Source organism: Massilia sp. IC2-477, assembly GCF_020707265.1.
Lineage (GTDB): Bacteria > Pseudomonadota > Gammaproteobacteria > Burkholderiales > Burkholderiaceae_D > Telluria.
The window spans coordinates 1-228,488 of record NZ_JAJFEQ010000004.1 but is presented as its reverse complement, the minus strand read 5'-3'; the positions used below and the strand labels follow the sequence as shown (position 1 = coordinate 228,488).

The 228,488-nt window shown below is 65.6% G+C and carries 210 protein-coding genes, 4 tRNA genes and 1 pseudogene (1 of these 215 running past the window's edge); 140 read left to right on the top strand and 75 right to left on the bottom strand.

Annotation, left to right across the window (positions count from 1 at the left end):
- The 4 genes from LK542_RS09850 to LK542_RS09835 form a co-directional block, all read right to left on the bottom strand.
- Positions 1-782, bottom strand: partial view of a phosphoethanolamine--lipid A transferase gene (locus LK542_RS09850; protein WP_227811770.1) — the beginning only. 856 nt of this gene lie to the left of the window's left edge; only the first 782 of its 1,638 coding nucleotides appear in the window; it begins with the start codon at positions 780-782; its stop codon lies off the left edge, out of view.
- An 88-nt stretch (positions 783-870) separates the two neighbouring features.
- The gene (locus tag LK542_RS09845; protein WP_307728961.1) at positions 871-2,076 is read right to left on the bottom strand and encodes a HAMP domain-containing sensor histidine kinase; all 1,206 of its coding nucleotides are present in this window, start codon (positions 2,074-2,076) and stop codon (positions 871-873) included.
- Positions 2,077-2,080: 4 nt separating this feature from the next.
- Positions 2,081-2,794: a response regulator transcription factor gene (locus LK542_RS09840; protein ID WP_227811768.1), complete on the bottom strand. Its 714-nt coding sequence runs from the start codon at positions 2,792-2,794 to the stop codon at positions 2,081-2,083.
- Positions 2,795-2,825: 31 nt separating this feature from the next.
- Entirely contained in the window at positions 2,826-3,263 is a 438-nt protein-coding gene (locus tag LK542_RS09835; RefSeq protein ID WP_227811767.1) for a hypothetical protein, read from the bottom strand.
- A 186-nt stretch (positions 3,264-3,449) separates the two neighbouring features.
- Between LK542_RS09835 and LK542_RS09830 the strand changes: the two genes are divergently transcribed.
- A complete protein-coding gene (locus LK542_RS09830; RefSeq protein WP_227811766.1) occupies positions 3,450-3,926 on the top strand; it encodes a nuclear transport factor 2 family protein in 477 nt (158 codons plus the stop codon).
- Between the two features lie 123 nt (positions 3,927-4,049).
- A complete protein-coding gene (gene gluQRS, locus LK542_RS09825) occupies positions 4,050-4,961 on the top strand; it encodes a tRNA glutamyl-Q(34) synthetase GluQRS (RefSeq protein WP_227811765.1) in 912 nt (303 codons plus the stop codon).
- Here the strand turns inward: gluQRS and LK542_RS09820 are convergent.
- Positions 4,954-5,544 (bottom strand): CHRD domain-containing protein, encoded by a 591-nt coding sequence (locus LK542_RS09820; RefSeq protein WP_227811764.1) that lies wholly within the window; start codon positions 5,542-5,544, stop codon positions 4,954-4,956. The two genes, gluQRS and LK542_RS09820, sit on opposite strands and share 8 nt — an antisense overlap.
- 138 nt (positions 5,545-5,682) lie before the next feature.
- Positions 5,683-6,435 (bottom strand): TOBE domain-containing protein, encoded by a 753-nt coding sequence (locus LK542_RS09815; RefSeq protein WP_227811763.1) that lies wholly within the window; start codon positions 6,433-6,435, stop codon positions 5,683-5,685.
- Between the two features lie 107 nt (positions 6,436-6,542).
- Here LK542_RS09815 and modA point away from each other — a divergent pair, with 107 nt between their 5' ends.
- Genes modA through modC form a run of 3 tightly spaced genes read left to right on the top strand, consistent with a single transcriptional unit; the run spans position 6,543 to position 9,061 of the window.
- Positions 6,543-7,295 (top strand): molybdate ABC transporter substrate-binding protein, encoded by a 753-nt coding sequence (gene modA / locus LK542_RS09810; RefSeq protein WP_227811967.1) that lies wholly within the window; start codon positions 6,543-6,545, stop codon positions 7,293-7,295.
- 3 nt (positions 7,296-7,298) lie between these two features.
- On the top strand, positions 7,299-7,982 hold the full coding sequence (modB, locus tag LK542_RS09805; RefSeq protein ID WP_227811762.1) for a molybdate ABC transporter permease subunit: 684 nt from the start codon (positions 7,299-7,301) through the stop codon (positions 7,980-7,982).
- The gene (gene modC, locus LK542_RS09800; RefSeq protein ID WP_227811761.1) at positions 7,979-9,061 is read left to right on the top strand and encodes a molybdenum ABC transporter ATP-binding protein; all 1,083 of its coding nucleotides are present in this window, start codon (positions 7,979-7,981) and stop codon (positions 9,059-9,061) included. Before modB ends, modC begins: the two co-directional genes overlap by 4 nt.
- 7 nt (positions 9,062-9,068) lie before the next feature.
- Here modC and LK542_RS09795 read toward each other — a convergent pair whose 3' ends face one another.
- Positions 9,069-9,533, bottom strand: a complete 465-nt coding sequence (locus LK542_RS09795) for a DUF421 domain-containing protein (RefSeq protein ID WP_227799037.1) — start codon at positions 9,531-9,533, stop codon at positions 9,069-9,071.
- 297 nt (positions 9,534-9,830) lie between these two features.
- Here LK542_RS09795 and LK542_RS09790 point away from each other — a divergent pair, with 297 nt between their 5' ends.
- Positions 9,831-10,841, top strand: coding sequence for a triacylglycerol lipase (locus tag LK542_RS09790; RefSeq protein ID WP_227811760.1), 1,011 nt, complete (start codon positions 9,831-9,833; stop codon positions 10,839-10,841).
- A complete protein-coding gene (locus LK542_RS09785) occupies positions 10,838-12,463 on the top strand; it encodes a serine protease (protein WP_227811759.1) in 1,626 nt (541 codons plus the stop codon). The genes LK542_RS09790 and LK542_RS09785 overlap by 4 nt, the downstream gene beginning before the upstream one ends.
- Here the strand turns inward: LK542_RS09785 and LK542_RS09780 are convergent.
- From LK542_RS09780 to LK542_RS24935, 5 genes are all read right to left on the bottom strand, one after another.
- Positions 12,460-12,642: an oxidoreductase-like domain-containing protein gene (locus tag LK542_RS09780; RefSeq protein WP_307728959.1), complete on the bottom strand. Its 183-nt coding sequence runs from the start codon at positions 12,640-12,642 to the stop codon at positions 12,460-12,462. The two genes, LK542_RS09785 and LK542_RS09780, sit on opposite strands and share 4 nt — an antisense overlap.
- A 1-nt stretch (position 12,643) precedes the next feature.
- Complete coding sequence (locus LK542_RS09775) at positions 12,644-13,036, bottom strand: BlaI/MecI/CopY family transcriptional regulator (protein ID WP_227811758.1); 393 nt, start codon at positions 13,034-13,036, stop codon at positions 12,644-12,646.
- A 51-nt stretch (positions 13,037-13,087) separates the two neighbouring features.
- Positions 13,088-13,498: a hypothetical protein gene (locus LK542_RS09770; RefSeq protein ID WP_227811757.1), complete on the bottom strand. Its 411-nt coding sequence runs from the start codon at positions 13,496-13,498 to the stop codon at positions 13,088-13,090.
- A 91-nt stretch (positions 13,499-13,589) separates the two neighbouring features.
- The gene (locus tag LK542_RS09765) at positions 13,590-14,264 is read right to left on the bottom strand and encodes a response regulator (RefSeq protein WP_227811756.1); all 675 of its coding nucleotides are present in this window, start codon (positions 14,262-14,264) and stop codon (positions 13,590-13,592) included.
- Positions 14,261-15,826 carry an ATP-binding protein gene (locus tag LK542_RS24935; protein ID WP_227811755.1) on the bottom strand — a complete coding sequence of 522 codons (1,566 nt, stop codon included), beginning with the start codon at positions 15,824-15,826 and terminating at the stop codon, positions 14,261-14,263. The genes LK542_RS09765 and LK542_RS24935 overlap by 4 nt, the downstream gene beginning before the upstream one ends.
- A 266-nt stretch (positions 15,827-16,092) precedes the next feature.
- Here LK542_RS24935 and LK542_RS09755 point away from each other — a divergent pair, with 266 nt between their 5' ends.
- Positions 16,093-16,455 (top strand): KGG domain-containing protein, encoded by a 363-nt coding sequence (locus tag LK542_RS09755; RefSeq protein WP_227811754.1) that lies wholly within the window; start codon positions 16,093-16,095, stop codon positions 16,453-16,455.
- Between the two features lie 88 nt (positions 16,456-16,543).
- Here the strand turns inward: LK542_RS09755 and LK542_RS09750 are convergent, their stop codons facing one another.
- Genes LK542_RS09750 through LK542_RS09730 form a run of 5 tightly spaced genes read right to left on the bottom strand, consistent with a single transcriptional unit; the run spans position 16,544 to position 20,942 of the window.
- Positions 16,544-17,887 carry a sulfite reductase subunit alpha gene (locus tag LK542_RS09750; protein WP_227811753.1) on the bottom strand — a complete coding sequence of 448 codons (1,344 nt, stop codon included), beginning with the start codon at positions 17,885-17,887 and terminating at the stop codon, positions 16,544-16,546.
- On the bottom strand, positions 17,884-18,888 hold the full coding sequence (locus tag LK542_RS09745; protein WP_227811752.1) for an FAD:protein FMN transferase: 1,005 nt from the start codon (positions 18,886-18,888) through the stop codon (positions 17,884-17,886). Before LK542_RS09745 ends, LK542_RS09750 begins: the two co-directional genes overlap by 4 nt.
- 15 nt (positions 18,889-18,903) lie before the next feature.
- On the bottom strand, positions 18,904-19,725 hold the full coding sequence (locus LK542_RS09740) for a DUF4198 domain-containing protein (RefSeq protein WP_227799026.1): 822 nt from the start codon (positions 19,723-19,725) through the stop codon (positions 18,904-18,906).
- Positions 19,726-19,759: 34 nt separating this feature from the next.
- A complete protein-coding gene (locus LK542_RS09735) occupies positions 19,760-20,272 on the bottom strand; it encodes a DUF2271 domain-containing protein (RefSeq protein WP_227811751.1) in 513 nt (170 codons plus the stop codon).
- A 49-nt stretch (positions 20,273-20,321) separates the two neighbouring features.
- Positions 20,322-20,942 (bottom strand): PepSY-associated TM helix domain-containing protein, encoded by a 621-nt coding sequence (locus LK542_RS09730; protein ID WP_227811750.1) that lies wholly within the window; start codon positions 20,940-20,942, stop codon positions 20,322-20,324.
- A 346-nt stretch (positions 20,943-21,288) separates the two neighbouring features.
- On the opposite strand from LK542_RS09730, the gene LK542_RS09725 reads away from it, so the two are divergent.
- The 6 genes from LK542_RS09725 (at position 21,289) to LK542_RS09700 (ending at position 29,228) form a co-directional block, all read left to right on the top strand.
- Positions 21,289-24,144, top strand: a complete 2,856-nt coding sequence (locus tag LK542_RS09725) for a 2-oxoglutarate dehydrogenase E1 component (RefSeq protein WP_227811749.1) — start codon at positions 21,289-21,291, stop codon at positions 24,142-24,144.
- Between the two features lie 72 nt (positions 24,145-24,216).
- Positions 24,217-25,467, top strand: a complete 1,251-nt coding sequence (gene odhB / locus LK542_RS09720; RefSeq protein WP_227811748.1) for a 2-oxoglutarate dehydrogenase complex dihydrolipoyllysine-residue succinyltransferase — start codon at positions 24,217-24,219, stop codon at positions 25,465-25,467.
- Between the two features lie 79 nt (positions 25,468-25,546).
- Entirely contained in the window at positions 25,547-25,903 is a 357-nt protein-coding gene (locus LK542_RS09715) for a PspC domain-containing protein (protein WP_227811747.1), read from the top strand.
- 15 nt (positions 25,904-25,918) lie between these two features.
- Positions 25,919-27,352 carry a dihydrolipoyl dehydrogenase gene (gene lpdA / locus LK542_RS09710; RefSeq protein WP_227811746.1) on the top strand — a complete coding sequence of 478 codons (1,434 nt, stop codon included), beginning with the start codon at positions 25,919-25,921 and terminating at the stop codon, positions 27,350-27,352.
- A gap of 74 nt (positions 27,353-27,426) precedes the next feature.
- Positions 27,427-28,524: a cell division protein ZapE gene (gene zapE / locus LK542_RS09705; RefSeq protein ID WP_227811745.1), complete on the top strand. Its 1,098-nt coding sequence runs from the start codon at positions 27,427-27,429 to the stop codon at positions 28,522-28,524.
- A 14-nt stretch (positions 28,525-28,538) separates the two neighbouring features.
- Complete coding sequence (locus tag LK542_RS09700; protein ID WP_227811744.1) at positions 28,539-29,228, top strand: hypothetical protein; 690 nt, start codon at positions 28,539-28,541, stop codon at positions 29,226-29,228.
- 192 nt (positions 29,229-29,420) lie between these two features.
- On the opposite strand, the gene LK542_RS09695 is transcribed toward LK542_RS09700, so the two are convergent.
- Positions 29,421-30,215, bottom strand: a complete 795-nt coding sequence (locus LK542_RS09695; RefSeq protein WP_227811743.1) for a PP2C family serine/threonine-protein phosphatase — start codon at positions 30,213-30,215, stop codon at positions 29,421-29,423.
- 201 nt (positions 30,216-30,416) lie between these two features.
- Between LK542_RS09695 and LK542_RS09690 the strand changes: the two genes are divergently transcribed.
- Both LK542_RS09690 and LK542_RS09685 read left to right on the top strand, forming a co-directional pair.
- Positions 30,417-30,617: a YdcH family protein gene (locus LK542_RS09690; RefSeq protein ID WP_027867157.1), complete on the top strand. Its 201-nt coding sequence runs from the start codon at positions 30,417-30,419 to the stop codon at positions 30,615-30,617.
- A 24-nt stretch (positions 30,618-30,641) separates the two neighbouring features.
- Positions 30,642-32,723 carry an ATP-dependent DNA helicase gene (locus tag LK542_RS09685; protein ID WP_374040131.1) on the top strand — a complete coding sequence of 694 codons (2,082 nt, stop codon included), beginning with the start codon at positions 30,642-30,644 and terminating at the stop codon, positions 32,721-32,723.
- Between the two features lie 122 nt (positions 32,724-32,845).
- Here the strand turns inward: LK542_RS09685 and LK542_RS09680 are convergent, their stop codons facing one another.
- Positions 32,846-33,820 (bottom strand): NADPH:quinone oxidoreductase family protein, encoded by a 975-nt coding sequence (locus LK542_RS09680; RefSeq protein WP_227811742.1) that lies wholly within the window; start codon positions 33,818-33,820, stop codon positions 32,846-32,848.
- 187 nt (positions 33,821-34,007) lie between these two features.
- Here LK542_RS09680 and LK542_RS09675 point away from each other — a divergent pair, with 187 nt between their 5' ends.
- The 7 genes from LK542_RS09675 to rlmD all read left to right on the top strand — a co-directional run bounded on the left by LK542_RS09675 (position 34,008) and on the right by rlmD (position 42,209).
- Complete coding sequence (locus tag LK542_RS09675) at positions 34,008-34,616, top strand: toll/interleukin-1 receptor domain-containing protein (protein ID WP_227799015.1); 609 nt, start codon at positions 34,008-34,010, stop codon at positions 34,614-34,616.
- An 8-nt stretch (positions 34,617-34,624) separates the two neighbouring features.
- Positions 34,625-36,727: a tetratricopeptide repeat-containing protein gene (locus LK542_RS09670; RefSeq protein ID WP_227811741.1), complete on the top strand. Its 2,103-nt coding sequence runs from the start codon at positions 34,625-34,627 to the stop codon at positions 36,725-36,727.
- 116 nt (positions 36,728-36,843) lie between these two features.
- Positions 36,844-37,578 (top strand): 5'/3'-nucleotidase SurE, encoded by a 735-nt coding sequence (surE, locus tag LK542_RS09665; protein WP_227811740.1) that lies wholly within the window; start codon positions 36,844-36,846, stop codon positions 37,576-37,578.
- Positions 37,575-38,462: a protein-L-isoaspartate(D-aspartate) O-methyltransferase gene (locus tag LK542_RS09660; RefSeq protein WP_227799012.1), complete on the top strand. Its 888-nt coding sequence runs from the start codon at positions 37,575-37,577 to the stop codon at positions 38,460-38,462. The genes surE and LK542_RS09660 overlap by 4 nt, the downstream gene beginning before the upstream one ends.
- Positions 38,463-38,657: 195 nt before the next feature.
- The gene (locus LK542_RS09655; RefSeq protein ID WP_227811739.1) at positions 38,658-39,596 is read left to right on the top strand and encodes a peptidoglycan DD-metalloendopeptidase family protein; all 939 of its coding nucleotides are present in this window, start codon (positions 38,658-38,660) and stop codon (positions 39,594-39,596) included.
- Between the two features lie 6 nt (positions 39,597-39,602).
- Positions 39,603-40,595 (top strand): RNA polymerase sigma factor RpoS, encoded by a 993-nt coding sequence (rpoS, locus tag LK542_RS09650; protein WP_227811738.1) that lies wholly within the window; start codon positions 39,603-39,605, stop codon positions 40,593-40,595.
- A 228-nt stretch (positions 40,596-40,823) separates the two neighbouring features.
- Entirely contained in the window at positions 40,824-42,209 is a 1,386-nt protein-coding gene (rlmD, locus tag LK542_RS09645; protein ID WP_227811737.1) for a 23S rRNA (uracil(1939)-C(5))-methyltransferase RlmD, read from the top strand.
- A gap of 196 nt (positions 42,210-42,405) precedes the next feature.
- Here the strand turns inward: rlmD and LK542_RS09640 are convergent, their stop codons facing one another.
- Positions 42,406-43,101 (bottom strand): Bax inhibitor-1/YccA family protein, encoded by a 696-nt coding sequence (locus tag LK542_RS09640; protein ID WP_227799008.1) that lies wholly within the window; start codon positions 43,099-43,101, stop codon positions 42,406-42,408.
- A 242-nt stretch (positions 43,102-43,343) separates the two neighbouring features.
- Between LK542_RS09640 and ndk the strand changes: the two genes are divergently transcribed.
- The 20 genes from ndk to LK542_RS09540 all read left to right on the top strand — a co-directional run bounded on the left by ndk (position 43,344) and on the right by LK542_RS09540 (position 64,170).
- On the top strand, positions 43,344-43,769 hold the full coding sequence (gene ndk, locus LK542_RS09635; protein WP_027867147.1) for a nucleoside-diphosphate kinase: 426 nt from the start codon (positions 43,344-43,346) through the stop codon (positions 43,767-43,769).
- A gap of 127 nt (positions 43,770-43,896) precedes the next feature.
- A complete protein-coding gene (gene rlmN / locus LK542_RS09630) occupies positions 43,897-45,066 on the top strand; it encodes a 23S rRNA (adenine(2503)-C(2))-methyltransferase RlmN (protein WP_227811736.1) in 1,170 nt (389 codons plus the stop codon).
- Positions 45,066-45,863 (top strand): type IV pilus biogenesis/stability protein PilW, encoded by a 798-nt coding sequence (gene pilW / locus LK542_RS09625; protein WP_227811735.1) that lies wholly within the window; start codon positions 45,066-45,068, stop codon positions 45,861-45,863. Before rlmN ends, pilW begins: the two co-directional genes overlap by 1 nt.
- A gap of 10 nt (positions 45,864-45,873) precedes the next feature.
- On the top strand, positions 45,874-46,893 hold the full coding sequence (locus LK542_RS09620) for a helix-turn-helix domain-containing protein (RefSeq protein ID WP_227811734.1): 1,020 nt from the start codon (positions 45,874-45,876) through the stop codon (positions 46,891-46,893).
- Between the two features lie 15 nt (positions 46,894-46,908).
- Positions 46,909-48,189, top strand: coding sequence for a flavodoxin-dependent (E)-4-hydroxy-3-methylbut-2-enyl-diphosphate synthase (gene ispG, locus LK542_RS09615; RefSeq protein WP_307728958.1), 1,281 nt, complete (start codon positions 46,909-46,911; stop codon positions 48,187-48,189).
- A 107-nt stretch (positions 48,190-48,296) separates the two neighbouring features.
- Positions 48,297-49,652: a histidine--tRNA ligase gene (gene hisS / locus LK542_RS09610; protein ID WP_227811732.1), complete on the top strand. Its 1,356-nt coding sequence runs from the start codon at positions 48,297-48,299 to the stop codon at positions 49,650-49,652.
- A 48-nt stretch (positions 49,653-49,700) separates the two neighbouring features.
- Positions 49,701-50,366, top strand: coding sequence for a tetratricopeptide repeat protein (locus LK542_RS09605; protein WP_227811731.1), 666 nt, complete (start codon positions 49,701-49,703; stop codon positions 50,364-50,366).
- Between the two features lie 74 nt (positions 50,367-50,440).
- Positions 50,441-51,613: an outer membrane protein assembly factor BamB gene (bamB, locus tag LK542_RS09600; protein ID WP_227811730.1), complete on the top strand. Its 1,173-nt coding sequence runs from the start codon at positions 50,441-50,443 to the stop codon at positions 51,611-51,613.
- Positions 51,614-51,622: 9 nt separating this feature from the next.
- Complete coding sequence (gene der / locus LK542_RS09595) at positions 51,623-52,966, top strand: ribosome biogenesis GTPase Der (RefSeq protein ID WP_227811729.1); 1,344 nt, start codon at positions 51,623-51,625, stop codon at positions 52,964-52,966.
- Between the two features lie 154 nt (positions 52,967-53,120).
- Positions 53,121-53,357, top strand: coding sequence for an RNA chaperone Hfq (gene hfq / locus LK542_RS09590; RefSeq protein WP_026354376.1), 237 nt, complete (start codon positions 53,121-53,123; stop codon positions 53,355-53,357).
- A 32-nt stretch (positions 53,358-53,389) separates the two neighbouring features.
- The gene (gene hflX, locus LK542_RS09585; protein WP_227811965.1) at positions 53,390-54,562 is read left to right on the top strand and encodes a GTPase HflX; all 1,173 of its coding nucleotides are present in this window, start codon (positions 53,390-53,392) and stop codon (positions 54,560-54,562) included.
- Between the two features lie 3 nt (positions 54,563-54,565).
- Positions 54,566-55,861, top strand: coding sequence for an FtsH protease activity modulator HflK (gene hflK / locus LK542_RS09580; RefSeq protein WP_227811728.1), 1,296 nt, complete (start codon positions 54,566-54,568; stop codon positions 55,859-55,861).
- A complete protein-coding gene (gene hflC / locus LK542_RS09575) occupies positions 55,861-56,733 on the top strand; it encodes a protease modulator HflC (protein ID WP_227811727.1) in 873 nt (290 codons plus the stop codon). The genes hflK and hflC overlap by 1 nt, the downstream gene beginning before the upstream one ends.
- Positions 56,734-57,016: 283 nt before the next feature.
- On the top strand, positions 57,017-58,171 hold the full coding sequence (locus tag LK542_RS09570) for an ATP phosphoribosyltransferase regulatory subunit (protein ID WP_227798997.1): 1,155 nt from the start codon (positions 57,017-57,019) through the stop codon (positions 58,169-58,171).
- A 3-nt stretch (positions 58,172-58,174) separates the two neighbouring features.
- The gene (locus LK542_RS09565) at positions 58,175-59,491 is read left to right on the top strand and encodes an adenylosuccinate synthase (RefSeq protein ID WP_227811726.1); all 1,317 of its coding nucleotides are present in this window, start codon (positions 58,175-58,177) and stop codon (positions 59,489-59,491) included.
- A 24-nt stretch (positions 59,492-59,515) separates the two neighbouring features.
- Positions 59,516-60,055: a phosphoribosyltransferase gene (locus tag LK542_RS09560; protein ID WP_227798995.1), complete on the top strand. Its 540-nt coding sequence runs from the start codon at positions 59,516-59,518 to the stop codon at positions 60,053-60,055.
- Between the two features lie 273 nt (positions 60,056-60,328).
- Positions 60,329-60,814 carry an Lrp/AsnC ligand binding domain-containing protein gene (locus LK542_RS09555; protein WP_227811725.1) on the top strand — a complete coding sequence of 162 codons (486 nt, stop codon included), beginning with the start codon at positions 60,329-60,331 and terminating at the stop codon, positions 60,812-60,814.
- 99 nt (positions 60,815-60,913) lie between these two features.
- Entirely contained in the window at positions 60,914-61,510 is a 597-nt protein-coding gene (locus tag LK542_RS09550) for a MarC family protein (RefSeq protein WP_227798993.1), read from the top strand.
- 90 nt (positions 61,511-61,600) lie between these two features.
- Positions 61,601-63,616: an ATP-binding protein gene (locus LK542_RS09545; protein ID WP_227811724.1), complete on the top strand. Its 2,016-nt coding sequence runs from the start codon at positions 61,601-61,603 to the stop codon at positions 63,614-63,616.
- Positions 63,617-63,693: 77 nt separating this feature from the next.
- Positions 63,694-64,170, top strand: a complete 477-nt coding sequence (locus LK542_RS09540) for an RES family NAD+ phosphorylase (protein ID WP_227811723.1) — start codon at positions 63,694-63,696, stop codon at positions 64,168-64,170.
- A 241-nt stretch (positions 64,171-64,411) separates the two neighbouring features.
- Here the strand turns inward: LK542_RS09540 and uvrB are convergent, their stop codons facing one another.
- The gene (uvrB, locus tag LK542_RS09535) at positions 64,412-66,508 is read right to left on the bottom strand and encodes an excinuclease ABC subunit UvrB (RefSeq protein WP_227811722.1); all 2,097 of its coding nucleotides are present in this window, start codon (positions 66,506-66,508) and stop codon (positions 64,412-64,414) included.
- Between the two features lie 114 nt (positions 66,509-66,622).
- Here uvrB and LK542_RS09530 point away from each other — a divergent pair, with 114 nt between their 5' ends.
- From LK542_RS09530 to LK542_RS09515, 4 genes are all read left to right on the top strand, one after another.
- Positions 66,623-67,834 carry an amino acid aminotransferase gene (locus LK542_RS09530; protein ID WP_227811721.1) on the top strand — a complete coding sequence of 404 codons (1,212 nt, stop codon included), beginning with the start codon at positions 66,623-66,625 and terminating at the stop codon, positions 67,832-67,834.
- 124 nt (positions 67,835-67,958) lie between these two features.
- Positions 67,959-68,034: transfer RNA gene (locus LK542_RS09525), tRNA-Asn, on the top strand.
- A 169-nt stretch (positions 68,035-68,203) separates the two neighbouring features.
- Complete coding sequence (locus tag LK542_RS09520) at positions 68,204-68,917, top strand: alpha/beta fold hydrolase (RefSeq protein WP_227811720.1); 714 nt, start codon at positions 68,204-68,206, stop codon at positions 68,915-68,917.
- Positions 68,918-68,985: 68 nt separating this feature from the next.
- Positions 68,986-69,061, top strand: a tRNA-Asn gene (locus tag LK542_RS09515).
- Between the two features lie 133 nt (positions 69,062-69,194).
- Here LK542_RS09515 and purT read toward each other — a convergent pair.
- Positions 69,195-70,403 carry a formate-dependent phosphoribosylglycinamide formyltransferase gene (purT, locus tag LK542_RS09510; RefSeq protein WP_227811719.1) on the bottom strand — a complete coding sequence of 403 codons (1,209 nt, stop codon included), beginning with the start codon at positions 70,401-70,403 and terminating at the stop codon, positions 69,195-69,197.
- A 122-nt stretch (positions 70,404-70,525) separates the two neighbouring features.
- Between purT and LK542_RS09505 the strand changes: the two genes are divergently transcribed.
- Positions 70,526-70,601 (top strand) — tRNA-Asn (locus LK542_RS09505).
- A 52-nt stretch (positions 70,602-70,653) separates the two neighbouring features.
- Here LK542_RS09505 and LK542_RS09500 read toward each other — a convergent pair.
- From LK542_RS09500 to LK542_RS09485, 4 genes are all read right to left on the bottom strand, one after another.
- Complete coding sequence (locus LK542_RS09500; RefSeq protein WP_227811718.1) at positions 70,654-72,153, bottom strand: amidase; 1,500 nt, start codon at positions 72,151-72,153, stop codon at positions 70,654-70,656.
- A 70-nt stretch (positions 72,154-72,223) separates the two neighbouring features.
- The gene (locus LK542_RS09495) at positions 72,224-72,637 is read right to left on the bottom strand and encodes a DUF6691 family protein (protein WP_227811717.1); all 414 of its coding nucleotides are present in this window, start codon (positions 72,635-72,637) and stop codon (positions 72,224-72,226) included.
- Positions 72,634-73,065, bottom strand: a complete 432-nt coding sequence (locus LK542_RS09490; protein WP_227811716.1) for a YeeE/YedE family protein — start codon at positions 73,063-73,065, stop codon at positions 72,634-72,636. Before LK542_RS09490 ends, LK542_RS09495 begins: the two co-directional genes overlap by 4 nt.
- Before the next feature lie 21 nt (positions 73,066-73,086).
- Positions 73,087-73,416, bottom strand: coding sequence for a hypothetical protein (locus LK542_RS09485; protein ID WP_227811715.1), 330 nt, complete (start codon positions 73,414-73,416; stop codon positions 73,087-73,089).
- 160 nt (positions 73,417-73,576) lie between these two features.
- Between LK542_RS09485 and LK542_RS09480 the strand changes: the two genes are divergently transcribed.
- The gene (locus tag LK542_RS09480; RefSeq protein WP_227811714.1) at positions 73,577-75,223 is read left to right on the top strand and encodes a response regulator; all 1,647 of its coding nucleotides are present in this window, start codon (positions 73,577-73,579) and stop codon (positions 75,221-75,223) included.
- On the opposite strand, the gene LK542_RS09475 is transcribed toward LK542_RS09480, so the two are convergent.
- Both LK542_RS09475 and LK542_RS09470 read right to left on the bottom strand, forming a co-directional pair.
- On the bottom strand, positions 75,205-75,660 hold the full coding sequence (locus LK542_RS09475) for a response regulator (protein ID WP_227798980.1): 456 nt from the start codon (positions 75,658-75,660) through the stop codon (positions 75,205-75,207). The two genes, LK542_RS09480 and LK542_RS09475, sit on opposite strands and share 19 nt — an antisense overlap.
- 8 nt (positions 75,661-75,668) lie before the next feature.
- Positions 75,669-77,909, bottom strand: a complete 2,241-nt coding sequence (locus LK542_RS09470; protein WP_227811713.1) for an ATP-binding protein — start codon at positions 77,907-77,909, stop codon at positions 75,669-75,671.
- Positions 77,910-78,103: 194 nt separating this feature from the next.
- Between LK542_RS09470 and LK542_RS09465 the strand changes: the two genes are divergently transcribed.
- Entirely contained in the window at positions 78,104-80,011 is a 1,908-nt protein-coding gene (locus LK542_RS09465; RefSeq protein ID WP_227811712.1) for a PAS domain-containing sensor histidine kinase, read from the top strand.
- 89 nt (positions 80,012-80,100) lie between these two features.
- Here LK542_RS09465 and LK542_RS09460 read toward each other — a convergent pair whose 3' ends face one another.
- From LK542_RS09460 to LK542_RS09435, 7 genes are all read right to left on the bottom strand, one after another.
- Positions 80,101-82,005 carry a DUF2235 domain-containing protein gene (locus tag LK542_RS09460; RefSeq protein ID WP_227811711.1) on the bottom strand — a complete coding sequence of 635 codons (1,905 nt, stop codon included), beginning with the start codon at positions 82,003-82,005 and terminating at the stop codon, positions 80,101-80,103.
- Positions 82,002-82,751 carry a DUF3304 domain-containing protein gene (locus tag LK542_RS09455; RefSeq protein WP_227811710.1) on the bottom strand — a complete coding sequence of 250 codons (750 nt, stop codon included), beginning with the start codon at positions 82,749-82,751 and terminating at the stop codon, positions 82,002-82,004. Before LK542_RS09455 ends, LK542_RS09460 begins: the two co-directional genes overlap by 4 nt.
- The gene (locus LK542_RS09450; protein WP_227811709.1) at positions 82,735-83,568 is read right to left on the bottom strand and encodes a DUF4123 domain-containing protein; all 834 of its coding nucleotides are present in this window, start codon (positions 83,566-83,568) and stop codon (positions 82,735-82,737) included. The genes LK542_RS09455 and LK542_RS09450 overlap by 17 nt, the downstream gene beginning before the upstream one ends.
- Before the next feature lies 1 nt (position 83,569).
- A complete protein-coding gene (locus tag LK542_RS09445) occupies positions 83,570-85,585 on the bottom strand; it encodes a type VI secretion system tip protein VgrG (protein WP_307728957.1) in 2,016 nt (671 codons plus the stop codon).
- Positions 85,560-86,342 (bottom strand): type VI secretion system Vgr family protein, encoded by a 783-nt coding sequence (locus tag LK542_RS24885; RefSeq protein ID WP_307728956.1) that lies wholly within the window; start codon positions 86,340-86,342, stop codon positions 85,560-85,562. Before LK542_RS24885 ends, LK542_RS09445 begins: the two co-directional genes overlap by 26 nt.
- 78 nt (positions 86,343-86,420) lie before the next feature.
- A complete protein-coding gene (locus LK542_RS09440; protein WP_227811708.1) occupies positions 86,421-87,605 on the bottom strand; it encodes a triacylglycerol lipase in 1,185 nt (394 codons plus the stop codon).
- Between the two features lie 154 nt (positions 87,606-87,759).
- Positions 87,760-89,019 (bottom strand): dienelactone hydrolase family protein, encoded by a 1,260-nt coding sequence (locus LK542_RS09435; RefSeq protein WP_227811707.1) that lies wholly within the window; start codon positions 89,017-89,019, stop codon positions 87,760-87,762.
- Positions 89,020-89,266: 247 nt separating this feature from the next.
- Here LK542_RS09435 and LK542_RS09430 point away from each other — a divergent pair, with 247 nt between their 5' ends.
- From LK542_RS09430 to LK542_RS09405, 6 genes are all read left to right on the top strand, one after another.
- Positions 89,267-90,937: an MFS transporter gene (locus LK542_RS09430; RefSeq protein WP_227811706.1), complete on the top strand. Its 1,671-nt coding sequence runs from the start codon at positions 89,267-89,269 to the stop codon at positions 90,935-90,937.
- A 1-nt stretch (position 90,938) separates the two neighbouring features.
- The gene (locus LK542_RS09425) at positions 90,939-92,024 is read left to right on the top strand and encodes an HlyD family secretion protein (protein WP_227798974.1); all 1,086 of its coding nucleotides are present in this window, start codon (positions 90,939-90,941) and stop codon (positions 92,022-92,024) included.
- Positions 92,021-93,394 carry an efflux transporter outer membrane subunit gene (locus LK542_RS09420; protein WP_227811705.1) on the top strand — a complete coding sequence of 458 codons (1,374 nt, stop codon included), beginning with the start codon at positions 92,021-92,023 and terminating at the stop codon, positions 93,392-93,394. The genes LK542_RS09425 and LK542_RS09420 overlap by 4 nt, the downstream gene beginning before the upstream one ends.
- Positions 93,391-94,008, top strand: a complete 618-nt coding sequence (locus LK542_RS09415; RefSeq protein ID WP_227811704.1) for a DTW domain-containing protein — start codon at positions 93,391-93,393, stop codon at positions 94,006-94,008. Before LK542_RS09420 ends, LK542_RS09415 begins: the two co-directional genes overlap by 4 nt.
- A 94-nt stretch (positions 94,009-94,102) precedes the next feature.
- Positions 94,103-95,224, top strand: a complete 1,122-nt coding sequence (locus tag LK542_RS09410) for a PA0069 family radical SAM protein (protein ID WP_227811964.1) — start codon at positions 94,103-94,105, stop codon at positions 95,222-95,224.
- A 312-nt stretch (positions 95,225-95,536) separates the two neighbouring features.
- Positions 95,537-100,102, top strand: coding sequence for a CheR family methyltransferase (locus LK542_RS09405; RefSeq protein WP_227811703.1), 4,566 nt, complete (start codon positions 95,537-95,539; stop codon positions 100,100-100,102).
- Positions 100,103-100,145: 43 nt separating this feature from the next.
- Here the strand turns inward: LK542_RS09405 and LK542_RS09400 are convergent, their stop codons facing one another.
- Both LK542_RS09400 and LK542_RS09395 read right to left on the bottom strand, forming a co-directional pair.
- Positions 100,146-100,619, bottom strand: coding sequence for a YciI family protein (locus LK542_RS09400; RefSeq protein WP_227811702.1), 474 nt, complete (start codon positions 100,617-100,619; stop codon positions 100,146-100,148).
- 66 nt (positions 100,620-100,685) lie between these two features.
- A complete protein-coding gene (locus tag LK542_RS09395; protein ID WP_227811701.1) occupies positions 100,686-101,612 on the bottom strand; it encodes a helix-turn-helix domain-containing protein in 927 nt (308 codons plus the stop codon).
- A gap of 235 nt (positions 101,613-101,847) precedes the next feature.
- Between LK542_RS09395 and LK542_RS09390 the strand changes: the two are divergent.
- Positions 101,848-103,125, top strand: a pseudogene (locus LK542_RS09390) (cytochrome P450).
- Between the two features lie 111 nt (positions 103,126-103,236).
- Here LK542_RS09390 and LK542_RS09385 read toward each other — a convergent pair.
- Positions 103,237-107,385 carry a CheR family methyltransferase gene (locus tag LK542_RS09385; protein WP_227811700.1) on the bottom strand — a complete coding sequence of 1,383 codons (4,149 nt, stop codon included), beginning with the start codon at positions 107,383-107,385 and terminating at the stop codon, positions 103,237-103,239.
- 170 nt (positions 107,386-107,555) lie between these two features.
- On the opposite strand from LK542_RS09385, the gene LK542_RS09380 reads away from it, so the two are divergent.
- Positions 107,556-110,912, top strand: coding sequence for a CheR family methyltransferase (locus LK542_RS09380; RefSeq protein ID WP_227811699.1), 3,357 nt, complete (start codon positions 107,556-107,558; stop codon positions 110,910-110,912).
- A gap of 1 nt (position 110,913) precedes the next feature.
- Here LK542_RS09380 and LK542_RS09375 read toward each other — a convergent pair whose 3' ends face one another.
- Together LK542_RS09375 and LK542_RS09370 are read right to left on the bottom strand one after the other, a co-directional pair.
- The gene (locus LK542_RS09375) at positions 110,914-111,492 is read right to left on the bottom strand and encodes a gamma-glutamylcyclotransferase (protein WP_227811698.1); all 579 of its coding nucleotides are present in this window, start codon (positions 111,490-111,492) and stop codon (positions 110,914-110,916) included.
- 49 nt (positions 111,493-111,541) lie between these two features.
- On the bottom strand, positions 111,542-112,669 hold the full coding sequence (locus LK542_RS09370) for a substrate-binding domain-containing protein (RefSeq protein WP_227811697.1): 1,128 nt from the start codon (positions 112,667-112,669) through the stop codon (positions 111,542-111,544).
- A 75-nt stretch (positions 112,670-112,744) separates the two neighbouring features.
- On the opposite strand from LK542_RS09370, the gene LK542_RS09365 reads away from it, so the two are divergent.
- Both LK542_RS09365 and LK542_RS09360 read left to right on the top strand, forming a co-directional pair.
- Entirely contained in the window at positions 112,745-113,554 is an 810-nt protein-coding gene (locus tag LK542_RS09365; protein ID WP_227811696.1) for an extracellular solute-binding protein, read from the top strand.
- Positions 113,555-113,569: 15 nt separating this feature from the next.
- A complete protein-coding gene (locus LK542_RS09360; RefSeq protein ID WP_227811695.1) occupies positions 113,570-114,385 on the top strand; it encodes a substrate-binding domain-containing protein in 816 nt (271 codons plus the stop codon).
- Positions 114,386-114,475: 90 nt separating this feature from the next.
- On the opposite strand, the gene LK542_RS09355 is transcribed toward LK542_RS09360, so the two are convergent.
- A complete protein-coding gene (locus LK542_RS09355; protein ID WP_227811694.1) occupies positions 114,476-115,387 on the bottom strand; it encodes a LysR family transcriptional regulator in 912 nt (303 codons plus the stop codon).
- 97 nt (positions 115,388-115,484) lie between these two features.
- Between LK542_RS09355 and LK542_RS09350 the strand changes: the two genes are divergently transcribed.
- A complete protein-coding gene (locus tag LK542_RS09350; protein ID WP_227811693.1) occupies positions 115,485-116,525 on the top strand; it encodes a fumarylacetoacetate hydrolase family protein in 1,041 nt (346 codons plus the stop codon).
- Positions 116,522-117,166: a maleylacetoacetate isomerase gene (gene maiA / locus LK542_RS09345; RefSeq protein ID WP_227811692.1), complete on the top strand. Its 645-nt coding sequence runs from the start codon at positions 116,522-116,524 to the stop codon at positions 117,164-117,166. Before LK542_RS09350 ends, maiA begins: the two co-directional genes overlap by 4 nt.
- A 138-nt stretch (positions 117,167-117,304) precedes the next feature.
- Here the strand turns inward: maiA and LK542_RS09340 are convergent, their stop codons facing one another.
- The gene (locus LK542_RS09340; RefSeq protein WP_227811691.1) at positions 117,305-117,751 is read right to left on the bottom strand and encodes a CBS domain-containing protein; all 447 of its coding nucleotides are present in this window, start codon (positions 117,749-117,751) and stop codon (positions 117,305-117,307) included.
- A gap of 121 nt (positions 117,752-117,872) precedes the next feature.
- Here LK542_RS09340 and LK542_RS09335 point away from each other — a divergent pair, with 121 nt between their 5' ends.
- The 12 genes from LK542_RS09335 to LK542_RS09280 all read left to right on the top strand — a co-directional run bounded on the left by LK542_RS09335 (position 117,873) and on the right by LK542_RS09280 (position 127,293).
- Positions 117,873-118,649: a uracil-DNA glycosylase gene (locus LK542_RS09335; protein ID WP_227811690.1), complete on the top strand. Its 777-nt coding sequence runs from the start codon at positions 117,873-117,875 to the stop codon at positions 118,647-118,649.
- A 208-nt stretch (positions 118,650-118,857) separates the two neighbouring features.
- Positions 118,858-119,346, top strand: coding sequence for a Fe-S cluster assembly transcriptional regulator IscR (iscR, locus tag LK542_RS09330; protein WP_227798956.1), 489 nt, complete (start codon positions 118,858-118,860; stop codon positions 119,344-119,346).
- Positions 119,346-120,602, top strand: coding sequence for an IscS subfamily cysteine desulfurase (locus tag LK542_RS09325; protein WP_227798955.1), 1,257 nt, complete (start codon positions 119,346-119,348; stop codon positions 120,600-120,602). The genes iscR and LK542_RS09325 overlap by 1 nt, the downstream gene beginning before the upstream one ends.
- A 49-nt stretch (positions 120,603-120,651) precedes the next feature.
- Positions 120,652-121,041 carry a Fe-S cluster assembly scaffold IscU gene (gene iscU / locus LK542_RS09320; protein ID WP_036213867.1) on the top strand — a complete coding sequence of 130 codons (390 nt, stop codon included), beginning with the start codon at positions 120,652-120,654 and terminating at the stop codon, positions 121,039-121,041.
- A 27-nt stretch (positions 121,042-121,068) separates the two neighbouring features.
- Positions 121,069-121,392 (top strand): iron-sulfur cluster assembly protein IscA, encoded by a 324-nt coding sequence (gene iscA / locus LK542_RS09315; RefSeq protein ID WP_227798954.1) that lies wholly within the window; start codon positions 121,069-121,071, stop codon positions 121,390-121,392.
- A gap of 5 nt (positions 121,393-121,397) precedes the next feature.
- On the top strand, positions 121,398-121,913 hold the full coding sequence (gene hscB, locus LK542_RS09310; protein WP_227811689.1) for a Fe-S protein assembly co-chaperone HscB: 516 nt from the start codon (positions 121,398-121,400) through the stop codon (positions 121,911-121,913).
- 165 nt (positions 121,914-122,078) lie between these two features.
- Positions 122,079-123,968: a Fe-S protein assembly chaperone HscA gene (gene hscA / locus LK542_RS09305; RefSeq protein ID WP_227811688.1), complete on the top strand. Its 1,890-nt coding sequence runs from the start codon at positions 122,079-122,081 to the stop codon at positions 123,966-123,968.
- A 144-nt stretch (positions 123,969-124,112) separates the two neighbouring features.
- Positions 124,113-124,454 (top strand): ISC system 2Fe-2S type ferredoxin, encoded by a 342-nt coding sequence (gene fdx / locus LK542_RS09300; RefSeq protein WP_227798951.1) that lies wholly within the window; start codon positions 124,113-124,115, stop codon positions 124,452-124,454.
- Between the two features lie 12 nt (positions 124,455-124,466).
- A complete protein-coding gene (gene iscX, locus LK542_RS09295) occupies positions 124,467-124,661 on the top strand; it encodes a Fe-S cluster assembly protein IscX (RefSeq protein WP_227798950.1) in 195 nt (64 codons plus the stop codon).
- The gene (locus LK542_RS09290; protein ID WP_227811687.1) at positions 124,648-125,526 is read left to right on the top strand and encodes an SAM-dependent methyltransferase; all 879 of its coding nucleotides are present in this window, start codon (positions 124,648-124,650) and stop codon (positions 125,524-125,526) included. The genes iscX and LK542_RS09290 overlap by 14 nt, the downstream gene beginning before the upstream one ends.
- 7 nt (positions 125,527-125,533) lie before the next feature.
- Positions 125,534-126,562: a low-specificity L-threonine aldolase gene (gene ltaE, locus LK542_RS09285; protein WP_227811686.1), complete on the top strand. Its 1,029-nt coding sequence runs from the start codon at positions 125,534-125,536 to the stop codon at positions 126,560-126,562.
- Positions 126,562-127,293 (top strand): rRNA pseudouridine synthase, encoded by a 732-nt coding sequence (locus LK542_RS09280; protein WP_227811685.1) that lies wholly within the window; start codon positions 126,562-126,564, stop codon positions 127,291-127,293. Before ltaE ends, LK542_RS09280 begins: the two co-directional genes overlap by 1 nt.
- Here the strand turns inward: LK542_RS09280 and LK542_RS09275 are convergent, their stop codons facing one another.
- The 5 genes from LK542_RS09275 to LK542_RS09255 all read right to left on the bottom strand — a co-directional run bounded on the left by LK542_RS09275 (position 127,294) and on the right by LK542_RS09255 (position 130,572).
- Positions 127,294-128,256: an SDR family oxidoreductase gene (locus tag LK542_RS09275; protein WP_227811684.1), complete on the bottom strand. Its 963-nt coding sequence runs from the start codon at positions 128,254-128,256 to the stop codon at positions 127,294-127,296.
- 94 nt (positions 128,257-128,350) lie between these two features.
- Entirely contained in the window at positions 128,351-128,845 is a 495-nt protein-coding gene (locus LK542_RS09270) for an RDD family protein (protein ID WP_227811683.1), read from the bottom strand.
- Between the two features lie 7 nt (positions 128,846-128,852).
- Positions 128,853-129,611 carry a DUF3106 domain-containing protein gene (locus tag LK542_RS09265; protein ID WP_227811682.1) on the bottom strand — a complete coding sequence of 253 codons (759 nt, stop codon included), beginning with the start codon at positions 129,609-129,611 and terminating at the stop codon, positions 128,853-128,855.
- Positions 129,608-130,006: a DUF3619 family protein gene (locus LK542_RS09260; protein WP_227798939.1), complete on the bottom strand. Its 399-nt coding sequence runs from the start codon at positions 130,004-130,006 to the stop codon at positions 129,608-129,610. Before LK542_RS09260 ends, LK542_RS09265 begins: the two co-directional genes overlap by 4 nt.
- Positions 130,003-130,572: an RNA polymerase sigma factor gene (locus LK542_RS09255; RefSeq protein ID WP_227811681.1), complete on the bottom strand. Its 570-nt coding sequence runs from the start codon at positions 130,570-130,572 to the stop codon at positions 130,003-130,005. Before LK542_RS09255 ends, LK542_RS09260 begins: the two co-directional genes overlap by 4 nt.
- Positions 130,573-130,784: 212 nt before the next feature.
- Here LK542_RS09255 and LK542_RS09250 point away from each other — a divergent pair, with 212 nt between their 5' ends.
- From LK542_RS09250 to pssA, 9 genes are all read left to right on the top strand, one after another.
- Positions 130,785-131,660 (top strand): TauD/TfdA family dioxygenase, encoded by an 876-nt coding sequence (locus LK542_RS09250; RefSeq protein WP_227811680.1) that lies wholly within the window; start codon positions 130,785-130,787, stop codon positions 131,658-131,660.
- 20 nt (positions 131,661-131,680) lie between these two features.
- Positions 131,681-132,679: an ABC transporter substrate-binding protein gene (locus tag LK542_RS09245; protein WP_374040130.1), complete on the top strand. Its 999-nt coding sequence runs from the start codon at positions 131,681-131,683 to the stop codon at positions 132,677-132,679.
- 1 nt (position 132,680) lies between these two features.
- Entirely contained in the window at positions 132,681-133,502 is an 822-nt protein-coding gene (locus LK542_RS09240; RefSeq protein ID WP_227811679.1) for an ABC transporter ATP-binding protein, read from the top strand.
- Positions 133,495-134,349, top strand: coding sequence for an ABC transporter permease (locus LK542_RS09235; RefSeq protein ID WP_227811678.1), 855 nt, complete (start codon positions 133,495-133,497; stop codon positions 134,347-134,349). Before LK542_RS09240 ends, LK542_RS09235 begins: the two co-directional genes overlap by 8 nt.
- 434 nt (positions 134,350-134,783) lie before the next feature.
- Positions 134,784-136,511, top strand: coding sequence for an acetolactate synthase 3 catalytic subunit (locus tag LK542_RS09230; RefSeq protein ID WP_227811677.1), 1,728 nt, complete (start codon positions 134,784-134,786; stop codon positions 136,509-136,511).
- Complete coding sequence (gene ilvN / locus LK542_RS09225) at positions 136,511-137,002, top strand: acetolactate synthase small subunit (protein ID WP_027867685.1); 492 nt, start codon at positions 136,511-136,513, stop codon at positions 137,000-137,002. The genes LK542_RS09230 and ilvN overlap by 1 nt, the downstream gene beginning before the upstream one ends.
- A gap of 85 nt (positions 137,003-137,087) precedes the next feature.
- Positions 137,088-138,104, top strand: coding sequence for a ketol-acid reductoisomerase (gene ilvC, locus LK542_RS09220; protein WP_227798928.1), 1,017 nt, complete (start codon positions 137,088-137,090; stop codon positions 138,102-138,104).
- A 188-nt stretch (positions 138,105-138,292) separates the two neighbouring features.
- Positions 138,293-139,087 carry an SIMPL domain-containing protein gene (locus LK542_RS09215; RefSeq protein WP_227811676.1) on the top strand — a complete coding sequence of 265 codons (795 nt, stop codon included), beginning with the start codon at positions 138,293-138,295 and terminating at the stop codon, positions 139,085-139,087.
- Positions 139,088-139,160: 73 nt separating this feature from the next.
- The gene (gene pssA, locus LK542_RS09210; protein ID WP_227798925.1) at positions 139,161-140,033 is read left to right on the top strand and encodes a CDP-diacylglycerol--serine O-phosphatidyltransferase; all 873 of its coding nucleotides are present in this window, start codon (positions 139,161-139,163) and stop codon (positions 140,031-140,033) included.
- A gap of 126 nt (positions 140,034-140,159) precedes the next feature.
- Here pssA and bamE read toward each other — a convergent pair whose 3' ends face one another.
- Positions 140,160-140,660 carry an outer membrane protein assembly factor BamE gene (gene bamE, locus LK542_RS09205; RefSeq protein WP_227811675.1) on the bottom strand — a complete coding sequence of 167 codons (501 nt, stop codon included), beginning with the start codon at positions 140,658-140,660 and terminating at the stop codon, positions 140,160-140,162.
- Between the two features lie 175 nt (positions 140,661-140,835).
- Here bamE and rpsO point away from each other — a divergent pair, with 175 nt between their 5' ends.
- From rpsO to LK542_RS09190, 3 genes are all read left to right on the top strand, one after another.
- Complete coding sequence (rpsO, locus tag LK542_RS09200) at positions 140,836-141,105, top strand: 30S ribosomal protein S15 (protein WP_027867691.1); 270 nt, start codon at positions 140,836-140,838, stop codon at positions 141,103-141,105.
- Positions 141,106-141,312: 207 nt separating this feature from the next.
- Positions 141,313-143,415, top strand: coding sequence for a polyribonucleotide nucleotidyltransferase (gene pnp / locus LK542_RS09195; protein ID WP_227798923.1), 2,103 nt, complete (start codon positions 141,313-141,315; stop codon positions 143,413-143,415).
- Positions 143,416-143,565: 150 nt separating this feature from the next.
- Positions 143,566-143,937, top strand: a complete 372-nt coding sequence (locus LK542_RS09190; RefSeq protein WP_227811674.1) for a hypothetical protein — start codon at positions 143,566-143,568, stop codon at positions 143,935-143,937.
- Here the strand turns inward: LK542_RS09190 and LK542_RS09185 are convergent.
- The gene (locus LK542_RS09185) at positions 143,920-145,050 is read right to left on the bottom strand and encodes an acyltransferase family protein (RefSeq protein WP_227811673.1); all 1,131 of its coding nucleotides are present in this window, start codon (positions 145,048-145,050) and stop codon (positions 143,920-143,922) included. The two genes, LK542_RS09190 and LK542_RS09185, sit on opposite strands and share 18 nt — an antisense overlap.
- Before the next feature lie 261 nt (positions 145,051-145,311).
- Here LK542_RS09185 and LK542_RS09180 point away from each other — a divergent pair, with 261 nt between their 5' ends.
- The 7 genes from LK542_RS09180 (at position 145,312) to LK542_RS09150 (ending at position 151,678) form a co-directional block, all read left to right on the top strand.
- Entirely contained in the window at positions 145,312-146,172 is an 861-nt protein-coding gene (locus tag LK542_RS09180) for an STAS domain-containing protein (RefSeq protein WP_227798919.1), read from the top strand.
- A gap of 9 nt (positions 146,173-146,181) precedes the next feature.
- Positions 146,182-146,538: an STAS domain-containing protein gene (locus LK542_RS09175; protein WP_227798918.1), complete on the top strand. Its 357-nt coding sequence runs from the start codon at positions 146,182-146,184 to the stop codon at positions 146,536-146,538.
- Positions 146,538-147,005 carry an anti-sigma regulatory factor gene (locus tag LK542_RS09170; protein ID WP_227798917.1) on the top strand — a complete coding sequence of 156 codons (468 nt, stop codon included), beginning with the start codon at positions 146,538-146,540 and terminating at the stop codon, positions 147,003-147,005. Before LK542_RS09175 ends, LK542_RS09170 begins: the two co-directional genes overlap by 1 nt.
- On the top strand, positions 146,993-148,015 hold the full coding sequence (locus tag LK542_RS09165) for an ATP-binding SpoIIE family protein phosphatase (RefSeq protein ID WP_227811672.1): 1,023 nt from the start codon (positions 146,993-146,995) through the stop codon (positions 148,013-148,015). Before LK542_RS09170 ends, LK542_RS09165 begins: the two co-directional genes overlap by 13 nt.
- A gap of 2 nt (positions 148,016-148,017) precedes the next feature.
- Positions 148,018-149,388 (top strand): sensor histidine kinase, encoded by a 1,371-nt coding sequence (locus LK542_RS09160; RefSeq protein ID WP_227811671.1) that lies wholly within the window; start codon positions 148,018-148,020, stop codon positions 149,386-149,388.
- Positions 149,385-151,274 (top strand): response regulator, encoded by a 1,890-nt coding sequence (locus LK542_RS09155; protein ID WP_227811670.1) that lies wholly within the window; start codon positions 149,385-149,387, stop codon positions 151,272-151,274. The genes LK542_RS09160 and LK542_RS09155 overlap by 4 nt, the downstream gene beginning before the upstream one ends.
- 86 nt (positions 151,275-151,360) lie before the next feature.
- Positions 151,361-151,678 carry a multidrug efflux SMR transporter gene (locus tag LK542_RS09150; RefSeq protein ID WP_227798912.1) on the top strand — a complete coding sequence of 106 codons (318 nt, stop codon included), beginning with the start codon at positions 151,361-151,363 and terminating at the stop codon, positions 151,676-151,678.
- A gap of 199 nt (positions 151,679-151,877) precedes the next feature.
- On the opposite strand, the gene LK542_RS09145 is transcribed toward LK542_RS09150, so the two are convergent.
- Both LK542_RS09145 and LK542_RS09140 read right to left on the bottom strand, forming a co-directional pair.
- Positions 151,878-153,290, bottom strand: coding sequence for a pitrilysin family protein (locus tag LK542_RS09145; protein ID WP_227811669.1), 1,413 nt, complete (start codon positions 153,288-153,290; stop codon positions 151,878-151,880).
- 11 nt (positions 153,291-153,301) lie between these two features.
- The gene (locus LK542_RS09140) at positions 153,302-154,690 is read right to left on the bottom strand and encodes a pitrilysin family protein (protein WP_227811668.1); all 1,389 of its coding nucleotides are present in this window, start codon (positions 154,688-154,690) and stop codon (positions 153,302-153,304) included.
- 353 nt (positions 154,691-155,043) lie between these two features.
- Here LK542_RS09140 and LK542_RS09135 point away from each other — a divergent pair, with 353 nt between their 5' ends.
- Together LK542_RS09135 and LK542_RS09130 are read left to right on the top strand one after the other, a co-directional pair.
- Complete coding sequence (locus LK542_RS09135; RefSeq protein WP_227811667.1) at positions 155,044-155,829, top strand: GIN domain-containing protein; 786 nt, start codon at positions 155,044-155,046, stop codon at positions 155,827-155,829.
- 83 nt (positions 155,830-155,912) lie between these two features.
- Positions 155,913-156,524, top strand: coding sequence for a tetratricopeptide repeat protein (locus LK542_RS09130; protein WP_227798907.1), 612 nt, complete (start codon positions 155,913-155,915; stop codon positions 156,522-156,524).
- A gap of 49 nt (positions 156,525-156,573) precedes the next feature.
- On the opposite strand, the gene LK542_RS09125 is transcribed toward LK542_RS09130, so the two are convergent.
- Positions 156,574-157,932, bottom strand: coding sequence for an SGNH/GDSL hydrolase family protein (locus LK542_RS09125; protein WP_227811666.1), 1,359 nt, complete (start codon positions 157,930-157,932; stop codon positions 156,574-156,576).
- 270 nt (positions 157,933-158,202) lie between these two features.
- On the opposite strand from LK542_RS09125, the gene LK542_RS09120 reads away from it, so the two are divergent.
- The 30 genes from LK542_RS09120 to LK542_RS08975 all read left to right on the top strand — a co-directional run bounded on the left by LK542_RS09120 (position 158,203) and on the right by LK542_RS08975 (position 185,286).
- Positions 158,203-160,506 carry an FdhF/YdeP family oxidoreductase gene (locus LK542_RS09120; RefSeq protein WP_227811665.1) on the top strand — a complete coding sequence of 768 codons (2,304 nt, stop codon included), beginning with the start codon at positions 158,203-158,205 and terminating at the stop codon, positions 160,504-160,506.
- The gene (fdhD, locus tag LK542_RS09115) at positions 160,503-161,339 is read left to right on the top strand and encodes a formate dehydrogenase accessory sulfurtransferase FdhD (RefSeq protein ID WP_227811664.1); all 837 of its coding nucleotides are present in this window, start codon (positions 160,503-160,505) and stop codon (positions 161,337-161,339) included. Before LK542_RS09120 ends, fdhD begins: the two co-directional genes overlap by 4 nt.
- 58 nt (positions 161,340-161,397) lie before the next feature.
- Positions 161,398-162,390 carry an MYG1 family protein gene (locus LK542_RS09110; RefSeq protein WP_227811663.1) on the top strand — a complete coding sequence of 331 codons (993 nt, stop codon included), beginning with the start codon at positions 161,398-161,400 and terminating at the stop codon, positions 162,388-162,390.
- A 61-nt stretch (positions 162,391-162,451) separates the two neighbouring features.
- The gene (locus LK542_RS09105; protein WP_227811662.1) at positions 162,452-162,670 is read left to right on the top strand and encodes a hypothetical protein; all 219 of its coding nucleotides are present in this window, start codon (positions 162,452-162,454) and stop codon (positions 162,668-162,670) included.
- A 46-nt stretch (positions 162,671-162,716) separates the two neighbouring features.
- A complete protein-coding gene (locus LK542_RS09100) occupies positions 162,717-163,172 on the top strand; it encodes a hypothetical protein (RefSeq protein WP_227811661.1) in 456 nt (151 codons plus the stop codon).
- Between the two features lie 69 nt (positions 163,173-163,241).
- Positions 163,242-164,222 carry an NAD(P)H-quinone oxidoreductase gene (locus LK542_RS09095; RefSeq protein ID WP_227811660.1) on the top strand — a complete coding sequence of 327 codons (981 nt, stop codon included), beginning with the start codon at positions 163,242-163,244 and terminating at the stop codon, positions 164,220-164,222.
- A 106-nt stretch (positions 164,223-164,328) separates the two neighbouring features.
- The gene (gene tpiA / locus LK542_RS09090) at positions 164,329-165,078 is read left to right on the top strand and encodes a triose-phosphate isomerase (protein WP_227811659.1); all 750 of its coding nucleotides are present in this window, start codon (positions 164,329-164,331) and stop codon (positions 165,076-165,078) included.
- A 60-nt stretch (positions 165,079-165,138) separates the two neighbouring features.
- On the top strand, positions 165,139-165,615 hold the full coding sequence (secG, locus tag LK542_RS09085) for a preprotein translocase subunit SecG (RefSeq protein WP_227811658.1): 477 nt from the start codon (positions 165,139-165,141) through the stop codon (positions 165,613-165,615).
- A 222-nt stretch (positions 165,616-165,837) separates the two neighbouring features.
- Positions 165,838-165,922: transfer RNA gene (locus LK542_RS09080), tRNA-Leu, on the top strand.
- Positions 165,923-166,087: 165 nt separating this feature from the next.
- Positions 166,088-166,447 carry an NADH-quinone oxidoreductase subunit A gene (locus LK542_RS09075; RefSeq protein ID WP_227798896.1) on the top strand — a complete coding sequence of 120 codons (360 nt, stop codon included), beginning with the start codon at positions 166,088-166,090 and terminating at the stop codon, positions 166,445-166,447.
- Positions 166,448-166,450: 3 nt separating this feature from the next.
- Entirely contained in the window at positions 166,451-166,927 is a 477-nt protein-coding gene (locus LK542_RS09070; RefSeq protein ID WP_036249088.1) for an NADH-quinone oxidoreductase subunit B family protein, read from the top strand.
- Between the two features lie 16 nt (positions 166,928-166,943).
- Positions 166,944-167,540 (top strand): NADH-quinone oxidoreductase subunit C, encoded by a 597-nt coding sequence (locus LK542_RS09065; RefSeq protein ID WP_227798894.1) that lies wholly within the window; start codon positions 166,944-166,946, stop codon positions 167,538-167,540.
- Positions 167,540-168,793, top strand: coding sequence for an NADH-quinone oxidoreductase subunit D (locus tag LK542_RS09060; RefSeq protein ID WP_227798893.1), 1,254 nt, complete (start codon positions 167,540-167,542; stop codon positions 168,791-168,793). Before LK542_RS09065 ends, LK542_RS09060 begins: the two co-directional genes overlap by 1 nt.
- 12 nt (positions 168,794-168,805) lie before the next feature.
- Entirely contained in the window at positions 168,806-169,282 is a 477-nt protein-coding gene (gene nuoE, locus LK542_RS09055) for an NADH-quinone oxidoreductase subunit NuoE (RefSeq protein ID WP_227798891.1), read from the top strand.
- Positions 169,279-170,574, top strand: a complete 1,296-nt coding sequence (gene nuoF, locus LK542_RS09050) for an NADH-quinone oxidoreductase subunit NuoF (protein WP_227798890.1) — start codon at positions 169,279-169,281, stop codon at positions 170,572-170,574. Before nuoE ends, nuoF begins: the two co-directional genes overlap by 4 nt.
- 21 nt (positions 170,575-170,595) lie before the next feature.
- A complete protein-coding gene (gene nuoG / locus LK542_RS09045; protein ID WP_227811657.1) occupies positions 170,596-172,926 on the top strand; it encodes an NADH-quinone oxidoreductase subunit NuoG in 2,331 nt (776 codons plus the stop codon).
- Positions 172,926-174,014 (top strand): NADH-quinone oxidoreductase subunit NuoH, encoded by a 1,089-nt coding sequence (gene nuoH / locus LK542_RS09040; protein WP_227798888.1) that lies wholly within the window; start codon positions 172,926-172,928, stop codon positions 174,012-174,014. Before nuoG ends, nuoH begins: the two co-directional genes overlap by 1 nt.
- Before the next feature lie 15 nt (positions 174,015-174,029).
- On the top strand, positions 174,030-174,518 hold the full coding sequence (gene nuoI, locus LK542_RS09035) for an NADH-quinone oxidoreductase subunit NuoI (RefSeq protein WP_227798887.1): 489 nt from the start codon (positions 174,030-174,032) through the stop codon (positions 174,516-174,518).
- 20 nt (positions 174,519-174,538) lie between these two features.
- Positions 174,539-175,207, top strand: coding sequence for an NADH-quinone oxidoreductase subunit J (locus LK542_RS09030; protein WP_227798885.1), 669 nt, complete (start codon positions 174,539-174,541; stop codon positions 175,205-175,207).
- Positions 175,204-175,512 carry an NADH-quinone oxidoreductase subunit NuoK gene (gene nuoK, locus LK542_RS09025; RefSeq protein WP_027863874.1) on the top strand — a complete coding sequence of 103 codons (309 nt, stop codon included), beginning with the start codon at positions 175,204-175,206 and terminating at the stop codon, positions 175,510-175,512. Before LK542_RS09030 ends, nuoK begins: the two co-directional genes overlap by 4 nt.
- A gap of 40 nt (positions 175,513-175,552) precedes the next feature.
- Positions 175,553-177,670, top strand: a complete 2,118-nt coding sequence (gene nuoL / locus LK542_RS09020) for an NADH-quinone oxidoreductase subunit L (RefSeq protein ID WP_227798884.1) — start codon at positions 175,553-175,555, stop codon at positions 177,668-177,670.
- 25 nt (positions 177,671-177,695) lie between these two features.
- The gene (locus tag LK542_RS09015) at positions 177,696-179,192 is read left to right on the top strand and encodes an NADH-quinone oxidoreductase subunit M (RefSeq protein ID WP_227811656.1); all 1,497 of its coding nucleotides are present in this window, start codon (positions 177,696-177,698) and stop codon (positions 179,190-179,192) included.
- A 7-nt stretch (positions 179,193-179,199) separates the two neighbouring features.
- Positions 179,200-180,714, top strand: a complete 1,515-nt coding sequence (gene nuoN, locus LK542_RS09010; RefSeq protein ID WP_227811655.1) for an NADH-quinone oxidoreductase subunit NuoN — start codon at positions 179,200-179,202, stop codon at positions 180,712-180,714.
- An 8-nt stretch (positions 180,715-180,722) separates the two neighbouring features.
- Positions 180,723-181,055 carry a DUF2818 family protein gene (locus LK542_RS09005; RefSeq protein WP_227811654.1) on the top strand — a complete coding sequence of 111 codons (333 nt, stop codon included), beginning with the start codon at positions 180,723-180,725 and terminating at the stop codon, positions 181,053-181,055.
- Positions 181,056-181,106: 51 nt separating this feature from the next.
- Complete coding sequence (locus tag LK542_RS09000; protein ID WP_227811653.1) at positions 181,107-181,664, top strand: NUDIX hydrolase; 558 nt, start codon at positions 181,107-181,109, stop codon at positions 181,662-181,664.
- A gap of 3 nt (positions 181,665-181,667) precedes the next feature.
- Entirely contained in the window at positions 181,668-182,378 is a 711-nt protein-coding gene (locus tag LK542_RS08995) for a hypothetical protein (RefSeq protein ID WP_227811652.1), read from the top strand.
- Complete coding sequence (ispD, locus tag LK542_RS08990) at positions 182,378-183,112, top strand: 2-C-methyl-D-erythritol 4-phosphate cytidylyltransferase (protein WP_227811962.1); 735 nt, start codon at positions 182,378-182,380, stop codon at positions 183,110-183,112. The genes LK542_RS08995 and ispD overlap by 1 nt, the downstream gene beginning before the upstream one ends.
- A gap of 6 nt (positions 183,113-183,118) precedes the next feature.
- Positions 183,119-183,637 (top strand): 2-C-methyl-D-erythritol 2,4-cyclodiphosphate synthase, encoded by a 519-nt coding sequence (ispF, locus tag LK542_RS08985; RefSeq protein WP_227798877.1) that lies wholly within the window; start codon positions 183,119-183,121, stop codon positions 183,635-183,637.
- Between the two features lie 79 nt (positions 183,638-183,716).
- Positions 183,717-184,973: an MFS transporter gene (locus LK542_RS08980; protein ID WP_227811651.1), complete on the top strand. Its 1,257-nt coding sequence runs from the start codon at positions 183,717-183,719 to the stop codon at positions 184,971-184,973.
- 4 nt (positions 184,974-184,977) lie between these two features.
- Entirely contained in the window at positions 184,978-185,286 is a 309-nt protein-coding gene (locus LK542_RS08975; RefSeq protein ID WP_227811650.1) for a hypothetical protein, read from the top strand.
- A 119-nt stretch (positions 185,287-185,405) separates the two neighbouring features.
- Here the strand turns inward: LK542_RS08975 and LK542_RS08970 are convergent, their stop codons facing one another.
- Positions 185,406-185,717, bottom strand: a complete 312-nt coding sequence (locus tag LK542_RS08970; protein ID WP_227798874.1) for a hypothetical protein — start codon at positions 185,715-185,717, stop codon at positions 185,406-185,408.
- A complete protein-coding gene (locus tag LK542_RS08965) occupies positions 185,714-187,204 on the bottom strand; it encodes a S41 family peptidase (RefSeq protein ID WP_227811649.1) in 1,491 nt (496 codons plus the stop codon). The genes LK542_RS08970 and LK542_RS08965 overlap by 4 nt, the downstream gene beginning before the upstream one ends.
- 173 nt (positions 187,205-187,377) lie before the next feature.
- Between LK542_RS08965 and LK542_RS08960 the strand changes: the two genes are divergently transcribed.
- From LK542_RS08960 to LK542_RS08950, 3 genes are read left to right on the top strand one after another with little or no spacing between them, the layout of a single operon-like run.
- A complete protein-coding gene (locus tag LK542_RS08960) occupies positions 187,378-187,932 on the top strand; it encodes an NADPH-dependent FMN reductase (RefSeq protein ID WP_227811648.1) in 555 nt (184 codons plus the stop codon).
- Positions 187,922-188,347 carry a VOC family protein gene (locus LK542_RS08955; protein ID WP_227811647.1) on the top strand — a complete coding sequence of 142 codons (426 nt, stop codon included), beginning with the start codon at positions 187,922-187,924 and terminating at the stop codon, positions 188,345-188,347. Before LK542_RS08960 ends, LK542_RS08955 begins: the two co-directional genes overlap by 11 nt.
- Positions 188,344-189,234: an ion transporter gene (locus LK542_RS08950; RefSeq protein WP_227811646.1), complete on the top strand. Its 891-nt coding sequence runs from the start codon at positions 188,344-188,346 to the stop codon at positions 189,232-189,234. Before LK542_RS08955 ends, LK542_RS08950 begins: the two co-directional genes overlap by 4 nt.
- A gap of 36 nt (positions 189,235-189,270) precedes the next feature.
- On the opposite strand, the gene LK542_RS08945 is transcribed toward LK542_RS08950, so the two are convergent.
- The 5 genes from LK542_RS08945 to LK542_RS08925 all read right to left on the bottom strand — a co-directional run bounded on the left by LK542_RS08945 (position 189,271) and on the right by LK542_RS08925 (position 195,385).
- On the bottom strand, positions 189,271-191,748 hold the full coding sequence (locus LK542_RS08945; protein ID WP_227811645.1) for a TonB-dependent siderophore receptor: 2,478 nt from the start codon (positions 191,746-191,748) through the stop codon (positions 189,271-189,273).
- A gap of 59 nt (positions 191,749-191,807) precedes the next feature.
- On the bottom strand, positions 191,808-192,299 hold the full coding sequence (locus LK542_RS08940; RefSeq protein WP_227811644.1) for a RidA family protein: 492 nt from the start codon (positions 192,297-192,299) through the stop codon (positions 191,808-191,810).
- A 25-nt stretch (positions 192,300-192,324) separates the two neighbouring features.
- Positions 192,325-192,753, bottom strand: a complete 429-nt coding sequence (locus tag LK542_RS08935) for a cytochrome c (protein WP_227811643.1) — start codon at positions 192,751-192,753, stop codon at positions 192,325-192,327.
- On the bottom strand, positions 192,750-194,330 hold the full coding sequence (locus tag LK542_RS08930) for a flavin monoamine oxidase family protein (RefSeq protein ID WP_227811642.1): 1,581 nt from the start codon (positions 194,328-194,330) through the stop codon (positions 192,750-192,752). The genes LK542_RS08935 and LK542_RS08930 overlap by 4 nt, the downstream gene beginning before the upstream one ends.
- A 287-nt stretch (positions 194,331-194,617) precedes the next feature.
- Positions 194,618-195,385 (bottom strand): hypothetical protein, encoded by a 768-nt coding sequence (locus LK542_RS08925; protein ID WP_227811641.1) that lies wholly within the window; start codon positions 195,383-195,385, stop codon positions 194,618-194,620.
- 171 nt (positions 195,386-195,556) lie between these two features.
- On the opposite strand from LK542_RS08925, the gene LK542_RS08920 reads away from it, so the two are divergent.
- Positions 195,557-196,132, top strand: a complete 576-nt coding sequence (locus LK542_RS08920) for a phasin family protein (RefSeq protein WP_227811640.1) — start codon at positions 195,557-195,559, stop codon at positions 196,130-196,132.
- Here the strand turns inward: LK542_RS08920 and LK542_RS08915 are convergent.
- From LK542_RS08915 to ribA, 7 genes are all read right to left on the bottom strand, one after another.
- A complete protein-coding gene (locus LK542_RS08915) occupies positions 196,129-197,376 on the bottom strand; it encodes an acyltransferase family protein (protein WP_227811639.1) in 1,248 nt (415 codons plus the stop codon). The two genes, LK542_RS08920 and LK542_RS08915, sit on opposite strands and share 4 nt — an antisense overlap.
- A 160-nt stretch (positions 197,377-197,536) precedes the next feature.
- The gene (locus tag LK542_RS08910) at positions 197,537-197,782 is read right to left on the bottom strand and encodes a hypothetical protein (protein WP_227811638.1); all 246 of its coding nucleotides are present in this window, start codon (positions 197,780-197,782) and stop codon (positions 197,537-197,539) included.
- A 117-nt stretch (positions 197,783-197,899) separates the two neighbouring features.
- Positions 197,900-198,613 (bottom strand): LytTR family DNA-binding domain-containing protein, encoded by a 714-nt coding sequence (locus LK542_RS08905; protein ID WP_227811637.1) that lies wholly within the window; start codon positions 198,611-198,613, stop codon positions 197,900-197,902.
- Positions 198,601-199,665 (bottom strand): sensor histidine kinase, encoded by a 1,065-nt coding sequence (locus LK542_RS08900; protein WP_227811636.1) that lies wholly within the window; start codon positions 199,663-199,665, stop codon positions 198,601-198,603. Before LK542_RS08900 ends, LK542_RS08905 begins: the two co-directional genes overlap by 13 nt.
- Positions 199,666-199,718: 53 nt before the next feature.
- On the bottom strand, positions 199,719-200,681 hold the full coding sequence (locus tag LK542_RS08895) for an FHA domain-containing protein (RefSeq protein WP_227811635.1): 963 nt from the start codon (positions 200,679-200,681) through the stop codon (positions 199,719-199,721).
- Positions 200,678-202,129 carry a serine protease gene (locus LK542_RS08890; RefSeq protein WP_227811634.1) on the bottom strand — a complete coding sequence of 484 codons (1,452 nt, stop codon included), beginning with the start codon at positions 202,127-202,129 and terminating at the stop codon, positions 200,678-200,680. The genes LK542_RS08895 and LK542_RS08890 overlap by 4 nt, the downstream gene beginning before the upstream one ends.
- Before the next feature lie 179 nt (positions 202,130-202,308).
- Positions 202,309-202,956, bottom strand: coding sequence for a GTP cyclohydrolase II (ribA, locus tag LK542_RS08885; RefSeq protein ID WP_227798857.1), 648 nt, complete (start codon positions 202,954-202,956; stop codon positions 202,309-202,311).
- 133 nt (positions 202,957-203,089) lie between these two features.
- On the opposite strand from ribA, the gene LK542_RS08880 reads away from it, so the two are divergent.
- Both LK542_RS08880 and LK542_RS08875 read left to right on the top strand, forming a co-directional pair.
- Positions 203,090-205,384, top strand: coding sequence for an ATP-binding protein (locus LK542_RS08880; protein WP_227811633.1), 2,295 nt, complete (start codon positions 203,090-203,092; stop codon positions 205,382-205,384).
- 109 nt (positions 205,385-205,493) lie between these two features.
- Positions 205,494-207,341, top strand: coding sequence for an ABC transporter ATP-binding protein/permease (locus LK542_RS08875; protein WP_227811632.1), 1,848 nt, complete (start codon positions 205,494-205,496; stop codon positions 207,339-207,341).
- Here LK542_RS08875 and LK542_RS08870 read toward each other — a convergent pair.
- From LK542_RS08870 to LK542_RS08840, 7 genes are all read right to left on the bottom strand, one after another.
- Entirely contained in the window at positions 207,338-207,661 is a 324-nt protein-coding gene (locus LK542_RS08870) for a hypothetical protein (protein WP_227811631.1), read from the bottom strand. The two genes, LK542_RS08875 and LK542_RS08870, sit on opposite strands and share 4 nt — an antisense overlap.
- A 13-nt stretch (positions 207,662-207,674) precedes the next feature.
- Positions 207,675-208,214, bottom strand: a complete 540-nt coding sequence (locus LK542_RS08865) for a hypothetical protein (RefSeq protein WP_227811630.1) — start codon at positions 208,212-208,214, stop codon at positions 207,675-207,677.
- Positions 208,215-208,393: 179 nt separating this feature from the next.
- On the bottom strand, positions 208,394-210,031 hold the full coding sequence (locus tag LK542_RS08860; protein ID WP_227811629.1) for a hypothetical protein: 1,638 nt from the start codon (positions 210,029-210,031) through the stop codon (positions 208,394-208,396).
- Positions 210,028-211,455, bottom strand: coding sequence for a glycosyltransferase family 2 protein (locus LK542_RS08855; protein WP_227811628.1), 1,428 nt, complete (start codon positions 211,453-211,455; stop codon positions 210,028-210,030). Before LK542_RS08855 ends, LK542_RS08860 begins: the two co-directional genes overlap by 4 nt.
- On the bottom strand, positions 211,452-212,510 hold the full coding sequence (locus LK542_RS08850) for a HEAT repeat domain-containing protein (protein ID WP_227798850.1): 1,059 nt from the start codon (positions 212,508-212,510) through the stop codon (positions 211,452-211,454). Before LK542_RS08850 ends, LK542_RS08855 begins: the two co-directional genes overlap by 4 nt.
- The gene (locus tag LK542_RS08845; protein WP_227798849.1) at positions 212,507-212,905 is read right to left on the bottom strand and encodes a response regulator transcription factor; all 399 of its coding nucleotides are present in this window, start codon (positions 212,903-212,905) and stop codon (positions 212,507-212,509) included. The genes LK542_RS08850 and LK542_RS08845 overlap by 4 nt, the downstream gene beginning before the upstream one ends.
- A gap of 80 nt (positions 212,906-212,985) precedes the next feature.
- A complete protein-coding gene (locus tag LK542_RS08840; protein ID WP_227798848.1) occupies positions 212,986-213,198 on the bottom strand; it encodes a DUF3820 family protein in 213 nt (70 codons plus the stop codon).
- A gap of 83 nt (positions 213,199-213,281) precedes the next feature.
- Here LK542_RS08840 and LK542_RS08835 point away from each other — a divergent pair, with 83 nt between their 5' ends.
- Positions 213,282-213,701, top strand: coding sequence for a DUF1810 domain-containing protein (locus tag LK542_RS08835; RefSeq protein ID WP_227811627.1), 420 nt, complete (start codon positions 213,282-213,284; stop codon positions 213,699-213,701).
- Between the two features lie 101 nt (positions 213,702-213,802).
- Here LK542_RS08835 and LK542_RS08830 read toward each other — a convergent pair whose 3' ends face one another.
- Together LK542_RS08830 and LK542_RS08825 are read right to left on the bottom strand one after the other, a co-directional pair.
- Positions 213,803-214,231 (bottom strand): hypothetical protein, encoded by a 429-nt coding sequence (locus LK542_RS08830; protein WP_227811626.1) that lies wholly within the window; start codon positions 214,229-214,231, stop codon positions 213,803-213,805.
- Between the two features lie 2 nt (positions 214,232-214,233).
- Complete coding sequence (locus LK542_RS08825; RefSeq protein ID WP_227811625.1) at positions 214,234-216,153, bottom strand: ATP-binding protein; 1,920 nt, start codon at positions 216,151-216,153, stop codon at positions 214,234-214,236.
- 164 nt (positions 216,154-216,317) lie between these two features.
- Between LK542_RS08825 and LK542_RS08820 the strand changes: the two genes are divergently transcribed.
- From LK542_RS08820 to sppA, 8 genes are all read left to right on the top strand, one after another.
- On the top strand, positions 216,318-217,733 hold the full coding sequence (locus LK542_RS08820; protein WP_227811624.1) for an NYN domain-containing protein: 1,416 nt from the start codon (positions 216,318-216,320) through the stop codon (positions 217,731-217,733).
- A 142-nt stretch (positions 217,734-217,875) separates the two neighbouring features.
- The gene (locus LK542_RS08815) at positions 217,876-218,304 is read left to right on the top strand and encodes a hypothetical protein (protein ID WP_227811623.1); all 429 of its coding nucleotides are present in this window, start codon (positions 217,876-217,878) and stop codon (positions 218,302-218,304) included.
- A 134-nt stretch (positions 218,305-218,438) separates the two neighbouring features.
- On the top strand, positions 218,439-221,189 hold the full coding sequence (locus LK542_RS08810) for a type VI secretion system Vgr family protein (RefSeq protein ID WP_227811622.1): 2,751 nt from the start codon (positions 218,439-218,441) through the stop codon (positions 221,187-221,189).
- A 22-nt stretch (positions 221,190-221,211) separates the two neighbouring features.
- On the top strand, positions 221,212-222,960 hold the full coding sequence (locus LK542_RS08805) for a triacylglycerol lipase (protein WP_227811621.1): 1,749 nt from the start codon (positions 221,212-221,214) through the stop codon (positions 222,958-222,960).
- 14 nt (positions 222,961-222,974) lie between these two features.
- Positions 222,975-224,456 (top strand): T6SS immunity protein Tli4 family protein, encoded by a 1,482-nt coding sequence (locus LK542_RS08800; protein WP_227811620.1) that lies wholly within the window; start codon positions 222,975-222,977, stop codon positions 224,454-224,456.
- 3 nt (positions 224,457-224,459) lie between these two features.
- Positions 224,460-224,726: a PAAR domain-containing protein gene (locus tag LK542_RS08795; protein WP_227811619.1), complete on the top strand. Its 267-nt coding sequence runs from the start codon at positions 224,460-224,462 to the stop codon at positions 224,724-224,726.
- A 123-nt stretch (positions 224,727-224,849) separates the two neighbouring features.
- A complete protein-coding gene (locus LK542_RS08790; protein WP_227811618.1) occupies positions 224,850-226,319 on the top strand; it encodes a sodium:solute symporter in 1,470 nt (489 codons plus the stop codon).
- A 30-nt stretch (positions 226,320-226,349) separates the two neighbouring features.
- Positions 226,350-228,206, top strand: a complete 1,857-nt coding sequence (gene sppA, locus LK542_RS08785; RefSeq protein ID WP_227811617.1) for a signal peptide peptidase SppA — start codon at positions 226,350-226,352, stop codon at positions 228,204-228,206.
- Positions 228,207-228,488: the final 282 nt, after the last annotated feature.

The window sequence follows — 228,488 nt, the reverse complement described above, 5'->3', positions numbered from 1 at the left end:
AGGCGCGGGTTGGTATCACGCGCATAGCCGTTGAGCGAGAAGTTGGCGGCGCGCGCCGTCTCGCCGACCACGATCACGGTGACGGTGCGCTTCGTCTGCCCCGCCCAGTGCTTGCCCTTGACGGCGTCGCGGCCGATCTGCTGCAGCGGTACCGGCGTGCTCCAACGGTTGTGGAGGTAGCCGTTGAGCGCCTGCACCGCATTGGTCGGCGTGAGCAGGTAGCGCAGTTCGCGGTGCTCGCGCACCGTGGGCGCCAGGGTCTTGAACATCAGTACCAGCAGTACGGTGGACAGCGCCAGCGCAGCGGCGACGGTACCGGCGCGCTGGGCCAGGCCACGCGCGCCTTGGGGGAAGCGCAGCTGCGCACGCGCCACCAGCAGCGAGGGCAGGCCCCCGGTCAGGGCGACGAACAGCAGCATGCGCCAGTTCAGCAGCTCCGCGGCCTCACGCGTGTCGGTTTCAAACAGGCTCTGGATGATCGCCTTGTCGATCACGACGCCGTATTCGTTGATGAACCAGGCAGAGGCCGACGCAGTCAGCAGGAAAACGATCAGGGCCGGCTTGACGACGAAGCGGAAGCTGAAGGGCATCAAGAGTGCGTAGAACAACAGCACGACAATGGCGAAGCTGCCCGCGAGCAGCGGCAGCCGGGCGAGCGAAAAGCCGCCGACCGCGTGGACGAAATCGGACCAGAAATTGAAGTTGCCGATGGTGGCAAGCAGCAGGGCGACGGAAAAGACGAGCAGGTTGGCGCTGATGCGCCGGGACAGGAGGTTTTGCACTGGTATCACTTCTGGAGCGCGCAGCCGGACTGGCTGCGATACCCGTGCAGGATACGCAGCAGCGCGTCAGCAGCTCGTCAGCAGGCCGTTAAGCCGGTGTGAACGTGATCGTGAAGCGGCTGCCGCCTTCCGGGCGCGCCTGGTAGGCAAAGCCGGCACCCAGGAAGTCGCAGATGCGGCGCGCCAGCGCGAGACCAAGCCCGGTGCCGCCCGAGCCGCTGGACGGCACGCCGGCGCCGCTGCCGAGCGTGGCGACGACAGCCGGCGGCAGGCCCGGCCCGGTGTCCTCGACCACCACCTGGCCCGGCAGCAGGCGCACCACCACTTCGCCGCGGTCGGTGTACTGGCAGGCATTGCGCACCAGGTTGCCGATGGCGGCCGCGCACAGTTCGCGCGGGGCGCGCACGGCCAGCGCCGGACCGTCGACGAAGCGCAGGCTAAGCGGCTTGCCGGCCACCAGGGCGCGGTACTTGTCGACTTCGTCTTCGGCGATCTGCTCCAGCGCCACCGGCGCCAGCGTGCCGAGCTGGGGCGCGCGCGCCAGCAGCAGGAGCACGGTGACGCATTCGGCCGCTTCGCGCGCTGCGCGGTAGATGCGCTCGGCGGGCGCACGCACGGCGGGCGAGGATTCCTGCATCAGGATCTCCGCGGCGCCCATGATCACGGTGAGCGGGCTGCGCAGCTCGTGGCTGACGTCGCCCGTGAAGTAACGCTCGCGGTCGAGGAAGGCGCGCAGTTCGCTGGTATGGGCTTCCAGCGCGCGTGCCAGCACGCCCAGTTCGTCCTTGCGGCCGGTGAGGGCGGCAGGCACCGCGTCGCTGCCGACCGCCTGCGCCAGTTCGCTGATCGGCGTGACCACGCGCGTGCCCAGGAAGCCGCCCAGCAGCAGCGCCAGCAGCACGAAACCGGCGAACACGGTGGCGAACATCGAATACACCACCAGCTCGATCTTGTCGTAGTCGCTCTCGTGGTCGACCAGCACCCAGTTGCCGCCCGTGTCGTGGCCGGCCAGCACATGCAGGCGGGTGGTGCCGACGTCGACCTTGTGCACGCCGTCGGCCAGGCCGCGCAGCGTGGCCGGGATCGCTTCGTTGCGCTGGAAGCGCAGGCCGGCCGGCATGTCGACGTCGAGTCCGGCCGCCTGGCGCGGCGCGGCCCAGGCCACGGCAGCCTCGAGGCGCTTGTCCACCAGCTGCACTTCGATGCCCTCCACCGCCAGCGCCGCGATAAAGGCGAAGAAGGCGGAAGCGCCGAGGCCGAACAGGACAAAGGCGACGACGATGCGCCGCTTCAAGGAGTCAGCCGGCCGCATCGCGCTGCGCGTGGGGCTTGGGATCCGGCTGGACCAGCTTGTAGCCGACCCCGGCCACCGTCTGCAGCATCGGCACGGCGAAAGGTTTGTCGATGGCCTGGCGCAGCGCGTGGATGTGGGTGCGCAGGGCGTCGCTGCCGGGGCGGTCTTCGCCCCAGACGGCCTGCTCGAGGGTTTCGCGCGTGACGATGCGCGGCGCCGCCGCCAGCAGGCAGCGCAGCAACACGTAGCCGGTCTTGGTGAGCTGCACCGGCACGCCGGCGCGGGAGGCTTCCTGCATGTCGGGGTCGTAGCTGAGCTCGCCGAAGCGCAGGGTGCTGTGGACCGCATGGGTAGACGCAGCGCGCCGCACCAGCGCCTTCAGGCGCACTTCCAGCTCCAACAGAGAGAAGGGCTTGACCAGGTAGTCGTCGGCGCCGCTGTCGAAGCCGGCCACCTTGTCGGGCAGGCTGTCGCGCGCGGTGAGCATCAGCACCGGGGTCGATTTGCCGAGCTCGGTGCGCAGCTTCTGGCACAGTTCGAGTCCGTTCAGGCCGGGCAGCATGACGTCGAGGACGATGACGTCGTAATCGTTTTCCGAGGCCAGCGCCAGCCCGCCATAGCCGTTGCGGGCGGAATCGAGCTGGTGGCCCTTCGGTTCCAGGAAACCGTAGAGGTTGGCGAGGATGTCCGGGTGGTCTTCGACGATGAGGATGCGCATCCGCCTATTCTAGTGCACTTGCACGCCGGCTTCAGCCATGGCGATAGCTGAGGCCACGGTAGGCGCGGCACCAGATGGCGAAAAACTCTTCGCCGCTCACCGTCGGCCGGTATTCACTGGATGCAAGCACCCGCCGCAGCAGTTCGGCATCCTGCCAGTCGAGTCGCGCAAGCGGATGGGCCCAGCGCGGCCGGCCCGTGACGCGGCCGAACAGCAGCCGCGGCAGCAGCACCAGGACGCAGGTAGGCATGCACAGCGGAACGAGGAAGCCCCACCATGGCCCCCAGGCCAGGCCCAGCACAACCGCTGTCAGGAAAGAGGTCGCCACGGTAGCGAGGTAGAGCGGGCGTCCCTGGCGCTCTAGCCAGTCGGGCGGGTATTTGCGCGCGAGCCGGCACGCGATGCCTTCCAGCACCATCAGCTGCTGGAGCGACAGGGCATCGGGATGGACGTGCAGGGGCTGGTTCACTGCTCGGCGCCTCGCAAAAGTTGTTGAACGAACCACATGTCTTCCAGAGGAAGGGTAGAGCGGCGACTGTTAAGAACGCGTTAAGAACGAGCTAAGGGAACAGGGGTGGCAGCGTTGGCAAAGTGTCTGCTTTGCATTACCGTGGGGGCGTTTGACGGTTTGATGACAACGCTACCGAAAGAGACCATGAAACGAATCCTTGCCGCCGCCTGCCTGGCCCTGAGCCTGTCCGCCACTGCCCATGCCGCCACCGATGCTGTTCTGACGAAACAGGTCAATGCCTTTGTCGACGAATGGCACGACGACGCGGCGCACGCGCGCATGGCCTATTTCGACAAGATGGCCGAGGACGGCGTCTATATCGGCACCGACCGTACCGAGCTGTGGCGGCGCGACGAGTTCAAGGCCTGGGCCAGGAAGTTTTTCGAACGCAAGTCCGCCTGGAGCTTCAAGGCCACCCGCCGCAACGTGTACGCCTCGCCCGACAAGTCGGTGATCTGGTTCGACGAGCTGCTCGATACCCCAAACATGGGGCCGTGCATGGCGAGCGGGGTGATCCGCAAGACGGCCAAGGGCTTCGAGATCGTGCACTACCAGCTGTCGATGGCGGTGCCGAACGAGGTGGCGGGCAAGGTCACCAAGCTGATTGCCGAAGGAAAGTAGCGTGGGCAGCTCTGCTGCCCACGCGGTGATAAGCAGCGGCTCCGCTATCGTGCCGGATGATCTTGCCTTCAACTATCACCGCGTGGGCGGGAAACCCGCCCACCCTACGGGTATCATTGCCGGATGAAGCAAGAGAACATCACTTACATCGGCCGCTTCGCCCCATCGCCCACCGGTCCGCTGCACGCCGGCTCGCTGGTGGCCGCCCTGGCCAGCTACCTCGACGCGCGCGCCCACCACGGGACCTGGCTGGTGCGAATTGAAGACATCGACGAGGGCCGCAGCGTGCCAGGTGCGGCCGAAGGCATCCTGGCGCTGCTGGCCCAGCTCGGCATGCATGCCGACGGCGAGATCGTCTGGCAGAGCCGGCGCAAGCACCTGTACCAGGCCGCCGCCGACACCATCGCGGCCCATACCTATCCCTGCGGCTGCAACCGGCGCGAGATCGCCGATTCGCGCCTGGGCGTCGCGCCGGACGGCGCCGCGATCTACCCCGGCACCTGCCGTTTCGGCCTGCAGGAGGGCCGCAGCATGCGCAGCCTGCGCCTGCGCGTGCCCGAGCCAGGCTACGACGTGATCGGCTTTACCGACCGATTCGCCGGCGAGATCACGCAGCGCCTGCACGGCGAGTCGGGCGACTTCGTCCTGAAGCGCGCCGACGGTTTCTGGGCCTACCAGCTGGCGGTGGTAGTGGACGACGCCGAGCAGGGCGTCACCGACGTCGTGCGCGGGGCCGACCTGCTCGACTCCACGCCGCGCCAGATCTTCCTGCAGCGCGTGCTCGGGGTGCCGACGCCGCGCTACCTGCACGTGCCGGTGGTGCGCAACGAGAACGGCGAGAAGCTGTCGAAGCAGACCGGTGCGCTGGCGGTGGCGCCGGGGGACGAAGCGGCGGCGCTGGAAGCCTTGCTGCAGGCCGCACGCTTCCTCGGCCTGCCATTGGAAAAGCCGGCATCGCTGGACGCCTTCTGGCGCACGGCGATACCGGCCTGGAGCCAGCTGCTGGCCGGGCGCGAAGGCGCGGCGCTCACCTGATCTCGCTGGGCCGGCGGCGCGACAGCACCGCCAGTCCCAGCAGGCCGGCCCCGAGCATCCCCCAGGTCGCCGGTTCCGGAATCGGCGCAGCCACGACGAAGCCGCGGATTTCGCCGTTCGGGTACTGGGTCGTGTGGATGTTGAGGTAAGCCTGGTTCCCGTTTATGGCATCGAGCAGCGCCGCGCTGGCCGCTGTCGGGGTGCCGCCGAACGACGCCAGGAAGGCCGGCTCGTAGACCGCGGGGTCGCCGAGGTCGAAGGTGTACGAATAGTCGCCGGCGGTGACCATCATCGGGAAGTCCACCAGCGTGATGGCCGGGGGCGCGACGCCGGTGAAGGCTTCAGTCGTGCAGCAGTGGATGTGGGCCACGGTGGTTCCGGCAAGCAGGTCGCGGAAGGGAACCTCGGCCCGCAGCAGCGAACCGTCGATCTCGAAGGTCGCGACGCTCGAGCCTGGCGAGCCGTTGGGCGGCGACTCGGCCGGGCCGCTCGACACGGCACGGTAGATGTCGGCGCCCTGGGCCGCAGGTGCGAGCGCCGCCGTGGAAGCGGCCAGCGCAAGCGCCGTCAGTACTTTTTTCATGGCAGTCCTCCTGACTAGGAAAGATCCCGGGACACACCCGGCGGGTGTGCTGCAGAAAAAAGTAGCGCAACAGATTCCGCACGGTCCACACCGTACGGGTAATAAAAGTGCCTCAGGAATAAGTGCGTAAGAAAAAGATCAGTGCGGCATGCCGATGACCACACTGGCTTCGTCGATGGCGGCCATCGCCGGCGAACCGGCCCGCAAGGCTGCGTGCGGGCCGCTGAACCCGACCAGTTGCACCCCGCCGGGCAGGCGCAGTGTCGCTTCTCCGCCACTGGCGTCGCGGCTGGCACGGACGATCTCGCCAGCCAGGACATTCTCCTGCGTCGATGCATCGATGTGGCCGGCCACCTGGACCGCTGTCGCCTTGCACAAGGCCAGCACCTCCATGCCGCGCTGCAGGCCCAGCAGCTGAGCGCTTTCGCGGGTGATGCGGGAATGCAGGACGCTGCCGCCCGCCAGTAAGAGCTGCACCCGTACCTGTCCCGCGCGCGACGCGATCGATCCCACCGCGCACGGAAACTGGTTGCGCATGCTGGTGCGCAGCGCAAACGCGGCGCGGCCACTGGCGTCGCCCAGCGCGAAGCGCGCGAGGATGTGCTGGCGTGCGCGCGCCATCTCGTCGGCCGCCTCCAGCACGCGCTCGCCGGCCCGAGTGAGGGTGGCGCCACCGCCGCCGCTGCCGCCGACCGCCTTTTCCACCAGCGCCGTGCCGGCCAGGTTGGCCAGGGTTTCCAGTGCCTGCCAGGCCGCCTTGTAGCTCACGCCGGCAGCGCGCGCGGCTTCGGAGATGGAACCGGCCTGGCCGACCCGGCGCAGGATGTCGATGCGCTTGTCGCCGGCCTGGAAGCCCAGGACCTCGTCCAGGGGGAGGGTTCGCTTGTTCATGCATCCTATGGTAGCAGGACGCCGATCCCGGCGCTATTCTCCGGATGAATAGCGGAGGGCGGTTTGTGCTACAGTTTCGCTATTCAAACAAGGAATAGCGAATGAACATGAAACGATGCATCGGCCTGCTGCTGGCAGCCATTGCGCTGCCCCTGGGCGCGCAGGCCGGCGAAGTCCAGGTGGCGGTGGCCGCCAACTTTGCGGCGCCGATGCAGAAGCTCGCCTCCATGTTCGAAGCCGAGACCGGACACAAGGCGGTGGTGTCGGTCGGCTCGACCGGCAAGTTCTACGCCCAGGTGAAACATGGCGCGCCGTTCGACGTGCTGCTGGCGGCCGATGACGAAACGCCGGCCCGGCTGGAGCGCGAAGGCCGGGGCACGGGACGCTTCACCTATGCCATCGGCAGGCTGGTGCTGTGGAGCCGCCAGGCGGGTGTCGTCGATGCCCAGGGCGGGGTGCTCAGGACCGGCAGGTTCGAACGCCTGGCGGTCGCTGATCCGAAGCTGGCTCCTTATGGCGCCGCGGCCTACGAGCTGCTTGGCCGGCTTGGCCTGCTCGACGCCCTGCGCCCAAGGCTGGTGCACGGCGAGAACATCGCCCAGGCCTACCAGTTCGCCGCTACCGGCAATGCCCAGCTGGGCTTTGTCGCCATGTCCCAGGTCTACGCCGACGGCAAGCTGAAGGAAGGCTCGGCCTGGGTCGTGCCGGCCGCGATGCACGCGCCGATCCGCCAGGATGCCATCCTGCTGGACAAGGGCAGGAACAGCGCGGCGGCGAGCGCCCTGGTGCAGTACCTGAAGGGCGACAAGGCGCGGGCGCTGATCCGGTCCTATGCTTACGATCTCCCGCCGGTGCGCTGAGCGATGCCGATCGAGAAGGAAGCCTGGCAGGCCATCCGGCTCACCTTCGAGCTGGCCAGCGCGACCACCGTGCTGCTGCTCCTGGTCGCCACGCCCCTGGCCTGGTGGCTGGCGCGCACGCGCTCGCGCTGGCGGGCGCCGGTGTCGGCCCTGGTGACGATGCCGCTGGTGCTGCCGCCCTCCGTGCTCGGCTTCTACCTGCTGCTCGCGCTCGGTCCCGACGGGCCGCTCGGCCGCCTGACCCAGGCCCTGGGCCTGGGCGTGCTGTCCTTCACCTTCACGGGCCTGCTCGTCGGCTCGATCGTGTACTCGCTGCCCTTTGCCGTGCAGCCCATGCAGCACGCCTTCGAGGCGATGGGCAGGCGCCCGATGGAAGTGGCGGCCACGCTCGGCGCCTCGCCGCTTGACGCCTTCTTCAGCGTCGCGCTGCCGCAGGCCCGCAGCGGCATCCTGACCGCCGCTGTCCTGAGCTTCGCCCACACGGTGGGCGAGTTCGGGGTGGTGCTCATGATCGGCGGGAACATCCCCGGCAGCACCCGCGTCGTGTCGACCCAGATCTACGGCTACGTCGAGGCGATGGAATACGCGTCGGCCCATTGGCTGGCGGGCGGCATGCTGCTGTTCAGCTTCGTGGTGCTGCTGGTCCTGGGGGCGCTGCGCCGCAGCCCGGCGCGGGTGCTGCCGTGAGCCGGGATTTCCAGGTCCGGCTGGCGCTGCCGCGCGCCGACTTCAGGCTCGACGTCGACCTGCGCCTGCCTGGCAGCGGCATCACCGTGCTGTTCGGCCGTTCCGGTTCCGGCAAGACCAGCGTGCTGCGCGGCGTCGCCGGGCTGGAGGCGAGCGGGCGCGCGCGCATCGTGGTGGGCGGGGAGACCTGGCAGGACGACGATGCCGGCGTGTTCCTGCCGACCCACCGGCGTGCGCTCGGCTACGTGTTCCAGGAAGCGAGCCTGTTCGACCACCTCGACGTGCAGGGCAACCTCGACTACGGCCGCAAGCGCAGCCGCGCGCCGGGCGCCGCTGCGGCACTCGGGGAAGCCGTCGAGCTGCTCGGGATCGGGCACCTGCTGCGGCGCCGCGTGGGCCAGCTCTCCGGCGGGGAGCGCCAGCGGGTGGCGATCGCGCGCGCCCTGGCCGCCACGCCGCGCCTGCTGCTGCTGGACGAACCGCTGGCCTCCCTGGACGCCGCGCGCCGCCACGAGATCCTGCCCTGGCTCGAGAAGATGCATGCGGAGCTGAAGATCCCGATGCTGTACGTGACCCACTCGGTCGACGAGCTGGCGCGCCTGGCCGATTACCTGGTGGTGCTGGAAGGTGGCCGGGTCAAGGCCGACGGTCCGGTGGAAGACGTGCTGTCTGCCATCGATGTCCCCGTGCTCGAGGGAGAGGAGGCGGGCGCGCTGGTGCACGGCGTGGTCGCCGAACGCAGTGCGCAGTGGCAGCTGGCGCGCATCGATGTCGACCGTGGATCGTTCTGGCTGCGCGACGGCGGCATCCCGCTCGGGCAGCAGGTGCGCTTGCGGATCATGGCGCGCGACGTCAGCCTGGCCACGCGCGAGCCGCGGGACACCAGCATCCAGAACCACTTCCCCTGTGTCGTCGAATCGATCGCGCCGGACAGCCATCCATCGCAGGTCCTGGTGCGCGTGCGCTGCGGGCAGACCGCGCTGCTGGCCCGCGTCACGCGCCGGGCGCTGTTCGAGCTCGGCCTGGCGGCGGGCAGCCCGGCCTGGGTGCAGGTGAAATCGGCGGCGCTGCTGGCTTGAGGCGCGCCTAGTGGGGATTGCGCAGGATGGTGATCTCGCCGTCCGCTTCCAGGAAGGCGCATTTCATTTCCGGGCGCGGGCAGTCGTGTTCGCGCAGGGCTTCCTCGATGTCCGATTCCGACAGACGGCAGTTGCGGACCACCTTGTCGAAGAAGACGCCGTCGCGGCCGATCAGCACGGCGCTGCCGTCGACCAGTTTTTCGATGCTGGCGTTGCGCGAGGTGAGCAGGGCGACGAGGGAATTGATGGCCACCAGCGTTGCCGCGGCGATCAGGCCGCCGACCAGCGAATCGTCGCCGCCGTTGAGCGAATTCGACACCGCTTCCGACAGCAGCATGACGACCAGCAGGTCGAAAGGCGTGAACTGGCCCACGGTGCGGCGCCCGGACAGGCGCACCATGACCAGCAGGAGCAGGTACACGGCTAGCCCGCGTACGATGAATTCCCACCAGGGAAGATCCATGTCAAACATATCCCCTCCGTACTGATACCGATGAGTCCCATTGTAATCAAAATGCTAATGTTCTGGACTCAAGCGTGCGGTAGGGGTGGTGGGAGGCGGTTCAGACACCTCATCGGATTCGAACTCTACCAACAACACCGGTGTCAAACCCGGCGTATCTCTGCCATTCCTTGCGCCAGGATGCCCGCCCCATCGTGCCTCCGGCTCTCTCCGAAGTGGTAGAAAGAATAACTTTTTGTCGGGCTGCGTTGCTGCAATAATGCTATCGAAAGCGTGTAAATATTCATATGCCAACAGGGGGATGTGATGGCCAAGAGTCGCGCTGCAGTCGTGTTCATCCATGGTTTGGCCAAGAAGCCGGAGAAGGATGAACTTCTCAAGATCTGGCACTGGGCCCTGCTCCGGGACAACCCCATGCCCAACGTCTTCGGCGAATCGAACAAGGGCATGAACCTGGATACGGAAGACGCTCCCACGATCATGTCCTACTACGCGGACGTCTTCTACGGCCTAGACTACGAGAAAGATCTGCAGTCCTACTTCGAGCAGAATCCGGTGAAGCAGGCCGGCCTGGAACTGAATTCGCAGGGCTTGACCGAGGTCGAGTCCGGTCGCGAGCCGCCGATTCCCGTTACCCCGCGCGAGGCCTATTTCCTGGAGATGCTGGAATCCAAGCTGGCGGCCAATCTTGCATTGGAAGACGATAAGGTGCCCGACGAGGCGGCGCTTCCGACCGGTTACGAGGTGGCCGGCTTCGTTCCTCGCCGCATCCGTGAGGCGATCATCAAGAAGGCGGCGATGGAGGCCTACTATTTCCTCTTCAATAAAGAATACGTTCGTCCGGATGGCGCACGCTTCATGGTGCGGGAAGCATTGCGCCAGCGCCTGCTCGATGACGTCAATCACGCCCTAGCCATCGCGGATAAAGTCGTGATCGTCTCGCACAGCATGGGCACGATGGTGGCCTATGACCTGCTGCGCAACGTCAAGACCTGTCCACGGGTCAGTACCCTGATCACGCTCGGTTCGCCGCTCGGCGTGAGGGAAGTCCAGGCGGAACTGGCGCCGGAACGCGGCGGCCCCGATTTTCCCGAGCGTGTGGACCATTGGGTGAATATCTATGATCCCCTCGATCCCATCTGCGGTCCCGATCCGCGTTTCGCCAACGATTACCGGCCCTTCAAGGACAGGTCGGTGAAAGACATCCGTGAATCGAACTGGGGCAGCTGGCGGCATACGATCACCCATTACCTGGCCGGTGTGAAATTCCGCGCCGAGCTGACCGCCGCCCTCGATCGCGCACCGGGTGTGCAATGATGTCCACGCTCGCGGATGCCATCCTGCGGGGCGAGTCCATCTGTGCCGAGCCCTGGAAAGTCGCCGAAGCCGTCTCCGTCCTGGTGGAACGCGCCAGGACCGCACCGGGCCTGACTGCGGAACAGGTCGCTACTGCCTGCGGCACCCTGAACAAGTACCGCAACTACGAAGCGTGCCGGAACCTGGCCAGCGGCTGGACCGCGCTCGGCAACACCGACCCGACCGTGCGGCGCCACCTGGCGCAAGCCCAGATCAACCTGGGCATGCTCGACGCAGCGGACGCCTTGCTGCGTGAGCTGGTTGACGAGCTCACGCCCAGCGAGCAGGCGCCGGTCGAAGGCCTGGAATTAAGCGAAGCCAGGGGCCTGCAGGGACGGGTCGCCAAGCAGCGCTTCGTCGCGTCCCGCCAGCACAAGGCCCTCGAGACCGCATTCTGGTCCTACTACGACGGCTATTGCGAGGACAAAGGGAGGCGTGCCTGGCTCGGTGTGAATGCTGTGGCCCTGCTGGCGCGGGCCGAGGCCGAACGCCTGGCATTCCGCACCGTTGACCTGAAGGAGCTGGTGGAGGAGCTGGAATCGCAGGTACGGCCGGTCGCATCGCAGTGCTTCTGGAACCTGGCGATCATGTCCGAGCTGTCCCTGGCGGCGAACCGTTGCGACGAAGCCGAGTTCTGGCTGTACCGATTCATGCATGCGCCTGGGTGCACGCCCTTCGCGCTCGAAAGCTACGAGCGCCAGTTGCGCGAGATCTGGGGTGCGCGGCCATTCGACGATGCCGAGCGATGCCAGGACCGCCTGGCGCGTATCCTGGCCCGCCAGCTCGTGCAGAAATTCTCGACGCTGTCGGTCACCGCGCTTGATGCCGAGGATATCCGCAAGTCGCAGCAGCTGGAGCGGGTGTTTTCGCAGCAAGGCGCCTTCTCGGTCGACACGATCCATACCCTGCTGAAGGCCTGCAAGTCAGTCGGCTGCATTTCGTCCAGGACGACCGGCGCACGCATGGGCACGGGTTTCCTGGTGCAGCGTTCAGCGCCGCCTCCCGGCGAGCCCTCGGTGCTGTTCGTTACCAACGCCCACGTGCTGAGCGAGGAGGTGAGTGGCGCGCTCCCCCGCGATGACGCGCTGGTGTCCTTTGAACTCGGGCCGCGCGATGGAGACGGAAAACTGGTGTATTACCCCATCAAGCGGGTAATCTACACCTCCCCGCCGGGGGAGCTCGGGATGCCGGGGCCGCTCAGCGAGAACCTGGACGTCACGATCGCCGAGCTGGAAGGGCTGCCTGTCGAGGCCAAGGGGCTGGGCGTCGCCACCGCACTGCCCTTGATCAACGGCCGCTCGAAGGCCTACGTGGTCGGCCATCCCAGCGGCGCCGCCCTGCAGATCGCACTACACGACAGCACCTTGCTGGCCTACGACGAGGTGCGCCGGCTGCTGCATTACCGCACGCCGACCGAGCCGGGCAGCTCGGGCAGTCCGGTGTTCAATGAAAACTGGCGGGTGATCGCGCTGCACCATGGTGGCTCGGATGTGATGCCCTGTTTCCATCCCGAGACAGGCAACTACCAGGCGAACGAGGGGATTACCTTCAAGGCGATTGCCGAAGGTTTCGGGCCGCTCTAGTGCGGATCCAGCGTATGCGGTCCGGCCTGGGCGGCCTGCTCGGCTTCCCAGGCGGCCAGCGCCTGTTCGTAGCGCGCCAGCGCTTCCTCGTAGAGGTCGAACACGCAGGGCACACAGCCGCTGCGGCAGCAGTCCTCGAGTTCGGGCTGCACGGGCGGGACGGGGCGTGGGCGGGCCATCCTAGTCGCCGCGCTCGCCGTCGCCATTCAGGATCCGCTGGATTTCCTCGCGATCCTTCTTGCTGACATGGCCGCGCAGGGCGGCCAGCACCAGCTCCTTGCCGGAACCGGAAAAGGCCTTGTGGATGAGGTCCTTGATCAGACTGGACTGGTGGCTGTCCTGCGGCTGGGCTGGCGCATACACGTGGGCGCGGGTGCTTTCGTCGCGGGTGAGCAGGCCTTTGGCATGCATCACCTGCAGCAGGCGCAGCACGTTGGCATAGGCCATGTCGGGCCGCGTGTCGACCGCCGCCTCGTGCACCTGGCGCGCGGTAGCAGGGCCGAGTTGCCACAGCAGGCGCAGCATTTCCAGTTCGGACGGGGTCGGCTTGGCGGGAACGTCGGGAGTCGTCATGGATCTAGAATAAATGATCTAGACCGCCAAGTCGAGCCGTCCTGCGTGTTGTCAGTCGTGGACGCGGTATTCGCGCAGCTGGAACACGTTCTTGCCGCCTTCGCGTTCGCATACCCCGCTCATGGTCTCTCCCTTGCGCAGCACGTGGGTGACGCGGGCGCCTTCGGCCTTGCCGGCGCAGGCCGCGTGGGCGGCGGCGGGCACTTCCGGAAGCTCGACCGCTGGTGGCTCCGGCGGCACCGGCGGGACTGGAGGGGCTGGCGGTGCCAGCGAGCCGTCTGGCAGCGCATGTGGCACCGGAGGAGCGGGTGGGGCCGGCGGTGCAGGCGGAGCGGGGGGCGGCGGGCATTTGCCCTTCACGGTCGATTCGCACTTGTAGTGGACGTGCACGCCGGCCTGCACGGCGCTCGAGGCGACAACGCAGCCCAGCAGGGCGATGATGGCAATGGTCTTGTTCTTCATGGTGGTCTCCCTGGCTGCGGCCCGCACCGGTGCGGCGGGCCATGAACAACATCCTGCACGCCGAATGTGGAGAAAAGATGGAGCCGGCCGGCTACAGGTCGCAGCGGTAGCCGAGCCCATAGATGGAGCGGATGGCCTCCAGCCCGGGCGCGGCGGCGTCGATCTTGCGCCGCAGGTTCTTGATGTGGCTGTCGATGGCGCGGTCGGTGGCCTCCAGGCTGTCGGCGCGCGCGGCGTCCAGCAGCTGGGCGCGCGAGAACACCTGGCCCGGACGGCGCGCCAGGGTGGCCAGGATCGCGAACTCGCTCGGGGTCAGGTCGAGCGGCTGGCCGTGCACCAGCACGCGCCGGGCCGCATCGTCGACCGCCAGCACGCGCGCGGGCGGTGTGCCGCCGGCGCGGCGCAGGATGGCCTTGATGCGCGCCATCAGCTCGCGCGGGCTGAAGGGCTTGCACAGGTAGTCGTCGGCCCCGGCTTCGAGACCCAGCAGGCGGTCGATTTCCTCGACCCGCGCCGTCACCATGATCACCGGCAGTTCGCTGCCCGGTTTGCCGCCCTCGCGCAGGGCGCGGCACAGCGACAGGCCGTCCAGGCCAGGGAGCATCAGGTCGAGCACGACCAGGGCCGGCGGCCTGGCGCGGATTGCCTCCAGCGCGACGGCGCCGTCGCCGAAGACCTCGGGCACATAGCCGGCCGCGCGCGCGTAGTCGGCGACCAGGGCGGCCAGCTCCGGTTCGTCCTCGACGATCATGATGGCCTGGCTCATGCCGCGTCTCCCGGACACGGCAGGGACACGATCACGCGCAGTCCGCCCAGCGGCGAATGGGCGAAGTCGAGGCTGCCGCCCTGCGCTTCGAGGATGCGGCGGCACAGCGCGAGACCGAGGCCCGCCCCGCCGTGGGCGCGGCTGCGCGAGGCGTCGACGCGGTAGAAGCGTTCGGCCAGGCGCGCCAGGGCATCGTCCGGCACGCCGGGCGCGCTGTCGTCGATGATCAGTTGCAACCGCTTGCCGTCGGCGCGTGCATGGAGCAGGATGCGCCCGCCCGGCGCGGTGTAGCGCAGGCTGTTCTCGAACAGGTTGTCGAGCACCTGGCGCAGGCGGTCGGGGTCGGCCAGCACGATCGGCGCCGGTGGCGGCGCGCCCAGCTCCAGCGCCAGCCCGGCCGCCTCCAGGCGCCCGGCGAAACCCTGGGCCTGGCTGCCGGCGTACGCCCACAGGTCGAGCGGCACCGGTTTGCAGTCGAGCGCCCCAACGTCGGCGCGCGCCAGCGCATACAGCTCGTCGATCAGCTTGTTCAGGGCCAGCACCTGGCGCAGCATGGCGTCCAGGGTCTCGGGCGTGGCGCTGCGCACGCCGTCCTGCAGCGCTTCGAGCTGGGCGCGCAGCACGGCCAGCGGGGTGCGCAATTCGTGCGAGGTGTCGGCTACCCACTGGCGGCGTGCGCTTTCCGCACCTTGCAGCTGCCCGGCGAGCGCATTGAAGTGGCGGGCCAGCTCGCCCAGTTCATCGCTGCGCGTGCTGGGCAAGCGCACGTCGTAGCGGCCGCCGGCCAGGGCGCCAGCGCCGCCGGCAAGCTGCCGGATCGGCAGGCGGAAGTGACGCGCCAGCAGCACCGCGGCAAGCGCGCTCAGGGCCACCGCCACCAGCACGATCAGCCACAGGCTGCTGCGCAGCTGCTCGAGGAAAGCGAGGGCCATGGCGTCGCTCGGCCGCTGGCTTGGCGCAACGCCCAGCTGGCCGACCGTGCGGCCCTCGACCTCGATAGGGCGCGTGGCCAGCGGCATCGAACCGGGCTCGCGGCCGGCAAGGTAGTTGCCGTCGGCATCGAGCAGGGTGATGCGATAGGGCAGATCGTAGGTAGCGCCGTTGGCACGCGGGGCATCGAGGAGCGGCGGCGACAGCGGCGGTGCGGGAGGAGCTGGTGGCGCCGGCGGGGCCGGTGGAGCGGCGGGGGCCGGTGCCACGGTTGTGCCCATACGTGCGCCCGCCAGCGGCGCCGCCGACACCACGGGCAGCGCGGGGGCCGGAGGAGGCGCCGGGACCACGACCGGGCGGCGCCGGCGCTCATCCTGCAGGCGCCGCAATTCACCGGCGACCCAGCCGCGCCGCGCCTCAACCTCCGGCAGGAATTGCCAGCCGCCCTGAACCTGGTAGCGCGCCGCCAGCGCCCCCGACAATTCGTCCAGGCGGTCGAGCTCGATACCGACAGCGTAGTCGCCGAAGCTCGCCAGCACGTTCTGGCGCAGCAGGTAGACGGCGCTGGCCGCCACCGCCAGGATGGCGAGCAGGACCGAGAAAAACAGGCGGTGGCCGATGGAAAATTTCACAATGTCGGGTCAGCGTAAGACTACGTGGAAGGGGAAGGCTTGTTTCGTGAATCGCTATAGCACGATCATCCTATTCTAAACATGGTCAAAATAGAAAATATTGAACAATCAATTTCTCTAAGTTTGACGGAGCAGACGCAAGGTCTGGCAAGGCCTGGTCCTACAAAACGTGTGCCGAAACTCCGTGGTCGGATGGGTTCGCCTTGGCTAGGATGAACCCGTCTCAGCCACTTCCGGCTGGTCTTTCAACATGAACGGAGGCAACTATGGCATCGAATAACCAAGGCGGCAACAAAGGCGGCAAGCAGGGCGGCAACCAGCAGAGCGGCGACACCAGCAACCGCGGTTTCGCATCGATGGACCCGCAGAGGCAACGTGAAATCGCATCCGAAGGCGGTCGTGCCGCACACGCGTCTGGCAATGCGCACGAGTTCACTTCGGAAGAAGCACGCCGCGCAGGCTCGCTGAGCCATGGCGGCGGTGGTGGCGGCAACCAGCAGAGCGGTGGCCAGGGCGGCGGCCAGGGGGGTGGCGGTAATCAGGCAAGCAGCGGCGGCAATACCCGCGGCGGTTCGCCTGAGCAGCACGCCAAGGCCGGCTCGCAGAGCCACAAGAACGACAAGCGCTGAACCGTAGGGTGGGCGGATATTCCGCCCACGCGGTGATAGTTGCCGGCATCATCATCGAGTCCGGGATCGGAGCCGACAAGCACCTTACCTAATAGACATCCCGGCGGTAGCGGCCCTCGGCCGCGAGGGCGTCGAGCTGCTCGGCGCCCAGCACGTTGCCCAGGGCGTCGTGCACGCCGCCGGCCATCCCCTGCAGGCTGCCGCAGACATAGATCGCGGCCCCTTCTTCCACCCAGCTGCGCAGTGCGTTCGCGTGTTCGCGCACCAGGTGCTGCACGTAGCGCTGCGCCGATCCGTCGCGCGAAAAGGCGAGGTCGAGCCGGGCCAGGCAGCCGTCGTCCAGCCATCCCTGCAATTCGTCGCGGAGCAGGGAGTCGTGGGCGGCATTGCGCTCGCCGAACAGCAGCCAGTTGTCGCCCTTGCCGGCGTCGATGCGCGACTTGAGCAGCGCGCGCAGGCCGGCCAGGCCGCTGCCGTTGCCGATCGCGATGAACGGACGGGCAGCATTGCCATTCAGGCGGAAGCGCTGGTGCGCACGCACGCGCAGCCGGATCGCATCCTCCATCGTCGCGCCTTCGCACAGCCAACCCGAGCCTGCGCCCAGGCTGCCGTCCTCGCGCCGCTGCAGGCGCACCATCAGTTCCAGCCGGCCTTCGGAACGGAGCGAAGCGATCGAGTATTCGCGCGGGTGCTCCGGGTCGAGCGGTGCGCTGAGCTGGGCCAGGTCGCCCGCTTCCCAGGCCGGCAGTGCGCCTTCCACAGGCGCCAGCGCGATGCGGTACAGTGGGGCGCCGGCGCTGCCCGGGTTGAGCAGCTCGCGTTCCAGGATGCGCCACTCGCCGTAGGCGGGTGCTTCCCAGTCGGGCGCGTCGGCGGTGCCGGCCAGGCGCCCGATATGGTGCTGCCATGCAGCCAGCGCGTCTACATTGCCGCGGTCGACGTCGATGCGCTCGAACAGGGGCGTGGCGCCGTGCGCTCCCAGCCAGGCGTCGAGCGCGCGGCCGAAGCCGCAGTAGTTGGCATAGCTGCTGTCGCCCAGCGCCAGCACGGCGTAGTGCAGCTGCGAGAGGTCCGGCGCCGTGCCCATGGTTTCGCCGGCGAAGCGCGCGGCCGTGTCGGGGGCGTCGCCTTCACCGTAGGTGCTGGCGATGAACAGGACGCGGCCGCTCCCGGCCAGCGCGCCGGGCGGCAGCTCGGACATGCAGACGGCGCGCGCCGACACGCCGCCCGTGTTCAGGGTGTCGGCCGTGCGCGCGGCCAGGTATTCGGCGCTGCCGGTCTGGCTCGCGTACACCACCAGCCAGTCGGCTTCCCCCGTAGCGACCTGGCCGCGCGCGGCGCGGGCGCGCCAGATCGCCAGGCACATCGCCAGGTAGGCGCCGGAGAGGGCGAGGGCGCTGCCCCAGCGTACGGGATCGGTGGGGAACATCATTGCAGCAGTTCGCGCCAGGCGGCGGACACGTGTTCGCACAGGCCGCCGTCGATGCGCACCAGGAAGCGCGCCGCGACTCCGCGCGCGTCGGCGAAGGCGATGCCCGCATCGGGGCCCATCACGGTAAGCGCGGTGGACAGCGCATCGGCCGTCATGCAAGCGCCGGCCACCACGGTGCAGGATGCGACGCCGTTGGCGATCGGGTGGCCGGTGCGCGGGTCGAGGGTATGGGAAAGGCGCTGCTGTCCCTGCTCGAAGTAACTGCGGTAGTCGCCCGAGGTGGCGATCGCCAGGCCGTGCAGGGCCACCACGGGCTGCGGTGTGGCGCTGGCGTCAGGGACCCCTTCGATCTCGACCCACCAGGGTTCGCCGTCCGGCTTGACGCCGGCGCCGCGCAGTTCGCCGCCGACCTCCACCAGGTAGTGGCGCACGCCGAGGCGTTCCAGGCACAGGGCGAGGCGATCGACGCCGTAGCCCTTGGCGACCGACGAGAAATCGAGGATGGCGCCGCCCGGCTGCAGCAGGCGGCGGCCGGCGCGGTCGAGCTGGGGCACGGCCTGCGCACGGCGCGCCAGCGCAGCCGCCAGGGCCGCGGCGCCGGGCGCTGCGAAGCCGCTGTGGTCGTGGCGCGCCCGCGGGCCGAAGCCCCACAGGTTGACCAGGGCGCCGGCAACCGGATCGTAAGCGCCGGCCGTGTCCTCATGGACCTGGAGCGCGAAGTCGAGCACCTCGAAGAACTGCGGCGGCAGCGCATGCCAGCTGCCGCCCGGCGCGCGGTTGTAGCGCGACAGCAGGGACGCTTCTTCCCAGTGGCTCATCTGCGCCACGATCTCGTTCAGCTCGCGCTGGAGCTGGGCTTCCAGGTCGGCGTCAAGGCCGGGCGGGACCAGCATCCGGGCCGACCAGGTCGTGCCCATCGAACGGCCTTCCGCCTTGCACAGGCGGCTGCCGGCGGGCGGCAGCGCGAGCTCGATCGCGTGGGGTACCAGGACGTCGCGCATGCCGCTTGCCGCTCCTTATTGCGGCAGGACTTCGAAGGTCGCCGCGTAGGTGTAGCGCTTGGCGGCGGGTGCCTGCTGGGCGCCGCGTTCGCCGCCCGGGAAGGAAGCGTTCAGCCAGTACATGTTCGCTGCCGGCACGGTGAAGCTCGCTTCACCCTTGGCGTCGGTGGTCAGGCGCTGTTCGCCCGAGGCGCCGCGGTACTTGGCGGTGCCCGGCGTCACGCTGAACGCCAGGTTGGCCGCCGGCTTGCCGTCGAGCTGGAAGCGCACCTTGATCGGCTCGCCGACGCGCAGGTCGGTCGGGTGGGTGACCGGGATCATCTCCAGGCCGCTGCCGCTCGGCTTCAGGGCGGTCTCGTTCATCTTGTTGGCCGAGACGAAGGTCTCCAGGCGGGTCTGCACCTGCGTGGTCTGGACTTCGGTGGCGCCGGCCGGGACCTGCACTTGCGGGCTGCCCTGGGCGCCGCGGAAACGCTTGGTTTCGCCGTTCAACTTGTAACTGCCCATGACGTTATTGTTGACGATCGCCAGGCGATAGGTGCCGTCCTTCGGCAGGCGCAGATCGAGCGTGCTGCGGAATTTGCCCAGCACCGCGCCTTCGGCCTTGGTCGTGACGCCGTCCGGATCGGTGATCATCAGGCTGTCCAGGCGCAGCGGCGCGTGGTTGAACTCGAACAGCTGGTTCGAGATACCGGCGTCGAGCGAGACCCAGGCTTCCTTCGCGTCGATCATGGTGCTGTTCGGCAGCAGCCAGGCGTTGTGGGCCTGGGCCGTCATCGACAGGGTGGCGGCGATCAGGCCGAGGGCGAGGGTCTTGCTGAGGCGCTTGAGTTGCATGGGATTCTCCTGTTGTCGTTTGTCTGTCTGTCGCTTACTGGATCTGGAGCGCCACGGCGCCCAGTTCGTCCTTGCCTGCCGCATTGGCGTCGACCTTGCCCTTGCCGGTCCAGTTGAACGGGACCTTGACCACTTCGCGGCCACCCGATTCGCGCGCGGCCTCGACCACCAGCGTGTAGTCGCCTGCCGGCAGCTTGTCCAGGCCGAAGCGCGCACCGTCGAACTTCATGGTGTGCACGCCCGGCGCCCGGGTCGCGCCGCTGACGCCGTCAATCGGCATGGCGGCGTCGCGCCCGGCCTTGCGCCACCAGGAGCGCAGGTCCTTCAGCCACTTCTCGCCTTCGCGGTTCTTCATCTTCACGTCGTACAGCACGGCCAGGTTGGCAGCCACGGCCTGGTCGGCCTTCTCCACCCACATCGCCACATAGGGCTTGTGGTATTCCGCCACGTTCAGGCGCGGGACCTCGAACTTGACCGACAGGTCGGCGGCCGTGGCCCAGCTGGACGCGAGAGGCAGCGTCAGGGCGAGCGAGTGAGACAGTTTCATCGGATTGCCTTATATATAGAGTGAAATTATTTGCTAATCTAATAAATCGTCAATGAACGAACAGCAGGGCGATCACGGCCGGCAGCACGATGCCGAAGCCGATCACCGGCCAGGTCGAGGGCCGGTTGGCCGCGTGGTATTTCAGGATCAGGAAGCCGGTGACGCAAAAAACAACACAGGCGATCGCGAAGACGTCGATGAACCAGCTCCACACGGCGCCCGTGTTGCGGCCCTTGTGCATGTCGTTGAGCCAGGAGATCCAGCCGCGCGAAGTGGCTTCGTATTCGGCGCCGCCGTCGACCGCGATGCGCAGCCAGGCGTCGCCGCCGGGGCGGGGCAGGGCGATGTAGGCGTCTTCTTCGGAAAACTCGGCGCGTTTCCCGCGCACGTCGACCGGGAAGGAGGCGTTGGCCCAGTCCGCGACCTCGCTCGGCAGCGGCACTTCGGCGTCCGCGTGCTCCGCGGCGTATTTCTCCAGCTGGGCGCGCAGCGGCGCCGGCAGCGTGGCTTTCAGGCGCGTGACTTCCGGCTTGGCTTCGATCTCGGCCGCGTGGTTGAGGGTGAATCCGGTAAAGCTGAACAGCAGCATGGCCATCAGGCAGATGGCGGAGCTGATCCAGTGCCACTGGTGCAGTTGCTTCAGGTAGACAGCGCGGCGGGGCCCTGGCATAGCCGGGGCGGCAGGCAGTTTCGCTGGGGCAGAAGTGGTCGGTCCGGTTGAGCTCATCCTCAAATGATAACGATTATCATTTACGTGGTCAACCGTACAAGGTGGATTTACAAATAGAAATAAATAATTTGTCGGCCCAAGCTCTGCTTGACGTAGTCGCTTGCGTTACAATATTGTGCGCTAAAAGGCAGATTAGTTGCCTGAAGGCATGCCTTTGTAGTAACAGAATTCGTCCTTCCCCCACAACTTGAGTAGTAAGTGCGATCCGCTAACCGGTCAGGCCGTGTCGCGGAAGGTTACCTGAACCCGCCCCAAACTCGCGAAGCGCGAAGAAAGGTGAGCAAGAATGATGCAGCAACAAACAGCGAACTCGTACCTGTTCGGTGGTAATGCGCCGTACGTGGAAGAGTTGTATGAAGCCTACCTGAACAATCCGGGTTCGGTCCCGGAGAACTGGCGCGCTTACTTCGACCAGATGCAGCACGTGCCAGCGGTGGACGGCTCCAGCCGCCCCGACGTGGTGCACTCCTCGGTGGTCGCCTCGTTCGCGGAACGCGCCAAGCAGGGCCCGATCCGCACCGTCACCGCCAACCAGGACCCGGAACTGGGCCGCAAGCGCGTCGCCGTCACCCAGCTGATCGCCGCCTACCGCTACCTCGGTTCGCGCTGGGCCAACCTGGACCCGCTGCAGCGCCAGGAACGTCCGCCCCTGCCGGAACTCGACCCGAGCTTCTACGGCTTCACCGAAGCGGACCTGGACACCGTCTTCAACATCAGCAATACCTACTTCGGCAAGGAAACCGCGCCGCTGCGCGACATCCTGAACTGGCTGCGTGACACTTACTGCCGTTCGATCGGCGCCGAGTTCATGTACATCAGCGATCCGACCGAAAAGCGCTGGCTGCAGGAACGCCTGGAGTCGATCCGCTCGACCCCGACCTTCTCCGGCGAAAAGAAAAAGCACATCCTCGAGCGCCTGACCGCGGCCGAAGGCCTGGAGCGCTACCTCCATACCAAGTACGTCGGCGCCAAGCGCTTCTCGCTGGAAGGCGGCGAATCCTTCATCGCCTCGATCGACGAAGTCATCCAGCGCGCCGGTGAAAAGGGCGTGCAGGAAATCGTCATCGGCATGGCCCACCGCGGCCGCCTGAACGTGCTGGTCAACACCCTGGGCAAGAGCCCGGCCGACCTGTTCGAAGAATTCGAAGGCAAGCACGCCGACGACCTGCCGGCAGGCGACGTGAAATACCACCAGGGCTTTTCGAGCGACATCTCGACCCCGGGCGGCCCGGTCCACCTGTCGCTGGCCTTCAACCCTTCGCACCTGGAAATCGTGAACCCGGTGGTCGAAGGTTCGGTCAAGGCGCGCATGGAACGCCGCGGCGACCGCAAGGGCAAGGAAGTGCTGCCGATCCTGGTGCACGGCGACGCCGCATTCGCCGGCCAGGGCGTGGTCATGGAAACCCTGAACCTGGCCCAGACCCGCGGCTACGGCACCGGCGGTACCGTTCACATCGTCATCAACAACCAGATCGGCTTCACCACCTCGGACCCGCGCGACGCCCGTTCGACCATCTACTGCTCGGACGTCGTCAAGATGATCGAAGCACCGGTGCTGCACGTGAACGCCGACGATCCGGAAGCGGTCGTGCTGGCCTCGCAGATCGCGATGGACTACCGCACCGAGTTCGGCAAGGACGTGGTCGTGGACATCGTCTGCTACCGCAAACTCGGCCACAACGAGCAGGACACCCCGGCGCTGACCCAGCCGCTGATGTACAAGAAGATCGCCAAGCACCCGGGCACCCGCAAGCTGTACGCGGAGAAGCTGGCTGCGCAGGGCACCGTGCCGCCGGAAACCGGTGACCAGCTGGTCGCCGAATTCCGCAATGCGATGGACGCCGGCAAGCACACCGTGGATCCGGTGCTGACCAACTTCAAGAACAAGTACGCCGTCGACTGGGCGCCGTTCCTGAACAAGAAGTGGACCGACGCCGCCGACACCGCCGTGCCGATGACCGAACTGAAGCGCCTGGCCGAACGCATCACCAAGGTGCCGGAAGGCTTCAAGCCGCACTCGCTGGTCGAGAAGGTCCTGAACGACCGCGCCACCATGGGCAAGGGCGAAATGAACCTCGACTGGGGCATGGGCGAACACCTGGCCTTCGCGTCGCTGCTGTCCTCGGGCTACGCAGTGCGCCTGTCGGGCCAGGACGCCGGCCGCGGTACTTTTGTCCACCGCCACGCCGTGCTGCACGACCAGAACCGCGAGCGCTGGGACCAGGGCATCTACCTGCCGCTGGCCAATGTCTCGGACAACCAGGCCAACTTCACCGTGATCGACTCGGTGCTGTCGGAAGAAGCGGTGCTCGGTTTCGAGTACGGCTACTCGACCGCCGAACCGAATACGCTCACCATCTGGGAAGCCCAGTTCGGCGACTTCGTCAACGGCGCCCAGGTCGTCATCGACCAGTTCATCGCCTCGGGCGAAGTGAAGTGGGGCCGCGCTTCGGGCCTGACCATGATGCTGCCGCACGGCTATGAAGGCCAGGGTCCGGAGCACTCGTCGGCCCGTATCGAGCGCTTCCTGCAACTGTGTGCCGACAACAACATGCAAGTGGTGCAGCCGACCACGGCCGCCCAGATCTTCCACCTGCTGCGCCGCCAGATGGTGCGCCAGTTCCGCAAGCCGCTGGTGATCTTCACGCCGAAGTCGCTGCTGCGTAACAAGGACGCCGGCTCGCCGCTGACCGACCTGGCCAAGGGCGGTTTCCAGACCGTCATCGGCGAAGTGGACGAGAAGATCGAAGCGTCGAAGGTCAAGCGCGTGCAGGTCTGCTCGGGCAAGGTCTACTACGACCTGGTCGCCGCCCGCAAGACCCGCGGCGTGAGCGATGTCGCCATCGTCCGTATCGAACAGATGTACCCGTTCCCGCACAAGTCCTTCGCCGCCGAACTGAAGAAGTATCCGAACGCGACCGAAGTGGTGTGGGTGCAGGACGAGCCGCAGAACCAGGGTCCGTGGTTCCAGATCCAGCACAACGTCTTCGAAAGCATGGAAGACGGCCAGCGCCTGGCTTACGCAGGCCGCCCGGCTTCTTCGTCGCCTGCGGTCGGCTATGCCGACAAGCACGTGGCGCAGCAGAAGGAACTGCTGGAAACCGCGTTCTCGAAGCTGAAGGGCTTCATCCTGACCAAGTAATCACCGCTGCCCCCGGCGCCAGCAAGCCCGGGGGCCTTTGCATACAGAATATATAAAACGGAGCTACATCAAATGGCACAAATCGAAGTCAAGGTCCCCCAACTGTCGGAATCGGTTGCTGAAGCAACCCTGCTGTCCTGGCACAAGAAAGTCGGCGAGAAAGTCTCGCGCGACGAGAACATGATCGACATCGAGACCGACAAGGTGGTCCTGGAACTGCCGGCCCCGAGCGAAGGCGTGATCGTCCAGCTGCTGAAGGCCGACGGCGCGACCGTCGTGTCCGGCGAAGTCATCGCCATCGTCGATACCGAAGCTTCGGCACAGACTAGCCCGGTGGCAGTGAAGCCGATCCCGTCGGCTGCCCCGAACGCGCCGATCGAAGCCGCCCCGGCTGCTGCCGCAACCGGTTCGAAAGGCGACGTCGCCATGCCGGCCGCCGCCAAGATCCTGGCCGACAACAACATGAGCGCCGCCGACGCCACCGGCACCGGCCGCGACGGCCGCGTGACCAAGGGCGACGCCCTGGCCGCAGTCGCCAACAAGCCTGCCGCAGCAGCTGCCCCGGCACCGGCCGCGAAGCCGGCCCTGCAGCCGGTCGCCGCACCGATCGCCAGCCTGGGCGACCGTCCGGAAGAGCGCGTGCCGATGAGCCGCCTGCGCGCCCGTATCGCCGAGCGCCTGCTGCAGTCGCAACAGACCAACGCCATCCTGACCACCTTCAACGAGGTGAACATGGCGCCGGTCATGGAACTGCGCAACAAGTACAAGGACAAGTTCGAGAAAGAGCACGGCGTCAAGCTGGGCTTCATGTCCTTCTTCGTCAAGGCCGCTGTTGCCGCACTGAAGAAGTACCCGATCCTGAACGCCTCGGTCGACGGTAACGACATCGTCTACCACGGCTACTTCGACATCGGTATCGCCGTCGGTTCGCCGCGCGGCCTGGTGGTGCCGATCCTGCGCAACGCCGACCAGCTGTCGATCGCCGAGATCGAGAAGAAGATCGGTGAATTCGGCCAGAAGGCAAAAGACGGCAAGCTGACCCTGGACGACCTGTCGGGCGGTACCTTCTCGATCTCGAACGGCGGTGTGTTCGGTTCGATGCTGTCGACCCCGATCATCAACCCGCCGCAGTCGGCAATCCTGGGCGTGCACGCGACCAAGGACCGCGCCGTGGTGGAAAACGGCCAGATCGTGATCCGTCCGATGAACTACCTGGCAATGTCCTACGACCACCGCATCATCGACGGCCGCGAAGCCGTGCTGGGCCTGGTGGCCATGAAGGACGCGCTGGAAGATCCGGCCCGCCTGCTGCTCGACCTGTAATCGAGGGCACAGCGGTGCAGTGCGGACATGCCTTGCGGGGCATGTCCGCTGACACAGCAGACCACCAGTGAGGACCGCCATGATCTCCGATGAAATCCGGCGTTTGCATGAACTGCACCAGGCCGGCGCCCTGACGGACGCCGAATTCGAACAGGCCAAGGCGAAGGTCCTGGCCAGCGAACGGATCAACCTGGACAAGGATGGCGGCGCGGGTACCGGTTTCGGCCCGCCGCCCGGCAGCATCGAGGCCAAGTTCCGCACCATGCGCCGCCCGCGCCGGGATCGCTGGCTGGCCGGTGTCTGCGGCGCCCTGAGTTCGGCCTTCGGCATGGACATCTATGCCTGGCGCCTTGTGTTCGTCCTGCTTACCCTGGTGACGACCGGTATCGGAGCCCTGGCCTATCTGGCCCTGTGGATCTTTGTCCCAGAAGAATAAATAAGGAAGCTACTCATGAGTAACGAGAAACAATTTGACGTCGTCGTGATCGGCGGCGGCCCCGGCGGCTACATCGCCGCCATCCGCGCAGCGCAGCTGGGCTTCAAGACCGCCTGCATCGACGCATGGAGCAACGCAGCCGGCAAGCCGGCTCCGGGCGGCACCTGCACCAACGTCGGCTGCATCCCGTCGAAAGCGCTGCTGCAGTCGTCGGAACACTTCGAGCACGCCGGCCACGCCTTTGCCGACCACGGCATCAAGGTTGGCGGCCTGGAACTCGACCTGCCGACCATGCTCAAGCGCAAGGACACCATCGTCAAGCAGAATAACGACGGCATCCTGTTCCTGTTCAAGAAGAACAAGGTCACCTTCTTCCACGGCCACGGTTCCTTCGCCGGCAAAACCGATGGCGGCTACACCATCAATGTCAGCGGCCAGACCACCGACACCCTGAGCGCCAAGAACGTGGTCATCGCGACCGGTTCGAACGCGCGCCAGCTGCCGGGCGCGGAATTCGACGAGAAGCTGATCCTGTCGAACGAAGGCGCACTGGCGATCGACGCGGTCCCGGGCAAGCTGGGCGTGATCGGCGCCGGCGTCATCGGCCTGGAAATGGGCTCGGTGTGGCGCCGCGTGGGCGCGGACGTCACCGTGCTGGAAGGTCTGCCGACCTTCCTGGGCGCGGTCGACGAGCAGATCGCCAAGGAAGCGCACAAGCTGTTCACCAAGCAGGGCCTGAAGATCAACCTGGGCTGCAAGATCGGCAAGATCACCAAGGGTGCGAACGACGTCACCGTGGAATACGCGGACAGCACCGGCGCCGAGCAGAAGGCCACCTTCGACCGCCTGATCATCTCGATCGGCCGCGTGCCGAACACCACCGGCCTCGGTATCGAGACCGTCGGCGTGCAGCTGGACGAGCGCGGCTTCGTGGTCGTGGACGACGAGTGCCGTACCAGCCTGCCGGGCGTGTGGGCGGTGGGCGACGTCGTGCGCGGCCCGATGCTGGCGCACAAGGCGGAAGAAGAGGGCGTCGCGGTTGCCGAGCGCATCGCCGGCCAGCACGGCCACGTCAACTTCAACACCATCCCCTGGGTCATCTACACCTCGCCGGAAATCGCCTGGGTCGGCAAGACCGAGCAGCAGCTGAAGGCCGAAGGCGTGTCGTACAAGGCCGGCACCTTCCCGTTCATGGCCAACGGCCGTGCACGCGCGCTGGGCGATACCTCGGGCATGGTGAAATTCCTGGCCGATGCGACCACCGATGAAATCCTGGGCGTGCACATCGTCGGCCCGGTGGCCTCCGAGCTGATCTCGGAAGCCGTCGTCGCGATGGAGTTCAAGGCCTCGTCGGAAGACATCGCCCGCATCTGCCACGCGCACCCGTCGCTGTCGGAAGCCGTGAAGGAAGCGGCGCTGGCGGTGGACAAGCGTTCGCTGAACTTCTAAAGCAACAGAGGCGCCACCGCGCCTTGGTAGGGTGGGCGGGTTCCCCGCCCACCCTACGTTAACACTGCCTCATCATGAACGTTCAAGAGTACTATCAACACGCGCTGACCGAGCGCGGCTTCCAGTCCGACCCGGCCCAGCAAGCCGCGGTGGACCGTCTCCAGCAGGCGTACGACGACTGGGTCCATTACAAGGCCCAGCGGTCGTCCGCTTTCAAGCGCCTCATCAACCGCCCTGACGTGCCGAAGGGCGTGTACATGTGGGGCGGGGTGGGGCGCGGCAAGTCCTTCCTGATGGACTCCTTCTATTCGGTGGTGCCGGTGGTGCGCAAGACGCGCCTGCACTTCCACGAGTTCATGCGTGCCGTGCACGGCCAGCTGGACGAGCTGAAAGGCGTGGCCGACCCGCTCGATGAGGTGGCCAAGCGCATCGCCAAGAAATACCGCCTGATCTGCTTCGACGAATTCCACGTCTCGGACATCGCCGACGCGATGATCCTGTATAACCTGCTCAAGGCCCTGTTCGACAACGGCGTCTCCTTCGTGATGACCTCGAACTACGAGCCGTCCACGCTGTACCCGGACGGGCTGCACCGCGACCGCATGCTGCCGACCATCGCGCTGCTGCAGGAAAAGCTCGACATCCTCAACGTCGATGCCGGCAACGACTACCGCAAGCGCGCGCTCGAGCAGGTGCAGGCCTACTACATGCCGCTGAACGCCGCTTCCGACCAGAAGCTGCGCGAAACCTACGCCAAGGTGGCCGATACGGCCGACGAAAGCCCGATCGTCCACATCGAGAACCGCGAGATCCGCGCGCTGCGCCGCGCCGGCGGCGTGATCTGGTTCGACTTCGCGACCCTGTGCGGCGGCCCGCGTTCCCAGAACGACTACCTGGAACTGGCGTCACGCTTCCACACGGTGATCCTGTCGGGCATTCCGGCCATGTCGGCGGGGCAGTCCTCGGAAGCACGCCGCTTCACCTGGCTGGTCGACGTGTTCTACGACCACAAGGTCAAGCTGATCATGTCGGCGGCAGTGGAGCCGGAAGAGCTGTACACCAAGGGTATGCTAGCGAACGAATTCCACCGCACTGTCTCGCGTATCATTGAAATGCAGTCGCGCGAGTACATGCTCGCCGAGCGCCGCGGTGCGGCCGACGCCATCGCCTGAACCGAAAGGAAACCATGAGCAGTCACCCAGTATTCCGCGCAGCTGGCAGCGCCTTCGCGGCAGCCGTGATCGCCGCAGCCCTGACGGCCTGCGCCAGCGTAGAGCCGGGCCCGTCGGTGGAAGCGGTCGACCCGACCACCTCCGTCGCCCAGGCCGACCAGCGCCTGTCCGCGGTCGCGGCCGAACGCGCCGCCATCGAGGCGCGCTATGCCGAACGTGAAGCGGTCTGCTACGAAAAATTCTTTGTGAATAACTGCCTGGACGAAGCGCGGGAGCGCCGCCGCGTGGCACTGGTCGCCCAGCGCAACATCGAGATCGAAGCCGAGCGCTTCAAACGCCGCACCAAGGTCGAAGAGCGCGACCGCGAGATCGCCGCGGCTGAAGCCGAGTACCGGGCCGAGGAAGCCCGCCTGGCCACCGAGCCGCAGCCCGCCCCGCGTGAGGTGACGCCGCTGCCGCCGGCCAAGCCGTCGCCGGCCGCCTCCCGCATGGCGCGCCGCAACGCCAAGGCCAAGGAAGAAGCGGCCCGCGCGCCGGAAGAGGCAGCCAAGGCGGCTGCGAACGCCCGCGAATTCGAGGAGCGCAAGCGCCGCTCGGAACAGAAGCAGAAGGAAGTCGCGGAGCGCGTGGCCGAGCGCGAGGCGAAGGCCGCGGCGCGCAAGGCGGAGGAAGAGAAGAGGGCGAAGGCGGCGGCAGGGAAGTAACTCCATTTCGGCCACCGCACGATGAGTCGTCATCCCGGCGAAGGCCGGGATCCAAGTTCGTCGAGTGCTGCCTACGCTTCAGGTAAGTGGTACGCACGCAAAATTGGATTCCGGCCTACGCCGGAAGTCATGGGCGCCAGTGGCGCGCATGACGGCTCATCTGCTAATGGTGAAAGCCGACGTCGCAGGTCCTCAGACCACCCGTCCCACTTTGCCCGCCATTCCCTCCTGCGCCGCCTTCACCAGCTTCACGATCGCCATCGAGCAATTCCCACCCTTGCCCTGGGAGCGCTCGCCCGCCTTGTTGATCAGCATCTCCGACGCCTGCCGCGGCGTTGTCTTGCTCGTGACCGCCGCCAGTTCCGCGTCCGTAAAGAAGTGCCACAAGCCATCCGAGGCCAGCAGGAAGCCGTCCCCAGGCGCCAGCCCCACATGGCTGCCGATGGTCACGAAGGGTTCCTTGCGGCTGTTGCCCAGCACGTTGAGCAGGAGTTTGGACTTGCGGTGGTTTTTGGCCGCTTCTTCCGGCAATTTGTCGGTCGCTACGAGATGCTCCACATAGGCGGCATCGTTGCTGCGGCTGAGGCACTTGCCGTCCTGGAAGCGGTACAGCCTGGAATCGCCCACATGCGCCCACACCGCCTCGCCGTGCGGCGTCAGGACCAGCCCGACGAAGCTGGCGTGCGCCTCGACCTGGGTGGCGACGGCGTTCATCTTGATGATCAGGTGGGTCTCGTTGACGATCTCGCGCAGGAGCTCGCCGATCCGTTCCAGGCTGGGATGGTCGCCGGGCTTAAATTCGTCGAAGACCTGGCGCGCCGTGTGCAGCACCTGGTCCGCGCCGCTAGCGCCGGCAATGCCGTCCGACAGCACGGCCAGCACGTAGCCGGGCGCACGCGCGCCGGTCAGGAGGGCGACGCGGTCGTTCTGCTGGGGACGGTTCCCGATGTGCTGCGCGGTGCCGGCTTCGATCTTGTATGTTGTCATAAACCTTTATTTCGGTAGCGCCTGCGCCAATCTTTGTTGGCGGCAACCTCGGCGTAGATTAAACTATGCACCGAGAAGCCGTTGTGTTGCAAGCCGAACACACCGGCCGCCCCAGGTAAACCCGCGGCGCACCGTCTGCCGCCGGCGCCATCGCCCGAGCTCCCGCAAACGCTTTGTACAGAACTGTTTGGAACAGCAATCATGACCGACGTCCAGGACATCCAGCGCCGTATCATTGAACTCGACGTGGAACACCGCGACCTCGATGCCGTCATTTCGATGCTGGCCGCCGATGGCCATGCCGACCAGCTACAGCTGCGCCGTTTGAAAAAGCGTAAGCTGCAGCTCAAGGATCATATTACGCTGCTGAAGATGCAGCTGGTGCCCGATATCCCGGCCTGAACCGGGCTTTAAAGAAACAAGCAATTGACTGACCATCTCCCTGTTCCCGGCGTCAGCGCCGCCGAGCCGGCGGGGTCGCCGCCACAGGGCGACGTCCTCCCGGCCAGCGTCCGTCCCGCCGGTAAATACGACGAAGAGCTCGACCGCCTGTTCGGGGCGGGAGGCCCGCTCGCGCCCAATGTCGGTACCTACAAGCCGCGCCAGTCGCAGACCGAAATGGCCAAGGCCATCGCCGGCGCGATCGCCGAGCAGAAGGTCCTCATGGCCGAGGCCGGCACCGGCACGGGCAAGACCTTCGCCTACCTGGTCCCCGCGCTGCTGTGGGGCGGCAAGACCATCATCTCGACCGGTACCAAGAACCTGCAGGATCAATTGTTCCTGCGCGACATCCCGACCATCCGCGCCGCCCTGCGCGCGCCGGTCTCGGTGGCGCTGCTCAAGGGCCGTTCTAACTACGTCTGCCATTTCCACCTCGAACGCACCCTGAACAACGGCCGCCTGACTTCGCGCGACGATGTCGGCCACCTGCGCGAGATCTCGCGCTTCATCAAGATGACCAACTCGGGCGACAAGGCCGAGCTGGCCAAGGTGCCGGAAAACGCCACGGTCTGGAACCTCGTCACCTCCACGCGCGACAGCTGCATGGGCGCCGAATGCCAGTACTACCAGGACTGCTTCGTGATGAAGGCGCGCCGCGAGGCCCAGCAGGCGGATGTGGTGGTGGTCAACCACCACCTGTTCTTCGCCGACGTGGCGCTGAAGGATACCGGCGTGGCCGAACTGCTGCCCTCGGCCAACACCATCATCTTCGACGAAGCACACCAGCTGCCGGACACCGCGACGCTGTTCTTCGGCCAGTCGGTCTCGACCTCGCAGGTGCTGGAACTGTGCCGCGACGTGCTGGCCGAAGGCCTGGCGCATGCGCGCGGCCCGGATTGGGCCAAGGTCGTGACCGTAGTCGAAAAGGCGGCGCGCGACCTGCGCCTGACCTTCCCGGAAGGCGGCACCCGCCTGTCGCTGCCGCAGATCCTGCCAACCTCGGCGTTTTTCCCGGCGCTCGAGAAGCTCAAGGAAGAGCTGTCCGGCATGATCACCGTGCTGGAAGAACATTCTGCGCGCGCGGAGACGATCGAGGCCTGCCGCCTGCGCGCGCACGAGCTGAGTGCCTCCTTCGACGCCTGGAAGCCGGACGGCAAAAAAGGCAAGGTCGTCGCGGGTGACGATGCCGCCGTGCTGTGGGTCGAGGCCTTCAATTCCTCGCTGCAGCTGCACAAGACGCCGCTATCGATCGCACCGATCTTCTCGGGCCAGCGCGAAGGCACGCCGCGCAGCTGGATCTTCACCTCGGCGACGCTGGCGGTGAAGAACGACTTCAAGCATTTCTCCGACCAGATGGGCCTCACCGGCGAGCCGGCCATGACCTGGCCGAGCCCGTTCAACTACGGCGAGCAGGGCATCCTGTACGTGCCGACGGGCTTGCCGGAACCGAATTCCTTCCAGTACACCGACGCCTGCGTCGATATGGCCCTGCCGGTGATCGAGGCGGCCGGCGGGCGCACCTTCTTCCTGTGCACGACGATCCGCGCCGTGAACAAGGTGGCCGAGCGCCTGCGCGAAGAGTTCGCGGCGCGCGGGCTGGATTTCCCGCTGTTCGTGCAGGGCGAGCGTGGACGTACCGAGCTACTCGATTCCTTCCGCAACGCCGGCAATGCGGTGCTGGTCGGCAGCCAGAGTTTCTGGGAAGGCGTGGACGTGCGTGGTGACGCGCTCTCGCTCGTCATCATCGACAAGCTGCCCTTCGCCCCGCCGGACGACCCGGTGCTGGCGGCGCGCATCGAAGTGATGGAAAAGCAGGGCCTGAACGGCTTCATGCACCACCAGTTGCCGGAAGCGATCATCACGCTCAAGCAGGGGGCAGGGCGCCTGATCCGCGACGTGGAAGACCGTGGCGTGCTGATGATCTGCGACCCGCGCATCATTACCAAGCCCTACGGCAGGCGCATCTGGCAGAGTCTGCCGCCGTTCAAGCGTACCCGTGTGCAGTCGGAGGTGATCGAGTTCTTCCAGCCAGGGACGATGGCGGACGCGGCGGATTTGAACGCCTGATTGATCGTTGTTTCGTAGGGTGGGCGGCTACGCCGCCCACGCGGTGATAGTCAGCAGCAAGATCATCCAGCGCTCGAGCGGAGCCGATAACGATCACCGCGTGGGCGGGAGACCCGCCCACCCTACGGGCAGATCACCACCTTACCGGTAACTTTACGCGCCGCCATGTCATTCAGCGCCCGCGCCGTCTCCTCCAGCGGATAGCGCCCCGACACCAGCGGCTTGAGCTTGCCCTCTGCCATCCACCCCAGCATCTGCCGCATCGCCGCCAGGTTGGCCTTTAGTTCGCGGCGCACGAAGTCGCCCCAGAACACGCCGACCACCGACGCGCCCTTCAGCAGCATCAGGTTCCAGGGCAGTTTCGGAATCTCGCCGGCGGCGAAGCCCACCACCAGGTGCCGGCCGCGCCAGGCGATCGAGCGCAGCGCCGGTTCGCTGTACGGGCCGCCGACCGGGTCGTAGATGACGTCCGGTCCGCGCCCGCCGGTCGCCGCCTTGAGTGCTTCGCGCAGGTCTTCCTTCTCGTAGTTGATCACGACATCGGCCCCGTGCGCCTGGCAGATCGCCAGCTTCTCGTCGGTGGAGGCGGCTGCGATCACGCGCGCGCCGATGGCCTTGCCGATCTCGATCGCGGCCAGGCCGACGCCGCCGGCCGCGCCCAGCACCAGCATGGTTTCGCCCGGCTGCAGGGCGGCGCGGTCGACCACCGCGTGGTGCGAGGTGCCGTAGGTGAGGGTGATGGCGGCGGCCGTGTCGAAGTCCATACCGGGCGGCATCGGCATCAGGGCGTCGGCTGGCGCAATCGCCTGCTCGGCAAAGGCGCCGGTGCGCGTGAAGCCGATCACCGACTGGCCCGGTGCAAAGCCGCTCACGCCCTCGCCGACGGCGCGCACGGTGCCGGCGAATTCGTTACCGGGCGTGAAGGGCAGCTCCGGCCGAACCTGGTATTTGCCCTGTACCGTCAGCACGTCCGGGAAGTTCACCCCGGCCGCTTTCACGTCGACGACAACTTCGCCCTTGCCGGGCACCAGGTCGGGCAGGTCCTCGATCACGAGGCTGTCGATCGGACCCCAATCCTTGCAGCGTACGGCCTTCATTTGCTCTCCTTTGCGTCGAATACGTCCTTGAATAACCGGCGGCATTATGCCTGAAGGTGCATTCCACGCTACCTTTCAGGCATGCTGCCGAGTCCGCCAGCACGCTTGTGCATCCGCAAAGTGGTCGAGGTCGGTGAAGCTAGAGTCAAAGGAATCCGCCTTAGCACATTGGAATGGGGGACAGGCAATGGCGATCCGTTACGGGTGTTTCTTTAGCTACGCACATGGCAGGCACGACCTGATGCGACGGTTCAAGACCGCCCTTGCCGACGCCTTGCGCTGCTACCTCGAACCTTACTTCGACAACGAAGACGAACTGTTTATCGATACCGAGCAGCTGGGCGGAGGCGATGACCTCGACCGCAAGATCGCACGCGCGATGTGCGAGAGCGTCTGCATGATCCTGATCTACACGCCCAAGTACGAAGCCCACGCCAACACCCGGCGCGAATACGCGGCCATGCGCCAGCTGGAACACGAGCGCGCGGCCTGGTACCCGCTGCCGAGCCACCTGATCATTCCCGTCATCATGACGCGGCATCCGGAATCCCTGCCTCCCGAAATTACCGAGAACAGTTTTTACGTCGATTTTTCGCACTTCACGATGGCGACGGCCGACCTCAAGTCCAACCCCGAGTTCCTGCCCGACATCGACAAGATGGTCAAGCGCATCGCCACTCATTACCAGCATCAAAAAAAGCATACGCCGCCTGGTCATGACTGCAACCAATTCATGCTTCCCGATGTCCCACCCGAATGGCGTGCAGTGCCAAGCCTGACGTTTCCAAAAAAATGAGGAGTCACATGGACGAGAACCTCACGATGCTCCCGGCGCTGGACAGCCCCGGCAAGGTGACGACCTTCTACGCCTACGAAGGCGGCCCCGCCCGCAACGCCCTGCTGGCCGCGCTGGCGCTGCAGCTGGCCGCCGACCCGGCCGGGGCGCCGGTGCTGGTGATCGACTGGGACCTCGAATCGCCTGCGCTGCACCATTACCTGGAACAGCCGCCCGAGCCCGATGAAGACGCGGGTGCCGATCCGCCCGGCCTGGCCGAGTATGTCGCGGCGCTGCGCGAAGAGCTGCGCCGCCGCCGCGGCATGCGCGCCGCTGCTTCCGACCTGCCTGCTGCCGACCTGCTTGCCGACACGGTGCTCGACGCGGTCGACTGGCGCGCTCACGTGCGGCGTGTCGACGGCCGCCGCCCGCTGTACCTGATGCGTGCCGGCCGCTTCGACGAGGGCTACGCCGAACGGGCCGCGGGCATCGACTGGGTCGCGCTGTTCGATGCCTGCCCGGCGCTGCTGCGCCGCTTCGCAGCCCGCATGGGGCGCCACTTCCGGCACGTGCTGGTGGCCAGCCGCGCCGGGCGTTCGGCGGCGGTGAGCGCCTGCACCACGCTCGTTCCCGACCGCCTGGTCGGCCTGTTCACGCCGGCCCCCGGCAGCCTCGAAGGCCTCGAGGGCGTGGTCAGGCGCGCCACCGAATACCGCTGCACCCACGAAGACGAACAGCGGCCCTTGCTCGTGTATCCGGTCGCCTGCGCCGCCGATGGCGCGCGCAGCGATCCGGGCCAGCGCTGGCGCCGCGGCGACCCGGGCCAGGGGCTGGCCGGCTACCAGGGACGCATTGAAGCCCTGCTGCGCGACACCTACGGGGTCAGGCTGCTGCACCTGGACAGCTGGTTCGACGAAGTCCAGCTGCCGCTGTGCGACGCCGCCGCCATCGCCGGACCCAGCGCGCTGGCGCGGCCGGCAGCGTGCCTGCTGTCCTGGTTCGCGCAGGGCCACTTCCCGTGGCACTCGCCGCCCGAGTTCCGCCTGCGCACCGCGATCGCACTGGCGCGCATCCAGGAGGGCAGGGGCGCGGCCGTGGCGCTGGCGGGCCACCTGGCGCGCCTCGCCGCACTGTGCCGGAACGAGGGACGCGATATCGAGGCGTCCGAGCTGCTCGGCGAGTGCCTGGCGCTGCGGCGCCTGGCGCTGGGCGAAGACCATTCCGATACGCGCGCAGCCCTGCGCCTGCTGGCGGCGCTGCACCTGGCCGGCGGGCAGCTGGACGACGCGCGCCACGAATACGAGCTGCTGGCCCAGGCCTGCGCGCGCAGCGCCGGCGCGGAACACCCCGACACGCTGGCGGCACGCTCCGGCCTGGCGAGCGTGCTCGGACGGCTGCGCGAGGGCGAACGCGCGCTGGCGCTGCACGAACAGGTGGTGGCTACCTGCGAGCGGCTGTGGGGCGACGCCCATCCGGCCACGCTCGACAGCGTCGAAGCCCTGGCCGCCACCTTGTCGGAGCAGCACGAGAACGAGCGCGCGCGGGTGCTGTTCGACCGCGTGCTCGACGGCCGCCGCCGGCTGCAGGGGAACGAGCACGAGGACACGCTGCGCTGCGCCCAGCGGCTGGCCCAGCTGCTCGGCGAGATGGGCGAGCTCGGCAACGCGCGGCGCCTGCTGGAAGGCGTGCTGCGCGCCCGCGAGCGCTACGACGGCGCCTTTGCCCTGCCGACCCTGCGCGCGCGCGAAGCCCTGGCCGAGATCCTGGCCGCGCAGGGCGACATGGCCGCCGTACGCAGCATCCAGGCGGCGCCGGCGCGGGTGCGCGAAGCAGAGCTCGATGCCGGCCATCCGGCATTCGACAGCCTGCAGCACCAGTTCGCCCAGCTGCAGGACCTGATCGACCGCGAAAGCCGGCACGAAGCCCGGGCTCTGGCCGACAAGCTGCACCATTCGGTGCAGTGGCGCACTGTGGCACATCCGCTACGCAAGCGCGCCGCCGCGATGATCGAGCAGGTCTACCTGCAGGAAGGGGACAAGGACGCGGCGCTGGCCTTCAACCGGAACCTGGTGTCGTCTCTGGAGGGAGCGCTGTTCCAGAGCGGGCATGACGGGCCGCCAATGTTGCGATAGATGCAATTCAAATACGTCCGACGGGGCCATCTGTGGCATAAAAAAATCGCCATCAGGAAACAAAAATCCCGCCATCGACGAGCGATCCGGGCGTTGCTTCAGGTAAAATCGCTGACATGCGAATTCTTATCAGTAACGACGATGGCTACCTGGCGCCTGGTATCAGTGCGCTGGCCGACGCCTTGTCCGCGATCGCGGACATCGTGGTGGTCGCTCCCGACAGCAACCGCTCGGGCGCGTCGAATTCGTTGACGCTCGACCGTCCGCTGACGGTCCAGAAAGCCGCAAACGGTTTCCATTTCGTCAATGGCACCCCGACCGACTGCGTGCACATCGCGCTGACCGCGATGGGCGACGCGCCGCCCGACCTGGTAGTGTCCGGCATCAACAATGGCCAGAACATGGGCGACGACACCCTGTATTCCGGCACCGTCGCGGCGGCCACCGAGGCTTACCTGTTCGGCATCCCGGCCATCGCCTTCTCGCAGGTGAACGCGGGCTGGGCCCACGTCGACGCTGCGGCGAAGGTGGCACGCGACATCGTCGAGCGCCGCTTCGACAAGCTCGACCTGCCGTTCCTGCTGAATGTGAACATCCCGAACCTGGCGTACGAGCAGATCGGGCCGCTGACGCCTTCGCGCCTCGGGCGCCGTCACCAGGCCGAGCCGGTGATCCGGTCGCTAGATCCACGCGGCCGCGAGATCTACTGGATCGGCGCGCCGGGCGCCTGCCGCGACGCGGGCGAGGGCACCGATTTCCACACCACCGCCCAGGGCAAGGTGTCGATCACGCCGCTGCAGATCGACCTGACCCACAAGGCGCAACTGGAGCTGCTGCGGGGGATCATATGAGCGACAAACGCAGCACCTTCCCCTTGCCGCTGTCTTCGGTGACCGGCGGCGCGAACCGCAAGCCGGGTGCGCCGGCGCCGGTGGCGACGCCGCAGACCGCTACCCGCAACGCCAGCAATGCCGCCAGCACCGGCACGCGCGCCAGCTTCGCGCCGGCCGCGCCGGCGCCGTCGCCGCGCCCGCCCGGCTATGCCCAGGCCCACCAGCCGTCAAGCCCGGTGGCCCAGCGCTCGGAGCTGATGGCATCCGAAGCAGTGCGGCGCGCCATGGTGGCGCGCGTGGCGAAGCAGGGCGTCAAGGATGGCGTGGTGCTGGGCGCGATGGAAGCGGTGCCGCGCCACCTGTTCATCGAACCGGCCCTGTCGGCCCAGGCGTACATCGACGCCTCGCTGCCGATCGGGCACAACCAGACGATTTCACAGCCCTACATCGTAGCGCGCATGATCGAAGCGATGCGCGCCTCGATCGCGCCCGGCGCGCAGCTGGGCCGGGTGCTGGAGATCGGCACCGGCTGCGGCTACCAGGCCGCGGTGCTGTCGTTTGTCGCGCGCGAGGTGTACTCGATCGAGCGCATCAAGCCGCTGCATGAGCTGGCCAAGACCAACTTGCGGCCGCTGAGGATTTCCAACCTGCGTTTGCAATACGGCGATGGTATGCTAGGCTTGCCGCAGGTTGCACCCTTCGACGGCATCATCCTGGCAGCTGCGGGGCTCGAAGTGCCGCGCGCCCTGCTCGAACAACTGGCCATCGGCGCGCACCTGGTCGCGCCGGTTGGCGGCCAGGTCCAGCGCCTCGAGCGCATTACCCGCACCGGCAAGAGCGAGTGGGCCAGCGAAACGCTGGAAGCATGCCACTTCGTGCCGTTGCGTCCCGGTACCGTCTAACACAGCGCTTCGCGGCGAAATTCGCAGCGCGGCCGCCTGGTACCACTCCTGCCGGGTCAACGCTACAGGTTCCACCAGCGTTGAAGAGCCTGGTCCGACTGGCATGGCCGGCCCCCGGCCGGGATGTCCGGCGTGTTCCGCCCCTGCTGCGCCGGGGTGGTGCGCTACAGAACATGAATAGAAAACAGAAAGACAATGAACCAAGCACCCCATCTGCCCCGTCTTGCACTTCTTACTCTTGCCCTTGGCCTGCTGGCCGGCTGTAACTCCCTGACGCGCCAGGCGCCGGTCGTCGAGCGCACCACGCTGCCGACGGTCGAGCGGCCACGCCCGACCGCGGCCGCGCGCGTCGAGGAACCGGAGAAAAAGGACGAGAAGGGCATGTACACCGTGCGCCGCGGCGACACCCTGCTGCGCATCGCACTGGACCACGGCCAGAACTACCGCGACCTGGTCGCCTGGAACAACCTGCGCGATCCGGACGACATCAAGGTCGGCCAGACCCTGCGCGTGGCGGCGCCGGAACGCGGCGAGCGCACCGCCAACATGCAGACCCAGCCGGTCCCGATGCCGCCGCCAGCCGCCACGCCGCCGCGCAAGACCACGCCGCGCGCCGACAAGCAGCCGTACAACGAGAATGTCGCATCGCAGGAAGCAGGCGTCCGTCCGGATGCTCCACGTCCTGCCGCACCGGCCCCGGTTGCCGCTCCGGCGCCGAGTGCCCCGGCGCCGGCGCCGGCAGTCGCCGCTGCCGCCAACGACGAGGACAACAAGCTGAGCTGGATGTGGCCGGCCGATGGCCGCGTCGTCGCCACCTTCGACGAACGGAACAAGGGCATCGACATCGCCGGCCGTCCGGGCCAGCAGGTGGTTGCTGCGGGCGCCGGCAAGGTAATGTACGCTGGCAGCGGTATCCGGGGTTATGGTAACCTCGTCATCGTCAAGCACAACAACAGCTTGCTGTCGGCATACGCGCACAACCGCAAGATCGTCGTCAAGGAAGGCGATAACGTGGCCAAGGGCCAGATGATTGCGGAAATGGGCGATTCGGATGCCGATTCGGTGAAACTACATTTCGAGATCCGCCAACAGGGTAAACCCGTCGATCCGTCGAGGTTCCTGCCCGGTCGATAAGGACGTATGACGCAGCCGCCGCACTCGCTGGACCCGCAGGATACAGACGAGTTTCCGGACGAACCGGAAAACGGCGGCGCGGCTGCGGCCGACGGCGAGGACGTCCTCCGCGCTCCGGAGGTCGATTCGGTGGACGAGCTGCGCAAGGTCTTGCAGGCCGAGCTTGCCACCGACACCACCCAGCACTACCTCAACCAGATCGGCACCCGGCCGCTGCTCAGCGCGCCCGAAGAAGTCCAGGTCGCCACGCTCGCCAAGGCGGGCGACTTCGCTGCGCGCCAGAAGATGATCGAGCATAACCTGCGTCTGGTCGTCTCGATCGCCAAGCACTACATCAACCGCGGCGTCGTGCTGCTCGACCTGATCGAAGAGGGCAACATCGGCCTGATGCGGGCGATCGACAAGTTCGAGCCCGAGCGGGGATTCCGCTTTTCCACCTATGCCACCTGGTGGATCCGGCAGAGCATCGAGCGCGCCATCATGAACCAGGCGCGCACCGTGCGCCTCCCGGTGCACATGGTGCGCGAGCTGAATGGGGTCCTGCGCGCCAAGTACCACCTCGAAGCCCAGAAGCACGACGGCAAGGAAGCGTCCTGCGAAGACATCGCCAGCCTGGTCGGCCGGCCGGTGGAAGAGGTGCAGGATATCCTGGCGCTGTCCGAACACGCCGCCTCGCTCGACGCACCCCTCGACAACGACCCCGCCTCCAGCCTGATGGACATGCTGCCCGACGACGGCGAAGCCAGCCCCGACCTGCGCGCCGAGCAGCACGAAATGACCGCCCTGGTACGCGACTGGCTGGCGCGCCTGCCCGACAAGCAGCGCCAGGTGGTCACGCGGCGCTTCGGGCTGGACAACGACGATCCAGCTACGCTGGAGACGCTCGCCGAAGAGATGGGCGTGACGCGGGAGCGGGTGCGGCAGATCCAGCAGGAGGCGCTGGTGAAGCTGAAGAGGGCGATGGCGGCCCGTGGGGTGGTGCGCGATTCGCTTTTGTAGGGTGGTCGGCTTCGCCGACCGCGCGGTGATAGTTGAAATCGGAATAGCCGAGCGGGCGCATCACCGTGATTCGACCGCGTGGGCGGAAATCCGCCCACCCTATGAAACCCTCCCGTAGCGCCCACCCCATTTCCTTGCTATCATGCGCGCCGGGCCGCATGCGCCCATTTTTTATTTGCGAACTCCTCGCACAGTCGATCCTGTGCCCACTCCCTTTTGTCTACCACCATGCAAGAAACTTTCATCGACATCAAATCCCTGGATAAAGATGCGCGCGGCGTCGGCCATCTCGAGAACGAAGACGGCAGCCCGGGCAAGGTGATCTTCGTCGAAGGCGCGCTGCCGGGCGAGCGCGTCAGCTTTGAAACCCTGCGCAAGAAGAAGAACTGGGAGTCGGGCCGCATGGTCACGCTGCAGCGCGCCTCGTCGATGCGCGTGGAGCCGAAGTGCCAGCACTTCGGCTACTGCGGCGGCTGCTCGATGCAGCACCTGGAGCCTTCGGCCCAGGTCGCGATGAAGCAGCGCGTGCTGGAAGACGACCTGTGGCACCTCGGTAAAGTGAAGTCCGAGAACATCATGCGCCCGATGTACGGCCCGACCTGGGACTATCGCTACCGCGCGCGCCTGTCGGTGCGCCACGTGGCCAAGAAGGGCGGGGTGCTGGTGGGCTTCCACGAGCGCGCGTCCTCGTATGTGGCGGACATCACCTACTGCGAGATCCTGCCGGACCACGTCGCCCGCCTGATCGTGCCGCTGCGCGAATTCGTCGGCCAGCTGTCGATCTACAACCAGATGCCCCAGATCGAAGTCGCCATCGGCGAAGAAGTCACCGTGCTGGTGCTGCGCATCATGGCTCCCTTGACCCCGGCCGACGAAACGCTGGCGAAAGCCTTTGCCGACAAGTGGGACATCCAGTGGTGGCTGCAACCGAAGGGCCCGGACACCGCCTTCCCGTACTACCCGCTGGGCAAGGAGCTGTACTACACGTTGCCTGAATTCGGCATCAAGATGCCCTTCAAGCCGACCGACTTCACCCAGGTGAACCACCAGATCAACCGCGTGCTGGTCGCCAAGGCGCTGCGCCTGCTCGAGGTGCAACCGGGCGAGCGCGTGGCCGACCTGTTCTGCGGCCTGGGCAACTTCACGCTGCCGCTGGCGACCCAGGCACGCGAAGTGGTGGGTATCGAAGGCAGCACCGCGCTGACCACCCGCGCGCTGGAAAATGCCCAGGCCAATCGCCTGGCAAGCAAGACCTCGTTCTCGACCCGCAACCTGTTCGAAGTGACGAAGGAAGACCTGGTCGCACTGGGCCGTTTTGATCGCATGCTGGTCGACCCGCCACGCGACGGCGCCATGGCCCTGTCGCTGGCGCTGGCCGACCTGCGCGAGACGCACGAGGAACTGATGCCGCAGCGGATCGTGTACGTGTCCTGCAGCCCGTCGACCCTGGCGCGCGACGCCGGCATCCTGGTGCACAAGGCGGGCTATGTGCTGAAAAAAGCGGGGGTGTGCAACATGTTCCCGCATACCTCGCATGTGGAGTCGATTGCGGTGTTCGAGCTGGGCGAGAAGCCTGCTTCGGCTGCTGCATACGAAGTGCCGGCCGAGGCGTAATTTACAAGTAACCGTAGGGTGGGCGGGTCTCCCGCCCACGCGGTGATAGTTGCCGGGTGAATGATTGTATTGGCTGAATTGCCGTGATTTGTCCGCGTGGGCGGGGAACCCGCCCACCCTACAGCCCGGAGCGACCGACCGCAGCAAATAAAAAAGCCGACCCGCAGGTCGGCTTTGTCATTGAAGCAAGGACGATTTAGTCGTCGCCGCCCACGATGCCCAGCAGGCGCAGCAGGCTGGTGAAGACGTTGTACACGTCCAGGTAGATCGCCAGGGTGGCGCTGATGTAGTTGGTCTCGCCGCCGTTGACGATGCGCTGCACGTCGTACAGGATGAAGGCCGAGAAGATACCGATGGCCAGCATCGAGATCACGATGGTCAGGGCGGACATCTGCAGGAAGATGTTGGCCACGACTGCCAGCAGGAGCACGATGACGCCGGCGAACAGCCAGCTGCCCATGCCCGAGAAATCGCGCTTGGTCGTGGTGGCGATGCTGGCCATCACGGCGAACACGCAGGCGGTGCCGCCGAAGGCGGTCATGATCAGGGTGCCGCCGTTGCTGTAGCCGAGGGTGTGGCGCAGCAGCGGGGTCAGCATCAGGCCCATGAAGAAGGTGAAGCCGAGCAGGAAGGCAATGCCGAGTGCCGAGTGCTTGGTCTTCTCGATCGCGTACATGAAGCCGAACGCGATGGCCATGAAGATGATGAAGCCCATGAAGCCGCTGAGCATCGGCAGCTGCAGGCTGACGCCGATGAAGGCGCCCAGCACGGTCGGAATCATCGACAGCGCCAGCAGCCAGTAGGTGTTGCGCAGGACGTTGTTGCGTGCGACCTGGCCCCGTCCGGCCTTGGTCAGGTCAATGGTGCTGCGGGGTTGCGAATTAGGGAACATGGTGCCTCCGGTTGGTGGATGAGCGTCACTGACAACTTACGATGACAGACTTATTGGTGCCTTAAGCAAAGCTGAAATCGGGACGATTTTGCTCTGCAACTCTACCACTTTGCTTGCCAGTGCCGCAATATCGGTTATATGAGGGATGTATGGTAAAATTAAAGGTTGATTGAGTTCAAAAATCAGTTGCAAGAAGCTCACGAAGTTCTTGAATTAAACCTTTCTTTTTATTGGAGTTTTACATGGCAATCGAACGCACCCTGTCGATCATCAAACCGGACGCAGTTGCAAAAAACGTGATCGGCCAAATCTATAGCCGCTTCGAAGGTGCAGGCCTGAAGGTCGTCGCTGCCCGCATGACCCAGCTGTCGCAAGCCGAAGCCGAAGGCTTCTACGCCGTGCACGCTGCACGTCCGTTCTTCAAGGATCTGGTCAACTTCATGATCTCGGGTCCGGTCATGATCCAGGTGCTCGAAGGCGAAGGCGCGATCCTGAAGAACCGCGACCTGATGGGCGCCACCGATCCGAAGAAAGCTGAAGCCGGCACCATCCGCGCCGACTTCGCCGATTCGATCGACGCCAACGCCGTCCACGGTTCGGACGCTGCTGAAACTGCTGCTGTGGAAATCGCCTACTTCTTCCCGGCACTGAACGTCTACTCGCGTTAATTAGTAGGGGGAGCGCAAGTCCGGGCGCGCCCCGGTTGATTTCTCCCCCGGACTAATTTAAAGAGTAAACCACTCGCCCGCGGCCCAAGGCCGGCGCGAGTGGTTTCAGGAAATAAAGGAATTTGTTATGACGACTCTCACCAACCTGCTGGACTTCGATCCCGCGCAACTCGTTGCGTACTGCGCCGAGCTGGGTGAGAAACCGTTCCGCGCCAAGCAGCTCCAACGCTGGATCCACCAGTTCGGTGCGTCGAGCTTCGACGACATGACCGACCTGGCCAAGTCGCTGCGCGAAAAACTCAAGACCCGCGCCGAAGTCCGTGCGCCGGGCATCATCAGCGACCATACCTCGACGGACGGCACCCGCAAGTGGCTGGTCGACGTCGGCAATGGCAACGCCGTGGAAACCGTGTTCATCCCGGAAGAAAACCGCGGCACGCTGTGCATCTCGACCCAGGCCGGCTGCGCCGTCAACTGCCGCTTCTGCTCGACCGGCAAGCAGGGCTTCAACCGCAACCTCACCGTGGCCGAGATCATCGGCCAGCTGTGGATGGCCGAGTTCGAGCTGCGCCGTACCAAAGGCATCGACCCGGGCCCGAAGGGCGAGCGCCAGATCACCAACGTGGTCATGATGGGCATGGGCGAGCCGCTGCTCAACTACGAGCCGACCGTCACGGCGCTCAAGATGATGCTGGACGATAACGCCTACGGCCTGTCGCGCCGGCGCGTGACCCTGTCGACCTCGGGCGTGGTCCCGAACATCGACAAGCTGTCCCAGGACGTGCCGGTGGCACTGGCCGTGTCGCTGCACGCGTCGAACGACGCCCTGCGCGACATCCTGGTCCCGCTGAACAAGAAATACCCGCTGCGCGAACTGCTGGCCGCGTGCAAGCGCTACCTGGAATTCGCCCCACGCGATTTCATTACCTTCGAATACTGCATGCTCGACGGCTTCAACGACAGCGACGAGCACGCACGCGAGCTGATCGCGCTGGTGAACGACCCGGTGGTCGGCGTGAACTGCAAGTTCAACCTGATCCCGTTCAACCCGTTCCCGGAATCGGGCCTGACCCGTTCGAAGAACCCGCGCATCAAGGCCTTTGCCCAGGTGCTGATGGACGCCGGCATCGTCACCACCGTGCGCAAGACGCGCGGCGACGACATCGACGCCGCCTGCGGCCAGCTGGCCGGCGAGGTGCAGGACCGCACCCGCGTCGCCCAGCGCATGGAGAAGATGGCCGAGTACCAGAAGAAATTCGGCGCCGACTTCGGACGCATCGTGGAGATTCCTTCCTGATGGGCAGCGCCGCCGCTCGTGCAGCCTTCCTGTTCGCGCTGGCCCTGGTGGCCGGCTGCGCCAGCCATGGCAGCGGCAGCGGCGAACTGAAGACCGCGTCCGACGTGACGGCGGCGGAAAAGCGCGCCTCGATCCGCCTGCAGCTGGCAGTCGGCTACTACCAGAACGGCCAGTACGAAACCGCTTTGGACGAGGTCAAGCAAACGATCGCAATCGACGCCGGCAACGCCGAAGCCTACGGCCTGCGCGCGCTGATCTACACCGCCATGGGCCAGCTGCAGCTGGCCGACGAGAACTACCAGACCGCCCTGCGCCTCAAGCCGGGCAGTCCCGATTTGTCGAACAACTATGGCTCCTTCCTGTGTACCGCGCTGAACAAGCCGGCGCAGGCGATGCCGTATTTCGACGCGGCGTTGCGCAACCCCACTTACCAGACGCCCGTGAGCGCGCTGGTGAATGCCGGCGTGTGCGCGATCCGCAACAAGAATTGGCAGGCCGGCGAGCGCTACCTGCTCGAGGCCGTGCGTTACAACCCCGACCTGCAGGCCACGAATGCCGGCCTGGCACGGATCTACTACGAGCGGCGCGACTACCAGCGCGCCGGTTTTTTCATTAACCGCCTGATCGAGACTTCGAAACTCGACACGCTGCCGGCGGACGCGCTCTGGCTGGCCTTGCGAGTGCAGCGCAAGACGGGCAACCGGAGCAACGAAGCCAGCCTGGCAGCCCAGCTGCGGCGGCGTTTCCCCGGTTCGCCGGAGTACGCGGCTTTCGAGCGCGGCGCCTTTGATGAGTGAGACTGAACCCATGAACGAGCATGCAGACCAGCCGGCGACGCCGGGCAACGACGCCGGCCTTCCCGGCCAGACCCTGCAGTCCCAGCGCGAAGCGATGGGCTGGAGCGTGGAGCAGGTGGCCGACCAGCTGAAGCTGGCGCCGCGCCAGGTAGTGGCGCTGGAAGCCGGCGACTACGCTTCGTTGCCGAGCCCGGCCGTGACGCGCGGCTTCGTGCGCGCCTACGCCAAGCTCCTGAAGATCGATGCCGCCCCGCTGGTGGCCAAGATCGAGATGAACATGCCGCCGGAAGCCCAGGCCGGCGCGACCGCATCGATCCCGCGCCGCGAACAGCGTCCGGCCTCGTTCTCGCAGAGCCGCTTCCCGATCGGCGGCAAGCGCAACAAGGTGCCGGTCGGCCTGATCGCGGGCGCCGTGGCGGTGGTCGCCGCCGGTTTCGCACTGTGGCATTTCGGCCTGATCCCGGGCGGCCAGCAGCAGGGCACGACCGAGGGCGAGGTGCTCGAATCGCCGGTGGTCGCGCCAAGCGCGCCGAACGGCGCCGCACCCGCTGCCAACGACACCCTGCAGAACCCGTCGGTGCCGCTGATCTCGGTGCCGGCGCCGGCAGGCGAGGGCACGACTGCGCCCGCCGCCGCGCCGACCACTGCGCCGGGCGTCGCGCCAGCGGTGACGCCTGGCGTCGCGCCGGCAACGCCGGCCACCACGCCTGCGGCGACGACCCCGGCGGCACCGGCCGCTACCCTGGCCGCACCGGTCACGGCTGCGCCGGCTGTTGCTCCAGCAGCGCCGGCAGGTGGGAACGCGCTGTTGCTGAACGTGCGTGAAGACGCCTGGATCGGCGTGGTCGTCGGCGGCAAGCGCCTGTTGTGGCGCGAGGTCAAGGCCGGCTCGACCGAAACCTTCGACGTCACCGCACCGGGCGTGCTGACCGTCGGTAATCCGGGCGCCGTGACGGCGACCCTGCGTGGCGCCGCCGTCAGCCTCGAGCAGGCGCCGGGCAAGAAATTCGCGCAAGTCTCCTTGAAGTAAGCAATGGAACAGAACATGAACCAAGCCTGTCTCGGCGAACCGATTCCATCGGGCCCGCTGGCGCGCCGCAGCAGCCGCAAGGTAGCGGTGTCGCACGGCCAGCGCACCGTGTGGGTCGGCGGCGACGCGCCGGTGGTGGTGCAGTCGATGACCAATACCGACACGGCCGACGCGATCGGCACCGCGATCCAGGTGAAGGAACTGGCGCGCGCCGGTTCCGAAATCGTGCGCATCACCGTCGACACCCCGGCCGCCGCGGCCGCGGTGCCGGCGATCCGCGAACAGCTCGACCGCATGGAAATCGATACCCCGCTGGTGGGCGACTTCCACTACAACGGCCACCTGCTGCTGCGCGACTACCCGGAATGCGCGCAGGCGCTGTCGAAGTACCGCATCAACCCGGGCAACGTGGGGCAGGGCGCCAAGCGCGACACCCAGTTCGCCCAGATGATCGAGATCGCGGCGAAGTACGACAAGCCGGTGCGCATCGGCGTCAACTGGGGCTCGCTCGACCAGGCGCTGCTGGCGCGCATCATGGACGAGAATGCCGCCCGCGCTACCCCGTGGAGCGCGCAGGCCGTGATGTACGAAGCCTTGATCACCTCGGCGATCGAGAATGCCGTGCGCGCCGAAGAAGTCGGCCTGGCGCGCGACAAGATCATCCTGAGCTGCAAGGTGTCGGGCGTGCAGGACCTGATCGCGGTCTACCGCGAACTGGCGCGCCGCTGCGACTACCCGCTGCACCTGGGCCTGACCGAAGCCGGCATGGGCAGCAAGGGCATCGTCGCCTCGACCGCGGCGCTGTCGGTGCTGCTGCAGGAAGGCATCGGCGACACCATCCGTATCTCGCTCACCCCGGAACCGGGTGGCGACCGTACCAAAGAAGTCGTGGTCGGCCAGGAGATCCTGCAGACCATGGGCCTGCGCAAGTTCACCCCGATGGTGATCGCCTGCCCGGGCTGCGGCCGTACCACCTCGACCGTGTTCCAGGAACTGGCGGACAACATCCAGACCTTCCTGCGCGAGCAGATGCCGGAGTGGAAAAAGACCTATCCGGGCGTGGAAGCGATGAACGTGGCCGTGATGGGCTGCATCGTGAACGGTCCGGGTGAATCGAAGCACGCGAACATCGGCATCAGCCTGCCGGGTACGGGCGAATCGCCGGCGGCGCCGGTGTTCGTCGACGGGCAGAAGGTCGCCACGCTGCGCGGCGAGCGGATCGTGGATGAGTTCAAGACGATCGTGTTGAACTACGTGCAGAAGAACTACAGCCGCCAAGAGGCAGTGACAGAATAAATCCGTAGGGTGGGCGGGTTTCCCGCCCACGCGGTCAAGCGGCTCAAATACTGACCGACCGCGTGGGCAGGAGACCTGCCCACCCTACGAAGAAACGAGCTAACAATATGTCCAAACCAGAAAAAATCGTCGCCGTCAAAGGCATGAACGACATCCTCCCGCAAGACGCACCGATGTGGGAGCTGTTCGAGAACACCGCCGAGACCATCCTCAAGAGCTACGGCTACCAGAAGATCGTCACCCCGATCGTCGAGGACACCTCGCTGTTCGCGCGCGCCATCGGCGCCGTCACCGACATCGTCGAGAAGGAGATGTACTCCTTCGAAGACTCGATGAACGGCGACCAGCTGACCCTGCGTCCGGAAGGCACCGCCGGCGCCGTGCGCGCGGTCATCGAGCACAACCTCGTGTACGACGGCCCCAAGCGCCTGTGGTACAAGGGCCCGATGTTCCGCCACGAGCGTCCGCAGCGCGGCCGCTACCGCCAGTTCTTCCAGTTCGGCGCGGAGGCCGTGGGCTTCTCGGGCCCGGACATCGACGCCGAGCTGATCATGCTGTGCCGCCGCCTGTGGGACGACCTCGGCCTGCAGAACGTGCGCCTCGAGCTGAACTCGATCGGCAACGCCGATGAGCGCCTGCGCCACCGCGCCGACCTGATCGCCTACCTGGAGAAGCACGAGGACATCCTCGACGCCGAGGCCAAGCGCCGCCTGCACAGCAACCCGCTGCGCATCCTGGACACCAAGAACCCGGCCATGCAGGAGATGGTCAATGGCGCGCCGAAGCTGCTGGATTACCTCGGCGAAGAGTCGCTGGCACACCTGAACGGCCTGAAGAACATCCTCGACCGCAATGCGGTGCAGTACACCATCAACCCGCGCCTGGTGCGCGGCCTGGACTACTACAACCGCACCGTGTTCGAATGGGTCACCGACGAGCTGGGCTCGCAGGGCACCATCTGCGCCGGCGGCCGTTATGATCCGCTGATCGAGCAGTTCGGCGGCAAGCCGACCCCGGCAGTCGGCTTTGCAATGGGCATGGAACGCATCATCGAGCTGATGAAGGGCCTGGGCGAAACCCAGGCGCCGAGCCAGTGCGACGTCTACCTCGTGCACCAGGGCGAAGAAGCGCAGCTGCAATCCTTCATCCTGGGCGAGCGCCTGCGGGATGCCGGCCTGGATGTTGTGTTACATTGCGCAACGCCGGCAGGCGCGGGCAGCTTCAAGAGCCAGATGAAGAAGGCCGACGGCAGCGGCGCCTCCTTCGCCGTGATCATCGGCGAGGACGAGATCGCGTCCGGCGAAGCCGTGGTGAAAGCCATGCGCGGCGAGGCCGGTGAGCAGCAGCAGGCCAAGGTCGCCTTCGAACAAGTGGTCGACTATGTGGTCGACCAGATCGTCGGCGGCGGCGAGCACGACTGCGATGACGAGAACTGCAACGAGCACGGCCATCACCGCCACTAAGATTTCCCGTAGCACCGATCCACCCTCACGATAACAACAGAGTAGAACATGGCATACGACCTCGAAGAACAGGAACAGATAGCGAACTTCAAGGCCTTCTGGGCCCGATTCGGCAACATCATCATGGGCGTGCTGATCGTCGCGCTGCTTTCCTACGCGGGCTACAACTTCTGGAATACCCACAAGCGCAACCAGACCGTCGAGGCTTCGGCCCTGTACGACGAGCTGCAGGCGGCGCTCGCCGCCAACGACAACGCCAAGACCCAGCGCATCGCCGGCGACATCCAGAACAAGTATGCGGGCACCACCTACGCGCAGATGGCTGCGCTGGGCGCGGCCAAGACCGCCTTCGAGGCGAATGACCTGAAGACCGCCAAGACCCAGCTGCAGTGGGCGGCGGACCACGGCAACGACGAGTACAAGGCCATCGCCAGGCTGCGCCTGGCCGGCGTGCTGCTGGACGAGAAGTCCTACGACGCCGCCCTCAAGCTGCTGAACGATACCTATCCGGCCCAGTTCTCGGCCGAAGTGTCCGACCGCAAGGGCGACGTGCTGGTGGCGCAGAACAAGCTGGCCGAGGCGCGCCAGGCCTACGTCGCCGCGCTGGCCGCGATGCACAAGGAAAATCCGGGCCGCCAGCTGGTCCAGGTGAAGCTTGAAGCGATCGGCGGTACCGTGCCGGCCGAGGCAAAAGACGCGAAAGCGAACGCGTAAGATCCAAGATTGACTGGCCCGCGTGCGCCTGTCGGGCGGACGCGGGCCTTGCGTCCTCTAAAAGGTAAAAGAACATGCGTATTAGCAGCAAACTTGTTGGTGTTGGCGTACTGGCCCTGATGACGGGCTGCTCGAGCATTCCGCAGCTTTCTTCGCTCAGCTCACTGAACCCGTTCTCGTCGAAGTCGAAGACCGACCAGCCGGCGCCGCTCGTCGAGCTGAAGGGCACGATGGCCGTGCGTACCGCCTGGAAGCTGGACATCGGCAAGGCCGGGTCTTACCAGTTCTCGCCGGCGCTGGCCGGCAATACCGTGGTCGTGGCCGCCAGCGATGGCGACATCGCCCGCGTCGAGGCCGAGAGCGGCAAGCTGCTGTGGCGCACCAAGGCCGGCAGCCAGCTCTCGAGCGGCGTCGGTACCGACGGCAACCTGATCGTGGTCGGCGGCGCCAAGGGCACCGTGCTGGCCTTCGACATGGACGGCAAGAAGCTGTGGAGCACCCAGCTGTCGAGCGAGCTCCTGTCCTCGCCGGTGGTCGGGCAGGGCGTCGTCGTCGCGCGCAGCCTGGACAACCGCATCGTCGGCCTGGACGCCAAGACCGGCGAAAAGAAATGGACCGTGCAGCGCAGTTCGCCGGCCCTGACCCTGCGCACCGCGCCGGGCATGATCATCAATAACACCGACGTTGTCATCGCCCAGCCGGCCGGCCGCCTGTCGTCCTTCATCCTCGCCACCGGCGCCCCGCGCTGGGACGTGGAAGTGGGCGTGGCGCGCGGCGCCACCGAACTCGAGCGCGTGACCGACATCGGCGGCGCCCCGGTGCTGTTCGAGGGCGACGTCTGCGCCGTCTCCTACCAGGGCCGCGTGGCATGCTTCGACGCCGCCGCCGGTTCGGCCAAGTGGACGCGCGACCTGTCGTCGGAAGTCGGCGTCGCCGTCGACCAGCGCTTCGTCTTTGTGCCGGACGACAAGGGCGCCCTGTACGCCTTCAACCGCGACACCGGCTCGAACGCCTGGAAGAACGACAAGCTGGCCTTCCGCCGCCTGTCGACCCCTGTCTCCTACGGCCGCGCCGTGGCGGTGGGCGACTACCAGGGCTATGTCCACTTCCTGTCGCGCGAAGACGGCGCCTTCCTGGCGCGCGCCGCCACCGACGGCAGCCCGATCGTGGGCACCCCGCTGGTGGCTGGATCGCACCTGATTTTTCAAACACAAAATGGAACTGTGGCCGCCATCGCGGTCGAATAAAATAATTACATGAAGCCGGTAATCGCACTCGTTGGTCGCCCGAACGTCGGGAAGTCGACCCTTTTCAACCGCCTCACCCGTTCGCGGGACGCGCTGGTGGCCGACCTCCCTGGCCTGACCCGCGACCGCCACTATGGCGAAGGCCGGATCGGCGAACGGCCGTTCCTGGTCATCGACACCGGCGGTTTCGAACCGGTCGCCAAAGAGGGCATCATGCACGAGATGGCGCTGCAGACGCGCCAGGCGGTGGCCGAGGCCGACGTCGTCGTGTTCATCGTCGACGGCCGCCAGGGCCTGACCCCGCACGACAAGACCATCACCGATTACCTGCGCAAGCAGAACCGTAAGGTCATGCTCGTGGTCAACAAGTCCGAGGGCATGAAGTACACCTCGGTCACGGCCGACTTCTACGAGCTCGGCATGGGTGACCCCTACGTCATTTCCGCCGCCCATGGCGACGGCGTGCACGACCTCGTGATCGAGGCGCTCGATTTCGCGTTTGAAAACCGCGCCGAGAACGAGGAAGAACTGGAGCATCCCGACCATGGCATCAAGATCGCCATCGTGGGCCGCCCGAACGTCGGCAAATCGACCATGATCAACACCCTGGTCGGCGAGCAGCGCGTGATTGCCTTCGACATGCCTGGCACCACCCGCGATTCGATCGAAGTCCCGTTCGAACGCGACGGCAAGAAGTACACCCTGATCGACACCGCCGGTATCCGCCGCCGCGGCAAGATCTTCGAGGCCATCGAGAAGTTCTCGGTGGTCAAGACGATGCAGTCGATCTCGGATGCCAACGTGGTCGTGCTGCTGCTTGACGCCCAGCAAGACATTTCCGAACAAGACGCCCACATTGCCGGCTTCATCCTGGAGTCGGGCAGGGCGCTGGTGGTGGCCGTCAACAAGTGGGACGGCCTGCAGTCGGACCAGCGCGACCAGGTCAAGACAGACCTCGATCGCAAGCTCGATTTCCTGTCCTTCGCCAAGACCCATTTTGTGTCGGCGCTGAAGGGCACCGGCATCAGCCAGCTGATGAAGTCGGTGGATTCGGCCTACGCGGCCGCGACCTCGAACCTGTCGACCCCGCGCCTGACGCGGGCCCTCCAGGAAGCGATCGAGAAGCAGGAGCCGAAGCGCAAGGGCAGCGTGCGTCCGAAGATGCGCTACGCCCACCAGGGCGGGCAGAATCCGCCCATTATCGTTATCCACGGCAATGCGCTGGAAGCCGTCAGCGACCCGTACAAGCGCTATCTGGAAAAGCATTTCCGCGATACCTTCAACCTGGTCGGCACCCCGGTGCGTATCGAATTCAAATCCGGCAAGAATCCTTTTGCCAAGGAGCAGAATTAGGCTTAGCAGTACGACAAAAAGTGGCGAAACAGGTTACAGTAGCTTAGGGCTGTCATTCGCCACCGCGGAATGTGGCCCGGGCACTTGAAAAAAGGCAAATAGCCTCAAACTCGCATCTACACCCACTGAACTACAACAACATTACGGAGCTGTTATGAGCAACAAAGGGCAACTGTTACAAGACCCATTCCTGAACGCATTGCGCAAGGAGCACGTCCCCGTCTCCATCTACCTGGTCAATGGCATCAAACTCCAGGGCCATATCGAATCCTTCGACCAGTACGTCGTCCTGCTTCGTAATACCGTGACCCAGATGGTCTACAAGCATGCCATTTCCACCGTCGTCCCGGCTCGTGCCGTCAACCTTAACCTCGACTCCGAAGCCGAGTAAGGCCGATGGCTGACGCCCCCGGCAACACCACCATGCGCGCAGCGCTGGTCGGCATCGATTTTGGTGCTGGCGATTTCAACGCCAGCCTGGAAGAGTTGTCGCTGCTTGCGCGCTCCGCCGGCGCCGAACCGATCACCACGATCACGGCCAAGCGCAGCAGTCCCGATCCCGCCCACTTCGTCGGCAGCGGCAAGGCCGACGAAATCAAGATGGCCTGCAAGGCTGAAGGGATCGACATCGTCATTTTCAACCACGCCCTATCGCCGGCCCAGCAGCGCAATCTCGAGCGCCGGCTGGAAGTGCGCGTGGTCGACCGTACCAGCCTGATCCTCGACATCTTCGCCCAGCGCGCCCAGAGCCACGAGGGCAAGCTGCAGGTGGAGCTGGCCCAGCTGCAGCACCTGGCCACGCGCCTGATCCGCGGCTGGACCCACCTGGAACGCCAGAAGGGTGGTATCGGCCTGCGCGGTCCGGGTGAAACCCAGCTCGAGACCGACCGCCGCCTGATCGGCGAGCGCGTCAAGCAGCTGCGCATCCGCCTTACCAAGCTGCGCAAGCAGCACGAGACCCAGCGCCGCCAGCGCGGTCGCAACCAGACATTCTCGGTGTCGCTGGTCGGCTATACCAACGCCGGCAAGTCGACCCTGTTCAACACCCTCACCAAGGCCGGCGTGTACGTCGCGAACCAGCTGTTCGCAACGCTCGACACCACCAGCCGCCGCCTCTATCTGGGCGACGAGGTGGGTTCGGTGGTCATTTCCGACACCGTCGGCTTCGTGCGCGAACTGCCGCACCAGCTGGTGGCGGCCTTCCGCGCCACGCTGGAAGAAACCATCCACGCCGACCTGCTGCTGCACGTGGTCGACGGCAATTCGCCGGTGCGCATGGAGCAGATCGAGCAGGTCAACGACGTCCTGCGCGAGATTGGCGCCGATCATGTGCCCCAGATCCTGGTCTGGAACAAGATCGATGCCGCCGGGCTCGAGCCTGGGGTCGAGCGTGATGAGTATGATAAGATCAGCCGCGTTTTCATCAGCGCCCACAGCGGGGCCGGGCTGGACCTGCTGCGCGACGCGATCGTCGAGTCGGCGCTGGCGGCGCGCGCACCTGAAAGCAGTCAGGATGGGGAGGAACCGGCGGTGGGCGGCTCCTTCGGCAATCCTGCGGACAATAACACAACAACTTCCCATCTCGGGCCACACTAGCCTATGCTCGTTTCTCTGCTAAAACGTTGCGGCATCAAACTGTCGCTCAACGACCCACGCTGGGGCCATAAACCCCAGGGTGACCACAAGGCCCAGGAGGGCCGCCGGCCGGGTGAAGGCCCGCCCGATCTCGATCAACTCTGGCGCGACTTCAATGCCCGCCTGAACCGCCTGTTCGGCGGCCGCAACAACGGCGGCGGCGACGGCGGCAACGGTCCGTCCGGCCGCGGCGACATGCGCGGCGCCAGCGTCACCGCCGGCGTGGTGGCGGTCATCGTCGGCCTGATCTGGCTGGCGAGCGGCGCCTTCATCGTGCAGGAAGGCCAGGTTGGCGTCGTCACCACCTTCGGCAAGCTCAGTCACAAGACCGGCGCCGGCTTCAACTGGCGCTGGCCGTACCCGATCCAGGCCCACGAGACCGTCAACGTCTCGCAGATCCGCACCGCCGAGATCGGCTACCGCGCCAACGTCCGCAACAAGCAGCCGCAGGAAGCTCTGATGCTGACCGACGATGAAAACATCATCGACATCCAGTTCGCGGTGCAGTACACGCTGAAGGACCCGGTCCAGTGGCTGTTCAACAACCGCGAGAACGACGAGACCGTGCGCCAGGTCGCCGAAACGGCGATCCGCGAAGTGGTCGGCCGCAGCAAGATGGACTTCGTCCTGTACGAGGGCCGCGAGAAGGTGGCCGTCGACGTGCACCAGATGATGCAGAAGATCGTCGACCGCTACGCGCTCGGCGCCCTGATCACCAACGTGACCATGCAGGCGGTGCAGCCGCCGGAGCAGGTGCAGGAAGCGTTTGATGACGCCGTCAAGGCCGGCCAGGACCGTGCCCGTGCCCGCAACGAAGGCGAAGCCTACGCCAACCAGGTGATCCCGCAGGCGCGCGGCCAGGCCTTCCGCCTGATGCAGGACGCCGAAGCCTACCGCTCGATGGTGGTCGAGAACGCGACCGGTAACGCCTCCCGCTTCGACCAGGTGGTGGCTGCCTATTCCAAGGCCCCGGCCGTCACCCGCGATCGCATGTACATCGACACCATGCAGCAGATCTTCTCCAACACCAGCAAGGTGATGGTCGATTCGCGCGCCGGCAACCCGATGATCTACCTGCCGCTCGACAAGCTGCTGCAGCAGGGCGCCGGCAACGAAGCCGTCGGCAGCCGTTCCGGCCCGCAGCAGGTCCCGGCCGTACCGCAGTCGGGTGCGCCGCAGGACGTCATGCAAGCCATGGATTCGGTGCGCCAGCGCGACAGCCGAAGCCGCGATTCCTCACGTGATCGGGAGAGCCGTTAATGAACCGCCTCGTAACTTTATTTGTGGCGGGCTTCATTGCCCTGATGCTGCTGTCCTCGACCGTGTTCGTGGTGGACCAGCGCCGCTTCGCCATCGTCTTCGCCCTGGGTCAGGTGCGTGACGTCATCACCGAACCGGGCCTGCACTTCAAGCTGCCGCCGCCGTTCCAGAACGTGATCTACCTGGACAAGCGCATCCTGACGCTCGACACGCCCGACGCCGACCGTTTCATCACGGCCGAGAAGAAGAACATCCTGGTGGATGCCTTCGTCAAGTGGCGCATCGTCGACCCGCGCCTGTACTTCGTCAGCTTCAGCGGCGACGAGAACCGCGCGCGCGACCGCATGTCGCAGATCGTCAAGGCGGCCCTGAACGACGAAATCACCAAGCGCACCGTGCGCGAAGTGATCTCGGGCGAGCGCGGCCGCGTGATGGAAGCGGTGAAGGAAAAGGTCATCGCCGAAGCCAAGGAGATCGGTGTCGGCGTGGTGGATGTGCGCCTCAAGCGCGTCGACTACATCGAGCAGATCAACAACTCGGTGTACGAACGCATGAAGGCCGAGCGCGTGCGCGTGGCCAACGAACTGCGTTCGACCGGCGCCGCCGAATCCGAACAGATCCGCGCCGACGCCGACCGCCAGCGCACCGTGATCATCGCCGAAGCCTTCCGCGACGCCGAGAAGATCAAGGGTGACGGCGACGCCAAGGCGACCGCGATCTATGCGGACTCGTTCGGCAAGAATCCGGAATTCGCCAAGTTCTACCGTTCGCTGGAAGCCTACCGCGCGACCTTCAAGAACCGTGGGGACGTGATGGTGGTGGATCCGAATTCGGAGTTCTTCAAGTACTTCAAGCAGCCGGGCGGGAAGTAAGCCCCTCGGTTTCTCGTAGGGTGGGCGGATTCTCCGCCCACGCGGTCACGCGGCTTATGCACTGTTTGACCGCGTGGGCGGGAGACCCGCCCACCCTACGTTTTCAGTCTATACAAGCGTTGCACAATGGCACTCTGGCAACCCGCCAGCGCTGTCAAATCAACATCCCCGTCCTACGCCTCCCCATTTTCGGGTAAAATTGCCGATTCGGCGCTCGCACCGTGCGCCGGCACGCCCGTGCCCCGAACATTGCTCTTGAAAACAACCCGTTAGCTGTCTGCCCATGCCGAACTGGCTCCTGCCTGAGAATATCGCCGATGTCTTGCCGTCCGAGGCGCGCAAGATCGAGGATCTGCGCCGCAAGATGCTCGATACCTTCCGCCTGTACGGCTACGAACTGGTGATGCCGCCGCTGCTCGAGTACGTCGAGTCGCTGCTGGCGGGGGCAGGGCAGGACACCGAACTGCGCACCTTCAAGGTGGTCGACCAGCTGTCCGGCCGCCTGCTCGGCCTGCGCGCCGACATGACTACCCAGGTGGCGCGCATCGACGCCCACCTGCTCAACCGCGACACCGTCACCCGCCTGTGCTACGCCGGCAGCGTGCTGCATACCCGTCCGTCGGGTCTGCACGCCACCCGCGAGCCGATCCAGATCGGTTGCGAGATCTATGGCCACGCCGGCCTGGAAGCCGATGCCGAGATCCAGGAACTGGCGCTGTGCTCGCTGGCGCTGGCCGGTTTTGATTCCGTCCGCCTCGACCTGTGCCACGTCGGCATCCTGCGCGCCGTGCTGGCCGAAGACCCGGCCGCGCGCCGCGACGAAGCACAGCTCATCGGCCTGCTGCGCGCCAAGGATGCGCCGGGCCTCGACGAATTCACCCAACACTACGCCCCGAGCACCCGCCGGGCCCTGCTGGCGCTGCCGCACCTGTACGGCGACGTCGACGTGCTCAAGCGCGCCAGGGAAGAACTGCCGGCGCTGCCGGGCATCACCCGCGCGCTGGCCGAACTGGCGGCGCTGGCCGCCGGCGCCATCGGGCGCGCCGACGTGGCGATCGACCTGGCCGACCTGCGCGGCTACCAGTACGAAAGCGGCGCCATGTTCGCCCTCTACGTGCCGGGCCTGCCGAACGCGGTTGCCAGGGGCGGGCGCTACGACCACGTGGGCGAAGCCTTCGGACGCGCGCGTCCCGCCACCGGCTTCTCGCTCGACCTGCGCGAACTGGCGCGGCTGCTGCCGACGGCCGAGCGCAAGCATTCCATCCGCGCGCCCTGGGGCAATGCCCCCGAGCTGAAGGAAAAAATCGCTGACCTGCGCAAGGCAGGCGAAGTCGTGATCCAGTCCATGCCGGGTCACGACAATGTTCAGGACGAGTTCGAGTGCGACCGCGTGCTCGTCCTCGAAAACGGAAATTGGATTCTCAAAAACTTAGGTTAAGTGATGTCAAATACTAACGTGGCAAAGAACGTCGTTGTCATCGGCACCCAGTGGGGCGATGAAGGCAAGGGTAAGATCGTCGACTGGCTGACCGACCATGCGGCCGGCGTCGTCCGTTTCCAGGGCGGCCATAACGCCGGTCACACCCTGGTGATCAAGGGCCAGAAGACCGCGCTGCAGCTGATCCCGTCGGGCATCATGCGCGAAGGCGTGGCCTGCTACATCGGCAACGGCGTCGTGGTCTCGGTCCCGGACGTCATGCGCGAGATCGACAAGCTGCAGGCCGCCGGCATCGAAGTCGTGTCGCGCCTGAAGATCTCGGAAGCCTGCCCGGTCATCCTGCCTTACCACGTCGCCATCGACAAGGCGCGCGAAGCCAAGCGCGGCGAGAACAAGATCGGCACCACCGGCAAGGGCATCGGCCCGGCCTACGAAGACAAGGTGGCGCGCCGTGCGATCCGCATCGCCGACCTGCTCAACGAAGAGCGCTTCGCCGAGAAGCTCAAGGAAAACCTCGAGTACCACAACCACGTGCTGGTCAACTACCTGGGCGCCGATCCGATCGACTTCCAGCAGACCTACGACGACGCGATGGCCCTGGTGCCGCGTCTGCGTCCGATGGTGGGCGATGTCTCGTCGCAGCTGTACGCCGCCCACAAGGCCGGCGGCAGCCTGCTGTTCGAAGGCGCGCAAGGTTCGCTGCTCGACGTCGATCACGGCACCTACCCGTTCGTCACCTCGTCGAACTGCGTGGCCGGTAACGCGGCCGCCGGCGCCGGCGTCGGCCCGGGCATGCTGCACTACATCCTCGGCATCACCAAGGCCTACACGACCCGCGTGGGTTCGGGCCCGTTCCCGGCCGAACTGCCGACCGACGCCGGCGTGGGCGAACACCTGTCGCGCGTGGGCCACGAGTTCGGCACCGTGACCGGCCGTGCCCGCCGCTGCGGCTGGTTCGACGCCGCGCTGCTGCGCCGCTCGGTGCAGATCAACGGCGTGTCGGGCATGTGCCTGACCAAGCTGGACGTGCTGGACGGCATCGAGTCGCTGAAGCTGTGCACCGGCTACAAGATCGACGGCCGTAACGTGGACATCTTCCCGGTCGGCGCCGAAGAAGCCGCGCTGTGCGAGCCGGTCTACGAAGAAATGCCGGGCTGGACCGAGTCGACCGTCGGCGCCAAGTCGATGGAAGAGCTGCCGGCGAATGCCCGCGCCTACATCAAGCGCATCGAAGAACTGGTGGGCGTGCCGATCGACATGGTGTCGACTGGTCCGGACCGCGAAGAAACCATTGTGCTGCGCCATCCGTTCGCAGCTTAATTATAAAAATAGGAATAGCCTGAAATGAACACCCCTGCATCGACCGACAAGGACCTCTGGGTTTCGTGGGACGAGTACAACCGCCTGGTCGAGCGCCTCGCGCTGCAAGTGTATGAATCGAACTGGAAGTTCGACATGGTCCTATGCCTGGCGCGCGGCGGCGTGCGTCCGGGCGACGTGATCTCGCGCATCTTCGACGTGCCGCTGGCGATCCTGTCGACCAGCTCTTACCGCGAAGAAGCCGGCACCAAGCAGGGCAACCTGGACATCGCCAAGTACATGACGATGACCAAGGGCCCGCTGGCCGGCCGCATCCTGCTGGTCGATGACCTGGCCGACTCCGGCGTGACCCTGCAGAAGGTGCGCGAGCACCTGCAGACCAACTACCCGGACGTCACCGAAGTGCGTTCGGCCGTCATCTGGGTGAAAGGTACCTCGGCCTTCAAGCCGGACTACCACCTGGAAGACCTGCCGCACAATCCGTGGATCCACCAGCCGTTCGAAGACTACGACGGCCTGCGTCCGCACCAGCTGGCGGCGTGGATGAAGAAGTTCGAGAAGTAATCCTTGCCGGTTGAACCGGGCAATGAAAACGGGCAGGAAGGGCGATCAGCCTTTCCTGCCCGTTCTGTTTTCCGGCTTCTCTTGTGAAGAAGTGTCCGCGGCGCGCGATGCAGCTTGGGTCGTGGCCAAGGGTCAGGGCGGTGCGGGAAGGCCTCGATAAAGTCCCTCCATCGTAATGGCTGGTTGCAGAAAGGTGCTTTTGTAGTTTCCCTGGTTTTGCCAAAACATGGGAGAATCTCCTATCTTTCGTTTGAAAAATAGAGGATTCTTCTCGTGTTCACCATTCCTGAGCTCAAGGGCCACAAACTCGACGAGATCGACCGCAAGATCCTGCGCATCCTGCGCACCGATGGTCGCATCAGCAACCAGAAGCTGGCTGACAGCGTGCACCTGTCGCCCACGCCCTGCTGGAACCGCGTGCGCGCGCTCGAAGAGGCCGGCTACATCGAGGGCTATGCGGCGATCCTGTCCCAGCGCGCACTGGGCTTGCCTGACACCGTCATCATCGAAGTCACGCTCGAGCGCCACGACGAGGACATGCTGGAACGCTTCGGCGAAGCGCTGGCCCAGCTGCCCGAGGTGATGGAGGCGAGCCTGCTGACCGGCGACTATGACTACCTGATCAAGGTGGCCGTGGCCGGCACCGAGGGCTACGAGCGCTTCCTGCGCCAGCGCCTGTACAAGATCCCGGGCATCCGCCACAGCCGTTCGACCTTCGTACTGCGCACCCTGAAGCGCACCCATTCGGTGGAGCCGTGACAGCCGCGCCTGATACAAAGCGGTCATGTTTCTGTCGTACCACTCTGCTAAGATGCGTCTTGGCCATTTGCAGCATTTAACAATAACAAGCCCAACCCGATGACCCAAAGCTTCTTCCAGACTTTCATCCTCCTGATCCTCGTCACTGATCCATTCGGAAACGTTCCGCTGTTCGTTGCAGCCCTGAAGGAAGTGCCGGTCGAGCGCCGTGCCCGCATCGTCGTGCGCGAATGCGCCATTGCCTTCCTCCTGCTGCTCGTGTTCATGTTCTTCGGCAAGCACTTCCTCGAGGCGCTGCACCTGAGCCCGGTGGCGCTGCGTATCGGCGGCGCCGTGATTCTCCTGATCATTGCGATCCGCATGATCTTCCCGCATCCGGATGGCGTGCTGGGCCGCAACGAAGGAGGGGAGCCCTTCATCGTGCCGCTGGCGATTCCCGCGCTGGCCGGCCCATCGGCACTAGCCACCGTGCTGCTGTTCAGCTCCGAGAACTTGTCGGAAACGATGGTGCACGTCGCCGCCCTGGCCGCCGTCGGCGTGGTCTGGCTGGCCGTGTTCCTGAGCGCCGAGCGCCTGCAGCAGCGACTGGGTCCGCAGGTCATGACGGCCTTCGAACGCCTGATGGGTCTGATCCTGACGGCAATGTCGGTCGAGATGCTGCTAGGCGGCATCCGCGATTTCGTCAAGACGCTGTGATGGCAGGGGCAGCGGTGCGAGGGCAAGAGCCCCTTTCTGGCACACTTTTGCTAACACAATAAGCGTCGCAACAGACGCCGACACGAACGCATGAAAACGGAACACGAGACGCCCTCCGAATGGCTGCCCTTCCTCAGCGGAGGCGGGCAGATGGGCGCCATGATGCGGGCCCACGACTGGTCGCGCTCCCCGCTCGGCCATCCGCGCGACTGGCCGCAGGCCTTGCGCACCACCGTCGGCCTGATGCTCAACTCGAAGTTCCCGATGTTCGTGGCCTGGGGGCCGGAGCTGGGCTTCCTGTACAACGACACTTATGCAGTCATCCTGGGCGAAAAGCACCCCACGGCCCTGGGCAATCGCTTCCATGACATCTGGCGCGAAATCTGGGAAGACATCCATCCGCTGATCGTACGCGCGCTCAAGGGCGAGGCGACCTACATGGACCGGCTGCCGCTGCGCATGAACCGCCACGGCTATGACGAAGACACCTGGTTCACGTTCTCCTACTCGCCGGTGCGCGACGAGGACGGCACCGTGGCAGGCATGTACTGCGCCTGCGTCGAAGCGACCGCCGAAGTGCTGGCCGAGCGTTACCGTGAAGAGGAAAACCAGCGCCTGATGACACTGTTCGAGCAGGCGCCCGGCATCCTGGCCGTGCTGCGCGGTCCGGAGCACGTCTTCGAGATCACCAATGAATCCTATATGCAGCTGATCGGCCGCCGTGAGCTGATCGGCAAGCCGGCGCGCGAAGCGCTGCCGGAAGTCGCGGGCCAGGGCTTCTTCGAGCTGCTCGACCAGGTCTATCAATCGGGCCAGCCTTTCGTTGGACACGCGGTGCCGGTGCGCGTCCAGCGTGACGCCAGCGGTCAACTGGAAGAGCGTTTCGTCGACTTCGTGTACCAGCCGATTCGCGGGCCGAAGGGCGACGTCGAAGGCATCTTCGTCGAGGGCAGCGACGTCACGGCGCGCAAGCGCGTCGAGGACGACCTGCGCGCCGCCAACCGCCAGAAGGACCAGTTCCTGGCCATGCTCGCGCACGAGCTGCGCAATCCGCTGGCGCCGATCACCACCGCCGCCCAGCTCCTGCAACGCGGCTCGCTGGACCCGCAGCGCGCGCGCCACGCCAGCGACATCATCGTGCGCCAGGCCGAGCACATGACCGACCTGGTGAACGACCTGCTGGACGTCTCGCGCGTCACGCGCGGCCTGGCCGAGATCGAGAAGGAAGACCTCAATGTGGCGGACATCGTCCAGGGCGCCGTGGAACAGGTGCGCCCGCTGCTGGACATGAAGCGCCACCAGCTGCAGCTTGAACCGGCCCCGGTCCCCTTGCACGTGTCGGGCGACCGCACGCGCCTGGTGCAGGTGGTCTCCAACATCCTGAACAACGCCGCCAAGTACACGCCTTCAGGTGGCCGCATCACCCTGCGCGTGCGCGAAGAAGAAGGGGAGGCCGTGATCGCCGTGTGCGACAACGGCCAGGGCATCGACCCGCAGGTGCTGCCCTATATTTTCGACCTGTTCACCCAGGCCGAACGCACTCCGGACCGCTCGCAGGGCGGCCTGGGCATCGGCCTGGCGCTGGTGAAAAGCCTGGTGGCCCTGCATGGCGGCCGCGTGGCGGCCTTCAGCGAAGGGATGAACCGCGGCAGCGAATTCCTGATCCGCCTGCCGCTGCTGCAGTCCGCGCCCGCGCAGCAGGAAGCGCAGCAGGAAGCAGACGGCCGGGAAGGGCCGGTGCGGGTGCTGGTGGTCGACGACAATGCCGACGCGGCCCAGATGCTGGCCACGCTGCTGGAAGCGCACGGGCACCAGGTCAGTGTCGAATACGACGGCACCAGTGGCCTGGCACGGGCACTGCGCGAGCGCCCCGAGGTCATGCTGCTCGATATCGGCCTGCCCGACATGGACGGCCACGAACTGGCGCGTCGCATGCGCGCCTCTCCGGAAACCGCGAATGCGACCCTGATCGCGCTCACTGGCTATGGCCAGAGCGACGACCGCGAACGCGCACGCGCGGCCGGCTTCGACCGCCATCTGGTCAAGCCCGCGGACCTGTCCGAACTGCTGCGCATCCTCGCCTCGGTGCGCGGCGAAGCCGACTGATTCTCTCGCGATCCGTGCGCGGTAGCGGCCCTGCGCCAGTGTATGCTGGCTCCGGGACAATAAGGGGACAAGAACACATGAGAACCTGGCGAATCGCGAACAAGGACGTGGCGCTCGACCGCAGTTGCGAAGGCGCGCGCAAGAGTGGCGGGCACTGGCACGCCGAGGGCTGCCCGGCCCTGTACACCGCCATGACGGTGGAGCTGGCGGTGCTGGAGAAATTCGTGCACGCCGAAGGCGACGAGCCTGACCTGGTGCTGGTGGCGGTGGACTTGCCGGACGATCCGGAGCTCGGCATCGACGTGGCGCGCGAGGAGCTGCCGGACGGGTGGGATGCCCTCGACGACGGCGGCAGCGCGACGGCCTTCGGTACGGCTTTCCTGGAGAAGTGCCATCACCTTTACATGCGGGTGCCGTCGGTGATCGTGGGTGAGGGGCTGAATCTGGTGATCAATCCGGAGCATCCGGCGTATGCGGATGTGAAGCTCAGTATCGCAAGGTCATACAGCTTTGATCCGAGGATGTTTGAGAGGCCGGCGAAGGCGGAGTCCTAAGCGTCGGCACCGAAGCACACTTCTTCTATTGTTAGCTCTAGAACGTCATTCCGGCGAAGGCCGGAATCCAATTCCGTCGAACAGTGGAGACACCTGCTGTGGCCCGTGTATCGGCTGATCACGGGCCGGTTGAAATTGGATCCCGGCCTGCGCCGGGAGTCATGAGCGCCCGTGGCGCTCATGACGGTTTTGAAGCTATTGGTATTGCACACGCGAGCGTAACGCAAACGTCGAAGCTTGGTTACTTCCCAAGCATCGACACCACATTGTCCGCCCCCGGCGCCCCAAACGCCTGCTGCTTGAGCACATGCAGCTGATCCCGCACCTGCGCCGCCTTCTCGAACTCGAGGTTCTTGGCGTGGTCCACCATGAGCTTCTCGAGGCGCTTGATCTCTTTCGAGATCTGCTTCTCGCTCATCGATTCGACCTTGGCCGTTTCCGCATCCTCGCGGACACCTTCGACCATCGCGCGCTGTGCAGCGTTGCTGTACACGCCGTCGATCATGTCCTTGATCTTCTTGTTCAAACCCTTCGGCGTGATGCCGTTGGCTTCGTTGAAGGCGATCTGCTTGGCGCGGCGGCGTTCGGTTTCGTCGATCGCGCGCCGCATCGAGTCTGTCATCTGATCAGCGTAGAGGATCGCGACGCCGTTCAGGTTCCTCGCCGCGCGGCCAATGGTCTGGATCAGCGAGCGTTCCGAACGCAGGAAGCCTTCCTTGTCCGCGTCCAGCACCGCCACCAGTGACACTTCCGGCAAGTCGAGACCCTCGCGCAGCAGGTTGATGCCGACCACCACGTCGAAGGTACCGAGGCGCAGGTCGCGCAGGATCTCCACGCGCTCCACCGTCTCGATGTCGCTGTGCAGGTAGCGCACCTTGATGCCGTGGTCGCTCAGGTATTCGGTCAGCTGCTCGGCCATGCGCTTGGTCAGCGTCGTCACCAGCACGCGTTCGTCCTTGGCGATGCGGTCGGTGATCTCGCTCATCAGGTCTTCCACCTGCGAACGCGCCGGCTTGACCAAGACCCGCGGGTCGACCAGGCCGGTCGGACGCACCACCTGCTCGACCACGTTGTCGGCCTTCTCCTTTTCGTACTCGGCCGGCGTCGCCGAGACGAACACCGTCTGGCGCATCTTGCCTTCGAACTCCTGGAACTTCAGCGGCCGGTTGTCCAGCGCCGAGGGCAGGCGGAAGCCGTAGTCGACCAGGTTGACCTTGCGCGAACGGTCGCCGTTGTACATCGCGTTGAGCTGGCCGATCATCACGTGCGACTCGTCCATGAACATCAGCGCGTCCTTGGGCAGGTAGTCGATCAGGGTCGGCGGCGGTTCGCCCGGCATCGAGCCGGACAGGTGGCGCGAATAGTTCTCGATGCCCTTGGTGAAGCCAATCTCGGCAAGCATTTCGAGGTCGAAACGGGTGCGCTGCTCGAGGCGCTGTTCCTCGATCAGCTTGTTCTCGTTGCGGAAGTATTCCAGACGGTCGCGCAGCTCGGCCTTGATCGATTCCACCGCACGCAGCACGGTCGAGCGCGGGGTCACGTAGTGCGAGCCCGGGTACACCGTGAAGCGCGGGATCTTCTGGCGCACGCGGCCCGTCAGCGGGTCGAACAGCTGCAGCGACTCGATCTCGTCGTCGAACATTTCGACGCGGATTGCGAGTTCCGCGTGTTCCGCCGGGAAGATGTCGATGGTGTCGCCGCGCACGCGGAAGGAACCGCGCGCAAAGTCCATCTCGTTGCGCGTGTACTGCATCTGGATCAAGCGCGCGATGATGTCGCGCTGCGCCACTTTATCCTTGTGGCGCAGCGTGAGGATCATCTTGTGGTATTCGTTCGGATTACCGATACCGTAGATGGCCGACACGGTGGCGACGATGACGACGTCGCGCCGCTCCATCAGCGACTTGGTGCACGACAGGCGCATCTGCTCGATGTGCTCGTTGATCGACGAGTCCTTTTCGATGAACAGGTCGCGCTGCGGCACATAGGCTTCCGGCTGGTAGTAGTCGTAGTAGGAGACGAAATACTCGACCGCGTTCTGCGGGAAGAATTCGCGGAACTCCGCATACAGCTGGGCCGCCAGCGTTTTATTCGGCGCGAACACGATCGCCGGACGGCCCGCCTGGGCGATCACGTTGGCCATCGTGTACGTCTTGCCGGAACCGGTCACCCCCAGCAGAGTCTGGTACATCAGGCCGTCGTTGATGCCTTCCACCAGGCCCGCGATCGCGGTCGGCTGGTCGCCCGCGGGCGGGAAGGGCTGGTGCAGCTTGAAGGGCGAGCCTGGGAAGGTAAGGACGGTCGGTTCCGGGGCATTTGCAATGGATAGTTCTGCCATACTTTCAGACCTTTGCTAGAATGGGTGTCCGCTTGCGGCACTGCAGCATGACTATACAAGCAGTGTCGTTCATTACAATCGCTGCGAACCCACCGACAAACTCAGTTTATCACGATGACTTCCACAGCCTCCGCCAGCCTCTTCGGCGCCATCGACATGGCGCCCCGCGACCCGATCCTGGGCATTACCGAAGCATTCAACGCCGATACCAACCCGGCCAAGATCAACCTGGGTGTCGGCGTCTACTATGACGATAATGGCAAGGTTCCTTTGCTGCAGTGCGTGCAAAAGGCGGAAGCGAAGCTGATGGAGCAGCCGGCGCCGCGTACCTACCTGCCGATCGAAGGGCTGGCGGCGTACGACAAGGCCGTGCAAGAGCTTGTATTTGGGGCCGACAGCGCCGTAATTCAAGAGAAGCGTGCGATTACCGTGCAGGCCCTGGGCGGCACTGGTGCGCTCAAGCTGGGCGCCGATTTCCTCAAGCGTTTCTCGCCCGAGTCCGACGTTTATATCAGTGACCCGAGCTGGGAAAACCACCGCGCGCTGTTCGAAGGCGCCGGCTTTGCCGTCAACAACTACACCTATTACGACCCAAGCACCCACGGCGTGAATTTCGACGGCATGCTGGCGGCCCTGAACGCCATGCCGCGCGGTTCGATCGTGGTGCTGCACGCCTGCTGCCACAACCCGACCGGCGCCGACCTGACGCAAGAGCAGTGGAGCCAGGTGATCGAGGCCGTCGTGGGCAATGGCCTGGTGCCCTTCCTCGACATGGCTTACCAGGGCTTCGGCGCCGGCATCGCGGAAGACGGCGCCGTGGTGCGCCGCTTCGCCGAGACCGGCATCCCGCTGCTAGTGTCGAACTCGTTCTCGAAGTCCTTCTCGCTGTACGGCGAACGCGCCGGCGCGCTGTCGATCGTGGCTACCAGCAGTGAAGAAGCGGCGCGCGTGCTGTCGCAACTGAAGCGCGTGATCCGCACCAACTATTCGAACCCGCCGACCCATACCGCCAAGGTGGTTGCGATGGTGCTGTCGACCCCGGAGCTGCGCCAACTGTGGGAAGAGGAACTGGCCGGCATGCGCGTGCGCATCCGCGAGATGCGCAACCTGATGGTCGAGAAGCTGAAGGAAAAGGCGCCTGGCCGCGACTTCGAATTCGTGCGCGAGCAGGTCGGCATGTTCTCGTACTCGGGCCTGAGCAAGGAGCAGGTGGGCAAGCTGCGCGAGCAGTCGATCTACGCCGTCGACACCGGCCGCATCTGCGTTGCGGCCCTGAACTCGACCAACCTCGACCGTGTCGTTGACGCCGTCGCCAAAGTTCTTTAAAATCTTGGCTCTTCGGAACTGACCCAACGCAGTTTCAACTTGGTTCCGAAGAGCAGCAGCTGCTTGTGCGACACGACCTGAATTTGACACCGTGTCACTGCAAACATATAATGCTGTCATCAATTCCCTGATAGCTCAGTCGGTAGAGCGACGGACTGTTAATCCGCAGGTCCCTGGTTCGAGTCCAGGTCGGGGAGCCAGAATTCCGGAAGGCCACATCGCAAGATGTGGCCTTTTTGTTTGCCTACAGAACCAACTTCAGGTATTGCGGGAAAGTGGGATGGCGGGTTACGCTGGCAATAGTCTACTCATCAGGAATAAACGTTGAAGCATCTTCCATCGAGCAAGAGGGTCGCGGTCTCAGGACAGGTGCTCCGCTTTTCCCGGTCGGGGCAGGGTAGTCCGACCATCGTCATGCTCAGCGGCGCCGGCGGGCCGCTGGAAAACTGGCACAAGCTGTATCCCGGCATCGAAGCACTGGGCACGGTCGTCACCTACGACCGGCCCGGCGTCGGCGGCAGCGCCCGTCCGCGCGACGCGCAGATGGGCACCACCGTGGTGCTGCAGCTGCGCGCGCTCCTGCGCGAGATCGATGCCAAGCCGCCCTTCCTGCTGGTCGGGCATTCCTTCGGCGGCCTGCACGCTAACCTGTTCGCCCGCGTCTATCCGGAAGAGACCTGCGGCGTGCTGTTCCTCGAAGCGACTGCGCCCGACGACGTGCTGAACATGAAGCGCTACCGCTCCGGCCTGCAGCGCGCCGTGGCGGGCCTGCTCGACCGTTTCTCACCGCCCGATCCGAACGACGAGATCAGCAACGAGGCCGAGACCGTGGCCGAGATCGCCGAGGCGCCCATGTTCCCGGCGATTCCCATTACAGTGGTCTCGGGCGGCAAGCGCCTGCCACGCTGGATGGTGTCGGGCGACGCCCAGCGCGAACGGGCGCGCAACCAGGAATCCCTGATGCGCCTGTCCCCGCTGTGCAAGCGCGTGATCGCGCAGGGCAGTGCCCATTTCCCGCAGATGTCGGAACCGCAGCTGGTGCTGGACGAGCTAGGAAAGCTTATCAAGCGCATATCGCCGTAAGAAAAGTTGCCTTTCGATAGCGCAGGGCTTCGCCAAATTGAAAAGCGCTGCTATAATACGGCCTCTAATCCCTGATAGCTCAGTCGGTAGAGCGACGGACTGTTAATCCGCAGGTCCCTGGTTCGAGTCCAGGTCGGGGAGCCAGAATTCGAAGGGCCGCATGTGAATGCGGCCCTTTTTGTTTTGCTGCGCCTTGGGCAAGGTCATTCCTCGTGACAAGAAAGCGGCGATGTGAGCAGGCGCCACACCGCCCGAATTTACGCTCTTGTCAGCCTGCTCAGCGCACCACGGGTTTGACGCGCGACGCCGCTTCCAGCGCACGCTGGCGCGCAGTGTCCACATCCTCCGCGGTCGCCAGCGCCACCCCCATGCGGCGGCGTGCGAACGACTCGGGCTTGCCGAACAAGCGCAGGTCGGCGCCCGGCACGCGCAGCGCATCGGCCACGCCTTCGAAAGCGATGCCTGCGGCCTCATGCTGGCCGTAGATCACGGCAGAGGCGCCCGGTGCGCGCAGCGACACGTCCACCGGCAGGCCGAGTACGGCCCTGGCGTGCAGCTCGAACTCGCTCTGCACCTGGCTGGCCATGGTCACCATGCCGGTGTCGTGCGGACGCGGGCTCACTTCCGAGAACCACACCATGTCGCCCTTGACGAAGAGCTCGACCCCGAACACGCCGCAGCCGCCCAGGTCGGCCGTTACCTTGGCCGCGATGTCGCGCGCACGTTCCAGCGCGGCGGACGTCATCGGATGCGGCTGCCAGGATTCGACGTAGTCTCCCTGCACCTGCTTGTGGCCGATCGGCGCGCAGAAGCTGGTTTCGATCGCGCCGTCGGTGCCGATCGAGCGCACCGTGAGCAGCGTGATTTCATAGTCGAAGTCGATGAAGCCTTCCGCGATCACGCGGCCGGCATCGACGCGTCCGCCGGCGGCCGCGTATTCCCAGGCGGTGGTGACATCCGCCGCGCTGTCGAGCTTGGACTGGCCCTTGCCGGACGAGGACATCACCGGTTTTACCACGCACGGGAAGCCCACCGCGGCGCAAGCCTGTTCCAGTTCTTCCAGGCTGCTGGCGAAGCGGTAGGGCGAGGTCGGCAGGCCGAGCTCTTCGGCGGCCAGGCGGCGGATGCCTTCGCGGTTCATGGTCAGCATCGCGGCGCGCGCGGTCGGGATGCAGGTGATCCTGCCGCTTTGCTCCAGCGCGAACAGGGTCTCGGTAGCGATGGCTTCGATCTCCGGCACCACGAGATCCGGCTTTTCCAGCGCGATCAGCGCCGACAGGGCGGCGCCGTCGGTCATGTCGATCACATGGGCGCGGTGGGCCACCTGGTGGCCGGGCGCGTTGGGATAGCGGTCGACCGCGATGGTTTCCACGCCCAGGCGCTGCAGGGCGATGATCACTTCCTTGCCGAGCTCGCCGGAGCCGAGCAGCATGACCTTGGTGGCGGAAGGGGAGAGCGGCGTACCGAAGAGGCGTGGCATTGTCATGGTCTTGATCGGAAAGCAAAGTGACGACTATAGCAAAGGCGCCGATCGCCCGTCGCCGACCCAACTACTTTACGAAAAGCACTGGTCAAATCCAAAAGCGCTCGCTATAATGCGGCCTCTTTTCCCTGATAGCTCAGTCGGTAGAGCGACGGACTGTTAATCCGCAGGTCCCTGGTTCGAGTCCAGGTCGGGGAGCCAGAATACGAAGGGCCGCGTGTAGACGCGGCCCTTTTTTATTTCTACCTGTAAGTCATTCGTCGCGCGTCATGGCAGGCAGGCGGTCGAACCAGGGCTGCGCGCCTTCCAGCTGGTGCGCCAGCTGCAGCAGCCGGTCTTCCGCACCAAAGGGCGCCACGAACTGCACGCCCAGCGGCAACCCGTCTGCCGTCCAGTGCAAGGGCACCGACATCGAGGGCGTTCCCGTCAGGTTCGACAGCTGGGTGAAGGGCACGTAGCGCAGGTTGTCGCGCGCGATTTGCTGTACGGTGCTGTCGAGCAGCCCCAGGCGCGCCAGCAGGCCGAGCATGCCGGTGCGCTGGAGGAAGCCCAGCAGCGCCTGCTGCGCCGGCGGCAGGTCGCCGGTGCCGTGCCTGATTGGCGGGTGTGCCAGCGTCGGCGTGAGCAGCATGTCGTAGCGCTGGTGAAAGCGCCCGAGCGCGCGTGCAAAGCCGTTCCACTGCGCCAGCTGGGTCGTCAATGCCGGCGCCCTGATTGCGCTGCCGAGCGTGACCAGCAGGCGCGTCATGAGCTCCGGTTCGCCGCCGCTGGCGCCCAGCGCTTTCATGCGCGCCACCAGCGAGGGCACCTGGCCGAAGTAGACGTGCAGGTAGCTGGTCGCCAGCGCCGCGCCGTCGATCTCGGGCGCGGCTTCTTCCACTTCATGTCCCAGTCCCTGCAGCAGCCTGGCCGCATGGCGCACCGCGGCCTCGGCTTCCGGATGCACCTCGGTACCGATCGGCGACGCGGCCGTGAAGCCGATGCGCAGGCGGCCTGGATCGCGCCGCATCAGTTCCGCATAGGGCGCGGCGGGCGGGGCGATGACGAAGGGATCGCCCGGCTCGGCGCCCTGCAGCAGGTCGAGCGCGCGTGCGGAATCGCGCACGCTGCGCGAGAGCACGCCTTCGCTCGAGGCGCCGAACCAGACTTCGCCCACGTCCGGGCCGCTTGAGACCCGTCCACGCGAGGGCCGCAGCCCGAACAGGCCGCAGCAGGCAGCAGGGATGCGGATCGAGCCGCCGCCGTCGTTCCCGGCCGCCATCGGCACGATGCCTGCCGCTACCGCCGCGGCCGCGCCGCCGCTCGAGCCGCCCGGCGTGTGGTCCAGGTTCCAGGGATTGCTGGTGCGGCCGAACAGCTCGGGATCGGTCACGCCCTTGAGTGCGAACTCGGGCAGGTTGGTCTTGCCGAAGACGACCAGGCCGGCGCCAAGATAGCGCCGCACCACCGCCGCATGCTGCTGCGGGACGTGGGCGCGCATGGCGCGGCTGGCGTTGGTGGTGGGCACGCCGGCGTAATCCTGCAGCGTGTCCTTGAGCAGGAAGGGCACGCCGGCGAAGGGACCCTGCAGCGGACCTTGCAACTGGCGCCGCGCTTCGTCCTGCATCAGCCGCACCACCGCGTTGACCCGGCCGTGTACCCGGGCCTGGCGCGCCAGCGCGGCATCCAGCAGTTCCTGCGGACTCACCTCGCCGCGGGCGACGAGGGCGGCGAGGGCGGTGGCGTCATGCTGGAGATAGTCGTTGAATTCCATCGGCAAGCCTGTTGTTGAACTTGCTCATGATGAAATCCGGTGCGCCGGGTCTTGTCAAGGAAAAGCCTGCTCAGCGCCTTTTTTCAAGCAGCTCGTATAAAGCCATCCCGGCGATCATGGCGCCCACGAACATCAAGGGCTTGACCCCGCCCCAGGCCAGCGAGACCACCGCCGGTCCGGGGCAGTAGCCGGCCAGTCCCCAGCCGATGCCGAACACCAGGCTGCCGAGTATGAGGCGGCGATCGACATTCCCTTTCTGCGGCAGGTGCAGCGGGCCGCCCGCCAGCGTGCGGCCGCGCCGGCTGGCCCAGGCAAAGGCCGGCCAGGCCACCAGCAGCGCGCCGCCCATGGTGAACAGCAGCGACGGGTCCCACCTGCCTGCCAGGTCGAGGAAGGCGAGCACCTTGGCGGGATCGGCCAGGCCTGACACCACCAGCCCGGTGCCGAACACGAAGCCGGCAAGGAGGACGAAGACGAGCTTCATGGCAGCAGGTGGCGCGCCAGGTAGACGGTAGCGAAGCCGGCCGCCATGAAGGCAAGGGTGGCGGCGACCGAGCGCGGCGAGCCGCGCGACAGGCCGCAGATGCCATGGCCGCTGGTGCAGCCGGAGCCGTAGCGGGTGCCGACGCCGACCAGCAGGCCGGCGAGCGCCAGCAGCGGCAGGCCGGCCTCGACGCGGCCCATGGGCAAGGGCGCGAACAGGCCCCAGGCCAGCGGGGCGGCCAGCAGGCCGGCCAGGAAGGCCAGGCGCCAGCCGGTCTCGCCCGGGCGCGGACGCAGCAGGCCGCCGACGATGCCGCTGATCCCGGCCACGCGCCCGGCCAGCAGCACGCACAGGGCGACGCCGGCGCCGATCAGCAGACCGCCCGCGAGCGAACTCCAGGGTGTAAAGTGGGCCCAGTCGACCTGCATGGCGAGCTCCTGCGCATGGTGCTAGCGGTACTTCTTCTTGTTCGAGGTATAGGTACGAGTATAGAAGTCGGACGGCTTCTTCGCCACCCAGTCAATGAAGCTGCGGATGTCCTCGTGTTCGCGCAGGGCGTCCCAGGTGTGATAGGTCTGCAGCAGCTCGCGCTCGGTGAAGGCCGAATGGATCTTGCGGTGGCAGATCTTATGGATCGGGAACTGTTCCTTGCCCTTGAAGGTCTTCGGGATCAGGTGGTGGCGGTCGATGTTGACGGTCCCGAGCAGACGGCCGCACAGGGGGCAGTGGGCGTCGGGCACTGGCTCATCGCTGATCGGTTCCGGGCGGCGTTTGGGCATGCCGGAAACATGGCGGCAGATTCGTCACTTTACAAGATCGACGCCGTGTAAAGACGCGCGCACTGTTCAGAATTGTTAAATGTGCGCGTGCGCACGGTAATGTAGTAGAATCAATGCTTACCTTTTTGCAAGATCGTGACGCATCAGTGAGCCTGCCGCAATGATTGACGATCGCCCAGAATGTTCCGTTCTCCTCATCGATGATGAACCCTTTGCGCAGGACATCATCGCGCACGGACTGCAGGGCTGCGTCGGTCACACCCTATGTTACGAGTCGAGCCCGGCGCGTGCCGTGGAAGTGGCGCGCGAGGTCAAGGCCACGGTCGTGCTGGTCGACCTGCGCATGCCCGACCTCGACGGTTTCGAGGTCACCGCGCGCCTGCGCGCCCATCCAGACACCGAAGACGTGCCCGTCATCGTGCTGTCCTCCGAAGACGATCCCGACATCAAGGCGCGCGCCTTTGCCGCCGGCGCCAACGATTACCTGGTCAAGTGGCCCGACCCGCGCGAGCTGGTGGCGCGCGTGCGCTACCACAGCGGCGCCTGCATCGCGCGGCGCCAGCGCGACGCGGCGTTTGCTTCGCTGCGCGTGAGCCAGGAGCAGCTGGCCGCCAGCCAGTCGGCGCTGCACCAGGCGCAAAAGATGGAAGCGATCGGCCAGCTCACCGGCGGCGTCGCCCACGACTTCAACAACGTCCTGCAGATCATCGGCGGCAACCTGCAGCTGCTCAAGCTGGTCGGCAACCTGAACGACAGCGCCAGGAGCCGCGTCGACATGGCCCTGTCGGGCGTCGAGCGCGGCGCCAAGCTGGCCGCGCACCTGCTGGCCTTCGCGCGCCGCCAGCCGCTGCAGTCGGTGGTGGTCGATCCCGGCCACCTGCTGCGCGAAATGGACGACATGATGCGCCGCGTGCTCGGTCCCAGCGCGCGCGTCGTCACCGAGATCGAACCGGGCCTGGGTAGCACCATGGTCGATCCCAACCAGCTCAACAACGTGCTGCTGAACCTGGCCATCAACGCGCGCGACGCCATGGCGGGCAGCGGCACCCTGACGATCCGCGCCTGTAACGTCAATGCCGGCCCCGAGCTGCCGCCCGAAGTCCCGCAGGGGAATTTCGTGATGATCGAGGTACGTGATACCGGCAAGGGCATGCCGCAGGAAGTCCTGCAGCGCGCCTTCGAACCCTTCTTCACCACCAAGCCGACCGGACAGGGCACGGGCCTGGGCCTGTCGATGGCCTATGGCTTCGTGAAGCAGTCGGGCGGCGAGATCGTGCTGCGCAGCGAGGTCGGGCAGGGCACCAGCGTGCGCATCTACCTGCCGCGCAGCGACGCGGCGCCCGCCGCGCTCGAACCCGTGCACAGCGCGCCACTGGCCGGCGGTCTGGAGACCATCCTGGTGGTCGAGGACGAGCCGGACGTGCGCAGCTCGACCTGCGGCATCCTGTCAGCGCTGGGTTACGACGTGCTGGAGGCGGAGGACGCGCAGGCGGCGGTGAAGATCATCGAGAGCGGCCGCCACATCGACCTGGTGTTTTCCGACGTGATCATGCCGGGGCCGGTCAGCAGCCTGCAGCTGGGCGAGATCGTGCGCCGCCGGCTGCCGTATGCGCAGGTGCTGTACACCTCGGGCTATGCCGAAGGCGTGCTGACGCACGAAGGCAAGCTGGACGCGTCGGTGCACCTGCTGCAGAAGCCCTACCATCCAGACGCGCTGAGCGCGCGCATCCGTCACCTGCTGCGCCGCGCGAAGCGCGGACAGCATGCCGGCGCTTCAGGCCGGCCAGCTCACTTGGGCTTGACGTAACGGCGCGAGCCCGGCGGCGGTTCGTTCAGGACCGCCCAGAAGATCCCGAGGTCGGCGATCGCGCGCACGAACTCGGCAAAGTCCACCGGCTTGACCACGTAGGCGTTCACGCCCAGTTCGTAGCTGCGGATGACGTCCTGCTCTTCTTTCGAAGAGGTCAGCATCACCACCGGGATGCTCTTGAGCGCCTCGGTCTCGCGGATTTCCTTCAGCACTTCCAGTCCATCCACCTTGGGCAGCTTCAAGTCGAGCAGGATCACGGCCGGGTTGCCCACCACGCGCTGGCGGAATTCGCCGCGGCGGTGCAGGTAGTCGAGCGCCTCCGCGCCGTCGCGCACGACCACCACCTCGTTCGCCAGCTGGCTCTTGGCCAGCGCGATCAGGGTCAGTTCGAGGTCGTTCGGATTGTCTTCGACGAGGAGGATGGGCTTGAGCATTCTTGGCCTCAGTGGGATGGATGTTTCGGGATACTGAAGGAGAAGGTCGCGCCTTCTCCCGGGACGGACGCGGCCCAGACCTGGCCGTTGTGGCGCTCGACGATGCGGCGCACGTTGGCCAGGCCGATGCCGGTGCCCTGGAAGTCTTCCATGCGGTGCAGGCGCTGGAACACGCCGAACAGCTTGTGCACGTACTCCATGTTGAAGCCGGCGCCGTTGTCGGCCACGTGGAAGATCGTGAAGTCGGCGTTCTCTTCGGAGGTGATGGTGATGACCGCCGGGTCGCGCGCGCCGGTGAACTTCACCGCATTCGACAGCAGGTTGAATACCGCCAGGTGCAGGAAGGTCGGGTCGGCCCACACGGTAGGCAGCGGCTCGATGTGCCAGTCGACGTTACGTCCCTGCATTTCCATGCCGAGCTTGTCGATGCAGGCCGCGACCAGGTCGTTCATGTCGACCGTGGTCGGACGCAGCGCGGCGCGGCCCATCTGGGAGAACGACAGCAGGTCGTCCACCAGCTTGCCGGCCAGGCGCGCCGATTCCTTGATGTTCTTGAGGAAGCGCTGGCGCCGCTCCGGGTCTTCCGCGCCGCCCGATTCGATCAGGAGGTCGGAGAATCCGACGATGTGGCGCAGCGGTGCGCGCAGGTCGTGCGAGACCGAGTACGAGAAGGCTTCCAGTTCCTTGTTGGCGCGGCCCAGTTCCTCGGCCAGCTCGGCCATCTGTTCGGCGCGCTCGAGCGCGATGCCGAGCAGCGCGGTGCGGAATTCGACCGTCAGCTCGACCTCGGCCACGTGCCAGGGCAGGCTGCGGCCGTGGATGGTCTCACGCCAGGCCTGGAAGCTCAGGCGCGGCGTGAGCTGGGTCGGGTCGCTGGGCGAGGCCAGTTTGCCGTGCGGGTTGCCGGCCCATTCGATGGTCTGCACCACCTCCGGGCGGAACCACAGCAGGTAGTGCTGGTGGATGCGCGAGATCGGCAGCGCCAGCAGGCCGCTGGCGTTGCGCACCATGTCGGCGCCGGCCGGATAAACATCCTTCAGGTGGTCGGTGTGGAACACCTCGCTGTGGCCGTGCACCGACAGCCACGAGGCCAGCGCACGGATCTGCGGCTCGTCCGGGGTATCGCCGTAGGTCAGCACGCGGTCGTCGACCACGATCGCGACCCCGCCCGCGCGCCCGAAGCGCAACAGCTCGGGGAACACGCCGCTCAGGTTCTCGAGGAAGTCGGCGCCCTTGGTCAGGTGGCCCAGCATCTCGACCATGATGCGGCGCACGTCGAGGCGGAACTGCAGCTCGCTGGCGTCCTCGCGCGACTCGATGCACAGCGCCAGGATCTGTCCCAGCTGTTCGCAGGCGGTGCGCTTGTCGACCGAAACCGGGCAGGGCGTCGCGTTGTGGCAGGAGATCAGGCCCCACAGCTGGCCCTTGACGATCAGCGAGACCGACATCGAGGCCAGCGTGCCCATGTTGCGCATGTACTGCAGGTGGATCGGCGAGACGCTGCGCAGGGCCGCGAAGGACAGGTCGTTGCGCCGGCTGGTGATCGGATTAAGCTCGGGCACCAGGGCCGCCGGCTCATAGTTGGCGTCCTGGATCAGGCGGATCGGCGACAGCGTATACAGGGCGCGCGCCTGGGCCGGCACGTCGCTGGCCGGGAAGTGCTGGCCGAGGTAGGAGTCGTAGCCGTCTTCTTTCGATTCGGCCAGCACGCGGCCGTGGCCGTCGGCGTCGAACTGGTAAACCATCACCCGGCCGAAGCCGGTCACCGCGCGCACGTGGCGCGCGGCCAGTTCCGACAGTTCGGGAATCGTGGCGGACTGGTTGACCTTGACCAGGAAGTCGCCGATCAGCGGATACAGGTTGCGGAAGTCGGCGGCGCGGCGCCGGTCGACCGCTTCGAATTCGAGGATTAGCAGGCTGTCCCAGGCATGGGCCAGCACGTCGAAGTGAGCGCCGTTCGGGGGCGTCACGGTGCCGAGGTAGACCGGGCGCGAAGCGATCGGATTGGCCTCGATGTCGGCGGCGATGCGGGCCGCAGCGGCCTCGCCTACCACCTCGGACAGCGGCTGGCCGACCACGTGCTGCGCCGGGATACCGACCCAGCTTTCGAGGTTGGCACTGGCCTGCTGCACCCTGAGGGCCTGCGACAGCGTCAGCATGAAGCCATGCGGCTGGATGCTGCCCGGCGTACGGATCGGTTCGTCCGCGCAGCGGCTGAGGTCGAGGTGATTGGTGGGTGCCTGGGTCATGTGCAACGGGAGGCCAGCGGAAAGATACAATTCAGCATTGTAACGTCAAATCCGACAGATCGAACGGGCAGTAGCGCAATTTCCAACGTTGCACTTGACTATACAAGTCAATACCGTGTCAAGCGCGCGGCTGATATTGCTGAGTAAGGCTATGATAGGATATTTGCCGCACCATCATGGAAGTGCCCCGGCTCATGAATACGCAACACCCCAGCAAGCCGCCGCTGACCGAAGAGCAACGGTTCCAGTACCTCATCGCCGGCATCAGCGACTATGCCATCTACATGCTGGATCCGTCCGGCCACATCGCCAGCTGGAATGCCGGCGCGCAGCGCTTCAAGGGCTACCAGCCGCATGAAATCCTGCGCGAGCATTTCTCGCGCTTCTATACGCCGGAAGACCGCGAGAGCGGCCTGCCGGCGCGCGCGCTGGCGCACGCCCTCGAGCATGGCAAGTACGAGGCCGAGGGCTGGCGCGTGCGCAAGGACGGCACCCGCTTCTGGGCCCACGTGGTGATCGACCCGATCTACGACGAGCACCGCAACCACCTGGGCTATGCCAAGATCACGCGCGACGTCACCCAGCGCAAGCTGGCCGAGGATGCGCTGCGCGAGAGCGAGCAGCGCTTCCGGCTGCTGGTGCAGGGCGTCACCGACTACGCCATCTACATGCTCTCGCCCGAAGGCCTGGTGACCAACTGGAATGTCGGCGCCGAGCGCATCAAGGGCTACTCGCTGGAAGAGATCCTGGGCAGCCACTTCTCGCGCTTCTATAGCGAGGAAGACCGCGCCGGCGGCATGCCCGAGCGCGCCCTCGGCACCGCCGCGCGCGAAGGCCGCTACGAGTCCGAGGGCTGGCGCGTGCGCAAGGACGGCACCCGCTTCTGGGCCCACGTCATCATCGACGCCGTCCACGACGACGCCGGCCAACTGCTGGGTTTTGCCAAGATCACGCGCGACCTCACCGAGAAGAAGCGCACCGAGGAAGCGCTGGAGCAGGCGCAGCTGGCGCTGTTCCAGTCGCAGAAGATGGAATCGATCGGCCAGCTCACCGGCGGCGTCGCGCACGACTTCAACAACCTGCTGTCGGTGCTGGCCAGCGGCCTCGAGGTACTGAGCATGAGCCGCCAGGGCGGCAGCGACGCCAAGACTCTGGACAGCATGCGGCGCGCGATCGACCGTGGCGCCACGCTCACCCAGCAGCTGCTCGCCTTCGCGCGCCAGCAGCCGCTGCAGCCGGAAACGCGCAGCGTCAACCGCCTGATCTCGGGCTTCGAGTCGGTGCTGCGGCGCGCCGGCCATACCGGCATCGAGTTCGACTTCAACCTCGACCCGCAGGCCGGCAGCGCAGTGGTCGACGGCGCCCGCTTCGAGTCGGCCCTGCTGAACCTGGTCGTGAACGCGCGCGACGCCATGCCCGAGGGCGGCAAACTGAGCCTGGACACGGCGCCGGTCACGCTGCGCGAAGGCGAGGTGCCCGGCCTGGCGCCCGGGCCCTATGTGTGCGTCTCCGTGACCGACACCGGCACCGGCATGTCGCCGGAAACCGTGCAGCGCGCTTTCGAACCCTTCTACACGACCAAGGAAACTGGCAAGGGCACGGGCCTGGGCCTGTCGCAGGTGTACGGCTTCATCAAGCAGTCGGGCGGCGAGGTGGTCATCCAGAGCACGCTGGGGGAGGGGACCTCGATCACGATCTACCTGCCGATGGTGAGCAGCCAGGACCGCGAAGCCGCGCACGGCGACTCGGAGACGGTCCTGATCGTCGAGGACGAACCGGACCTGCTGGACGTGGCGTCGGCCCTGTTCATGAGCATGGGCTACGAAGTCACCACCGCGGCCACCGGTCTCGAAGCCATGAACGTGCTGGCCAGCCGCGACGTGGACATCCTGTTCACCGACATCGTCATGCCGAACGGCGTGAACGGCATCGAGCTGGCCGAGTATACGCGCGAGAACTACCCGAACATCAAGGTGATGCTGGCCTCGGGGTATCCGCAGCCGGCGCTCAAGCTGGACCAGTACCGGCTGGGGGATTTCACGTTCGTGAGCAAGCCGTATCGCTTGTCGGATCTGGCGCGGGGGCTGCGCAGCGTGCACTAGGAAATTAGTGACGTGTCGCTTCCCGAGTAGATCTTCCGGTAGCGTAGGTAGCCGCCTTTCGAGGCGACGCCGTAGGACCGGTCCCATGGTTACCGTCCACCGATGCGCAAGCGGGGAATCTTCTTCGTCCTGTTGTATTCCTCGGCGGCGCGGTCCTCGTCCGGCGTCAGCATCGGCCTGTATTCGCCCGTGCGAGCGGTCGCAGCCATCGTCTGCTCGCGCCTGCGTACACACTGGCGCAGGTAGTCGTGCATCTCGTTTTCGTTCAGCGGTCCGCTCAGCCTGAACGAGGCGCGCGAGTCATGGACGTAGTTGTCGAACAGGTCGACGGTCGCTGCACACGGTTCTTGCAACGCTTGCCAGAACGTGGCGATTTCTTCCCATTCTGCGTGGTGCAGGTTGCCAAAGCCTTGAGGCTGGCTCGAAGGCTTGAAGTGGGAACCCATGGATCGCATCCACGCCATGAATGCCGCGACCTCGTCATCGAAGTCCAGTGCCGCGCTGTGCAACTCGTTCTGGTGAAACGGTGATGCACGGAGAAAGCTGCGGCTCTTATACAGCTGCGCTCTGCCAGCGGCCCTGATGTGGACGCGCCATTCGATCTGTTTGCGCATTTGCTCGCGGACGATCCGGTGTAGGGGACCATGCTTTTCCTTGCAGGTGTCGAGGTAGGCATTGAAGGCTTGGATCGTATCCCTGCTGACCCGGAATTTCGCCTTGGTGGCTTCCGTCGCCAGTTCGAGCTTCAGCGGCACCCCGCTCAGCCTAGCTTCCTTGTACATCATAATCAGAGGAATCCGCGACAGCATGTCGCTGCCATCCGGATCAGTGCCCCGTCCCTGCTCACGCGGGCAATAGCCGCCCCCAATGTCGGAGTGTACGCCGGGCACCACGACTTCTTTGCAGCCGCCGGGAACGGCTCCGTTCACCGAAATCGAATCCAGGGGAAAGCTGCGTCGGAGTTCGTGCGCGGCGACCAAATGGAGGCATTTCATTCCGGGGGGAATACGGAGGCTCTCCTCTGCATCAGCCCAGGCGCCGTGGCCATTCATGGCGGCCACCCCGTTGCCGATGCCCACGGAAGCGACCGTATCGAAGATCCCGAGGAAATCGAATTCCACTGGAAAGCCGCCGAGCGACATGCGCTTTGCGCCGCAGAGTTGCGCGTCTAGCCGACATAGCGTTTGCAGCCAGTTCGCGAAGGCCCGGGCCTGAGTCGCGCCACGGGAGAAGCCGAAGATGGAGATGTAGATCGTCTTGACGACGCCGGGATCCTTCTTTGCCGGCTTGCCGGTACGCTTGTCAATCCAATGCTGCGCGACCGCCTGGTGCAGGCGGGCCAGCATCCTGCTCAGAACGTATTTCGTTCGTGTGCCGGCAGCAGAGTCGGTGATGTCGGCGTCGGGGCCATATCTTCCGTCGACAACGCAGCGGGTGCTCTTCGTAAGCGACAGGGTTCCGAATAGATTGTCTAACTCGGACGGCGTAATGAGTGCCGAACCGAGAAAGAAGCGATGAACATTGTTGATGGCTTGGGCGAGCGCCCAGACGATGCGCCGCTCACCCCAGCAGCCGGTGCCATTACCCAGGAGCCTGTCGGTTCCGGCTCCGTGGTCCTTAACCTGGGGGAATTCCGTGCCGACGCCGGGTATGTAGACCCTGAAGAAATGTTTGTGTTCTGCCGGCTTGTTTGTCCACTCAGCTGATTTTGGAAGCACGCCGGGGACGCTCATTCCCGGAAAGCAGTCGTACAGTCGCGCGATGTTCGAGTGGTCTTTCGCTTTTTCGGCGGCGATGTAGTTGTTTCCTGTACCGTCAAAGAAGAAGCCGAAGAATAGATTGGTGTCGCAGGATGATCGCGGTGAGCAAATCGGTGCAAGTTCGCGTCTCTCGAAGGCGCCCAACACATTTAGGTCTTCTCGGTCAAAAAACTCGTCTTTAGAAACTACGTTTGGGAATTCATTGCCAATTAATGCAGATAGATGGGCAGTCATGGCTTGGCCTCCAATATTTCGGTCAGGCGGGCACTGCTCCACGCTAATCCATCAGAATATTCTTTTTGAAGTTTTTGGAGGAAGCGAGGGTCATCCGGTCCAGTAAATTGCTGTAGCTCCGCCGGATTTCGTTCCTTTGCATGATTCCACGCTGACTTTGCTCTATCTTGCGGATGTGATTCAAGTTCCTTCAACATGGATGTATAAAGTTCTACATAACCTTGCCGGTCCTTTCTATAAAGTTCCCAGCGTTCACGCTGATACTCGATGGAGGGAACGGGCCAGCCCTTTATCTTGCCCGGCCAGTTTGGATGATCCGGCTGCAAATTACTGGAAACGACGTTAACTTTTCCATCCTCATCCCTGATGACCCACAGCTCGCCTGCCTCGGCATATTCTGGCACCTCGACTTCATGTTCTTGCACCACCTCAGGTAAGGTTCCATCGGGTAGCTTTTTTAACCAGTGAGTTGTCGAGAGACGGATCTTGGCTCCGGGTTTCCACTTCAACGGCAGCACGGCACAGCAGGTCGTGCCACCGGCGGCGAACGGTGCGATGTGTTCGCCGCCGGTGGCTTTCTCAGGATTCTCCGGATCCGCAATGAAATAGCTGAATTCGCGGTCGCTGTAGTTCACGCCGTGCAGACTCACACTCGCATGCGAGCCACGGTACTGCCACAGGGCGACCAGGCCGAGCATGCCCAGCACTGCCAGAACGCTGAGCAGGACCTTATATTTCTGCAGCATCAGTTGCCTCCATCGAGAGCGCGTGTGCCTGCCACGCTGTGAATAATCGTGCGACAGCCGGCGCCTCGTCACGTCCGCCGTGCCTCAGAAGCCATCCACACCAGTCGACGAGGTCGGGGCCGTCCACGCCAGCCCCCAGAGCCGGAGCCAGCGCCGACGAAATCAGTGCATGGGCTTCCGATGCAAGATACTTCCCGCGATCGGGATGGGCGGCCAGTTGGGCGAGCACCTCGTCGGCGCGGCTGTCTTCCACCAGCGCCGCGAATTGCGCTTCGTCGAGCGTCGGATCGGTGGCAGGGGCGTCGCCCGCGCCGTCGAGCGCGAGCGTCCACCAGCAGCCGTCGCGGCCAATGTGGCTCCAGCTCACGGCAGGACCGACGAATTGACCACGTTGCGCAGGATCGAGTGTTTTCACGACGGCGGGAACGCGGCGGGTGTCCGCGAAACGGAAATTGAAACGCTGGCCGTCGGCTTCGACGATGCACCATGCCGCCATTCTCGCCGCCAGGTCCTGCCATGGTTCCGGCGTTTCGATCACACTCACCATGGGCCAGCCCTGGCATGCGCCCAGTACCCTCCTGAGCGCACGGTCATCAGGATCGAAAGGCAGGACGAAAGCGGACACATCCAGCGTGTCCGGACCCCTCCCAGGCAAGCCCTCGAACAGGAGCGCCTTGCCGCCTGCGGGGATGCGGCGGTGCAGACCAGGGACAAAGGCGCCGTCGATCAGCACATGCAGCTCATGGGCCGCGGGGCGCTCCCAAAAGCGCTGCATTAGCATATCGAACCAGTCGTCGACAAACGAATCGGTCAGCATGTCACTCCACCATGGAAAAGGCGGCGCCAGCGGCAAGGGCGCGTTTTAAACACTCCACGCAAACGCTCCTTGGAAGCGGCGGCATCGGGTAGCCCAGCTGCTGCGGGTCGGTCAGGCTCTTCTTGTTCGCGTGGATGGTGAGCTTGCCGGGGCATTGCACCTTGATGTTTCCGCCATCGATTGTCAGGCTGGCGCCGCCGGCAGTCGACAAGACGATCTTCTGCGCCGCAGCCCAGTCGATGTGTTCGCTAACGCTGACGAATTCCACGTTCTCGCGTGCTTGTACGACGAGCGCATCCGCTTGGGCCTGCAGATCGGTCTCGCCTTTGGCGGCCATCAGTTGCAATCCGATCTTGGCATGCACCGCGCCCGCAAGCGCGCCAATGGACTGCCCGGTATGAATTCGGAAGGCGTCCCCGCCGGCCAGTTGCGTGTCCTGCGCGCTCACCAGGGTGGTGGCTTCGCCGTTGGCCAGTTGCAGGCATTGCCCGGCGCTAGCCGCGAGAACGTCTTTGGCAGAGATCGCGTTGAGGGGATGGGCAATACCGTTTTCCGGCTCAGGTCGCGAGAGGACGCTTGCCATCGCCCTGAGTGGCGCATTCGCGTCGTCCAGAAGGCTGGCGTTGGTCTTGACGGTGCCGGCATGGCTTGCCAATCCTGGTGTCTGATGGGTAGTCGCTGCGAGGTGCATGCTGTCAGCGGCGGCCGCTGCCTGTCGAACCAGGTTGGCGCCGGCCGCGTTTTCGCCGGCGGCATCGCGCGAGCGTGGGCCGTGTGTCAGCTGCCAGCTCGATATCAGCAAGCCTGCTGCGCCGCGCGCCGCGCCGTACGCGTCGGAACGCAGTTCGGCGCCGTATCCCCGCACACTGCCGCGATGGTTGTCGGCGGCATGGAGCAGATGTCCCAGGTTCAGCTCGGTCGCCGCCTGGGTGCTTCCGAGTTGCGCCCGGTCTTGTCCGTCGCTGTCGTCGAACAGCAGCTGGTTGTGGCCGATACCGCCAAGCCCGACTGTACGTACGCCCCACTGGGCCGAGGCGTTGCGATGACCGCCGTGGTCGCTCGACGCACCATGCCAGGCCGGGCTATTGCCACCGACGAGATTGGATTGGGCCGAGCACGCATGGTCATAGGCCCGTCCAAAGCATTCATGGTCGCTCGCCGCATCCCGCCGGCCACCAGGCGAGGGCGCGCTACCGCCTTCTCCCCGGCCGTTGTACAGTGCACCGACGACAACCGGCCTGTCGATGTCATTCTCGAGGAATTGCACCAGCACTTCCTGCCCGATCCTAGGAAGGAATTGGCTGCCCATGCCGCTGCCGGCCAGTCGCTGTGCTACCCGGACCCAGCAGCTCGCATTCCCCTGGTCTTGCCAATGAAAACGGACGCGAATGCGGCCCATGCGGTCGCAGTAGGTTGTTTCGACGCCATCCGGACAGTCGTTCCCGTTGGCGCCGATGACGATAGCGGTTTGCGCGCCGTGCGCCGTCGGTCTCGCCTTGATGCGGTCGTCTCCGGGGATCGCATGTGGCCGCCATGGGAGCGCTGCCGGGATCGCGTCGAAGCAGTTGGCATAACCGGTCTGCCGGGCCTGTTCGATGACCTGGGCCAAGTCGTGCGGCCCGGCACGGCCCGTCTGTTCCAGCAACTCTGGAAGGGGGCCGAACAGCTCGGCCAAAGCAAGTTGCGCCGGCGGCGGCAAATTGTTCACGCCGATACTGGTGACGTGCAGGACAGTGAACCCGGCCGCGTCGCCAAGCCGCTGTAGCGGAACGTCAGTGATGGTCAGCCGTGTTCCCGCGCGTAAGGTGCGGATGGTGGAGCGCCCTTGCCACAACTGGCCGCGTGTTTCGGCGCCTTGCATCTGCAGATCGGCATGGCGTTGCGCCATTGCGGTATCGGTGAAGGCATACTGCCCCGGTGCATCGTACGATTCGAGTTCCGGCAGCTGGGGAGCTTGCGTCACCGACGGCGAGACCGCGCCCACAACCCGTTTAGCCCTGTAGTCGGCACTTTGCAAGGTCGTCAGAGGCGTGCAGGCGTCGGTGTTCGACCAGCGTTTGCACGGTATCGTGGTACTCCACCGAGCTTGCGCCGTGATAGCGGACGCCTGCGCCACCTTTGCAACTGCGGTCGTCCGGCATGGCATCGAGGCTGGTGCTATCGGCGAATAGCACCAGGCAAGGACCGTCTTCAAGCTGCTCGATTCGCCAGCCGAGGCCTTCTTCGGCAAGAATGCGCCGCACGAAATCCAGATCCGGTTCGCGGTATTGGCAACAATAGCTGCGCGGCGGCACGGTAGTGAGGTGCGATGCAGTATCTACGCTCCAGCGCCAGCGCGCGGAAGGCATGTATGATGCGAAAACCGCGTCGACGATCTCTACAACTGTCTTGTCCTGCCAGACCCGGCTGTTACGTACATGCTCCAATCGCCATATCCATGGCGATATCCGAACACGGTAGCGCGCCAGTCCGCCATCACTGCCAAGAACGGATACAGCCCGGATCTCCCCGCTAATCCTTTCCTGGGCGCCGTCGACGAGCGTAATCTCCAGCGATGCCGGTTGACCCAGCAGCGGTTCGGTTTCCAGGTACGCGCTCGTGGACAGTGCGATGACGTCGCACACGGGGGTGTCGAGCAGCGCGTCTTCGGCGCTATAGGCCTCGACCAGCAGTGTTGAAGTCGTTTCGTCGCCAATCGTCAACCCGATTAGTCTGGTCTCGCTCGAAAATTCCGCGAGCGTTTCTGCGATCTGTTCTCCCAATTCGGTGCTCATGGCGAGTGCTCCATTTTTTGAATGAAACGTCAGCCACGATACGTGCGGGTTGACAGGCGACTATTGCGTTACGTCATTTTATAGGTCAAAGATAATGTCACTGACCCGCTCATACACCGGATTCGCCGATGGTCCCGGATTCGGCCAGTTCAGGATATCGAAGTGGTCATACCCCTTGTAATTCCCCAAGAAGTTCCACACCCCCTTCACCGACTTGCCGTCGAACTCCCGCACCGGATGCCCGCCGGGCGCCCGCATGCTCACCGTATTCACCACTCCGTCATTGGCAAACCAGTCGCTGTCGATCCAGACCCGACCCGCCCCCTGCTGCGTATAGCCTCCCAGCCCGTGCTGCAGCACCGAGGGCACGATCCATTCGCCGGCCGTGGCCTTGAAGCCGGGGATCATGTCGGTGCGCGGGTACTGGTAAAGGGTGGTCTGGATCGGCGCCACGACGCGGTCGGTGCCGTTGCAGCACCAGGCGCCGGCCTCGGTTGCCACCGTCCCGATCGCGTAGTAATAGATGTGCGGCGAGGTGCGCGCCCAGGCGTTGAATTCGCGTGCGCCGTCCGGTGACAGCTCCCAGTTGGCCCAGCGGTTCTTGAGCAGGTCGCCGAGGGGCGTCTGCAGCGGCGGAACCACGTTCAGCACGGCATCGGCGAAGGTGGTGCCGTTGTGCGGGGTCGAGATCGTGGTCACGCTGCGCACCCAGCCTGCCTTGCCGCCCTTGAACAGTTCGTGGCCGCCTTCATCCTCGGGCGAGCCGTGTTCCAGCAGTTCGACCAGGGCGCGGATGGTGGTGCCGCCCTGGCTGTGGCCGATGAAGTGGATCGGGTGCCGGGCGTCCCAGGCGGGGTAGAGCGCCAGCGGGTAGTTCTCGGGATTATTTTTCGGGTCGGCGGCCCAGCACTTGCCGGCGGGTTTCTGCTGCTGGCCGGGCAGGCCGTATTTGCGCACGTGGGCGGCGCCGTAGTCGACGCAGCCGCCCTTGATCTGGGCGTACAGGTCGGCCGCGCGGTCCCAGTTGGAACTGACCGGGCCGACCACGGCCGCGAACACCGTGCGTGGGCCGCGGTAGACCTGCATGTGCGAGGCGATGTCGCCATAGCCGCCCCAGTAGTTGAAGCCGCTATGTTCAAAGGTGTCGGGACCGAAGCCGAGGAAGCCGTGGACCAGGATCACCGGGTAGTTGTTGGTAGCAAGCGCCGGCACGCTGGTGCACAGCGCGGCCAGCGCGAGCAGGGCGTGGATGATGCGAACCATGCAAATCTCCGTGATGGGCTCACGGTCATTGTCGGAGTTGCAGGCGAGCTGTAGTTTGCGCTGGGTCGCAGCTTGGATGCTTGTCAGGCTTCACGCACGGAAATAGTGCGCGGGACGCTTGACAGCACGATGGCCGGCGCGGCCGGCCATCGTGTCAGTTGGCGGCTTTGTTGGAGCCGATCGAGGTGGTCGGCGCGGAGGCGTTCGGGTCCGCAGCCGGCTTCGGCGCCGGCGTGTTCGACGCCGTCATGGCCGCTTCCGCCGCCTGGTCGAGGTCGCCCGTCCAGACCACATAGTCGTCCACCGAATACAGGCGGCACGGCTCGGTGCTCTTGGCGGTGCAGGTGGCCAGGGCGCGGCCGTCCGGGTCTTCGCCTTCCTCGGCCCAGGTCCAGGCGCCGCTCGGCGACACGGCAAACGCGCGCGGGGTCATCTTGCCCAGGTATTCCTGGTAGGCGCGGCGGCCGTTTTCCGACAGGAAGGGTACGGCCTCGACATCGTCCACCTTGGCGTAGTCGGTGCGCGCCGGGGTCGGCGGCGGCGGCACGTCGTACAGGACCTTGGTCGGCATGCCGATCTGGGACAGGAAGCGCATGGTGTCGTCCAGCCACACCTTTTCGCCGTCGCGGCTGGCCAGCATGCCGTGCGAGTCGCGCTTGAAGGCCGGGAATTCGATCAGGCGGCCGCGGCCGCCGGCCTGCTCGAAGGCGGTGTGCATGCGCTGCGCCAGTTCGGGGCCGAACAGCGAGTCGTTCTGGCCGTACATCCACAGGGTCGGGACCTTGGCCTTGGTGCCGTATTCGGCGAAGGCCGACACCAGCGCCGAGCGCCAGGCGCAGCGGTCGCTGTCGTCGCGCAGGCCGCCGGCGAAGTTGATCAGGCCGCGCACGCCCGGCTGCTGCTGGGTGCCGAGAGCGATGGTCGCCAGGCCGCCGTAGGACTGGCCGGCGACGACGATGCGCTCGGCGTCGACCCATTTCTGCTGGCGCGCATAAGCCAGGGTGGCGGCGATGTCTTCCGCCTGGGCATAGCCGTTGGCGGTCATGTTGCAGCCGTAGTCGCGGTAGCGCCCGGTCGAGTTGGCGAAGCCCTGGCGCATCGGCACCATGACGGCGTAGCCGCGTTTCACGAAGGCGGTCGCCATGTGATAGAAGCGGTCGCGCGGCTGCAGGTTCGGACGGCCCGGATCCTTGCCGTGGTTGATGATGATCAGCGGGAAGGGCCCCGGGCCGTTCGGCTGGAACACGGTCGTCTCGAGCATGGCGCGGCCCTGCGCGCCGGCCGGAACCTGCTCGATGTGTTCGTTCATACGATGATCAAGTTGCAACTCCTGCTGCACGGCGATCCCGGGGATCATGGCGGCGGCCGCGAGGGCGGCGGCGAACAGGTTGCGGAGCGTGAAGCGTGGAACCATGTTGACTCTGTCTCACTACGTACCGGGTGAAGCGGATGCGGAACAACTTTCCGCGAGGCATAAGTTGATTCTAGGTACGTAGAAAACGCAGAGCAATACTCGTTTAGGCAATTCCAGTAGTAAATTTTCGTGGCGTGACAAAGTGGCCACGCAATTGTTTCGTAGCAGTGTCTCTCATGGCATCCGACGTGGTTTTTCGATCACGGTTATCATGCGAAGCTGGCAACGGAAGAGAAGGAATGGTCGGATGAGCAAGTTTGCGCCGCGTCAGTGGGCGCCGGACGAAAAGCCGATGCTTCCGGGCTCTCCCTCCACGCCGGCCCATCCGACGCCGCTCCGTTTCGCCTACCTCTTCGTCGGCATCCTGATCACCATCACCGGCGGCCTCGGCAACGCCCTGGTGTCCGTCAACCTGATCAACCTCCAGGGCGTGCTCGGCGCCTATTCCACCGAAACGGCATGGCTGCCGGCCGTCTACGTGATGACCAACGCCTCGATGAACCTGCTGCTGGTGAAATTCCGCCAGCAGTTCGGGCTGCGCCTGTTTACCGAGATCTTCCTGGTGCTGTACGCGCTGGTCACCTTCGCCCACCTGTTCGTCAACGACCTCGGTTCAGCCATCGCGGTGCGCGCCGCCCACGGCATGCTGGCGGCGGCGGTGTCGCCGCTCGGACTCTATTACGTGCTGCAGGCTTTTAAAAAGGAGTGGCGCCTGCGCGGGGTGGCGCTGGCGATGGGCTGCGCCCAGCTGGCGCTGCCGCTGGCATACATCTTTTCCAACGATTTGCTGCAGATCGCCGAGTGGCGCGGGCTGTACATGTTCGAGCTGGGCCTGGCCCTGGTCTCGCTGGGCGCGGTGCTGCTGCTCAAGCTGCCGCCGGGGGACTATTTCAAGGCCTTCCGGCCGATGGACTTCGTCACCTTCGCCCTGTTCGCGCCGGGCATGGCGCTGCTGTGCGCGGCGGTGAGCTTCGGCCGGGTGCGCTGGTGGTTCGAGGAACCCTGGATCGGCATTGCCCTGGCCGCCTCGGTCTTCCTGCTGGCGGCGGCCCTGTGCGTGGAGCACAACCGCGCGAATCCGCTGCTCAACCTGCGCTGGTTCACAAGTGGCAATATCGTGCGCCTGGCCCTGTCCATGATCCTGGTGCGCATCGTGCTGTCCGAGCAGAGCGTCGGCGCGGTCGGCTTCCTGCGCCTGGTTGGACTCGACAACGACCAGCTGCAGACCCTGTACGCCATCGTGCTGTGCGCCACCATCGCCGGCGTGGTCGTCTCGGCGCTCACCATCAACGTCAACCACCTGATGGCGCCGCAGGTGATTTCGCTGCTGCTGATGGCGCTCGGCGCCTGGATCGACGCCCACGCCACCAACCAGACCCGCCCCGAGCAGATGTACCTGAGCCAGAGCCTGCTGGCCTTTGGCGGCACGCTGTTCCTGGGACCCCTGGTGATCTCGCTGATCGGCACCGTGATCGCCAACCCGGCCAACCTGATCAGCTTCTCGGTGCTGTTCGGCCTGACCCAGAACTTGGGCGGCCTGCTCGGTTCGGCCATCGTCGGCAGCTTCCAGATCCTGCGCGAGAAATACCACTCCTCGATCATCGTCGAACACCTGAGCAGCCTCGATCCACTGGTGGCGAGCCGCATTCAGGCTGGCGCCGCTGCCGTGGGCCAGATGGTGGCCGATCCGGCGGCGCGCGCGCGCCAGGGCGCAGCCTCGCTGGCCGCCAGCGCCACGCGTGAAGCCAATATCCTGGCCTATAACGACGTCTTCCTCGTGCTGTCCGTACTAGCCGCCGCCAGCGCCCTGTGGATCTTCCTGCACGCCGTGTGGCTGCATTATTTCCCCGCCTTGACCCCGGTACCGGCGTCGCCGCCGCCCGGGGCGCCTCCACCACCCGAACCAGTGACCGATTGACATGCCCGAACCATCCAGCCCACCTGCCAACAAACGCTCGCGCCGCATCCTGCTGAGCGCACTCGCCTTCGGCGCCGTCGCCCTGGGCGGCGTGCTGCTGGTGCTCTACGCCTGGAAGCTGCCGCCGTTCCAGACCACGCTGCAGGCGACCGAGAACGCACTGGTCCGGGGACAGGTGACCATCATCAGTCCTCAACTCTCCGGCTACGTGGTCGAGGTGCTGGTGCAGGACTTCCAGCAAGTGCGCAAGGGAGAGCTCCTGATGCGCATCGACGACCGCATTCCCTCCCAGCGCCTGGAGCAGGCGCGCGCCGAACTGGCCACGCGCCGCGCCGCACTCGAGAACTACGCCCAGACCAACCGCAGCGCCCAGGCGACCATCGAGCAGAACCAGGCAACCCTGGGGTCCGCCGAAGCGCAGGCGCGGCGCGCCGAGGCCGACCTGCGCCGGGTGGAAGAGCTGGCGGCCGACGGTTCGCTGTCGGCCCGTGAACGCGACGCCGCGCGCGCTACCCGCGCCCAGGCGGTGGCCGGCCGCGAGCAGGCCAGGGCGGCGCTGGAGATCGCGCGCCAGAACCTGCGTTCGGTGGGCGTCAGCCGCGCCTCTCTGGAAGCGGCGGTGGCGAACGCCGAGGCGCAGGTGCGCCTGGCCGAGATCGACCTGTCGAACACCCGCATCCACGCGCCGCGCGACGGCCAGCTGGGGCAGGTGACGGTGCGCCAGGGCGCGTTCGTGAATGCCGGCGCCCAGCTCACGGCCCTGGTGCCGAATACCTTCTGGATCATCGCCAACATGAAGGAAACGCAGATGGCCGACGTGCGCCTGGGCCAGCCGGTGAGCTTCACGGTCGATGCGCTGAACAACGCCACCCTGCGCGGCCACGTGGAGCGGATCTCGCCGGCGACCGGTTCGGAGTTCTCGGTGATCACGCCGGACAATGCGACCGGCAACTTCGTCAAGATCGCGCAGCGCATCCCGGTGCGGATCAGCATCGACCCGAACCAGCCGCTGGCCCAGCGCCTGCGGCCCGGCATGTCGGTGGTGGCGACGATTGACACGGCTTCCGCACAGAAGGAAACGCGATGAGGAAGCTGGTCTGTTTGGCCGCGCCGCTGCTGCTGGCCGCGTGCAGCATGGCGCCGCAGCCGGCGCCCGCGCCGACCCTGCAGGTGCCCGCCGCCTGGCGCAGCGCGCCCGCCGCCAACACCGCTGTGGCGCGCGACTGGTGGAAGGCCTTCGGCGACCCCCAGCTGGACGCGCTGGTACGGCGCGCGCTGGACGCCAACGGCGATTTGCGCATTGCCCGTTCGCGCCTGCAGGAGTACCAGGCGCGCGTGCGCGTTGCGAGCAGCGCCGAAGTCCCGTCCCTGAACCTGTCCATCGGTCCGTCCCGCGCGCGTGCCATCGGCCCGCTGGGCCAGCCGGTGGAAGTGACTTCGGTGACCGGCGCCGTGCAGGCGGCCTATGAACTCGACCTGTTCGGCCGCCTGGCCAGCACCACGGCGGCTGCGCGCTTCGAAGCGCTGTCGCAGGAAGCCGCGCTGGACGCGGCCGCGCTGGCGGTGGCGGCCAACACGGCTTCCGGCTACCTGAACCTGCTCGGACTGGACGCCCAGCTGACGCTGGCGCGCGAGACCCTGGCGTCGCGCGAGCGTTCCTTCGCGCTGGCGCGCCACCAGTTCGAAGTCGGCTACAGCTCGCGCCTGGAGATGTCGCAGGCCGAGGCCGAGCTGCGCGCCACCGCCGGCGTGGTGCCGCAGCTGGAGCGCGCGATCGCGCAGCAGGAACAGGCGCTGAACCTCCTGCTGGGCAGCAGCCCCGGCGCGGTGGCGCGCGGACTGCCGCTGCTGGACCTGCGCATGCCGACGCCCGGTCCCGGCCTGCCCTCGGAATTGCTGCGGCGCCGTCCCGACATCGCCCAGGCCGAGCGCGCGGTGGCGGCCGCCGACGCCAGCCTGGCCGCGGCACGTGACCAGCTGCTGCCGTCGATCCGTCTCACGGCCTCGCTCGGCGCGCAAGGCCACAGCCTGGGTAATCTGTTGCAGTCACCCACCGAGCTGTGGAGCTTAGGGGGCAGCATCCTGGCGCCCCTGTTCGATGCCGGCCGCCTGCGCGCCCAGGCCGAGATCGCAGGCACCGTGCGCGACCGCGCCGTATTCACCTACGAGAACGTGGTGCGCGGCGCGTTTGCCGAGACCGAGAACGCGCTGGCCGGGATCGACGGCCTGCGGCGCCAGCTGGCGGAAGCGGAAGCGCGCCGCACCGCCGCCAACGAGGTGCTGCGCGTGGCGCACAACCGGTATGCAAACGGCTACGCCTCCTACCTGGAAGAGCTGGATGCCCAGCGCAATGCCTTCAGCGCCGAGAACACCGTGCTGCAGCTGCGCGCCAGCCTGCTGGCGGCCCACGTCGACCTGTACCGCGCGCTGGGCGGCGGCTGGACGCCAAGGCCGTGAACGAGCCAGCCGTAAAGCGCGCGCGCTGTGCGACCTGCCTGCGTGCGCAGTCGGCCTGCATCTGCCAGTGGATCACGCGGGTGGAGCCACGTGCGGCGCTCCTGGTGCTGCAGCATCCGCTGGAGGTGAGCAATGCCAAGAACAGCGCGCGGCTGCTGCACCTGAGCGTGCCGGGCAGCGTGCTGGCGGTAGGAGAGACCTTCGATGCGCCTGCACTCGACGCGCTGCTGCATGCGAATGGGCGGGCGCCGGTGCTGCTGTATCCGGACACCGATGGCGACGCCAGCCTCCCGGTACCGCCGCACTTCGTGCCGCAGGACGCCGGCAGGCTGCGCCTGGTGGTACTGGATGCCACCTGGCGCAAGAGCCGCAAGATGCTGTACCTGAACCCGGCCCTGCAGACGCTGCCGCGGCTGGCCCTGCGCGAGGTCGCTCCTTCGAATTATCGGATTCGCAAGGCACATGCCCCGCACCAGCTGTCCTCGCTGGAGGCGGCGGCCCTGGCGCTGGCCCAGCTGGAAGGCGAGGGAACATCGTTTCAGCCGCTGCTGGATGCCTTCGACGGCTTTATCGGGCAACAGGCCGCTTTCGTGCCGCACTTGAATTCAAACTGAGCAAGGCGTACCATACTGTATAAATGTACAGTATGGAGCCGCCGTGCCCGATCGCAATAACCCCGAACAGCGCCAGTCCGTGGACGAGCAGCCCATGCTCGGCCCGCGTCCACTCGCCGCTAGAAAAGGTCGGGGCGCGGTGTCGAACCTGCAAGGCAGGTACGAGGTCAACGGACGCGAGGAATTCGACGACGGCTGGGAGCGCGACGAAGAGGGCGCCGCCAGCATCCGCACGGTCGTCACGGACGAAGTCGCCAAGTCCATCCTGTCGCGCAACAGCTCGCCCGACGTGCCCTTCAACGTCTCGCTGAATCCCTACCGCGGCTGCGAACACGGCTGCATCTACTGCTTCGCCCGCCCGAGCCACAGCTACCTTGGCCTGTCGCCGGGGCTCGACTTCGAAAGCCGCCTGTTCGCCAAGGTGAACGCGGCCGAGCTGCTGCGGCGCGAACTGGCCAAGCCCGGCTATGTGCCCGAGCACATCGCCATCGGCGTCAACACCGACGCGTATCAACCTTGCGAACGCGAGCTGCGCCTGACGCGCGCGGTGTTAGAGGTGCTGAAGGAATGCCAGCATCCGGTCGGACTCATCACCAAGTCTTCGCTGATCGAGCGCGACATCGACCTGATCGCACCGATGGCCGAAAAGAGCCAGGCCTGCGCCGCCATCACCCTGACCACGCTCGACCCCGCCATTTCGCGCACACTCGAGCCGCGCGCGGCCGCACCGGCGCGCCGCCTGCGCACCATCCGCACATTGACGGAAGCCGGTATCCCGGTGAGCGTGAGCGTTGCACCCATCATTCCTTTCGTGACCGAACCGGAGATCGAACGCATCCTGGAAGCGGCCCACGACGCCGGCGCCATCGGCGCGCATTACACCGTGCTGCGCCTGCCATGGGAAGTGAACCCGCTGTTCCAGGAGTGGCTGCAGGCGCACTTCCCCGACCGCGCCCAGCGTGTCATGAACCGCATCCGCGACCTGCGCGGCGGCAAGGACTATGACAGCGACTTCAGCAAACGCATGCAGGGAGAGGGCATCTGGTCCGACCTCATCCGCCAGCGTTTTACCAAGGCGGTAGACAGGCTGGGAATGGGAGAATTTCGCGGGCGCTTCGGCAGGCTGGATGGCTCGCAGTTCCGCAAGCCGCTGGTGGTGCCGCCCGCGCCGGGCAAAGGCGCGGCCAGGACGAACGGACAGCTCGACCTCTTCTAGCAAGCTGTCGCCAGGGCGCGTCGCTGGCGGCGCGACTTCCGTACCGGGCACCCGCATCCTGTCCACCGGCTCTCCTTTGCCGAGTGCCGCGCCGTGCCGTGCAACGCGGCCCCGATTCCCTTTTCGTAGCCTTGGTGCACGCGAGGCGGTCACGTATCCTGGGCAATCTATTTTCCAAATGACAGGGCGTTCATGAACGTCGACAGGCACTGCCACCGGTTTATACTTATCGAATATTTAATAAACTGACGGAATTCAGTTATGGATGAGCCGCCGGAGTCCACCTTGCCGGATCTGTCTTCAAGCGGGGCAGTGACATTTCCAGTGGTCGGCATCGGGGCGTCGGCCGGTGGCCTGCCGGCCCTGACGCAGCTGCTCGAGAACTTGCCGCCAGCGCCCGGCATGGCCCTGGTGGTCGTGCTGCACCTGGCCCCGGACGCGCCCAGCGCCATCGACAGGGTGCTGCAGCGCGCTACCGACATGGCGGTCGTGCAGGTCATCGAGCGCGTCCCCCTGCTGCCGAACCGGGTCTATGTGATTTCTCCCGGCCGCAGCCTGGAAATGGAAGACGGCCACCTGCTTGCCTGCGAAGCGTCCGCCACGCCGCGCATGCCCACCACCATCAACATCTTCCTGCGCGCCCTGGCCGAAACGCATGGCGAGGGGGCGATTGGCGTGCTGCTGTCCGGCATGGGTACGGACGGCGTCGCCGGCCTAAGGTGTATCAAGGAGCATGGCGGCATCGTGATCGTGCAGGTTCCCGATGAGGCCGAAGAATCCAGCATGCCGCAGGCGGCGATCGATGCCGGCGTCGCGGATTTTGTCCAGCCCGCCGGCGAGATCGCGGCCAGGCTGCTGGAAATGCGCGACGTGATGCAGGCCATCCACAAGGGCGGGCAGAAAGGTAACGTCCCGCTCGAGCCACCGCTCCTAGACATGGGCAAATTCCCCCAGGAACGGCTGGAGGCGGTGCTGGCGCTGTTGCACGCGCAAACCGCGCACGACTTCCGCCATTACAAGCAGGTGACCGTCCTGCGCCGCATCGAACGGCGCATGCAGGCGCGCGCCGTGCCGGACCTGCCTGCCTATCACGAGCTGCTGCTGCAGGATCCGCTTGAACCGGACGCCCTGGTTCAGGAAATGCTGATCGGCGTGACCAGCTTCTTTCGCGACCGCGAGGCTTTCGACGCGCTGGAGCAGTTCGTCCTGCCGCGCATCTGCCAGGCCAGGCCTTCCGGCGAACCGGTGCGGGCCTGGGTCACGGCCTGCTCGACCGGCGAGGAAGCGTATTCACTCGCCATGCTGCTGGCCGAGCGCGTGGAATGCGTCGACGACGCCCCGGCGATGCAGATGTTCGCCACCGATATCGACGAGCGCGGGCTCGCCATGGCGCGCGCCGCGCGCTACCCCGAGACGATCGCGGCAGACGTGCCGCCGGAACGGCTGGCGCGCCATTTCACGCCCGTCGACAGCCAGTTCAAGGTGCGCAGGCTGCTGCGTGAACGTATCCTGTTTGCGCGCCACGACCTGCTGCACGACCCGGCCTTCTTGAAACTCGACCTGATCACCTGCCGCAATGTCCTGATCTACCTGAACCGGGAAGTCCATCGTCACGTGCTGGAAGTGTTTCACTCCGCACTCAGACCCGGTGGCTTCCTCTTCCTGGGGAACGCCGAGTCCGCGGAGCTGGCGGCCGACCTGTTCAGCGCCGTCAACAGCCGCTATCGCATCTACCAGGCCAAGCCTGTCGCCCAGGCGGGACGCCGGCTATCGGTGGCCCTGCCACGTACGGAGGTCAGGCGGCCGGCGCCGGGAGCGGGCGCGCCGGCCGCGGGCAAGACCGCGACGCCGGCCTACGCCGAGCTGCACCAGCGTGTGCTGCTCCAGCTCGCGCCGCCCAGCGCGCTGATCGACCGCAGCGGCAATGTCGTGCATGCTTCAGAGGGCGCGGGTGCCTTCCTGCGCTTCGCCGGCGGCGAGCCCAGCATGCAGCTACTGGCGCTGGTTCCGCCTGATGTGAGCATCGACCTGCGCACGGCGCTGTCACAGGCAAACGAGAGCGGCCAGGCCGCGCATACCGGTCCGCTCCGCTACCGGCAGGATGGCCAGGAGCGCGAAGTCGCCCTGTCGGTGCTGCCAGTGCCCGGCGCCGAAGGCCTGCGGCTGGTGCGGTTCGACCCCGTCGAACCTGCCGACGATGGCGTGGCGCCCGGGGACCCCGCCGACCCGCGCGTACGCGAACTGGAGCAGGCCTTGCTGCGCGCGCGGCGCAACCTGGAGCAGACGACCGAACAGGCCGAAGCCGCCAACGCCAGGCTGGTCCGGGCCAACGAGCACCTGCAGGCGAACGTGGAAGAGCTGCGGGCGGATATCGAGGAATTCGAAATCCACCGCGAGGAACTGCAATCGCGCAATGAGGAGCTGCATACCATCAATGCCGAGCTGGAGGTACGCACGGAAGCAACCGCCCAGGCCAACGACGATCTCAGCAACCTGATCGCCTCGACCGACATCGCGACCCTGTTCCTCGACCTGCGCCTGCGCATCCAGCGATATACGCCGAGCGTCACGCGCATCTTCAACATCATCGGGGCCGACGTCGGCCGGCCACTGGCCGACCTCAGCGGCAAGATCGACAGCATGCACCTGCTGAACGATGTTGTCGGCGTCTTTGCCAGCGGGAAGCCGGTCGAGCGCGAAGCGCGCAGCAGCAACGGCATCGACTACATCGTGCGCATCCATCCCTACCGCACCGCCTACGAGCGCATCGAAGGCGCGGTCCTGACCTTCTTCGACATCAGCCGCCGCCGCCATGCCGAGAATGCCCTGCGCGAGAGCGAACAGCGCCTGGCGACCGCATTTGCCGCGCTGCCGATCGGGATCGGCATTCTCGACCCAAAAGGCGACATGCTCATGTTGAACGAGGTCATGCGGCGCTTCATGCCTGCCGACCTGATGCCGTCGCCCGACGTGGAGCGCGTTGCCCGCTGGCGCGGCTGGGATGCCGCCGGCGCCCCGATCGAGCCCGAAGATTTTCCCGCCGCCCTGGCGCTGCGCGGCGAGAGCGTGCTGGGGGGCATGCAGATGCTGTACACCGACGACGCAGGCCGGGAAACCTGGACCGAAGTGCGCTCCGCGCCCTTGCTCGACGGCGAGGGAAACATCACGGGCGCCCTGGCCGTGGTCATCGACGTCGACCGGCTCAAGCGCAGCGAAGAGGCGGCCCGGCAGAGCGCGCAGCGCCAGGCATTCCTGCTCCGGCTCGCTGATGCCGTCAGGCCGCTCCACGCGGCCGCCGAGATCCAGGGTGAGGCCACGCGCTTGCTGCGCGAGCACCTCGGCGCGGGGTGGTGCTATTACGTCGAATGGGACGAGGCGGCCGCGCTGGGCGTCGTGCTGCGCGACGCGGCGCGTGCGGGTCTTCCGTCGCTCGCGGGAACGCACGACGTCTCTGACGTGCCGGAGTTCCTTGACATCATCCGGGAAAGGACCATGCTGAACGTCGGCGACTACGCGAACTACGATGGCTTGAGCCCGGAGCTTCGTGCGCGCTACACGGCGCTCGGCTTCCGCTCGATGCTGGTCGCCACGCTGGTCAAGCAGGGGCGCCTGGTCGCGTCGCTGATCGTGGGCGGCACCGAGGTGTGCGAATGGTCGGGAGACGCGGAGGCGCTGCTGAGGGAGGTCGCCGAGCGCACCTGGGCCGCCATCGAGCGCTCGCACGCGCAGGCGGCCGCGGCGCGCGCCGAGCGGCGCGCGGAAAGCATCCTCGAACGCATGAGCGAAGCGCACTGCGTGCTCGGGCCGGATTACCGCATCCTCGGCGTGAACGCCGCCGCCGAGCGCCTGCTCGACAGGGAGCGCGCAAGCCTGCTGGGGCTTTCGCACTGGGATGCCTTCCCCGGTTCCGTGGACGCCCCGGTCGGGCGGGCCTTGCGCCGGGTAGTCGAAGAAGGCGTGGAGCAGCATTTCAGCCACCACTACACGGGCGAAGGCTACGACTTCCACCTCGAGGTCAATGCCTACCCGACCGACGAGGGAGGCGTTGCCATGTTCTGGCGCGACGTCAGCGACAGGCTGCGTGCGGCAAAAGCGCTGCAGGCGAGCGAGGAGAAATACCGGGCCCTGTTCAACGAGATGGACGAGGCCTATGCCGTGGTCGAGGTGATGGCCGACGCGGAAGGCCGATGGGCCGATTTCCTGTTCCTGGACGCAAATCCGGCCTTCATGCGGCATACCAGCATGCCGTATCCGGTGGGGCGCACCGCGACCCAGCTGCTGGGCACCCCGAATCCGCGCTGGGCCGCCCTGTACGGACGTGCCGTAGAAACGGGCGAACCGATTCGCGTGGAAGAGGGTGAGCTGATGCTGGGGCGCGTATTCGACCTGAACATCTTCCGCCTTGGCGGCGAAGGCAGCCGCCGTGTCGCGGTACTGTTTACGGACATCACCGAGCGCAAGCGGGGAGAAGAAGCCCTGCGCGGCAGCGAGGCACGCTTCCGGGCGCTGGCGGAAGCCTCGCCGGCACTGATCTGGCAGCTCGACAGTGCGGGCGCGTTGAGCTACGTGAACGAGCGCACTGTCGACCTGACAGGCGCCACCATGGATCAGTTGCGGGAGATGGGTTGGCAAGACATCGTGCATCCGGACGATGCGGCCGACTATGTGGGCGCGGTCGAGCACGCCTTGCGTACCCGTGAAGTGTTCGAGCGACGCGTGCGCCTGCAAAAACGCGGCGGAGGCTATCGCTGGTTCAAGTCGCATGCGCGTCCCTGGCACACCGCGGATGGGCAGTTCCAGGGACTGGTCGGGATGTCGCTCGAGGTGTCCGATGCGGGGCAGGCACAGGATGCGGCAAGTCCTGCGGATGGCGCTTGACTGATGCAGTCGACGCGCATCGAACAGGACATGTGGACCCGGACTACTGCTTCTTTTCGATCCTGCCGTGCACCTCGTTCACCATCACCAGTGCCGCGGAGCCGTACAGCTTGTGGTACTCGGCTTCCATCAGGCCGCTCACGATGACGGGGTCGGTCTCGACGTAACGCCTGGCTTCCTCGATGTCCGGCGTGGCGATGATGAAGATCCCGCGGCGGCCTTCCTTGCCGTCCAGCGGGCCGGCCACGACCAGTTTCTTTTCGGCGGCAAGCCTGCCCATATTGGCGAAGTGGCCCTGGAAGACCTTGTCGCGCTCGGCCTTGTCTTCGATTTTCCTGGGGCCGGTCTTGAGGATCACGAACACGTAGGGCCGCATGCCGCGCTCGTCGGCGCCGAGCGATTTGGCAAGCGCGGCATCGTATTGCGGCGCGGGCTCGGCCGCCTTGGTCTGGGCGGCGGCAGGCTGCATTGCGAGCAGCAGCGAAGCGCATAGCCCCATCAGCATCTTGTTCGACATTCTCTGGTCTCCTGTCATGGGCGCGTGGCATGGATGCGCGTTGGCTTGTCCAGCGATTCTAGCTGTTCAGACCCACAGGCGATAGATCCAGAATGACTCGTCCTCGATATAGCGGTTGGCGAATTCGGTGGGCGGGAAGCCGCAGATCTGGCGCGTGACGCGGCTCATGTGGGCCTGGTCGGAAAAGCCTTCGTCCAGCGCCAGCGTGGCCCAGTCGAAAGGCTGGCCGTTCTCGTAGCGCTCGCGCGCCGCAAAGAACATGCCCTCGGTGCGCACCAGCGACTGCCATTCGCGCAGCGAGCGGCCGCTGAAGGCCTTGATGCGGCGTTCGACCTGGCGCTCGCTGTGCGTGCTGCGCCATTCGTAGGCCTTCCACGCCAGCTGCTGCACCCAATGCCGGCCGATCTGGCGCAGCGAAGGCCGCTCCGCGCTGCGGCCCTGTACGGTGCGCCAGCGCTTCCCTAACTGCGCTTCCAGCACGCGCAGGGCCGTCGCGTCGTCAGCCGCGGCCAGCAGCGCATCGAACAGCGGCCGCCACGCTTCGCCGAGCACCGCATGCGCCGGCAGGAAGCGGTCCTGCACCGTCGCCAGGTCGAGCCCGAACAGGGCCTGCGCGGCGTCCGGCAGGAAGCAGGCCATGTAGCCGCGGCCGCCCGTCGGCGCCCAGGCGACCAGGGAATGGGACTGACTGCCCGAGATCATCACGCGCGCGCCGAACGGATGCCAGCCGCGCGCGTCCACAAGACCCGCATCGAGGCCGTGGAACCAGGACAGCGTGACGATGGGGGAAGCGGGGAAGTGCGACAGCCGCTGCGCGTCGCTCAGCGCCACATGCGAGGTGTCGCGGCTGATCAGGGCCAGCATGGCGTCTTGCAGCGCAGCTGGGGCCAGGTAGAGGCGGTCGAGTGGCGCCTTACCCTCGCTGCATGCGCGCGGGCTGCGTGCGAGCGGATCGGGACAGGGATGCAGGTGGTCGTGACTGTCGGGGGCCATGAGCCAGCAGTATAGGCAGGTGTGTGCGGCCTGTCGATGTCGTTTGCGTTCAAGACGCGGGCCCTGCGCCCGGCAAAGAATGGGGACCATGAATACGACCAACTCCTCTGAATGTCCCTTCCATGCGGGCCGCATGCCGTCCGCGCCGATCGACGAAGCGCTGCTGCAGCACCCGCCCGGCAGCTGGCCTCCCGGACCGTCGTCGCGCCTGACCGGCTGGAGCCTGCTGGCGCAGATGGGACGCGACTTGCCGGCTGTCCTCACCCGGTGGCGCCAGGCCTACGGCGACCTGGTCCACCTGCGCATCTGGCCCGAGCACCAGATCGTCGTCACTGACCCGGCGCTGGTGCGCGAGCTGCTGGTCACTCACCACGACGCCATCATCCGCTGGGAGCGCGGGGTGCAGGTGTTCTCCTACCTGCAGGGCAACAGCGTGCTGATCGCGGAGCGCGCGCCGTGGGCGGCCAAGCGCCATGCCTTGCAACCGGCCTTTGCACCGAAGTCGGTGAAAAGCTTCGTGCCGACCATCGCGGCAGCCGCCGGCGCGGCCATGGAGCGCTGGCAGCCGGGGACCAGCATGCCGATCGAGAGCGAGCTGACCTCGCTGGCGATGGACGTCATCATGCGCATGATGTTCTCGAGCGCGATCGGCGACGAGGCGCGCAGCATGGAGACAGCGGTGCACGAGGCGCTGGTGGAGGGCAATGCCGAGCTGTTCTGGCCCGCCAGCGCGCCGGACTGGCTGCCCTGGAAGCGCCGCAAGCGCCAGGTGCGCGCGCTGCTCAGGGGACTGATCGACCATCAGCTGCAGGCCCGCCTCGCATTGCCGCAGCCGGAATGGCCGGCTGACCTGCTGAGCCGCCTCTTGGCCCTGCACCGTGATGACCCTGAGGCCTAGCCACTGGCGGCGGTGCGCGACGAATGCATGACGGCCTTCCTGGCAGGGAACGAGACGACCGCGGCGAGCCTGAGCTGGTGGGCCTGGTGCATGGCGGCGAATCCAGCGGCGCAGGATACGGCGCGGCGCGAGGTGGATGCGGTGCTGCAAGGCCGCAGTCCGGCAGGGGAGGACCTGCCGCGCCTCGGCTACCTGGCGCAGACTCTGAACGAAACCATGCGCCTGTATCCGGCCGCGCCGGTCCTGATGAGCCGGCGCGCGACGCGCGGGTTCACGCTGGGCGGCTGGTCGATCCCGGCGCGGACCATGTTCATGATCCCGGTGTTCCTGATGCACCAGGACGCGCGCTGGTTTCCGGAGCCGCAGGCCTTCCGGCCGGAGCGCTTCGCCCCGGATGCGCCGGCGATTCCGCGCGGGGCCTTCATGCCCTTCGAGACGGGGCCGCGTGTGTGCCTGGGGCAGCACCTGGCGCTGGCGGAGATGACGGTGGTGGCGGCGATGGTGCTGCAGCGCTTCGTGCTGGCGAAGGGGGAAGGGCAGGCGGAGCCGGAAGCGGTGTTGAATATTTCGTTGCGGGCGAAGGTGCCGTTGGCGCTGAACGTCCAGCTTCGGTAGGGTGGGCGGGTTTCCCGCCCACGCGGTGATCGCATCAGGCTCCGCTATCGCGCCGGATGATCTCGTTGCCAACTTTCACGGCGTGGGCGGGGGACCCGCCCACCCTACAGGTCAGCCTTGGTTTCCACGCTTCGGCAACAACTCATTCACGATCGCATTCAGCCGATCCACCGACACCGGCTTGCCCAGGTGCGCCGAGAAGCCCGCCGCCCTGGCCCGGGCGATGTCGGTGTCGCGCCGCATGCTGGTGATGGCGATCGCCGGCAGCCTCGCGTACTTCGGCAACCCGTGCACCCGGCGCAGGAGTTCGTAACCGTCCATCTCAGGCATCGCGATGTCGGAGATCAGGAGGTCCACATCCTCGCGCGCCAGGACTTCCAGCGCTTGAACCCCGCTGGTCGCGGCGAGCACGACCGCGCCGGTGGTCTCGAGCAGCGACTTGAAGACCTGCAGCATGTCTTCCATGTCGTCCACCAGCAGGATGCGCACGCCCGCCAGGCTGTCGTCGGCCGCGCGCTCGCCCGGAGGCAGGGCGGCGGAGCGGTCGAGCACCGGCAGCCAGAAGCTGAAGCGGGCGCCCTTGCCGATGCCTTCCGAGGCGGCTTCGACCCGGCCGCCGTGCAGCGCGACGATTTCGCGCACCAGCGCCAGGCCGATGCCAAGGCCGCCCCTGGCACGCGTGGTCACGGACGAACTCTGGCCGTACATGTCGAACACGTGCGGCAGGAAGGCGGGGGCGATGCCCTGGCCGTCGTCGACCACGTCGACCCGTGCGAAGCCGTCATCGCGCGCCAGCGTCAGCTGCACGTGGCCGCCGGCCTGCGTGAACTTGACCGCATTGCTCAGCAGGTTCATCACCACCTGCTCGATACGGGTGACGTCGGCCAGCACCGGCACGCCGCCGGTATTGCCGCTCAGGGCAATGGCGATGTCCTTGGCTGCGGGGTCGCTGCGCGCGACGTCGACGATCCCCTGCAGTACGGCGTCCAGCGCGACCGGCGCCATGGTGAGCGACAGCTTGCCGGTGCGCACCCGCGACATGTCCATCAGGTCGTCGATGATCTTGGCCTGGTTCATCACCGAATTGCGGATGATCGAGGCGGCGCGCATGAAGGTTGGCGACTGGCGCAGTTCCGGCATGCGCGACAGCAGCTCGACGTTAATGTGGATCATGTTGAGCGGATGGCGCAGCTCGTGCGACATCACGGACAGGAACTCGTCCTTGAGCGCGATGGCGTTCTCGGCGTCGGAACGATCGGCCGATTCGCGGTGCAGGGCCTGCTCGCGTTCGTCGTCCTGGCGCACGCGCGCCGTGACGTCGCGCGCGATCTTGGCGTACCCGTAGAAGTCGCCGTTGCGCAGCGGGGTGGTGACGCCGCTGCAGAAGAAGCGCGAGCCGTCCTTGCGCATGTGCCAGCGCTCGTCCTCGGCGCGGCCGTCCTGGCGTGCGCGGCGCAGTTCGTCCCTGGGTACGCCGCGCGCCACGTCCTCGGGCACGAACAGGCGGTCGGTGGGTTCGCCCTGCATCTCCTCGGCCGTGTAGCCGAACAGGGCCTCGGCGCCCTTGTTCCAGCTGGTGACGCGGCCTTCCTGGTCGAGCGTGATGATGGCGTAGTCGTTGGCGCTCTCGGCCACCATCTGCATGCGCGCCTCGCTGGCGCGCGCCTGTTCCTCGGCCTGGCGGCGCAGCGTGATGTCGAAGAAGGTCATCACCGCGCCTTCGATCCGGTCTTCGTTGGTCCGGTAGGGCAGCAGGCGCACGATGTAGTAGCGCCCGTCGTTGCTGCGCACCTCGCGTTCGACCAGGCGCAGGGTGTCGAAGGTGGCGGATACGTCCTCGGCCAGCTGGTCGTAGTCCAGCTTGTGCGTGAGGTCGAGCAGCGAGCGGCCCACGTCCGAGGCGATGATCGAGAACAGGTCGGCCGCGCGCGGCGTGAAGCGCTTGATGCGCAGGCCGCTGTCGACAAAGATGGTGGCGATGTCGGTCGAGGCGATCAGGTTGTTCAGGTCGTCGTTGGCCTTGCCGGTCTCCTCGACCTTGACCTTCAGCTCGAAGTTGACGGTGACGAGTTCCTCGTTCACCGACTGCAGCTCTTCCTTGCTGGTTTCCAGTTCCTCGGTAGCCGAGCGCAGTTCCTCGTTGATGGCCTGCAGCTCCTCGTTCGAGGCGCGCAGCTCTTCGGTCGAGATTTCCGAATTCTCGATGGTTTCCTGCAGCTGTTCGCGCTTGCGCTGCAGCTCGGCCTCGAGCTGGGCCAGCACCACGTCGTGGCTGCCGTCGGGACGCGACACCGGCGGAGCGTCCGGCGTGCGCTCGACGCGGTTGAATACGACGACTAGGTAGTCGGTTTCGGATTCCTCGTCGCGGAACGGGCGCACCGTCATGGCGATGGTGCCGAGTTCCTTCTGCTCGGTGATCTCGATCGGCCGGCATTCGGCGCTGCTGTCGTGGTGCGCCGCCTGGTACATGGCGGAGCGCAGCTCCATGCGCAGCTCCGGCAGGACCAGGGCCAGCAGGTTGCGCGAGGGTTCGCCGCCACCCATGCGCAGGAACTGGCCCGCCTGTTCCGACATGTGCACCAGGTTGCCCTCGCGGTCGATCACCACCGAGGGCGGCGCGAACCTGGCGAGCGCGCGCTGGTGCATCTCGGCGTAGGTCGACTGGCGCTTGCCCTGCAGCTTGGGACGGACGATCTCGGGCAGGCGTGTGCCGTACACGCTCGAGGTCGGGCCCTGGTAGTGCAGCGCGCGGCCGCCGCTGCGGGCGCGGTAGATGCGGTTCTTCTTGTCGACCGGGATGAAGTAGTCCGACACCGACTCGGCCGACTCGGAGCTGCCCAGGAACAGGTAGCCGCCGGGTTTCAGCGCGAAGTGGAAGGTCTGCAGCACGCGCAGCTGGACGTCGCGGTTCAGGTAGATCAGCAGGTTGCGGCAGCTGACCAGGTCGAGGCGCGAGAAGGGCGGGTCGCGCAGCAGGTTGTGCGAGGCGAACAGGATGCGGTCGCGCAGCGACTTGCGGGTGCGGTAGCGGTCGTCGTCCTTGTTGAAATACTGGCGCAGGCGGCTGGGGGCCACGTCGGTGATGATCGAGGCCGGATAGGTGCCCGAACGCGCGACGTCGATCGCGTGGTCGTCGATGTCCGAGGCGAATACCTGGAACGCGGGCGGGTGCTCCGACAGCGCGGCCTGGTCGGCCATCAGCATCGCCAGCGAATAGGCTTCCTCGCCGGTGGCGCAGGCCGCGACCCAGGCGCGCACCTCGTCGGTCGGCCCCTTGTCCTTGAACAGCTCGGGAATCACGTCGCGCTCGAGCGATTCGAAGGCTTCGCGGTCGCGGAAGAAGTTGGTGACCCCGATCAGCATGTCGTCCAGCAGCGCCTTGTACTCGTTGGCGTCGGACTCGAGCACGTCGCGGTATTCCGGCAGGGTGTGCACCTGGCGCACCTGCATGCGCCGTTCGATGCGGCGCAGCACGGTGGCGCGCTTGTAATGGCGGAAGTCGTGGCCGGTATGGCCCAGCAGGGCAGCAATGATGTCCTGCAGCGCATCCTCGGCGCCGGCGATCTCGGCCGGCGACGCTTCGCGTTCGATCGGCGCTTCCATGTCGCCCGGCGGTGGCAGCGTGATGATCTTGGCGTTGTCCCACAGGTCGATCAGCTTCTGCGGCATGTCGACCACCGGCAGGATGAAGTCGACCGCGCCGGTGCGGATGGCGGCCACCGGCATGCCGTCGTGCTCGGCGTCGCCCGGGCTCTGGGCGATGGTGATGCCGCCCTGTTCCTTGACGCGGGTCAGGCCGACGGCGCCGTCCGAGCCGGTGCCGGACAGCACGACGGCGATGGCGCGCTCGCGGTGCACGTGGGCAAGGGTGCGGAAGAACAGGTCGATCGCCACGTGCTGGCCGCGCGGGCGCTCCAGCTCGTCCACCAGCAGCAGCCCGTCCATCATCGACAGGTGCAGGTTGGGCGCGATCACGTAGACATGGCCGGGCTGGATCTCGACCTTGCTGGTCACCTGCGTCACCGGCATGCGGGTGGCGCGCTGCAGGATCTCGGCAGCCGAGCTCGGGTGCTTGGGCGACAGGTGCAGGATGACCACGAAGGCCATCTCGTTCACGGCAGGCATGTTCTCGAACAGCGTCTGCAGCGCCGGCAAGCCTCCGGCCGAGGCGCCGATGCCGACCACCGGGAAGTGCAGCGTGCTCGGCACGACGTCGGGCGGAGTAGGCAGGGCTTCGGAAGTGACGACTGGATCGGACATCGTTCTGTTTTATGGTGATGGGATGAATCGGAAGTCTAGCCGATTCGTCACCGACTGCGATGGAAATGTAAGAAAAATGCGAGCTTTTTTGGACGCGCGGAAACGGAATCGGCCCACCTCCTCATCTGCACTAGACTGTGCATTCGCCTTTGCAGCGATGGAGCCACCGCATGGACATCGAACAGCTGGATTCCCGGCCGGGCGGCAAGGCTGCGTCGGCGTCCGGCCCGCCCGGCTTCCCGATCGTGGGCATCGGGGCCTCGGCCGGTGGCTTCCCGGCCCTGATCACCCTGCTCGAGCACATGCCGCCCGATCCCGGCATGGCGCTGGTTATCATCCTGCACCTGGGAAGCGGCCCCAGCGCCGCCGACAAGGTGCTGCAGCGCGCCACCGACATGCCGGTGGTGCAGGTGACGCACACGGTGCCGATCCTGCCCGACAAGGTCTACGTGATCCCGCCCGACCGCAGCCTGAAGATGAGCGACGGCCACCTGGTGCTCGACGAACTCGAGCGGCGCAGGGCGCGCCCGGTGGCGATCGACGTGTTCCTGCGCACCCTGGCCGAAACCCATGGCGAGCATGCGATCGGCGTGGTGCTGTCCGGAATGGGCTCGGACGGCACGGCCGGCCTGGCCTGCATCAAGGAGATGGGCGGCGTCACCATCGCCCAGCTGCCGGCCGAAGCCGGGGAAGACGCCATGCCGCGTTCGGCGATCGAATCCGGCATGGCCGACTTCGTGCTGGCCGCGGCCGAGATCCCGCGCAAGCTGGTCGAGCTGCGCGACGGCGCGCGCCGCATCCGCCAGCGCGCGCTGGAGGGCAATCCGCCCGAGGACGGGCCCCTGTTCGACCTCGGGACCCACCCGCAGGCGGCGCTGCGCGAGGTGCTGTCGGTGCTGCGCGCGCGCACCGGCCACGATTTCAGCCACTACCGGCGCCAGACCCTGCAGCGCCGCCTGGAGCGGCGCCTGCAGGTGCGTTCCGTGCCCGACATGCTGGCCTATTGCCGCCTGCTGCACAATGATCCGAACGAGGCGCAGGCCCTGCTCAAGGACCTCCTGATCGGCGTCACCAGCTTCTTTCGCGACCGCGAAGCCTTCGATGCGCTCGACCGCAACGTCCTGCCGGACCTGTTCGCAACACTGGCGCCAGGGCAGGCCCTGCGCGCCTGGGTCGCGGCCTGTTCCACCGGCGAAGAGGCCTACACCCTGGCCATGCTGCTGGCCACGCGTGCGTCCGGGAACCGCAAGCTCCAGGTATTCGCCACGGACATCGACGAGCACGCGATCGAGGTGGGGCGCGCCGGCCTGTACCCGGCCGCGATCGCTGACCACGTGCCGCCGCAGTTGCTGCAGCGCTACTTTACCCATGAAGGGGGCCTGTACAAGGTGCGTCGCGTCCTGCGCGACATGGTGCTGTTCACCAACCACAACCTGCTGCACGACCCCGCCTTCAGTCGCGTCGACCTGATCACCTGCCGCAACTTCCTGATCTACCTGAATCCGGACATGCACCAGCACGTCCTGCAGCAGTTCCATTTTGCGCTGAACCCGGGCGGCATTCTGATGCTGGGCAGCGCCGAAACCGCCGAGGCTGCCGCCCAGCTGTTCGAGCCGCTCGACCCGGCCCAGCGCATCTACCGGGCGCGGCCGGTAGCGCGCCGGCCGCCAGCGGGACCGGCCGCTCCGCTGCGGCGGGCGGCCGCGGCGCCGGCGCCGCCCGCGGTCGCTCCCGCGATGCGGCGTGGCCGCCTGTATTCCTTTGCCGAGATCCATCTGCACAAGTCGGCCGAGCTGGCGCCGCCCAGCATCCTGCTCGACGCCCATGGCGACATCGTCCATGTGTCGGAACGGGCGGCGCGCTTCCTGCGGCCCGGCAGCGGCGAACCGACGCGCGAACTGGCGGCCCTGCTGCTGCCTGAACTGCAGCTGCCCCTGCGGGCCGCGCTGTTCCAGGCGCGCAAGGGCGGGCGCGAGGTCCGCACCGGGACGGTACGCTACGGGCGCGACGGCGCCACCCACGCGGTCGACATGCTCGCGGTGCCCTTCCACGACCAGCATGCCGAGGACCAGCTGGTGCTGATCCGGTTCGACGATGCCGAGCCGGATCCCGCGCCCGCCGCGCCGGCGCCGGCCGGCGACGACACGCTGGCGCGCCAGCTGGAGGAAGAGCTGAGCCAGACCCGGCGCCAGCTGCACGACACCGTCGAGCAGGCCGAAAGCGCCGCGCGCGACATGCACATCTACGGCGAAGAGATGCAGACCACCGTCGAGGAACTGCGCGCCGCTGCCGAGGAGGCGGCACGGGGCAGGGAAATGCTGGCCTCGCGCAACCAGGAACTGGAGGCCGACAACCACGCGCTGCAGAAGCGGGCCGAGGAGGCCGCCAAGGCGCACGACGACCTCGCCAACCTGATCGCTTCGTCGGGCGTGGCCACCATCTTCCTCGACCGCGCCATGCGCATCGTGCGCTTCACGCCGCGCATTGCCGACTTCTTCAACGTGATCCCGGCCGACATCGGACGCCCGCTGGCGCACATCACGAATAACTTCGACGATCCGCAACTGGCCGGCGACGCGGCCCAGGTGTTCGACACGCTGCAGGCGATGGAGCGCGAGGTGCGGGGCCGGGATGGGCGTTACTACATCGTGCGGGTGCACCCCTACCGCACCACCACCGACCGCATCGCCGGCGCGGTGATGAGCTTTTTCGACGTCACCGAGCGCAAGCGGGGCGAGCAGGCGCAGCGCGTGAACGACGCGCGGCTGGCGGCGCTGTTCGAGAGCATGCCGGTCGGGGTCGGGGTGTTCAACAGGGAGGGCGACATCACGATGTTCAACCAGGCGCTGCACCGCTACCTGCCGACCAGCCGCATGCCCTCGCGCGACCCGGCACGCTTGGCGCGCTGGCGCGCCTGGGACGCCGACGGGCGCCCGCTGGGGCCGGAGGATTTTCCCGGTGCGCGCGCGCTGCGCGGCGAACGCGTCGTGCCTGGTGTCGAGATGCTGTACACGGACGACGACGGCAGGGAGATCTGGACCCAGGTGTCCAGTCTCCCGGTCATTGCCGAGCGCGGCGAGGTGATCGGCCAGTGCGTCGTCATCACCGACATCGATGCGCTCAAGCGCAGCGAAGCGGCGCTGCGCGAGAACGAGGGACGCCTGCGCGAGCTAGCGGGCGAGTTTGCCCAGATGGTGTGGGAGACCGACGCCTCCGGCATGGTCGTGACCGATTCCCCGAGCTGGCGCGCCTATACGGGGCAAACGCTGGAAGCGTGGCTGGGCATGGGCTGGCTGGACGCGGTCCACCCCGAGGACCGCGCCTATGCCGCCCGCCGGTGGAGCGAGGCGGTGGCCGCGCGCGGCGTGGTCCACGCCCGGTTCCGGGTGCGCCGGGCCGACGGGCAATGGCAGCCGATGAAGGCGAGGGCGGTACCGCTGGTCGGCGCCGACGGCCGCATCCGCAAGTGGGTCGGCCTCAATGTCGAGCTCAATGTCGACGGGGACGAGGACCCGCCGCGCGCCTGAGCTAGCGCTGCGCGGCGCCGGTGAAGGCCAGCAGGTGGCGCTCGATTGCCTGCACGTGTCCGTCGTGCTTGCCGAGTTCGCGCAGGGCCTGGGCCAGCGCCAGCAGGTATTCGCTGTTCGGCCCGCTCGGGCCGCGCGCCGTGGCGATCTGGCGGGCGATGTCTTCTTCGCTGGCCGGACCCAGGTAGGCGGCGTTATCCACGGTGGCGATGTACACGATGCCTTCGGCCGCGCTGCCGTCCTCGAAGCGCATCTCGGTGGCGAGGCGCAGGTAGCCGTTCTTTTCGCGGTGGTCGAGGTGGGCGAATTCTTCCGGCGTGACCAGGTAGGCCATGCCGTGGCAGGTCGCGCCTTCGTCAGGCACCAGCGTTACCACCCGGCCGGGGGCGTTTTCGGTGCCGCGGTGGTCGTGCGAACCCTGCCAGAAGCGGCGGCTCCAGCCCTGGATGCTGGCCGGGCGGCGTTCGATGAAGGGAAAGTCGGCCTTGAAGATCAGGGAACCGTAGCCGAACAGCCAGACACTGTCGTGGCTGTCGAAGCGGTCCATCAGGCGGTTGATCGCGATGGTGTTGAGGGACATCGGTGCGTGAAGACAGGGGAATGCGCGCTATTGTAACGTGCAGCGCCCCTTACGCGCAGGGCTCGGGCTGTTGTTCCGGCGTGCGTTTCGGCGTGCGGAAGGCATACCAGGGGAAGGCGCGCCGCAGCGCGACCACCTCGCCGGCATTTGCAATGTCGTAGCCTGGCAGGTCGGCGATCAGGGCCTGCCACTCGCTGCGCCGGAGCAGTTCGCGCAGTTTGCTGATGGGCGGCTGGTCCACGGCTTCCTTGAGGCAGACAAAGTAATACTGCTCGCGCACCACCGGTACGAAGCCGAGGCCGAAGGCTGCCGCCGCGGCTTCGATGCCGAAGCCGGCGTCCGCCACGCCGGCCGCGACGCTGGCGGCGACGGCAAGGTGGGTCGGTTCGGCATTGTCGAAGCCCTTGATCTCGCCGGGCTGGATGCCGGCCTTGGCCAGCAGCTGCTCGATGGTGACCCGGGTGCCGGAGGCCGGCTGGCGGTTCACGAAGCGCAGGTCCGCTCGCCTGAGGTCTTCCATGCCCGTGACGCCCTTCGGGTTCCCTGCGGCCACCATCAGCCCCTGCTGCCTGCCGACAAAGTTGATCAGCTTGTGGCGGCCTGGCTTGAGCATGGACTTGAAGGCCTTGTGCGTCATGCTGCCCGGCGCATGGTCTTCGCTCACGTGGAAGCCCGCCAGCAGGCAGTCGCCGCGCGACAGTGCGGCGATGCATTCGAGGCTGCCGTGGAACTGCAGGTCCAGGTGCAGCTTCGCTTCGCGCGCCATGAATTCCTTCAGGCGCGGCAGGGCCAGGTCGTGGCTCGCGCACATGGGAATCACGTGCGCCTGCGGATCGAAGGCGAGGGCGAACTCGCGTTCCATCTCGGCGATCAGGTTGTCGACCTGCGGCTGCACGCGCATCCGGGCGCGCCGCTCGGCAAACAGCAGCTTCTCGCCGAAGGGCGACAGGCGTGCCCGCTTGCCCCGTTCCCACACGATCAGCTCGGCCCGCAGCGCGGTCTCGAAGCGCTTCAGTTCACCCCAGATGTGGCGGTAGGACAGCCTGAGTTGGGTCGCCGCGGCGCCCACCGATCCGCAGGCGTGGATGGCCCCCAGGATGTCGAACAGTGGATTGCCCAGCTGCTGCCCGGTGATTGCCGCATCGTCGAACGTGTAGGACAGCTTGATGTGCAACATATGCAAACTTGTTCATATTGAAAGATTTTCAGTATAGCTTAGGATGGCGCATCCACAACCAACGATGGGGCGACAATGCGGCTGCATCTCGTACTGCATGCGGGATGGGTGATCCTGGCGGCGCTCCAGGCACCCGATGTCATGGCCCAGTCGAACACCGGCGCCACCGCGCCGCCCCCGGTGCTGCTGGCGGCCGGCAGCCTGCGCCAGGCCATGGGCGAGATCCTGGCCGCCTACCGCGCCGGCGGTGGCCAGCAATTCGGCGTGGCTTACGGGCCCTCCGGCAAGCTGCGCAAGGATATCGAAGGCGGTCGTGCGGTGGACGTCTTCGCCTCGGCGTCCGGCGAGCATACCGAGGCGCTGGCGCGCCAGGGCCTGCTGGGCGCGTCAAGCATCTTCACCCACAACGCGCTATGCGTCGTCAGTGCGCCGGCGTTCAAGCTGCGCCCGGAGAACCTGCTGGCGGAACTCGCCAGGCCGACGCTGCGGCTGGCGACTTCCACGCCCGGCAGCGATCCGATGGGCGACTACACCTGGCAGTTCTTCCGCAAGGCGGAGCAGCAGCAGCCTGGCCTGTTCGGCATCATGGATGCCAAGGCCCTCAGGCTGTCGGGCACCGCGGAGCTGGCGCCGGACAGCACGCTGCCCTACGTCACCGCCTTCGAACAGGACAAGGCCGATGCCTACATCATGTACTGCACCAACGCGGTACTGACGAAGCAGGCCGTGCCGCGGCTCGAGATCCTGCCCATACCCGACGAACTGAATGTGCGCAGCGCCTACGGCATCGGCGCCCGCCGCGGCTCGGCCGAGGGCGAGCGGCTCGTGCGCTTCGTGCTGGGGCCGGCGGGGCAGGCGATCCTGCGCCAACATGGATTTCACTAGAAAGGAGCTTCACCCATGCGTTTCCTGAACAAACAGCTTGCCCTGCTGGGCTTCCTGCTGGCCACCGCCGCGCCGGCCCTGGCCCAGCAGGTCATCAAGCTTTCGACCACCACCAGCACCGAAAACTCGGGCCTGCTGCAATACCTGCTGCCCAAGTTCGAAGCCAAGACCAGCTCGAAGGTCAACGTGATCTCGGTCGGCACCGGCAAGGCGCTGGAACTGGCGAAGAACGGTGACGTCGACGTGACCCTGGTGCATGCGCGCGCGGCCGAGGACAAGTTCGTCGCCGAAGGCCACGGCGTCAACCGGCGCGACGTGATGTACAACGACTTCATCCTGGTGGGGCCGGTAAGCGACCCGGTCGGCATCAAGGGCAGCAAGGACGTGCTGGCCGCGATGAAGAAGATCGCCGACGGCAAGCTTCGCTTCGTCTCGCGCGGCGACAATTCCGGCACCGACCAGATGGAGAAGGCCTACTGGAAGCAGGTCGGCACCCAGCCACAGGGCGCAGCCTATATCTCGGCCGGGCTGGGCATGGGCGAAGTGCTGAACATGGCGGCCGAGATGAACGCCTATACCCTGACCGACCGCGCCACCTATGTCGCCTACAAGGCCAGGACCGGCCTGCAGATCGCGGTCGAGGGCGATCCGAAGATGTTCAACCCCTACGGCATCATCGCGGTCAATCCCGAGCGCCACAAGCACGTCAACTACAAGGGGGCGATGCAGCTGGTCGAGTGGATGACGTCCGATGAAGGACAGAAGCTGATCGCCTCGTTCAAGGCGGGCGGCGAGCAGGTCTTCTATCCGTCCGCGAAGGTGGGCAAGTGATGCGCGCCGGCCTGCGCCGCCTGGTACTGCTGCCGCTGCTGCTGGCGGCGGGGATCGCCTGCGCGCAGGAGGCGGCGCAGCTGGAGGTGTTCACGCTGCCGAAGTAGGCGTCGCGCCGGCAACAAAAGTCTCGAGGAAGCCGATGAAGCTCTCCGCCGCCGGCGATAGCGAGCGCCCCGGGCGGGTGTAGAGGAAGAAGCGGCGCGTGAGCACCGGATCTTCCAGCGGCCGCATCACAAGGCCGTACAAGGTCACCAGGGGTGCGGCGTAGGGCAGGCAGGCGGTCACCCCGAGGCCGGCCGCGGCCATCGCCAGCGCGGTGGTCATGAAGGTGACTTCGTTGGCGGGTTTCACGGGGACTTCGCGCAGGGACGCGTGCACGTCTTCCAGCAGGCGTTCGGTGAACTGGCCCTGCAGCGAAATGAAGGGGTAGCGCGCCAGGTCCTGCCAGGTGACGCGCGCCTGGCGCTCCAGCTCGTGCCCTTTCGGGAACACGAGCGCAAAAGGCATCTCGAACAGCAGGCGGGCGTCGAGCGGCGGGGCCGGCTCGCGCTCGGGGCCGATACCGAAGTCGGCTTCGCCCGACAGCACGCGCGCGATCACGTTCTCGACGCCGGTGTCGCCCAGACGCACCTCGATATCCGGATGGCGCGCGCGGTAGGCGGCGATCGCTTCCGGCATCAGGGTGCAGGACAGCAGTTGGGGCGCGGCGATGCGCACCATGCCCTTCTTCAGGCGCGTGTGGTCGGCCACGTTGGCCAGCGCGCCGTCGAGGTCGTCGATCATCTGGCTGAACAGCGGATACAGTTCCTTGCCGATGTCGGTGAGCAGGGCGCGCCGCGTGCTGCGGTCGACCACCTTGGCGCCCAGGGTCTGTTCCAACTCCTTGATCAAACCCGAAAGCGCCGACTGCGTGACGTGCATCGCCTGCGCAGCGAGCGTAAAGTTACCCGTCTTGGCCAGCGCCACGAAGGCGCGCATTTGCCGCAAGGTCGGATTCATAAGCTTATCTAATAAATCGGGCGAAAAATACTGTTTGAATGATAGTACGATTTGCTCTCTAATGGCGAAAAAGCCAACACTCATCAAAGGAAACGCCATGAAACTCGCCTCCCTCAAGGCCGGCGGCCGCGACGGCACGCTGGTCGTCGTCAGCCGCGACCTGGTCACCTGCCAGGCCGTCCCGAAGATCGCCCGCACCCTGCAGTGCGCGCTCGACAACTGGGATGAATGCGCGCCGCAGCTGCACAAGGTGTACGAGCGCCTGAATGCCGGGACTGCGGACAGGGCCGAGTCCTTCATCGAGGAAGAATGCCATTCGCCCCTGCCGCGCGCCTATCAATGGTGCGACGGTTCGGCCTACATCAACCACGTCGAGCTGGTGCGCAAGGCGCGCGGCGCCGAGGTGCCGGAATCCTTCTATTCCGATCCGCTGATGTACCAGGGCGGTTCCGATTCCTTCGTCGGACCCTGCGACCCGATCGCGGTGCTGGACGAGGCGTGGGGCGTGGACCTGGAAGCTGAGGTGGCGGTCATTACCGGCGATGTGCCGATGGGCGCCTCCGTGGAAGAGGCGGCAAAGGCGATCCGCCTGGTGATGCTGGTGAACGACGTTTCGCTGCGCAACCTGATCCCGAACGAGCTGGCCAAGGGCTTCGGCTTCTACCAGTCGAAACCGGCCAGCGCGTTTTCGCCGGTAGCGGTGACGCCGGACGAGCTGGGCGATGCCTGGGTCGACTCCAAGCTGCAGCTGCCGCTGCTGGTCACGCTCAACGACAGCCCCTTCGGCCGTCCCAACGCGGGCGAAGACATGACCTTCAGCTTTGCCCAGCTGGTCGCCCATGCGGCCAGGACGCGCGAACTGGGCGCGGGCTCGATCATCGGCTCGGGCACGGTGTCGAACAAGCAGGGCAGCCTGCACGGCTCGAGCATCGAGAACGGCGGCGTCGGCTACTGCTGCCTGGCCGAAGTACGCATGTACGAGACGATTGAACAGGGCAAGCCGAAGACCCCCTACCTGGCGTATGGTGACACGGTGCGCATCGAGATGGTCGATGGGGACGGCGCCAGCATCTTCGGTGCGATCGATCAGGAGGTGACGCCTTATCATCGCAAGGACTCGCATCGGAGGCATGCATGAAGCTCTACACCTATTTTCGCAGCTCGGCCGCGTACCGGGTGCGCATCGCGCTCAACCTGAAGGGGCTGGGCTATGAGGCGGTGCCGGTGCACCTGCTGCGCGACGGCGGCCAGCACCTGGCCGACGAGTACCTGGCGGTGAATCCGAGCGCCCTGGTGCCGGCCCTGCAGGACGAGACGATCCTCCTGACGCAGTCGATGGCCATCCTGGAATACCTGGAAGAGGTGCATCCGATGGTGCCGCTGCTGCCGAAGGATGCCATCGGCCGGGCGCGCGTGCGCGAGCTGGCGCAGATCATCGCCTGCGACATCCATCCAGTGAACAACCTGCGGGTGCTGAAGTACCTGGTGAAGCAGCTGGGGCTGTCGGACGAGGCCAAGTCCGACTGGTACCGCCACTGGGTGATCGAAGGGATGCGCTCGCTGGAAGCCCACCTCGCGCGCAACCCGGGCACCGGCAGCTTCTGCCACGGCGACACGCCGACCATCGCGGACTGCTTCCTGGTGCCGCAGGTGTTCAATGCGAAGCGCTTCGATATCGATGTGACGGCCTACCCGACGATTTCGCGGATTAATGATTTGTGTGTGGATTTGCCGGCGTTTAAGGCGGCGCATCCGAGTCAGCAGCCTGATGCGGAGTGAGGTAGTGCCGAATTTTTGTAGGGTGGGCGGATTTTCCGCCCACGCGGTCGAATCACAGTACTGTCGCCTGCGCGGCTATTCCAATCCCAACTATCGCCGCGTGGGCGGAATCCGCCCACCCTACGAACTAAGCCAGGCTTAGTGCCGCGTCTCCGACCGATCCGGCTCCGACGGCGACGAAATCTCATCCAGTGCCCCCTCCGCGGCTCCTTGTGTCTTGGTCGCGATATCCCCCAGCGACACGATCCCCACCAGCTGCTTCGACTGCTCGTCGATCACCGGCACACGGCGGATCTGCACGTCGCCCATCGTGTTCAGCACCTCGTCGATATCCTGATTGCTGAAGCAGGTGCGCACGTCGGTGCTCATCACGTCGCCAACAAAAGTCTGGTCCGGCGTTTGTCCGGCCGCCACCGCGCGCACGGTGATGTCGCGGTCGGTGATCATGCCGACCAGCTTGTCGCCGTCGCACACGGGAATCGCGCCCACGTTCAGGTCGTCCATCATCTGCGCCGCGCGCTGCACGGTTTCCTGCGGCGAGATCGTTTGCACGTCGGGCGTCATCACTTCACGAATCGTTTGCATGTTTCCTCCTGTGTGGTTGGTCGTCACGGACAAAAATCATGCCTTGAAATGCAAACGGCGGACGCTAGATTGACCGTGGGAACAGGCTACAATCCCGCCTCCCGATAAATGCCCTTTTGCCATGTCTAACCATCCTATTCCTGCTCCCATCATTGCTGCCCTCGACCTTGCCGATGCGTCCTGGCGGCCGATCCTCGAGGCCGGCCTGCAGGCCGTGGCCAGTGCCGATCCGGCCTACCTGCCCGCCCTGGCGGTCGACGACTACCTGCCGACCGAGGGACGCCTGTTCGCCGCTTTTTCCCAGCCGCTGGACAAGGTTAGGCACGTGCTGGTGGGGGAGGGGCCGTACCCGCGCGCCGAGAGCGCGACCGGAGTCTGCTTCATGGATGGGGCGGTGGGGGAACTGTGGTCGGAGACGGGACTGTCCAAGCCGGTCAACCGCGCCACTTCGCTGCGCAACTTCATGAAGATGCTGCTGGTCGCTAGCGGCCGCCTTCAGGCGGAGGACACCGGCGGCAGCGCCCTGGTTCCGGTGGCGCAGGCGGCGCGCCGGACGGGCTCCGGCACGATCCAGACCCTGGCCCAGCTGCAGGACAATTTGCTGGGGCACGGTTTCCTGCTGCTGAACGCGGCGCTGGTGTTCCGCAAGCACGTGGCGCCGGCGATCGATGCGCGCGCCTGGCAGCCCTTCTTGCAGACCGTGCTTGCCGCCCTGGCAAGCCAGCCTCAGCCGCCGACCCTGGTCCTGTGGGGCAAGATCGCCGAACAGCTGAAGAAACTGCCGGAAGCGGCGCGCCTGCCGCAGATCCACGCCGAGCACCCGTACAACCTGTCCTTCATCCAGCACAAGGGCATGCAGGAGCTGTTCGGGCCGATGGAATTGCTGCGGTTGCAATAAGCGAGGGGAGGGAGTGATCGGGTCCAGTGGACCGGATCACGCCCCCGCAGTTTTGGGGGCCTCCAAGACAAGCCAGTCAGGATTTGCTATACTTGACTAATTCGATCAACTAATCAGGTTATTTCGCAGCCACGCTCAACAGATTTGATTGTTGCGCTGCACCGATGAGTTGAAAAGAGGCAATATTTTACCACTAACCGGGGTTGTGATGCGTCTGACCACCAAAGGCCGTTTTGCTGTTACCGCGATGATCGATCTTGCCCTGCGCCAGGGCAATGGTCCGGTCACGCTGTCGGGCATCAGCCAGCGCCAGGCCATTTCGCTGTCCTACCTGGAGCAGCTGTTCGGCAAGCTGCGCCGCCATCAGATCGTCGAGTCGATCCGCGGCCCCGGCGGCGGCTACAGCCTGGCCAGGGGCGCCGACAAGGTGACAGTGGCCGACATCATTATCGCGGTCGACGAACCGCTCGATGCCACCCAGTGTGGCGGCAAAGAAAATTGTCACGGCGCCGATGCCGCTTCCGGCACCCGTTGCATGACCCACGAGCTGTGGACCACGCTGAACGCCAAGATGGTCGACTACCTCGATTCGGTCTCGCTGCAAGACCTGGTCGACCAGCAGAAGCAGAAAGAACAGAACGTCGTGGTGGTGCACCGCACCGTCGCCGCACCCAATATTGAAACCGGAGTGAACTGATGAACGCGCCTTTGGACAAACAAATCGAGCAGAGCTTCGTGACTGCGCCGCATTTCCCGATCTACATGGATTATTCGGCGACCACGCCGATCGATCCGCGCGTGGCCGACAAGATGATTCCCTACCTGCGCGAGCAGTTCGGCAATCCGGCATCGCGCAGCCACATGTACGGCTGGAGCGCGGAAGCGGCGGTCGAGGAAGCACGCGGCCACGTGGCGGCCCTGGTCGGCGCCGACCCGCGCGAGATCATCTGGACCTCGGGCGCGACCGAATCGAACAACCTGGCCCTGAAGGGTGCCGCCCACTTCTACAAGACCAAGGGCAAGCACATCATCACGGTCAAGACCGAGCACAAGGCCGTGCTGGACACCGTGCGCGAACTGGAGCGCCAGGGTTTCGAAGCGACCTACCTCGAGCCGCAGGACAACGGCCTGATCACCGTCGCCCAGCTGGAAGCCGCGATCCGTCCGGATACCATCCTGGTCTCGGTCATGCTGGTGAATAACGAGATCGGCGTCATCCAGCCGATCGACGAGATCGGCGAACTGTGCCGCTCGAAGGGCATCATCTTCCATTGCGACGCCGCACAGGCGACGGGCAAGGTCGAGATTGACCTGAACAAGACCAAGTGCGACCTGATGACCTTCACCGCGCACAAGACCTATGGTCCGAAGGGCGTCGGCGCCCTGTACGTGCGCCGCAAGCCGCGCGTGCGCCTGGAAGCGCAGATGCACGGCGGCGGCCACGAGCGCGGCCTGCGTTCGGGCACGCTGCCGACCCACCAGATCGTGGGCATGGGCGAAGCCTTCCGCCTCGCCAAGGAAGAGATGGCGTCGGAACTCGCGCGCGTGAAGGCGCTGCGCGACCGCCTGGCCAAGGGCCTGCTGGAGATCGAAGAGGTCTACATCAACGGCGACATGGACCACCGCGTGCCGCACAACCTGAACGTCTCGTTCAACTACGTCGAGGGCGAGTCGCTGATCATGGCGATCAAGGACATCGCCGTGTCCTCGGGTTCGGCCTGCACCTCGGCCTCGCTGGAGCCGTCCTACGTGCTGCGCGCCCTGGGCCGCAGCGACGAACTGGCGCACAGCTCGATCCGCTTCACCATCGGCCGTTTCACGACCGAAGAGGACATCGACTTCGCCATCAACCTGCTGAAGTCGAAGGTCGGCAAACTGCGCGAACTGTCGCCGCTGTGGGACATGTTCAAGGAAGGGATCGATCTGAATTCGATCCAATGGGCAGCCCACTAATAAGTTTTGAGCGCGCTTAGCGCTTTAAGAATCTCTAGGAGTATTCAAAATGGCATATTCGGACAAAGTACTGGACCACTACGAAAACCCGCGCAACGTCGGCGCCTTCGACAAGGGCGACGATGCGATCGGCACCGGCATGGTCGGCGCACCGGCCTGCGGCGACGTGATGAAGCTGCAGATCAAGGTCAACGACCAGGGCCTGATCGAAGACGCGAAGTTCAAGACCTACGGCTGCGGCTCGGCCATCGCATCGAGCTCGCTTGTGACCGAATGGGTCAAGGGCAAGTCGCTGGACGAAGCGCTGGCGATCAAGAACACCCAGATCGCCGAAGAGCTGGCGCTGCCGCCGGTGAAGATTCACTGCTCGATTCTGGCAGAAGACGCGATCAAGGCCGCCGTGGCCGACTACAAAGCGAAGCACGCCGAGAAGGCGTAATAGTTAGCAAAGACTGGAGTAACCGTAATGGCAATCACCCTGACTGAAAAAGCCGCGAAGCACGTCAACCGTTACCTCGAACGCCGGGGCAAGGGCATCGGCTTGCGCTTCGGTGTGCGCACGACCGGCTGCTCCGGCCTGGCCTACAAGCTTGAGTACGTCGACGATGCGAGCGCGGAAGACAACGTCTTTGAATCGCACGGCGTGAAGGTCTTCGTCGACCCGAAGAGCCTGCCCTACATCGACGGCACCGAACTGGACTTCGCCCGCGAAGGCCTGAACGAGGGCTTCCGCTTCAACAACCCGAACGTCAAGGATAACTGCGGCTGCGGCGAAAGCTTCCGCATCTGACCGGCATGCAGAACCACTTCGAGCTGTTCCAGCTGCCGGCCACGTTCGCGGTCGACCAGGACCGATTGGACGCGGCCTACCGCGAAGTCCAGGGCCGCGTGCACCCGGACCGCTTCGTCAACGCCACCGACGCCGAGAAGCGCGTGGCGATGCAGTGGGCGACCCGCGCCAACGAGGCCTACCAGACCCTGCGCAATCCGCAGAAGCGCGCGCAGTACCTCTGCGAGATCAACGGCGTCGACCTGCAGACCGAGTCGAACACGGCGATGCCCGCAAGCTTCCTGATGCAGCAGATGGAATGGCGCGAGGCGCTCGAGGATGCACGCTCCTCGAAGGATGCGGGCGCGCTGGACGAGCTGGACGCCCAGCTGCGCCGCGAGCGCAAGGGCATGCTGGAACAGGTCGGCAGGCAGCTGGATGCCGGCGATTATCATGGCGCCGCGCAGACCGTGCGCGCCATGATGTTCCTCGATAAATTCGGGGAAGAGGTACAGTACGCGTTCGAAGCACTGGACGCGTAACAGCGAATGGTTTTTTCGTAGGGTGGGCGGGTCTCCCGCCCACGCGTCCAACCAGAATATGCGCCGCGGCAACGCATGCATTTGTTGAACGCGTGGGCGGGGAACCCGCCCACCCTACAATGACGATACGTCGTCGCACAAAACAAGAACACAGGTAACACGACAATGGCACTACTCCAAATCGCCGAACCCGGCATGTCCACCGCCCCGCACCAGCACCGCCTGGCGGTCGGCATCGACCTGGGCACCACCAACTCGCTGGTTGCCACCGTCCGCAGCGGCAGCCCGGAAGTGCTGAGCGACGAGGATGGCCGCCCGCTGCTGCCGTCGGTCGTGCGTTACCTGCCCAATGGCCATGCCAATATCGGCTACAAGGCCCAGGCCTGCCAGACCCAGGATCCGAAGAACACCATCGTCTCGGTCAAGCGCTTCATGGGCCGCGGGCTGAAAGACATCGCCCACGCCGAGAACCTGCCGTACGACTTCGTCGATGGTCCCGGCATGGTGCAGATCAACACCGTTGCCGGCGTGAAGAGCCCGGTCGAGACCTCGGCCCAGATCCTGGCCACGCTGCGCCAGCGCGCCGAGGATTCGCTCGGCGACGAGCTGGTTGGCGCCGTGATCACCGTGCCGGCCTATTTCGACGACGCCCAGCGCCAGGCAACCAAGGACGCGGCCCAGCTGGCCGGCCTGAACGTGCTGCGTCTGTTGTCCGAGCCGACTGCGGCCGCCATCGCCTACGGCCTGGACCACGGCAAGGAAGGCGTCTACGCCGTCTACGACCTGGGCGGCGGCACCTTCGACATCTCGATCCTCAAGCTCTCGAAGGGCGTGTTCGAAGTGCTGGCCACCGGCGGCGACTCGGCCCTGGGCGGCGACGATTTCGATCACCGCCTGTTCTGCTGGATCGTCGAGCAGGCCAAGCTGGCGCCGCTGTCCGAGCACGATACGGCCACCTTGATGGTCAAGGCGCGCCAGGCCAAGGAACTGCTGTCGACCAACGAAGAAACCTCGATCGAGGCGATCCTGAAGTCGGGCGAGATCGTGCAGGTGACCATTAGCGCTCACACCTTCGCCGAGATCACCAAACACCTGGTCGGCAAGACCATGAATGCGATCCGCAAGGCGATGCGCGACGCCGATGTGAGCGTCGAGGACGTCGACGGCGTCGTGATGGTCGGCGGCGCCACCCGCATGCCGCACGTGCGGCGCGCGGTGGGCGACTTCTTCCACACCATCCCGCACGCGAACATCGACCCGGACAAGGTGGTGGCGCTGGGCGCCGCCATCCAGGCGAACCTGCTGGCCGGTAACCGCGCCGAAGGCGACGACTGGCTGCTGCTGGACGTCACCCCGCTCTCGCTCGGCATCGAGACCATGGGCGGCCTGGTCGAGAAGATCATTCCGCGCAACTCGACCATTCCATGCGCGCGTGCGCAGGAGTTCACCACCTTCAAGGACGGCCAGACCGCGCTGGCGGTGCACGTGGTGCAGGGCGAGCGCGAGCTGGTCTCCGACTGCCGCTCGCTGGCGCGCTTCGAGCTGCGCGGCATCCCGCCGATGGCGGCCGGCGCGGCGCGCATCCGCGTGACCTACCAGGTCGATGCGGACGGCCTGCTGTCGGTGTCGGCGCGCGAGACCCGTTCGGGCGTGGAAGCTTCCATTACTGTCAAACCGTCCTACGGCCTGGGCGACGACGAAGTGGCGCGCATGCTGCAGGATTCCTACACCTCGGCCCAGGGCGACATGCAGATGCGCGCGCTGCGCGAAGAGCAGGTCGAAGCCGAGCGCATCCTGCTGGCGACCCAGTCGGCGCTGGATGCCGATGCCGAGCTGCTGGACGATGCGGAGCAGGCCGAGGTGGCGACACTGGTGCAGGGCGTGCGCGATGCGGTCCAGCGTTCCAGCGATGCGTCGCTCGAGGCGGGCCAGCGCCAGGATGCATTGCACGCGGCGGTGCAGGCCCTCGCCAGGGGCACGGAAGAATTCGCGGCGCGCCGGATGGACAAGAGCGTTCGCAAGGTCCTGGCGGGCAAGTCGCTGGACGAGGTTTAAACCACTATTCTCAAGACCGTCATTCCCGCGCAGGCGGGGATCCAAGTTCGTAGCGCAGACGTGACGCACGCAAAATTGGGTTCCCGCCTGCGCGGGAACGACGGGTTGGGGTAGTCACACAGAAAAATTAACGAGGTAATCCAAGTGCCACAAATCGTCATCCTCCCCCACCCAGTCTTCTGCCCCGACGGCGCCGTGCTGGAATCCCCGGCCGGTAAATCGATCTGCGACGTCCTGCTGGAAAACGACATCGAGATCGAGCACGCCTGCGACCGCGTCTGCGCCTGCACCACCTGCCACGTGATCGTGCGCGAAGGCTTCGACTCGCTGAACGAACAGGAAGAAAAAGAAGAAGACATGCTGGACAAGGCCTGGGGCCTGGAACCGAATTCGCGCCTGTCCTGCCAGGCGATCGTCGCCGACGAAGACCTGGTCGTCGAGATCCCGAAATACACCATCAACCACGCAGCAGAGAAAAGCCACTGAAAGAGGCCTGCCATGAAGTGGACTGACGTCTCGGCGATTGCCGAGGCCCTGTACGAGAAGTATCCCGACGTCGACCCCGCCAACGTACGCTTCGTCGACCTGCACAACTGGGTCGTCGGGCTCGAGGGCTTCAACGACGACCGCACGCGCGGCGGCGAACGCGTACTGGAAGCCATTCAGGCAGCATGGATCGATGAAGCACGCTAAGCACACCCCCAAGCCACCAGCATCGCCGGAACTGCCGCCAGAGGTTCGCCCTGGCCAGTCCATCGAGTTGCTGAAGGAACTGCACATCCTCACGCGCGACGGCAAACTGAACCAGGACAGCCGCCGCAAGCTCAAGCAGGTCTACCACCTGTACAACTTCATCGAGCCCTTGCTGAAGGACGTGCTGGAACAGAAGCAGGCCGTCTCGCTGGTCGACCACGGCGCCGGCAAGTCCTACCTCGGCTTCATCCTGTACGACCTGTTCTTCAAGGGCCTGGAAGGCAATTCGCACATCTACGGCATCGAGACGCGCGAAGAGCTGGTCGCCAGGTCCACCGAGCTGGCCGCACGCCTGGGATTTGGCGGCATGTCCTTCCTGCCGCTGTCGGTGGCGGAATCGACCACCTCGAGGGAGCTGCCGGAGACCATCGACATCGTCACCGCGCTGCACGCCTGTAACACGGCCACCGACGACGCCATCGACTTCGCGCTCAAGAAGCAGGCCAGGCACATGGTGCTGGTACCGTGCTGCCAGGCCGAGGTGGCGAGCGTGCTGCGCAAGAACAAGGGCAAGGAGCTGGGCCGCAGCGCACTGACCGAGATCTGGCGCCATCCGATCCACACCCGCGAGTTCGGCAGCCAGGTCACCAACGTGCTGCGCTGCCTGCAGCTGGAAGCCCACGGCTACCAGGTCACCGTCACCGAACTGGTGGGCTGGGAGCACTCGATGAAGAATGAACTCATCGTGGCGACCTACAAGAACCTGCCGCGCCGCCGCCCGACCGAGCGCCTGCAGGAAGTGATGGCCGAACTGGGCCTCGACGAGATGAAGCAACGTTTCTATACCCCTGTTACAGCAGACTGAGAACGATATGAGCAACCAGCACTGGATCGACCTGCGCAGCGACACCGTCACCCAACCATCGGAAGCCATGCGCGCTGCCATGGCCGCAGCCGACGTCGGCGATGACGTCTACGCCGACGACCCGTCGGTCAACCGCCTGCAGGATTACGCCGCCGACCTGTTCGGCTATGAGGCGGGCATGTTCGCACCGTCGGGTACCCAGACCAACCTGATCGCCCTGATGACGCACTGCGCTAGAGGCGACGAATACCTGGTTGGACAGGAAGCGCATACCTACAAGTACGAAGGCGGTGGCGCCGCGGTGCTGGGTTCGATCCAGCCGCAGCCGATCGTCAACCAGCCGGACGGCAGCATCGCACTGAGCGACATCGAGGCCTACATCAAGCCCGACGACATGCACTTCGCGCGCACCCGCCTGCTGGCGCTGGAAAACACCATCGGCGGCCGCGTGCTGCCGCAGGAGTACGTGAAGGCGGCAACCGATCTTGCGCATGGCAAGGGCCTGGCCACCCACCTGGACGGCGCCCGTATCGCCAACGCAGCGGTCAAGCAGGGCCTCAGCCTGCGCGACGTGGTCAAGGGCTTCGACACCGTCTCAGTCTGCCTGTCCAAGGGCCTGGGTGCGCCGGTCGGTTCGGTCCTGCTGGGCCCGAAAGCCTTCATCGAACAGGGCAAGCGCTGGCGCAAGATGCTGGGCGGCGGCATGCGCCAGGCCGGTGTGCTGGCGGCTGCAGCGCAGTACGCGCTCGAGCACAATGTGCAGCGCCTGGCCGAGGACCACGACAACGCTGCCGCGCTGGCCCGCGGCCTTGCCGAGATCGACGCGCTGAAGGTCGGCACGCCGCAAACCAACATCTTCTGGCTCGACATCCCGGCAGCTGCCTGCGAGCCGCTGCGCCAAACGCTGGCGCGCGCCCAGATCCGCGCCTCGATCGGCCCGCGTACCCGCCTGGTGACGCACCTGGACGTCAGCGCCGCCGACGTGGCGCGCACCGTCGAGGTGTTCAAGGGCTTCTTTGCTGAATGGCGCGGCTGATGAGTATTGATGCCATCCGTCTCGCCAAGCGCGTCGCCGCACAGCTGGGCTGCTCGCGCGCCGAGGCCGAACGCTACATCATGGGCGGAGGCATCAGCGTCGACGGCCAGGTGGTCGAAGACCCGGCCAGCCGCGTGTTGCCCTCGCAGGAGGTGCGCGTGCTGCCAGGCGCTTCGGCGGAAGAGGCGCCACCCGTGACCATCCTGCTGCACAAGCCGGCCGGTTTCAATTCGGGTGTCGGTGCGCGTGGCGAGCCGGCCCTGGGCTGCTTGACGCTTGACGCGCTGGCCCAGACGCACGGACAGCCGCGCTTTCTCAAGCGCCACCTGCACAAGCTGACCCTGACCTCGCCGCTGGAAACGGATGCGAGCGGACTGGTGATCTATACCCAGGACTTCCGCGTGGCACGCAAGCTGCTGGAAGAGGGCGAGCGCGTAGAGCAGGAATTCATCGTCGACGTCAGCGGCGCCATGGTGGAGGGCGGACTGGCGCTGCTGAATCACGGCCTGAGTTTCAACGGCAAGCCGATCGCGCCGATGAAGGTCAGCTGGCAGAGCGAGCACCGGCTGCGCTTTGCGCTCAAGGGCGTCAAGCCCGGGCTCATCGATCACATGTGCCGTGCCGTGGGGCTGGAGATTGTCGAGATGCGACGGATCCGCATCGGGCGTGTGCCGATGGCAGGGCTGCAGGTGGGGCAGTGGCGGTATCTGCTCGACTACGAGCGCTTCTGATCACCGCTTTCGCAAGAGCCCCATCCCCACCGCCGCCCCAAGCGCCACCGCACCCAGTACGAGCGCAGTATTGCGCGGCTCTTCCACCCTGCGCTCCCCACTGCGGATACCGCTGAAACCGTGCTGCGGCTCATACAGCGCCCCACGCGTATCCGGCACCCGCTCCGCCCGTTTCGCCCACCGGTCCAGGAAGTAGTTCATGCTGGAGGCGATCAGGTTTGGCGCCGCAAAATTACTGAGCCTGAACATCGCCACCGGTGCTCCGACGCCGGTGCTGGGGCGCGGATTGCGCGCCAGGTCCACCACCGCATCCGCCACCGTTTCCGGCTTCAGGACGCCCGGCGGATACGACAGCTTCGCCCCCGTGTAGTTGGCCCCATGGCGGAACCCCGGCGTATCGACAAAGGTCGGATACACGTCGCACACGTGAATGCGGGGCCGCTTGCCGAGTTCCGCCCGCAGCGATTCGCTGAAGCCCCGCAGGCCAAACTTGCTGGCCGAGTAGGCGGCGGCAAAGGGCGAGGCGACATAGCCGCCGGCCGAGATCATGTTGACCCAGATGCCCTGGTCCTGTTCCAGGAAGATCGGCAGCACCGCGTGCGCGTCGTTCATGTGGGTGAGGAGGTTGGTCTCGATCACGCGCCGGTGGTCGGACATCGGCACCTCGGCGTACTTGCCGACCGCGCCTGCGCCGACGCAGCTGAACCACAGGTCGATGCGGCCCAGCATGGAGCGCGCCTTGTGCGCAAAGCCCGCCACCGCGTCGGCGTCGATCGCATCCACGACCAGGGCTTCTGCCTCGCCTCCGGCCTGGCGGCAGCGCCGCACGACTTCATCCAGGCCTTCCTTGCCGCGCGCGCCCAGCACCAGCTGCGCACCCTCGCGGGCAAACGCGATGGCCGTTGCGGCCCCGATGCCGCTCGACGCGCCCATGATGACGACGCGGAAGTTCGATAGCTTCATGGCTCACCTTTCTACAGGATGCGTTGAAGCCTTCGATTATTCCGTTGTTTTCGCCAAGGCCGCGTTCGAATGCCGCGCGGCAAGCAAGCGCTACTTAGCGCTTGGCTTTTTTCGGCAGGGCGATCAGGCGGGTGCCCGCCAAACGGTCATGGAGGAATTGCCGGTCCTTGTCGAACAGGGCCGTCATTGCCCAGGGGACGATCCCCACCAGCAGGGCGATGCCGATCTGGCCCGGCTTGTGCAGGCCGAAGGCCCAGCACACGGCCAGCGCCGGAGCGAACCAGCCCCAGGCCAGCACGTAGCGCAGCAGCGCGGTCTTGAAGGGTACTTTGGCATGCCCGACTTTGACGAGCTTCATGCGCCAGGTCTTCATCGCCAGCGTATGGCCGCCGTCGATCCAGCACCACATGAAATAGGCGCCGGCCACCGCCACCAGCCACAGGTTCATGCCGAATTTCGCCACCGGATGCTGGCTGTTCAGGGTCAGCAGCATGTACAGGCCAATTGCGAAGGCGCACACGGCGAACAGGCAGAATGCCTCGTACACCATGGCCAGCAGGCGGCGCCGCACGCTTGGCGTTTCCACCATCGCCGGCTTAGTTGCTTGCGTTGCTGGCGCTGCCTGGGCTGCTTGCATTGGGTGCACTCTGGACGGAAGGGGCGGCGCTCGAGGTGCCGGCCGGGCTGGTGGCCGGCGGTGCGGGAGGCAGGGCCGGGGCAGGGCTTGCGGCCGTGGCCGGCGTGCCCGGCGTCGGCAGGATGCAGGTTGTGCCGCGGCGGGTGGCGCCCGGTGGGCAACTGGTCGGCGTAGCGATCACCGGCGAATGCGGCAGCGAGGGCGTTCCCTGGGTCGTGCCGGAACGGGCCAGGCGGCGCTTTTCTTCCTCGGACAGCTGCTTGTAGCTTTCCCAGGTCGCGGCCTTCTGGCCGGGCGCCAGCTTGCGGGTCTTGTTGAAATTCTCGCGCGCCAGGTTGCGTTGGGCCGGCGTCAGGCGCATCCACTGGCGCATGCGCTCGTGCACACGCTGCTGCTCGGCCGGGCTCATCGAGGCGAAGCGGGCGGACAGCTCGAGCCAGCGGCGCTTGCGCATGCCGTCCATGCCGTTCCATTCGGGCTGCAGTGGCTTGAGCGCGGCCTGCTGGGCGCGCGTCAGCTCGCGCCAGAGCGGCTTGTCGAGGGTCTTGGCAGGCGGCTTGGCGCCCGCAGAGGTCGTCGGAGGTGCGTCTGCGCCGCGCGCGGCGGGCGCGGTGGATTCTGACCGGTTGTAGACCGCCCAGGTCGCAGCCCCGGCGATCAGGACCGCTGCCGCAGTTGCAACAACGGCGATGCGGGGCTTCGGCGCGCTTTTCGTCATTGGTGGCGCTGCTGCGACTCCACGTAGGCATTGAAGCCATGGTCGAGGTACGCGGTCAGCGGCAGCTCGTCGGCCAGCACGGCGGCGTCGATCTCGGCCATGGCGGCCAGGCGCTGCTGCTGTTCGACTTGGTACACGCCGCCCATCCCGATGACCAGCGCCAGCATCGGCACCGCCACGGCGATACGCGCCAGCGCAGGGCCGGTGAACAGCGCATTGAAGTCGAACAGCGGACGCTTGCCCGGCTTGCCTGGTGCCGCATCAGGTTTCTTGCGTGACAAGGCGAGCGCGCGCGCCGCAGCCAGCCGCTCGGTCGTGGAAGCCGGCAGCGCGTCGAGGTTGTCGTTCAGGGCATGGCGTATCTTGTACGCCAGGTTGATGTCGTCCGTGTTCATAGCTTGATTCCCTTGGCCTTGAGCGCGGCGGCGAGGGCGTGGGTTGCACGGGAACAGTGCGTCTTTACGCTTCCCTCGGAGCAACCCATCGCTTCGGCCGTCTCGGCCACGTCCATATCCTGCCAGTAACGCATGAGGAAGGCTTCCCGTTGACGCGCCGGGAGCTTTTCTACTTCCTGTTCGATCAGACGCAAGGTTTGCGCACGCTCGAACTGATCGGCACTCGACTCTGCAGCGGCCGTTCCTTCCTCCGCTTCATAGGAAGAAAGTATATCAAAGTCCTCATCGTCCCCATCCGGCCGGCTGAAGCCTCCGAACAGGCTGACCCAGGTATTGCGAACCTTTTCGCGGCGGAAGTAGTCGAGGATGGTGGTCTGCAGGATGCGCTGGAACAGCATCGGCAGTTCGGCAGCCGGCTTGTCCCCGTATTTTTCGGCCAGCTTGATCATCGCATCCTGCACGATGTCGAGCGCCGCTTCGTCCTTGCGTACCGCATACACCGCCTGCTTGAACGCACGCCGTTCGACATTCGCGAGGAAGTCGTTGAGTTCTTTGTCTGTGGCCATGCGTGCTTGAAAGGGCGCTTGATGCGAATGCCGTAAGGAAAACTATCGAATCCTAGCAAAAAACCATGTTTCACGCATCGAAATCGCGCAGTGCCCGCCTAGTGGGTACCCTCGAAGCTTTCAAAAAGTGCATGAAGTTAGTCGAAATGATTCGTTGTTGGGGCTGGAGTGCGTGGCTATTCTGAAATCAGGTTCACTCAACGATAGCTACCATGCCGCTCGATTCGCCCCGCCAGGATTTCGACATCCGTCCTCTCGCCAACCAGCCGCTCGGCGCCGAAGTGCTGGGTCTCGACCTTGCCCGCCCGCTCGGCGACGAGGATTTCCGCCGCCTGCACCGTGCCCACCTCGATCACCACGTACTGGTGTTTCGCGACCAGTCCATCACCCCGCGCGAGCAGGTGACCTTCAGCCGCCGGTTCGGTCCGCTGCAGATCCACGTGCTGCGCCAGTTCCAGCTGCCGGAGCAGGAAGAGGTGCTGGTGATCTCGAACATCCGCGAGAACGGCCAGCCGATCGGCCTGGGCGACGCCGGCCACTTCTGGCATTCGGACCTGTCGTACAAGGCGGTGCCGAGCCTGGGTTCGATGCTGCACGCCCAGGAGCTCCCCACGGAAGGCGGCGACACCCTGTTCGCCAACCAGCATGCGGCCTATGACGCGTTGCCGGAACGGCTCAAGCGCGAGATCGAGGACTTGCGTGCCGAGCACAGCTACCTGGCGAAGTACGAGGAGCTGCGCCGGCGTAACCCGTGGCGGCCGAAGCTGACCCAGGAACAGATCGACGAGGTAGTGCCCGCCGTACACAAGGTAGTGCGCACCCATCCGGAAACCGGCCGCCGCGCGCTCTTCGTCAGCGAGCACTTCACCACCCGCATCGTGGGCCTGCCGGAAGAGCGCAGCCGCGAGCTGCTCGACCAGTTATTCGCGCACAGCACCCGTCCCGAATTCGTCTACCGCCACCAGTGGCAGCCGAAGGACATGGTGTTCTGGGACAACCGCTCGCTGATGCACCTGGCGACGCCCTTCCCGCAAGACCAGCGCCGCAAGCTCTACCGCACCACCATCGAGGGCGACGTCCCGTTCTGAACCGGAAAAACAAAATGACAATGAAGATGAAATTCGTGGCCGCCGTGGCCGCGCTGGCCCTCGGCGTGTCCTCGACCGCCCAGGCCGAAGGCAAGATCCGCATCGCCGAGCAGTTCGGCATCGTCTACCTGCTGCTCAACGTGGCCCAGGACCAGAAGCTGATCGAGAAGCACGGCAAGAAGCAGGGCGTCGATATCGACGTCGACTGGGTCAAGCTGTCGGGCGGCTCGGTGATTAACGATGCGCTGCTGTCCGGCTCGATCGACGTGGCGGGCGCCGGGCTGGGGCCGCTGTTCACGATCTGGGACCGCACCGCCGGCCGCCAGAACGTGCGCGCCATCGCTTCGCTCGGCAACTTCCCGTATTACCTGGTCAGCACCAACCCGGCGGTCAAGACCATTGCCGACTTCAGCCAGAAAGACCGCATCGCGCTGCCGGCCGTGACCGTTTCGGTACAGGCGCGCATCCTGCAAATGGCTGCCGCCAAGCAGTGGGGCAAGGCGGAATTCAAGAAGCTCGACCCGATCACGCAGACCGTGCCGCACCCGGATGCGGCGGCCGCCGTCATCGCCGGCAAGACCGAGCTGAACGCCCACTTCGGCAATCCGCCCTTCCAGGACCAGGAGCTGGCCGGCAACCCGCAAGCCCATATCGTGCTCAATTCCTATGACGTGCTGGGCGGGCCGAGCTCGGCCACCGTGCTGTACGCCACCGAGAAGTACGTCAAGGAAAACCCGAAGACCTACCGCGCCTTTATCGATGCGCTGGTGGAAGCGGCCCAGTTCGCCTCGACGAATCCGGAAGCGGCGGCCGACGCCTACCTGCGCGTCAACAAGGGCAACATCGACCGGGGTTTATTACTCAAGGTGATCAGGAACCCGCAGGTGCAGTTCAAGGTGGCGCCGCAGAACACGCTCGGCCTGGCCCAGTTCATGCACGAGGTGGGCGCCATCAAGACCCGGCCGGCCAGCTGGCGCGATTACTTCTTCGCTCACCCGGCACTCGACAAAGGAAGCTGACATGAGTCCCCTGAACCTGGTTCCGCCGCCCGAGCCCTTGCTGCGCGCCGAGCACGTCACGCTGGAATACCGGGGCGAGCGCGGCATCGTGCGCGCCACCGAGGATGTCAGCTTCGACGTGTACCGGGGCGACCGCTTCGTACTGCTGGGGCCATCCGGCTGCGGCAAGTCGACGCTACTCAAGGCCGTCGGCGGCTTCATCGCCCCGCAGGCCGGCAGCTTGACCCTGGATGGCAAGGCGATCAGCCGGCCGGGGCCGGACCGGATCGTCGTGTTCCAGGAATTCGACCAGCTGCCGCCCTGGAAGACGGTGCGCGAGAACGTCATGTTCCCGCTGCTGGCCAATGGCGTGAAGCGCAAGGAAGCCGATCAGCGGGCACGCCACTGGCTGGGCAAGGTGGGGCTGGCGCGCTTTGCCGACGCCTATCCGCATACGCTGTCGGGCGGGATGAAGGCGCGGGTGGCGATCGCCCGGGCGCTGGCGATGCAGCCGGCGATCCTGTTGATGGACGAGCCCTTCGCGGCGCTCGATGCGCTGACGCGCCGCACCATGCAGGAAGAGCTGCAGGCGCTGTGGGATGAGATCGGGTTCACCATGCTGTTCGTGACCCATTCGATCGAAGAGGCGCTGGTGGTGGGGAACCGGATCCTGCTGCTGTCGCCGCATCCGGGACGGGTGAGGGCGGAGCTCAATAGTCATCAGTTCAGCCTGGCCAGTGCGGGGAGCAGCGAGTTCCAGCAAGCAACCCAGCGGATCCATGGCCTGTTGTTCGGTGGGCAAGAACAGCCCGGGCGTGTGAGCGAGGGAGTGGCGCATGGTTAATCCACCGATTCGGCCGGAGTACGTGCTCGAGACGGGGCCGGCGGCGCCGTCACTAACTACTGCGCCGGGTTTTGCACTGCCCGACCTGGGCTGGCTGCGCAAGCTCGGCATCCTGGCGGCCATCGCGGTGATCTGGGAGCTGCTGGCACGCTGGTTCGACAACGATCTGCTGCTGCCGGGCGCCGTCCAGACCGGCAAGGCGTTTGCGGACGGACTGGCCACGGGCGAGCTGTGGGGCTATGTGAGCGTGTCGCTGCAGGTGCTGACCCAGGGCTTTGCGCTCGGCGTGGCGGGCGCCTTCCTGCTGACCTGGCTGGCCGTGTCGGGCAAGCTGGGGCGGGAGTTGATCGATACGCTGGCCTCGATGTTCAACCCGCTGCCGGCGATCGCGCTGCTGCCGCTGGCCCTGCTGTGGTTCGGGCTGGGCAAGGGCAGCCTCTTGATGGTGCTCGTGCATTCGGTGCTGTGGCCGCTGACCCTGAACGCCACTGCCGGCTTCCGCTCGGTGCCCGAGACGCTGCGCATGGCCGGCCGCAACTATGGCCTGGGCGGGCTGCGCATGGTGCTGCAGATCCTGATCCCGGCCGCGCTGCCGAGCATCCTGTCCGGGCTGAAGATTGGCTGGGCGTTTGCCTGGCGCACCCTGATCGCGGCCGAGCTGGTGTTCGGCAGCACCTCGGGGCAGGGCGGACTGGGCTGGTATATCTTCCAGAGCCGTAACGAGCTCTTCACCGACAAGGTGTTCGCGGGGCTGGCCGCCGTCATCCTCATTGGTCTCGCTGTCGAGCACTTCGTGTTTCAGACGCTAGAGCGCCTGACCGTCCGCCGCTGGGGCATGCAGCGCTGATGCTGCCGCGTTTGAACGCGTGGGCGGCATAGCCGCCCACCCTACGAACTTCTGCACCATTTTGGTTCAAGAAAAATAATCTCTCATATGCCTTGACCAAAATGGTGCAACGCAGTAATGTGTTCCGACGCTTTGCATCCCCAAAGCTCTCCGGTCACCCGGTGAAGGCCCACAAGCCATCTCCGGACTGACGCGCTTTCATTTGTAGGCAGTTTGCTCCGACCCGCGCCACAAGCGCGAGAGATGCGTATAAACGCTACAGACACTCAAGCCGAACGAGTTGCGCCCAGCGCCCGTGCGTAAGGAACCTACGGTGTTCCGAAGCACAGCCGCGACCGCAGAGAGAAGGGAAGCATGAGCGTCGTCGCGCATTTCGCATTTCGTTAGGAACGGGCATCCGATCAAACTCCCTCTGGGTCTTGAAAGGAATGAACATGATTAACGAAACATCAGCCCCGATCACGGGCGCTGAGATTGTGGTGCGTTGTCTCGCGGAAGAGGGCGTCAAGCACGTCTTCGGCTATCCCGGCGGGGCAGTCCTCTACATCTACGACGCCATCTTCAAGCAGGACAAGTTCCAGCACGTCCTGGTCCGTCACGAACAGGCCGCGGTCCATGCCGCAGACGCTTATTCGCGCAGCTCCAACACCGTCGGCGTGGCCCTCGTGACCTCCGGTCCGGGCGTGACCAATGCCGTCACCGGCCTGTCCACGGCCTACATGGATTCGATCCCGATGGTCGTGATTTCCGGCCAGGTGCCGAGCCATGCAATCGGCCAGGACGCCTTCCAGGAATGCGACACGGTCGGCATCACCCGCCCCGTGGTCAAGCACAACTTCCTGGTCAAGGATGTCCGCGAACTGGCCTCGACCATCAAGAAAGCCTTCTATATCGCCCGCACCGGCCGTCCCGGTCCCGTGCTGGTCGATATCCCGAAGGACATCAGCATGCACAAGTGCGCGTACGACTACCCTCGCGAGATCGAGATGCGTTCGTACAAGCCGGTGGACAAGGGTCACGCGGGCCAGATCCGCAAGGCCGTGCAGCTGCTGCAGGGCGCTGAGCGCCCGATGATCTATGCGGGCGGCGGCGTCATCCTGGCCAATGCCTCGAACGAGCTGAACCGCATGGTCGAGAAGACCGGCTTCCCGGTGACCAACACGCTGATGGGCCTGGGCGCTTCGCGCTCGTCCAGCCCGCACTTCGTGGGCATGCCCGGCATGCACGGCACCTACGAAGCCAACATGGCGATGCAGCACTGCGACGTCCTGATCGCTATCGGCGCGCGCTTCGACGACCGCGTGATCGGCAACCCGAAGCACTTCGCCAGCAACCCGCGCAAGATCATCCACATCGACATCGACCCCTCGTCGATTTCGAAGCGGGTGAAGGTCGACATCCCGATCGTCGGCAACGTCAAGGACGTGCTGGTCGAGCTGCTGGCCCAGCTGGACGCTTCGACGACCCAGCCGAACACGGGGGCGCTGCAGGCCTGGTGGAAGCAGATCGCCGAATGGCGTGGCAAGGACTGCCTGGCCTACACGGATTCCAGTGAGCTGATCAAGCCGCAGTCGGTCATCGAGCAACTGCACCGGGTGACCAATGGCGACGCCTTCATCACCTCGGACGTCGGCCAGCACCAGATGTGGGCCGCGCAGTACTACGGTTTCGACAAGCCGCGCCGCTGGATCAACTCGGGCGGCCTGGGCACCATGGGCGTCGGCCTGCCGTACGCGATGGGCGTGCAGATGGCGAACCCGGATGCGACCGTCGCCTGCGTCACCGGCGAAGGCTCGATCCAGATGTGCATCCAGGAACTCGCGACCTGCAAGCAATACCACCTGACCCCGAAGATCATCCTGCTGAACAACCGCTTCCTCGGCATGGTGCGGCAGTGGCAGCAGATCGACTACGGCTCGCGCTATTCCGAGTCCTATATGGATTCGCTGCCGGACTTCGAGAAGCTGGCCGAGGCCTACGGCCACGTCGGCATGCGCATCGAGAAGCCGGGCGACGTCGAGGGTTCGCTGCGCGAAGCCTTTGCGATGAAGGACCGCCTGGTGTTCATGAACTTCATCACCGACCAGAGCGAGAATGTCTGGCCGATGGTCAAGGCCGGCAAGGGCCTGAATGAAATGCTGCTCGGCTCGGAGGACCTGTAATGCGACACATCATTTCCGTCCTCCTCGAGAACGAAGCCGGTGCGCTGTCGCGCGTGGTCGGCCTGTTCTCCGCGCGCGGCTACAACATCGAAACGCTGACCGTGGCGCCGACCGAAGACGCGACCCTGTCGCGCATGACCATCGTCACCAGCGGCTCGGACGACATCATCGAGCAGATCACCAAGCACCTGAACCGCCTGATCGAGGTGGTGAAGGTGGTCGACCTCACCGAAGGGCAGCACATCGAGCGCGAGCTCATGCTCATCAAGGTGCGGGCCGTCGGCAAGGAGCGCGAAGAGATGAAGCGCACCGCCGACATCTTCCGCGGCCGGATCATCGACGTGACCGAGAAGACCTACACGATCGAACTGACCGGCGCCAAGAGCAAGCTGGATGCCTTCATCGACGCCATCGACCGCGCCTCGATCCTCGAGACGGTCCGTACCGGCGGCTCCGGCATCGGCCGCGGCGAACGCATCCTCAAGGTTTAAAAAGTCGTAGGGTGGTCGGCTCTGCCGACCGCGCGTTCAACCGACGCAAACGTACTCACACATTAAAAAATTTAAAGGAATGACCATGAAAGTTTTCTACGACAAAGACTGCGACCTCTCCCTCATCAAAGGCAAGAACGTCGCCATCATCGGCTACGGCTCGCAGGGCCACGCCCACGCCCAGAACTTGTCCGAATCCGGCGTGAACGTCACCGTCGGCCTGCGCCGCGGCGGCGCTTCCTGGAACAAGGTCGAAGCGGCCGGCCTGAAGGTCGCCGAGGTCGACGAGGCCGTGCGCAACGCCGACGTCATCATGATCCTGCTGCCTGACGAGAACATCGCCGAAGTCTACAAGAACAACGTCGAGCCGAACGCGAAGCAGGGCGCCGCGCTGGCCTTCGCCCACGGCTTCAACGTGCACTACGGCCAGGTCGTGCCGCGCGCCGACCTCGATGTCATCATGATTGCACCGAAGGCCCCGGGCCACACCGTGCGCGGCACCTACCGCCAGGGTGGCGGCGTGCCGCACCTGGTCGCGGTCTACCAGGACAAGTCCGGCTCGGCGCGCGACATCGCGCTGTCCTATGCCATGGCCAACGGCGGCGGCCGCGCCGGCATCATCGAGACCAACTTCCGCGAAGAGACCGAGACCGACCTGTTCGGCGAGCAGGCCGTGCTGTGCGGCGGCACCGTGGAACTGATCAAGGCCGGCTTCGAGACCCTGGTGGAAGCGGGCTACGCGCCGGAGATGGCCTACTTCGAGTGTCTGCACGAACTCAAGCTGATCGTCGACCTGATCTACGAAGGCGGCATCGCCAATATGAACTACTCGATCTCGAACAACGCGGAATACGGCGAGTACGTCACCGGCCCGAAGGTCGTCACCTCGGCCACCAAGGATGCGATGCGCCAGTGCCTGAAGGACATCCAGACCGGCGAATACGCGAAGAGCTTCATCCTCGAGAACAAGGCCGGCGCCCCGACCCTGATCTCGCGCCGCCGCCTGACCTCGGAGCACCAGATCGAGGAAGTCGGCGCCAAGCTGCGCGCGATGATGCCGTGGATCGCCAAGAACAAGCTGGTGGACCAGTCGAAGAACTGATCTGCTACGCTTCACAGAAACGGGCCGTTGGCCCGTTTTTTTTCGCCCGAGGCAAACGGAGACAAATCGAGACAGGTGTTAACCGAAATGCTCAGTTGCAACGATCCATTACAAATTCACGATGGAAGTGCTGGGGCCAGTATCGTATAAGTAACGCGGACATCCGCTGAACTTACTGGAGAACAATAATGAAACTGTCGAAATCCCTCGTCGCCGCTGCCCTGGTCCTGGCATTCCAGGCCCACGCGCAAACCATGCCTGCCGCGCCTGCGGGTGCGAGCCAAGCGTCGACCGCCGGCACGCTGGTCGTGGTGCCGGCCTTCGGCGAAGTGAAACACGCCAACGACCAGGCCACCGTCACCTTCGCCGTCGAAGAGCACGACAAGGACAAGAACGCCGCTGCGGCGCGCGTCAATCGCAAGATGAAGGAGGGCACCGACATCGTGCGCCGCGCCGATCCGAAGGCCGAGCTCAAGACCATGGGCTACTACACCTATCCGGTCTACCCCGAGGTGCCGCCGATGCCGCCGCAGCCGGCCTCGGTTGCGCCGGTGAAGCCGGTGCCGATCGCCTGGCGCGTCGGCCAGTACCTGGAAGTAAAGACGAGCAACCTGGCCGAGCTGCCGAAAACCGCTGCGGTAGCGCAGAAAGTTCTGCAGATCAATAATGTCCAGTTCGGCCTGAGCCCGGAACTGGAAAAGCGCCTGGACGACCAGCGCATTGCCGCCACCTACCGCAACCTGAACGAACGCATCGCCTCGATTGCCAGGGCGATGGGCCGTCCCCAGGGCACGGCCGTGATCGAGACCGTCGACTTCGAAGGCTCGGGCAACTATGCGGGCGACGGCGCGGCTGCCGCGGCGCCGATGGTGATGCGCTCCAGCGCCATGAAAGAGGCGGCCGACCAGATGCCGGAGCCGAGCTTCGAACCGGGCGAAACCACCCTCCAGATGCGTCTGGTAGGTAAGGTGCGATTCAAGTAAGTATAGCGATTCGCTAACATGCAGTTCCCGCCTCTATAATGCTGGGAACTGCATTACTTGAATACGGATCTTTATGCCAACTTTTCCACGCCGACGACCACCCGGAGCTGCGCCCAAGGCGCCACGTTTTTCCCGTTTGAAAAAGCGCTTCGGGCGGCGAGCGGAAGACCGTGTCCAGGGCGAACGCGGACGCGGCATCTACCTGTTGCCGAACGCGTTCACGACCGGCGCGCTGTTCTGCGGCTTCTATGCGATCGTGATGGCGATGAATCAGCGCTTCGAGCATGCCTGCTGGGCCGTGTTCGTTGCCATGATCCTCGACGGGCTGGACGGCCGCATCGCGCGCCTGACCAATACCCAGTCGGAGTTCGGCGCGCAGTACGACTCGCTGTCGGACATGGTCTCCTTCGGCGCAGCGCCTGCGCTGGTGATCTATGAATGGTCGCTCCGCGGCCTGGGCAAGCTGGGCTGGATCGCTGCCTTCATCTACTGCGCCGGCGCCGCGCTGCGCCTGGCGCGCTTCAATACCAATATCGAGGTGGTGGACAAGCGCTTCTTCCAGGGCTTGCCGAGCCCGGCCGCGGCGGCGCTGATCGTCGGCTTCATCATGATGATGACCGACCCGGACATCAACGTCAGCTCGCGCCAGGTCGACTGGGTGAGCTGGGGCCTGGCCGTGTTCGCCGGCCTGACTATGGTGTCGAACGTGCCCTTCTACAGCTTCAAGGACGTCAACTTCCGCAAGTCGGTGCCCTTCATCGTGGTATTCCTGATCGCGCTGGCCTTCGCGCTGCTGGCGATCGACCCGCCCAAGGTGCTGTGGCCGATCTTCGTGATCTACGGCCTGTCCGGCTATGCCGTGTTCGCCTGGCGCGCGGCCAAGGGCAAGCCGGTCAGCATCATTCCGCTCGACGACGACGAGCCGGAAGAGGGCGTGCGCCGGTAGATCTGTCTGAACGTAGGGTGGTCGGATTCTCCGACCGCGCGTTCAACAAAAGTTCGAGTCGTCACAGAGCGCCCGCGAGTCGAACGCGCGGTCGGCAGAGCCGACCACCCTACGCGTTGAGCGGCATTACCAGCCGACGCGCTCCTTCGGTTCGTACATCGGGTCCGGCCCGTTCATCATCTGCTGCACGACGCCCTGGCGGTCGAAGTGCACGTGCATCATCGAGTTCCACACGCCTGCTTCCTTGTAGCGGTAGGACCATACTTCCCAGTCGCGCATTGCAATGTAGGAGCGCTCCGCCGGTCGCCCGACCGTCTTGAGCACATCGTCCCTGGTCGCCTGGCCGATCTTGAGCGTGGCGAACTTTTCCCCCGTTAGTACCTGCTCATAGGCTGCCAGCCGGCCATCCGCACCGATGCGCGCCATATAAGTCTGCTGGCCCATCGGCCCGGTCGCGTATTCGAAGAGCTGCTCCTCGCCCATCCGGTAGACCGAGGTCGGGGCGCCCATCTTCTGCTGCACGACGGCTACCGGGTCGCCCGGGCTGGGCGTTTGCCGGATGATTCCGGCGCAACCACCGAGCATGACGAGCGACGCGAATGTTGTAAATCTGATCAATTTGTTCATCGTTGACCCCACCAATTGCCGTAAAAACCCCATCATCCACCTTTTGGGCGACGCAAACAGTGGCCCCGGGTGCCGTTTTCCCCTATACTGGCGGGTCTGTCCGTTTTGGGCAGGTAATTCATCAATCACGGTACGCTGGGTTTCGACTCATGTACCGCATGTGAAAGGTAACATCATGACCGTAGAAAACATCAACAAAGCCGCGATCATCGCGGACAACGCACGTGGCCAGAACGATACCGGTTCGCCGGAAGTCCAGGTCGCACTGCTGACCGCACGCATCAACGAGCTGAACGGCCACTTCAAGGCGCACCAGAAAGATCACCACTCGCGTCGTGGCCTGATCATGATGGTCAACCGTCGTAAGAGCCTGCTGGCTTACCTGAAGCGCAAGGACGCAAACCGTTACCGCGACCTGATCGCCAAGCTCGGCCTGCGTAAGTAATCGTTGGTCCAGACGATTTAGTCACGAAATGCCTGCGCCAGATACCTGTCGCGGGCATTTTTTGTTTCTAGTTTGTTAGTTGTTTTGCAGCAATGACGGAAATGTTCCGTCCGAGTGTGTGAAAAATTCAGATTTTTTCGCACGCTCTTCGTGGTGAGGTGAACGACAGCCCCTGAAAATCTGTCGGCAAATAGAAAGGGATTACCCATGTTTAACAAAGTTACGAAAACCTTCCAGTACGGTCAACACACGGTCACCCTGGAGACGGGTGAAATCGCGCGCCAGGCAAGCGGCGCCGTCGTCGTGTCGGTCGAAGATACCGTCATCCTGGCAACCGTGGTCGCCAAGAAGGACGCCAAGCCGGGCCAGGATTTCTTCCCCCTGACCGTCGACTACATGGAGAAAACGTACGCAGCCGGTAAGATCCCGGGTGGCTTCTTCAAGCGCGAAGGCCGTCCTTCGGAAAAAGAAACCCTGACTTCGCGCCTGATCGACCGTCCGATCCGTCCGCTGTTCCCGGAAGGCTACCTGAACGAAGTCCAGGTCATCATCCACGTCCTGTCGGTCAATCCTGAGATCGATCCGGACATCCCGTCGATGATCGGCGCCTCGGCTGCGCTGTGCATCGCCGGCATCCCGTTCAATGGCCCGATCGGCGCAGCGCGCGTCGGCTATGCGAACGGCCAGTACATCCTGAACCCGACCACCACCCAGCTCAAGACCTCGCAGATGGACCTGGTCGTGGCAGGTACCGAAACCGCCGTGCTGATGGTGGAATCGGAAGCGCAGCAGCTGTCGGAAGAAGTCATGCTGGGCGCGGTCGTCTTCGGCCACGACCAGATGAAGGCCGTCATCGACGCGATCCACGACCTGGTGGCCGAAGGCGGCAAGCCGGAAGTCGAATGGAGCCCGGCGCCGAAGAACGAACAACTGATCGCCCGCGTGAGCGACCTGGCTGCCGAGAAGGTCCGCGACGCCTACCAGACCCGCGAGAAGTCGGCGCGCCAGCAGAAGCTGAAGTCGATCTCGGCCGAAGTGATGGCTGGCCTGGCAACCCAGGGCGTCGAAGCCGATGCGGCCGAAGTCGGCAACATCCTGTTCGACATGGAAGCCAAGGTCGTGCGTTCGCAGATCCTGAACGGCGAGCCGCGCATCGACGGCCGCGACACCCGCACCGTGCGTCCGATCGCGATCCGCACCGGCGTGCTGCCGCGTACCCACGGTTCGGCCCTGTTCACCCGCGGCGAAACCCAGGCGCTGGTCGTGGCTACCCTCGGCACCGCGCGCGACAGCCAGAAGATCGACGCGCTGATGGGCGAGTACACCGACGACTTCATGATGCACTACAACATGCCTCCGTTCGCCACCGGCGAAACCGGTCGCGTGGGCACCCCGAAGCGTCGCGAAGTCGGCCACGGCCGTCTGGCCAAGCGCGCGCTGGTCGCTGCGCTGCCGTCGGCTGACGAGTTCAGCTACTCGGTGCGCCTGGTCTCGGAAATCACCGAGTCGAACGGCTCCTCCTCGATGGCTTCGGTCTGCGGCGGCTGCCTGGCGCTGATGGACGCCGGCGTGCCGATGAAGGCGCACGTCGCCGGCATCGCCATGGGCCTGATCAAGGAAGGCGGCAAGTTCGCAGTCCTGACCGACATCCTGGGTGACGAAGATCACCTGGGCGACATGGACTTCAAGGTCGCAGGTACCCCGGCAGGCATCACCGCGCTGCAGATGGACATCAAGATCCAGGGCATCACCAAGGAAATCATGCAGGTGGCGCTGGCGCAAGCCAAGGAAGCCCGCCAGCACATCCTGGCCGAGATGCAGAAGGCCGTGCCGAGCGTGAAGACCGAGCTGTCGGACTTCGCACCGCGCCTGATCACCATCCGCATCAACCCGGAAAAGATCCGTGACGTGATCGGCAAGGGCGGCGCTGTCATCCGCGCACTGACCGAAGAAACCGGCACCCAGATCGACATCACCGACGAAGGCGTCGTGACCATCGCGTCGGTCGATGCCGCCGCCGGCCAGGAAGCCAAGCGCCGCATCGAAGAGCTGACCGCATCGGTCGAAGTGGGCAAGACCTACGACGGCACCGTGCTCAAGCTGCTGGACTTCGGCGCCATCGTCCAGGTCATGCCGGGCAAGGACGGCCTGCTGCACATCTCGCAGATCGCCAACGAGCGCGTCAACGCCGTGGCCGACTACCTGAAGGAAGGCCAGCAAGTGCGCGTGAAGGTCCTCGAGACCGACGAGCGCGGCCGTCTGAAGCTGTCGATGAAGGCCGCCGATCCGGTGGAAGGCGCGGCGCAGTAAAGCGTTCGCGGCTTCAGGCCAGTAAAAACCGCCAGTGCGTGAGCCTGGCGGTTTTTTTCATTTGCAAGGTCCGGATTTGAGGCGCCACAACAAGCGCCCGAGGCATCCTCCGAGAATCGTAGGGAAATGCCTCTTTCGTGTGGACCGAGCATGCGTTCTCTCATTTCCCTGATCTGCCTCTCGCTGTGCCTGCAAGCCTGCGGCGGCAATACCTCCGTCGCCCTGTACATCGAGTGGGGTTCCTGCGACTTCGACCGCGAACGCTGGGCCATGGCGGACCGGATCGGGCGCGGTTGCATGATGGCATCTTTCCTCGAGAAGCATCCGCCGGCAGGGATGCCGGTTGTCGAGCTCAAGCTGTGGCTGGGCGAACCCAGCACCTATGTCGACTTCGACGACCCCGCCTACCTGGTCGCACAGGCGGCAGGCAATGGCGGCGCGGCCCGCGAGCAGTTGCTGGTGTTCAGGACCGACCGCCAAACGGGCCGGGTGATCGAGACCCTGCTACGCTCGCCACGCTAGGGCAGTAGAAGCCGGCTGAGCCCGGCGCGGGCGCGTGAGCAGCGTGCCCAGCGGCGTTTCCACCCATCTGCAGAATGCGGCCCCGGCGGCCAGGCTGGCGGCCCATGCAAGCGCCATGCCGAAGGCTTGTGCATATGCCTGTTCCGGAACGAAGCGCGCAAAGGCGGCGTTCACGACTAGGCACACCGGGAAGTGCACGAGGAAGACCGAAAACGAGATCTTGCCCGCGTAATCGACGGCCGAGCGCGCCAGCCCGGCGCGCGACACCGCCTGGAAACGCCCGAACAGGAACAGCAGGCAGGCCACCGCATAGGCCAGCGCGATGCGGCTGCGGAAGTCCAGCAGCAGGGCGAGCGCCGGCAGCAGCAGGAGCGCCCCCAGCAGCATGGCGGCGGGAGCAGGACGGCGGGCCGGATCGCTGGCCCACCAGGCCAGCGCACCCAGCCCGTAGCTGCCGAAGAAGTAGGGCGCCCACACATCCCAGTCCGCATCCAGATTGAAGTGCAGGAGCGAGGCGCCGACACCGGTCACGACCAGGCTAGGGAGCAGCCAGCCTGGCGTACGTCTTCCTGCCAGCTGGCCGGACAGCCAGGCCAGCAGCGCCATCATGGCATACAGCTGGAGGTCGATCGCCACATACCACGCGCCCGCAGACAGCGACTCCATGCCGAGCACGCCGTGCAGCAGCAGCGCATGGGCGCCCAATTGGGCGAGCGTCGGCGGCGCCGAGATGGAGTCGTGCGTCATCCACCCGGCGGCCACGCTGGATGCCAGGACGGCCAGCAGCATCGCCACGAAGAAGGGCGGGGCTAGCTTGGTGTAGCGCCGGCCAACGAGCTGCAGCGGGTTGGCGCGGCCGGGCAGGCCGCGTGGCGACAGCGACTTGGCGGCCAGGAAGCCGCCGATGACCAGGAAGACCTGCACGGCGATGCGCGCGTGGTCAACCAGCCAGTCGACCAGCAAGGGCATGATGCTCCGGGCATGGTCGGCCATGGGGCCGTAGAAGGCCAGGTGATGCAGGACGATCAGCTGGGCCGCGAGGCCTTTTAACAGGTTAATCAGGACAAACTGCTTCCGGTTTGCCGGGCTCAGCTCCGGCGTATTGACAACCACTTGCTCTACCACGCGTACCAACCTCATTCATCGACCGGGCGGCATGGTAACGAAACCGGCAAAGTGTTGCCAACTCGATACTCAGCAGTAACAAATCTTGCATGTTTGGCAGTGTGGATAAACCCGCGCACGTCACAAGTGTGCCGTAACTAGAATGCAATAAGTGTTATAGTTGTTCATTTCGTTAACGATGGGTTCGCACGCCCGTGATCCGCGTAGCGCCCACATGATTTCAACCATCCAATTCTAGGAATCGAACAGATGACCACGAAGGATTACGCCGCCCGTATCAGCCAGCTCATCCAGGAACACCAGGCCGAGATCGGCGCGGAGTGGATCGCGCAGCTCGAGGCGCTGATCGTGCGCGGGACCTCCAGCTCGCGAGAGCAGTTGCGCAACCATTGCCAGCAGTTCCTGGCAGCCTTCGGGAATGCCGCCCGTGCGGGTGAGCTCGACAATATCGATCACCGCTCCTGGGACGAAGTGCGCGACCTGCTGGCCGAGATCTCTTCGACCCGCGCCAAGTCCGGCTCGACCCCGAGCGAGACCGCAACCTTCGTCTTTTCGCTGAAGCAGCCGCTGTTCGGGAAGCTGCGCGCCGGCTTCGACGGCGATGCCGAAGCGATTGCCGCCACTTCCTGGACCATCAGCACCCTGCTCGACAAGCTGGGCCTGTACACCATCGAAGTGTTCCAGAAGACCAAGGACCAGATCATCGTGCGCCAGCAGCAGGAACTGCTCGAGCTGTCGACCCCGGTCGTCAAGCTGTGGAACGGGATCCTGGCGCTGCCGCTGATCGGCACCCTGGATTCGGCGCGCACCCAGGTGGTGATGGAAAACATCCTGCAGAAGATCGTCGACACCGGCGCCATCATCGCCATCATCGACATCACCGGCGTGCCGACCGTCGATACCCTGGTCGCCCAGCACCTGATGAAGACCATCGCCGCCGCGCGCCTGATGGGCGCCGACTGCATCATCAGCGGCATCCGTCCGCAGATCGCCCAGACCATCGTGCACCTCGGCGTGAACCTGGAAGACGTGGTCACCAAGGCCACCCTGGCCGACGCCTTCCTGGTCGCGCTCGAGCGCACCGGCACCTCGGTCATCGCCAAGGCATAAGCAAAGCACATGGACCGCATCCCTATCCTGCGCATGGGCGACCTGCTGCTCGTGACGATCCAGGTCGACATGCACGACCGCCTCGCCATGCAGCTCCAGGACGACCTCACCGAGCGCATCGTGAGCGACGGCGCCAAGGGTGTCCTGATCGACATCTCGGCGCTCGACCTGGTCGATTCCTTCATCGGCCGCATGATCAGCAATACCGCCGCCATGGCGCGCGTGCTCGACGCCCGCACGGTCGTCGTCGGCATGCAGCCGGCCGTGGCCATCACCCTGGTCGAGCTGGGACTGACGCTGCACGGCGTGAAGACCGCCCTGAACGTCGAAAAAGGCATGGCCCTGCTGGGAAAGAATTTTAAATAATGAACGGCGCGCATACCGACGCAGTCCTGTTCGACACCGCGCTGCTGGATCGCCACCGCCAGCACCGCAGCGCACGCGTGACCCTGCGCCTGCAGTCGGACGAGGACGTTGTAGGCCTGCGCAAGCAGGTGCGCGAGCGCGCGGTGGCCATTGCCCTGTCTTTGGTCGACCAGACCAAGCTGGTCACCGCCGCGAGCGAGCTGGGACGTAACACGATCAAGTACGGCGGCGGCGGCGAGGTCCACCTCGACAGCCTGGCCGACGGCATCCGGCAGGGCATCAGCCTGCTGTTCGTCGACGCCGGCCCGGGCATTCCCAATATCGAGAATGCGCTGCGCGACGGCTTCACCACCGGCGGCGGCCTTGGCCTCGGCCTGGGCGGCTCGAAGCGCCTCGCCGACGAATTCGAGATCGACAGCCGTCCGGGAGAGGGCACTGCCGTGCTGGTGGTGAAATGGAAGCGCTGATCAGTTCACTCACCAGCCAGGAAGTATTCTCCGTCACGCACGCGAGCGACGTGGCGGCGGTGCGGCGCAGCGGCCAGAAACTGGCCGACGCGCTCGGCTTCGACGAGACCCGCGCCGGCCAGCTGGCGCTGATCATCACCGAGGCCGCCACCAACATCCTCAAGCACGCGGGCGAGGGCGAAGTCCACGTCGGGCCGGCGCAATCCGGCGCCGGCGTGGGTATCGATGTGCTGGCGATCGACAAGGGCCCCGGCTTCGCCGACCTCGAAGCCAGCCTGGTCGACGGCGTTTCCACCGCCGGCACCGCCGGCACCGGCCTGGGCGCACTCGGGCGCCTGGCCGACGAATTCGACGCCTATACCCAGCCAGGCAACGGCGCCGCCTTCTTCATGCGCCTGTGGCGCGACGTGCCGGGACCAAGGCCGTGCGGCGTCGAGATCGGCGCCCTGTGGATGCCGATGGCCGGCGAAGAGGAGTGCGGCGACGGCTGGGCGGTGCGCTGCGACGGCCGCGGCGCCTCGCTGCTGGCCGCCGACGGCCTGGGCCACGGACCGGAAGCCGCGCGCGCCGCCGCCGCGGCGATCAAGGCGCTCGACGCCCGCAAGGCGCCCGCGGCCGGCGAATTGATGCAGGCCGCGCATGACGCCTTACGCCCGACACGCGGAGCGGCGCTGGCGACGGCGCGCATCGAATTCGAATCCGATGAGCTGCGATTTGCGGGTGTCGGCAACATCGCCGGCTGCGTGATCGACGACCGGCGCCGCCCGCTGGTGTCGCACAACGGCATCGTTGGCCACAACATGCGCAAGGTGCAGGAGTTCGCCCTGCCGTTCGGGCCGGGCGCGCTGTGCATCATGCATTCGGACGGCATCCAGACCCAGTGGGACCTGGACAAGTATCCGGGCCTGCTGGGACGCAGCCCGGTCCTGATCGCCGCCATCCTGATGCGCGATTTCATCCGCCGCCGCGACGACGCCATGGTGCTGGTCGTGCGCCGGCACGGGAGCTGAGCATGAGCCTGCACCGCATCCTCAACCTTGCCCTCGACAGCGACCAGGACGTGGTCGCGGTGCGCCAGCGCGCGCGCCAGGTCTCGGAGCTGCTCGGTTTTTCGCAGCAGGACCAGGTGCGCATCGCCACCGCCGTGTCGGAGATCGCACGGGTGGCCTGCCACCAGGGCTCGGGTGGGCGCGCGGTCTTCCTGCTGGGGCGTAACCTGGGGCGCCTGCACCTGGAAGTGAGCATCCATCCCGGCACCGGGCAGCGCCTGGCGTCCGCGCCCGGGGCCGTGGACGAGGGTTTCAGCCGCACGCTGCCGGAACTGGCCCTGATCAGCGCGCACCGCCTGATGGATTCCTGCGAAGTCGAACCGGAGCAGGGCGTCGTCACGGCCGTCACGATGCGCAAGGCGCTGCCGCCGCACGTGATGATCGACAGCGCACGCCTGGCCGAGATCAGCACACGCCTGGCCGGCAGCCCCGTATCGAACACCTTGCAGGAACTCGAACAGCAGAACCACGAACTGCTGGCCACCCTGGCCGAGCTGCGCGAGCGCCAGGAAGACCTGCTGTCGCTCACGCGCGAGCTGGAAGACACCAACCGCGGCATCGTCGCGCTGTACGCCGAAATCGAGGACAAGGCCGAGCGCCTGCGCCGCGCCGACGAGATGAAGTCGCGCTTCCTGTCCAACACCAGCCACGAGCTGCGCACGCCGCTGTCCTCGATCCGCGCCCTGGCCCAGCTGCTGCTGGACCGCATGGATGGCGACTTGAGCAGCGAACAGGAACGCCAGGTGCAGTTCATCGCCAAGGCCGCCAACGACCTGTCGGACCTGGTCAATGACCTGCTCGACCTCGCCAAGATCGAGGCCGGCAAGGTCGACGTGCAGCTGGCGCCGGTGGTGGTCGACAACCTGTTCCGCGCCCTGAAAGGCATGATGCGGCCGCTGGTGGACGAGGGCCGGGTCGAACTCATCTTCGAGCCCACCGACGTGATCGAACCCTTCGACTCGGACGAGGGCAAGATCTCGCAGATCCTGCGCAACTTCATCTCCAACGCGCTCAAGTTCACCGAGCGCGGTGCGGTGCGGGTCTCGGCCACGTATGATGCGCAGGAGGACACGATCGCATTCGCGGTCCTCGATACCGGGATCGGCATCAGCCCTGACAATTTGCAACTGATTTTTGAAGAGTTCAGCCAGATCGAGCATCCGCTCCAGCGGCGCAGCAAGGGCACCGGCCTCGGCCTGCCGCTGTGCCGCAAGCTGGCCGAACTGCTGCACGGACGCGTCGACGTCGCCAGCACGGTGGGCGAGGGCTCGACCTTTACGCTGACCCTGCCGCGATGCATCCCGCAGCACAGCCAAGACGGAACCGAATCATGAAAGCCAATTCGACCCTGATCCTCAATGTCGACGACAACGACGGCGCGCGCTACGCCAAGAACCGCATCCTGCAGGGCGCGGGCTACGAGGTGATCGAGGCGACCAACGGCACCGATGCGCTGGAGATGGTCAAGCGCCTGAGCCCCGCGCTGGTGCTGCTCGACGTGAAGCTCCCCGACATCAACGGCATCGAAGTGTGCCGCCGCATCAAGGCCAATCCCGATAGCAGCATGGTACTGGTGCTGCAGACCTCGGCCGCGCTGACCGGGCGCGCCGACAAGATCCGCGGGCTGGAAGGCGGCGCCGACAACTACCTGGCGGCGCCGATCGAGGCCGACGAGCTGATCGCCAACGTGAATGCGCTGCTGCGCATGCGCCAGACCCAGGTCCAGCTGCGCGACAGCGAGGAGCGCTTCCGCCAGATCACGGACAACATCGACGACGTGTTCTGGATGTTCGGCGTTCCCGACGGGAACCTGGTGTATGTGAGCCCGGCGTATTCGGACATCTGGGGCGGCAACGCCGACGCGCTGCGCGAGCGGCCCGACGTCTGGCTCGACGCCGTGCACCTCGACGACCGCGAACGCGTCGCCCAGCGCTGGCGCGATCTGCGCGACGTCCCGCATTATGACGACGAATTCCGCATCCTCGGCCCCGACGGCCGCACCCACTGGGTGCGCGACCGCCTGTTCGCCGTGCGCAACGTGCGCGGCGAGGTCTACCGGGTGGCGCGCGTCACCAGCGACATCACCACGCGCAAGGAGATGGAGGCGCTGCTGCGCGCGGCCGACCGCAACAAGAACCAGTTCCTGGCCACGCTCGCCCACGAGCTGCGCAACCCGCTCAGCCCAATCCGCAACGCGGCCGCGCTGCTGAGCGCAAGCGACGGCGGCGGCGAGCGCCAGGCGCGCGCACGTGAAGTGATCACGCGCCAGGTCGACCACCTGGCGCACCTGGTGGACGACCTGCTCGACGTGGCCCGCATCTCGGAAGGCAAGATCGTGCTGCGTACCGAAGAAGTCGACCTGGGCGCCGTGATCCAGCAGGCGATTGAGACGGCAGGCCCCCTGATCACCGCGCGTGGCCACCACCTGGACGTGCAGCTGCCGGAGCAGCAGGTGTGGGTGCAGGGCGACCCGGTGCGCCTGGCGCAGTCGGTCGGCAACCTGCTGCACAACGCGGCCAAGTTCACCCCCAAGGCCGGCGAGCTCGGCGTCAGCGTCAGCCTGGTCGGCGACGAGCGGGTGCAGATCGCAGTGCGCGACAACGGCATCGGCATCGCCGAGGACAACCTGCCGCGCATCTTCGGCATGTTCGCCCAGGTCGACGTGCCGCCGGACCGCGCGCCGGAAGGGCTGGGCATCGGCCTTTCCTTGGTGTCGCACCTGCTCGAGCTGCATGGCGGGCGCCTGTCGGCGCAGAGCCCCGGCATCGGCCTGGGCAGCACCTTCACGGTCGAACTGCCGCTGCTGCGCGTGAGCGCACCGACGGTCAGCCCGGATCACTGCGAACCGGCCGAGCAGGGCGGCAGCGGCATGCGTGTGCTACTGGTGGACGACAACGTCGACGCGATGGAAATGATGGGCTTCCTGCTGGCCGAGATGGGCTACGAAACCTGCACCACCTCGGACGCGGCCCAGATCGAGCGCCTCGCCCTGCAGCACAAGCCGCAGGTGATCGTGCTCGACATCGGCTTGCCCGGCATCGACGGCTACGAGGTGGCGCGCCGCATCAAGAAGAACCCGGCGCTGGCGCACATCCGCCTGGTGGCCCATACCGGCTACGGCTCGCCGGAAGACCGCAAGCGCGCCATGGACGCCGGCTTCGACGCCCACCTGGTCAAGCCGGCCGAATTGCCCGACCTGGAACGCGCCCTGCAAGGCTAGGGTAGAATTCATGGAGGAGGAACGGCCTCCCCCGTTGTGGGAACAATGTCCGGGACGGCCCGGCTTTTCGAAAGGAGAGCCGGATCATGGCTTGGTTAATGTTGTTTGTGGCGGGACTCTTTGAAGTGGTGTGGGCAGTGGCGATGAAGCAGTCGGCGGGCTTTACCCGGCTGTGGCCCAGCGTCGTTACCCTGGTCGGCATGGTGGCCAGTTTCGTGTTGCTGTCGGCGGCGATGCGCACGATTCCCCTGGGGACTGCTTATACGATCTGGACCGGGATCGGGGCGGTGGGGGCGTTTGTCGTCGGCTTCACCGTGCTGGGCGAGCAGGTCAACCTGATGCGCGTCGTGGCGGCGGTGCTGATCGTTAGTGGACTCGTGTTGATGAAGATGGCGGGGGATTGATGCGCTGATGGCTCTCATGCAGAAATTGGGTTCCGGCCTTCGCCGGAACGACGGTTTCAAAGCCAACGGCACTGATAGCGTATCCTCTTGGCCACCGCTCTAAAGACCGTCGTCCCGGCGAAGGCCGGGACCCAAGTTTTGCAGCGCATCTGTAAACGAAAAAAGCCCCGCACAGCGGGGCTTTTCACATCCAGCCGCGTCACTTCTCCCTGACGTCGAACTCCCCATATGCCTTGAGCTGCTCGCCCACCGCTTTCTGGTCGCCCACCACGACGATCGACTGGTTCTCCGGCGCGAAATACTTCTTCGATACCGTGCGCACCTGTTCCGGCGTGACCTTCTGGATGCGCGGCACGTATTCGCCCAGGAATTCGGCCGGCAGGCCGACCAGCCAGTTCTGGGCCAGGGTCCGCGCCACCGAGCCCTGGAGCTGGTTGGTGATCAGGTAGCCGCCGGCGACGTAGCGCTTGTTCATCTCCATTTCCTTGGCCGGCACCAGATCGGCGCCGATGCGCTGGTACTCGGACATGAATTCCTTCAGCGCCGCGCCGGTCACTTCGTTGCGCACGTCGGCGCCGCCGACGATCGCGCCACCCGCGCGGTTCAGGCGCGCACCGGCCGAGGCGCCGTAGGTGTAGCCCTTTTCCTCGCGCAGGTTGATGTTCACGCGGCTCGAGAAGCCGCCGCCCAGGATGGTGCTGGCCAGGCGCAGCGGAATCTGGTCCTCGGCGCTGGCAGCGGCGCCCGGGCCACCCAGGCGCACGGTCGACTGCACGCTGCCGCCGCGCTGCAGCAGGATGCGCGATGGCTTGGCATTGACCGCGGCTGCTGCGGTCTCGGGCAGGGCGGGGCCGCTGGCTTTCCAGTCCCCGAACGCCTTCTCGGCCAGCTTGACCGCATCGGCTTCTTTCACCGGGCCGGTGATGACCAGCAGCGCGCGGTCCGGACGCATGCGTTTGGCGTGTTCGCTGCGCAGCATGTCCTGGGTGACGGCGTTGATCGCTTCCACCGTCGGGGTGGTGCGCGCGTACGGGTGGTCGCCGTACACGGCGCGGCTGATCGCACGTTCGGCGCGGAAGCCCGGCTGGGTCTCGGACACGCGCAGCGACTGCAGCGCATTGGCCTTGGCCAGCGCCACTTCGTTTTCCGGGAACGAGGGCTGGCGGGTGACTTCGGCCAGCAGCTGCATCATCGGGGCGGCCTGCGAGGCCACCGCGTTGGCGGACACCACGATGCCGTCCGACGAGGCGCCGGCGGCGACTTCGCCGCCCATGCCCTGGGCCGCTTCGGCGATCGCGCGCGAGTCGCGCTTGGCGGTGCCTTCGTTGAGCAGGCCCGCCAGCATGTTGGCGAAGGCCGGCGTCGAGGGAGCGTCGGCCGCGAAGCCGGCGCCGCGCACGGCCAGCACGTAGTCCACGCGCGGCAGGCCCTTGCGCGGCACGACCCAGACGGTCAGGCCGTTGCCGAGCGTTTTCTTGGTGATCTTCGGCACCGGGATCGGCTTGTCCTGGCCGTAGGCCGGCATGGGAAGACTCTTTTCCGCAGCGGGTGCGGCATGGACCGCCGGCGCGAAGGCGACCGAGACGGCAAGTGCGAGCATCAGTTTTTTCATCGATCTGCTCCTTATTTGTTGGTGCCCGCAGCGGCTGCGGCAGGGGCCGCGGCCATCGCGGCCGGCTTGCGGTCAATGACGGTGCGGTTGGTCGGCACCAGGTAGGTGCGCGCCGCGCGCTGGATGTCTTCCGACGTCACGCCTTCGATCCAGCCCGGGATCTTGTTGACGACGTTGGCGTCGCCCCACAGGACCTGCATCTTGGCCACGGTGTCGGCGCGGTTGATGAAGCTTTCCAGCTTGTTGTTCCAGTCGGCCAGCATGCGGGTCTTGACGCGCTTGAGGGTGGCGGCGTCGACGCCGTTCTGCACCACCTTGGCGATCTCTTCGTCCATGGCCTTGAGCATGGCGTCGGCGCTGCTGTTCGGCTTGTACAGGGCGAACACGGTCATCACGGTCGGGCCGTTGTACTCGAAGGGGCCGGTCAGGCCGAACAGGGTGTCGACGTTGAGCGCGATCTCGCGGCCCTTGACCAGGCCCTGGTAGAACAGCGAGGCGTCGCCGCCGCCCAGCAGCTCGCCCAGCACGGCGACGGCGGCCTGGTCGCGGTGGCCGCGCGGCGGCACCTTCCAGGCCGCGGCAATCGCCGGCACCTGGGCCAGGGCGTCGCTCTGCTCGACGCGCTTCTCGACCGTGTTCAGGCCTTCGTTGAAGTCGGTCGGTTTCGGGGTGGGGCGGGCCGGGATCGAGCCGAAGTATTTCTGGGCCAGCGCGAAGCCCTGCGCCGGGGTGACGTCGCCGGCGATCGCGATCACGGCATTGTTCGGGCCGTAGTAGTCGCGGTGGAAGGCGCGCACGTCGTCCAGGCTGGCGTTCTCGAGGTCTTCGAAGCTGCCGTAGCCGTCATGGTTGTTTTCCCATTTCTGGAAGGCGTGCTGGCTGATGTCGATCCAGTAGAAGCCGCCGTAGGGCTGGTTCTTGACGTTCACGCGGATCTCTTCCTTCACCACGTCCTGCTGGTTCTTCAGCGTGGCCGGGTTGAAGTCGAGGGTCTTCATGCGGTCCGCTTCCAGCCACAGGATCGGTTCCAGCGCCGACACGGGCGCGGTCTCGATGTAGTTGGTGAAGTCGGGGCGGGTCGAACCGTTGTTGCGGCCGCCGCCGGCCGTGATCGTGGTGTCGAACACGCCCTTCTTGGCGTTCGGCGTGCCCTGGAACATCAGGTGCTCGAACAGGTGGGCGAAGCCGGTGCGGTTCTTCGGCTCCAGGCGCATGCCCACGTGGTACACGACCGACACGCCGACGGTGGGCGAGCTATGGTCTTCGGTGACGACCACGGTCAGGCCGTTGTTGAGCTTCTTGACGGCGACCGGCAGGGTCCACTGGTCCGCGGAAGCGGCGAAAGCCGACAGCGAGAACGTGAGCCCGGCCAGCAAAACAGGTAATTGGCGCATGCGCATGGGTTGACCTCGTAGTGAACTCGGGAAGGTGAGTTGTAGTAAATGCTCTATGACAGGCAAGCTGTCATGCGCTGCATCTTAGCGCAATGGAATGCCAATAAGTAATCTTTTTTAGGCAATAAATTTGCGCGATGTCGAAGCGGCGCAACGCACACCCATCCCGCCATTTGCCGCTCTGGACTGCGTTTTTTGCAGTTCATCGCAGGCCCGTATGCACGGGCGGCCCGGGGCGATATAGTTGCAACATGCTAAGACCATGCAGTGAAGACACACACTTGCTGGTAATGTTGCGCTAGAGCCAGCTCACGAGGCCGGCAGCAAACACAACCAAGAATAGGTATTCGGAGAATTCGATGAAGCAGCTTTCCAAGTTCGGCCTGGCTTTCGCGGCAATGTGCGCCACCTTCCTCACGGGTATCGGGGTCGCCAGGGCAGCGCCGGACGTGGCCACCGAAACGCGCCAGGTGGATGCGCGCGTGGTGCGCGTCAAGCTCGACGGCGTGGTGGACCTCAAGATCCGCCAGGGCAATACCCCGCTGCTGGTGCTGACGGGCGATCCACGCCTGCTCGGCAAGACCACCACGCTGCAGAGCGGCGACACGCTCAACATCGGCACCGAAACCAAGGGCGTGAGCATCAACCTGGGCCGCAGCATGGGCCTGCATGCGGAACTGACGCTGCCCAACCTGCGTGAAGTCAGCTCGGAGAGCGTGGGCGGCACCGCCGTCACCGGTTTCTCGGGTGACGAACTCGAGCTTAACCTCGATGGGGCCGGGTCGATGAATGTATCATGTAATTACAAGGTGCTGACTGCCAACCTGGGCGGCGTCGGCAGCATGAAGGTGCACGGCATCAACAGCGAGAGCGTCGAGCTGAACCTGAGCGGCGCGGGCTACGTGACCCTGTCGGGCCGCAGCCGCAAGCTCAAGGCGGAACTCGGCGGGCTGGGCGGACTGGACGCCCAGGGGTTCTCGGCCGAGAACGTCACCCTCGAGCTGTCGGGCCTGGGCAACGCCACCGTGACCGCGCGCGACAGCGCCAACCTGACCCTGTCGGGACTGGGTTCGGTGACGGTGTACGGCAAGCCGCAGAACCGCAAGCAGAGCGTGGATGGCCTGGGCAAGGTTACCTGGAAATAAGCGCCGCCTGAAACGCAGGAAAACAAAGCGAGTCCATAACGAAAACCAAGGGTACGCAGAGATCCTGACTCCATGAACGAGACATGAAAAAACTATTCCTAGCGATCGCATTCGTGCTCGGCCTGCAGGCCAGTGCACATGCGGGCTTCGCGGAAGGGGCCAGCGCCTATAACGCGCGCAACTACGCGGCAGCACTGAAAGAGATCGTCCCGCTCGCCAAATCCGGCCATGCGGACGCCCAGCATTTGCTGGGCCTGATGTATTACATGGGCCGCGGCGTCACGCGCGACTACAAGCAGGCCTTTGCCTGGCACATCAAGGCGGCCCAGCAGGGCAAGGCCGACGCCCAGTACGTGGTGGGGGCCATGTACTACACCGGCAATGCCGTGCCCCAGGACCAGCGCCATGCGGTGAGCTGGTTCCGCAAGGCGGCCGAGCAGGGCCACGCCGAGGCCCAGCACGCGCTCGGCCTGATGTACCGCTACCACCAGGCCGGCATGCCGCAGGACATGGTGCTGGCCTACATGCTGTGGAACCTGGCCGCCGCCAGCGGCAATCACAACGCGGTCGAGCAGCGCGCCGCGATCTCGCGCCAGATGACGCAGGAGCAGATCGAAGAGGCGCAGTCACTGTCGCGGCTGTGGAAGCCGGGCAAGCCGCTGCCGACGAGCTCGCGCACGGGAAACAATTCCTGAACCAGACCGCCGGCCCAGACCGGCGGTTTTTCCATGCGCCTCCGTGAGCTCACTTCGCTGGTGCGGCCGCGGCCCTGGCAGCAGCGCTGCGGAACAGGCTCAAGGGCACCGCATTGCCCATTGCCTGGTAGCCGAGGTCGTTCGGATGCAGGTGGTCGCCGCTGTCGTAGGCCGGCAGGAAGCGCGTCGGCCGGGCCGGATCGCGCGTCACGCGGTCGAAGTCGATCACCCCATCGAACTCGTCGTTGTTGCGGATCCAGTTGTTCACCGCCTGGCGCACCACTTCTTTCTCCGGCGAGTAATAACCCGCGCCTTCGAAAGGCGTGAGGGTGGCGCCGATCACGCTGATGCCCTTGGCGTGCGCGCGGTGGATCAGCTGGCGGTAGCCGGCGATCAGGTCTTCCGCCGTGACCGGATTGGTGGGCGAGCTGTTGCCGATATCGTTGATGCCGATCAGGACCACCAGGTAGCGCACCCCGCTTGTGGCCAGCACGTCGCGGTCGAAGCGTTCCTGGGCGCTGCGCCCGGCCAGGGTGTTGGGCGAATCGCTCAGAAGGCGGTTGCCGCTGATGCCGCGGTTGACCACGCCGATGCGGGCGTTGATGCCGAGGACGGGATCGCGCTCGATCTGCAGCCGGCGCGCCAGCCAGTCGGGCCAGCGGTTGTTGGTGTCGGGCGTGCTGCGGGTACCGTCGGTGATCGAGTCGCCCAGGGCGACGATGGCCGGGCCGCTGGTGTCGACGTCGACCTCGGTCAGGAAGGGCCAGATCTGGATCGTGCGCTGCACGGGGAAGCTCGGGGCGGCCGTGAAGTTGCCCGGCAGGGAAACGTAATTGGTCTGCAGCGCCAGCTGGTGCACGGTGGTCGCGGGCACGGTGCCGGGCAGGTAGAGGCTCACGGCCAGGTCGGACAGCGGTGGCACGTTCAGTTCCACCGGATCGGACACGGCCGGGGCGCCAGGCGGGAGGGTGACGAAGCTGCGCCCGCCGAAGCTGAGGGCGCGGTCGGTGCCGGCGGCCACGTCCGAGCCGCTGGCGCGCAGGCCGATGCGGGCGGCGCCGATCGTCAGCGGCGTGGTGCCGAGTTCGTTCGACACGCGGATGCGCACGCGGTTGCCGCCGATGCTGGTGTGCACGATCAGGCGCACGGTCTGGTCGGTGAAGGTCTGGAGGCTGGCTTCGGGCGGCGGACCGGCCGGGGCCGTGCCCCAGGTGCCGGTCCAGTGTTCGGTGGTCCATGGCTGGGCGCTGGCCGGATGCGTGGGCAGGGCCAGCGCGGCGGCCAGCATGGCGCTACCCAGCAGCAGGCGCCGGCGCGGCTGCATGCGGGAAGTATCGGCAGGGAACAGGTCCCTGAGTCTTGAGGCTGCATGTTCTAGCAGCGGCAGCAGGGGCAGGAAGCGTTTCATTGCAAGCTCCTTTCGGTGGTGCACATGCGTTACGCATGAGCTCGTCTATCAATCTAGCGAGCGCGCGCACCGTGGACAAGACGGCAACAGGGGCATCCTTTGCGCGGCATCGAAGCCCGAAAAGATTAACATTCCTGCAAGAACTTTCCATGGATTGTAGAGAAATCTTGTCCGGAGGTTGACCCGTCGTCCCGCCGCGTTTGTGGGCGGGCGCACCGAGTCAGCCCGGCAACAGGACTAGCGTGAGGCTTCTACCGACGAGGAGCCGCCATGAGCAAGCATTCTGGAGACGTCAGGATCGAGAACCCGACCATGCCTGCCGGCGGCTGGGGATCGGTACAGGAGGTCACCACCATCCTGCTGCACCAGCGTGTGCCGCTGAAGGACAGCCGCCTGCTGCTGCGCCAGAACAAGCCGGACGGCTTCATGTGCGTCAGCTGCGCCTGGGCCAAGCCGGCCAATCCGCATCCCTTCGAATTCTGCGAAAGCGGCGCCAAGGCCACCGCCTGGGAGACGACCAGCAAAGCGATTGGCGCCGATTTCTTCGAACGCCACACCGTTACCGAACTGGAAAGCTGGGACGACCACAGCCTGGAAGACCAGGGCCGCCTGACCGTCCCGCTGCGCTACGACGCCCAGTCCGACAGATACCGCGAGATTGCCTGGGACACCGCGTTTGCCGAAATCGGAGCAAGCCTGCGCGGCTTCGATCCGAAGGAAGTCGTGTTCTACAGCTCGGGCCGGGCCTCGCTCGAGACCTCCTACATGTACGCGCTGCTGGCGCGCATGTACGGCAACAACAACCTGCCGGACAGCTCGAACATGTGCCATGAAAGCACGTCGGTCGGGCTGCAGAAGACGCTGGGCGTGCCGGTCGGCACCGTGGTGCTGGACGACTTCGAACAGACCGACTGCATCTTCTTCTTCGGCCAGAACGTGGGCGTGAACAGCCCGCGCATGCTGCACCAGCTGCAGGAAGCGCGCCGGCGCGGTGTGCCGATCATCACCTTCAATCCGCTGCGCGAGCGCGGCCTGGTCAGTTTCACCAATCCGCAGTCGCCGACGGAGATGCTCACTGGCGCCGAGACGCCGATCAGTACCCAGTACCACCAGGTCAAGCCGGGCGGCGACACGGCCGCGATCATGGGCCTGTGCAAGGCCATTGTCGACTTCGACGATGCCGCCCGCGCGGCCGGCGCCCAGCGCGTCCTCGACACCGCCTTCCTGCAGGAGCATACCCACGGTTTCGCGGAATTCGAGGCGTCGGTGCGTGCCTGCCCCTGGGAAGACATCGAGCGCGAATCGGGCCTGCGACGCGGCGCCCTGGAAAGCGCGGCCCAGGTCTACCGTAGCTCGAGCGCCGTGATGGCGGTCTATGGCATGGGCCTGACCCAGCACCGCAACGGCGTGCAGAACGTGGCCATGGTCGTCAACCTGCTGCTCCTGCGCGGCAACGTCGGCAAGCCCGGGGCCGGCGTGTGCCCGGTGCGCGGCCACTCCAACGTGCAGGGCCAGCGCACGGTCGGCATCACCGAGAAGCCGGAACTGGCGCCGCTCGACAAACTGAAGGAGCAGTACGGTTTCGAACCGCCACGCGAGCAGGGCATGAACACGGTCGAGGCCTGCGAAGCCATCCTGGCGCGCAAGGTGAAAGCCTTCATCGGCCTGGGCGGCAACTTCGTGCGCGCGGTGCCCGAGCGCGGCCTGATGGAAGCCGCCTGGCGCGAGATTCCCCTGACGGTGCAGGTCTCCACCAAGCTCAATCGCAACCATCTGGTCCACGGCAAGGCATCCTACATCCTGCCTTGCCTGGGACGGATCGAGATCGACCGCCAGCAGGGTGTCGAGCAGGCCGTGACCATCGAGGACTCGACCGCCTGCATGCACGGCTCGCGCGGCATGGCCGAGCCGGTAGCGGAAACGCTGCTGTCGGAACCGGCGATCGTGGCCGGCATTGCCAAGGCGACCCTGGACCCGAACCCGCGCGTCGACTGGGACCGCTGGGTGGGCGACTACGCCGGCATCCGCGACGCCATCGAAGCGACCTATCCCGACATCTTCCACGATTTCAATGCCCGCATGTGGCAGCCCGGCGGCTTTCGCAAGCCGCTCGGCGCCGCACACCGGGTGTGGAAGACCGCCAGCGGCAAGGCCGAGTTTACGGCGCCGGACACGCTGGCAGGCAACCCGGACCTGAGAAGCGGGGCGGCGACGCTGCGCCTGTTCACGGTGCGCAGCGACGGCCAGTTCAACACCACGATCTACAGTCACGACGACCGCTTCCGCGGCGTCTACGGCAGCCGCATGGTGATCTTCATGGCGCGCGCCGACATGGCGAAGTACGCGCTGGCGCAGGGCGACATCGTCAGCCTGCGCTGCGCTGCCGAGGATGGCGTCGAGCGCCGCGTCGCCGGCCTGGCGGTGGTGCCCTACGACGTGCCGCAGGGCTGCATCGCCGGCTATTTCCCGGAACTGAATCCCCTGATCCCGCTGTGGCACCACGCCAAGGAAAGCAAGGTGCCGGCAGCGAAGGCGATCGATGTGATCCTCGAACGCGGCGGGAGGCCGTCATGAATGCGGGCGAGGGCTTTTTTGCGCCGCCGGGCGCCAGCCGCGTATTGGCGGCGCGCTGGCAGGACGGCGCATCGGAGGGCGTATCCGAACTGGTGGCGGAAGAGCTGCCCGTGGCCCTGGTCTACAACGGCATCAGCCACGCGGTGATGCTGGCCACGCCGCGCGACCTGGAAGACTTCGCCGTCGGCTTCTCGCTGGCCGAACGCATCGTGCGCGATGCGCGCGACATCTACGACATCGACGTCGACGAGGCGGCACACGGCATCGCCATCGAGATACGGATCGCTTCCGGCGCCATGATGCGCCTGAAGGAAACGCGGCGCGCCCGCCTGGGCCGGACCGGCTGCGGCCTGTGCGGCATCGAAAGCCTGGACTGGTTCGACGGCGACGACCTCGATGCGCGCGCCGTTCCCGACACGCGCTTCCCGCCCGAAGCCCTGCACCGGGCGATGGCGGCGCTGGCGGCGCGCCAGGAACTGCACCATGCGACCGGCGCCGTGCATGCGGCCGGCTGGGCCGACGCCAGTGGCGAACTGCTGTGCGTGCGCGAAGACGTCGGCCGCCACAATGCGCTCGACAAGCTGGTCGGCGCGCTGCTGCGCGCGAAGATCGATACCGCCGCGGGCTTCGCGGTGGTGACCAGCCGCGCCAGCTTCGAGATGGTGCAGAAGGCGGCGCGTGCAGGCTTTCCTTTGCTGGCCGCGATCTCGGCGCCGACCGCGCTGGCCGTGCAGCTGGCCGGGCAGGCCGGGGTGACACTGGCCGGTTTCGTGCGGGGAGGGCGGCATGTGATTTACAGCCATCCGCAGCGGCTTGCGCCTGAAGCCGTGTGAAGCCGCGGGCTTGGAACAGGTATGATGCGCTCCTTGAACCTAGCATCCTGGAGCCTTCATGGTCATCGTGACCCACAACGGCAAGTTCCATGCGGACGACGCATGGGCGGTGGCCGTCCTGCACATTCTCTTCCCTGAAGCCGAGATCGTCCGCACCCGCGAGCCTTCCATCATCGAAGCCGCCGACTTCGTGGTCGACGTCGGCGGCATCTGGGACCCGGCCAGCGGCCGCTTCGACCACCACCAGAAGGGTTTCGAGGGCGCCCGCGCCAGCGGCGTGCCCTATGCCAGCGCCGGCCTGGTCTGGCGCGAGTACGGCGCGCGCTGCGTGGCCACGCTGGCCGCTGAACACACCGGGCACGGGCTCGACGACGACACCGCGCAGCAGATGGCTTACGCGATCGATGCCGACATCGTCCAGTACCTCGATTTGTCCGACGTCGGGGCAGCGAAGAATGCGCCGGGCGGCTATGGCATGTCGGCCGTGGTCTCGGGCTTCAACCCGAACTGGCTGGATGAGCAGCGCCTCGGTTACGGCGCCGAGGCGGAAGCCTACCGCCTGGCCCAGTTCCGCAAGGCGATGGACTTCCTCACCGAGGTCATCATCAACTCGGTCAAGTACCGCGTCGGCGCCATCCTCGCGCTGGCCCAGGTGCGCCAGTCCGGGACGCTGGAAAACGGGCGCCTGCTGTTCCTGAAGAATGCCGCGCTGCCCTGGAGTTCGGTGGTGCGCAAGGAAATGCCGAAAGTGCTCTTCGTGATCAGCCACAGCCTGTCGGAAGACCGCCACATGCTGCACACGGTGCCGGCCACCACCGACACCTTCGACGCCCGCGCCGATCTTCCCGAAAGCTGGGCCGGCCTGCGCGACGAGGACCTGGCGCGCGTCACCGGCGTGGCGGATGCGAAGTTCTGCCACAACGGCCGTTTCATTGCCGCAGCAAAATCCTTCGACGGCGCTTATGCGATGGCGCTGCAGGCGCTGCAGGCGGTCGATGCCGGTTTGACGCCGCTCTATAGCCCGCGCGAGCCGGTTGGCGCAATGAGTTAGGTAGGGCACGGTTTCTCTTCGTCCGAAGTTTTATCTTGGTCCCATGGCCAAGATTGTTTCGATGAGAAAGCTTTACGCAATGCAGCGTATGTCGGCCGCGCTGAACCGCGCCTCGGCCGCCCGCCCTTTCGGGCCGGAGACGGACCGTGCGCTGCGCTGGGCTGCGGCCTGGGGCATGTCGGCGGGCATCCGTGCGCCGCATACCCGGGTGCGGCTGCGTCGCGATACCCTGCGCGGGGTGAGTGTCGCGCCGCCTCCTGAGCAGCATCGGCGTGCCTGAGCGCATCTGATAAGCTGCAGCATTGCCTGTGTACTAGCCAGCAAGCATGCTTTCCAAATACAAGCTCAACCATATCGCAGCCGGATTGCTCGACAAGTTCGTCGGCCGCGACAACGACTATCAGCGCCACTGGGCGCTGGGCGTCATGTACTTCGAGGCCCGCGCGGCCGACAACAGAATCGACCTGAACCTGCTTGCCGCTTGTGCGAACCCGCCGTTCCCTGCGAGCACTAGCCTGGCACGGACGTGGGCGCATCATCTGCGTCAGGCGCTCGGTCGGCACGGCGCGGCACTGGACGAACTGGACGCTGCGACGATTTCGGTCGAGTTCGGCCTGCCTCCGGTCCCGAAGCGGCCAGGCTACATCGAATACGGTGATCCGTTCCTGTGCTCGCTTCGCCTCGTTGCCAAGGATGGTCGGGTAGCCGAGCGACGCCGCATGGAGCACTGCGCGCCGGCAGACGAATTCTGGAACAGCTGGTTCGGTCCCTATACCGGGTAAGCGGAACCGGACGCACAGCTTTTTCCGCACTCCCTTACAATTGCGGTTTTTTCAACACGGGAGCCCTCCATGCGCGCCATCCACATCACGCAGCCCGGCAAGCCGGACGTCCTCCAGCTGTGCGAACGGCCGACGCCGGTGCCGAAGGCCGGCGAAGTCCTGATCAAGGTGCACGCGGCCGGCATCAATCGCCCGGACGTGCTGCAGCGCCTGGGCAAGTACCCGGTGCCGCCGGGCGCCTCCGAGCTGCCGGGACTGGAAGTGGCCGGCGAAATCGTCGACGGCGACTACGCCGCGGCCAGCTTCAACAAGGGCGACATGGTCTGCGCCCTGGTGCAGGGCGGCGGCTATGCCGAGTACTGCACCGCGCCGGCCGAGCAGTGCCTGCCGATCCCGGAAGGTCTTACGCCCCTGGAAGCGGCCTCGCTGCCCGAGACCTTCTTCACGGTGTGGACCAATGTGTTCGACCGCGCGCGCCTTGCGCCCGGCGAAACCCTGCTGGTGCAGGGCGGCAGCTCGGGCATCGGCGTGACCGCGATCCAGCTCGCCACGGCGCTCGGCCACCGCGTGTTCGCCACCGCCGGCTCGGATGACAAGTGCCGCGCCTGCGAACAGCTGGGCGCCGAGCGCGGCATCAATTACCGCACCGAAGATTTCGCCCAGGTGGTCAAGGACCTGACGGGCGGGAAGGGCGTCGACGTCATCCTCGACATGGTGGCCGGCGACTACCTCCCGCGCGAGGTCGACTGCCTGGCCGACGACGGCCGCATCGCCCTGATCGCGCTGCTGGGCGGCGCGAAGGCCGAGATCGACCTGGGCCAGGTGCTGCGCCGTCGTCTGCAGATCAGCGGCTCGACCCTGCGCCCGCGCCCGGTCGCGTTCAAGGCGGCGATCGCACGCAGCTTGCGCGAACGCGTGTGGCCGCTGTTCGCCCAAAGGAAACTCAAGCCGGTCATCTACCGCAGGTTCCCGCTGGCCCAGGCGGCCGAGGCGCATGCGCTGATGGAGTCCAGCACCCACGTCGGCAAGATCGTGCTGGAAGTGATCTAAGAGATTGAATCAACAAGGGAAGTAGCGCGTCTAGGTGGCTCAGCCATTGTTTGACCGCTACATATTCGACCGCTAGAATAGCGGGTTAATCTAATCATGGGCTTCTATGCGTCCCAAACTCGTCGTAGGTAACTGGAAAATGAACGGCAGCCGCGCGGCCAATGCCACGCTCCTGACCGGTATCCTCGAAGGGCTCGACAATGCCAAGGCCGCCGTGGCGGTCTGCGTGCCGGCGCCTTACCTGTTCCAGGCCGAAGAAATCCTGAAGGGCTCCCCGGTTGCCTGGGGCGCGCAGGATGTGTCCTGCCATCCGGTCGGCGCCTATACCGGCGAAGTGTGCATGACGATGCTGCAGGATTTCGGCAGCCGCTACGTGATCGTCGGCCACTCCGAACGCCGCGCTTACCACGGCGAAACCAATGAGCTGGTGGCCAAGAAGACCGGGGCCGCCCTGGCGGCGGGCCTGACCCCGATCGTCTGCGTCGGCGAAACCCTGGTGCAGCGCGAAGCGGGGCAGACCATGGCGGTCGTGAATGCCCAGCTGGACGCCGTGCTGGAAGCCATCGGCGCGCAAGCCATCGACAAGATCGTGCTGGCCTACGAGCCGGTATGGGCGATCGGCACCGGCAAGACCGCAACCCCGGCCATGGCCCAGGAAGTGCACGCTGCCCTGCGCGAAAAACTGCGTGCTTGCAACGCTGAAGCCGCGGAAAACACGCTGGTGCTGTACGGCGGCAGCATGAAGCCGGATAATGCGGCGGACCTGATGGCGCAGCCGGATATCGACGGCGGCCTGATTGGCGGCGCGGCGCTGAAGGCGGAAGACTTCCTCGGCATCATCCGCGCAGCGTCATAACAGACAAAAGTTTTAGAAGTAAAGCATTTAAAACGTCGTTAACTTGGGAATGGAATTGCAATGAACACCTTGTTCAATCTGATTATTGTCGTGCAGGTTATTTCGGCCCTGGCCATCATCGGTCTGGTGCTGGTCCAGCACGGCAAGGGCGCCGACATGGGCGCGGCCTTCGGCTCCGGCGCATCGGGCAGCCTGTTCGGCGCCTCGGGCTCGTCGAACTTCCTGTCGAAGTCGACCGCCGTCGCGGCCGCCGTGTTCTTCGCCTCGACCCTGGCCCTGGCCTGGTTCAGCAATGGCCGCACCGCAGCGGGCACCGATGGCGGTGTGATGGAGCGCGTGACCGTGCCGTCGTCGAAGGCGCCGGCCACCGGCATTCCTAGCGACGTGCCGGGCGCAGGCCCGAACGCCGGCCCGGCGACCGCGCCGGCCGTTCCGGTCAACGACATCCCGCAAACCTCGGGTGTGTCGAACCCGGCGCCGTCGACCGCGGCTCCTGCTGCGCCAGCTGCACCAGTTGCACCGGCTCCGACCAAGTAAAAACGGGGCGGACGCACGTCCGTTCCGGAATCGGAGTAGAATGCGGCTCGCCATCTGGTGTGCCGCCTGTGGTGAAGGGTGAAAACCCACTCAATGCTGCCAACCCTGCTATCTAGTTTGGCAAGCATCAAGGAAATGTTGAGTAATTTAGTAATTTCCTTGTGCTAGCGCAATTTGTGCATTGAAAAGTAGTGCTAAAGCAGGGTAAAATACTGGTCTCCAGCCGACGTGGTGAAATTGGTAGACACGCTATCTTGAGGGGGTAGTGGCGAAAGCTGTGCGAGTTCGAGTCTCGCCGTCGGCACCAAGATACAAAGAAGCCAGCAAGGGCGCAATGAGCAACCGCTCTCCTGCCTGCGCTGGCTTTTTTACGATTCGAGTGGTCCTGGTAGAAGGCCCGAGCCAGGTTCGCGCGATTCGGCGCTGCAGCCCTGCAGTGTTTGATTAACCGATCGTTCAAATAGGCTTCACCGTGAACCTCGAAAATTACTTCCCCGTACTTCTCTTTATCCTGATTGGCGTCGGCGTCGGCGTCGCCCCGCAGGTGCTCGGCCGCATTCTTGGTCCGCACCGTCCCGACGCAGCCAAGCTGTCCCCGTATGAATGCGGCTTCGAAGCCTTCGAAGATGCGCGCATGAAGTTCGACGTTCGCTACTACCTGGTGGCGATCCTGTTTATTTTGTTTGATCTGGAAACGGCATTCTTCTTCCCATGGGGCGTCTCGATGCGCGAACTGGGCTGGACCGGTTTCGTCACGATGATGGTGTTCATCGCCGAATTCATCGTGGGCTTCTGGTACATCTGGAAGAAAGGTGCCCTTGATTGGGAATAAGCCATGGCAATTGAAGGCGTATTAAACGAAGGTTTCATTACCACCACAGCCGATAAGCTGATCAACTGGGCGCGCACGGGATCGATGTTCCCGATGACGTTTGGCCTGGCATGCTGCGCGGTCGAGATGATGCATGTGGGCGCTGCCCGCTACGATCTCGACCGTTTTGGCATTGTGTTCCGCCCGTCGCCGCGCCAGTCCGACGTGATGATCGTCGCCGGCACGCTGTGCAACAAGATGGCTCCCGCCCTGCGCAAGGTGTACGACCAGATGGCCGAACCGCGCTGGGTGATCTCGATGGGCTCCTGCGCCAACGGCGGCGGCTACTACCACTACTCGTACTCGGTGGTGCGCGGCTGCGACCGCATCGTGCCGGTCGACGTCTACGTGCCGGGTTGCCCGCCGACCGCGGAAGCCCTGCTGTACGGCATCCTGCAGCTGCAAAACAAGATCAAGCGCACCAACACCATCGCGCGCTAAAAGACAGCGAAACACCATGACGACGAAACTCGAAACCCTTGAACTCGCCCTGAAAAATGCACTGGGCGAGGGCGCTGCCATTAGTTCGGCGCTGGGCGAAGTGACTGTGGTGGTCAAGGCCGCCGACTACATCAAATCGATGCAGGCCCTGCGCGACGATCCTTCTCTTCGCTTCGAAGAAATGATCGACCTGTGCGGCGTCGACTATTCCCAATACGGTGAAGGCACCTGGGACGGCCCGCGCTTCGCGGTGGTCGTGCACCTGCTGTCGCTGGAGCACAACTGGCGCGTGCGCGTGCGCGTGTTCTGCCCGGACGACGACATGCCCCTGGTCGAATCGATCACCCCGATCTGGCGCGCCGCCAACTGGTTCGAGCGCGAAGCCTTCGACCTGTTCGGCATCCTGTTCGACGGCCACGGCGACCTGCGCCGCATCCTGACCGACTACGGCTTCATCGGCCACCCGTTCCGCAAGGACTTCCCGATCACGGGCTATGTCGAGATGCGCTACGACCCTGAACAGAAACGCGTGATCTACCAACCGGTGACGATCGAACCGCGCGAGAACATCCCGCGCGTGATCCGCGAAGAAACCTACGGGACATCGAAATAATGGCTGAGCTTAAGAATTACACCCTGAACTTTGGTCCGCAGCACCCGGCAGCGCACGGCGTGCTGCGTCTGGTGCTGGAGCTGGACGGCGAAGTGATCCAGCGCGCCGACCCGCACATCGGCCTGCTGCACCGCGGCACCGAGAAGCTGGCCGAGACCCGTACCTACCTGCAGTCGGTCCCGTACATGGACCGCCTGGACTACGTGTCGATGATGTGCAACGAGCACGGCTACGTGCTGGCAGTGGAAAAGCTGCTGGGCATCGAAGCGCCGATCCGCGCGCAGTACATCCGCACGATGTTCGACGAGATCACCCGTATCCTGAACCACCTGATGTGGCTGGGCGCGCACGCGCTCGACATCGGCGCCATGGGTCCCTTCCTGTACGCCTTCCGTGACCGCGAAGACCTGTTCGACGTGTACGAAGCGGTGTCGGGCGCGCGCATGCACGCGGCCTACTACCGCCCGGGCGGCGTGTACCGCGACCTGCCGGACTTCATGCCGCAGCACAGGGAGTCGCCGATCCGCTCGAAGAAAGCGATCGACGACCTCAACCGCGACCGCCAGGGTTCGGTGCTGGACTTCATCGACGCCTTCACCAAGCGCTTCGACGGCTATGTCGACGAATACGAAACCCTGCTGACCGACAACCGTATCTGGAAGCAGCGTACCGTCGGCATCGGCGTGGTTTCGCCGGAAGACGCGAAAGCCATGGGCTTCACCGGCGCCATGCTGCGCGGTTCGGGCGTGGCCTGGGACCTGCGCAAGAAGCAGCCCTACGCGGCCTATGACAAGGTCGAGTTCGACATCCCGGTCGGCACCAATGGCGACTCGTACGACCGCTACCTGGTGCGTATCGAAGAAATGCGCCAGTCGAACCGCATCATCAAGCAGTGCATCACCTGGCTGCGTGCGAATCCGGGTCCGGTCATGATCGACAACCACAAGATCGCGCCGCCGAACCGCATGGACATGAAGTCCAACATGGAATCGCTGATCCACCACTTCAAGCTGTTCACCGAAGGCTTCCACGTGCCGGAAGGCGAGGCCTATGCGGCGATCGAGCACCCGAAGGGCGAGTTCGGCATCTATATCGTGTCGGACGGCGCCAACAAGCCCTACCGCCTGAAGATCCGCACCCCGGACTATGTCCACCTGCAGAGCCTCGACGAAATGTCGCGCGGCCACATGATTGCAGACGCGGTGGCCATCATCGGCACCCAGGACATCGTGTTCGGCAGTATCGATCGTTAAGAGGTCAAGAAAATGTTATCGCAGGAATGCTATAAAAAAATCGATCGCGAGCTGGCCAAGTACCCAGCCGATCAACGCCAGTCGGCCGTGATGGCCTCGCTGGCCCACGCCCAGGTCGAACTGGGCTGGCTGTCGCCGGAAACCATGCAGGAAATCGCCGACTACATCGGCATGCCGGCCATCGCCGTGCAGGAAGTGGCGACCTTCTACAACATGTACAACCTGAAGCCGGTCGGCAAGGCCAAGATCACGGTCTGCACCAACCTGCCGTGCGCCCTGTCGGGCGGCGAGCGCGCCGGCCAGCGCATCAAGGATGCGCTCGGCATCGACTACCGCGAAACCACCGCCGACGGCAAGTTCACCCTGCTGGAAGGCGAGTGCATGGGCGCCTGCGGCGACGCACCGGTGATGCTGGTGAATAACCACCGCATGTGCTCGTTCATGAGCGACGACAAGATCGACGCCCTGCTTGAGGAACTGAACAAATGACCAGCCTGCACGACCGTCACATCAATCCGCTGATCCTGAAGGATCTGAACGGCGAGAACTGGCACCTGGCCGACTACGTCAAGCGCGGCGGCTACTCGGCCCTGCGCAAGATCCTCGAAGGCGGCGTCAGCCAGGAACAGGTCATCGCCGACCTGAAGGCATCGGGCCTGCGCGGCCGCGGCGGCGCCGGTTTCCCGACCGGCCTGAAGTGGAGCTTCATGCCGCGCCAGTTCCCTGGCCAGAAATACCTCGTCTGCAACACCGACGAAGGCGAGCCGGGTACCTTCAAGGACCGCGACATCATCCGCTACAACCCGCACGCGCTGATCGAGGGCATGGCCATCGGCGCCTACGCGATGGGCATCACCGTGGGCTACAACTACATCCACGGCGAGATCTTCCAGGAGTACCTGCGCTTCGAAGAAGCGCTGGAAGAGGCGCGCGCCGCCGGCTTCCTGGGCGATAACATCATGGGCTCGAACTTCTCGTTCCAGCTGCATGCCCACCACGGCTACGGCGCCTACATCTGCGGCGAAGAAACCGCGCTGCTCGAGTCGCTCGAAGGCAAGAAGGGCCAGCCGCGCTTCAAGCCGCCGTTCCCGGCCTCGTTCGGCCTGTACGGCAAGCCGACCACGATCAACAACACCGAAACCTTCGCGGCCGTTCCCTTCCTGCTGAACCTGGGTCCGGAAAACTACATGGCGCTCGGCAAGCCGAACAATGGCGGCACCAAGATCTTCTCGATCTCGGGCGACGTCGAGCGTCCGGGCAACTACGAAGTCCCGCTGGGCACCCCGTTCGCCAAGCTGATGGAGCTGGCCGGCGGTATGCGCGGCGGCAAGAAGATCAAAGCCGTCATCCCGGGCGGTTCGTCGGCGCCGGTGATCCGCGGCGAGGTCATGATGGATACCGACCTCGACTACGATTCGATCGCCAAGGCCGGTTCGATGCTCGGTTCGGGCGCCGTGATCGTCATGGACGAGACCCGCTGCATGGTCAAGTCGCTGCTGCGCCTGTCGTACTTCTACTACGAAGAATCCTGCGGCCAGTGCACCCCGTGCCGTGAAGGCACCGGCTGGATGTACCGCATGGTCCACCGCATCGAGAACGGCAAGGGCCGTCCGGAAGACATGGACCTGCTGAACAACATCGCGGGCAACATCAAGGGCCGCACCATCTGCGCACTGGGCGACGCCGCCGCGATGCCGGTGGAAGCGATGATCAAGAACTTCCGCGAGGAGTTCGAATATCACATCGAGCACAAGCACTGCCTCGTGCCCGCATACCTTTAAACCAGGTCAGGTAACGATCAAATGGTTGAAATTGAATTAGACGGCAAAAAAGTCGAAGTCGCACCAGGTTCCATGGTGATGGACGCCGCAAACAAACTCGGGACCTACATCCCGCACTTCTGCTATCACAAGAAATTGTCGATCGCAGCGAACTGCCGCATGTGCCTGGTCGAAGTCGAAAAGGCACCGAAGCCGCTGCCGGCCTGCGCCACCCCGGTGTCGCCGGGCATGATCGTGCGCACCCACAGCGACAAGGCAGTGCAGGCACAGAAGTCGGTGATGGAGTTCCTCCTCATTAACCACCCGCTGGATTGCCCGATCTGCGACCAGGGCGGCGAATGCCAGCTGCAGGATCTGGCCGTCGGCTACGGCAAGAGCCAGTCGCGCTACGAAGAAGAAAAGCGCGTGGTGGCCCCGAAAGAGGCCGGCCCGCTGATCTCGATGGAAGAGATGGCGCGCTGCATCCAGTGCACCCGCTGCGTGCGCTTTGGCCAGGAAGTGGCCGGCGTGATGGAATTCGGCATGGTCGGCCGCGGCGAGCACTCGGAGATCACCACCTTCGTCGGCAAGACCGTGGACTCGGAAGTCTCGGGCAACATGATCGACCTGTGCCCGGTCGGCGCACTGACCAGCAAGCCCTTCCGCTACTCGGCACGTCCGTGGGAACTGCAGCGCCGCAAGTCGATCGCGCCGCACGACTCGCTGGGCTCGAACCTGATCGTGCAAGTCAAGGGCGGCAAGGTCATGCGCGTGCTGCCGCTGGAAAACGAAGCCATCAACGAATGCTGGCTGTCGGACAAGGACCGCTTCTCGTACGAGGCGCTGGACAATGCCGACCGCCTGGTCAATCCGATGATCAAGCAGGGCGGCGTGTGGCAGGAAACCGACTGGCAGACCGCGCTGGAATACGTGGCCCACGGCCTGCGTAACATCCGTCACGAGCATGGCGCAGACAGCATCGCTGCCGTCGCGACCCCGCACTCGACGCTGGAAGAACTGTACCTGCTGAACAAGATGACCCGTGGCCTTGGCTCGGACAACATCGAGTTCCGCCTGCGCCAGAGCGATTTCTCGCTCGACGGCCAGGTTACCCCATGGCTGGGCATGCCGATTGCGAACTTCTCGCAACTGAAGCGTGCCTTCGTCATCGGCTCGAACCTGCGCAAGGACCACCCGCTGGTCGCGACCCGCCTGCGCGTCGCCACCAAGGGCGGCGCCAAGCTGTCGCTGCTGGGCGCGAGCGACGACGATCTGCTCATGCCGATCGCCAACAAAGTGATCGCTGCCCCGGCCGACTGGCTGGCTGCGCTGTCGGAAGTCGTCTCGGCTGTCGCCTCTGCCCGTGGCGTCGCTGCCCCGGCCGGCTTCGAGAACGTCCAGGCAGGCGAGGGCGCCAAAGGCATCGCCGCGACCCTGGTCGGCGTCGACACCCCGGGCGCCGTGCTGCTGGGTAACGCCGCTTCCTACCACCCGCAAGCCTCGAAGATCCATGCCGCTGCGCAGTGGATCGCCGAGCAGACCGGCTGCTCCTTCGGCTACCTGGTCGATGCCGCCAACACCGTCGGCGGCTACATCGTCGGCGCAACCGGCAAGGGCGAAGCTGTCTTTGCAGCGCCGAAGAAAGCCTACGTGCTGCTGAACGCGGAACCGGAACTGGACGCAAGCAACCCGCAGCAGGCGCGCGCCGCGCTGGATGGCGCCGAAATGGTCGTCGCCATGTCCGCCTTCAAGCACGGCATGGACTTCGCCGACGTGCTGCTGCCGATCTCGCCGTTCAGCGAGACCGCCGGTACGTTTGTGAACTGCGAAGGCCGTGCACAGAGCTTCAACGGCACCGTCAAGCCGCTGGGCGAGACCCGTCCGGCCTGGAAAGTGCTGCGCGTGCTGGGCAACCTGCTGGGCCTGCAAGGCTTCGACTACGAGACTTCGGAATCGATCCGCGACGAAGCCATCGGCAAGGGCGTGACCGACCTGTCGGCCAAGCTGAACAACGTCGCGCGCCTGGCGCCGACCGCTGGTTCCTACGCACCGGCCGGTCAGCTCGAGCGCGTCGCCGACCTGCCGATCTACTTCACCGACGCGCTGGCGCGCCGTTCGGAACCGCTGCAGCGCACCGCCGACGCGAATGCGCCGCTGGTCACCCTGTCGAAGGCGGTGGCCGAGCAGATCGGCGTCAATGCCGGTGACCTGGTCCGCGTCTCGCAGGGTTCGGGCAGCGCCGTGCTGGTCGCTAACGTGGATGCACGCCTGCCGTCGAACGCGGTGCGTGTCGCCGCCGGCCACCCGGCCGTCGCCACCTTGGGCGGGATGTTCGGTTCGATCAATGTTGAAAAAGCAGGAGAGGGCAAATAATGGCTACGCCCGGTTTTATCGATACGCTGAACGCCGGCGGGGCTGACCTGCTCGGCCCGGTCTGGCCGCTGGCCTGGACCGTCATGAAGATCCTCGTGGTGCTGCTGCCGCTGATGGGTCTGGTCGCCTACCTGACCCTGTGGGAACGCAAGCTGATCGGCTGGATCCAGATCCGCGTCGGCCCGAACCGCGTGGGTCCGGGTGGCCTGCTGCAGCCGATCGCCGACGCGCTCAAGCTGCTGCTCAAGGAAATCGTGATCCCGAGCAAGGCCAACCGCAGCCTGTTCGTGATCGGCCCGATCATGACCATCATGCCGGCGCTGGCCGCATGGGTGGTGGTTCCCTTCGGTCCGCAGGCGGCCCTGGCCAACGTCAACGCCGGCCTGCTGTTCCTGATGGCGATCACCTCGATGGAAGTCTACGGCATCATCATCGCCGGCTGGGCCTCGAACTCGAAGTACTCGTTCATGGGCGCCATGCGCGCCTCGGCCCAGATGATTTCCTATGAAATCCCGATCGGCTTCGCGCTGGTGGTGGTGCTGATGGTCACCGGCAGCCTGAACCTGTCCGACATCGTCGCCAGCCAGCAGCTGGGCCGCTTCGCCGACATGGGCCTGAACTTCCTGTCATGGAACTGGCTGCCGCTGCTGCCGCTGTTCGTGATCTATTTCGTGTCCGGCCTGGCCGAGTGCAACCGCCACCCGTTCGACGTGGTGGAAGGGGAGTCGGAGATCGTCGCCGGCCACATGGTCGAGTACTCGGGCATGTCCTACGCGATGTTCATGCTGGCCGAATACGCCAACATGATCCTGATCTCGACCCTGGCGGCGATCATGTTCCTGGGCGGCTGGTCGGCACCGTTCGGCTTCCTGGAATTCGGCGCCGTCGGCGGCTTCTTCTGGCTGTTCCTGAAGATGTTCATGCTGGTCTCGCTGATGATCTGGGTCCGCGGCACCTTCCCGCGCTACCGCTACGACCAGATCATGCGCCTGGGCTGGAAAGTGTTCATCCCGCTGACCCTGATCTGGCTGGTGCTGATCGCCGCCTGGATGCAGACCCCGTGGAACATCTGGACTGCTGTGAAGTAAGGAAGCAAACAAAAAATGAATCGGATTAAAGAACTCGTCGGCAGCCTGATGCTGTCCGAACTCTTCAAGGGCCTGGCCCTGACCGGCAAGTATGCGCTGTCGCGCAAGATCACGGTCCAGTACCCGGAAGAGAAGACGCCGATGTCGAACCGCTTCCGCGGCCTGCACGCGCTGCGTCGCTACCCCAACGGGGAAGAGCGCTGCATCGCCTGCAAGCTGTGCGAAGCAGTGTGCCCGGCAATGGCGATCACCATCGAATCGGCGCAGCGCGAGGACGGCACCCGCCGCACCACGCGCTACGACATCGACCTGACCAAGTGCATCTTCTGCGGCTTCTGCGAAGAATCCTGCCCGGTCGACTCGATCGTCGAAACCCACGTGCTGGAATACCACGGCGAAAAGCGCGGCGATCTCTACTACACCAAAGAGATGCTGCTGGCCGTGGGCGACCGCTACGAAGCCGACATCGCCGCCGCCCGCGAAGCGGACGCGAAGTACCGATAAGAAGAGGCTGAAAAAAAGTCATGGAATTCACTACTTTCCTGTTCTACGCGTTCGCGGCCATCATGGTGCTGGCCTCCCTGCGCGTCATCACCACCAAGAACCCGGTCCACGCCGCGCTGTTCCTGGTGCTGGCCTTCTTCAATGCGGCCGGCATCTGGCTGCTGCTGAAGGCCGAGTTCCTCGCCATCGTGCTGGTGCTGGTCTACGTCGGCGCCGTGATGGTGCTGTTCCTGTTCGTCGTCATGATGCTCGACATTAATATCGACCGCATGCGCGAAGGCTTCTGGGGTTACCTACCGCTGGCTTCGGGCATCGGCGCCCTGATCGTGCTGGAAATGGCTGCCGTGCTGTACCGCGCGTACAACCAGACCGGCCTGTCGGCCGAGGCGGCCGCGCTGAACATCGGCGGCACCAAGGAACTGGGCATCCTGATCTACACCAAGTACATCTACGGCTTCGAGATCGCGGCCGTGATCCTGCTGGTGGCGATCATCGCCGCAGTCGCCCTGACCCTGCGCAAGCGCAAGGACACCAAAGCAATCGACCCGGGCCTTGCCGTCCGCGTCCAGCGTAACGACCGCCTGCGCATCGTCAAGATGGATGCGGTCAACCAGCGCGCGATCGATGCAGCCAATGCTGAAAAAGCAGCAGCAGCCGCGGCCGCAGCAGCACCGAAGGAGAACCCATGACTTTGTCGCTCGCACATTACCTGATCCTGGGCGCGATCCTGTTCGCGATCTCGGTGATCGGCATCTTCCTGAACCGGAAGAACATCATCATCCTGCTGATGGCCGTCGAACTGATGCTGCTGGCGGTGAACCTGAACTTCGTCGCGTTCTCGCACTACCTGGGAGACGCGGCGGGGCAGATCTTCGTGTTCTTCATTCTGACCGTCGCAGCCGCCGAATCGGCAATCGGCCTGGCGATCCTGGTGGTCCTGTTCCGTAACCTGGACACGATCAATGTGGAAGACCTCGACAGCCTGAAGGGCTGATGGTCTCGGCTCGATAAACAATAACGACTAAGGTTCAACAATGGCGGGGCAACTCTCTTCCTCAATGTTACTGGCGGTGCCTCTGGCGCCGCTGGCAGGCTCGGCGATCGCCGGCCTGCTCGGTACCAAGTTCTTCGGCAACGTGGTCGGCCGCAAGGTATCGCATACGGCGACCATCCTCGGCGTGCTCATCGCACTGATCATCTCGGTCCAGACCCTGATGGCAGTCATGGACGGCGCCAGCTTCAATGAAGACATCTATACCTGGATGACCGTCGGCACGCTCAAGCTGGCCGTCGGCTTCCAGATCGACGCGCTGTCGGCAATGATGATGTGCGTGGTGACCTCGGTCTCCCTGATGGTCCACATCTACACGATCGGCTACATGGCCGAGGACGAAGGCTACAACCGCTTCTTCTCGTACATCTCGCTGTTCACCTTCTCGATGCTGATGCTGGTCATGTCCAACAACTTCCTGCAGCTGTTCTTCGGCTGGGAAGCGGTGGGCCTGGTGTCGTATCTCCTGATCGGCTTCTGGTACACCCGCCCGACCGCGATCTTCGCGAACATGAAGGCCTTCCTGGTCAACCGCGTGGGTGACTTCGGCTTCATCCTGGGTATCGGCCTGCTGCTGGCCGCTTCGGGCTCGATGCAGTACACCGAGGTGTTCGCCCAGGCCGACAAGCTGGCCGGCATGACCGTCCCGGGCATCGGCTGGCCGCTGCTGACCGCCGCCTGCATCTGCCTGTTCATCGGCGCGATGGGCAAGTCGGCGCAGTTCCCGCTGCACGTCTGGCTGCCGGACTCGATGGAAGGCCCGACCCCGATCTCGGCGCTGATCCACGCGGCAACCATGGTTACCGCCGGCATCTTCATGGTGTCCCGCATGTCGCCGCTGTTCGAACTGTCGGACGGCGCGCTGAGCTTCATGATCGTCATCGGTTCGATCACCGCGCTGTTCATGGGCTTCCTGGGCATCATCCAGAACGACATCAAGCGTGTCGTGGCTTACTCGACCCTGTCGCAGCTGGGCTACATGACCGTGGCGCTGGGCGCCTCGGCCTACTCGGTGGCCGTGTTCCACCTGATGACCCACGCCTTCTTCAAGGCGCTGCTGTTCCTTGGCGCGGGTTCGGTCATCATCGGCATGCACCACGACCAGGACATGCGCAACATGGGCGGCCTGCGCAAGTACATGCCGATCACCTGGATCACTTCGCTGCTGGGCTCGCTGGCCCTGATCGGTACCCCGTTCTTCTCGGGCTTCTACTCGAAGGACTCGATCATCGAGGCTGTGCACGCGACCAACATCCCGGGCGCTGGCTTCGCCAACTTCGCGGTGCTGGCCGGCGTCTTCGTGACCGCCTTCTACTCGTTCCGCATGTACTTCCTGGTCTTCCATGGCAAGGAGCGCTGGCATACCGCCCATGGCCATGACAGCCATGCGCATGATGACCACAAGCAGGCAGTTGCCGCCGGCCACGGCCATGGCGACCCGCATGCGCTGCACGATTCGGACGCCCACCATGAGGAGGAGCACGACGACCACGGCCACCACGGCCTGGCTCCGGGCCAGAAGCCGCACGAGTCGCCATGGGTCGTGACCCTGCCGCTGATCCTGCTGGCGATCCCGTCGGTTGCCATCGGTTACTTCGCAATCGAGCCGATGCTGCATGGCGACTTCTTCAAGAACGTCATCTTCGTCGGCGAGAACCACGGCGCGATGGAAACCCTGCGCGAAGAGTTCCACAGCGCTGCCGGCATGGCCGTGCATGGTCTGCAGACCGCACCGTTCTGGCTGGCACTGGCAGGCGTGGCCCTGGCTTACTACTGCTACATGATCAACCCGCGCGTCCCGGCCTGGTTCTATGCCAAGTTCAAGTTCCTGCACACCCTGCTGGACAACAAGTACTACATGGACAAGTTCAACGATGTCGTGTTCGCCGGCGGCGCGCGCGCCATCGGCGGCGGCCTGTGGAAAGTGGGCGACCGCGGCCTGATCGACGGTCTGCTGGTCAATGGTTCGGCCAAGCTGGTCGGCTGGTTCTCCACGATCACCCGTAGCTTCCAGACGGGTTACATCTATCACTATGCGTTCGTGATGATCGTCGGCGTGCTGGCAGCCCTGCTGTGGTTCTTCCCGATCTGGCCTGCTTAATCGGGTTCGATAAGAAAAGCGAAAAATGATGCAGTCAATTTCTACATTTCCTCCTTACCTGAGCCTGTCGATCTGGCTCCCGATCCTGTTCGGCCTGATCGTGCTGGCCGTCGGCCGCGACAAGAACGCAGGCTTCACCCGCCTGCTGGCGCTGATCGGCGCCGTGGTCAGCTTCCTGCCGACCCTGCCGCTGATCATGAACTTCGACAATGCCGCCCACGGCATGCAGTTCTATGAGTCGGCCACCTGGATCGAACGCTTCAACGTGTTCTACAAGCTGGGCGTGGACGGTCTGTCGCTGTGGTTCGTTCCCTTGACGGCCTTCATCACCATCATCGTGGTGCTGGCGGCGTGGCAGGTGATCGAAGAACGCGTCGGCCAGTACATGGGTTCCTTCCTGATCCTGTCGGGCCTGATGATCGGCGTGTTCGCCTCGCTCGACGGCCTGCTGTTCTACTTCTTCTTCGAAGCCACCCTGATCCCGATGTACATCATCATCGGCGTGTTCGGCGGCCCGAACCGCGTGTACGCGGCATTCAAGTTCTTCCTGTACACGTTCTTCGGCTCGCTGCTGACCCTGGTCGCGATCATCTACCTGTACAACCAGTCGGGTTCCTTCGACATTCTCGAGTGGCACCGCCTGCCGCTGACGATGAACGAGCAGATACTGATCTTCATCGCCTTCTTCATGGCCTTCGCCGTGAAGGTCCCGATGTGGCCGGTGCACACCTGGCTGCCGGACGCCCACGTGGAAGCGCCGACCGGCGGTTCCGTCGTGCTGGCCGCGATCATGCTGAAGCTGGGCGCCTACGGTTTCCTGCGTTTCTCGCTGCCGATCGCGCCGGATGCCTCGCACTACCTGGCCCCGGTCGTCATCGTGCTGTCCCTGATCGCCGTGATCTACATCGGCCTGGTGGCGATGGTGCAGAAGGACATGAAGAAACTGGTCGCCTACTCGTCGATCGCCCACATGGGCTTCGTCACCCTCGGCTTCTTCATGTTCAACGACCTGGGCGTGCAGGGCGGCCTGATGCAGTCGATCTCGCACGGCTTCGTGTCGGGCGCGATGTTCCTGTGCATCGGCGTGCTGTACGACCGCGTCCACTCGCGTGAAATCGCCGACTACGGCGGCGTGGTCAACACCATGCCGAAGTTCGCCGCCTTCGCCGTGCTGTTCTCGATGGCCAACGCCGGCCTGCCGGCCACCTCGGGCTTCATCGGCGAATTCATGGTGATCCTGGGCGCCGTCCAGTTCAACTTCTGGACCGGTCTGCTGGCAGGCACCGCCCTGATCCTGGGCGCCGCCTACTCGCTGTGGATGGTCAAGCGCGTTGTGTTCGGCCCGATCGGCAACAAGCACGTTGCCGAGCTGACCGACCTGAACGGCCGCGAATTCGCCATCCTGGGCGTCCTGGCGATCGCCACCCTGTGGATGGGCCTGTACCCGGCGCCAATCGGCGACACCCTGCAGGTGTCGGTCACCGATCTCCTGCAACACGTCGCAGTCAGCAAAGTGCCTTAAATAAGCCATGAACGAAATGAACTCCACTCTGTTAGCAGCGACCGACACCAATCTGGCGCCGGTCTATGCCGAAATCTTCCTGCTGATCGCGGCTGCCGCGATCCTGCTGATCGACATGTTCCTGAAAGAGGGCAAGCGCAACCTGACGTACGCGCTGAGCCTGCTGGCGATCGCCGGCTGCGCCGTGTTCACCTTCGCGGACATGAACAGCGGCGCCACCGTGACCACCTTCAACGGCATGTACGTGTCGGACCCGATGTCCAACCTGCTCAAGCTGGTGACCTACGCGGCCGTCGCGATGACCCTGGTGTATTCGCGCCAGTACGCCGGCGACCGCGCCATGATGTCCGGTAACCTGGGCGGCGAGTTCTACGTGCTTGCACTGTTCTCGATGCTGGGCCAGATGATCATGATCTCGGGTAACAGCATGCTGTCGATCTACCTGGGCGTGGAACTGATGTCGCTGTCGCTGTACGCGCTGGTGGCGATGCGCCGCGACCACACCATCTCGACCGAAGCCGCGATGAAGTACTTCATCCTGGGCGCGCTGTCCTCGGGCTTCCTGCTGTACGGCATGTCGATGATCTACGGCGCCACCGGTTCGCTCAACGTCGACGCCATCAACCAGGTGAGCTCGGCCGCCGGCGCGAACTCGACCATCCTGGTGTTCGGCCTGGTCTTCGTCGTGGCCGGCCTGGCCTTCAAGCTGGGCGTGGTCCCGTTCCACATGTGGGTTCCGGACGTGGTGCAGGGCGCCCCGACCGCCGTCACCCTGCTGCTGGGGGGCGCGCCGAAGCTGGCGACCTTCGCCATGGTGATCCGCCTGCTGGTGGAAGCACTGCCGGCGATGGCCTTCGACTGGCAGCAGATGCTGCTGGTGCTGGCCGTGCTGTCGCTGGCCGTGGGTAACATCACCGCGATCGCGCAGACCAACATCAAGCGTATGCTGGCCTACTCGACCATCGCCCAGATGGGCTTCGTGGTGCTGGGCATGATGACCGGCGTCGTCAACGGCGACAGCAGCAATGCCGCGGCTTCGTACAGCGCCGCGATGTACTACACCATCACTTACGTGCTGACCACGGTCGGCAGCTTCGGCCTGATCATGATGCTGGCGCGCGCCGGCCACGAAGCCGAGACCATCGCCGACTTCAAGGGCCTGGGTAAGCGTTCGCCGTGGTTCGCGATCGTCATGACCATCCTGATGTTCTCGCTGGCGGGCGTGCCGCCGATGGTCGGCTTCATGGCCAAGTGGGCCGTGCTGCAGGCTGTCGCCAACGCCGGCATGGTGTGGCTGGCCGTCGTGGCGGTGCTGTTCTCGCTGATCGGCGCCTTCTACTACCTGCGCATCGTCAAGACCATCTGGTTCGACGAAGCCGCCGATACTGCCGCCATCAACACCCCGGCCGACATGCGCGTCGTGATGTCGCTCAACGGCCTGGCCGTGGTGGTGCTGGGTATCGTTCCGGGCTGGCTGCTGGCGGTGTGCTACAGCACCATGCAGGCCACCCTCGCAAAGTAACAAGCGCCTTGGATTCCTCCCTGGCGTCCTGGCTGGTGGTCGCGATTGCACTCGCGGCCGCCAACCTGCCTTTCCTCACCGAGCGCGTGTTCGGTTTCATTCCACTGAAATCGAATACCGCTGGTGACGGCATCCCCCCGCGCACGAAGTCCTTCCCGCTGCGCCTGTTAGAGTTAATTGTTTTATACTTTGTCGTCGGCTTCCTGGCTCGCACCCTGGAATCCCGTATCGGCGGCGTGTTCGCGCAGAACTGGGAGTTCTATGCGGTCACCGGCTGCCTGTTCCTGGTGCTGGCGTTCCCCGGTTTCGTGCTCCGTTACCTGCGCAAGAAGCGCGGTTGAGCGCGTGGGCGGACCAGCCGCCCACCCTACAACCCTGTAACTGGAGACCGCATGGTTCAAGATTTACGCGAGACCCGCATCGACGGCGGCGTGGTCTACGATGGCCATTTCCTCAAGGTCGAGCGCGACCGCATCAAGCTCCCCGACGGTTCCACCACCCAGCGCGAATTCATCCGCCACCCCGGCGCGGTGGTCATCCTGCCGCTGCTGCCTGACGGCCGCGTGCTGCTCGAGCGCCAGTTCCGCTATCCAAATTCCCAGGTCTTCATCGAGTTCCCGGCCGGGAAGATCGACCCGGGCGAAGACCACCTGGCCTGCGCCAAGCGCGAGCTGGAAGAAGAGACCGGCTACACGGCCGCCAGGTGGCGCTTCGTCTGCACCATCCACAACGCCATCGCGTATTCCGACGAGCACCTGGAACTGTTCCTGGCCGAAGACCTGACGGCGGGCGAGCAGAAGCTCGACGAGGGCGAATTCCTGGAAACCTTCACGGTGACCGTCCCCGAGCTGCTCGAGATGGTCAAGCGCGGCGAGATCACGGACGTGAAAACCATCATCGGCACTTTCTGGCTCGAGAAAATCCTGTCGGGCAGCTGGAATCCAGTCTGAACAATGAAACTCCTGCTGGCGCTTGTCCTGTGGTGCTGGGCGCTGGCAGCCGCGGCTGCGCCGCGCACCGACTTCCAGGCGCGTTGCGAGGACACGATCGGCGAAACGCTATCGGTCCTCACCGGCACCCAGAACGGTTTTCGCATCGATAACACTGTCGGCTATCGCGGCCTGACCGCGATGAAGGGGCGGGCCACGAATGGCAGGGCGCGGCCGGGGCAGGTCGTGCTCGGCCTGACGCGCACCGAGTCGCGCGTGAGTATCAACGTCGGCGGGCGCCTGCTCACCGATCCTGCCAGCGGCTACGAGTGCATCGCGCCGCATATCGAGATCAAGCTCACCTATCCGCCGATCGTGGTCTTCATCAGCCGCGAATTCCGGCCCGGCTCCTGCGCCTATGAAGAAGTGCTGGCGCACGAGATGCGCCACCTGAACACCTATCTCGACTACCTGCCCAGGGCGGAAAGCCGGGTGCGCCAGGCCCTCGAGCGGCGTTTCGAGGACAAGCCGCTGTACGCGCGCATCGGACAAGCGCAAACCCTGCTCCAGCGCGAAATCGACCGCGGCTGGATGCCCTATATTAAAAGCGAAATGGCGAAGGTCGAGGCCTTGCAGGCAGCCATCGACTCGCCGCAGGAATATGCCCGCCTCGGCAAGGTTTGCGGAGGTGAGGTACAGTCGCTGATTCGACCTGTACGAAAAAGCAAGACATGATGACTGACCCTGCAACACCAGTAACCCAAGAAGCGTCGCAGCGCTATCTCGCGCTGATCCCGGCGGCCGGCGTCGGCGCCCGCATGGCCGCCGGCAGTCCCAAGCAATACCTGCCCATCGGCGGCAAGCCCATGCTGCGCCACACCATCGACGCCTTCCGCTCCAGCCCGCTCATTGCACACACCTATGTGGTGGTGAGCGCCGACGATCCCTTCATCGACGGCGTCGTGCCGGCGGAGGGCGTGACGGTGCTGCGCTGCGGCGGCGCCACCCGCATGGAATCGATCCGCAATGGCCTGCGCATGCTGCACGGCAGCGTGTCGCTGGACGACTGGATCCTGGTGCACGACGCCGCGCGTCCCGGCCTCGACGCGGAACTGATCGCGCGCCTGATCGTCGAAACGGGTGAACACCCGGCCGGCGGCCTGCTGGCGCTGCCGGTGGTCGACACCGTCAAGCGCCACGTCGGAGGGGAGGTGGCGACCGTCACGCGCGATGGCCTGTGGCTGGCGCAGACCCCGCAGATGTTCCGCTACCAGCTGCTGTGCCGGGCACTCGATGCCGCGACGGATCCGGCCGCAATCACCGATGACGCCAGCGCGGTTGAAGCGCTGGGACTGGCCCCCAAGTTGGTGGAAGGGCATCCCCGCAACCTGAAGGTGACGCTGCCGGCCGACATCCGCATCGCGGAGATGTACCTGGCTGCTTTCCGAACCGAACCGACAACGAACTGAATGACTATGGCACAAGCATCCTTTAATCCCACTCCGCCGTTCCGCATCGGAACCGGCTACGATTGCCACGCACTGGTCGAAGGGCGCAAGCTCATCGTCGGCGGCGTGACCATCCCGCACCGCCTGGGCCTGCTCGGCCACTCGGACGCCGACGTGCTGCTGCACGCGATCATCGACTCGCTGCTGGGCGCAGCTGCGCTGGGCGACATCGGCAAGCATTTCCCCGACACCGACCCGATGTTCGCGGGCGCCGATTCGCGCACCCTGCTGCGGGAAGTGGCGCACCGCGTGGTAGCGACCGGCTACACCATCGGCAACATCGACGCGACCATCATTGCCCAGCAGCCGAAGATGGCGCCGCACATCCCGCAGATGGTGTCGCGCATCGCCGAAGACCTGGGCCTGTCGCCGCAGCAGGTGAACATCAAGGCCAAGACCAACGAAAAGCTGGGCTTCCTCGGGCGTGAAGAGGGCATGGCGGCGGAGTCGGTGGCGCTGCTGATCCGCGCCGCGGAACCGGGCTAAGTAGATAGCTCTCTGACATGTGCGTGCATATGCACTATAATTCCTCGAACGGGCAACACGCCCATTCGGGGAGTCGCACATGACAACGCAAGAAACGATGACGCCGCGCGCGGCCTGGATGCTGATCCTGGCCGCGAGCACGATCCTGATGATCACGATGGGCGCGCGCCTGACCACGGGCCTGTTCCTGTCGCCGATCAACACTTCCACCGGCCTCGGCATCGCCACCATCAGCTTCGCGATGGCGGTCGCCCAGCTCATGTGGGGAGCCTCGCAGCCGGTCTTCGGCGCCATCGCCGACAAGTACGGCCCGGCGCGCGTGATCGTGATCGGCGGCGTCATGCTCGCTGTCGGCACGGCCGCCACGCCCTTCATGTCCTCCGAGTGGGGGCTGCTGCTCAGCATGGGCATCCTGTCCGCCGCCGGCGCCGGGGCAGGGAGCTTCTCGATCCTGATCGGCGCTACCGCCCAGCGCCTGCCCGCCGAGCGGCGCGCTTTTGCCTCGGGCTTCATCAACGCCGGCGGCTCCTTCGGCCAGTTCGTGTTCGCGCCACTGATGCAGGCGATCATTGCGTCCGCCGGCTGGGTCATCGCCATGCTCACCATGGCCGCCACGACCCTGCTCACCATCCCGCTGGCGCTGGGCATGCGCAAGAAGCCGGCCGTGCCGCTGACCTCATCCGCCAGCGCAGCCCCGGCCGCTCCCGTCGCCCCAGGCATCAGCCTGAGCGAACAGCTGCGCCAGGCCATGCGCGACCGCAGCTACCTGTGCCTGCACCTGGGCTTCTTTACCTGCGGCTTCCACATCGCCTTCCTCGTCACCCACCTGCCGCAGGAAGTCGCGCTGTGCGGCCTGTCGGCCGGCGTGTCGGCCACGGCGCTGGCGCTGATCGGGCTGTTCAACATCGCGGGCAGCCTGGCGGCGGGAGCGCTCGCCAACCGCTATCGCATGAAGTCGCTGCTCGCCTTCATCTACGGCGGCCGCGCCCTGATCATCGTAGCCTACCTCCTGGCGCCAAAAACCGCGCTGACCTTCTACCTGTTCGCCGGCGCGCTCGGCTTCACCTGGCTGGCCACGGTGCCGCCGACCGCCGGCCTGGTGGGCAAGCTGTTCGGCATGCGCTACCTGGCGACCCTGTTCGGCATGACCCTGCTGTCGCACCAGATCGGCGGCTTCTTCGGCGCCTGGCTGGGCGGCCTGTCCTTTGTCCGTTTCGGCGACTACACCTGGATGTGGTATGCCGACATCCTGCTGGCCGTGGCGGCCGCATTGATCAACCTGCCGATCCGCGAAGCGCCCGTGGCGCGTCCGGGACTGGCAGTAGCGAAAGGCTGAAGGGATGGCGCGCGAAACCTGGGCCTATCGCGAGGTGGCGGTGGAATCCTTCGTCGATCCGAGAACCGGACAGGTGCGCATTCGCCCTGTGTCGGGCCAGGCCTATGCCACCTCGCTGCGGGTGCAGTGCGCACGGGCGCTGAGCGACCCGGAGCGCTATCCGGTCGGCACCCGCTTCCTGGTATCCGCCAAGCTGACCGACCGCCAGGGCGGCGCCCCCTTCCTGTTCGTGTGGCACGGCGATCCGGTAAGCGTGATGAGCAAGGCGGCATTGACGCGCTTCCTGGGGGAGCGCAAGCGCCTGCGGCTCTGAGCCCGCGAGCTCCATCGGGGTCAGGTCTGACATTTGAACACGAGCTCATCAACTGCTGCTGCAGAGCTTGTGTCTGAATGTCAGACCTGACCCTGGTTAGGGTCATTGAGTCTGATCGGTCAGCGCGCCGGCTCCATGACCGCCAGCCAGGCCAGGACGATGAACAGCAGGATGCCGCACACGACGCTGAAAACGGTACCGATGCGCCGCGGCCAGCAGTGGGTCAGCAGCACCGCCAGGCCGCCGAATACGAAGGACAGGCTGGCGCAGATGGCCACCCACGGCGGGGCACGGTAGAGCGACACGCGTCGCGGGCGCGCGGACGGTACACCCTCGAGTAGCCCGGTGGTGAAGCCGAGTGCCAGCAAGCCGAGCAGCAGCATGCCGATCCCGCAGATCAGCGCATCGCGCCGCGTGTTCCGGACTTTCATTTGCCCGCCAGGTCGCGCTCCACCACCTCGAGGAAGGTGGCGGTGCTCCAGCGCAGGTCTGTGACCGGGATATCGGGGCGGTAGAACTCGCCGTTGCCGCGCGGCCGGTTCACGTAGAGCTTGGTCGGCACGATGACGCGCGCCAGTCCGCCCGGCAGGGGCTCGACCCGCACTTCCATGTAGGTCGAGTCGGCCGAGCTGGGCGCGCCGACCAGCTTCGTGTTGGGGAACAGCTTGAAGTAGTCGATCGCGTCCAGGCAGGCGCTGGCGCAGTTGCCGGGGACGATCACGTAGACCGGGCGGGTGAAGGGCGCGGCCGGCGCCTGCTGCACGGTCCCGCTGCCCTCGTTCTGCTCGTCCTTCGAGATGTAGTAGGGCTTGCCGGCCGCTTGCGCCTTGCGCATGGCCGCTTCGCGCTCGGCCCACCACTGCGCGGATGCGGTCTCGCCCCGGGCGATGTCTTTCTCCTTCCCCTGCTGGTAATAGGCGATGTTGCCTGGCGAAGCGCGGTACCAGACTTCGACCTTCCGGTTGCGGGCATCGTCGCGCCGTTTCAGCTCGGCGTCGCCCCACAGCGCCTTGGCGAACTCCTCGCTCCAGCTCGAGCTGCCACCCTGGTTGCGGCGCAGGTCGACCACGACGGCATCGGCGCCGAGGAAGCGTTCGCGCTCCTTGCGCACCTGCTCGTTGATCGCGCGATAGGCGGCGCGCTCCTTGTCGGAAGGCTGGAAGGTCGGCATGGCGACCCAGAACAGGTTCTTGCGTGGTTCGCTCAGGCCGACCGGCAGGGTAGCGCCGGCGACGCTGTCGCGCAGCAGCGGCGTGCGCGAGTCGGGTATGGTGCGCCAGGCCAGCACGCGTTCGACCTGCCTGCCGTCAAGCTCGAAAACGCAGCGCTGCGGGCGCGGCGCGAACGGGTTGCCGAAGTCGGTGAACAGGTTGCGCGCCTGGCTCCACCACTGGCCTTCTTCCTTCGGGCGGCCCAGGAAGGCGAACACGTTCTGCGCCAAGAGCCGGCGCGCCGGCTTGCCGTCGCAGGACACGATGCGCTCGCCCTCGCGCGCGGCGCCATCCTCGCTCGCATACACGAACAGGTCGCCGCGCCAGGCGGCGACGAAGCCGGGCCACTCGGCCGGCTTGACGGCATCGAAATCGAAGCTGGGGTAGACGCCCGCGTGGCCATCGTGGATCCGGTTCGAAAAGCCCAGCAGGGCCGCGATGTAGCCGCTGCCGTCATTCACCTTCGCCGCCAGCGCCGCTCCATGAGCCCTGGCGGCGCGCAAGTTGCGCAGAAATGCCGGGTTGTGCGGATCGTGGGCGCCGGCATGGTTGGCCAGGGTGACCCGGTAGCCGGCGTCGACGTCGCGCAGGGCGGCGGCGCGCCAAGCCTGCGCCGTGGACGGCAGGGGCGGAGCGGCGTCGGCGGCCGACACGGTGGATGAATAGCTGGCGAGCGCTGCAAGGGCAGCGGCAAGGATGGTCGGCATGAAGCGCATGGCAGGCAGCGGGTCGGAATCGGGCGCCCACTATACCGCGGCTATGCTGCTGGGAAATGCGTGGTTTCTCACACCGCTCGCGCTCGCCGGCAGGAGGTGGACAGCGCAGGCTTGCAAAAATGGTTACCATCGGGTTTTCAGACCGCATTTTTGAGAGGACTACCATGGCCACACGGAACATCGCCGTCATCGTCGGCAGCCTGCGCAAGGATTCGTTCACCCGCAAGGTGGCGCAATCGATGATCGAACTCGCGCCCGCCAGCCTGCGCATGGAGATCGTCGAGATCCGCGACCTGCCGCTCTACAACCAGGACGACGAGACCGACAACCCACCGCCCGCCTTCACGGCCTTCCGCGAGCGCATCAGGCAGGCCGACGGCATCCTGTTCTGTACGCCGGAATACAACCGCTCGGTGCCGGGCGCGCTCAAGAATGCGATCGACGTCGGCTCGCGCCCCTACGGCAAGGCCGCCTACGCGGACAAGCCCTGCGCGGTGGTCAGCGTGTCGCCCGGCGCGCTGGGCGGATTCGGCGCCAACCACCACCTGCGCCAGATGCTGCCCTTCCTGAACATGCCCTGCATGCCGGCGCCGGAAGCCTATGTCGGCATGGTGGGCAACAAGTACGAGGGCGACCGCCTGGTCGACGATGGGAGCCGCGCCTTCTTCCAGACCTTCATCGACAGCTTCGCCGCCTGGGTAGAGCGCCATGCCCGCTGAACACCCGATCGCGGTGCGCGGGCTCGACCACATCGTGCTGCGCGTGGCCGACCTCGAGGCCATGATCGCCTTTTATGGCGAGGTGCTGGGCTGCCGGGTCGAGCGCCGCCAGGACGAGATCGGCCTGGTCCAGCTGCGCGCCGGCGCGTCCATGATCGACCTGGTGCCCGTGAGCGGCAAGCTGGGAAGCGCGGGCGGCGCCGCGCCCGGCCTCGAGGGGCGCAACCTCGACCACCTGTGCCTGCGCCTCGAACCCTTCGATGAAGGCGCGATCCGGCGCCACCTGGCGGCGCATGGCGTGGAGGCCGGCCCGGTCGAATCGCGCTATGGCGCCGAAGGCGAGGGCCCGTCGATGTACCTGCTCGACCCGGAGCGCAATACCGTCGAGCTCAAGGGGGCGCCTTACACCGCATGAAGGCGCGCACGGCAACAGCTGGCGATCATCGTGCCGCCCGCTACGGCCGGCCAGACGGCTGGCGCGGCCGCCTGTACGACATCATCTTCCGCAGCGATTCGGTCGCCGGGCGGCGCTTCGACATCGCGCTGGTGCTGGCGATCCTGCTCAGCATCCTGGTGGTGGTGCTCGACAGCGTGCCGCGCATCCGGGTTCGCCACGCCGATCTCATGCATGGGCTGGAGTGGACCTTCACCCTGCTGTTCACGATCGAGTACGTGGCGCGCCTGCTGTGCGTGCGCCAGCCGCTGCGCTACGCCACCAGCTTCTTCGGCATCGTCGACCTGCTGTCGGTGCTGCCCACCTACGTCTCGCTGCTGGTGCCGGGCAGCGAAGCGCTGCTCGACATCCGCATCCTGCGCCTGCTGCGCGTGTTCCGCATCTTCAAGCTGACCCTCTACATCGAGGAGTACACGCGCCTGGCCGAGGCGCTGGCGGCGAGCCGGCGCAAGATCATGGTGTTCCTGTCGGTGGTGCTGATGGCGGTGCTGATCCTGGGGACGGTGATGTACGTGGTGGAGGGGCCGGAACATGGCTACACCAGCATCCCGACCGCGATGTACTGGGCAATCGTCACCATGACCACGGTGGGCTACGGCGACATCACGCCGCATACGCCGCTCGGCAAAGGCATTGCCTCATTCATGATGCTGCTCGGCTGGGGCATTCTGGCGGTGCCGACCGGCATCGTCACCGCCGAGATGACGGCGCGCCGCGGCGACCGCCGCCATGGCCCGGCGCGCCTGCCGCGCGACTGCGAGGTGTGCGGCAGCGGCGGCCATGATGCGAACGCGAATTTCTGCAAGGAGTGCGGCGCTGAATTGCCTCCAGCGCCGTCCCGGCCTTGAGACCGGCCGGTGCAGCCGCGCCATGGCGCCGCCTCGTCAGAACTTCACGGCCAGGCGCGCGTAGTAATAGCCGCCATTGATGCCGAAGGGCGAGATCGGGGGGTAGATCGTCACCGCGGCGTTGTCGAGGTTGGCGCGCTGCTCGGCCAGCAGCCTGGGGTTGACCTGGTCGGGATATTCGTTGAACAGGTTGTTGGCGCCCAGCGAGACAGTCCAGGCCTTGCCGAACTGGTAGCTCACTTCGAGGTCGGTGATCACGGACGGCTTGACCTCGTTCTCGTAGTACACCGCGCCATCCGACGAGATCAGTTCCGAGGATTTGCCGAACACGTTCTCGCGCAGGTTCACGGTCCACGCGCCCGTCTTCCACAACGCGCCCAGGTTCAGGCGCGCCCGCGGCGAAGCGGTCTCGAGGTGCGAGATCGCGGTGGCGTCGAGCAGGGTCTGCGGCCGCAGCTGGGCCGGCGCCTGGTTGATCTTAATGACCTTGACCCGGTTGTAGTTGGCCGCCGCCGACCAGTCGACGCGCCCGTATCCGCCGTAGTTGCTGCTCAGGGTCGCGACCGCTTCCAGGCCGCGGCTGCGCGTGTTCACGGCGTTCGAGAAAATGTTGATGCCGGTCTGGACCACGGTCGGGTCGAGCACGTTGCCGTTGGCCAGGATGGCCGCCGTCACCGCCGGGGCGTTGACCGCGCCGCCGGAGCCGTAGATCGCGCCGCTGCCGACGATGCGGTCGCGGATGCTGATCTGGTAGGCGTCGAGCGTGATCGCCAGGCCCGGGCGCGGATTCAGCACCAGGCCGGCGCTGACGTTAGTCGACGCTTCCGGCTTGAGGCCGTCGATGCCCACCAGGCGCGCGCCCGGCGAGTTCGGGGCCAGCTGCACGAAGGCGCTGCGCGGCGACACGTTGGTGGCCGAGTAGTAGGACTCGGCCAGGGTCGGGGCGCGGAAGCCGTTGCTGTAAGTGGCGCGCAGCGCGACCGCCGGCGAGAAATCGTAGCGGCTGGTCAGCTTGCCCACCTTGGCGTTGCCGAAGTCGCTGAAGCGCTCGTAGCGGCCGGCGACGTCGACCGTCCATCCCGGCAGCGGCTGGCCCGAGAGGTTGACGTAGAAGGCCTTGTTGTTGCGGCTGTGGCTGCCGGCGTCGGTCAGCGAGAAGCCGGGGTAGGACTGCGAGCCTTCCTTGTAGCGCGAGGGGGCGTCGCCGGCGACGATGGCGTAGGTGTCGCGGCGGTGCTCCAGGCCGAGGGCGAAGGTCAGCGGCACCGACCAGCCGATCTCGAACTCGCGGCTCAGGTCGAGGTTATTGGTCCACTGGCTGGCGTGGAATTCGCCGGCGGCGAAGTTCAGCGGGGTGCTGCCTGTGTCGGTGTAGAGCGAGATGTTGGCGGAATTGGCCACGCCCAGCTTGGCCACGTCCTTGCCATAGGTGCTCGACAGGTCCCAGCGCCAGCCGCCCGCCAGCTGTCCCTTGATGCCGGCGGTGAAGGCATAATCCTCTTCGTCGAAGGTCTCCTGCGGGCTGAAGCCGAACGGGTAGATCTGCGGCAGGCGGTTCGGCATGCGGTAGTTCTCCCAGGCCCGCGCCTCTTTCTTGCCGTAGGTGCCGAAGGCATACAGCGACAGGTCCTGGCCGAAGTCGGCGCCGAAGTTGGCGGCGGCGATGTGCTGGCGGTACTGGGCGTCGCCCGAGATCTTGTTCAGGCGCGGGTAGCCGGGCGCGTTAACCAGGCTGGGCATGGCCGCCATGGTGGCCGGGTCGACCACGCGCGGGTCGATGCCGCCGCGGTCGGAGAAACCATGGTACTTGCTTTCGGCCGTCAGGCTCAGGAAGGCGTCGTCGAAGGGACGCAGGCCGATGTTGGCCATGCCGTCGCCGGTGTGGCCGCCGCCGTCCATGTAGGCGCCGCCGTTGAGGTTGGCGCTGCCGCCGCGCTCGTTCGACTTCAGGATGATGTTGACCACGCCGGCGATGGCGTCGGTGCCGTACTGCGCCGCGGCGCCGTCCTGCAGCACCTCGACATGGTCGATCGCGGCCACCGGGATGTAGTTCAGGTCAGCAGCCGCGCCGCCCTGGTAGGGACCGCCCAGCACGGCCAGGTTGGCGGTGCCGTGGCGCCGCTTGCCGTTCACCAGCACCAGGGTATTGTTCGGGCTCAGGCCGCGCAGGCGGGCCGAGAGGGTCATGTTCGCCATGTCGCTGCCGAAGGCCTGGGCGTTCAGCGACGGCAGGTTCTGGGCCAGGGCCTGGATCAGGTCCGGCTGGCCGGTACGGGCCAGCGAGGCCGAGTCCAGCACCTGGACCGGCGAGGCGCTGTTCTCCACCTTGAGGCCGGCGGCGCGGGTGCCGGTGACGATCACGACGCCGGTGCCGGTGACGCCCGGCGCCCCGGGCTCGGGCGCCGGCGCCGGCGCGGCGGGCGCGTCGGCGGCCTTCTCGTCGGCGTGGGCGAGCGCAAGGCCGCAGGACAGCAGACCGGCGGCGACGCCGGTGAGACGAATGGCTTTGTACATGGTATTTCCCTTCGATGGACAGCGAGACGGAAAACGAACGGCGCTTTGCTGGGCGCTCCTTATTTTTTGGCGGCGGTGACCTCGATCTCGATCAGCCAGCCGGGGTTGCTGAGGCCGGCGACCTGGAACACCGATCGCGCCGGCAGGTTCGGCTGGGCGCCGCCGAAGAACTGGGTATAGCCCTCCATGAAGCCGGCGACGTCGGCGCGCCCGCCCTTGGAGACGTCGCCGACGATGAACACCTGCATCTTGACTACGTCGCCCATGCCCAGCCCCATGCCCTGCAGGATCTCCCTGATGCGGTTCAGCACTCCGACGGTCTGGGTTCTGGTGTCGCCGAAGGCGGCCAGCGAGTTCGGATCGGCGGTCTTGTTGACCACCGGCGGCACCTGGCCGCTGATGAAATGGATGGTGGCGCTGGGCGGCAGGGTCACCGCCAGGGCGATCGGGAAATCCGAATTGGGGATCTTGTGGCGCACGATCTCCTGGGCGCCGGCGGCAGCCGGCAGCAGCAGGGACAGGGCGGCGAGACGGGATGCGAATGACTTCATGGATGCCTTTCGTGTCGTTGGAAAATCAGTGCTTGTTGCCGAAGCGGCTGCGAGTGGCGGGTGCGACCTGCAGCGCGCTGCGCTGGGCCTCGATCTCGGCGCTTGACACCGGGGCGGCGCCGTTGCCCCAGCTGCTGCGCACATGGCTCAGGACAGCGGCGATCTCGGCGTCGTCGAGGCTGCCGCTGAAGGCGGGCATGCCGCCGCGTCCCTTGAGCAGCACCGCCGCGAGCGGCGCCGGCTCGCCGAGCGCGACCGCGCTGCCGGCCAGCGCCGGGAAGGCGCCCGGGATGCCGCGGCCGTCGGCCTGGTGGCAGGCGGCGCAGTTTTTGGCGAACAGGGCCTTGCCCTCAGTCCCGCCGGTCGGGGCCTGGGCCATGGCAGCACCGGCGTGCAGCAGGGAGCTGGTCAAAAGCGCGCCGAGGAGCGCGTGCAGGGAGGTGTGGAAGCTCATGCGCTTGCCCTCTTGTGAAGTTGTTCGATCTGCTGCCAGGCCGATTCGATGGCGCCGGCCTGCCAGCCGGTCAGGTAGCTCAGGTGCTCGCCGGCCAGCAGCACCCGGCCTTCGCCTTCGAGCAGGACCGGGTAGGCGCCCTGACGCGCGTCCTCGTTCCATTCGGCCCAGCCGCCCAGGCTGTGCTGCACGCGGTGCCAGGCCACCGAGAAGGACTGCTCATGGGCGCTGCGGTAGGCCGGGAAGATCTTCTCGCCGGCGCGCAGGGCGAATTCGGTCCGTTCGGCCGGCGTCAGTGCGCTGACCTCGATCGCATCGAGCGCGTAGTTGTAGTAGCCGAGCACCACGCCCTTGCGCTGCTGCCAGCCGCCGGACGGCAGGGAAATGGTGTTGATTCCCTTGATGTCGGTGAGCACATGGCCGCCGTAGATCTGTTCGTCCTCTTCCCAGAAACGGCGCTTCATCTGCAGGCCGATCTTGCCCACCGGCGCATACGGGACGGCCTGGATCGCCGCCTTGAAGCGCTCCGAGAAATCGGTGTCGATCATGCGCAGCACCGACAGCGGCACCGTGCACAGGCAATAGTCGGCGCTGACCGAGGCCCGCTTGCCGCCGTCCAGGTAGTCGATCGTGACCGCGCCGGGCGCTTGGCGGATGCGTTCGACCACGGCGCCGTAGCGGATTGCCTTGCCGAGGCGGCGTGCGAAAGCGCGCGGGATCTGGTCCATGCCGCCGACCGGCTGGAACATCGTCGCGTGCATGGGAAATTCCTGCACTGCGCTGTAGACCTTGCCGACCCTGGCCGCCAGCAGGTCGCCGAAGGCGAGCGGATCGGAGGGCTTGCCCGGGCCGGGCACGAGGCCGGCGCCCGGATTGACCGCGAAGCCGCGGCCGTTGCGGCCCTTGTAGGCCAGGTCGCCATTGCCGAGGGCGCCTTCGTTGACGAGGTAGTCGAGCAGCAGGGCCTGGTCGTCGGCGCTCAGGCGGGCGTCGAGCTGGTGCTCCTTCACGCTCTTGGCCAGCAGCTCGGCCACGTGGCCGCGCATGTCGGCCTTGACCTGGGCGCCGCGCAGGCGCTGCTTCGAGAGTGGGCCGCCGTCCTCTAGGTAGACGAAGGCGTGGTCGTTCTCGTTGACCATGACTTCGAGCGGCACGTCGAACAGGCGCGTGTAGTACAGGGTGGACTGGTGGTCGAGCGGGATGCGCCACGGTCCATGGTTGATGTAGTGGCCCTCGTCGAAGTTGCAGCGTTGGACCTCGCCGCCCAGCTCCTTCAGGGCGAAGCCCTTGCGCGCTGTCTGGCAGCGTCCGCCCGCGAAGCTGCGTGCCTCCAGCACCTGCACTTCGTAGCCGAGCTTGGCGAGCTCGAAGGCGGCGGTCAGGCCGGCCAGGCCGGCGCCGAGGATCACGACCTTCTTGCCCTTGCCGCTGCCGCCGAGCGCGGGCGGGGCGTTGACCCGGGACGCGATGCCCATGCCCCAGGCTTTCATGGTGTTCAACAGCAGCGCCGATCCGCCGACGGCAGCAGCGCGATACAGGAATTCACGCCGGGTCAGCGACGGGGTTCTTCGTTTCATCCGCACCTCAACTCTTTGTTGTTGGGAGACCTGCTATGGTCCCAACAGCAATAGCCGTGCCAGTAGCGTGCGAAATATCAACAAAAGGCCGAATAAAAATAAAGTCTGGCGCTAAATCGTGCAAATGTAAGCTTGTTGTCAGCCAATTTATGCAAATTAAATACACATGCAGAGTGTATTGACGTCCCTGGGGCGGGACTGCTGCAGACTATATTTTTCCCAGTCACGGCAAGGGGCCGGAAGGGAGGCGATCCAGCGCGATCCGCAAGATATACTGCTCTGTGGCACTACTTTGCGGCACTGCACCATTCTGGCGACAATACGCACTGGCTTGGCAGGGTGTCCCCCACCAGTCCGTCGCGCTCTAGCCAGTAGCAAAACTGCCCGTAGCTCGGCAGCGTGCCGATATCATGTCCGCGGAAAAATTCTTCCAGCATTTGGCGATACGCATCCTGCCGAGAGAACGCGGCATGGGTCGCGGCATAGCGTGCTACGGCGGCGCGGAACAGCGCGCGCATGGCGCCGTCCACATTGGCGCCGGCGGCTTCGCCCTTGCGCGGGCGGCCGCGCTTGACGCCGGGGTTGGCGGCGCGCGTCTTGCCGGGCGCGCCGGAATTCAGGTAGTCCGGCCACAGCGCATCGGGGGTCTGGCCGCGCTCCCAGTAGCGCCGCAGGTAACGCATGACGCTGGCCTTCGACATGCCCTGCGCCTCGGCGCAGGCAGCCACCAGGGCGGGCCGCTGGGCCTGCAGGTAGAGCGCCGGGAGCTGCGCGTGCAGGCTGCGGACGGCTTCCCAGGCCTTCATCTGCAGGCGGCGGTGCTTGTCGGCCACCATGGCGGGCGGACGAGCGGCATGGGGATCGGCCAGCAGCAGGCGGGCGCGACGCGCGGCGACATCGGCCGCCAGCGCTGCGGTGGCCAGTGGCCGGGGCAGGGCGCTGGCCTGCCCGAGCGGGAAGACGTAGGCCAGTAGGCCGCCGCTGTCGATCCACAGGATCCGGATGGCGTGTACCGGCGGACCGGCGTACTCGAGGACATCGTTCTGTATAAACATCGGCATCTCCCCTTCGGATACCGTGCTTGCATGCAAGGTTCAGGCCAGCGCACGTTTAATCCAGCTCAAAGGTCGACGTACGTGCAAGGCTAGTCTTCTACCCTCGTGTCGCAGCCCGGTTAGGTGGGCTGCGGTGTGTCTTTCAATGCACCCATATAACGAGGTCAATGCATGTATCCCTTTCCACAAACCGTGACCCCGGCCGTGCGCACCCACATGGACGCGCAGACCGCCTTCCTGAACGACATGTCCAAGTCCATGTTCCGGTCCTTCCAGCAGATGTGCGACCTGAACATCCAGCTGGTGCAGACCCTGGTCGAGGAGAGCACCCTGGCCAGCCAGCAGGTGCTGAGCGCCGATCGCCAGACCGAGATGCTCAGCGCTGCCGCCGCGCACGCCCAGCCGACCAGCGACAAGCTGCGCGCCTACCAGCACCACATCTCGCGCCTGGCGGCCGACGCCCAGGTCGAGCTGGCGCGGGTGACCGAGCAGCACGTGCAGAACACCACGCGTACCGCACGCGCCCTGGTCGACGAAGTCACCCGCAGCACCGCCGAGGAAACCGAGCGTCATATCCGCACCCAGCAGGAGGCGCTGCGCAACGCCGCCGACCCGTTCGCACGTGCGGACGGCGATGCGCGCCACCCGATGGATGGCGACGGTGAAGTGCACCGCGGCCAGCCGGGACAGGGCGCGCAACAGGCCGGCGCCCAGGGCAACCGCCCGGCAGGCGCGGCCACGCACTAGGGTCGTAGCGCCCGGCCGGCAGCGCCGGCGGGCGCTCCCACGGTGGCGGCATCGCCTGGCGCCGCCACCGCCGCCGGCGCGGCGGCACGCGCCGGCGCCAATCCGAACAGCGGCCGCAGCAGGGCCACGCGGCGCACCACCTCGAAGATCCCGAAACTCAGGGTCAAGGTCAGCAGCACCAGCAGCACCGCCTCCAGACCCGGCCCGATCCGCAGCGGCTGCATGGCGTGCGCCATCGTCACGATCAGGGTCTGGTGCAGGATGTACACCGGGAAGATCGCTTCGTTCAGGTAACGCCGCGCCGCGCCGTCACGATCCAGGTGGCGCGCGGCGAAACCGCAGGCGGCCACCAGTGCGCACCAGGCCTGCAGCGCATACATTGCAAACACGAAGGGACGCAGGGACGCCATTACAGTCGGGGCGACCACTTCGTAGGCAGCGATCCACATGACGAGCAGGGCCCAGCCGATGGCGGCGATGCCCAGCGCATGCCAGCGCAGCGGAACCAGGCGGGCCCAGAAGCCGGGCACGCGCGCCACCAGGGCGCCCAGCAGGAAGGGAATGAAGGACATCGCGTGGTTGTACCAGTCGCCAACGACGGCGTGGTTGGTCGGGAAATGCTCGACCAGGGCCACGCGTGCGATGGCCAGTACGGCGGCCGGCAGGGCGACGATGCGCCAACCCGTCAGCCAGCCGCCGATGCGTGCCGCCACGGCGTCGAAGCGCGGCCCCAGCGCCGCGACCAGCCCGCCGAGCAGCATTGTATAGATCCACAGGTAGGCGACGAACCACAGGTGGTTCCAGGTCGGCAGGATCAGGCAATCCTCGCGGCAGAAGCCCTTGTAGGCCTGCAGGTACAGCCGCATGAAGGCGCCGTAGCCATCGGCGTAGCCGAGCTTCTCGACCACTTCCAGGTAGGGCTGCGGCGGCACCACCACCAGCATGCCGAACACCAGCGGCAGCAGCAGGCGCAGGCTGCGCCGGCGCAGGAAGGGCGCGGTGCCGGCCTTGCGCAGCATGAGGCTGGCCGCGGCGCCTGCAACAAAGAACAGCAGCCCCAGGCGCCAGGGCGAGGACAGCATCATGAAGGGTTCCGGGAGTGTAGAGGCGAAGGGGCTCTTCACATGCCAGTCCCAGCTTACGTAGTACATGCCGACGTGGTAGAGGATCAGGATGAAAAAGGCGATGATGCGCACCCAGTCGAGGAAGTACAGGCGCGTTGGGGGAGTGATTTGAGTGTTCATGGCGCACGCTCGTTGTCGAAGTGGCGCCAGCATGCCTGTCGTGGCTGCCCGGGGCGAGCAAGATGTGGTCAAACGGGCTCGCGGCGGGGCGAGTTGGATGCAGGCCCTGAAGCAGGATCAGGCAATGCGCCCGAGCGGTCGACGCCGGAGGAACGCGGGCTTATTCCCAGGCAACCGGCTGGTCGCGCGATATCAGGTCTTCTGCGCGGACCGCGCTATCGGACAGCACACGAGCGATTACCGTCGCCTCGATCCTGCGCGCTTTCAGGTACTCGACTGCGCCGAGCGTTCCAACGGACGCCTGAAGTGCAATGGCGTGCCTCACGGCCTGTTCGGCATCGACCGATGCGGGATGGGACAACAAGGAACGCGTCAAGGCCCGGCGCTCGGCTTGTAAGGTTTCCATTGATTTTTCTGTGAAAAAAATCCGCCACCTCGAGAGTGGCGGAAAATACGTTGGTTCACGTAGGAGACATGAACAGGATAGTGGCGAAACATGTCGGCATGATGACAGCGCCGCGCCCTAGCCTGATTGCAGGGCCGCCATCAGGTCGGCGCGGTACTGGCGGCTGCAGGGCACCCGTGCGCCGCCGCGCAGCACCAGTTCGCAGTCGCCCTTGTCGAGCGGAACGACGCGTTCGACGGCCGCGGGCCGCACCGCGGCGCGCCGGTGGCAGCGCACGAAGCCGGCGCCGAGCTGGTCGAGCAGGCTTGACAGGGTCTGGCGCAGCAGCGGGGCCCCCTGCGCTGTGTGCAGCGCCACGTAGTTGTCGGCGGTTTCCAGCCATTCGATGTCGGCCACCTGCACCACGCGGGTGGCGCCGCGTTCGGTGACGAGCAGCTGGCGCGGGGCCAGGCCGGTGGCGGTGGATGCGGGGCGCGAGACGAGCCGCGCCTGCAGCCGTTCCAGCGCCCGCCTCAATCGTGCCTGGTCGAAGGGCTTGAGCAGGTAGTCGATGGCGTTGGCGTCGAAAGCGCGCAGCGCGTACTCGTCATAGGCGGTGACGAACACCACCAGCGGGGCCGGCTGTGGCAGCGAGGCCGCGAGGTCGATGCCGGACAGCTCGGGCATTTCGATGTCGAGCAGCAGGGCGTCCGGACGGAACTCCGGCAAGCAGCACAGCGCCGCGTGGCCGTCGGCGGCTTCTTCGATCGCCTCGATGCCCGGTTCGAGCGCCAGCATGCGGCGCAGCCGGGCACGCGCGGGGCCTTCGTCGTCGACGATCAGGATGCGCATGGCAGCCTCAGTTCGGTGCGTACGCCGGCGGGCGCCAGCTGCGTGAGCGACAGGCTGGCGCGGTCGCCATGCAGCGCCGCCAGGCGTGCGCGCAGGTTGGACAGGCCGAGTCCCGGGCCGGCGCCATCCGCGTCAGGGCCGAGCACTCCGCGGTCGTCCTCGATGCGCAGCGCCAGCCCGGCGCCATCGCGCGTGGCGCTGACCGTGATGCGGGTCGGCGCGCGCTGGCGCTCCACGGTGTGCTTGAACACGTTCTCCAGCAGCGGCTGCACGCTCATGGCGGGCAGCTGCACGCCGAGCGTGTCGTCGTCAATGCGCCAGTGTACCTGCGCGCGGCCGTCGAAGCGCTGCTCCATCACGCCCGCATAGGCGCGCGCCAGGCGTAGTTCTTCGCCCAGCGTGGCCTGCGGCCGCTCGCCCAGCGCCAGCGCGGCGCGCAGCAGGTCAGCCAATTGCACCAGGGTGGCGTCGGCGCGCGCCACGTCGGTGTGCATCAGCGACGAGATGGTATTCAATGCATTGAACAGGAAGTGCGGCTGCATCTGGCGCGCCAAGGACTGCAGCTGGGCCTCGCGCAGGAGCGAAGCGGCCCGTTCCTCGCGCAGGCGCGCCCCTAGCAGCTCGCGATAGGACAGCAGGCCGAAGCCGATCATCGTGAACAGGCCGATGAAGACGGTGAGCTTCATCGATTCGTAGACGAAGACCTGGCCCCAGGGTTCATGGTCGTAGCTGGCGCCGGCCAGCGCATACACGGCGTGACGGATGCTGAACACCGACGGTATGAAGACGATCCAGTACAGGGGCAGCATGCTCGCCTGCAGCGCGAACCAGCGCAAGGGCGTGGCGATCAGGTGGTCGAAGCGGGCGCCATGGCGGCGTTGCAGGAACAGCAGCAGGGTAGCGACCAGCGCCGAGGAGCTCTCCCACAACACGGGCTGCCAGTAAGCGCTGCCGCCGTCGCGCCGGTAGTCCTCGACGGCGACCAGCACCATCAGGGTCCAGAACAGGAGCCAGGCGATGGCGAAGGCGATCTTGCTGCGGGTCGGGTTCATGCGGCCCGATCTTCCAGCATCCGCCGGCGCTTGTCAAAGCCGGGCGGGTGGATTCAGTTGCCGCCGGCGGTCGGCGGGGCGGCGCGCTCTGCATCGAGTTCCTTGCGCATCGCCTCGACCCCGGCCATGTAGTCGGCCACGGTCGCATCCGGGCTGGCGCGCAGCTCCGGCGGCAGCAGCACGACCATGTACAGTTCGTCCGCCAGGCGCCCGTGGCGCTGCTGGTTGACGATCAGGACCAGGCAGGAAGCCAGCACCGCCGCCCCGGCGCAGATCGCGCGCAGGCGCCGCCTCAGGGGCGGCTTGATGGTCGCCAGGTGGAAGTAGATGATCCCGGCAATGGTGGCCACCGCCGCGTGCGAGCCGTAGCGCGTGAGCCATTCCAGCGAATAGGCATAAGCCAGGATCGAGGCCAGCAGGCGGAAGCCCAGCAGGGCTGCCAGGCCGCAGCCGAAGATGAACAGGTGCCGCCCCAGCCGCGTATAGCGCCCGAACAGGCGGTTCATGAAGGCCCACAGGCTGCTCCACAGCAGCGCCGCGCCGATGCCGATGCTGGGCGCCAGCACGTAGTTCAGCAGCTCGAAGGGCTGGGCGTCGAACAGCCACGTCACGAGCAGGGCGACCAGGCCCGCCAGCAGCACCCCGACCACGCCCGGCAGCACGCCCTCCCAGCCGTGCATGGTCCGGTCCAGCAGTTCGGCCGGCACCGGAAAGTCGGCCGCGCGCACGCGCAGCGAGGTATGGCCGAGGCGCACCACGGTGTCGCCCTTCATCTCCAGCTGCTGCACCCGCTTGCGGCCGTGGTTCAGGCCATTACGGGTGCCGAGGTCGCGCATCAGGAGGGTGCCGTCGTCGGCCTGCTCGATCACGGCGTGGTGGGCGGCGGCGTATTCGTCGTCGAGGATGAAGTCGTTGTCGTAGGCGCGCCCGAGCCGGATCGGCAACACCGAGGCGCGCTGGCGGTGCAGCACCTCGCCGTTGCGCGCCAGGATCTCGATGGTCCAGGGGCCTTTCATCGCTTGCCTCCGCCGGGGGCGGGCGCCGGCCGGCGCAGGTTGCGCCCGAAGGAACCGAGGAAGGCGCGCGTGACGCGCATGCCGTTCTCGTAAGAGACGCCGGACACGTCCAGGCGGCTCTGCAGGCTCGATTCGGCCGCGTTGGTGCTGGCCGTCAGCAGCGTGAAGTTGTACAGGCCCTCGAACTTGCGGTAGGCGCGCACGCAGGTGACGGCGCGCAGCGGCAGGGTGCGGGTGTGCACGAAGGCTTCCGTGCATACGGGCTTGGTCAGGCGTTCGTTGCCCTCACCCAGCGTACCGGTGCGGAACAGGCGGCTGGCCAGGGCCGCGAAGGGCAGGCGCGCCAGGTTGTCGGAGCGGATGTACTGGTGGGTCATCGACACGTGCCCGGTCTGCTGCGACGAGGAGACGTAGATCGCCGACTCCATCGCGCAGCTCATCAGGTCCGAGGTATACGCCGTCTCGGCCTTCACGTTGGAGCGCCCCCAGCAGCGCAGCTGGCCGGATTCGCGCACCGGCACCAGGTAGGGTCCCATGCTCTTGATCGCGAGCGGCTCTTCCAGCAGGCGGTCGACCATGGCGCGCTGGTGCTGCAGCAGCTGGGCCGCGATCAGGGGATTGAAGTCCTTCGGCGGCGCCGGCTGGCTGGCGACCCGGCGCAGCAGCTCCTGCACGTACTTCACCGGCACCAGGAAGCTGACCGATTCGCCGTCGCGGCGCTTGGACACGTTGACGCCGGCCACGGTGCCGTTGCCGGTCACACTGGGACCGCCGCTCATGCCCGAATTGATGGGGCCTCCGAACATGAGCTGGTCGTAAAAGCTGCGCGTGACGACGCCGTTGTAGGCGCCTTCGGAGATGGCGAAACCCAGGTCGAGCGGATTGCCGAGCGAGTACAGGCGCTGGCCCTGGGTCAGGCGCACAGGCCGCTCCGGCACCTTGAAGAAGCCGCTGCCCTCGCGGTTCACGCGCAGCACCGCCAGGTCGTGCAGCACGTCGACCGCCATCAGCTCGACCGGCCCGCTGTTGCCGTCGGTGTCGACGTATTCCGCGGTGTAGACGTCGGGATCGAGCGCCATCTGCGACACCACATGGTAGTTGGTGACCACCAGGCGGCCGCTGCCCACCAGGAAGCCCGAGCCGACGGTCGACTGGGTGCGGCCGTTCTTGAGCAGCATGCGAATCTGCAGCAGGTCGCCGCGCGCCGAGGCGTACAGGTCCTGGGCCGCCGAAGAGGGCGGCGGCAGGGCGTCTTGGGCATCGATCTCGCCCGGGCTTGGTGCCGGCGGGTTGGCGCCGGGTGGTGCGGACGGCGGCAGGTGTGGAGGCGGCGCGGGCGCCGTGACCGGACTGGTACGGGGCGGCCGGGTAGTCTGCTCAGGCGGCGGCGCCGTGGCTGCGCCTGCCGCGAGGCAGAAGAGCAGGAAGGCGGCAGCGGTCCGTTTCATGCAATCCGTTCATGGCAAGGAGGAAGCACTATCTTGCCACCGGATCGCCGGCCCGCGCGCGCGGTAGGGTGGGCGGGTTTCCCGCCCACGCGGTGATAAATAGCAGCAAGATCATCCGGCACGGAAGCGACGCCGCCTACGATCACCGCGTGGGCGGCATAGCCGCCCACCCTACGAAATCAGCCTGCGTCGGCAGGGGCCTCGACAGGACCCATCATGTGCCCCAGCTTGGCCTGCTTGGTGTTCAGGTAGCTGTTGTTGAAGGCGTTGCGGTTGACCAGCAGCGGCACGCGCTCGGCCACCTCGATGCCGAGGCGGGTGAGGGCGTCGATCTTGCGCGGGTTGTTGGTCATCAGGCGCAGCGAGCGCACGCCGAACTGTTCCAGCATCGGTTTGCACAGTTCATAGTTGCGGGCGTCGGCATGGAAGCCCAGCTGCAGATTGGCCTCGACCGTGTCGGCGCCGGCTTCCTGCAGGCGGTAGGCGCGGATCTTGTTGACCAGGCCGATGCCGCGTCCTTCCTGGCGCAGGTAGAGCAGGATGCCGCGGCCTTCCTCGGCGATGCGCTGCAGCGCGCCTTCGAGCTGGGCGCCGCAGTCGCAGCGCTGCGAGAACAGCACGTCGCCGGTCAGGCATTCCGAATGTACGCGCGCCAGCACCGGCTCGCCGTCGCCAATGTCGCCCAGCACCATCGCCAGGTGCTCTTTGCCTGTGCTGTGCTCGGTGAAGGCGTGCAGCGTGAACTGCGCCCACGGCGTCGGCAGGGCGCACGAAGTAACGTAGTCGAGCAGCTGGTCGTTGGTGGCTTGGGTGGCACTGGCAGGCATGGCGTTTCTCGTCGTTGAAGCGTGTAACAGTAACGGTGTAGTTTACCGGAAATCCGACAGGGCCGTGCGGAACCCCTCCCGCCCCTCACCGCGGTGTGTTACGCTGTGGTAACTGTTTCGGAGCAAACGCAGCATGGACACAATTTCCACACCGACAACCCAGCGGCGCAGGCGCGGCCTCGGCGCCTGGCTGGCGCTGGCCTTTTCGCTGCTGACCGTGGTCCTGACCCTGCTGCTGGTACAGGTGGTGGAGCGCTCCTCGACCGAGCAGGTCAAGGACAGCATCGGCCACGGCCTGGGCGAGCTGGCGCGCCAGACTGCCGACAAGCTCGACCGCGGCATGTTCGAACGCTATCGCGAGGTCAGCCTGATGGCCGGTCGGCGCGACCTGCGCGACCCGGGTACGCCGCCCGCCGAACGGCGCCGCATCCTGGCCGACATGCGCGAAACCTATGGCTATTACGACTGGATCGGCCTCACCGCCCTCGATGGCAGGGTCATCGTCGAGGCGCGCGGCCTGCTGGAAGGCGTCGACGTCTCGCAGCGCCCCTGGTTCAGGAATGCGCTCGAGGATGTGCACGTGGGCGACGTGCACGAGGCGGTCAAGCTGGCCAGGCTGCTGCCGAGCGAAAACGGCGAACCGCGCCGCTTCGTCGACGTCGCCTTTCCCTTCCAGGACCTGAACGGCAAGACCGCGGGCGTGCTGGGCGTGCACCTGTCCTGGCAATGGGCGCGCGACGTCGAGCGTTCGATCATCGCACCGGTGCAGGAACGGGGGCGGGTGCAGGCGCTGATCGTCAGCCGGCAGGGTGTCGTTCTGCTCGGGCCACCCGGCCTGCAGGGCAAGAAGATCTCTACCGAAAGCCTGCGCCTGGCCCAGCAAAAGCGCACCGGCTACCGCGTCGAGCAGTGGGACGATGGCGTTTCCTACCTGGTGGGCTATGGCGCCACGGTCGGGCGACGCATGTATCCGGGCCTGGGCTGGACCGTGCTGGTGCGCCAGGACATCGACGACGCCTACGCCCCGGTGCGGCGCCTGCGCGAACAGGCGCTGTGGAGCGGCGCCGCGCTGGCGGTCGTGTTCTCGCTGGCCGGCTTGCTGGTGGCGCGCCGCATCACCCGTCCGCTCGGCGCCCTGGCCGAGTCGGCCGAACGCCTGCGGCGCGGCGAAGCGGTCCAGCTAGTGCCCAACGCGAAGGATTATTACGAGGTGCAGGCGCTGTCCGGCACCCTGAACCACCTGGTGAGCGACCTGGTGCGCCAGCGCGCCGAACTGCGCGACCTGAACGCCACGCTCGAGCAGCGCGTCGAGGAACGCACGCGCGAGCTGGAACGCGCCCTGGCCTCGGTGCAGGCCAGCGAACAGCGCATCAACGCGATCGTCGACGCCGCCCAGGATGCCTACATCGCGGTCGACCAGCGCGGCATGATCCTCGACTGGAACCGCGCGGCCGAGCGCATGTTCGGCTGGCGGCGCCAGGAAGCGGTCGGCTGGCCGCTGTCCGAGCTGGTGCTGCCGGAGCGCTACCGCGCCAGCCTGAACGGAGCCCTGCATGCCTTCCGCCAGACCGGCCAGCTGGCCATGCTGGAGCAGCGCCTGGAGCGCGAGGTCATCGACCGCCATGGGCGCGAGTTCACCATCGAGATGACGGCCACCCTGGCGGGGCAGGGCGAGGATGCCTTCTTCAGCGTCTTCCTGCACGATATCTCCGGGCGCAAGCGGGTCGAGCAGATGAAGAACGAATTCGTCGCCACCGTCTCGCACGAGCTGCGCACCCCGCTGACCTCGATCCAGGCTTCGCTGTCCATGCTGGCCGACGGCATGGCCGGCGATCTGCCGCCGGACGCCGCGCGCCTCATCGCCATCGCCAGCCAGAGCAGCGAGCGGCTGGTACGCATGGTGAACGACCTGCTCGACATCCAGAAGATCGAGGCCGGCCAGATGCACTTCCAGCACACGCCCCAGCCCCTGCTGCCGGTGTTCGAGCGCGCGCTGGCGGCAATGGAAGGGCAGGCGCGCCAGGCGGCCGTGATCCTGCGGCGCGACTGGGACGCCGGCGCGGCAGGGCTCGCGGCCAGCATCGATCCGGACCGGATGGAACAGGTGCTGACCAACCTGCTGTCGAACGCCATCAAGTTCACGCCCGCCGGCAAGAGCGTGACCCTGGGCCTGGCGCGCACGGCGGACATGCTGCGCCTGAGCGTGCTGGACGAGGGGCCGGGCATTGCGCCGGCATTCCAGGCGCGCGTGTTCCAGCGCTTCGCCCAGGCCGACGGCGCCGATTCGCGCACGCGCGGCGGCACCGGCCTGGGACTGGCAATCAGCAAGGCGATCATCGAGGAACACGGCGGCAGCATCGGTTTCGATACGGCGCCGGGGCGCGGCACGCGCTTCGTCATCGAGTTGCCCGTCGCGGCGACTGCCTGAACATCGCGGGACAAAGGCGGGCGCGCCGGGCGCTATGTCTGTTTCCGCACTGAACAGCCTTATTCCTGGTCGTATGCTTGGGCTGTGACTCATGCAGGACACGACCACCATGAAAACGCCGATCCCCGCCACTGTTGATGCCGCCCCCGACGACACCTCGCCGGCGCCGCACAAGAAACGCCGGGCCGCCGGCCTGTCGCTCACTGCCTGGAAGCAGTTTATCAATGTCGCCAAGCCCTACTGGCTGGGAAGCGACAGGAAAAAGGCCTGGAGCCTGCTGCTGCTCCTGATCGTCCTGATGCTGGTCGAGACCAAGCTGGCGGTCATGCTCAACAACCAGACCGGCGAAATGACCTCGGCGCTGGCAAGCAGGAATGCCGACCGCTTCTGGACCTCGGTGCGGGCCTGCCTGATGGTGCTGGCCTTCGCGGTGCCGACCTATGCCTTCTACTACTTCATGCGCGACCAGTTCGCCAACCAGTGGCGACGCTGGCTCACCGGCCGCTTCCTCGACGGCTACCTGGGCGGGCGCAAGTATTACCAGCTGGGCGCCGACAGCGAGATCGACAACCCGGACCAGCGCATCAGCGAAGACATCAACACCTTCACCGGCAGGTCGATCCACTTCCTGTTGATTTTCCTCGGTTCGATCATGCAGCTGGTGGCCTTCAGCGCCGTGCTGTGGTCGATCTCCCACCTGCTGGTGGGCGTGCTGGCGGTGTATGCACTGGTGGGCACCATGGTGGCCCTGGTCGTCTTCGGCAACCCGCTGATCCAGCTGAATTTCTGGCAGCTGCGGCGCGAAGCGGATTTCCGCTTCAGCCTGATGCGCCTGCGCGAGAATGCGGAATCGATCGCCTTCTACCGTGGCGAGGCCCAGGAGCGCGCCCACATCGACAGCCGCTTCGACAAGGTGTTCCGCAATTTCGCGAAGCTGATCCGCAAGCAGTGTTCGCTCAACCTGTTCCAGCGCACCTTCAGCCAGCTGACCCTGGTGCTGCCCTTCATGATCCTGGCCGGCGGCGTGCTGTCGGGCGAGCTGGAAGTGGGGCGGGCGGTGCAGGCGGCGGGCGCCTTCACCGCGGTCTTGAGCGCGGTCGGCGTCATCGTCGACAACTTCGAAAGCCTGAGCCGCTTCGTGGCGGGCATCGACCGCCTGCAGGCCTTGTCGCGCCTGGTGCTGCCGGAAGCGCAGCAGACAGCCGCCAAGACGGAGGCGCGGATCCAGACGCGCGACGGCGAGCACCTGGCGCTGGAAGCCGTGACCCTGCATCCGCCGGGGTCGGAGCGGGTGCTGGTCAAGGACTTGGACCTGGTCTTGACACCTGGCGACGCCTTGCTCATCACCGGCGAGAGCGGCTGCGGCAAGAGTTCGCTGCTGCGCGCGATCGCGGGCTTGTGGGACCGCGGCAGCGGGGTGATCCAGCGGCCGCCGCTGGAAGAATTCTTCTTCCTGCCCCAGCAGCCCTACCTGCAGTCGGGCACCCTGCGCAGCCAGCTGGTCTATCCAAGCACCCACTGCGAACTGGATGACGAGACGCTGCTGGACATCCTGGACCAGGTCCATCTGCCGCGCCTGGCCGAACGCGTCGGCGGGCTGGACGCCGTGCACGACTGGGAAAAGCTGCTGTCGGTCGGCGAGCAGCAGCGCCTGGCCTTTGCCCGCGTGCTGGTGCACCGGCCGAAGATCGTCATCCTGGACGAAGCGACCAGTGCCCTCGACAGCGGCAACGAAGCCTCGCTGTATGCGCGCCTGCGCGACGGCGGCGCCACCCTGATCAGCATCGCGCACCGCGCCGCTGTGCTGCGCCATCACACCCATGTGCTGAGCCTGAAGGGCGAGGGGGCGTGGGAGCTGATCGAGGCGGGCAGCTTCCAGTTCGACGGGCCCGTAGCCGTCGTGAAGGGCGGCGCCCAGCCTGTGCGGCAGCTGCCGAAAGTGGCCGTGGCCGGCTAGTGCGCTGTGCGCCGGCGCCGCCAGGCCCAGCGCGCGGCGCGCGCGACCAGCAGCCAGAACAGGAAGGCGAGCCAGAGGCGTGGCCAGAGGATGTCGTCGATGCCGATGAGCAGGGACAACGGATCTCTCTCGACCGAACCTACCGGTGAAATCGCCTGGCTGTCGGCCAGGAAGGGCAAAGGGAAGCCATAGGCCAGAACCGGGCAGGGGCCCATGTCGCCGCAGCTGTTGAGGGCGCGCCCTGGGACCAGCAGGGAAGCATAGGTCAACAGGGCAGCGATCGCACACAGGCGCAGCAGTGTCTTCAGTGTCGTGGCCATCGGCTTCGCCGCTTCAGGTGACGATCATCGAGTGGATGGTCTCCGCCCGCACTATTGCCTGCTCCAGCCGCTGGTGGTCGGCGCCAGTGTATTTGCCTGCAAATGCCCTGGCCAGGTGCAGAAAGCCTGTGGCCAGTGCCGGGTCTCCGAGCGAGCAGGCCAGGAAGACGACGCCACGTTCCAGCTCCACGAAGCCGCGTGCCAGGATCTTTTCGGCGCACATGATGCAGTCGCCGTCCGGGACCTTGTGCAGGATTGCCGACGACACCCGGTACAACTCGCGCAGTACCTCGATCTGCCCGATGGACTCGGCGTGCGTCGTCGCGCTCGCATGCTTCCACCATAGATCCGCGGCGGGCGTCGACGCCTGGTCCAGCGTGGCGGCGAGTTCGCGGAAGGACGCCTTGGTCCATTCGGTTTCCTGTTCGCTCGAAATCGCCAGGTTCTTGTACACGGCTAGGAGCTCGGGGTCCTCGCGACCCATGAAGTAGTGACTGCAGCCGAAGCCGCGGAAAGCCTTCTCGGCCTCGTGCAGCGAAAGTCCACGCTTCATCGCTTGCCCTCCATCGTTTTCTGCCGATCGGCGACCTGCGCGGTCGACAGCGCGCGCCACTGGATTCGTCGGATCGTGGCCATTGGTTCTCCTTTGCGATCAGCCATGATAGTGCCGGATACCAGCAGAAAGATAGCCTGCAGGGCCGCAGCTCACGCTTCCATGCGGGCCGGGTAGCGTCAGCGCAGTTCGTGCAGGGCGATCCCGCCGAAGCCCGGCCAGGCGCCGAAGTCCGCTTCCAGGCGCGGCAGCAGCGCGCGCAAGGCGTCCTTGTCGGCATGGAAGGTGGTGGCCGAGCCGTCGATGACGCGGGCGCCGGTCAGCTGGTAGGGCTGGGCGCTGGCATGCGCCAGCGGCTGGCGCAGCAGCACCAGCAGCTGCCGCCCTTCGAGCGTAACGAGCAGCATGTCGCCCGCGCTGCCGTCGGGCAGGCGCTGGTAGCGGCGCTGCGTCTCGCGCGGCAGCGGACCCGCTTCCAGTGCGATGCGCGCCCGCTTGCCGTTCGCGGCCGCCCAGTCGAGGAAAGGGACGGCGAAGCGCTGGATCTGCTCGGGATCGGTGCGGTAGTCCATCACCGTCAGCGCATCGGCGTAGCGGGCCAGGCCCGCCAGGACCGCCGCGCGCTCGTCCCACCAGAAGGGCACGACGAATTCCAGCGCCATGCTGCCGGCGGCTTCGCGCAGCGCCGCCAGCGTGGCGGGGTATTCCTCGTCGAGGCGGGAGGACGGCAGCACGTGTTCGGGCAGCAGGTAGGGCTCGATGTCGAACTGGATCGCCGCCAGGCGCGCCGGCGGTTCGGCCGCCGCGTTGTAGGCGGCATAGGCGCGGGCGCGCGCGGCGGTGGCAGCGCGCTGGGAAGGCAGCACCATGTGCGGGTCGCCTTCCACCGCGCTGACCTTGACGTCCTGCTGGCCGGCGCGGCGGACGAATGCCGCCAGCGCTTGCGGTTCCTGGACCCGTCCTTCTTCCAGCGGCACCACGATGAACAGCTCGCCGATGCGCTGGCGCGCGGCCCATGCGAGCAGCTCGTCGCCGCGCTCGCGCCAGGCGCTGCGGTCCCAGATCCAGGTGGAGCGGGGCGCCGCGGCGGGCGCTTCCGGCTCCAGCACGAGCGAATCCAGGCGCAGGCTGCCGCCAGAAGCCGGACAGGCGATCACGAACTGGCGCCAGCTGCCGCGATCCAGCCCGGCCGGCAGGGCCAGGCGCGCGCTGCCCGCACCCCCGGCAGCGATCCGCCCCATGTCGAGCCCGGACTCGCGCGCCGCTTGCGCGGCGTCGGCCACCTGCCAGTCGAACTGTCCCTTGCCGGAAAAGCCGGCGCGCAGCACGGCGCGCAGGCGCGGCATGGTCCAGGGGCCGGTGAGCAGGACGCCGGCCGGACGGCTGCCGGGCCGGCAGCTGATTTGCAGGCGGCCGCCCGCCAGGCTGGCCTCGACCCGTTCCTCGACGCCGTAGCTGCGCGCCTGCATCGTTGCGAGCAGGTTGGTCCGCAGCGGCATCGGCTGCGGTTTCGCGGGTGTGTCCGCGCCGCCGTCGGGCACCAGGGTCTGCTCGCTGACGCTGAAGCGGCCATCCCTGTCGCTGCCCTGCAGCAGGATGGTGCGTGTCGGGCGGGCGCCGGGCGCCAGTAGCTGCAGGGCCTCGACCTGGGCCGCGCCCAGTGCCAGCGAGCGGCAGCCGGGCATGCCTGGTGCGGCATTGACGACGAAGCGCAGCTCGCTCCCGTCGGCGCCGAAGGCGGTGGCGGACGGCGCCCCCGCCGGTGCGCTGGACGCCGGGCACAGGTGCAGGAAAGCAGCCAGCACCGTCGCGTTCATTGGCCGGCCCCGCTTTGCCAGGTCCCTTTGCGCCGCATCGCGCCCCAGGTGGCCTCTTTCTGCATCGCCCAGCGATACAGGCCGGTCAGGCGCCATACCGAATTGAGCTGGCGGTAGCCGAAGTTCTCGAGCACCACGACCACCCCGAGCATCAGGAGCTGCTTGCCGCGCGGGTAGATGTGGAAGGACATCTCTTCGAGCAGCAGGCCGGAGCTTGACAACAGGATGCCGAGCCCGATGGCAACGAACAGGAAGGCGCCGAAGGCCTCCCATGAGATGGCGCCTGCAAAGTAGGCCCACAGCATGAAGGCGTAGCCGCCCAGTTCCATCACGGGCCCCAGCCACTCGAACAGCAGCATGAAGGGAAAGGCCACCCAGCCCGGCACGCCGCCGTTGCGCGAGAAGACCAGGCCCCAGTTGGCGTTCAGGCTCTCGGCCAGGCCGCGCTGCCAGCGCACGCGCTGGTTCTTCAGAGTGCGGTAGTCCTCGGGCGCCTCGGTCCAGCACACCGGGTCGGGAACGAATTCGATGCGGTAGGGCTGGCGCCGTGCGCGCAGCACGCGGTGCATGCGCACCACCAGTTCCATGTCTTCGCCGATGGTGTCGCGGCGGTAGCCGCCCACCTCGACCACGGTGTCCTTGCGGAACACGCCGAAGGCGCCCGAGATGATCAGCATGCCGTTCATTCCCGACCAGCCCAGTCGCCCGAACAGGAAGGCGCGCAGGTACTCGACCACCTGGAACAGGGCCCAGATGTTCTTCGGCAGTCCGACGCTGGTGAGAAAGCCCCCGCTCACGGTGCAGCCGTTGGCCACGCGTACCGTGCCGCCGGCCGCCACCACGCTGGGGTCGCGCAGGAAAGGTTCGGTGACCTTGGCCAGGCTGTCGCGCTGCAGGATCGAGTCGGCATCGACCCCGCACACCAGCGGATAGCGCGCCACGTTGATCGCGGCGTTCAATGAATCGGCCTTGCCGCCATTGAGCTTGTCGATCACGCGCACGTTCGGATAGCGGGTCGAGCGGTAGACCTGGCGCACCTCGGCGGTCGGAATTTGCCGCCGGTAGGCTTCGGGGAAGGGCAGCAGGGCGAATTCGCGCTGCAGCACGCCCAACGTGCCGTCTTTCGAGCCGTCGTTGACGACGATGATCTCGAATTCCGCATAGGACAGCTGCAGCATCGAGCGCACCGAGGCGGCGATGGTCGCTTCCTCGTTATAGGCGGGCACCAGGATGCTCACCGGCGGCTCCAGGCCCGACCAGGCGCGTGGCAGCTCGGCCATGAACAGTTCCTGGCCCTTGATGCGCAGCGCACGCAGGGCGAGCGCGTTCAGCATCAGGTAGCCCCCGTTGAGCGCGATGAAATAGCAGAACACGAACCAGGTGGTGGCCTCGATCAGCAGCCCGCCCCAATTGGCTTGCATCATGCCTCCTCCTCGGCCAGCACCTGGTCCAGCATGTCGAGCGCGAAGCGGTCGGTGAGCGAGGCGCGTACCGCTTCCAGGTCGGCGCGCGCGAGCAGCGGCAACTCGCGCAGGGCCTGGGCCGCGCGGTAGCGCACCCACCACTGCGGGTCGCCCAGCAGCTGCGTGAGGCGCGCGGCGTCGCTGCGTTCGCCGACCCGGCCAAGGGCGCGCGCGGCCTGCACCCGCACCTGCCAGTCCTCGTGGCCGAGCAGCGCGCGTACCTCAGGCAGGGTCTCGGGCGTGCGCACCCCGCGCAGGGCGGCGATCACCACCGCGCTGGAGGTGCTGCGCAGCGCCCCCGCCAGCACCCCGGCCGGCAGCGTGACGCGCAGCGACTCGGCGATGCGCAGCGCACGCGGCAGGCGCGCTTCGCCCAGCTGCGGCAACAGGCGCGCCAGCACTTGCGCCACCGGGCTGCTGGCCTGCTGCAGGATCCCGGCCACGTGCGACAGGGCCCAGTCCTCGCGTTCGATGAAGAGCGGCGTCAGGTACTCGGCCGCGGCGTCCGGATCGACCCGCACCAGCGCCCACAGCGCGGTGAGCGAGAGCGCGCTGTCGGGTGTGCGCGCCAGCGCCAGCAGCTGGGACCAGGCCTCGCGGTCGCGCAGGTGGCCCAGCACCAGGCTGGCCAGCAGGCGTTCGTCGCGCGCACCGCGCGCCAGCATGCCGCGCGCCAGGCTGTCGACGCCGAGCCGGCGCGCCACCGTATTGAGCGCCTCGCTGGCTTCGCCGCGCAGCGAGCCTTGCAGGTGCGCCCACAGGTGCAGGAAGGGCAAGCGCTCGCGCGGCGCGAGCGCAGGAAGATCGGGTTGTTCGCCGACGATGGCCTGGTTCAGCAGCGGACGCCAGCGCTGCAGGGCGGCGGCGGCGCGCCGTTCGCGCCGGCGCAGGGCCATGCGCAGCAACACGATCTGCAGCGCGAGCAACAGGGTCAGGCCGAGGGCGATGGCCCCGGTCCACACCGCAATGGTGACGAAGCTGCTGCTGGCGCCGGCGTCGAGGGCGCTCGGGTTCATGGGCCCGTTTTCAGGAAACGGCGCACCCGCGCCAGCAGTTCATTCGGCTGGAAAGGCTTGATGACGAAGTCGTTGGCGCCGGCGTCGAGGGCGCGCACGGTGTCGCGCTCGGTGTTCTTGGCAGTGAGCATGAGGATCGGCACGCCGGCCCAGTCGCCGCGTTCGCGCGCCAGGCGTACCAGCTCGAAGCCGTCGACGTAGGGCAGCATCACGTCCAGCAGGACCAGGTCGGGGCGCGCGGGGGCAGCGGCGATGTGTTGGCTGGCGGCGCGGCCGTCGGCCAGGTGGACGACGCGGTAGCCCTGGCGCTCGAGCATGAAGCGCAATACCTGGGCGATGTGCTCGTCGTCTTCAACCACCAGTACCAGTGGCGCGGAATCGGGTTCGTTATCCATCGAAGTCGAAAGAATGGCTCCGGCGCCAGTATAGCCGACCGGCATGGGAACTGCGTTCCATGAGGGCGCCGGGAGCCGCCTCAGCGGGTCCGCAGTGGGTCGAGCAGGCCGCGCAGGTTATTGTGGTCGAGTTCGTACATCAGGGCCAGCAGCTGGCCCAGCTCGCCACGCGGGAAACCTTCGCGGGCGAACCAGCCCAGGTAATGGCCGGGCAGGTCGGCAATCTTGCGGCCTTGATATTTGCCGTATGGCATCTCGCGTTCGAGCAACAGGGGGAGGTGGCGGCTGTCCATTCAATCGTGTGTCCTTTTGGATCTACTTTAGCAAACCATCGCGACGGGGTAGCATCCAAAGCGAGAAGGAGGAGGAAATCATCATGACGGACGAATTCGACCTGCAGCGCTTCGTCGACGCCCAGGATCCGGTTTACGACACGGTCGTGGCCGAACTGCGGACAGGACGCAAGCGCAGCCACTGGATGTGGTTCATTTTTCCCCAGCTGGCGGGGCTCGGCCGCAGCGAGATGGCGCAGCGCTACGCGATCCGCTCGGCCGACGAAGCGGCGGCCTATCTGGCCCATCCGGTGCTGGGTGCGCGCCTGCGCGAGTGCGCCGGCATCGTCGTCGCCCTGGATGCCGACACCATCGAGGACGTGTTCGGAACGCCGGACGACATGAAGTTCCATTCCTCGATGACCCTGTTCGCCGACGTGGCCCCGGACGAGGCGGTATTCCAGGGATGTATCGACCGCTGGTTCGACGGCGCTCCCGACCGCAACACGCTGGCGCTGCTTTAGAGCGCCTAACAAAACCCCCAGGGCAAGGCGCATCGTCGAAGACAGTACGCTAGTACGGCGAGACGATGCAACGCAGCCATGGGGGGAATTGTTAGGCGCTCTTAGGCTGCGGCGGCGTAGCGTGCTTCCATCTCCCCCTTGCGGCCGCGCTCGGCGATGTGGATGATCAGCGTCTGCGCCAGCTGCAGGGCCGGATGGCGCGCCTTGTGGCGGGCGAACCAGAATACCTCCTCGAGGTCTTCGTCCTCGTGCGAGGTGGTCATCAGGAGTTTCTCGGGCGGGATGTCCTCGTAGTCGAAGGCTTCGAGCTGGGCATCGAGGGCGGATTCGGTCCAGTCCTCGCATTGTTCGCCCCAGGCCAGCAGGTACCGGCACTGGGAGGCGGCCAGCCGGCGGCAGGCTTCCCAGCGCCACATCTCTTCGCAGACGACGTCGACGACCAGCACGGCCAGGAAGGGCGGATAGGCGTCGAGCGGCGGCAGCTCCTCGCCCGGACGCACGTGCAGATAGCTGAGAGTCGGCTGCATCATGCTCAACCCGCCGCCGCCAGGATCCTGCCCAGCCGGTCCATGTCGACCGGCTTGACCAGGTGGTGGTCGAAGCCGGCGGCCATGATCTGTTCGCGCTCGCTGTCCTGGCCGTAGCCGGTGACGGCCACCAGCACGGCGCCCGCGGTGGCCGGCTCGGCGCGCAGGCGGCGCGCCAGTTCCTTGCCGTCCATCTCGGGCAGGCCGATGTCGAGCAGGCAGACCTGGGGCGCGACCTCGCGCGCTCGCGCCAGCGCCTCGCGGGCGCCGTGCTCGACCAGGGTCTGGTGGCCGGACGCTTCCAGCACCATCGACAGCATCACGGCCGCGTCGACGTTGTCGTCCACCACCAGCACGCGCAGCGGTGCGCCGGCAGCGCCGGCGCCGGCCGGATCGTGGGCGCCGGACAGGTCGCCGGCCATGTTCTCGGTAGCGAGGCAGGGCAGGCAGACCGAGAAGGTGCTACCCAGGCCCAGGCCGGGACTGGTGCAGGCTACCGCGCCGCCATGCAGTTCGACCAGGCTTTTCACCAGGGCCAGCCCCAGGCCCAGGCCGCCCAGCGAGCGGTCGGCGCTGCGCTCGGCCTGGGCGAACAGGTCGAATACGCGCCCTGTCAGTTCCGGCGTCATGCCGATGCCGTTGTCGAGCACCTCGATGCAGGCATGGCCGCCGCTAGCGCTGCCGCGCACTTCCAGGCGGCCGCCCTCGGGCGTGTACTTGGTGGCGTTGTTGAGGAGGTTGGCCACGACCTGCACCAGGCGCTTCTTGTCGCCCATGACCATGACCGGTTCCGGCGGGGTCGCCAGCGACAGCGCGTGGCGGCGCGCCTCCACCTGCGGCATGACCTGTTCCACCGCATCCTGCAGCACATCGCGCAGGTCGAGCGGCGCGCACTCCATTTCCACCAGTCCGCGCGTGACCCGCGAGACGTCGAGCAGGTCGTCGATCAGTCCCGTCATGTGCCCGACCTGGCGCGCGATGATTTCGCTGGTGCGGCGCACCAGGGACTCGTCCGCTTTCACGCGCTGCAGCAGCGCGGCGGCGGCGCTGATCGGGGCGATCGGGTTGCGCAGCTCGTGCGCCAGCATCGCCAGGAACTCGTCCTTGCGGCGGTCCGACTCGCGCAGCTTCTCTTCAGCCGCCTTGCGCTCGGTGATGTCGCTGGCGGCGCCCACCCATTCGTAGACGTGGCCCTGGGCGTCAGCCATCGGCACGGCGCGCGACAGGGCCCAGCCGACGCTGCCGTCGATGCGGCGCACCCGGTGCTCCAGCTCGAACACGCTGCCGGTGCGGATCGCTTCGCGCACCGCCGCATACACCCGTTCCCGCTCGTCCTCGGGAACGTAGTCGTTGAGCCAGAACGGCTCCGGTTCCGTGCTGTCCTTCAGGAAGCCGCGGCCGTCCAGTTCGTGCATCTCGGTCCAGTCGGCATTCATCCGGTACACCACCTGGCCGGCCGTGGTCAGGGCCCGGTAGCGCTTTTCGCTCTCGCGCAGCGCCGCCTCCGAGCGTACCTGGGCGGTGACGTCGTTGGTGCTGTGGAGGATGCAGGCGATGCCGCCATCCTCGCCGAACAGGGGCGTACTGACCGCGCTCCAGAAGCGTTCCTCGAAGACGACGCTGCCATCCGGCCCTTCGACCGGGATCGGATAGCGCTGCGCGGGCAGGCGGTCCGGCCCGCCGGTCGCCAGCACCCGCGCGAGCGAGTTGCGCAGGTCGCTCTCGCCGGTGTCGAGCGGATCGTTGGGGTCGGCCGGGAAGGCCACGAACAGGCTGATGCCCACCAGGTCCTCGCGTGTGCGTCCCGAGGCTGTCAGGAAGGCGTCGTTGACGGCCAGGACGATGGCGTCCGGCGTAGGTGAGAGCAGGTAGGCGCCGCCTGGCGAACTGCTGAAGGCCGACTCAAAGACGGAGGGCGAAAGCATGGGTCGTTTCCGGGTCAGCCGTGTGGAAAGATGCAATTATAAAATCGAAATGCAGCCCATGGCACATTTCCTTTGGTATCGTGCGGCGCGTGTGAGGCGGTGCGGAAGCGGGTTGCGTATAATCCCGGTCAGTTTGTCCTTCTATTATCTGAAAGCAATAATTCATGGCTTCCTCCGACAACATCAGCATGGCGGTGTTCTGCGACTTCGAAAACGTCGCGCTCGGCGTGCGTGACGCCAATTACGAGAAATTCGACATCAAGCCGGTGCTGGAGCGCCTGCTGCTCAAGGGCAGCATCGTGGTCAAGAAAGCCTATTGCGACTGGGACCGCTACAAGGCCTTCAAGGCGCCGATGCACGAAGCGAACTTCGAGCTGATCGAGATCCCGCACGTGCGCCAGTCCGGCAAGAACTCGGCCGACATCCGCATGGTCGTCGATGCCCTCGACCTGTGCTACACCAAGGCGCACGTCGACACCTTCGTCATCATCTCGGGCGACTCGGACTTTTCGCCCCTGGTGTCGAAGCTGCGCGAGAACGCCAAGCGCGTGATCGGCGTGGGCGTCAAGCAGTCCACCTCTGATCTTCTGGTGGCGAACTGCGACGAATTCATCTTCTACGACGACCTGGTGCGCGAAAAGAACCGCGCCGCCGCCAAGCGCAAGGAAGAACTCGACGCCCGCCGCGGCCAGCCGTCCTCGCGCCGTCCGAGCGACGACAAGCGCAAGGAAGAACTGGAAGCGCGCAAGGTGCAGGCCCTCGAGATGGTGGTCGAGACCTTCGACGCCCTGGTCTCCGAACGCGGCGACACCGGCAAGATCTGGGCCTCGCTGCTGAAGGACACCCTCAAGCGCCGCCGTCCGGACTTCTCGGAAACCTATTACGGCTTCCGCACCTTCGGCAACCTGCTGGAAGAAGCCCAGACCCGCGGCCTGTTCGAGTTCGGCCGCGACGAGAAATCCGGCACCTATGTGTACCGCAGCGCAGCTAGCGCGGTCGCGATGCCGGCGCCGGAGCTGGTGGTGGCGCCGGAAACGGGAGGCGCCGAGGAAGCGGTCGGCACCGAACAGGTCGGCGAAGAAGCGCAGGAAGCCCGGCCGGAGCCGCGCCGCCGCAGCCGTGGCGGCCGCGGGGGCAGGGGCCGCGATGCGGCGCCAGGCGCGCCCGAGCTGACCGCGCCGGACGTGGACCTCGCCCAGCCAGTCATCGAGGAAGCACCGGCCGAGCCGGAGCCGGTGGCCGAAGCGCCAGCCGAAGCTGTCGTGGCAGAAGAAGCCGCTGTGGAACCGGCCCCGGCTCCAGCCAAGGAACGCCGCCGCACGCCGCGCAAGCCGGCCGCCAAGAAGGCCGCGGCCGAGGCACCAGTGGAAGCGGCAGTCGAACTGCCGGCGCCGACCGTGGCGCAGGACAGCGCCGCCGACACGGCGGACCTCACGCCGGACGCACCTGAGGCGGAGGCAGCAGGCGACGACGAGGCGAAGCCCGCGCGCAAGAAGGCCGCCCGTCCGGCCCACAAGGCGCCGGCCCGCAAGGCCGCGCCGCGCAGCCGCCGTCCAGCCAAGCCGAAGACCGGTGAGTGATTCGTAGGGATGGTCGGCTTCGCCGACCATCCCTACGACTACGTGCGACGTGCACGCGCCACCGATGCAATAATGGCATCGTCCGCATGCGCGGGCCGGCCGCGCGTCCGCCCGGCTGTCGCAACGTGCGAAGGAGCGTGCCATGCGTGTGTCTGCCGCAGTGTTGACTGGAGCCTTCCTGGTTTCCGTGATGGCGGGCGCGCAGGCCGCGCCGCCGGCTGACCACCCGATCCTCGGCATCTGGAAACTGAGCCTGCCCGACCTGGGCTGCTCGGAGACCTATCGTTTCCGCGCCGACGGCACCACCCTGGTGACCAGCGCCGAGGAAGTCTCGGAAAGCGAATACGACATTCCCGCCAAGCCCAGCACCAAGGGCTTCTACCGGCTGGAAGACCGCATCGTCAAGGACAACGGCAAGAAGGATTGCGCGGGCGCCGTCATGAAGCCCGGCACCAGGGCCACCAACTACATCCGCTTCCACCCGTCGAAGGCGCTGTTCCTGATGTGCGCGGACGAGAGCATGCAGACATGCATCGGACCTTTCGAGCGGGTGCAGGGCGAGGAGGCTTGAGAGCCAGATCCTCATAAAAGTTTTTCTCCTGAACATCGAGCTTATTCAAGCTCAACTCCAGTCAGCGAATAGTTGCAATACTGTTCGCTTCGATAGGGCAATGTCGCTCTACAAAGGCTTGGAGCCAATCCGGAATGAACCTCAAGGGTTTGATCGACACGTTCGTGGGTTTGTCTGAAGCGAACCGCCCCATCCGTTTACGATTACGGCAACATCAGTACGTGTTCGACGACGTGTTGCTGGTTAAACGCGTGACAGGAAGTGAAGCGCTCTGCGGCGGGCTGGAATATCGACTTCTCTGCGTATCAACACGCGATGATTACCCACTAAAGACATTTATTGGCTTACCGGTCGAGCTCCAGTTCGTGACTGACCGTGGGAACGTCCGTGCGGTTTGTGGCATCGTGACACAAGCGGCCGCTGGGCAAAGTGACGGTGGGCTAGCGACCTATCAACTAGTCATGCGCGACGCGTTGGCGCTGATGGAGTATCGCACCAATACTCGCATTTTCCGGAATCGAAATGAACTGGAGATCACACAGACTATTCTGGGCGAATGGCGGCAGACCAACTCAGTGTTGGCTAAAGCATTTGAGGCAGACTTGTCATGTGTGACCGGCACATACCCCGCCCGCGAATTCACAATGCAACATAACGAGTCGGACGCCGACTTTCTACGCCGCCTATGGAAGCGCCGCGGTATCGCTTGGTTCATTCGGCCCGGACAAGCGAGCGATTCACACGAGCAGGATACGCCGGGCCACGCGCTTGTGCTGTTCGATGACGGATACCTTCTGCCGCGAAACGCCGCGGGCACTGTCCGGTATCACCAGGATGGCAGCACGGAACAAAGTGACACAATTATTTCGTGGAGCCCGGTGCGGTCTATCAAGCCCGGCAACGTGACGCGTAAAAGCTGCGATTACATGCAGGCACGCCCAATGTCGAGCAGCACGCCGTCATGTGTGGATCAGGGAGAAACAGGAAACCAGCTTGCGGCCGTTCTCGACGATTACTTGATCGAGGCACCGCACGTGGGCGCTGATGCGGATGACTACCGCAGCCTTGGCGAACTTCGCATGAAGCGCCACGAGTTCGAGTCGAAGTGCTTTCACGGTGAGGGAAGTGTACGGACCCTGTGCATAGGGGAGTGGATAGCCCTGACGGGACATCGTGAAATCGACGCGCATCCCGATAGCGAGCGGGAGTTCATTATTACGCGCCTTGAGATTGACGCCGAGAACAACCTGCCCAAAACGGTTGACGAGCAGGTTCGACGTCTGTTTGCGCTCAGTTGCTGGGATACTACCGCAGCGAAGAGCGCACTCGAGGGAGCGAGCGCAGAGCGAGGCATGCGCTATACCAACCGTTTCTCGTGCGTGCGGCGCGGTATTCCGATTGTTCCAGCGTTCGACCCTCGCGCCGACTTGCCGCGCCCCCGGCTGCAAAGCGCCGTTGTGGTAGGCCCAGTAGGCGAGGAGGTCCATTGCGACGCATATGGCCGCGTTAAAGTGCGCTTTCCCGGCACCCGGGCAGAAGACCACAGCCACGCCGACGGTGTTGGGGCAAGTGACAGCGATCGGGACTCAGCCTGGATACGCGTTGCCAGCACCTGGGCCAGTAATCACTGGGGAACGATTACGTTGCCGCGCGTGGGTGACGAAGTGATCGTTGATTTCCTTGGGGGAGACCCGGACAAGCCGATCATCGTGGGCCAGGTCCACGGCGGCACGGCTCCGCCACCTTCGTTCAGTCATATCGGCGAGCTGCCCGGGAACAGGTACCTGGCTGGCATCAAGAGCAAGGAAGTTCAAGGCAACCGTTACAACCAGCTGCGGTTCGACGATACGCCAGGACAGATCAATGCCCAGCTGTCTTCGCAGCATGGACACAGCGAACTGAACCTCGGCTGGCTGTCCCATCCGCGCAGTGAGGGCAAAGGTGAGCCGCGTGGCCAGGGAGCGGAGCTGCGTAGTGATAATGCGGTCGCCGTGCGAGGAGCGCAAGGCGTATTCATCAGCGCTGCTGCGCGTCAGGGAGCCGGCGGCAAACAGCTGGACCGCGCAGAGCTGATCGGGTTAGTGGAGGCACTGCAGGGCGTCCAGCGACAACTTGCGGAGCTGTCGGTGACGCATCATGCGGACAGCACGGATGACAAGGAACTTGACCAGCTGATCACTTACTTGAAACAGTGGGAGGCGGGAAGTAATACCGGAACAGGGTCTTCGGGCGAAGGCGGAAAACCCGTTGTGGCACTGTCTGCTCCCGCAGGTGCTGCAATGACGAGCCAGGACAATATTGCGATCGGCGCCCAGACGCATGTTGACATTGTCAGTATCGGAAACACCCAGCTATCAGTCGGCAAGAAGCTATTGGCGCGCGTCTCGGACAGTATCAGCCTGTTCGCGCACCGTCTCGGCATCAAGGTTATCGCAGCCAGCGGCAAGCTCGACTTACAGACCCACACCGACGATATCGAGATCACGTCAGCCAAACGCATTGTGTTGACTGCTACCGACGAAATCGTGTTGCAGGCGCCGAAGCTGCGCTTTGTCGCGCAAGGAGCGCAAGTTGATATCGGTGGCGGAGCGATCACACTGCAAAGCAGCGGCGACCATACGATCAAATCATCCAAATTCGCCCACGTTAAACCAGAAGGTAGCAGCCTGGAAGCCGTGAAGCTGCCGACCAGCGAGACAGCGCACGATCAGCAAACCGTTCTTCGCTGGATGGGAACTGACGAACCGATGAAGAACCAGCGTTATCGGATCACGACAGAAGACGGCCGCGTGTTTGAAGGTCGAACCGACGCGGCTGGCTTGACCGAGCGATTTATCAGCGCGATCCCTTTCGCGCATTACAGCATCGAAGCACTCGACGACTGATCGGATCGGAAGGAATAAGTCGATGACAACAGAACATTTTTTACCGGCGCAGCAGCATCCCGGTGCCGCTCGAAAGGCAGAAGGTTTCGTTACACCGATACAGGACAAGAAGCCGCAATGCGCACGCATGCTACCAAAGCGTGTCTTGCCGATTATTTTCCTGCCTGGGATCATGGGCTCGAATCTGTGTATGAGCGCGGCACGGCAAAAGCAATTAGGCAAAAGCGACAACATCTCTTGGCGCCCGGACGTGCTAGGCCCGACGAACATCACCGGCGCCGCAACCGAGACGCCCGCGGAACGCCAGCTAAGGCTGGATCCGCTACAGACTACCGTCGATATTTATGATCCATCCGGATTGGCTGACGTTAGCGGTGATGGGCGGAATGACAACGTCGAGCTCGACAGTAACTTCCGCTCGCCATTGCTGACGGATGATCCGCAGACCGCCAAAAATCGCCGTACCGCTGTTCAGAAGGCGCGTGCGCGGGGTTGGGGAGAAGTCTTTTTCAAGAGCTATGGGGAATTTCTACAACATCTCGAAACACGCCTGAATAATACTTTCTTCCAGGGCAAGATTCGTCAAGAATGGCGAGACGTTGTCGATGTCGATCCCAACAGATGGAGCTCCGATCCCAGTCTACCCCAGAAGACGCTAACGGAAGAAGAGCTCAAGAAGATTTCCACTGGATGTTGGTTCGCCGTTTATGCATTCGGCTATAACTGGCTGCAGTCAAATGGCGAGAGCGCCAGAATCATAGCCAAACGCATTGCCCGAGCGATCGATGACCTTAATCAGTCGGGTTACGAGTGTAATCAAGTGATTATTGTTACACATTCGATGGGAGGGCTAGTCGGACGAGCGTTGGTCCACCCCAAGTTCGGAAATCTGCAGGAAAAAGTTCTTGGCATCGTCCACGGTGTAATGCCTTCAATCGGTGCGCCTGCGGCCTACAAGCGTATGAGGGCAGGATTCGAGGACCCGGGGATGATGGGAAACCCAGTGGAAAGCATCGGCGCCAAAGTTGCCGGAAATTATGGTGATGAGGTAACGGCGGTCTTGGCAAACTCTCCGGGAGCGTTGCAGTTACTGCCCAGCGAATCATATGGCAATGGTTGGCTAAGAGTAACACACAACGGCCGCGAATTAGAATCTTGGCCGAAACATGGCGACCCGTACAGCGAAATCTACAAAGTGAAAGGGAAGTGGTACTCTCTTTTTCTGGAAGAGTGGATAAATCCATCTGATTTACCAGCAGATAAGGGAGGTGGGACATTTGAGAAAACCTGTCTGCATCTTGATAATGCTCAGGCGTTTCATAAAATGATCTCAAATACGTTTCATTCAAATAGTTACGCTCATTATGGGGCAGATCGCGGGCGACAGAGCTTTGCTGAAGTGATCTGGGCAATTGATAAAAATTGCGCCGATCCCAGCGACTGGAAGGACTGGCCCATCATTTCCGACAATAAGCAGGGAACGGTGCAACTTGTTCGTTGGGATCCCGTCATTCCTAACAAAGCGCTCTACCCCTTTGTCAACGGCATCCCCAAATCTATACATGCCACCATCCTTCCGCCCTCTGCACCGGGTGACCAAACCGTTCCAGCAAGATCTGCCGATCACCAATTGAAGAGTGGAATGTTTAAGGGTGTCTTTCGCCAGACGGGGTATGAGCACCAGTCTAGCTATAAGGATCCTCGAGCCATTGCATCGACTCTGTACAGCATTGTGCGTATTGCGCAGAACGCGAAATGGAAGTGTAAATAGAGAAATCCAACAATATGTCCACCGCAAAGCGTTTGATCCTGGTTCCACTAATTGCAGCGACCTTGGCTGTGGCCGCTTGCGACCTCCATCCTAAGGAATGGAAGACTCCGAATATGACCCCGCTTGCCCCCCGGCTCCAATCCGTGTTCGAGAAGACCAAAACCATCTGCTTTGGACGGTTCATGGTCGATGTTCCAGCGTCAGCGGTTGTTGCGTGGGGCGATGCGGCTATTCCTTTAGGTGTAAGTATTCTTCATAATGGCGCGAATGAGGTGAACGCATTGGCGCAAAAATTCATTGATGAGTTGAATAGCGAAAAGGCGATTTACCTAGACGACATTCCATTGCTTATCGCTGTGGATAACCTAATTCATCCCGAAGGGCGGATCGTGACCGGGTATAGTGGGTTTGAGTCAATTGGCGAGCTCAAAATTCACGGGTACTTCAAAATGAATAATGATGGAGTCGTTGTCGACGCCCGTCCTTTGAAGGACAGAAGGGACCAAGTTATTTCTGACATAACCAGCATCGCCCGTCGACTGCGACAACGTTCCGAGACTGAAGTGCCTACCGAGCCGGGCAACTGTATAGAGAATGCGTTCTTGCCGGACGAGCCTAGTACGGGAAAGGAGCACCGAAACGAGCATGTAAGCGTTGGATTTCGTCTAAAGGAATTTCCAGACACGCACCTTTCGATCAAAATTCGTCCTTCTCATCCGCATAAAAATGAGAGTAATTCGCTGAAGTGGCAACTCGAGCGACTCGAAAAGAATCTGAAGGCCGAGGACCCCAACCACCCGCGCTTGAAGACCAAATACTTCCGCAGAGGGGACCGTCAGATCCATGAATGGGTCGACGGCTTCGAAGCTCTTTCGCGGTCGCCAGAACAGGCGGACATACATGGGATCCATGACTTTGGCATGGATTTTCCCGGCGTTCCGTTTGACCCCTTGAAGCCATACACCGACATCCGGATGCAGACGGGCGTCGCCAATAACGCCGCTGGCGCCACCAAACCCAGCCTCACGGACGAAGAAGCCATCGCCGTATGGGACAAGATTACCAGCACCATTCGCGTGCGCCCGACCGGAGCCGCGGCGGTAAAGACCGCCGGATCGGATCCAGAACCGCGTTTCCCACTTGGAGAACTTGCTGCAACCGGGCGTACCTGCCCTCAGACCGGGCTGTGGGAATCCAACGAGCCGTCCGCCGCTGAGGGGGGCCGACGTCGTCACTTCAAAGCGGGAGATGTGATGCCGCGTATCGCAACTGTTGGTACGCCCTCCTTCTGGCAAAGGTTAAGGGGAGAAAAGCCTGCGTACCAGTTAGCGACTGTCTGGAAACTGGTCAGATATGACGACGTACCGCACCGTGTTAACTCGTCAGCGCCATCAATCACGCAAGCACTTGGAGCGAACGAAACTACAAACGACACGACTGGCGGCGACGCCGCTGCCAACCTGAGCGACGAAATACCTTCCAAGCAAAGAGGCTGAGCAATGCCAAATGTTATTCGTCTCGGCGATCCCACGTCTCATGGCGGCAAGGTCGCGAACGTGGGCGCGACCCACTTTATAGTAGACGGCAAACCGGTCGCCCGCGTTGGCGATCTATGCAGTTGCCCGATCAAGGGGCACGACAACTGCAAGATTGCAGAGGGAGAGCCGCGCCATACCATCGACAATATCGCTGTCGCGTACGAAGGGCACAAAACGACGTGTGGTGCCACCTTGATAGCCACTACGGACACCTTTTGCGAACAATGATGCGGATTGTAGAAGGCCTGGCGGGGCATAACTCGCGGGAATGGCGGGGAGAGCTTGGTGCATTCCCGGTCGTAACACTTCAGTGTATATTGCTGGGCGAAACGACAACCGCACTGGAATTCCATGTCCCCGGCACTCCTCTTCGCTATCCTCATTGGCTACTTCGCGCTCCTGCTCGGCGTTGCCTGGGCCACCTCCCGCAACGCCAACAACGACAGCTTCTTCATCGGTAACAAGAGCAGCAACTGGATGCTGGTCGCCTTCGGGATGGTCGGCACCACGCTGTCCGGCGTGACTTTTGTGAGCGTGCCGGGTGCGGTAGGCAGCGATGGCTTCGGCTATGCCCAGATCGTGATCGGCTACGTGATCGGCTACCTCGCCGTGGCCTACTTGCTGCTGCCGCTGTACTACCGCCTGCAGCTGACCTCGATCTACTACTACCTCGATGTCCGCCTCGGCCGGCGTGCTTACCAGAGCGGGGCAGGCTTCTTCATCATCTCGCGCCTGCTCGGCGCCACGGCGCGCCTGTACCTTGTGGTGAACATCCTGCAGGCGATCATCCTCGATAGCCTCGGCGTGCCGTTCTGGCTCAGCACCCTCGTCGTGCTGGGCATGATTCTGCTTTATACCTACAAGGGCGGCGTGAAAACCATCGTATGGACCGACACCCTGCAGACCAGCGCCATGCTGTTTGGCCTGTTCGCCTGCGTGTGGATCCTGCTGGGCGAACTGAACATGTCGGTGCCGGAAAGCCTGAACCAGATGCAGTCGCAAGGCCTGGCCAGGATCTTCACGCACGACCTGGACAGCCCCAACTTCTGGCTCAAGCAGATTGTCGCCGGCGCCCTGATCACGATCACGATGACCGGCATGGACCAGGAAATGATGCAAAAGACGATCTCGGTGAAGACCCTGAAGGACTCGCAGAAGAATATGCTGACCCTGACCGCGGTGCTGGTTGTGGTGCTGCTTTCCTTCTTGTTTCTGGGTGGCCTGCTGTACCTGTACGCGCCGACCGCCGGCGTCACGGCAAGCGGCGACAAGATCTTCCCGGCCGTGGTGATGGGCCACCTGCCGGCGGCGCTGCAGATCGTGTTCCTGATCGCGCTCATCTCGGCCCTGTTCCCCAGCGCCGACGGCGCAATCACAGCGCTGACCTCGTCCACCTGCATCGACCTGCTGGGCATCAAGCGCCGTACTGACCTGACGGAAGCGCGCAAGGAAGGCTTGCGCCGTAGCGTGCACCTCGGCTTCGCGGTGCTGTTTCTGATCCTCGTCCTGGGCTTCAAGGCGGCCGACAACCCGAGCATGATCGGCGTGATTCTCAAGCTGGCGGCGTATACCTACGGTCCGCTGCTGGGCCTGTTCGCCTTCGGCATGCTGACGCGCCGCACCCTGACCGACCGCCTGGTGCCGTTCATTACGATCGGCGCACCGATTCTTTGCGCCCTCCTTGAGTACAATCAGGAACACCTGCTCGGTTCCTACCGACTCGGGCTGGAATTGCTCATGGTTAATGGCATACTCGTGTTTGTCGGCCTGTTTGCGATCTCGCAAAAGGAAAAGGCCGGCACGGCGGCTGTCGTGGCCTGAGCCGGCTTATTACACATCAACGGAGTTTCGATGGCTTTCAAACCCCTGAGCGCGCTGCGCCGCGGTTTCGGCATGCTGTGGCGCGTGGTCGACGTCTCGCGCCGCACCTTCATGAACCTGCTGTTCCTGCTGTTCGTGATCATCGTCGTGATGATCCTGACGTCGGGCGGCCCCAAGCCGATCGGCGACAAGACTGCGCTGGTGCTGGACCTGAAGGGTGACCTGGTCGAGCAGTACCAGTCCAGCTTCCAGGACACGGTGCTCGACACCGTCGGCGGCGACAGCAAGCGCAGCGTGCGCCTGCGCGACCTCCTGACCGTGCTCGATGCGGCCGCCAAGGACAAGAGTATCGGCACGGTGGTGCTGCTGCTGGACCAGATGGACGGCGGCGGCATGGCCATGCTGCGCGAGATCGGCGCCGCCATCGACCGTGTCAAGGCCTCGGGCAAGAAGGTGATCGCCTGGGGCGGCACCTACGACCAGAAGCGCTACCTGGTGGCCTCGCACGCCGACGAAATCTACGTGCACCCGATGGGCATGGTGCTGATCGAAGGCTTCGGCGGGCGCCGCAATTATTATCGCGACGCGCTCGACAAGCTGGGCGTGACGGTCAACCTGATCAAGGTCGGCACCTACAAGAGCTTCGCCGAACCGTATATCGCCAACGGCCCGTCGGAAGCCGCGCAAGAGGCGGACAGCTTCCTGTACAACGCCCTGTGGCAGGACTACACGGCCCAGGTCGAGAAGAACCGCAAGCTCCCGGCAGGCAGCGTCGCCAAATGGATCGAGACCCTGCCGCAGCAGATGGAAGCGGCGGGCGGCAGCGCGGCCAAGGTCGCCCAGGCGGCCAAGCTGGTCGATGGCCTCAAGACCCAGGACGAGATCCGCGCCATGCTGGTCAAGCGCGGCGTGTATGAAGACCGCATCAAGTCCTTCCGCCAGGTCGGCTACCACGACTACCTGGCGCGCCACCAGCCCAAGCCTTTCGGGGATGCGGTCGGCGTGATCACCGCCGCCGGCAACATCACCGAAGGCACGAGCGGCCCGAACACCGTGGGCGGCATCACTACCGCCAACCTGATCCGCCAGGCGCGCGAGGACGAGCAGATCAAGGCCATCGTGCTGCGCGTCGATTCGCCCGGCGGCAGCGCCTATGGCTCGGAACTGATCCGGCGCGAGCTGGAACTCACGCGCGCCGCCGGCAAGCCGGTGGTGGTGTCGATGGGCAGCGTGGCGGCATCGGGCGGCTACTGGATCTCGATGGCAGCCGATGAAGTGATCGCCGACCCGGCCACCATCACCGGTTCGATCGGCGTGTTCACCATCCTGCCGACCGCCGAGAAGGTGAGCGACAAGCTGGGCATCCATACCGGGGGCGTGACCACCACCTGGCTGGCCGACGCCTACAACCCGCTGCGCCCGATCGATCCGCGCTTCTCGCAGCTGATCCAGAGCAGCATCAACCACGTCTACAGCGAGTTCACCAGCAAGGCGGCGCAGGCGCGCAAGACCACGGCTGCCAAGATCGACGAAGTGGGGCAGGGCCGGGTCTGGACCGGCGCCCAGGCGCGCGAACGCGGCCTGGTCGACCGCCTGGGCAGCTACCGCGACGCCCTGGCCTCGGCCGCCAAGCGCGCCAAGCTGGGCGAGGATTACCGCGTGGCCTACGTCGAGCGGCCGGTCAGCCGCGTCGAGCGCTTCCTCAACATGATGGGCGCCTCGACCGCGCAGGCAGTCAACATCCAGGTCAGGCTCGGCCTGCTGGAAGAGGCGATCCCTAGCGGCCCGATGGCCCAGGTGGCGCAGGACATGGCCTGGCTCAAGGACGTGGCGGACGGGCGCAAGCCCTTCGCGGCCGTCACGCACTGTCTGTGCGGCACGCCGTGATGCGAAGATTTGTAGTGGTTTTGTAACTGCCTGATACAAGCCGAAGACGGGTGCGGAAGCGATTCCGCACCCGTTTTGCGTTCATGCGCCGCGATTTGCCACTCAACGGTGTAAATCGGTGTTAAGACCGTCCCGCTCATGTAACAGCATCGTGCGCGCAATGTACGTTACGAAACATAACGCTTGGACACGCCATGCTACTCTTTTTGGCACCGTTATCTGAATAACACTTTGGCCAAAAGAACAAGGTTGCGCATGGATTCGAACCCGACCCCCAAGTCC

Coding starts and splice junctions, on each gene's coding strand:
- uvrB (WP_227811722.1), bottom strand. CDS start 66,508: ATGGCAGAACTATCCATTGCAAATGCCCCGGAACCGACCGTCCTTACC.
- nuoG (WP_227811657.1), top strand. CDS start 170,596: ATGGTTGAAATTGAATTAGACGGCAAAAAAGTCGAAGTCGCACCAGGT.
- rpsO (WP_027867691.1), top strand. CDS start 140,836: ATGACCGTAGAAAACATCAACAAAGCCGCGATCATCGCGGACAACGCA.
- LK542_RS08940 (WP_227811644.1), bottom strand. CDS start 192,299: ATGAAGTCATTCGCATCCCGTCTCGCCGCCCTGTCCCTGCTGCTGCCG.
- LK542_RS09480 (WP_227811714.1), top strand. CDS start 73,577: ATGATTGACGATCGCCCAGAATGTTCCGTTCTCCTCATCGATGATGAA.
- LK542_RS09660 (WP_227799012.1), top strand. CDS start 37,575: ATGAGCGACAAACGCAGCACCTTCCCCTTGCCGCTGTCTTCGGTGACC.
- LK542_RS09545 (WP_227811724.1), top strand. CDS start 61,601: ATGAAAACGGAACACGAGACGCCCTCCGAATGGCTGCCCTTCCTCAGC.
- LK542_RS09780 (WP_307728959.1), bottom strand. CDS start 12,642: ATGGCCCGCCCACGCCCCGTCCCGCCCGTGCAGCCCGAACTCGAGGAC.
- LK542_RS09675 (WP_227799015.1), top strand. CDS start 34,008: ATGGCGATCCGTTACGGGTGTTTCTTTAGCTACGCACATGGCAGGCAC.
- LK542_RS08960 (WP_227811648.1), top strand. CDS start 187,378: ATGGCCACACGGAACATCGCCGTCATCGTCGGCAGCCTGCGCAAGGAT.
- LK542_RS09745 (WP_227811752.1), bottom strand. CDS start 18,888: ATGCGCGACGTCCTGGTACCCCACGCGATCGAGCTCGCGCTGCCGCCC.
- LK542_RS08980 (WP_227811651.1), top strand. CDS start 183,717: ATGACAACGCAAGAAACGATGACGCCGCGCGCGGCCTGGATGCTGATC.
- nuoE (WP_227798891.1), top strand. CDS start 168,806: ATGTTATCGCAGGAATGCTATAAAAAAATCGATCGCGAGCTGGCCAAG.
- zapE (WP_227811745.1), top strand. CDS start 27,427: ATGAACGTTCAAGAGTACTATCAACACGCGCTGACCGAGCGCGGCTTC.
- LK542_RS09235 (WP_227811678.1), top strand. CDS start 133,495: ATGGTTAATCCACCGATTCGGCCGGAGTACGTGCTCGAGACGGGGCCG.
- LK542_RS09550 (WP_227798993.1), top strand. CDS start 60,914: ATGACCCAAAGCTTCTTCCAGACTTTCATCCTCCTGATCCTCGTCACT.
- bamB (WP_227811730.1), top strand. CDS start 50,441: ATGCGTATTAGCAGCAAACTTGTTGGTGTTGGCGTACTGGCCCTGATG.
- LK542_RS08865 (WP_227811630.1), bottom strand. CDS start 208,214: ATGAAGCGTGGACTTTCGCTGCACGAGGCCGAGAAGGCTTTCCGCGGC.
- LK542_RS09280 (WP_227811685.1), top strand. CDS start 126,562: ATGAGTATTGATGCCATCCGTCTCGCCAAGCGCGTCGCCGCACAGCTG.
- LK542_RS09290 (WP_227811687.1), top strand. CDS start 124,648: ATGAAGCACGCTAAGCACACCCCCAAGCCACCAGCATCGCCGGAACTG.
- secG (WP_227811658.1), top strand. CDS start 165,139: ATGAACACCTTGTTCAATCTGATTATTGTCGTGCAGGTTATTTCGGCC.
- LK542_RS08795 (WP_227811619.1), top strand. CDS start 224,460: ATGCCAAATGTTATTCGTCTCGGCGATCCCACGTCTCATGGCGGCAAG.
- LK542_RS09465 (WP_227811712.1), top strand. CDS start 78,104: ATGAATACGCAACACCCCAGCAAGCCGCCGCTGACCGAAGAGCAACGG.
- LK542_RS08825 (WP_227811625.1), bottom strand. CDS start 216,153: ATGCTTTCGCCCTCCGTCTTTGAGTCGGCCTTCAGCAGTTCGCCAGGC.
- purT (WP_227811719.1), bottom strand. CDS start 70,403: ATGACAATGCCACGCCTCTTCGGTACGCCGCTCTCCCCTTCCGCCACC.
- ndk (WP_027867147.1), top strand. CDS start 43,344: ATGGCAATCGAACGCACCCTGTCGATCATCAAACCGGACGCAGTTGCA.
- LK542_RS09695 (WP_227811743.1), bottom strand. CDS start 30,215: ATGACAACATACAAGATCGAAGCCGGCACCGCGCAGCACATCGGGAAC.
- hflC (WP_227811727.1), top strand. CDS start 55,861: ATGAACCGCCTCGTAACTTTATTTGTGGCGGGCTTCATTGCCCTGATG.
- LK542_RS08910 (WP_227811638.1), bottom strand. CDS start 197,782: ATGGAAACCTTACAAGCCGAGCGCCGGGCCTTGACGCGTTCCTTGTTG.
- LK542_RS09060 (WP_227798893.1), top strand. CDS start 167,540: ATGGCTGAGCTTAAGAATTACACCCTGAACTTTGGTCCGCAGCACCCG.
- LK542_RS08830 (WP_227811626.1), bottom strand. CDS start 214,231: ATGATGCAGCCGACTCTCAGCTATCTGCACGTGCGTCCGGGCGAGGAG.
- LK542_RS08965 (WP_227811649.1), bottom strand. CDS start 187,204: ATGCCGACCATCCTTGCCGCTGCCCTTGCAGCGCTCGCCAGCTATTCA.
- LK542_RS08805 (WP_227811621.1), top strand. CDS start 221,212: ATGACAACAGAACATTTTTTACCGGCGCAGCAGCATCCCGGTGCCGCT.
- LK542_RS09095 (WP_227811660.1), top strand. CDS start 163,242: ATGCGCGCCATCCACATCACGCAGCCCGGCAAGCCGGACGTCCTCCAG.
- LK542_RS09840 (WP_227811768.1), bottom strand. CDS start 2,794: ATGCGCATCCTCATCGTCGAAGACCACCCGGACATCCTCGCCAACCTC.
- ltaE (WP_227811686.1), top strand. CDS start 125,534: ATGAGCAACCAGCACTGGATCGACCTGCGCAGCGACACCGTCACCCAA.
- iscU (WP_036213867.1), top strand. CDS start 120,652: ATGGCATATTCGGACAAAGTACTGGACCACTACGAAAACCCGCGCAAC.
- LK542_RS09100 (WP_227811661.1), top strand. CDS start 162,717: ATGCTTTCCAAATACAAGCTCAACCATATCGCAGCCGGATTGCTCGAC.
- LK542_RS09240 (WP_227811679.1), top strand. CDS start 132,681: ATGAGTCCCCTGAACCTGGTTCCGCCGCCCGAGCCCTTGCTGCGCGCC.
- LK542_RS09450 (WP_227811709.1), bottom strand. CDS start 83,568: ATGCTGACCGATTCGTTTGTCGACGACTGGTTCGATATGCTAATGCAG.
- LK542_RS09065 (WP_227798894.1), top strand. CDS start 166,944: ATGACGACGAAACTCGAAACCCTTGAACTCGCCCTGAAAAATGCACTG.
- LK542_RS09490 (WP_227811716.1), bottom strand. CDS start 73,065: ATGCAGGTCGACTGGGCCCACTTTACACCCTGGAGTTCGCTCGCGGGC.
- LK542_RS09340 (WP_227811691.1), bottom strand. CDS start 117,751: ATGCAAACGATTCGTGAAGTGATGACGCCCGACGTGCAAACGATCTCG.
- nuoL (WP_227798884.1), top strand. CDS start 175,553: ATGGCGGGGCAACTCTCTTCCTCAATGTTACTGGCGGTGCCTCTGGCG.
- hflK (WP_227811728.1), top strand. CDS start 54,566: ATGCTCGTTTCTCTGCTAAAACGTTGCGGCATCAAACTGTCGCTCAAC.
- LK542_RS09255 (WP_227811681.1), bottom strand. CDS start 130,572: ATGGCCACAGACAAAGAACTCAACGACTTCCTCGCGAATGTCGAACGG.
- LK542_RS09700 (WP_227811744.1), top strand. CDS start 28,539: ATGAGCAGTCACCCAGTATTCCGCGCAGCTGGCAGCGCCTTCGCGGCA.
- LK542_RS08945 (WP_227811645.1), bottom strand. CDS start 191,748: ATGTACAAAGCCATTCGTCTCACCGGCGTCGCCGCCGGTCTGCTGTCC.
- LK542_RS09765 (WP_227811756.1), bottom strand. CDS start 14,264: ATGAGCCAGGCCATCATGATCGTCGAGGACGAACCGGAGCTGGCCGCC.
- LK542_RS09335 (WP_227811690.1), top strand. CDS start 117,873: ATGTCTAACCATCCTATTCCTGCTCCCATCATTGCTGCCCTCGACCTT.
- LK542_RS09620 (WP_227811734.1), top strand. CDS start 45,874: ATGAACGAGCATGCAGACCAGCCGGCGACGCCGGGCAACGACGCCGGC.
- iscX (WP_227798950.1), top strand. CDS start 124,467: ATGAAGTGGACTGACGTCTCGGCGATTGCCGAGGCCCTGTACGAGAAG.
- LK542_RS08930 (WP_227811642.1), bottom strand. CDS start 194,330: ATGAAACGAAGAACCCCGTCGCTGACCCGGCGTGAATTCCTGTATCGC.
- LK542_RS08835 (WP_227811627.1), top strand. CDS start 213,282: ATGACGGACGAATTCGACCTGCAGCGCTTCGTCGACGCCCAGGATCCG.
- LK542_RS09795 (WP_227799037.1), bottom strand. CDS start 9,533: ATGTTTGACATGGATCTTCCCTGGTGGGAATTCATCGTACGCGGGCTA.
- LK542_RS09425 (WP_227798974.1), top strand. CDS start 90,939: ATGCCCGAACCATCCAGCCCACCTGCCAACAAACGCTCGCGCCGCATC.
- LK542_RS09560 (WP_227798995.1), top strand. CDS start 59,516: ATGAACACCCCTGCATCGACCGACAAGGACCTCTGGGTTTCGTGGGAC.
- LK542_RS09755 (WP_227811754.1), top strand. CDS start 16,093: ATGGCATCGAATAACCAAGGCGGCAACAAAGGCGGCAAGCAGGGCGGC.
- surE (WP_227811740.1), top strand. CDS start 36,844: ATGCGAATTCTTATCAGTAACGACGATGGCTACCTGGCGCCTGGTATC.
- LK542_RS09355 (WP_227811694.1), bottom strand. CDS start 115,387: ATGAATCCGACCTTGCGGCAAATGCGCGCCTTCGTGGCGCTGGCCAAG.
- nuoN (WP_227811655.1), top strand. CDS start 179,200: ATGAACGAAATGAACTCCACTCTGTTAGCAGCGACCGACACCAATCTG.
- LK542_RS09565 (WP_227811726.1), top strand. CDS start 58,175: ATGTCAAATACTAACGTGGCAAAGAACGTCGTTGTCATCGGCACCCAG.
- LK542_RS08915 (WP_227811639.1), bottom strand. CDS start 197,376: ATGAACACTCAAATCACTCCCCCAACGCGCCTGTACTTCCTCGACTGG.
- LK542_RS09570 (WP_227798997.1), top strand. CDS start 57,017: ATGCCGAACTGGCTCCTGCCTGAGAATATCGCCGATGTCTTGCCGTCC.
- LK542_RS09260 (WP_227798939.1), bottom strand. CDS start 130,006: ATGAACACGGACGACATCAACCTGGCGTACAAGATACGCCATGCCCTG.
- LK542_RS09325 (WP_227798955.1), top strand. CDS start 119,346: ATGAACGCGCCTTTGGACAAACAAATCGAGCAGAGCTTCGTGACTGCG.
- ribA (WP_227798857.1), bottom strand. CDS start 202,956: ATGCCTGCCAGTGCCACCCAAGCCACCAACGACCAGCTGCTCGACTAC.
- LK542_RS09135 (WP_227811667.1), top strand. CDS start 155,044: ATGAAGCAGCTTTCCAAGTTCGGCCTGGCTTTCGCGGCAATGTGCGCC.
- LK542_RS09770 (WP_227811757.1), bottom strand. CDS start 13,498: ATGAAGAACAAGACCATTGCCATCATCGCCCTGCTGGGCTGCGTTGTC.
- LK542_RS09250 (WP_227811680.1), top strand. CDS start 130,785: ATGCCGCTCGATTCGCCCCGCCAGGATTTCGACATCCGTCCTCTCGCC.
- LK542_RS08840 (WP_227798848.1), bottom strand. CDS start 213,198: ATGGACAGCCGCCACCTCCCCCTGTTGCTCGAACGCGAGATGCCATAC.
- LK542_RS08880 (WP_227811633.1), top strand. CDS start 203,090: ATGGACACAATTTCCACACCGACAACCCAGCGGCGCAGGCGCGGCCTC.
- LK542_RS09435 (WP_227811707.1), bottom strand. CDS start 89,019: ATGGTTCCACGCTTCACGCTCCGCAACCTGTTCGCCGCCGCCCTCGCG.
- LK542_RS09725 (WP_227811749.1), top strand. CDS start 21,289: ATGATGCAGCAACAAACAGCGAACTCGTACCTGTTCGGTGGTAATGCG.
- LK542_RS09160 (WP_227811671.1), top strand. CDS start 148,018: ATGAGCCTGCACCGCATCCTCAACCTTGCCCTCGACAGCGACCAGGAC.
- LK542_RS09105 (WP_227811662.1), top strand. CDS start 162,452: ATGAGAAAGCTTTACGCAATGCAGCGTATGTCGGCCGCGCTGAACCGC.
- LK542_RS09460 (WP_227811711.1), bottom strand. CDS start 82,005: ATGACTGCCCATCTATCTGCATTAATTGGCAATGAATTCCCAAACGTA.
- LK542_RS08870 (WP_227811631.1), bottom strand. CDS start 207,661: ATGGCCACGACACTGAAGACACTGCTGCGCCTGTGTGCGATCGCTGCC.
- LK542_RS09165 (WP_227811672.1), top strand. CDS start 146,993: ATGGAAGCGCTGATCAGTTCACTCACCAGCCAGGAAGTATTCTCCGTC.
- modA (WP_227811967.1), top strand. CDS start 6,543: ATGAAACGATGCATCGGCCTGCTGCTGGCAGCCATTGCGCTGCCCCTG.
- LK542_RS08975 (WP_227811650.1), top strand. CDS start 184,978: ATGGCGCGCGAAACCTGGGCCTATCGCGAGGTGGCGGTGGAATCCTTC.
- LK542_RS09540 (WP_227811723.1), top strand. CDS start 63,694: ATGAGAACCTGGCGAATCGCGAACAAGGACGTGGCGCTCGACCGCAGT.
- LK542_RS09155 (WP_227811670.1), top strand. CDS start 149,385: ATGAAAGCCAATTCGACCCTGATCCTCAATGTCGACGACAACGACGGC.
- nuoF (WP_227798890.1), top strand. CDS start 169,279: ATGACCAGCCTGCACGACCGTCACATCAATCCGCTGATCCTGAAGGAT.
- LK542_RS08970 (WP_227798874.1), bottom strand. CDS start 185,717: ATGAAAGTCCGGAACACGCGGCGCGATGCGCTGATCTGCGGGATCGGC.
- LK542_RS09375 (WP_227811698.1), bottom strand. CDS start 111,492: ATGTCCCTCAACACCATCGCGATCAACCGCCTGATGGACCGCTTCGAC.
- gluQRS (WP_227811765.1), top strand. CDS start 4,050: ATGAAGCAAGAGAACATCACTTACATCGGCCGCTTCGCCCCATCGCCC.
- LK542_RS09145 (WP_227811669.1), bottom strand. CDS start 153,290: ATGAAAAAACTGATGCTCGCACTTGCCGTCTCGGTCGCCTTCGCGCCG.
- hscB (WP_227811689.1), top strand. CDS start 121,398: ATGCAGAACCACTTCGAGCTGTTCCAGCTGCCGGCCACGTTCGCGGTC.
- LK542_RS09440 (WP_227811708.1), bottom strand. CDS start 87,605: ATGGTTCGCATCATCCACGCCCTGCTCGCGCTGGCCGCGCTGTGCACC.
- LK542_RS09430 (WP_227811706.1), top strand. CDS start 89,267: ATGAGCAAGTTTGCGCCGCGTCAGTGGGCGCCGGACGAAAAGCCGATG.
- LK542_RS09420 (WP_227811705.1), top strand. CDS start 92,021: ATGAGGAAGCTGGTCTGTTTGGCCGCGCCGCTGCTGCTGGCCGCGTGC.
- LK542_RS08955 (WP_227811647.1), top strand. CDS start 187,922: ATGCCCGCTGAACACCCGATCGCGGTGCGCGGGCTCGACCACATCGTG.
- LK542_RS09170 (WP_227798917.1), top strand. CDS start 146,538: ATGAACGGCGCGCATACCGACGCAGTCCTGTTCGACACCGCGCTGCTG.
- LK542_RS08920 (WP_227811640.1), top strand. CDS start 195,557: ATGTATCCCTTTCCACAAACCGTGACCCCGGCCGTGCGCACCCACATG.
- LK542_RS09775 (WP_227811758.1), bottom strand. CDS start 13,036: ATGACGACTCCCGACGTTCCCGCCAAGCCGACCCCGTCCGAACTGGAA.
- LK542_RS09655 (WP_227811739.1), top strand. CDS start 38,658: ATGAACCAAGCACCCCATCTGCCCCGTCTTGCACTTCTTACTCTTGCC.
- rlmD (WP_227811737.1), top strand. CDS start 40,824: ATGCAAGAAACTTTCATCGACATCAAATCCCTGGATAAAGATGCGCGC.
- LK542_RS09400 (WP_227811702.1), bottom strand. CDS start 100,619: ATGTCGAACAAGATGCTGATGGGGCTATGCGCTTCGCTGCTGCTCGCA.
- LK542_RS08850 (WP_227798850.1), bottom strand. CDS start 212,510: ATGAACCCGAGCGCCCTCGACGCCGGCGCCAGCAGCAGCTTCGTCACC.
- LK542_RS09360 (WP_227811695.1), top strand. CDS start 113,570: ATGCGTTTCCTGAACAAACAGCTTGCCCTGCTGGGCTTCCTGCTGGCC.
- LK542_RS09120 (WP_227811665.1), top strand. CDS start 158,203: ATGAGCAAGCATTCTGGAGACGTCAGGATCGAGAACCCGACCATGCCT.
- LK542_RS24885 (WP_307728956.1), bottom strand. CDS start 86,342: ATGAGCACCGAATTGGGAGAACAGATCGCAGAAACGCTCGCGGAATTT.
- LK542_RS09455 (WP_227811710.1), bottom strand. CDS start 82,751: ATGCTGCAGAAATATAAGGTCCTGCTCAGCGTTCTGGCAGTGCTGGGC.
- nuoK (WP_027863874.1), top strand. CDS start 175,204: ATGACTTTGTCGCTCGCACATTACCTGATCCTGGGCGCGATCCTGTTC.
- LK542_RS08890 (WP_227811634.1), bottom strand. CDS start 202,129: ATGAAACGGACCGCTGCCGCCTTCCTGCTCTTCTGCCTCGCGGCAGGC.
- LK542_RS08855 (WP_227811628.1), bottom strand. CDS start 211,455: ATGATGCAAGCCAATTGGGGCGGGCTGCTGATCGAGGCCACCACCTGG.
- LK542_RS09150 (WP_227798912.1), top strand. CDS start 151,361: ATGGCTTGGTTAATGTTGTTTGTGGCGGGACTCTTTGAAGTGGTGTGG.
- LK542_RS09680 (WP_227811742.1), bottom strand. CDS start 33,820: ATGAAGGCCGTACGCTGCAAGGATTGGGGTCCGATCGACAGCCTCGTG.
- ispG (WP_307728958.1), top strand. CDS start 46,909: ATGAACCAAGCCTGTCTCGGCGAACCGATTCCATCGGGCCCGCTGGCG.
- der (WP_227811729.1), top strand. CDS start 51,623: ATGAAGCCGGTAATCGCACTCGTTGGTCGCCCGAACGTCGGGAAGTCG.
- LK542_RS09470 (WP_227811713.1), bottom strand. CDS start 77,909: ATGACCCAGGCACCCACCAATCACCTCGACCTCAGCCGCTGCGCGGAC.
- pnp (WP_227798923.1), top strand. CDS start 141,313: ATGTTTAACAAAGTTACGAAAACCTTCCAGTACGGTCAACACACGGTC.
- hflX (WP_227811965.1), top strand. CDS start 53,390: ATGCGCGCAGCGCTGGTCGGCATCGATTTTGGTGCTGGCGATTTCAAC.
- iscA (WP_227798954.1), top strand. CDS start 121,069: ATGGCAATCACCCTGACTGAAAAAGCCGCGAAGCACGTCAACCGTTAC.
- LK542_RS09110 (WP_227811663.1), top strand. CDS start 161,398: ATGGTCATCGTGACCCACAACGGCAAGTTCCATGCGGACGACGCATGG.
- LK542_RS09230 (WP_227811677.1), top strand. CDS start 134,784: ATGATTAACGAAACATCAGCCCCGATCACGGGCGCTGAGATTGTGGTG.
- ispF (WP_227798877.1), top strand. CDS start 183,119: ATGGCACAAGCATCCTTTAATCCCACTCCGCCGTTCCGCATCGGAACC.
- pilW (WP_227811735.1), top strand. CDS start 45,066: ATGGGCAGCGCCGCCGCTCGTGCAGCCTTCCTGTTCGCGCTGGCCCTG.
- LK542_RS09830 (WP_227811766.1), top strand. CDS start 3,450: ATGAAACGAATCCTTGCCGCCGCCTGCCTGGCCCTGAGCCTGTCCGCC.
- tpiA (WP_227811659.1), top strand. CDS start 164,329: ATGCGTCCCAAACTCGTCGTAGGTAACTGGAAAATGAACGGCAGCCGC.
- LK542_RS09730 (WP_227811750.1), bottom strand. CDS start 20,942: ATGCCAGGGCCCCGCCGCGCTGTCTACCTGAAGCAACTGCACCAGTGG.
- LK542_RS08935 (WP_227811643.1), bottom strand. CDS start 192,753: ATGAGCTTCCACACCTCCCTGCACGCGCTCCTCGGCGCGCTTTTGACC.
- LK542_RS09715 (WP_227811747.1), top strand. CDS start 25,547: ATGATCTCCGATGAAATCCGGCGTTTGCATGAACTGCACCAGGCCGGC.
- ilvN (WP_027867685.1), top strand. CDS start 136,511: ATGCGACACATCATTTCCGTCCTCCTCGAGAACGAAGCCGGTGCGCTG.
- LK542_RS08925 (WP_227811641.1), bottom strand. CDS start 195,385: ATGTTTATACAGAACGATGTCCTCGAGTACGCCGGTCCGCCGGTACAC.
- LK542_RS09215 (WP_227811676.1), top strand. CDS start 138,293: ATGAAACTGTCGAAATCCCTCGTCGCCGCTGCCCTGGTCCTGGCATTC.
- LK542_RS09180 (WP_227798919.1), top strand. CDS start 145,312: ATGACCACGAAGGATTACGCCGCCCGTATCAGCCAGCTCATCCAGGAA.
- odhB (WP_227811748.1), top strand. CDS start 24,217: ATGGCACAAATCGAAGTCAAGGTCCCCCAACTGTCGGAATCGGTTGCT.
- LK542_RS09140 (WP_227811668.1), bottom strand. CDS start 154,690: ATGCGCATGCGCCAATTACCTGTTTTGCTGGCCGGGCTCACGTTCTCG.
- LK542_RS09350 (WP_227811693.1), top strand. CDS start 115,485: ATGAAACTCGCCTCCCTCAAGGCCGGCGGCCGCGACGGCACGCTGGTC.
- nuoH (WP_227798888.1), top strand. CDS start 172,926: ATGGCTACGCCCGGTTTTATCGATACGCTGAACGCCGGCGGGGCTGAC.
- LK542_RS09820 (WP_227811764.1), bottom strand. CDS start 5,544: ATGAAAAAAGTACTGACGGCGCTTGCGCTGGCCGCTTCCACGGCGGCG.
- LK542_RS09275 (WP_227811684.1), bottom strand. CDS start 128,256: ATGAAGCTATCGAACTTCCGCGTCGTCATCATGGGCGCGTCGAGCGGC.
- LK542_RS09690 (WP_027867157.1), top strand. CDS start 30,417: ATGACCGACGTCCAGGACATCCAGCGCCGTATCATTGAACTCGACGTG.
- LK542_RS09070 (WP_036249088.1), top strand. CDS start 166,451: ATGGCAATTGAAGGCGTATTAAACGAAGGTTTCATTACCACCACAGCC.
- LK542_RS09815 (WP_227811763.1), bottom strand. CDS start 6,435: ATGAACAAGCGAACCCTCCCCCTGGACGAGGTCCTGGGCTTCCAGGCC.
- LK542_RS08860 (WP_227811629.1), bottom strand. CDS start 210,031: ATGAACGCGACGGTGCTGGCTGCTTTCCTGCACCTGTGCCCGGCGTCC.
- LK542_RS08810 (WP_227811622.1), top strand. CDS start 218,439: ATGAACCTCAAGGGTTTGATCGACACGTTCGTGGGTTTGTCTGAAGCG.
- LK542_RS09475 (WP_227798980.1), bottom strand. CDS start 75,660: ATGCTCAAGCCCATCCTCCTCGTCGAAGACAATCCGAACGACCTCGAA.
- LK542_RS09790 (WP_227811760.1), top strand. CDS start 9,831: ATGGCCAAGAGTCGCGCTGCAGTCGTGTTCATCCATGGTTTGGCCAAG.
- LK542_RS09030 (WP_227798885.1), top strand. CDS start 174,539: ATGGAATTCACTACTTTCCTGTTCTACGCGTTCGCGGCCATCATGGTG.
- LK542_RS09740 (WP_227799026.1), bottom strand. CDS start 19,725: ATGCAACTCAAGCGCCTCAGCAAGACCCTCGCCCTCGGCCTGATCGCC.
- LK542_RS09380 (WP_227811699.1), top strand. CDS start 107,556: ATGGACATCGAACAGCTGGATTCCCGGCCGGGCGGCAAGGCTGCGTCG.
- LK542_RS09500 (WP_227811718.1), bottom strand. CDS start 72,153: ATGGAATTCAACGACTATCTCCAGCATGACGCCACCGCCCTCGCCGCC.
- LK542_RS09410 (WP_227811964.1), top strand. CDS start 94,103: ATGCTCGGCCCGCGTCCACTCGCCGCTAGAAAAGGTCGGGGCGCGGTG.
- LK542_RS09015 (WP_227811656.1), top strand. CDS start 177,696: ATGATGCAGTCAATTTCTACATTTCCTCCTTACCTGAGCCTGTCGATC.
- LK542_RS09785 (WP_227811759.1), top strand. CDS start 10,838: ATGATGTCCACGCTCGCGGATGCCATCCTGCGGGGCGAGTCCATCTGT.
- pssA (WP_227798925.1), top strand. CDS start 139,161: ATGCCAACTTTTCCACGCCGACGACCACCCGGAGCTGCGCCCAAGGCG.
- LK542_RS09640 (WP_227799008.1), bottom strand. CDS start 43,101: ATGTTCCCTAATTCGCAACCCCGCAGCACCATTGACCTGACCAAGGCC.
- LK542_RS09245 (WP_374040130.1), top strand. CDS start 131,681: ATGAAGATGAAATTCGTGGCCGCCGTGGCCGCGCTGGCCCTCGGCGTG.
- hscA (WP_227811688.1), top strand. CDS start 122,079: ATGGCACTACTCCAAATCGCCGAACCCGGCATGTCCACCGCCCCGCAC.
- LK542_RS08995 (WP_227811652.1), top strand. CDS start 181,668: ATGAAACTCCTGCTGGCGCTTGTCCTGTGGTGCTGGGCGCTGGCAGCC.
- LK542_RS09530 (WP_227811721.1), top strand. CDS start 66,623: ATGACTTCCACAGCCTCCGCCAGCCTCTTCGGCGCCATCGACATGGCG.
- LK542_RS08875 (WP_227811632.1), top strand. CDS start 205,494: ATGAAAACGCCGATCCCCGCCACTGTTGATGCCGCCCCCGACGACACC.
- rlmN (WP_227811736.1), top strand. CDS start 43,897: ATGACGACTCTCACCAACCTGCTGGACTTCGATCCCGCGCAACTCGTT.
- LK542_RS09190 (WP_227811674.1), top strand. CDS start 143,566: ATGCGTTCTCTCATTTCCCTGATCTGCCTCTCGCTGTGCCTGCAAGCC.
- rpoS (WP_227811738.1), top strand. CDS start 39,603: ATGACGCAGCCGCCGCACTCGCTGGACCCGCAGGATACAGACGAGTTT.
- sppA (WP_227811617.1), top strand. CDS start 226,350: ATGGCTTTCAAACCCCTGAGCGCGCTGCGCCGCGGTTTCGGCATGCTG.
- fdhD (WP_227811664.1), top strand. CDS start 160,503: ATGAATGCGGGCGAGGGCTTTTTTGCGCCGCCGGGCGCCAGCCGCGTA.
- lpdA (WP_227811746.1), top strand. CDS start 25,919: ATGAGTAACGAGAAACAATTTGACGTCGTCGTGATCGGCGGCGGCCCC.
- nuoI (WP_227798887.1), top strand. CDS start 174,030: ATGAATCGGATTAAAGAACTCGTCGGCAGCCTGATGCTGTCCGAACTC.
- LK542_RS09270 (WP_227811683.1), bottom strand. CDS start 128,845: ATGGTGGAAACGCCAAGCGTGCGGCGCCGCCTGCTGGCCATGGTGTAC.
- LK542_RS08820 (WP_227811624.1), top strand. CDS start 216,318: ATGGCTTCCTCCGACAACATCAGCATGGCGGTGTTCTGCGACTTCGAA.
- LK542_RS09265 (WP_227811682.1), bottom strand. CDS start 129,611: ATGACGAAAAGCGCGCCGAAGCCCCGCATCGCCGTTGTTGCAACTGCG.
- maiA (WP_227811692.1), top strand. CDS start 116,522: ATGAAGCTCTACACCTATTTTCGCAGCTCGGCCGCGTACCGGGTGCGC.
- LK542_RS08845 (WP_227798849.1), bottom strand. CDS start 212,905: ATGGATAACGAACCCGATTCCGCGCCACTGGTACTGGTGGTTGAAGAC.
- iscR (WP_227798956.1), top strand. CDS start 118,858: ATGCGTCTGACCACCAAAGGCCGTTTTGCTGTTACCGCGATGATCGAT.
- ispD (WP_227811962.1), top strand. CDS start 182,378: ATGACTGACCCTGCAACACCAGTAACCCAAGAAGCGTCGCAGCGCTAT.
- LK542_RS09385 (WP_227811700.1), bottom strand. CDS start 107,385: ATGTCCGATCCAGTCGTCACTTCCGAAGCCCTGCCTACTCCGCCCGAC.
- LK542_RS09605 (WP_227811731.1), top strand. CDS start 49,701: ATGGCATACGACCTCGAAGAACAGGAACAGATAGCGAACTTCAAGGCC.
- LK542_RS09395 (WP_227811701.1), bottom strand. CDS start 101,612: ATGGCCCCCGACAGTCACGACCACCTGCATCCCTGTCCCGATCCGCTC.
- hfq (WP_026354376.1), top strand. CDS start 53,121: ATGAGCAACAAAGGGCAACTGTTACAAGACCCATTCCTGAACGCATTG.
- LK542_RS09000 (WP_227811653.1), top strand. CDS start 181,107: ATGGTTCAAGATTTACGCGAGACCCGCATCGACGGCGGCGTGGTCTAC.
- LK542_RS08900 (WP_227811636.1), bottom strand. CDS start 199,665: ATGAACCCGACCCGCAGCAAGATCGCCTTCGCCATCGCCTGGCTCCTG.
- LK542_RS09370 (WP_227811697.1), bottom strand. CDS start 112,669: ATGTTGCACATCAAGCTGTCCTACACGTTCGACGATGCGGCAATCACC.
- LK542_RS08895 (WP_227811635.1), bottom strand. CDS start 200,681: ATGAAAGGCCCCTGGACCATCGAGATCCTGGCGCGCAACGGCGAGGTG.
- ilvC (WP_227798928.1), top strand. CDS start 137,088: ATGAAAGTTTTCTACGACAAAGACTGCGACCTCTCCCTCATCAAAGGC.
- LK542_RS09495 (WP_227811717.1), bottom strand. CDS start 72,637: ATGAAGCTCGTCTTCGTCCTCCTTGCCGGCTTCGTGTTCGGCACCGGG.
- LK542_RS09125 (WP_227811666.1), bottom strand. CDS start 157,932: ATGAAACGCTTCCTGCCCCTGCTGCCGCTGCTAGAACATGCAGCCTCA.
- LK542_RS08800 (WP_227811620.1), top strand. CDS start 222,975: ATGTCCACCGCAAAGCGTTTGATCCTGGTTCCACTAATTGCAGCGACC.
- LK542_RS08950 (WP_227811646.1), top strand. CDS start 188,344: ATGAAGGCGCGCACGGCAACAGCTGGCGATCATCGTGCCGCCCGCTAC.
- LK542_RS09175 (WP_227798918.1), top strand. CDS start 146,182: ATGGACCGCATCCCTATCCTGCGCATGGGCGACCTGCTGCTCGTGACG.
- LK542_RS09485 (WP_227811715.1), bottom strand. CDS start 73,416: ATGCCCAAACGCCGCCCGGAACCGATCAGCGATGAGCCAGTGCCCGAC.
- LK542_RS09130 (WP_227798907.1), top strand. CDS start 155,913: ATGAAAAAACTATTCCTAGCGATCGCATTCGTGCTCGGCCTGCAGGCC.
- LK542_RS08815 (WP_227811623.1), top strand. CDS start 217,876: ATGCGTGTGTCTGCCGCAGTGTTGACTGGAGCCTTCCTGGTTTCCGTG.
- LK542_RS09750 (WP_227811753.1), bottom strand. CDS start 17,887: ATGATGTTCCCCACCGATCCCGTACGCTGGGGCAGCGCCCTCGCCCTC.
- LK542_RS09735 (WP_227811751.1), bottom strand. CDS start 20,272: ATGAAACTGTCTCACTCGCTCGCCCTGACGCTGCCTCTCGCGTCCAGC.
- modB (WP_227811762.1), top strand. CDS start 7,299: ATGCCGATCGAGAAGGAAGCCTGGCAGGCCATCCGGCTCACCTTCGAG.
- hisS (WP_227811732.1), top strand. CDS start 48,297: ATGTCCAAACCAGAAAAAATCGTCGCCGTCAAAGGCATGAACGACATC.
- LK542_RS08790 (WP_227811618.1), top strand. CDS start 224,850: ATGTCCCCGGCACTCCTCTTCGCTATCCTCATTGGCTACTTCGCGCTC.
- LK542_RS08905 (WP_227811637.1), bottom strand. CDS start 198,613: ATGCGCATCCTGATCGTCGACGACGAAGGCCCCGCGCGTGCCCGGCTG.
- bamE (WP_227811675.1), bottom strand. CDS start 140,660: ATGAACAAATTGATCAGATTTACAACATTCGCGTCGCTCGTCATGCTC.
- LK542_RS09365 (WP_227811696.1), top strand. CDS start 112,745: ATGCGGCTGCATCTCGTACTGCATGCGGGATGGGTGATCCTGGCGGCG.
- LK542_RS09670 (WP_227811741.1), top strand. CDS start 34,625: ATGGACGAGAACCTCACGATGCTCCCGGCGCTGGACAGCCCCGGCAAG.